This window comes from Colwellia sp. BRX8-4 (assembly GCF_014077345.1).
In the GTDB taxonomy this organism is placed as follows: domain Bacteria; phylum Pseudomonadota; class Gammaproteobacteria; order Enterobacterales; family Alteromonadaceae; genus Colwellia_A.
In genome coordinates this window covers 57672-288357 of the sequence record NZ_JACGVS010000001.1, presented here as the reverse complement: position 1 = coordinate 288357, position 230686 = coordinate 57672, and the positions used below count along the sequence as shown (strand labels likewise).

The 230686-nt window shown below is 38.2% G+C and carries 200 protein-coding genes, 2 pseudogenes and 2 riboswitches (2 of these 204 only partly in view); of the genes and pseudogenes, 101 read left to right on the top strand and 101 right to left on the bottom strand.

All coding sequences use genetic code 11. From position 1 onward, the window contains the following. Together H4J56_RS01255 and H4J56_RS01250 are read left to right on the top strand one after the other, a co-directional pair. Positions 1-54 carry the end of a hypothetical protein gene (locus tag H4J56_RS01255; protein ID WP_182244642.1) on the top strand. It extends 1779 nt beyond the left edge of the window, so 54 of the gene's 1833 nt are visible here — the last part of the coding sequence; its start codon lies off the left edge, out of view; its stop codon occupies positions 52-54. A gap of 32 nt (positions 55-86) precedes the next feature. Next, positions 87-572 carry a hypothetical protein gene (locus tag H4J56_RS01250; RefSeq protein WP_182258749.1) on the top strand — a complete coding sequence of 162 codons (486 nt, stop codon included), beginning with the start codon at positions 87-89 and terminating at the stop codon, positions 570-572. A gap of 80 nt (positions 573-652) precedes the next feature. Here the strand turns inward: H4J56_RS01250 and H4J56_RS01245 are convergent, their stop codons facing one another. Then, entirely contained in the window at positions 653-907 is a 255-nt protein-coding gene (locus H4J56_RS01245; protein WP_070375371.1) for a hypothetical protein, read from the bottom strand. A 152-nt stretch (positions 908-1059) separates the two neighbouring features. On the opposite strand from H4J56_RS01245, the gene tesB reads away from it, so the two are divergent. Continuing rightward, positions 1060-1917 (top strand): acyl-CoA thioesterase II, encoded by an 858-nt coding sequence (gene tesB / locus H4J56_RS01240; protein ID WP_182217117.1) that lies wholly within the window; start codon positions 1060-1062, stop codon positions 1915-1917. Here the strand turns inward: tesB and H4J56_RS01235 are convergent. Both H4J56_RS01235 and H4J56_RS01230 read right to left on the bottom strand, forming a co-directional pair. Then, positions 1914-3167, bottom strand: coding sequence for a mechanosensitive ion channel family protein (locus tag H4J56_RS01235; RefSeq protein ID WP_182258748.1), 1254 nt, complete (start codon positions 3165-3167; stop codon positions 1914-1916). The genes tesB and H4J56_RS01235 overlap by 4 nt on opposite strands. A gap of 26 nt (positions 3168-3193) precedes the next feature. Then, complete coding sequence (locus tag H4J56_RS01230; protein ID WP_182214597.1) at positions 3194-4096, bottom strand: acyltransferase; 903 nt, start codon at positions 4094-4096, stop codon at positions 3194-3196. Positions 4097-4516: 420 nt separating this feature from the next. Between H4J56_RS01230 and proB the strand changes: the two genes are divergently transcribed. Next, positions 4517-5614 (top strand): glutamate 5-kinase, encoded by a 1098-nt coding sequence (gene proB, locus H4J56_RS01225; protein WP_182230322.1) that lies wholly within the window; start codon positions 4517-4519, stop codon positions 5612-5614. A 30-nt stretch (positions 5615-5644) separates the two neighbouring features. On the opposite strand, the gene H4J56_RS01220 is transcribed toward proB, so the two are convergent. The 3 genes from H4J56_RS01220 to ilvC all read right to left on the bottom strand — a co-directional run bounded on the left by H4J56_RS01220 (position 5645) and on the right by ilvC (position 8257). Next, a complete protein-coding gene (locus H4J56_RS01220) occupies positions 5645-6040 on the bottom strand; it encodes a Fis family transcriptional regulator (RefSeq protein ID WP_182214593.1) in 396 nt (131 codons plus the stop codon). Between the two features lie 285 nt (positions 6041-6325). After that, complete coding sequence (locus tag H4J56_RS01215) at positions 6326-6643, bottom strand: pyrimidine/purine nucleoside phosphorylase (protein WP_182230323.1); 318 nt, start codon at positions 6641-6643, stop codon at positions 6326-6328. Positions 6644-6772: 129 nt separating this feature from the next. Further along, on the bottom strand, positions 6773-8257 hold the full coding sequence (gene ilvC, locus H4J56_RS01210) for a ketol-acid reductoisomerase (RefSeq protein WP_182258747.1): 1485 nt from the start codon (positions 8255-8257) through the stop codon (positions 6773-6775). Between the two features lie 199 nt (positions 8258-8456). Here ilvC and ilvY point away from each other — a divergent pair, with 199 nt between their 5' ends. Further along, on the top strand, positions 8457-9335 hold the full coding sequence (gene ilvY, locus H4J56_RS01205) for an HTH-type transcriptional activator IlvY (RefSeq protein WP_070375379.1): 879 nt from the start codon (positions 8457-8459) through the stop codon (positions 9333-9335). Positions 9336-9458: 123 nt separating this feature from the next. Here the strand turns inward: ilvY and H4J56_RS01200 are convergent, their stop codons facing one another. Further along, positions 9459-10982: a YifB family Mg chelatase-like AAA ATPase gene (locus H4J56_RS01200; protein ID WP_182214590.1), complete on the bottom strand. Its 1524-nt coding sequence runs from the start codon at positions 10980-10982 to the stop codon at positions 9459-9461. 500 nt (positions 10983-11482) lie between these two features. Between H4J56_RS01200 and ilvG the strand changes: the two genes are divergently transcribed. From ilvG to H4J56_RS01160, 8 genes are all read left to right on the top strand, one after another. Next, a complete protein-coding gene (gene ilvG / locus H4J56_RS01195) occupies positions 11483-13147 on the top strand; it encodes an acetolactate synthase 2 catalytic subunit (RefSeq protein WP_070377107.1) in 1665 nt (554 codons plus the stop codon). 1 nt (position 13148) lies between these two features. After that, positions 13149-13394, top strand: coding sequence for an acetolactate synthase 2 small subunit (ilvM, locus tag H4J56_RS01190; RefSeq protein ID WP_070375381.1), 246 nt, complete (start codon positions 13149-13151; stop codon positions 13392-13394). A gap of 115 nt (positions 13395-13509) precedes the next feature. After that, positions 13510-14436 carry a branched-chain amino acid transaminase gene (locus tag H4J56_RS01185; protein ID WP_070375382.1) on the top strand — a complete coding sequence of 309 codons (927 nt, stop codon included), beginning with the start codon at positions 13510-13512 and terminating at the stop codon, positions 14434-14436. Between the two features lie 236 nt (positions 14437-14672). After that, on the top strand, positions 14673-16535 hold the full coding sequence (ilvD, locus tag H4J56_RS01180; RefSeq protein ID WP_182258746.1) for a dihydroxy-acid dehydratase: 1863 nt from the start codon (positions 14673-14675) through the stop codon (positions 16533-16535). A gap of 35 nt (positions 16536-16570) precedes the next feature. Then, positions 16571-18142: a threonine ammonia-lyase, biosynthetic gene (gene ilvA, locus H4J56_RS01175; protein WP_070375384.1), complete on the top strand. Its 1572-nt coding sequence runs from the start codon at positions 16571-16573 to the stop codon at positions 18140-18142. A gap of 137 nt (positions 18143-18279) precedes the next feature. Then, on the top strand, positions 18280-19713 hold the full coding sequence (locus H4J56_RS19580; protein WP_259364914.1) for a DUF418 domain-containing protein: 1434 nt from the start codon (positions 18280-18282) through the stop codon (positions 19711-19713). Positions 19714-19948: 235 nt separating this feature from the next. Then, positions 19949-20719, top strand: a complete 771-nt coding sequence (locus H4J56_RS01165) for a response regulator (protein ID WP_182244637.1) — start codon at positions 19949-19951, stop codon at positions 20717-20719. 209 nt (positions 20720-20928) lie between these two features. Further along, on the top strand, positions 20929-21651 hold the full coding sequence (locus H4J56_RS01160; RefSeq protein WP_182258745.1) for a helix-turn-helix domain-containing protein: 723 nt from the start codon (positions 20929-20931) through the stop codon (positions 21649-21651). A 60-nt stretch (positions 21652-21711) separates the two neighbouring features. On the opposite strand, the gene H4J56_RS01155 is transcribed toward H4J56_RS01160, so the two are convergent. Continuing rightward, a complete protein-coding gene (locus H4J56_RS01155) occupies positions 21712-21960 on the bottom strand; it encodes a ubiquinone biosynthesis accessory factor UbiK (protein ID WP_070375387.1) in 249 nt (82 codons plus the stop codon). Between the two features lie 186 nt (positions 21961-22146). Between H4J56_RS01155 and rep the strand changes: the two genes are divergently transcribed. The 3 genes from rep to H4J56_RS01140 all read left to right on the top strand — a co-directional run bounded on the left by rep (position 22147) and on the right by H4J56_RS01140 (position 26577). Continuing rightward, positions 22147-24168 carry a DNA helicase Rep gene (gene rep, locus H4J56_RS01150; protein ID WP_182243301.1) on the top strand — a complete coding sequence of 674 codons (2022 nt, stop codon included), beginning with the start codon at positions 22147-22149 and terminating at the stop codon, positions 24166-24168. 412 nt (positions 24169-24580) lie between these two features. Continuing rightward, positions 24581-24766, top strand: coding sequence for a hypothetical protein (locus H4J56_RS01145; RefSeq protein WP_157470951.1), 186 nt, complete (start codon positions 24581-24583; stop codon positions 24764-24766). A gap of 896 nt (positions 24767-25662) precedes the next feature. Beyond that, entirely contained in the window at positions 25663-26577 is a 915-nt protein-coding gene (locus H4J56_RS01140) for a PEP-CTERM sorting domain-containing protein (protein ID WP_182258744.1), read from the top strand. Positions 26578-27409: 832 nt separating this feature from the next. Here H4J56_RS01140 and ubiB read toward each other — a convergent pair. Genes ubiB through ubiE form a run of 3 tightly spaced genes read right to left on the bottom strand, consistent with a single transcriptional unit; the run spans position 27410 to position 30423 of the window. Beyond that, on the bottom strand, positions 27410-28975 hold the full coding sequence (ubiB, locus tag H4J56_RS01135) for a ubiquinone biosynthesis regulatory protein kinase UbiB (RefSeq protein ID WP_182258743.1): 1566 nt from the start codon (positions 28973-28975) through the stop codon (positions 27410-27412). 15 nt (positions 28976-28990) lie between these two features. Beyond that, the gene (locus H4J56_RS01130) at positions 28991-29629 is read right to left on the bottom strand and encodes an SCP2 domain-containing protein (protein WP_182258742.1); all 639 of its coding nucleotides are present in this window, start codon (positions 29627-29629) and stop codon (positions 28991-28993) included. Between the two features lie 2 nt (positions 29630-29631). Further along, a complete protein-coding gene (gene ubiE, locus H4J56_RS01125) occupies positions 29632-30423 on the bottom strand; it encodes a bifunctional demethylmenaquinone methyltransferase/2-methoxy-6-polyprenyl-1,4-benzoquinol methylase UbiE (RefSeq protein ID WP_182221359.1) in 792 nt (263 codons plus the stop codon). 173 nt (positions 30424-30596) lie between these two features. On the opposite strand from ubiE, the gene H4J56_RS01120 reads away from it, so the two are divergent. Then, on the top strand, positions 30597-30872 hold the full coding sequence (locus H4J56_RS01120) for a hypothetical protein (RefSeq protein ID WP_182258741.1): 276 nt from the start codon (positions 30597-30599) through the stop codon (positions 30870-30872). Positions 30873-30893: 21 nt separating this feature from the next. Continuing rightward, on the top strand, positions 30894-33515 hold the full coding sequence (locus H4J56_RS01115) for an immune inhibitor A domain-containing protein (protein ID WP_182258740.1): 2622 nt from the start codon (positions 30894-30896) through the stop codon (positions 33513-33515). A 49-nt stretch (positions 33516-33564) separates the two neighbouring features. On the opposite strand, the gene recG is transcribed toward H4J56_RS01115, so the two are convergent. The 8 genes from recG to H4J56_RS01075 all read right to left on the bottom strand — a co-directional run bounded on the left by recG (position 33565) and on the right by H4J56_RS01075 (position 42785). Next, positions 33565-35655: an ATP-dependent DNA helicase RecG gene (gene recG, locus H4J56_RS01110; protein ID WP_182258739.1), complete on the bottom strand. Its 2091-nt coding sequence runs from the start codon at positions 35653-35655 to the stop codon at positions 33565-33567. Between the two features lie 86 nt (positions 35656-35741). Next, positions 35742-36449 (bottom strand): tRNA (guanosine(18)-2'-O)-methyltransferase TrmH, encoded by a 708-nt coding sequence (gene trmH, locus H4J56_RS01105; RefSeq protein WP_182221356.1) that lies wholly within the window; start codon positions 36447-36449, stop codon positions 35742-35744. Between the two features lie 165 nt (positions 36450-36614). Further along, complete coding sequence (locus H4J56_RS01100; RefSeq protein WP_070375400.1) at positions 36615-37004, bottom strand: RidA family protein; 390 nt, start codon at positions 37002-37004, stop codon at positions 36615-36617. 38 nt (positions 37005-37042) lie between these two features. Then, entirely contained in the window at positions 37043-39160 is a 2118-nt protein-coding gene (gene spoT, locus H4J56_RS01095) for a bifunctional GTP diphosphokinase/guanosine-3',5'-bis pyrophosphate 3'-pyrophosphohydrolase (protein ID WP_070375401.1), read from the bottom strand. 170 nt (positions 39161-39330) lie between these two features. Then, positions 39331-39615: a DNA-directed RNA polymerase subunit omega gene (rpoZ, locus tag H4J56_RS01090; protein WP_070375402.1), complete on the bottom strand. Its 285-nt coding sequence runs from the start codon at positions 39613-39615 to the stop codon at positions 39331-39333. A gap of 105 nt (positions 39616-39720) precedes the next feature. Beyond that, positions 39721-40347 carry a guanylate kinase gene (gene gmk / locus H4J56_RS01085; RefSeq protein ID WP_182258738.1) on the bottom strand — a complete coding sequence of 209 codons (627 nt, stop codon included), beginning with the start codon at positions 40345-40347 and terminating at the stop codon, positions 39721-39723. Positions 40348-40522: 175 nt separating this feature from the next. Then, positions 40523-41551 carry an L-threonine 3-dehydrogenase gene (gene tdh / locus H4J56_RS01080; protein WP_070375404.1) on the bottom strand — a complete coding sequence of 343 codons (1029 nt, stop codon included), beginning with the start codon at positions 41549-41551 and terminating at the stop codon, positions 40523-40525. 22 nt (positions 41552-41573) lie between these two features. Then, a complete protein-coding gene (locus H4J56_RS01075) occupies positions 41574-42785 on the bottom strand; it encodes a glycine C-acetyltransferase (protein WP_182258737.1) in 1212 nt (403 codons plus the stop codon). A 175-nt stretch (positions 42786-42960) separates the two neighbouring features. Here H4J56_RS01075 and H4J56_RS01070 point away from each other — a divergent pair, with 175 nt between their 5' ends. Next, complete coding sequence (locus H4J56_RS01070; RefSeq protein ID WP_404842490.1) at positions 42961-43392, top strand: Lrp/AsnC family transcriptional regulator; 432 nt, start codon at positions 42961-42963, stop codon at positions 43390-43392. A 14-nt stretch (positions 43393-43406) separates the two neighbouring features. On the opposite strand, the gene H4J56_RS01065 is transcribed toward H4J56_RS01070, so the two are convergent. After that, positions 43407-44189, bottom strand: a complete 783-nt coding sequence (locus tag H4J56_RS01065) for a serine aminopeptidase domain-containing protein (RefSeq protein ID WP_182258736.1) — start codon at positions 44187-44189, stop codon at positions 43407-43409. Between the two features lie 173 nt (positions 44190-44362). On the opposite strand from H4J56_RS01065, the gene waaA reads away from it, so the two are divergent. Then, complete coding sequence (gene waaA / locus H4J56_RS01060) at positions 44363-45655, top strand: lipid IV(A) 3-deoxy-D-manno-octulosonic acid transferase (protein ID WP_083277978.1); 1293 nt, start codon at positions 44363-44365, stop codon at positions 45653-45655. A 1-nt stretch (position 45656) separates the two neighbouring features. Here waaA and H4J56_RS01055 read toward each other — a convergent pair whose 3' ends face one another. From H4J56_RS01055 to H4J56_RS01035, 5 genes are all read right to left on the bottom strand, one after another. Then, positions 45657-46463, bottom strand: a complete 807-nt coding sequence (locus tag H4J56_RS01055) for a DUF4198 domain-containing protein (protein ID WP_182258735.1) — start codon at positions 46461-46463, stop codon at positions 45657-45659. A gap of 52 nt (positions 46464-46515) precedes the next feature. Further along, entirely contained in the window at positions 46516-47034 is a 519-nt protein-coding gene (locus H4J56_RS01050; protein WP_182258734.1) for a DUF2271 domain-containing protein, read from the bottom strand. Between the two features lie 53 nt (positions 47035-47087). After that, positions 47088-47678 carry a PepSY-associated TM helix domain-containing protein gene (locus H4J56_RS01045; RefSeq protein WP_182258733.1) on the bottom strand — a complete coding sequence of 197 codons (591 nt, stop codon included), beginning with the start codon at positions 47676-47678 and terminating at the stop codon, positions 47088-47090. 72 nt (positions 47679-47750) lie between these two features. Next, positions 47751-49844 carry a TonB-dependent siderophore receptor gene (locus H4J56_RS01040; RefSeq protein ID WP_182258732.1) on the bottom strand — a complete coding sequence of 698 codons (2094 nt, stop codon included), beginning with the start codon at positions 49842-49844 and terminating at the stop codon, positions 47751-47753. A gap of 235 nt (positions 49845-50079) precedes the next feature. After that, positions 50080-51153 carry a glycosyltransferase family 9 protein gene (locus tag H4J56_RS01035; RefSeq protein ID WP_182258731.1) on the bottom strand — a complete coding sequence of 358 codons (1074 nt, stop codon included), beginning with the start codon at positions 51151-51153 and terminating at the stop codon, positions 50080-50082. Positions 51154-51205: 52 nt separating this feature from the next. Between H4J56_RS01035 and H4J56_RS01030 the strand changes: the two genes are divergently transcribed. After that, a complete protein-coding gene (locus tag H4J56_RS01030; protein ID WP_220465891.1) occupies positions 51206-51979 on the top strand; it encodes a 3-deoxy-D-manno-octulosonic acid kinase in 774 nt (257 codons plus the stop codon). Between the two features lie 70 nt (positions 51980-52049). On the opposite strand, the gene H4J56_RS01025 is transcribed toward H4J56_RS01030, so the two are convergent. Beyond that, positions 52050-52730 carry a TetR/AcrR family transcriptional regulator gene (locus H4J56_RS01025; RefSeq protein WP_231907340.1) on the bottom strand — a complete coding sequence of 227 codons (681 nt, stop codon included), beginning with the start codon at positions 52728-52730 and terminating at the stop codon, positions 52050-52052. Positions 52731-52874: 144 nt separating this feature from the next. Between H4J56_RS01025 and coaD the strand changes: the two genes are divergently transcribed. Continuing rightward, positions 52875-53348, top strand: a complete 474-nt coding sequence (gene coaD, locus H4J56_RS01020; RefSeq protein ID WP_070375412.1) for a pantetheine-phosphate adenylyltransferase — start codon at positions 52875-52877, stop codon at positions 53346-53348. On the opposite strand, the gene mutM is transcribed toward coaD, so the two are convergent. The 9 genes from mutM to radC form a co-directional block, all read right to left on the bottom strand. Further along, a complete protein-coding gene (mutM, locus tag H4J56_RS01015; RefSeq protein ID WP_070375413.1) occupies positions 53345-54160 on the bottom strand; it encodes a bifunctional DNA-formamidopyrimidine glycosylase/DNA-(apurinic or apyrimidinic site) lyase in 816 nt (271 codons plus the stop codon). The two genes, coaD and mutM, sit on opposite strands and share 4 nt — an antisense overlap. Positions 54161-54188: 28 nt before the next feature. Further along, the gene (locus H4J56_RS01010) at positions 54189-55094 is read right to left on the bottom strand and encodes a RimK family alpha-L-glutamate ligase (RefSeq protein WP_259364639.1); all 906 of its coding nucleotides are present in this window, start codon (positions 55092-55094) and stop codon (positions 54189-54191) included. Positions 55095-55127: 33 nt separating this feature from the next. Next, positions 55128-55613, bottom strand: coding sequence for a hypothetical protein (locus H4J56_RS01005; RefSeq protein WP_182230336.1), 486 nt, complete (start codon positions 55611-55613; stop codon positions 55128-55130). Positions 55614-55709: 96 nt separating this feature from the next. Further along, positions 55710-55865 (bottom strand): 50S ribosomal protein L33, encoded by a 156-nt coding sequence (gene rpmG, locus H4J56_RS01000; protein WP_070375415.1) that lies wholly within the window; start codon positions 55863-55865, stop codon positions 55710-55712. 24 nt (positions 55866-55889) lie between these two features. Then, the gene (rpmB, locus tag H4J56_RS00995) at positions 55890-56126 is read right to left on the bottom strand and encodes a 50S ribosomal protein L28 (RefSeq protein WP_070375416.1); all 237 of its coding nucleotides are present in this window, start codon (positions 56124-56126) and stop codon (positions 55890-55892) included. Between the two features lie 233 nt (positions 56127-56359). Then, complete coding sequence (locus tag H4J56_RS00990; RefSeq protein WP_070375417.1) at positions 56360-56740, bottom strand: hypothetical protein; 381 nt, start codon at positions 56738-56740, stop codon at positions 56360-56362. Next, positions 56727-57395: an AAA family ATPase gene (locus H4J56_RS00985; protein ID WP_070375418.1), complete on the bottom strand. Its 669-nt coding sequence runs from the start codon at positions 57393-57395 to the stop codon at positions 56727-56729. The genes H4J56_RS00990 and H4J56_RS00985 overlap by 14 nt, the downstream gene beginning before the upstream one ends. Positions 57396-57475: 80 nt before the next feature. Beyond that, the gene (locus tag H4J56_RS00980) at positions 57476-57802 is read right to left on the bottom strand and encodes a PilZ domain-containing protein (RefSeq protein ID WP_182214547.1); all 327 of its coding nucleotides are present in this window, start codon (positions 57800-57802) and stop codon (positions 57476-57478) included. Positions 57803-57828: 26 nt separating this feature from the next. Continuing rightward, entirely contained in the window at positions 57829-58503 is a 675-nt protein-coding gene (gene radC / locus H4J56_RS00975; RefSeq protein WP_070375420.1) for a DNA repair protein RadC, read from the bottom strand. An 81-nt stretch (positions 58504-58584) separates the two neighbouring features. On the opposite strand from radC, the gene coaBC reads away from it, so the two are divergent. The 4 genes from coaBC to H4J56_RS00955 all read left to right on the top strand — a co-directional run bounded on the left by coaBC (position 58585) and on the right by H4J56_RS00955 (position 62792). After that, the gene (gene coaBC / locus H4J56_RS00970) at positions 58585-59805 is read left to right on the top strand and encodes a bifunctional phosphopantothenoylcysteine decarboxylase/phosphopantothenate--cysteine ligase CoaBC (protein WP_182258730.1); all 1221 of its coding nucleotides are present in this window, start codon (positions 58585-58587) and stop codon (positions 59803-59805) included. Positions 59806-59816: 11 nt separating this feature from the next. After that, complete coding sequence (slmA, locus tag H4J56_RS00965) at positions 59817-60401, top strand: nucleoid occlusion factor SlmA (RefSeq protein ID WP_070375422.1); 585 nt, start codon at positions 59817-59819, stop codon at positions 60399-60401. Between the two features lie 95 nt (positions 60402-60496). Next, positions 60497-61969: an aminoacyl-histidine dipeptidase gene (locus tag H4J56_RS00960; RefSeq protein ID WP_182214544.1), complete on the top strand. Its 1473-nt coding sequence runs from the start codon at positions 60497-60499 to the stop codon at positions 61967-61969. Between the two features lie 163 nt (positions 61970-62132). Then, a complete protein-coding gene (locus H4J56_RS00955) occupies positions 62133-62792 on the top strand; it encodes a response regulator (protein ID WP_404842394.1) in 660 nt (219 codons plus the stop codon). 139 nt (positions 62793-62931) lie between these two features. On the opposite strand, the gene H4J56_RS00950 is transcribed toward H4J56_RS00955, so the two are convergent. Then, a complete protein-coding gene (locus H4J56_RS00950) occupies positions 62932-66369 on the bottom strand; it encodes a PAS-domain containing protein (protein ID WP_070375425.1) in 3438 nt (1145 codons plus the stop codon). A gap of 184 nt (positions 66370-66553) precedes the next feature. On the opposite strand from H4J56_RS00950, the gene H4J56_RS00945 reads away from it, so the two are divergent. Genes H4J56_RS00945 through H4J56_RS00935 form a run of 3 tightly spaced genes read left to right on the top strand, consistent with a single transcriptional unit; the run spans position 66554 to position 71516 of the window. Further along, on the top strand, positions 66554-67276 hold the full coding sequence (locus H4J56_RS00945; protein ID WP_182258729.1) for a TetR/AcrR family transcriptional regulator: 723 nt from the start codon (positions 66554-66556) through the stop codon (positions 67274-67276). A gap of 28 nt (positions 67277-67304) precedes the next feature. Continuing rightward, positions 67305-68402, top strand: a complete 1098-nt coding sequence (locus H4J56_RS00940; protein ID WP_182258728.1) for an efflux RND transporter periplasmic adaptor subunit — start codon at positions 67305-67307, stop codon at positions 68400-68402. Positions 68403-68411: 9 nt separating this feature from the next. Beyond that, positions 68412-71516, top strand: a complete 3105-nt coding sequence (locus tag H4J56_RS00935; RefSeq protein WP_182250813.1) for an efflux RND transporter permease subunit — start codon at positions 68412-68414, stop codon at positions 71514-71516. Between the two features lie 91 nt (positions 71517-71607). On the opposite strand, the gene H4J56_RS00930 is transcribed toward H4J56_RS00935, so the two are convergent. From H4J56_RS00930 to H4J56_RS00915, 4 genes are all read right to left on the bottom strand, one after another. Beyond that, a complete protein-coding gene (locus tag H4J56_RS00930; RefSeq protein ID WP_182221347.1) occupies positions 71608-72030 on the bottom strand; it encodes a VOC family protein in 423 nt (140 codons plus the stop codon). 398 nt (positions 72031-72428) lie between these two features. Further along, complete coding sequence (locus H4J56_RS00925) at positions 72429-72869, bottom strand: hypothetical protein (RefSeq protein ID WP_182221346.1); 441 nt, start codon at positions 72867-72869, stop codon at positions 72429-72431. Between the two features lie 299 nt (positions 72870-73168). After that, positions 73169-74908, bottom strand: a complete 1740-nt coding sequence (locus H4J56_RS00920) for a sodium:solute symporter family protein (protein ID WP_070375431.1) — start codon at positions 74906-74908, stop codon at positions 73169-73171. Continuing rightward, positions 74908-75159: a DUF4212 domain-containing protein gene (locus H4J56_RS00915; RefSeq protein WP_070375432.1), complete on the bottom strand. Its 252-nt coding sequence runs from the start codon at positions 75157-75159 to the stop codon at positions 74908-74910. Before H4J56_RS00915 ends, H4J56_RS00920 begins: the two co-directional genes overlap by 1 nt. A 314-nt stretch (positions 75160-75473) precedes the next feature. Between H4J56_RS00915 and H4J56_RS00910 the strand changes: the two genes are divergently transcribed. Together H4J56_RS00910 and H4J56_RS00905 are read left to right on the top strand one after the other, a co-directional pair. Beyond that, on the top strand, positions 75474-77351 hold the full coding sequence (locus tag H4J56_RS00910) for a putative nucleotidyltransferase substrate binding domain-containing protein (protein WP_182258727.1): 1878 nt from the start codon (positions 75474-75476) through the stop codon (positions 77349-77351). 8 nt (positions 77352-77359) lie between these two features. Then, positions 77360-78064, top strand: coding sequence for an exonuclease domain-containing protein (locus H4J56_RS00905; RefSeq protein ID WP_182214529.1), 705 nt, complete (start codon positions 77360-77362; stop codon positions 78062-78064). 143 nt (positions 78065-78207) lie between these two features. On the opposite strand, the gene H4J56_RS00900 is transcribed toward H4J56_RS00905, so the two are convergent. The 4 genes from H4J56_RS00900 to H4J56_RS00885 all read right to left on the bottom strand — a co-directional run bounded on the left by H4J56_RS00900 (position 78208) and on the right by H4J56_RS00885 (position 81757). Beyond that, positions 78208-78507 carry a hypothetical protein gene (locus H4J56_RS00900; RefSeq protein ID WP_070375435.1) on the bottom strand — a complete coding sequence of 100 codons (300 nt, stop codon included), beginning with the start codon at positions 78505-78507 and terminating at the stop codon, positions 78208-78210. Between the two features lie 209 nt (positions 78508-78716). Beyond that, positions 78717-78968, bottom strand: coding sequence for a YdcH family protein (locus H4J56_RS00895; protein ID WP_070375436.1), 252 nt, complete (start codon positions 78966-78968; stop codon positions 78717-78719). Positions 78969-78978: 10 nt separating this feature from the next. Beyond that, positions 78979-79293: a TraR/DksA C4-type zinc finger protein gene (locus tag H4J56_RS00890; RefSeq protein ID WP_182258726.1), complete on the bottom strand. Its 315-nt coding sequence runs from the start codon at positions 79291-79293 to the stop codon at positions 78979-78981. A 175-nt stretch (positions 79294-79468) separates the two neighbouring features. Continuing rightward, positions 79469-81757 carry a DPP IV N-terminal domain-containing protein gene (locus tag H4J56_RS00885; protein WP_182221344.1) on the bottom strand — a complete coding sequence of 763 codons (2289 nt, stop codon included), beginning with the start codon at positions 81755-81757 and terminating at the stop codon, positions 79469-79471. Positions 81758-82057: 300 nt separating this feature from the next. Between H4J56_RS00885 and H4J56_RS00880 the strand changes: the two genes are divergently transcribed. Beyond that, a complete protein-coding gene (locus H4J56_RS00880; RefSeq protein ID WP_070375439.1) occupies positions 82058-83104 on the top strand; it encodes a DcaP family trimeric outer membrane transporter in 1047 nt (348 codons plus the stop codon). A gap of 1259 nt (positions 83105-84363) precedes the next feature. Here the strand turns inward: H4J56_RS00880 and H4J56_RS00875 are convergent. Then, positions 84364-86712, bottom strand: coding sequence for a Tex family protein (locus H4J56_RS00875; protein ID WP_182258725.1), 2349 nt, complete (start codon positions 86710-86712; stop codon positions 84364-84366). A gap of 198 nt (positions 86713-86910) precedes the next feature. Next, complete coding sequence (gene yihA / locus H4J56_RS00870) at positions 86911-87552, bottom strand: ribosome biogenesis GTP-binding protein YihA/YsxC (RefSeq protein ID WP_220465890.1); 642 nt, start codon at positions 87550-87552, stop codon at positions 86911-86913. A 203-nt stretch (positions 87553-87755) separates the two neighbouring features. Between yihA and H4J56_RS19965 the strand changes: the two are divergent. From H4J56_RS19965 to H4J56_RS00840, 7 genes and pseudogenes are all read left to right on the top strand, one after another. After that, positions 87756-88382, top strand: a pseudogene (locus H4J56_RS19965) (c-type cytochrome); the annotation flags it as partial. Then, the gene (locus tag H4J56_RS19960) at positions 88377-88988 is read left to right on the top strand and encodes a c-type cytochrome (RefSeq protein ID WP_197517696.1); all 612 of its coding nucleotides are present in this window, start codon (positions 88377-88379) and stop codon (positions 88986-88988) included. The pseudogene H4J56_RS19965 and the gene H4J56_RS19960, both read left to right, overlap by 6 nt. 197 nt (positions 88989-89185) lie before the next feature. After that, positions 89186-89809 (top strand): cytochrome c, encoded by a 624-nt coding sequence (locus H4J56_RS00860; RefSeq protein ID WP_070375442.1) that lies wholly within the window; start codon positions 89186-89188, stop codon positions 89807-89809. Between the two features lie 257 nt (positions 89810-90066). After that, positions 90067-90693 carry a paraquat-inducible protein A gene (locus tag H4J56_RS00855; protein ID WP_182214521.1) on the top strand — a complete coding sequence of 209 codons (627 nt, stop codon included), beginning with the start codon at positions 90067-90069 and terminating at the stop codon, positions 90691-90693. Further along, complete coding sequence (locus tag H4J56_RS00850; protein ID WP_182214519.1) at positions 90683-91354, top strand: paraquat-inducible protein A; 672 nt, start codon at positions 90683-90685, stop codon at positions 91352-91354. Before H4J56_RS00855 ends, H4J56_RS00850 begins: the two co-directional genes overlap by 11 nt. Then, positions 91344-94364 carry a PqiB family protein gene (locus tag H4J56_RS00845; protein ID WP_182258724.1) on the top strand — a complete coding sequence of 1007 codons (3021 nt, stop codon included), beginning with the start codon at positions 91344-91346 and terminating at the stop codon, positions 94362-94364. The genes H4J56_RS00850 and H4J56_RS00845 overlap by 11 nt, the downstream gene beginning before the upstream one ends. Positions 94365-94591: 227 nt before the next feature. Then, a complete protein-coding gene (locus tag H4J56_RS00840) occupies positions 94592-96139 on the top strand; it encodes a DUF418 domain-containing protein (protein WP_182258723.1) in 1548 nt (515 codons plus the stop codon). A 16-nt stretch (positions 96140-96155) separates the two neighbouring features. On the opposite strand, the gene thiE is transcribed toward H4J56_RS00840, so the two are convergent. From thiE to thiC, 5 genes are all read right to left on the bottom strand, one after another. Next, positions 96156-97679: a thiamine phosphate synthase gene (gene thiE, locus H4J56_RS00835; protein WP_182258722.1), complete on the bottom strand. Its 1524-nt coding sequence runs from the start codon at positions 97677-97679 to the stop codon at positions 96156-96158. Positions 97680-97826: 147 nt separating this feature from the next. Further along, a complete protein-coding gene (locus H4J56_RS00830; RefSeq protein WP_182258770.1) occupies positions 97827-98630 on the bottom strand; it encodes a thiazole synthase in 804 nt (267 codons plus the stop codon). 2 nt (positions 98631-98632) lie between these two features. Then, positions 98633-98866 carry a sulfur carrier protein ThiS gene (thiS, locus tag H4J56_RS00825; RefSeq protein ID WP_182214512.1) on the bottom strand — a complete coding sequence of 78 codons (234 nt, stop codon included), beginning with the start codon at positions 98864-98866 and terminating at the stop codon, positions 98633-98635. Then, positions 98856-100067, bottom strand: a complete 1212-nt coding sequence (locus H4J56_RS00820) for an FAD-dependent oxidoreductase (RefSeq protein WP_220465889.1) — start codon at positions 100065-100067, stop codon at positions 98856-98858. Before H4J56_RS00820 ends, thiS begins: the two co-directional genes overlap by 11 nt. A 7-nt stretch (positions 100068-100074) precedes the next feature. After that, on the bottom strand, positions 100075-102036 hold the full coding sequence (gene thiC, locus H4J56_RS00815) for a phosphomethylpyrimidine synthase ThiC (protein ID WP_182258721.1): 1962 nt from the start codon (positions 102034-102036) through the stop codon (positions 100075-100077). Between the two features lie 105 nt (positions 102037-102141). Continuing rightward, positions 102142-102263, bottom strand: a riboswitch (TPP riboswitch). Between the two features lie 174 nt (positions 102264-102437). On the opposite strand from thiC, the gene H4J56_RS00810 reads away from it, so the two are divergent. Further along, entirely contained in the window at positions 102438-104114 is a 1677-nt protein-coding gene (locus H4J56_RS00810) for a M1 family metallopeptidase (RefSeq protein WP_220465888.1), read from the top strand. A 95-nt stretch (positions 104115-104209) separates the two neighbouring features. On the opposite strand, the gene H4J56_RS00805 is transcribed toward H4J56_RS00810, so the two are convergent. After that, the gene (locus H4J56_RS00805) at positions 104210-104719 is read right to left on the bottom strand and encodes an outer membrane beta-barrel protein (protein ID WP_182258720.1); all 510 of its coding nucleotides are present in this window, start codon (positions 104717-104719) and stop codon (positions 104210-104212) included. Positions 104720-104873: 154 nt separating this feature from the next. Here H4J56_RS00805 and H4J56_RS00800 point away from each other — a divergent pair, with 154 nt between their 5' ends. The 5 genes from H4J56_RS00800 (at position 104874) to H4J56_RS00780 (ending at position 110266) form a co-directional block, all read left to right on the top strand. Next, the gene (locus H4J56_RS00800) at positions 104874-105815 is read left to right on the top strand and encodes a tetratricopeptide repeat protein (protein ID WP_182214507.1); all 942 of its coding nucleotides are present in this window, start codon (positions 104874-104876) and stop codon (positions 105813-105815) included. 194 nt (positions 105816-106009) lie between these two features. Then, positions 106010-107158 (top strand): S-(hydroxymethyl)glutathione dehydrogenase/class III alcohol dehydrogenase, encoded by a 1149-nt coding sequence (locus H4J56_RS00795; protein WP_220465219.1) that lies wholly within the window; start codon positions 106010-106012, stop codon positions 107156-107158. Positions 107159-107179: 21 nt separating this feature from the next. Next, the gene (fghA, locus tag H4J56_RS00790; RefSeq protein ID WP_182258719.1) at positions 107180-108025 is read left to right on the top strand and encodes an S-formylglutathione hydrolase; all 846 of its coding nucleotides are present in this window, start codon (positions 107180-107182) and stop codon (positions 108023-108025) included. Next, entirely contained in the window at positions 108025-108597 is a 573-nt protein-coding gene (locus H4J56_RS00785) for a HutD family protein (protein WP_182214504.1), read from the top strand. The genes fghA and H4J56_RS00785 overlap by 1 nt, the downstream gene beginning before the upstream one ends. A 127-nt stretch (positions 108598-108724) precedes the next feature. After that, entirely contained in the window at positions 108725-110266 is a 1542-nt protein-coding gene (locus H4J56_RS00780) for a S10 family peptidase (RefSeq protein ID WP_182258718.1), read from the top strand. Between the two features lie 63 nt (positions 110267-110329). Here H4J56_RS00780 and H4J56_RS00775 read toward each other — a convergent pair whose 3' ends face one another. From H4J56_RS00775 to H4J56_RS00760, 4 genes are read right to left on the bottom strand one after another with little or no spacing between them, the layout of a single operon-like run. Beyond that, complete coding sequence (locus tag H4J56_RS00775) at positions 110330-110917, bottom strand: DUF4252 domain-containing protein (RefSeq protein WP_182214501.1); 588 nt, start codon at positions 110915-110917, stop codon at positions 110330-110332. A gap of 10 nt (positions 110918-110927) precedes the next feature. Next, the gene (locus tag H4J56_RS00770) at positions 110928-111470 is read right to left on the bottom strand and encodes a DUF4252 domain-containing protein (protein ID WP_182175201.1); all 543 of its coding nucleotides are present in this window, start codon (positions 111468-111470) and stop codon (positions 110928-110930) included. After that, entirely contained in the window at positions 111467-112018 is a 552-nt protein-coding gene (locus H4J56_RS00765) for a hypothetical protein (RefSeq protein ID WP_182258717.1), read from the bottom strand. The genes H4J56_RS00770 and H4J56_RS00765 overlap by 4 nt, the downstream gene beginning before the upstream one ends. Beyond that, positions 112011-112508: an RNA polymerase sigma factor gene (locus tag H4J56_RS00760; RefSeq protein WP_182230351.1), complete on the bottom strand. Its 498-nt coding sequence runs from the start codon at positions 112506-112508 to the stop codon at positions 112011-112013. The genes H4J56_RS00765 and H4J56_RS00760 overlap by 8 nt, the downstream gene beginning before the upstream one ends. A 984-nt stretch (positions 112509-113492) precedes the next feature. Between H4J56_RS00760 and H4J56_RS00755 the strand changes: the two genes are divergently transcribed. From H4J56_RS00755 to H4J56_RS00740, 4 genes are all read left to right on the top strand, one after another. Beyond that, the gene (locus H4J56_RS00755; RefSeq protein ID WP_182214494.1) at positions 113493-113723 is read left to right on the top strand and encodes a hypothetical protein; all 231 of its coding nucleotides are present in this window, start codon (positions 113493-113495) and stop codon (positions 113721-113723) included. 160 nt (positions 113724-113883) lie between these two features. Next, positions 113884-114288, top strand: a complete 405-nt coding sequence (locus tag H4J56_RS00750; protein WP_310733507.1) for a helix-turn-helix domain-containing protein — start codon at positions 113884-113886, stop codon at positions 114286-114288. Next, positions 114272-114979 carry an EAL domain-containing protein gene (locus H4J56_RS00745; protein WP_182214493.1) on the top strand — a complete coding sequence of 236 codons (708 nt, stop codon included), beginning with the start codon at positions 114272-114274 and terminating at the stop codon, positions 114977-114979. Before H4J56_RS00750 ends, H4J56_RS00745 begins: the two co-directional genes overlap by 17 nt. After that, entirely contained in the window at positions 114972-115247 is a 276-nt protein-coding gene (locus tag H4J56_RS00740; RefSeq protein ID WP_182214491.1) for a hypothetical protein, read from the top strand. Before H4J56_RS00745 ends, H4J56_RS00740 begins: the two co-directional genes overlap by 8 nt. A gap of 23 nt (positions 115248-115270) precedes the next feature. Here the strand turns inward: H4J56_RS00740 and H4J56_RS00735 are convergent, their stop codons facing one another. The 3 genes from H4J56_RS00735 to H4J56_RS00725 form a co-directional block, all read right to left on the bottom strand. Next, a complete protein-coding gene (locus H4J56_RS00735) occupies positions 115271-115921 on the bottom strand; it encodes a hypothetical protein (protein WP_182214489.1) in 651 nt (216 codons plus the stop codon). Between the two features lie 80 nt (positions 115922-116001). After that, complete coding sequence (locus H4J56_RS19860) at positions 116002-116412, bottom strand: winged helix-turn-helix domain-containing protein (protein ID WP_182214488.1); 411 nt, start codon at positions 116410-116412, stop codon at positions 116002-116004. Then, on the bottom strand, positions 116405-117454 hold the full coding sequence (locus H4J56_RS00725; protein ID WP_182244392.1) for an HD domain-containing phosphohydrolase: 1050 nt from the start codon (positions 117452-117454) through the stop codon (positions 116405-116407). The genes H4J56_RS19860 and H4J56_RS00725 overlap by 8 nt, the downstream gene beginning before the upstream one ends. A gap of 273 nt (positions 117455-117727) precedes the next feature. Between H4J56_RS00725 and H4J56_RS00720 the strand changes: the two genes are divergently transcribed. Then, positions 117728-118702 (top strand): transposase, encoded by a 975-nt coding sequence (locus tag H4J56_RS00720; RefSeq protein WP_182258716.1) that lies wholly within the window; start codon positions 117728-117730, stop codon positions 118700-118702. Positions 118703-118973: 271 nt separating this feature from the next. Here H4J56_RS00720 and H4J56_RS00715 read toward each other — a convergent pair whose 3' ends face one another. Next, positions 118974-119882, bottom strand: coding sequence for a LysR family transcriptional regulator (locus H4J56_RS00715; protein WP_182258715.1), 909 nt, complete (start codon positions 119880-119882; stop codon positions 118974-118976). Positions 119883-119997: 115 nt separating this feature from the next. On the opposite strand from H4J56_RS00715, the gene H4J56_RS00710 reads away from it, so the two are divergent. Beyond that, a complete protein-coding gene (locus tag H4J56_RS00710; protein ID WP_182251103.1) occupies positions 119998-120639 on the top strand; it encodes a LysE family translocator in 642 nt (213 codons plus the stop codon). A gap of 307 nt (positions 120640-120946) precedes the next feature. After that, the gene (locus H4J56_RS00705; RefSeq protein ID WP_182251102.1) at positions 120947-123199 is read left to right on the top strand and encodes a hypothetical protein; all 2253 of its coding nucleotides are present in this window, start codon (positions 120947-120949) and stop codon (positions 123197-123199) included. Positions 123200-123592: 393 nt separating this feature from the next. Here the strand turns inward: H4J56_RS00705 and H4J56_RS19955 are convergent. The 5 genes and pseudogenes from H4J56_RS19955 to H4J56_RS00685 all read right to left on the bottom strand — a co-directional run. Further along, positions 123593-123685 (bottom strand): annotated as a pseudogene (locus tag H4J56_RS19955) (MYG1 family protein); the annotation flags it as partial. Positions 123686-123925: 240 nt separating this feature from the next. Beyond that, the gene (locus tag H4J56_RS00700) at positions 123926-124810 is read right to left on the bottom strand and encodes an MYG1 family protein (RefSeq protein ID WP_182214480.1); all 885 of its coding nucleotides are present in this window, start codon (positions 124808-124810) and stop codon (positions 123926-123928) included. A 266-nt stretch (positions 124811-125076) separates the two neighbouring features. Further along, positions 125077-125274 (bottom strand): CPXCG motif-containing cysteine-rich protein, encoded by a 198-nt coding sequence (locus H4J56_RS00695; protein ID WP_070375466.1) that lies wholly within the window; start codon positions 125272-125274, stop codon positions 125077-125079. A gap of 142 nt (positions 125275-125416) precedes the next feature. Beyond that, positions 125417-125788 carry a VOC family protein gene (locus H4J56_RS00690; protein WP_070375467.1) on the bottom strand — a complete coding sequence of 124 codons (372 nt, stop codon included), beginning with the start codon at positions 125786-125788 and terminating at the stop codon, positions 125417-125419. Between the two features lie 170 nt (positions 125789-125958). Beyond that, entirely contained in the window at positions 125959-126717 is a 759-nt protein-coding gene (locus H4J56_RS00685; protein ID WP_182214478.1) for an ABC transporter substrate-binding protein, read from the bottom strand. A gap of 338 nt (positions 126718-127055) precedes the next feature. Here H4J56_RS00685 and H4J56_RS00680 point away from each other — a divergent pair, with 338 nt between their 5' ends. After that, a complete protein-coding gene (locus tag H4J56_RS00680) occupies positions 127056-127319 on the top strand; it encodes a hypothetical protein (RefSeq protein WP_070375469.1) in 264 nt (87 codons plus the stop codon). A gap of 254 nt (positions 127320-127573) precedes the next feature. Here the strand turns inward: H4J56_RS00680 and H4J56_RS00675 are convergent, their stop codons facing one another. Then, positions 127574-127762, bottom strand: coding sequence for a DUF2892 domain-containing protein (locus H4J56_RS00675; protein ID WP_070375470.1), 189 nt, complete (start codon positions 127760-127762; stop codon positions 127574-127576). A 78-nt stretch (positions 127763-127840) separates the two neighbouring features. Between H4J56_RS00675 and H4J56_RS19565 the strand changes: the two genes are divergently transcribed. From H4J56_RS19565 to H4J56_RS00665, 3 genes are read left to right on the top strand one after another with little or no spacing between them, the layout of a single operon-like run. After that, positions 127841-128029 (top strand): S9 family peptidase, encoded by a 189-nt coding sequence (locus H4J56_RS19565; protein WP_259368041.1) that lies wholly within the window; start codon positions 127841-127843, stop codon positions 128027-128029. A gap of 44 nt (positions 128030-128073) precedes the next feature. Further along, complete coding sequence (locus H4J56_RS19560; protein ID WP_259368040.1) at positions 128074-128280, top strand: S9 family peptidase; 207 nt, start codon at positions 128074-128076, stop codon at positions 128278-128280. Between the two features lie 40 nt (positions 128281-128320). Then, entirely contained in the window at positions 128321-129124 is an 804-nt protein-coding gene (locus tag H4J56_RS00665) for a formyl transferase (protein WP_182251100.1), read from the top strand. A 110-nt stretch (positions 129125-129234) separates the two neighbouring features. Here the strand turns inward: H4J56_RS00665 and H4J56_RS00660 are convergent, their stop codons facing one another. Continuing rightward, positions 129235-131610: a S8 family serine peptidase gene (locus tag H4J56_RS00660; RefSeq protein WP_182251099.1), complete on the bottom strand. Its 2376-nt coding sequence runs from the start codon at positions 131608-131610 to the stop codon at positions 129235-129237. Between the two features lie 440 nt (positions 131611-132050). Here H4J56_RS00660 and H4J56_RS00655 point away from each other — a divergent pair, with 440 nt between their 5' ends. From H4J56_RS00655 to H4J56_RS00645, 3 genes are all read left to right on the top strand, one after another. Continuing rightward, positions 132051-133889 (top strand): S8 family serine peptidase, encoded by a 1839-nt coding sequence (locus H4J56_RS00655; RefSeq protein WP_182258714.1) that lies wholly within the window; start codon positions 132051-132053, stop codon positions 133887-133889. A 294-nt stretch (positions 133890-134183) separates the two neighbouring features. Continuing rightward, the gene (locus H4J56_RS00650) at positions 134184-135878 is read left to right on the top strand and encodes a S8 family peptidase (protein WP_220465217.1); all 1695 of its coding nucleotides are present in this window, start codon (positions 134184-134186) and stop codon (positions 135876-135878) included. A gap of 98 nt (positions 135879-135976) precedes the next feature. Then, positions 135977-139141 carry a two-component regulator propeller domain-containing protein gene (locus H4J56_RS00645; protein WP_310733821.1) on the top strand — a complete coding sequence of 1055 codons (3165 nt, stop codon included), beginning with the start codon at positions 135977-135979 and terminating at the stop codon, positions 139139-139141. 17 nt (positions 139142-139158) lie between these two features. On the opposite strand, the gene H4J56_RS00640 is transcribed toward H4J56_RS00645, so the two are convergent. Beyond that, positions 139159-142158, bottom strand: coding sequence for an ATP-binding protein (locus H4J56_RS00640; protein ID WP_259368135.1), 3000 nt, complete (start codon positions 142156-142158; stop codon positions 139159-139161). A 120-nt stretch (positions 142159-142278) separates the two neighbouring features. After that, positions 142279-142809, bottom strand: coding sequence for a DUF6942 family protein (locus H4J56_RS00635; RefSeq protein WP_182214469.1), 531 nt, complete (start codon positions 142807-142809; stop codon positions 142279-142281). 375 nt (positions 142810-143184) lie between these two features. Here H4J56_RS00635 and H4J56_RS00630 point away from each other — a divergent pair, with 375 nt between their 5' ends. The 6 genes from H4J56_RS00630 to H4J56_RS00605 all read left to right on the top strand — a co-directional run bounded on the left by H4J56_RS00630 (position 143185) and on the right by H4J56_RS00605 (position 149971). Beyond that, on the top strand, positions 143185-144003 hold the full coding sequence (locus tag H4J56_RS00630) for an alpha/beta fold hydrolase (protein WP_310733553.1): 819 nt from the start codon (positions 143185-143187) through the stop codon (positions 144001-144003). Positions 144004-144079: 76 nt separating this feature from the next. Next, positions 144080-144715 (top strand): transcriptional repressor LexA, encoded by a 636-nt coding sequence (gene lexA / locus H4J56_RS00625; protein WP_182175283.1) that lies wholly within the window; start codon positions 144080-144082, stop codon positions 144713-144715. Positions 144716-145280: 565 nt separating this feature from the next. Continuing rightward, the gene (gene coxB / locus H4J56_RS00620) at positions 145281-146837 is read left to right on the top strand and encodes a cytochrome c oxidase subunit II (RefSeq protein ID WP_404842430.1); all 1557 of its coding nucleotides are present in this window, start codon (positions 145281-145283) and stop codon (positions 146835-146837) included. 11 nt (positions 146838-146848) lie between these two features. Further along, positions 146849-148441 (top strand): cytochrome c oxidase subunit I, encoded by a 1593-nt coding sequence (gene ctaD, locus H4J56_RS00615; protein WP_182214468.1) that lies wholly within the window; start codon positions 146849-146851, stop codon positions 148439-148441. 11 nt (positions 148442-148452) lie between these two features. After that, positions 148453-149034: a cytochrome c oxidase assembly protein gene (locus H4J56_RS00610; protein WP_182214466.1), complete on the top strand. Its 582-nt coding sequence runs from the start codon at positions 148453-148455 to the stop codon at positions 149032-149034. A gap of 52 nt (positions 149035-149086) precedes the next feature. Beyond that, positions 149087-149971 (top strand): cytochrome c oxidase subunit 3, encoded by an 885-nt coding sequence (locus H4J56_RS00605; RefSeq protein ID WP_182214464.1) that lies wholly within the window; start codon positions 149087-149089, stop codon positions 149969-149971. 78 nt (positions 149972-150049) lie between these two features. Here H4J56_RS00605 and H4J56_RS00600 read toward each other — a convergent pair whose 3' ends face one another. Further along, entirely contained in the window at positions 150050-150265 is a 216-nt protein-coding gene (locus H4J56_RS00600; RefSeq protein ID WP_070375487.1) for a DUF2909 domain-containing protein, read from the bottom strand. A gap of 56 nt (positions 150266-150321) precedes the next feature. Here H4J56_RS00600 and H4J56_RS00595 point away from each other — a divergent pair, with 56 nt between their 5' ends. From H4J56_RS00595 to H4J56_RS00575, 5 genes are all read left to right on the top strand, one after another. Further along, positions 150322-151053: an SURF1 family protein gene (locus H4J56_RS00595; protein WP_182244143.1), complete on the top strand. Its 732-nt coding sequence runs from the start codon at positions 150322-150324 to the stop codon at positions 151051-151053. 26 nt (positions 151054-151079) lie between these two features. After that, positions 151080-151640 carry a hypothetical protein gene (locus tag H4J56_RS00590; protein WP_182214460.1) on the top strand — a complete coding sequence of 187 codons (561 nt, stop codon included), beginning with the start codon at positions 151080-151082 and terminating at the stop codon, positions 151638-151640. A 1-nt stretch (position 151641) separates the two neighbouring features. Further along, the gene (locus H4J56_RS00585; protein ID WP_182221318.1) at positions 151642-152649 is read left to right on the top strand and encodes a heme A synthase; all 1008 of its coding nucleotides are present in this window, start codon (positions 151642-151644) and stop codon (positions 152647-152649) included. A gap of 9 nt (positions 152650-152658) precedes the next feature. Next, positions 152659-153603: a heme o synthase gene (gene cyoE / locus H4J56_RS00580; protein WP_182214456.1), complete on the top strand. Its 945-nt coding sequence runs from the start codon at positions 152659-152661 to the stop codon at positions 153601-153603. Between the two features lie 175 nt (positions 153604-153778). After that, positions 153779-154420 (top strand): SCO family protein, encoded by a 642-nt coding sequence (locus tag H4J56_RS00575; RefSeq protein WP_182258713.1) that lies wholly within the window; start codon positions 153779-153781, stop codon positions 154418-154420. Between the two features lie 58 nt (positions 154421-154478). Here the strand turns inward: H4J56_RS00575 and H4J56_RS00570 are convergent, their stop codons facing one another. Continuing rightward, positions 154479-155528, bottom strand: a complete 1050-nt coding sequence (locus H4J56_RS00570; RefSeq protein ID WP_182258712.1) for a polysaccharide deacetylase family protein — start codon at positions 155526-155528, stop codon at positions 154479-154481. A 93-nt stretch (positions 155529-155621) separates the two neighbouring features. On the opposite strand from H4J56_RS00570, the gene H4J56_RS00565 reads away from it, so the two are divergent. Beyond that, the gene (locus tag H4J56_RS00565; RefSeq protein WP_310733554.1) at positions 155622-156989 is read left to right on the top strand and encodes an MATE family efflux transporter; all 1368 of its coding nucleotides are present in this window, start codon (positions 155622-155624) and stop codon (positions 156987-156989) included. Here H4J56_RS00565 and H4J56_RS00560 read toward each other — a convergent pair. Both H4J56_RS00560 and nfuA read right to left on the bottom strand, forming a co-directional pair. After that, complete coding sequence (locus H4J56_RS00560; protein WP_182244142.1) at positions 156979-157233, bottom strand: hypothetical protein; 255 nt, start codon at positions 157231-157233, stop codon at positions 156979-156981. The two genes, H4J56_RS00565 and H4J56_RS00560, sit on opposite strands and share 11 nt — an antisense overlap. A 58-nt stretch (positions 157234-157291) precedes the next feature. Continuing rightward, positions 157292-157870, bottom strand: a complete 579-nt coding sequence (nfuA, locus tag H4J56_RS00555) for a Fe-S biogenesis protein NfuA (protein ID WP_070375496.1) — start codon at positions 157868-157870, stop codon at positions 157292-157294. A gap of 244 nt (positions 157871-158114) precedes the next feature. On the opposite strand from nfuA, the gene H4J56_RS00550 reads away from it, so the two are divergent. Next, a complete protein-coding gene (locus H4J56_RS00550; protein ID WP_182258711.1) occupies positions 158115-160691 on the top strand; it encodes a M14 family zinc carboxypeptidase in 2577 nt (858 codons plus the stop codon). A gap of 61 nt (positions 160692-160752) precedes the next feature. Here H4J56_RS00550 and H4J56_RS00545 read toward each other — a convergent pair whose 3' ends face one another. Continuing rightward, on the bottom strand, positions 160753-161559 hold the full coding sequence (locus H4J56_RS00545; RefSeq protein WP_182221314.1) for a ComF family protein: 807 nt from the start codon (positions 161557-161559) through the stop codon (positions 160753-160755). A 68-nt stretch (positions 161560-161627) separates the two neighbouring features. On the opposite strand from H4J56_RS00545, the gene bioH reads away from it, so the two are divergent. The 3 genes from bioH to H4J56_RS00530 all read left to right on the top strand — a co-directional run bounded on the left by bioH (position 161628) and on the right by H4J56_RS00530 (position 163924). Next, complete coding sequence (bioH, locus tag H4J56_RS00540; RefSeq protein WP_220465887.1) at positions 161628-162428, top strand: pimeloyl-ACP methyl ester esterase BioH; 801 nt, start codon at positions 161628-161630, stop codon at positions 162426-162428. A gap of 194 nt (positions 162429-162622) precedes the next feature. Continuing rightward, positions 162623-162937 (top strand): hypothetical protein, encoded by a 315-nt coding sequence (locus H4J56_RS00535; protein WP_182242180.1) that lies wholly within the window; start codon positions 162623-162625, stop codon positions 162935-162937. Between the two features lie 3 nt (positions 162938-162940). Then, positions 162941-163924 carry a putative metalloprotease CJM1_0395 family protein gene (locus H4J56_RS00530; protein WP_182258710.1) on the top strand — a complete coding sequence of 328 codons (984 nt, stop codon included), beginning with the start codon at positions 162941-162943 and terminating at the stop codon, positions 163922-163924. A gap of 123 nt (positions 163925-164047) precedes the next feature. On the opposite strand, the gene pyrE is transcribed toward H4J56_RS00530, so the two are convergent. Then, positions 164048-164701: an orotate phosphoribosyltransferase gene (gene pyrE, locus H4J56_RS00525; protein ID WP_182214442.1), complete on the bottom strand. Its 654-nt coding sequence runs from the start codon at positions 164699-164701 to the stop codon at positions 164048-164050. Between the two features lie 26 nt (positions 164702-164727). Then, positions 164728-165441: a ribonuclease PH gene (rph, locus tag H4J56_RS00520; RefSeq protein ID WP_070375502.1), complete on the bottom strand. Its 714-nt coding sequence runs from the start codon at positions 165439-165441 to the stop codon at positions 164728-164730. A gap of 154 nt (positions 165442-165595) precedes the next feature. Here rph and H4J56_RS00515 point away from each other — a divergent pair, with 154 nt between their 5' ends. The 4 genes from H4J56_RS00515 (at position 165596) to H4J56_RS00500 (ending at position 169366) form a co-directional block, all read left to right on the top strand. Beyond that, a complete protein-coding gene (locus H4J56_RS00515) occupies positions 165596-166093 on the top strand; it encodes a thioredoxin family protein (protein WP_083277985.1) in 498 nt (165 codons plus the stop codon). Positions 166094-166097: 4 nt separating this feature from the next. Continuing rightward, a complete protein-coding gene (locus H4J56_RS00510) occupies positions 166098-166817 on the top strand; it encodes a gluconate 2-dehydrogenase subunit 3 family protein (protein WP_182258709.1) in 720 nt (239 codons plus the stop codon). After that, a complete protein-coding gene (locus H4J56_RS00505; RefSeq protein ID WP_182258708.1) occupies positions 166814-168523 on the top strand; it encodes a GMC family oxidoreductase in 1710 nt (569 codons plus the stop codon). The genes H4J56_RS00510 and H4J56_RS00505 overlap by 4 nt, the downstream gene beginning before the upstream one ends. A gap of 186 nt (positions 168524-168709) precedes the next feature. Next, entirely contained in the window at positions 168710-169366 is a 657-nt protein-coding gene (locus H4J56_RS00500; RefSeq protein WP_182258707.1) for an HAD family hydrolase, read from the top strand. Between the two features lie 59 nt (positions 169367-169425). Here H4J56_RS00500 and H4J56_RS00495 read toward each other — a convergent pair whose 3' ends face one another. The 6 genes from H4J56_RS00495 to folE2 form a co-directional block, all read right to left on the bottom strand. Continuing rightward, positions 169426-170091, bottom strand: coding sequence for a YceH family protein (locus H4J56_RS00495; protein WP_070375507.1), 666 nt, complete (start codon positions 170089-170091; stop codon positions 169426-169428). A gap of 138 nt (positions 170092-170229) precedes the next feature. Next, the gene (locus H4J56_RS00490) at positions 170230-171093 is read right to left on the bottom strand and encodes a YicC/YloC family endoribonuclease (RefSeq protein ID WP_182258706.1); all 864 of its coding nucleotides are present in this window, start codon (positions 171091-171093) and stop codon (positions 170230-170232) included. A gap of 110 nt (positions 171094-171203) precedes the next feature. Beyond that, entirely contained in the window at positions 171204-171962 is a 759-nt protein-coding gene (locus H4J56_RS00485) for an ABC transporter substrate-binding protein (protein ID WP_182258705.1), read from the bottom strand. Positions 171963-172135: 173 nt separating this feature from the next. Beyond that, the gene (locus H4J56_RS00480; protein WP_182214432.1) at positions 172136-173551 is read right to left on the bottom strand and encodes an FAD-dependent oxidoreductase; all 1416 of its coding nucleotides are present in this window, start codon (positions 173549-173551) and stop codon (positions 172136-172138) included. A 33-nt stretch (positions 173552-173584) separates the two neighbouring features. Then, entirely contained in the window at positions 173585-178045 is a 4461-nt protein-coding gene (gltB, locus tag H4J56_RS00475) for a glutamate synthase large subunit (RefSeq protein ID WP_182258765.1), read from the bottom strand. A 487-nt stretch (positions 178046-178532) separates the two neighbouring features. Further along, entirely contained in the window at positions 178533-179456 is a 924-nt protein-coding gene (gene folE2, locus H4J56_RS00470) for a GTP cyclohydrolase FolE2 (protein ID WP_182221306.1), read from the bottom strand. Positions 179457-179751: 295 nt separating this feature from the next. On the opposite strand from folE2, the gene H4J56_RS00465 reads away from it, so the two are divergent. After that, on the top strand, positions 179752-180099 hold the full coding sequence (locus H4J56_RS00465) for an Hpt domain-containing protein (RefSeq protein WP_070375513.1): 348 nt from the start codon (positions 179752-179754) through the stop codon (positions 180097-180099). Positions 180100-180175: 76 nt separating this feature from the next. On the opposite strand, the gene arcA is transcribed toward H4J56_RS00465, so the two are convergent. The 3 genes from arcA to H4J56_RS00450 all read right to left on the bottom strand — a co-directional run bounded on the left by arcA (position 180176) and on the right by H4J56_RS00450 (position 183773). Continuing rightward, positions 180176-180877 carry a two-component system response regulator ArcA gene (gene arcA, locus H4J56_RS00460; RefSeq protein WP_070375514.1) on the bottom strand — a complete coding sequence of 234 codons (702 nt, stop codon included), beginning with the start codon at positions 180875-180877 and terminating at the stop codon, positions 180176-180178. Positions 180878-181078: 201 nt separating this feature from the next. Continuing rightward, complete coding sequence (locus tag H4J56_RS00455; RefSeq protein WP_182258704.1) at positions 181079-182695, bottom strand: sensor histidine kinase; 1617 nt, start codon at positions 182693-182695, stop codon at positions 181079-181081. A gap of 43 nt (positions 182696-182738) precedes the next feature. Further along, positions 182739-183773, bottom strand: coding sequence for a methyltransferase (locus H4J56_RS00450; RefSeq protein ID WP_259368134.1), 1035 nt, complete (start codon positions 183771-183773; stop codon positions 182739-182741). A gap of 222 nt (positions 183774-183995) precedes the next feature. On the opposite strand from H4J56_RS00450, the gene H4J56_RS00445 reads away from it, so the two are divergent. The 5 genes from H4J56_RS00445 to H4J56_RS00425 all read left to right on the top strand — a co-directional run bounded on the left by H4J56_RS00445 (position 183996) and on the right by H4J56_RS00425 (position 189779). Then, the gene (locus tag H4J56_RS00445; protein WP_182244135.1) at positions 183996-185237 is read left to right on the top strand and encodes a DsbA family protein; all 1242 of its coding nucleotides are present in this window, start codon (positions 183996-183998) and stop codon (positions 185235-185237) included. Between the two features lie 126 nt (positions 185238-185363). After that, a riboswitch (Lysine riboswitch) is annotated at positions 185364-185535 on the top strand. Positions 185536-185625: 90 nt separating this feature from the next. After that, entirely contained in the window at positions 185626-186558 is a 933-nt protein-coding gene (gene dapA, locus H4J56_RS00440) for a 4-hydroxy-tetrahydrodipicolinate synthase (protein WP_182258702.1), read from the top strand. 30 nt (positions 186559-186588) lie between these two features. Beyond that, the gene (locus tag H4J56_RS00435; RefSeq protein WP_182258701.1) at positions 186589-187338 is read left to right on the top strand and encodes a 2,3,4,5-tetrahydropyridine-2,6-dicarboxylate N-succinyltransferase; all 750 of its coding nucleotides are present in this window, start codon (positions 186589-186591) and stop codon (positions 187336-187338) included. A gap of 26 nt (positions 187339-187364) precedes the next feature. Beyond that, the gene (locus tag H4J56_RS00430) at positions 187365-188609 is read left to right on the top strand and encodes a PLP-dependent decarboxylase (RefSeq protein ID WP_182258700.1); all 1245 of its coding nucleotides are present in this window, start codon (positions 187365-187367) and stop codon (positions 188607-188609) included. A gap of 33 nt (positions 188610-188642) precedes the next feature. Further along, the gene (locus H4J56_RS00425; protein ID WP_404842398.1) at positions 188643-189779 is read left to right on the top strand and encodes a succinylglutamate desuccinylase/aspartoacylase family protein; all 1137 of its coding nucleotides are present in this window, start codon (positions 188643-188645) and stop codon (positions 189777-189779) included. A 68-nt stretch (positions 189780-189847) separates the two neighbouring features. Here H4J56_RS00425 and H4J56_RS00420 read toward each other — a convergent pair whose 3' ends face one another. Next, on the bottom strand, positions 189848-190357 hold the full coding sequence (locus H4J56_RS00420; RefSeq protein WP_182258699.1) for a DUF2059 domain-containing protein: 510 nt from the start codon (positions 190355-190357) through the stop codon (positions 189848-189850). Between the two features lie 316 nt (positions 190358-190673). Between H4J56_RS00420 and H4J56_RS00415 the strand changes: the two genes are divergently transcribed. Both H4J56_RS00415 and H4J56_RS00410 read left to right on the top strand, forming a co-directional pair. Further along, entirely contained in the window at positions 190674-192293 is a 1620-nt protein-coding gene (locus H4J56_RS00415; protein ID WP_182258698.1) for a FecR domain-containing protein, read from the top strand. 51 nt (positions 192294-192344) lie between these two features. Then, positions 192345-194726, top strand: coding sequence for an EAL domain-containing protein (locus tag H4J56_RS00410; RefSeq protein ID WP_182258697.1), 2382 nt, complete (start codon positions 192345-192347; stop codon positions 194724-194726). Between the two features lie 156 nt (positions 194727-194882). On the opposite strand, the gene H4J56_RS00405 is transcribed toward H4J56_RS00410, so the two are convergent. Further along, on the bottom strand, positions 194883-197210 hold the full coding sequence (locus H4J56_RS00405; RefSeq protein WP_182221297.1) for a S9 family peptidase: 2328 nt from the start codon (positions 197208-197210) through the stop codon (positions 194883-194885). 167 nt (positions 197211-197377) lie between these two features. Between H4J56_RS00405 and H4J56_RS00400 the strand changes: the two genes are divergently transcribed. From H4J56_RS00400 to H4J56_RS00380, 5 genes are all read left to right on the top strand, one after another. Then, positions 197378-198313 (top strand): ABC transporter ATP-binding protein, encoded by a 936-nt coding sequence (locus tag H4J56_RS00400; protein WP_182215606.1) that lies wholly within the window; start codon positions 197378-197380, stop codon positions 198311-198313. A 1-nt stretch (position 198314) separates the two neighbouring features. Then, the gene (locus tag H4J56_RS00395; RefSeq protein WP_070375522.1) at positions 198315-199088 is read left to right on the top strand and encodes an ABC transporter permease; all 774 of its coding nucleotides are present in this window, start codon (positions 198315-198317) and stop codon (positions 199086-199088) included. Beyond that, positions 199088-199810: a tRNA (guanosine(46)-N(7))-methyltransferase TrmB gene (locus H4J56_RS00390; RefSeq protein WP_182221296.1), complete on the top strand. Its 723-nt coding sequence runs from the start codon at positions 199088-199090 to the stop codon at positions 199808-199810. Before H4J56_RS00395 ends, H4J56_RS00390 begins: the two co-directional genes overlap by 1 nt. Before the next feature lie 407 nt (positions 199811-200217). Then, a complete protein-coding gene (gene panP / locus H4J56_RS00385; RefSeq protein ID WP_182221295.1) occupies positions 200218-201846 on the top strand; it encodes a pyridoxal-dependent aspartate 1-decarboxylase PanP in 1629 nt (542 codons plus the stop codon). Positions 201847-202100: 254 nt separating this feature from the next. Continuing rightward, positions 202101-202238: a hypothetical protein gene (locus tag H4J56_RS00380; protein ID WP_157470960.1), complete on the top strand. Its 138-nt coding sequence runs from the start codon at positions 202101-202103 to the stop codon at positions 202236-202238. A 105-nt stretch (positions 202239-202343) separates the two neighbouring features. Here H4J56_RS00380 and panC read toward each other — a convergent pair whose 3' ends face one another. From panC to sfsA, 7 genes are all read right to left on the bottom strand, one after another. Continuing rightward, complete coding sequence (panC, locus tag H4J56_RS00375) at positions 202344-203189, bottom strand: pantoate--beta-alanine ligase (protein ID WP_182221294.1); 846 nt, start codon at positions 203187-203189, stop codon at positions 202344-202346. Positions 203190-203206: 17 nt separating this feature from the next. Continuing rightward, positions 203207-204004, bottom strand: coding sequence for a 3-methyl-2-oxobutanoate hydroxymethyltransferase (gene panB, locus H4J56_RS00370; protein ID WP_182215597.1), 798 nt, complete (start codon positions 204002-204004; stop codon positions 203207-203209). 80 nt (positions 204005-204084) lie between these two features. Continuing rightward, positions 204085-204576 (bottom strand): 2-amino-4-hydroxy-6-hydroxymethyldihydropteridine diphosphokinase, encoded by a 492-nt coding sequence (gene folK, locus H4J56_RS00365; RefSeq protein WP_182221293.1) that lies wholly within the window; start codon positions 204574-204576, stop codon positions 204085-204087. Beyond that, a complete protein-coding gene (gene pcnB / locus H4J56_RS00360) occupies positions 204576-205958 on the bottom strand; it encodes a polynucleotide adenylyltransferase PcnB (protein WP_182215628.1) in 1383 nt (460 codons plus the stop codon). The genes folK and pcnB overlap by 1 nt, the downstream gene beginning before the upstream one ends. Positions 205959-206162: 204 nt before the next feature. Next, a complete protein-coding gene (gene gluQRS, locus H4J56_RS00355; protein WP_182215593.1) occupies positions 206163-207089 on the bottom strand; it encodes a tRNA glutamyl-Q(34) synthetase GluQRS in 927 nt (308 codons plus the stop codon). Positions 207090-207128: 39 nt separating this feature from the next. Further along, positions 207129-207569 carry an RNA polymerase-binding protein DksA gene (gene dksA / locus H4J56_RS00350; RefSeq protein ID WP_182175389.1) on the bottom strand — a complete coding sequence of 147 codons (441 nt, stop codon included), beginning with the start codon at positions 207567-207569 and terminating at the stop codon, positions 207129-207131. 319 nt (positions 207570-207888) lie between these two features. Then, positions 207889-208629, bottom strand: coding sequence for a DNA/RNA nuclease SfsA (gene sfsA / locus H4J56_RS00345; protein ID WP_182258696.1), 741 nt, complete (start codon positions 208627-208629; stop codon positions 207889-207891). Between the two features lie 348 nt (positions 208630-208977). On the opposite strand from sfsA, the gene pepB reads away from it, so the two are divergent. From pepB to H4J56_RS00325, 4 genes are all read left to right on the top strand, one after another. Beyond that, on the top strand, positions 208978-210267 hold the full coding sequence (gene pepB, locus H4J56_RS00340; RefSeq protein WP_182175393.1) for an aminopeptidase PepB: 1290 nt from the start codon (positions 208978-208980) through the stop codon (positions 210265-210267). 198 nt (positions 210268-210465) lie between these two features. Continuing rightward, the gene (hrpB, locus tag H4J56_RS00335; protein WP_182244127.1) at positions 210466-212991 is read left to right on the top strand and encodes an ATP-dependent helicase HrpB; all 2526 of its coding nucleotides are present in this window, start codon (positions 210466-210468) and stop codon (positions 212989-212991) included. A gap of 53 nt (positions 212992-213044) precedes the next feature. Then, positions 213045-215354 carry a penicillin-binding protein 1B gene (mrcB, locus tag H4J56_RS00330; RefSeq protein ID WP_182215588.1) on the top strand — a complete coding sequence of 770 codons (2310 nt, stop codon included), beginning with the start codon at positions 213045-213047 and terminating at the stop codon, positions 215352-215354. Positions 215355-215512: 158 nt separating this feature from the next. Further along, the gene (locus H4J56_RS00325; RefSeq protein WP_182215586.1) at positions 215513-215908 is read left to right on the top strand and encodes a hypothetical protein; all 396 of its coding nucleotides are present in this window, start codon (positions 215513-215515) and stop codon (positions 215906-215908) included. A gap of 129 nt (positions 215909-216037) precedes the next feature. Here H4J56_RS00325 and hemL read toward each other — a convergent pair whose 3' ends face one another. The 4 genes from hemL to H4J56_RS00305 all read right to left on the bottom strand — a co-directional run bounded on the left by hemL (position 216038) and on the right by H4J56_RS00305 (position 220718). After that, a complete protein-coding gene (gene hemL / locus H4J56_RS00320; RefSeq protein WP_182215584.1) occupies positions 216038-217321 on the bottom strand; it encodes a glutamate-1-semialdehyde 2,1-aminomutase in 1284 nt (427 codons plus the stop codon). Between the two features lie 74 nt (positions 217322-217395). Beyond that, complete coding sequence (locus H4J56_RS00315; protein WP_197517584.1) at positions 217396-218403, bottom strand: aspartate carbamoyltransferase; 1008 nt, start codon at positions 218401-218403, stop codon at positions 217396-217398. Between the two features lie 183 nt (positions 218404-218586). Further along, positions 218587-219018: a CopD family protein gene (locus tag H4J56_RS00310; RefSeq protein ID WP_182215583.1), complete on the bottom strand. Its 432-nt coding sequence runs from the start codon at positions 219016-219018 to the stop codon at positions 218587-218589. Next, a complete protein-coding gene (locus tag H4J56_RS00305; protein WP_182215581.1) occupies positions 219015-220718 on the bottom strand; it encodes a chloride channel protein in 1704 nt (567 codons plus the stop codon). Before H4J56_RS00305 ends, H4J56_RS00310 begins: the two co-directional genes overlap by 4 nt. Before the next feature lie 78 nt (positions 220719-220796). On the opposite strand from H4J56_RS00305, the gene H4J56_RS00300 reads away from it, so the two are divergent. Continuing rightward, positions 220797-221528: a DUF6776 family protein gene (locus H4J56_RS00300; RefSeq protein WP_182215579.1), complete on the top strand. Its 732-nt coding sequence runs from the start codon at positions 220797-220799 to the stop codon at positions 221526-221528. A gap of 26 nt (positions 221529-221554) precedes the next feature. Here H4J56_RS00300 and prsT read toward each other — a convergent pair whose 3' ends face one another. Then, the gene (gene prsT, locus H4J56_RS00295; RefSeq protein ID WP_182258695.1) at positions 221555-224368 is read right to left on the bottom strand and encodes an XrtA/PEP-CTERM system TPR-repeat protein PrsT; all 2814 of its coding nucleotides are present in this window, start codon (positions 224366-224368) and stop codon (positions 221555-221557) included. A gap of 298 nt (positions 224369-224666) precedes the next feature. Between prsT and H4J56_RS00290 the strand changes: the two genes are divergently transcribed. Together H4J56_RS00290 and erpA are read left to right on the top strand one after the other, a co-directional pair. Further along, on the top strand, positions 224667-225539 hold the full coding sequence (locus H4J56_RS00290) for a PEP-CTERM sorting domain-containing protein (RefSeq protein WP_182221283.1): 873 nt from the start codon (positions 224667-224669) through the stop codon (positions 225537-225539). A gap of 201 nt (positions 225540-225740) precedes the next feature. Next, positions 225741-226082, top strand: coding sequence for an iron-sulfur cluster insertion protein ErpA (gene erpA / locus H4J56_RS00285; protein WP_070375537.1), 342 nt, complete (start codon positions 225741-225743; stop codon positions 226080-226082). A gap of 43 nt (positions 226083-226125) precedes the next feature. On the opposite strand, the gene H4J56_RS00280 is transcribed toward erpA, so the two are convergent. Next, complete coding sequence (locus H4J56_RS00280) at positions 226126-226791, bottom strand: hypothetical protein (RefSeq protein ID WP_182244123.1); 666 nt, start codon at positions 226789-226791, stop codon at positions 226126-226128. Positions 226792-226998: 207 nt separating this feature from the next. On the opposite strand from H4J56_RS00280, the gene H4J56_RS00275 reads away from it, so the two are divergent. Both H4J56_RS00275 and H4J56_RS00270 read left to right on the top strand, forming a co-directional pair. Then, positions 226999-228408, top strand: coding sequence for a M20/M25/M40 family metallo-hydrolase (locus H4J56_RS00275; protein ID WP_220465214.1), 1410 nt, complete (start codon positions 226999-227001; stop codon positions 228406-228408). A 643-nt stretch (positions 228409-229051) separates the two neighbouring features. After that, entirely contained in the window at positions 229052-230674 is a 1623-nt protein-coding gene (locus H4J56_RS00270; protein WP_182258694.1) for a methyl-accepting chemotaxis protein, read from the top strand. A gap of 5 nt (positions 230675-230679) precedes the next feature. Here H4J56_RS00270 and H4J56_RS00265 read toward each other — a convergent pair whose 3' ends face one another. After that, positions 230680-230686 carry the final stretch of an HD-GYP domain-containing protein gene (locus H4J56_RS00265; RefSeq protein WP_182221281.1) on the bottom strand. 1184 nt of this gene lie beyond the right edge of the window, so the window shows 7 of its 1191 coding nt (coding positions 1185-1191); the start codon falls outside the window, past its right edge; the stop codon is at positions 230680-230682.

The following is a 230686-nucleotide window of genomic DNA, read 5'->3' as shown; positions in this document are numbered from 1 at the left end:
GATATTGACCCTTACATATTTTTATCGCGTTTAAGTGAAACCACTAAAGCGTAGTCAATATTACTTTTTATTTTAATAGGCTTAATATGATTTTTGTATTGTCCATTGCTGCTATTTTTGTAGCTTTGAGTATTTATTTTTATTTTCGAGCAGAAGGTCTGCAACGCGAATTATTTAGTGTGAAAAAAGAGCTCAGTAGTAGTCAGAAAGAAAATAAGTTTTATATAGACTCTATGGCAATAATTGCCAAGCGACACGAAGATTTTGTTAAAAATCGATTACAAATAATTAAAAATTGTCAGGCATTAGAACCTGAGACGATTGAAATTATTTCACCACTGGTTAATAACTATGCCTCGATTTTTATTGAGTGTTTAAAAGGAAAAGGTAAACTGCAGTCAATCACTAAAAAGTGTTATGGAAATTTTGACGGTGACGCTTTTAAAAGGTTCGTGGCGCATGTTGCTAAGCAAGATGCCAGCGTAAGACGAATGTGGTCAAGTAATAATTTGACGGGGTATATTTCTTTAATTGAAGCTTTATTACTGACTAAAACTAAAAAAGATGCCTAATAGGGGCATCTTTTCATGTATCTCTGAAAGTAGGCTAGGTATTTGCCTTTAATCAAGGATGAATAATTAAGGACGAATAATTAAGGACGAATAATTATACTTGGTGTTGAGTCTACTTCACCTTCACCGTTAATGGTTGCTGTTTTACCATTGCATTGTAATATGGCTAAGCTGCCGTTATTGCTATTTCTAATAAAAGATAAGTCGTAACCAAACTGAGTCATGCTACTGGCGGCAAATTTTTGTGCAAGAGAAAGCCTGTCCCATAGCGACTGTTCCTCATTACTACCTTGCCTTCTTTCTAACAATACTTCTCTTTCTAATAGCGCTTCCATTGAGATCTCTTCGTATTTTTAGTCAATAATTTTCTTATTCCCTAGATACTACCTTGCAGCGTATGAATTTTCAACAATTTTAAAATGTCGCTAAAGATATAAATTATAAATATGCTATAGTCAAAATTTTATATCAGTGAGTGCTAAATATTATGAGTCAAGTGTTGGATGATTTATCTTCATTATTAGAATTAGAGGTAATCGAACAAGGAATTTATCGTGGTCAAAGCCAAGATTTAGGCTTTCGTGCGCTGTTTGGTGGTCAAGTAATGGGACAAGCTGTTTCTGCCGCTCAAGAAACAGTTGATTCAGCACGTAATGTTCACTCGCTTCATTCTTATTTTCTACGTCCAGGTGATGCCAGTAAGCCGGTTGTTTATGAAGTCGAAAATATCCGTGATGGTAAAAGTTTTAGCACCCGGCGTGTTAAAGCAATTCAAAACGGTAAAGATATATTCTATATGACGGCCTCTTTTCAACAATATGAAAAAGGCATTGAGCATCAAGATCTTATGCCCGATGTACCCGCACCTGAAGATTTAGCGTCTTACACAGATTTCATTTTCGACAACCAAGATAAAATACCTGAAGAAATTAGAGGTAAATTTTTAGCTGAAAAGCCCATCGAAATGCGTCCTGTTAAACCTTATAATTGGCTGCAACCCGAAAAGACAGCACCTAAGTCTCAGATGTGGATAAAAGCAAACGGCACCTTATCTGATGATTTACGTATTCATACCTATATGCTGGCTTATACTTCTGACTTCTTGTTTTTACCAACGGCTTTATTTCCACATGGCTTGAGTCATTGGCAACCCAATTTACAGATTGCCACTATTGACCATGCCATGTGGTTTCATCGTCCATTTCGTTTTGATGATTGGCTGCTTTACGTTATGGATAGTCCGTCAGCAAGTGGCGGTCGAGGCTTAGTTAAAGGGCAAATTTTTAATCGTCAAGGACAGCTTGTTGCCTCAACGATGCAAGAAGGCGTAGTTCGTCAACGTTAAAGTTGTCGACTTGAGCGACTTTTTTGCCAGTCATAGCCGGTAGGATGCTGAAAAACACGTAAACTGAATACCGGTGCCATAGCGAATAAATGGTCAAAAATATCGGCTTGTATACTCTCATAATTCTTCCAGTTTTGGTCATTACTGAAACAATATATCTCCAGCGGTAAGCCTGAGTCGGTTGCCGCTAATTGCCTGACCATACAAGTCATCTCATCATGTATTTTTTCATGTTTAGCTAAGTAAGCGGTAATATAAGCGCGAAAAGTTCCGACATTGGTTAACTGCCGGCTATTAACATTATCGTTAGATAAATTAGCCGTTTTTAAACTCGTGGTGATTTCATCAGATTTTTGCTGTAAATAATCTTTTAATAAACTAATTTCTTTGAGTTTTTCAATCTCAGCACTTTGATAAAATGAAATACTGTTGATATCAATAATAATGCTACGCTTAATGCGTCGACCACCTGAATTAAGCATGCCTCGCCAATTCTTAAATGAGCCGTTTATTAAGGCGTACGTAGGAACAGTTGTCACTGTATTATCAAAGTTTTTTACTTTAACCGTATTTAAACCAATCTCAATAACATCGCCATCAGCACCATAATTAGGAATTTCAATCCAGTCACCAGGCGCGACCATTTTGTTTGCTGATATTTGAATACTAGCGACTAAACCTTTAATCGTGTCCTGAAATACTAATAATAAAACAGCAGTTAATGCACCTAAACCACTGAGTAAATAAATAGGTGACTTATCTAAAATAAATGAAATAGATAGAATCGTAGCAACCAAATAAATAACCAGTTTTATCACTTGTATCGTTGAGCTTAAGGGTAAGTAGCGGTCACGCGCAGTATTTTGATAAAGACTTCTAATGACGTTTAAAATAGCACTAATAGAACGTGCAATTTGAAAGCTGAGAGCTATTTTTACAAAAACCACTAAAACGGCGCCAAGTAATGCTTGTTCGGGCAGTAAAATAGGCGTTAAAAACAGTAGTACGAATAACGGAATTAAAAAAGCGAAGCGAGAAAAAACATTATGCTCTAATAAAACATCATCCCAAGTATTTTTTGTTCTGCTGACCATTTTGTTAACAAAAGCTAATACCTGATATTTTGCGAGGTAGTAACCCAATGCTGAAATGACAAAAATGAGCATGCAACCAACAAAAATGGTGGCCATCGCTAAATACGCTTCGGCGATACCTTGGTTAGTTAACCATGTGCTAATGAGTTCACTCATTTAAGTTTCCTTTTTCAATTTCAATGTTATTTAGCGGTATTATCATTATTAAACTCGATAAGTTTTTGGTCTTTATCAAGCCATAATTGATTAACCCACTTTTGAAATTTTATTTTAAAATGTCGATCGCGCACATAGTCGCCAACAAGATCATCCCCAATGTTTGAAACCTCTACATCGACATTTACCTGTTTAATTTTTCCCGCTAAAAAATCACTAAAAGTAGGGATCCCCTCTGGGTAATGAATGGTAACATTGACTATTTTATGCAAGTTGCCACCCATGGCTTCTAGCACAAAACCTATGCCACCAGCTTTAGGTTTAAGTAGATGTTTAAACGTGGAATTTTGCTTATCGTGCTTTTCGTTAGTGAAGCGTGTTCCTTCTATAAAGTTCATTATACTGACGGGTTTATGCTTGAATTTAGCACAAGCTTTACGTGTGGTTTCAACGTCTTTGCCTTTTAAATGAGGGTTCTTTTTAATGAAAGATTGGCTATAACGCTTCATAAATGGAAAGTCGAGGGCCCACCAAGCCAAGCCTAAAAAAGGCACAAAAATAAGTTCTTTTTTTAAGAAGAATTTCAAAAAAGGAATTTTGCGATGCATTACTCGCTGCAAGATAACAATATCAACCCAGCTTTGGTGATTACAGACTACCAAATACCATTCTTTCATGGTTAGTTGATCTAAGCCGGTTACCTTAATTTCTGTTTTATTAAAGAGCTTTTGAATAAAGGTGTTAACACCCACCCAATTGCTTGCCATTTGATCTAATAAATAGCTGAATATTTTTTTAGCAAAGGTTAAGGGAATAATAGCCTTACAAAATGAAAATATAATAATAGGTATTAACCAGAAAAGCGTATTAACGGTATAAATTGTTAGCGAAATAATATGAATAAGTAGCGGAGGTAAAAAATTCAACATGGAATACTTGCTCAATATAACAAAAATAAATAGATGTCCGATCATAATCTGATTTGAAGTAATTTTCAGCAAAAACAGTGAAATAAATTAATCACGATTAACAACCGTTTGAAAACGATTATTCATCAAGTTGTTGAAATGAGTGAAAGTTAACGAGGCTTAATGTTAATAATTAGCAGAGAAAGGCGTTTTAGGCGTCTATTATTGATATTTTAGAATGAGGTAAAAAACACCATCTTGTTATTTCAAGTTAAGTAACTCGCCATTTCTTAAGTTTTAATGGATATAAATACCGAATTAATTCGATATAAGAAGTCAACAGCCTAAAAAGGATAAACTCATCTATATTATGGCAAAAAGTTGATTGCAAATTACCTGCATATCGAGGCATGCTAGGGGCTGGATCATAGGGGAACAACAATGAATTTTAATCGTGCGGTAATTAAAGTAGGCAGTGCTTTAGTTGCACCAGACAATAAGGGCTGTAGTGGTAAGTATATTCTTGCTATTGCTCGTTTTATTACCGAATGCCAACAGGCAGGTAAAGAAATTATTATCGTTTCATCTGGCAGTGTTGCTGCAGGACGACAATTAATTAAGCACGGCTCTCCCGTACCCTCTATTCCCACTAAACAAGCGATGGCATCTGTTGGGCAAATGAAAATGATGGCGAATTGGCAGCGATTTTTTGATGTTCCTTGTAGTCAGTTACTCATTACCCATGGAGATTTAAAAGATCGCCAGCGCTACATCAATATTAAAAACACCCTACGCATTTTATTGGAAAATGGTGTTATCCCTATTGTTAATGAAAATGACACGGTCGCGACCGATGAATTGAAAGTCGGTGATAACGATAATTTAGCCGCCTTAGTCGCTTTAGTGAGTGAGGCTGACTGCTTATTCATCTTAAGCGATATCGACGGTGTTTATGACCAAGACCCGCGTGAAAACCCTAAGGCAAGGTTACTCCCTGAAATTCACGAAATTACCGCTGAAATTCATGCCATGGCTGGAACAACAAATAACGTTATTGCCACCGGTGGTATGAAAACAAAAATTCAGGCCGCCGAAAAAGCGGTTGAAAATGGCATAGAGACTTATATTTTAAATGGTAGTCGTAGTGAAGTTTTTCAACAGATATTAAAAGGTGAAAACCCAGGTACACATTTTAGTGCCAAACAAGCGGCGACCAAAGCACGCAAACACTGGTTAAAACATACCTTAAAAAGCAGCGGAAAAGTACATCTTGATGCCGGTGCAGTGCATGCTGTGGTTAATGAAGGAGCTTCGCTATTACCCTCAGGTGTCAGTCAAGTTGACGGTGATTTTGTCGCTGGAGAGTCTGTTGATATTATTGACGCGCATTCTAAAAATTTGATTGCTAAAGGTATTTGCCAATACAGTCAACGAGATTTATTGCGTATTATGGGGTGTAATAGTGAACAGATAATCACTTTATTAGGCTGTTGTCCCAGTAAAGTGATTATTCATCGTGATGATATGGTTGTTTTATAAGGCTAGGTAACGGGGTAATTAACTGAGGCTCTAGCGGCCAAACTGTTTACTTTGTGTTGGCTTTTGCTTAGTCACTCTTAATTTTAGACGTTCAGGCCATTGACCACTATGGTCACGTAAGCAAGACTCTTCACTATCTAAATGGACATTGTGGCGAACGTTTTTTAAGACAATACCCACTTTGAGTAACTGCTTTTGAATGACATCACGCAAGTGATCATCAACTTTTTGTTCTTTCGCTGCAATCACTTCTGCATCGATATCGAAAATACAGGTCACCACTAAACTTGCGGGAAAATTAGTGTAATTAGCGCGGTGGGTTAGCCAACAGAAACCATCAACTTCGTTAGTGAAGTCTTCGCAGGCTAATTTAAGTGCTTTACAAACATTATTATCGATTTTTTGCGTGGTTTTATTGAGTTTCATTATTTATATTCAGCAATGGCTATTAAAGATGATTTTTTCATTAAATGAGTATTATTGATAGTAAATCAGCAATGTTTTTAGTGGCGAGGTGTTAAATAAGGTTTAGCGGTTATCGGCAAGAGCGAGTTAAATTATAATGATAACTTAACGTTAAATGTCGAAGTCCGTTTTAAGAAGGTGTCACTTTTAAGGTATCAGTGAGTTTTTGTCGATAAGGGTGACTTAAGCTAATGATAAGCACCTCCATTATCTTCGGAGGTACTGTTAAAGCCAATAGATGTGGCTTTATGCTGCTATATAAGAACAGCAATAATCAGCTAACGCTTTTACTTTGATATCAAATTTAGCATCGGCGTCGACATAAAAGTGTCCACCTGCAGAAATGCTTTGCCATTGCGTCTCGTTAGGTAATAATATTTCAACCTCACCAGCGATAATTTCCATCAATTCTTTTTCTGCCGTAGCAAAGGTATACTCACCAGGCATCATAATGCCTAAGGTTACTACTGAACCATCTGCTAGCGTTACTTTTCTGCTAGTTACGTTGCCGTCAAAATAAACATTAGCGGCCTTGGTCAGTGTTACATTCTTTAATTCTGTCATGATAATTTTCCTCTTTGATATAAAATAAAGCGCTGCAGTGTAGCACTTGCTGGCCAGAAAATAATACCATTAGACTCTCTGGCCTAAGTGTTTACCTTTAGTGACCTACAACGCTCGTTTTATTTTATTTTATTGATTCGACTCTACAATGCGTTTCATATCTGTCATGTAGCCACGTAATTTTTTACCTACGCTTTCGACACCATGGCTGCGAATTGCTTCGTTAACTTCAATCAAGCGTACGTTATCAACGCCATTTGAGCTTTCCTTTAAGCCTTCACCTAATTCTTCAAGTGACAATTTGCTGACGAAATCACTAAGTAAAGGTTGTGCAGCATGGGTAAATAAATAGTTACCGTATTCAGCGGTATCTGAAATGACTACGTTCATTTCGTACAATTTGTTACGGGCAATACAGTTAGCAATTAACGGTGTTTCGTGTAATGACTCATAATACGCTGACTCCTCAATGATACCCGCAGCAACCATAGCTTCAAAGGCTAGTTCAACACCGGCTTTTACCATAGCTACCACAAAGATGCCTTTGTCGTAGTATTCTTGTTCGGTAATTTCAATGTCGCAATCAGCTGCTTTTTCAAAAGAAGACTCAGCTGTTTCTTCACGCCATTTTAATAAGTTCACATCATCATTTGCCCAATCTTCCATCATAGTGGCAGAGAAGCGACCTTCGATAATATCGTCCATATGTTTTTCAAATAACGGACGTAAGATGACTTTTAATGCTTCAGACATATCAAACGCTTTAACTTTAGCAGGGTTTGATAAACGGTCCATCATATTGGTAATACCGCCATGCTTTAAGCCTTCCGTTGTTGTTTCAATGCCGTATTGTAATAGCTTACGTGCATACGCAGCATCCATACCTTGCGCAACTAACTGCTTATGGCCAAGTACTGCTGCGGTTTGCAACATGCCACATAAAATAGTTTGCTCGCCCATTAAGTCAGACTTCACTTCAGCAATAAATGATGATTCAAGTACGCCGGCACGATCGCCACCAGTAGCTGATGCGTAAGCCTTAGCTATTGCTAAGCCGTTACCTTGTGGATCATTCTCAGGGTGAACAGCAATTAAAGTAGGTACACCAAAACCACGTTTGTATTCTTCACGTACTTCAGTACCCGGACATTTAGGGGCAACCATGACTACAGTAATATCTTCACGAATTTTCATACCTTCTTCAACGATATTAAAACCGTGTGAGTAGGCTAAAGTTGAACCCTGTTTCATATGAGGCATAACAGCAGTAACAGCAGAGGTATGTTGCTTGTCTGGTGTTAAATTAAGCACTAAGTCAGCTTGTGGTATTAATTCTGCGTAAGTACCTACGGTAAAACCGTTCTCTGTCGCCCATTGCCAAGATTGACGTTTTGATGAAATGGCAGCTTCGCGTAATGCGTAAGAGATATTTAAACCCGAATCACGCATGTTCAAACCTTGGTTTAGCCCTTGCGCGCCACAACCGACAATGACAATATTCCAGTCTTTAATAAAATTACAGCCATCGCTGAATTCTTCACGCTGCATAAAACGACATTTGCCTAACTGACCTAATTTTTCGCGTAAACTTAAGGTGTTAAAATAATTGCTCATTGGGTTATCCTTTTGTCTCAAATCGACTCAACGTAATGCTGGCGATGTGATTATTTAATGGCTTTATCGGTCTTTCCGACGATGGAGTTATCATAGCGCAAGATTAATGTTGCTTAAAATGATATATTCGCAAGGTGGTGTTGCATAAAGTGCAATGATTGGTGGGTAAAATGTTGTCAATGAATGGTAAGAGTAAATAATGGATCTTAAATCGTTAAAAATGTTTGTGCATTTAACCCACAGTCTTCATTTTGGGAAAACCGCTGAAGCGCACCATGTCAGTACTTCTACCTTAAGTCGAATTATTCAAAGGCTGGAAGATCAGTTAGGTTGTTTGCTATTACATCGTGATAATCGTTCAGTCGTGCTAACTGAGGCAGGCATGTTATTTTATAAATATGCCGAACAGCAACTTGAACAATGGCAATTATTGCAATTGTCGCTCGACCAAAAGCAGGCTGAACTACAGGGTAAACTTCACATTTATTGTTCTGTTACTGCCGCTTATAGTCATTTACCACCGCTATTGGAACGCTTTCGCCAACAACACCCGCTAGTTGAAATTGTATTAACGACCGGTGATGCTGCTGATGCCTTTGACCAAGTACAGCAAAAGTTGGTAGATTTTGCTTTTGGTGTAAAACCTGAAAGCTTATCAAGAATGTTTTATTTTCAGCATATTGCTACTGTGCCGTTGGCCGTTATTGCACCAACGATGGCTTGTCGAGTTCAGCAACAATTACAAGACGAAACAATTATTTGGTCTGAAGTACCGATTATTTTAGCTGAGCATGGTGCGGCGCGTAAGCGTTTTGAACTTTGGTATCGTAAAAAGCAACAAGGTAAACCCAATATTTATGCAACAGTTTCGGGTCATGAAGCGCTTGTTAGCATGGTTGCTTTAGGTTGTGGTGTCGGCATGGCCCCAAAAGTTGTTGTTGAAAATAGCCCGGTAAAAGACCGGGTGCAATATTTACAAAATGTTGGCGACATTGAGCCGTTCGACCTCGGCATTTGTTGTTTAAACCAAAGTCGAGAACAAACCTTAGTCAAAGCCTTCTTTGAGGCAATTAAATAGTCTCAGCAACCGCTTTATCGCAAGAGAATAGCCATTGTTATTGGCTAGAAGGCTTTTTGATAAGATGCTAATGCCAGATATATTCAATATGACGACTTTAATCTTATTAATTGTGATGTCCGGTTAAAAAGAAACAGCATCGGTTAGGTGTCTCAGTAATCGGTCCATTGCGCGATAAGACAGCGCTTCAATGATATGTTCATGTTGAATATCTTCAATACTATTCATGTCTGCCAAGGTGCGCGCTATCTTTAATATTTTATGGTGGGCGCGGGTAGACAAACCAAGTTTTTCAACGGCAAGCTCTAAAAACTCATGCTCATCAGTACTCAGTTTGCAAAATATCCGTGTTTCAGCACTCCCTAAGTGAGCATTTGCTTTCCCTTGCCGCTGTAATTGTAATTCTCTACACAGCGCAACCCTTTTCTGTATTTGCGCAGAACTTTCATTGTTATGATCATCCTTTGCCCACATACCCTTGGGTAAACGGGTCACCTCAATTTGAATGTCAATTCGGTCAAGAAAAGGCCCCGATAGGCGATTTAAATAACGTAGCACTTGTTCGGGTGTGCTGCGGTTATCATTGTAAAATCCGGTTGGGCTAGGATTCATCGCAGCTACTAATTGAAATTTTGCTGGAAAGGTTTGTTTGTACATTGCTCTAGAAATGGTAACTTCGGCTGATTCCATGGGTTCACGTAAAACATCGAGCACTTTACGAGCAAATTCTGGTAATTCATCCAGAAATAATACGCCATTATGCGCTAATGAAATCTCTCCCGCTTGTGGTTGGCTGCCACCACCAACCAGTGCCGCAGAAGAAGCCGTATGATGGGGAGCGCGAAAGGGGCGAGTTAACCAAGATTTATGATTGATTTTTTGATGGCTAATCGAAGCGATAGCTGCTGCCTCTAACGCTTCACTTTCGCTCATTGGTGGTAATATTCCAGGTAAACGGCTGGCTAGCATGGTTTTGCCCGTACCAGGTGGCCCAATAAAAAGTAGGTTGTGCGCGCCACAAGCGGAGATTTCTAGAGCTCTTTTTGCCAGTGGTTGGCCAATAACATCAGCAATGTCTTTGCTGGTAGGCACTTGATAATGCTCTACTGCTTTTGCAGACACCAAAGGTAGCGAGCGTTGCTTTAAAAAATGTGGGTATAATTGACTTAAATGTTCTATTGATAAAATATTGGCCTGCTTAACCCAACTCGCTTGCTCAGCATTTTGTTTAGGAATAACTAAGGTTCTTTTAGCGTTAGCGCAAGCAATTGCCATTGGAATTTCACCAATAATTTCACGTAATTCACCAGAAAGCGCAAGTTCGCCAGCAAACTCATATTGGCTTAAATCTGTATTAGGCAGTTGCTTACTGGCAACCAAAATACCAAGCGCTATCGGTAAGTCGAAGCGACCTCCTTCTTTAGGTAAATCAGCGGGTGCTAGATTTATGGTAATTCGCTTTGCTGGGAACTGATAACCACAATTGATGATAGCACTGCGCACCCGATCTTTTGATTCACGTACCGAGGTTTCTGGTAAACCGACAATATTAAATACCGGCAGTCCATTGGCTAAATGCACTTCGACAGTGACAAGGGGAGATTCAAGCCCAACCCGGGCTCTGCTATAAATACAAGCTAAGCTCATAAAAATCCATTTAGTTAGCATCCTGTAAGTTAAGTTTAGGCAGGATTTATCTAAAGTGCTAACGCATCATATAACTAAATTATTTATTTCAATTAAAAAACGCTAGTAAAAAAACTTGCACTTAATATTAGAGCTATGGTACTAATTTAAATAGGCAGCGCAATAGCCAACAAATTTAAAAGTTTTTCATTTTGTTTTTATAAAGAATCAAGGTAATTGAATAAACATGCAAAAATTTAGTTCAGTGATTATTAACATTCTCGTCGTGGTGATTATTAAATCATCGCGAGGTTGTTTGTTGAGCTAAGAAAAACTAAAGCAAAAAACAAACCCTCGCTCCGAAAGGAACGGGGGTTTTTTTATAGATAAAGATGAAAATAATGATGGTCAGTTTTAATATCAATATTTTATATCAATAAATCATACCAACTCAGCGCAAAGGAGAAAGCTCAAACTAACGGTTATGCAAAATGTATTCAGTTGGGTGGGTTAAAAAAAAGATGACAAGTGAAAAGAAACAAACAGGCGGTTCATTACTTTTTGACGTACTTCAGCAACACGGTGTTGAGCATGTTTTTGGTTATCCTGGTGGCGCTATAATGCCAATTTATGATGCACTTACCGACAGTGACATCCAACACTTCTTGTGTCGTCATGAGCAAGGTGCGGCATTTTCAGCAGTAGGTTATGCAAGAGCATCCGGTAAAGTAGGGGTTTGTTTTGCGACTTCTGGACCGGGGGCAACTAATTTAATTACTGGCCTTGCTGACGCCCTTGCCGATTCAATTCCTATTGTTGCCATAACTGGACAAGTTGCTACTTCGGTGATGGGCTCTGATGCTTTTCAGGAAATCGATATTTTTGGTTTATCACTCGCCTGTACTAAGCATTCTTTTCAGGTAACAGATATTAATGATCTTGAAAAAGTTTTACATCAAGCCTTTGCTATAGCATTGGAAGGGAGACAAGGTCCTGTTCTTGTCGATATCCCAAAAGACATTCAAATTGCGCATGTGGTTAGCCAAGGCAGTGTAGTTTCAACCTTGAAAAATAAAGTTAATTTACCACCGGCTAATGTTGGTTCTGCAATCGCTATGCTTTGTCATGCAAAACAGCCTGTTTTGTATGTGGGTGGCGGTGTAGGTATGGCAAACGCGGTCGATGAATTACGCGATTTTATTGATATTACCCATATACCGAGTGTTTCAACATTAAAAGGTTTAGGTGCTATTTCGCCTAATAATGAAAACTATCTTGGCATGTTAGGCATGCACGGCACTAAAGCGGCAAACTTAGCGGTACAAGAAAGTGATTTATTGGTGGTTGTTGGTGCACGTTTTGATGACCGAGTTACTGGGAAATTAACTGAGTTTGCGCCCCATGCGAAAGTTATTCATTTTGATATAGATACAGCCGAGATTAATAAACGCCGAGCCGCTGATTCAGCGATCTTAGGTGATTTAAAAACTAATCTACCTGCCTTATCGATTCCTTTAGAAATCAAAAGTTGGCAACAAAAATGTCAGCAAATGAAAGCTGATTTTTCTTGGGATTATAATCATCCTGGCAGCACTATTTTTGCACCAGCGGTACTTAAAGAGTTGAGCGATAAAATGCCGCTAAACAGCTGTGTTACCACTGATGTTGGTCAACATCAAATGTGGGCGGCACAGCATATGTCATTTGATCACCCTAGTAACTTTTTAACCAGTGCTGGAATGGGCACCATGGGCTTTGGCTTACCGGCTGCGATCGGTGCACAAGTTAGCCGACCAACAGATTGTATTATTACTGTTTCAGGCGATGGCTCTATCATGATGAATGTGCAAGAACTCTCAACAATAAAGCGTTTTCAGTTACCGGTAAAAATTGTCCTCATTGATAATGCCAAATTAGGTATGGTCCGCCAATGGCAAGATTTATTTTTTGATGGACGTTTAAGTGAAACTGATCTTTCTGATAACCCTGATTTTGTCATGCTTGCAAATGCATTTGACATTAAAGCTAAACAGATAAGCTCTAAGGCAGAGGTTTCTGAGGCGATTGAAGAGATGTTAGCGCATAACGGGCCTTATCTTTTACAAGTTAAAATAGATGCCGCAGATAATGTTTGGCCACTAGTTCCACCCAATACAGCCAATGATAAAATGATGGAGAGTACTTAAGATGAACCACTATCAATTACGTATAAAGGCTGATGATAAGCAAGTGGTGTTAGAGCGTATTTTACAAGTCACCCGCTACCGAGGCTTCCTAATCGAAGGCATTAAGGCGCGAGTTAATACCGGTACAAATATCGGCACTATAGAATTAATGGTGCGAAGTGAGCGACCTATTTCACTTTTAGTTGATCAAATTAATAAACTGATTGATATCAAAGACGTCAAGGTAGACAAAAATACCACGAAGTAATGTCGCTCATAACCAGTTATAATAATTGCGCAACAAGCACCCATAAAAATTCAGAGTTGGTTGGGTAACTAAACTACAGCTAACTCGTTAAAAATATTATAAATTAGGAAGAAAAATGGCTAAAGTAAATGCAGAACTAATTTGGTTTAATGGTGAACTCATGCCTTGGAAAAATGCTACCGTGCATGTAATGAGTCACGCTTTGCATTATGGTTCCTCGGTATTTGAAGGTATCCGTGCTTATGATACTCATAAAGGTACGTGTATTTTTCGTTTAGAAGAACATATTAAACGTTTATTTGATTCAGCAAAAATCTATCGAATGAATATCCCTTTTACCCAAGAAGAAATTGTTCAAGCCTGTAAAGATGCCGTTGCTGAAAATGGTTTAGCTTCCGCTTACTTACGTCCGTTGGCTTTTTTGGGTGATATCGGTATGGGGTTACGTCCACCTATTGATGCAAAAGCTGATGTAATGATTGCTGCATTTAGTTGGGAAGCTTACCTAGGCGCTGATGCTATTGAGAATGGTGTAGAAGTTGGAGTGTCAAGTTGGAATCGATTAGCACCTAACACTATGCCAACAGCAGCAAAAGCCGGTGGTAATTACCTTTCATCACAACTGATTTCAGCTGAAGCTGCTCGTCATGGTTATGCTGAAGGTGTCGCACTTGATATCAATAATATGGTTAGTGAAGGAGCCGGTCAAAACTTATTTTTGATCCGCAAAGGTATTCTTTATACCCCTCCTGGAACGGCTTCGATTTTACAAGGTTTAACCCGCGATACTGTGTTTTTCCTTGCAGAACAATTGGGTTATGAAGTACGTGAAGAGCCAATTTCTCGTGAGTCATTGTACTTAGTTGATGAGTTCTTTATGTGTGGCACAGCAACGGAAGTTGTACCGGTAAAATCAGTGGACGGAATGCTCGTCGGTAATGGTACCCGTGGACCGATCACTAAAGCTATTCAAGAAGCATTTTTTGGTATTTTCAACGGAACGACTACTGTTCCAGATAATTGGTTAGATCCCGTTAAATAGCGGTAATAAAAGCAACTCGTTGTCATTATCACTTTATCGGCATCGGCAATACTCGCTTATCGCGTTAAGCCCGTTACGCCTTCTTTGCTAAAGTGGCAAATGTTGAAGAGTTGCTATAACCGTAAACTATAAATAAAACCGATAAGGTTTTATTTTAAGAGCTTCTTGGAACAGTAGCTTTCAAAATAAAATTTTTCACAATATTAATTCACATTATCAATTGGAATGTAAATATCATGCCTAAATTAAGATCTGCAACTTCTACTCAAGGCCGTAATATGGCTGGGGCTCGTGCTTTATGGCGCGCAACAGGAATGACGGATAATGATTTTGGCAAACCAATTATTGCGGTTGTTAACTCCTTTACTCAGTTTGTACCCGGTCATGTACATTTAAAAGATATGGGGCAGCTTGTTGCTGGCGCTATTGAAAAAGCGGGTGGTGTCGCTAAAGAATTTAATACCATTGCGGTTGATGACGGCATTGCCATGGGTCACAGCGGTATGCTTTACAGCTTACCTTCGCGTGATTTAATTGCCGACTCGGTTGAATATATGGTTAATGCGCATTGTGCCGATGCTATGGTCTGTATTTCAAACTGTGACAAAATCACGCCGGGCATGTTAATGGCGGCTATGCGCTTAAATATTCCAGTGATTTTTGTTTCCGGTGGTCCAATGGAAGCCGGTAAAACTAAGCTTTCTAACCAAATTATCAAACTTGACCTTGTTGATGCGATGATCCAAGGTGCTGACCCAAAAGTCTCTGATGCGCAAAGTGACCAAGTTGAACGTTCGGCTTGTCCTACTTGTGGCTCTTGTTCGGGTATGTTTACCGCAAATTCAATGAACTGTTTAGCAGAAGCGTTAGGTTTAGCACAACCGGGTAACGGTTCAATGCTTGCAACCCATGCTGACCGTGAACAACTGTTCTTAAACGCGGGTAAAGAAATTGTTAAATTAACTAAGCGCTACTATCAAGAAAATGACGAGTCGGCGTTGCCTCGTAATATTGCTAACAAAGCGGCGTTCGAAAATGCCACTTGTTTAGATATTGCTATGGGTGGTTCAACAAATACCGTATTGCATTTAATCGCCGCTGCGCAAGAAGCTGATATTGATTTCACTATGAAAGATATGGATCGCTTATCAAGAATTGTCCCGCAGTTATGTAAAGTTGCTCCTTCTACACCTAAATACCATATGGAAGATGTACATCGCGCCGGTGGTGTCATTGCAATTTTAGGTGAATTAGCTCGTGCTAATTTATTAACCATGGACATCAAAAACGTACTGGGTTTAACACTTGATGAAATGCTAGAAAAATATGATATAACGTTAACTAAAGACCAAAGCGTGATCGACTTTTTCCGTGCAGGCCCCGCAGGCATTCGTACCACTAAAGCTTTTAGTCAAGATTGTCGTTGGGATACTGTTGATGACGATCGTGAAAACGGCTGTATACGTTCACTTGAACACGCGTATTCATTAGAGGGTGGCTTAGCGGTATTAGCCGGTAATATTGCCCCTGATGGTTGTGTTGTTAAAACGGCGGGTGTATCAGATGATAATTTAGTCTTTACCGGTCCAGCTCATGTTTTTGAAAGCCAAGATGATGCGGTTTCAGGTATTTTAGCGGGCAAGGTTGTTGCTGGCGAAGTGGTTGTTATTCGTTACGAAGGCCCTAAAGGGGGTCCTGGTATGCAAGAAATGCTTTACCCAACCACTTACTTAAAATCTATGGGGTTAGGTAAAGAATGTGCCTTATTAACCGATGGCCGTTTCTCTGGTGGCACTTCTGGTTTATCTATTGGCCATGTTTCTCCTGAAGCTGGCAGTGGCGGTATGATTGCCTTAGTTGAACAAGGTGACATTATTCATATCGATATTCCTAATCGCGATATTACATTAAACGTCAGCGAAGCAGTTTTAGCTGAACGTCGCACTAACATGGAAGCAAAAGGCAAGGATGCTTGGAAACCACTTAACCGTGTACGCCCAATTAGCTATGCCTTGAAAAATTACGCGATGTTAGCAACAAGTGCTGACAAAGGTGCAGTACGTAACCGTGATTTACTTGACGGTTTAGTTGGGGCGTAAGGTGAATTTCTTGATGACCTTTTGGATTAAATATAATGACTGAAGCTGAACAGCAAGCTTTAGTGCTTGCGAAAGAAACTCAAGAACAAGGGCTCGACTATTTACGAAGAATTCTATTGGCACCCGTTTATGATGTTGCTATAGAAAGTGAATTAACATCATTAACTAAGTTGTCATCACGTTTAGGCAATCAAATTTTCCTTAAACGTGAAGACCAGCAACCGGTTCATTCTTTTAAGATCCGTGGTGCTTATAATAAGCTTGTTAATTTAACTGAAGAGCAGTGTATTCATGGGGTGATTGCCGCTTCTGCCGGTAATCATGCTCAGGGCTTGGCACTTGCAGCAAATAAGCTCGGTATTAAAGCCACGATTGTTATGCCAATAACAACACCTGATATAAAAGTTGATAATGTACGTCGTTTTGGCGCCGAAGTGCGTTTAGTCGGTAAAAGTTTCAATGAAGCGCAAGTTGCTTCATTAGATTTTGCCCGAGATGAAAATAAAACAATAGTTCCTCCTTTTGATGATATCGATATTATCGCTGGACAAGGCACGGTTGCCAAAGAACTTTTACAGCAGCACCCAAAAATTGACGTTGTTTTTGTTCCAGTCGGTGGTGGCGGTTTACTAGCAGGTATGTCGGTTTACTTAAAGCAACTACGACCCAATATAAAAGTCATCGGTGTTGAAGCAGAAGACTCTGCTTGCTTGAAAGCCGCGATGGAAGCCGGTAAACCGGTCGACTTAGAACAAGTGGGGCTGTTTGCTGACGGGGTTGCCGTAAAGAGGATTGGTGAAAACACCTTCAATGTCATTAAACATTATTGCGATGACGTGATCACGGTAACAACCGATGAAATTTGTACTTCTATCAAAGACATCTTTGAACAGACGCGCGTGATTTCAGAACCTGCTGGCGCATTGTCATTGGCGGGCTTACAGAAGTATTGTAAAACCAGCGCTGGAGATGAAGCATTAGTTGCTATTCTGTCTGGCGCTAATATGAATTTTCACACGTTACGATATATTTCAGAGCGATGTGAATTAGGTGAGCAAAAAGAAGCGGTGCTCGCAGTAAAAATTCCAGAAAAGAAAGGTAGTTTTAGAACCTTCTGTCATGCCTTAGATGGACGAGTGATCACTGAGTTTAATTACCGTTATGCAACAAAAGCCGATGGCAGCCATAAAAGTGCTAATATTTTTGTAGGTGTTAGAACCAGTGGTGAAGATGATCGAAATCACTTACTGTCACAGTTAACTAAAAGAGATTATCGAGCAACAGATCTTACTGATAACGAATTAGCTAAACTTCATGTCCGCTATATGATTGGTGGCCAAAACTCTTCACCAACGCCAGAGCGTATTTTTCGTTTTCAGTTTCCTGAATATCCAGGTGCATTGGAAAAGTTCTTAGATACCTTAGGTGAGCATTGGAATATTACTTTATTTCATTACCGTAATCATGGTGCGGCTTTCGGGCAAGTATTAGCTGGCTTTGAAGTGAAGAATGATGACCAGCTTGCCTTTTTTAATCATCTAAAAGATTTAGGTTATGAGTGGCAAGAAGAAACCGAAAATAAAGCCTATCAAGCATTTTTAAATTAAATCGAGCGATTATTTAAATAACCTTTACTGATCATATACTAAAGCCACTTTAATTGAAGTGGCTTCTTATATTTTATACTTTTCAATTGCAGAAAAATTAGTTTATTCTATATCCATAAAAACTATATGGACAATTCATGATGCAAGTAAGCCAAGAAGATGAATCGGTAATACCTCCCTCTAAGTTAAAACCCTTGGATAAACATAAACGTGTTGATGCCTTAGATATTTTACGCGGCCTAGCTCTCGTTGGTATTTTATTGATGAATATTGAATGGTTTAACCGTGCAATTATTTCTTTAGGTGGACACGATACAACATTAACTGGTATTGACCATGCAATTGGTTGGTTAATTCGTTGTTTTGTTGAAGGTAAATTTTATAAATTATTTGCTCTTATCTTTGGAATGGGCTTTGCTGTTATGTTGTTACGTGCCAAAGATGCAGGTCGCCCCTTTGGTGCTTGGTTTGTTCGTCGCATGTTGGTATTGCTGCTCATCGGTATAGCCCATATGATTTTTTTATGGGGCGGTGATATTTTACACCAGTACGCTATCGCGGGTTTAATCCTATTAGCTTGGGTTACCTATAAAAAAACAGAAGACCCAAAAGCTTATTTAAAATTAGCCTTAATGTGGCTAATGATCCCTCTTTTTCTGGTGAGTTTTTTGGGTTCTATATTGGGCATGGTTTTTAACGAGTCTAAGTATCAAGAAATATGGCAAAACGACCTTGATATATATACAGCAGTTGAACAGCAATTACTGACAAATACTGATGTTATATTAGAAAAGAACGATGCTATTGATAGTGAAGAATCTAGTGCTGAAGAAGCTATACTTACCGATGAAGAACTTAGAGAAATCACTATTGCTGAAACTATTGAGCAACGTAAAGCATTACAGGCGGATATTGCTGAAGAAGATAGTGCCTTTATGCAAAATAGTTATTGGCAAGCTACAGAATACCGGCTTGGCTTTCTGGGATTTATGTTGATGTTCACGCCTATTATGTCGTTGTTCGTTTTAATACCAATATTTATCTTAGGTTTTTGGCTGGTGGTGACAGAAAAAATAACCAAACACCAAGAGCATCATAAATTTTTTAGTCTCTTGGCTAAAGTCGGTTTATGCGTTGGTATTCCATTAAATGTTGCTAGCATCTTAATTATTCAACACCCTGCCGCAGCTATTTCAGTCGTGCTGCAAGGTGTTGGGCAAACACTTTTTTATATCGGCCAATATTTACTCTCGGCAGGATATTTAGGTCTTGTTGTTTGTGCGTTAAACAAACAAAAGTGGCAGCAGTTTTTTGTCGCATTTTCACCCATGGGGCAAATGGCATTAACCAATTATTTAATGCACTCAGTTATTTTAACGAGTATCTTTTATGGTTATGCGGGAGGGCAATACGGTGAGATATCAAGAGCACCGCAAATGCTTATTGTTATAGCCATTATAGTGACTCAAATAATATTATCTAAATGGTGGTTAAACCGCTACCGCTTTGGTCCCATGGAATGGTTATGGCGTAGCCTAACCTATAAACAAATGCAGCCAATGAAGTTGTAACCTGCGGTAGATTTAAGCGATTTTACCTTTAAAAGTTAACAAGCAGCCATTGGCTGCTTGTTGCATAAAGAATATAGATTAACTTGTTTTATTGTTTACTTTAATGACGAAAATTCTCTTTGTTTAGCAGAAGCAGTTAAGCAAAGAAGAGCCACCGGGTAATATAAGTTTACTTAGTGAAACTCTCAGGTATAGTAATTTATAATTAAGTTTTACTAATGCGAGTGAGTTTTATATGACCCAAAAAAGATTGCTCGTTGTTGAGGACAGTAAATCAATTGCGCTAGTTATTGAAAAAATTGCTGTTTCCTTAGGATATTCCGTGACCATCGCTCACACCTTTGCTCATGTTAAAGTGTTGCTCGCCCAAGAGCATAGTTTTTTCTTAGCGACGCTTGATTATGGTTTACCTGATGCGCCTAATGGTGAAGTTGTGCCCTATATTGTTCAGCACAATATTCCCAGTATTATCATGACGGGCCGAATTGATGACACTACGCATAAGAAATTACTTAACCAACCCATTATTGATTACATTACAAAAACGAATGCTCAGGCTTATCATTACTTACTTCGAATCCTTCATGGTCAACTTCATAACCCAAAAATTGGTGTTTTAGTCGTTGATGATTCTTTAGCCTCAAGAAATCATGTTTGTCAGTTACTTAAACGAAGAAACTTTACAGTTTATGATGTTGAAGATGGTACCAAAGCAATTAAAAAGCTTGAGGAGCAACCAGATATAAAAATTGTGATCCTTGAGCAAGATTTAACCGGGGTGAGTGGCTTAGAATTAGTGCATAAAATTAGAGCCAAACACCCGATTAATGAGTTAATCATTATAGCGGTAGCGAGCTCAGAAAAGAGTTTTCAATCAGCACGATTCATTAAAAATGGTGCCGATGATTTTCTACGAAAACCTTTTTGTCCCGAAGAATTCTATTGCCGCGTTATGCTAAATATTGAGAAGCTACAATATATTGAGAAACTAAAAGATATCAATTAAATTAAGTTTATCCTTAAAATAAAAAAGCAGCCACCGGCTGCTTTTTTATGGGTAAGCAATGACAATAAACATTTATGTCAAATAACCCTAACAACATTTCTATATTCAACAATATTCTTAAATATTCACCTTTATATTATTGCAGGAATAACCAAGAATAAGTCTGCTGTCGACGGCATTTTAATACTTAATCTAAAAAGGAAAAGCAAATGACGCTTGGTGAACAGTTAAAAAAACTTAGAAATGAAAAAGCATTAAGTCAGCCTGATTTAGCTGATTTAACGGGAATAGAGCAATCTTATTTATCAAAGTTAGAAAATGATAAGTCAATGCCATCAAATGATATTTTTAGAAGGTTATTAGCCGCTTATGAGTTATCTTTAGCTGATTTTATAGCTGCATTCGACAGACGCTACGCTGAGACTCAGCTTAAGCAGATACCTGATATAGAGTATTGGTTAAAGCAGCAACAGCAATCACAAATGTTAAATCAAAGGCGTTATCTTTATATATGCAGTGCACTGATTGTCCTTGCGCTTACTTTATTCTATGTCGGGCAAAGTAAAATATTGTTTCCAGAGGTACAGTTTGGGTACTATTCTCAAGGCGTTGTTTTAGCTGGAGAGCCAAAAGATATATTTGATGATTGGGAGAAGATGATCCCGCGAGAAGATGTAAAAAACCAGCTTTACTATAAAAAGAAGATGGAGATGACACAACGTAAGGACGAAAAATTCATATTGTCTGAGAAATTCTTAGGGAAAAACTATGTAGTAACATTACCAAAAGGTCTTCGGCTTTATCGTGCTGATAGTGAAAAAATGATTGCTCAGCCAATAAATGCATGGCTACGAATAGCGGGTGTATTCTTGTTTTTCATGGGAATTATGGGCTTTATTTTAGAGCGGCGTATATATAAAATAGTCACTTAGTCATACTCTTAGAAGCGATAAGTTAGTTGTACCGATAATAACTTATCGCTATTTGTGACTTTATTCAGCTAACTTAGTTTCGATTTCAGCGAGCTTATTTTCTAACTCAGCCAGTTTCTGACGTGTTTTTAATAATACTTGTGTTTGAACATCAAACTCTTCACGAGAAACTACGTCAAGCTGTGTTAATTTTCGTTGTAACACCACTTTGGTTTTTTCTTCAATATCTGCAGCTATATCTTTGAATTTAGGTGGAATTGCATCAGAAACTTGTTTGGCGATTTCTTCAATCTTTTTAGCGTTAAACATAATCATTATCCTTAGTTCATCAATGAGCTCATTGTAATGTATTTAATGGTTTTGCCAATGGCTAATTTATTAACTACAAGATATTTAACAATGTAGAGTTTGACCTGTGCGCGGGTATATACGATATAGAGCAAACAAGGTAAAATCATCGCCCTGAAAATCTAATTATCTGAAAAACTGAACACTATGAAACTTAACCCCGGACAAAATGAAGCGGTAAAATATGTTACTGGCCCCTGCTTAGTCTTAGCCGGCGCGGGTAGTGGTAAAACAGGGGTTATCTGTAAGAAAATTGCTTATCTTATTGAAAAATGTGATTACAAAGCCCGTAATATTGCGGCAGTAACCTTTACCAATAAAGCCGCACGAGAAATGAAAGAACGTGTGATTAAGATGATGGACAAAAGTTTAACGCGAGGTCTCACCGTTTCGACTTTTCACTCGCTGGGTCTTGATATTATTCGTAAAGAAATTAAAACCTTAGGTTATAAACCCGGTTTTACCTTATTTGACGACCAAGACACGTTGTCTTTATTAAAAGAATTAACACATGATGAGCTTGATGGTGATAAAGATTTACTGAGTAAATTACAGAGCATGATTTCCAATTGGAAAAATGACTTAATGTTACCCGACACCGCGATAAAAATGGCTGGTGATGCAGACACCACGATGTTTGCTGAATTCTACCAGCTCTATCAAAAACATATGAAAGCCTATAACGCGCTTGATTTTGATGACTTAATCTTAATCCCTACCTTGTTGTTAAAAAACTTTCCTGACGTTAAAGCACGCTGGCAGAAAAAAATTCAATACTTACTGGTTGATGAATATCAAGATACCAATGCCAGCCAATATGAGTTAGTAAAATTAATTGCGGGTGAACGGGCCTTGTTAACGGTTGTTGGCGATGACGATCAATCTATATATTCATGGCGTGGTGCGAAACCTCAAAACCTTGTTTTACTCGGAGAAGATTTTCCGCAACTTAAGTTGATTAAGTTAGAACAAAATTACCGCTCAAGTGGTCGTATTCTTAAGTGTGCCAATACTTTAATCGCGAACAACCCTCATGTTTATGACAAAGCGTTGTTTAGTGAGTTGGCTTATGGCGTTGAACTGCGCGTTATTCAAGCGAAAAATGAAGAGCATGAAATTGAGCGAGTGGTCGGTGAGTTAATTGGTCATAAGTTCTTAAACAAAAGTAAATTTAAAAATTATGCGATCTTGTATCGTGGTAATCATCAATCACGCTTATTAGAAAAAGCATTAATGCTTAACCGTATTCCTTATAAGATCAGCGGCGGGACTTCATTCTTCTCTCGCAGCGAAATTAAAGACATGATGGCATTTTTACGTGTTTTGGTGAACCCGGATGATGACAATGCATTTCTAAGAATAGTTAATGTACCACGTAGAGAGATTGGACCCACGACACTAGAAAAACTGGGTAATTACGCCAATATGCGGCAAATAAGTATGTTCGCCGCTAGTTTTGAGTTGGGGCTTGAACAGCATTTAACCGGTCGTGGTTTAGTGCATGTGCAAAGGTTTACTCGTTGGTTAGTTGAAACTGGCGATCACGCGGAGCGAGGTGATACACCTGCCGTGCTTAGAGCGATGATCCGTGAAATAAATTATGAAGATTGGCTGTACGACACTTCGCCTAGCCCAAAAGCGGCAGAAATGCGCATGAAAAATGTTACGCAACTTTTTAGTTGGGTAACTAATATGCTTGAAGGGGATGAAGAAGAAGAGCCTATGTTATTGCCAGCCATTGTAACCCGCTTAACCTTGCGCGATATGATGGAACGTGGCGAAGATGAAGACGATGCTGACCAAGTACAATTAATGACACTACACGCTTCTAAGGGGCTAGAATTTCCTTATGTCTTCTTGATTGGCATGGAAGAAGGTTTATTGCCACACCAAACAAGTATGGACGAAGGTAATGTTGAAGAAGAGCGTCGATTGGCTTATGTGGGAATTACCCGTGCGCAACGTGAATTGATTTTTACTTATGCCAAAGAGCGCCGACAATATGGTGAAGTTTCTCGCACCGAAGCGAGTCGATTTTTACACGAATTACCGCAAGACGATTTAAGTTGGGAGCTAACAGAAACTAAAAAAAGCCAAGAGCACAAAGACAAAACCACTAAAATGGGTGTGGCGAATTTGCGTGATATGCTCAAGAATAAAAACAAATAAGTACTTTTTATGTTTTGGCTAAAGGTAGCTAAAATAGAAAAACTTCAATTAAGCCCGCCATTAATGATAATAAAATAACGCCTCTCTGCTTCAGGGAGGCGTTATTTTTTATTAAAAATTTGCCATAAAAATTAAAATAATCTTACAAAGTTAAACAAATGAAATACAAAAACTGAACAGTTAATGTTTTGTATTTTATTATAATTAATTTACACAAAGTTCGACCTTTAGCTCAATAAAAGGCGATAAATCTCTTATTGGTCTCACTTTTAATGAAAAATTAATTATATGGATATTGCAGTTGATGAGTTTAAAGAAAGTGCTGTTGAGTTGTTTTATTTGTATTTCCGTCAGTTCATGTGCATTCGTTCCCTCTTCTTCACCTGACCAGCCTTACTATTATGACTGCGATATGGTGACAAAAAAACTAACCTTAAAATCCACTCAAATGGGGGAGCTAGGAGATTGTGACGATGGCGGTATAGCGGAATGTATCATTATGACGGGTATTTTGAGTACAGCAATCTTGATTGTTTCTGGCAGTGTCGTTTTGTTAGGTAATACTTTGCATTGGTCAGAATATAAGTTGAAATGTTAGACATACAATAAGGTCATCTAAAATTAAAACAGCCCAACAGATATAATTTATTGCTGGTAGTTTTCCTATTCATTATCTTAGGGTTTGTAAAAATAACTTATGCGATTTGTGAAAGTTAGTAACCCACAAATGACAAAGTCTGCTTCAAGTTCATTGCTGCCAGTCGGCTTCCATCTCAGAACACTAAATTTTGCGGCAAAGCGGTCTAAATTTACAAATAAAAATCATCCCGCATAACTATCACTTTGTTAAGGTTGCTGACATTTCAATATTTCGTTTTTATGACTTCTTGGTGCGCATTGCGGCATTAAAACTTTTAAATTATGAGTGTTTGTCTAGGTCGGCTGTATGCCTGTTAGTTGAGCTAATCAAGCTGATAGGTAACTTTAAAGTTTAAGGTAAAGCAAACGTTGCCGAAATCGGTTTTATGATCACAAAAAGCAAATTACAGCCATAGAACAAGATCATCATCTATGCCCCTCAATGCTCAAATCCGCCTGTGATTATTCATCTTGGAATGCTCACTGTTTACTATTTTTTAGTAAAAATTTTCGATTATTGAGTTTTTCACACCAGAAGCTATTCCAATAATGAGGATTACGAAGCGGATTTTGCTCTTCATCCAAGATTAAACGAATTAAATTCCATGAGTGCGGATAGTGTAACCGAAAAATTAATTTTGGGGGAACACTCATGAAACTATCATGTTAGACAAGTAGTTCATTTTACTATGAGTTTCTGGATACCACTATTATTCATTATAGTGTCAACTTTTTTTACAGTTATGATTTTAAATTGAACTCAACGAAAGCTAACTGACTAATAATTTGAAACATTATTGTTACGGCATATATATTGCAATAATTTCACAAAGTTAACACATTAAAGGACTAAAAATGAAAAAAATCATATTTTCCTCCGCAATTATTGCTTTTATCGCCAGCGGGTTCAGTCATGCCGGCGTTATACTTGGTGGTAGTACATGTTCGAAATCAAGCGTCCAAATCACACAGATCAAGGAAGTCATTTATGGGGGATTAGACGAAAATATTGTTACGGAAGGAGACATCGATGCTACTTCTTGTCTGGGATTTATCGCCGATCCTCATAATGATTTTGGGAATGAACCTAATCCCAATAATGGCAAGCTTGGAGTTGGATTGCTGAATGGAGAAGTAGGAGGTCAAGGTCATGATGCTTATTTTGTTCCCGGAGAGCAGTTTCTAACAAACCCTGCTGACTCGATGGTTGATGTGACGGGTGGTACCAATCTAATTGATCCCGGCTGGATTCATTTGGGTGATGCGGATACTGAGTATACTAATGATGTTTTAGTGAATGGGGTTAGTGAATATAAGTTTAATTACGACTCTATTGGCCCTTACGACCTCGGTTCAGTAATTGATATGTCTTTCAGAGTTGATGGCACTTGGTCATTAGAAGTGGATCCTTCAGCTATAGCTGCAGCGTCAGCAGCATTAGGACGACCCAGCGTTTTTGACCATTTGGCTTTTGTACTAAAGGGAAATAGGGATGATGACTATGGCTCATGGGCTATTTATGATTTCAATTTCCACGATCTAATTACCGATTACGGTGTTGGTGGTTTGGCTATTAGTTTGGGTGATACTCCATATTATTTTGAAGGTAAATGGGATGTGAACCTTTTTTCTAACAATGGCGCCTTGTCACACATGAGCGTTTGGGCCCATGATCCACCAGCAGGAAGTATCCCTGAACCATCAACACTGGCTATTTTTTTGTTAGGAATGATTGGTCTAGGATCACGTCGATTTAAGAAACAAGCTTAATTTAGTTTCTAATTATTGATTTTACAAAATACCAATTATAATAATTGGTATTTTTTGTTTCTGGTCTTTGATATTTTGAAATTGTTATCAGTAAGCCATCCCTTAGAATTAATAATCCTTTGCTATACTAGGTGAGCGAAAACTTCCGAAATTTCAACTAAAGACTCAACAATGCTAGCGTCAATTTTAGTTTTTTAAACAAGTATTCCTTTTCACAGAATGCCTAATTATAGCGATCAGAATATCTAACGTTGAACCAATAGATGATGGTTCTCTGGAGTCATGACAATACAATTACGTGAACGACCACTGTGTTTGCTAATTTGCCAGTCGACAGCTCGACTCATTGGTAAGAGTTATCATCAAAAGACTGATGCTTTTATGTTTGTGGGAACGTCAGTTATCGAGAAGCTACCAGAGAAATGTGATTGTTCAGCCATGTCCGCTGTAGATCAAAACATACAAACATTTTAGTAGAAAACCTCGAACACTAACTTCCGCAAAGTGGCATGACATGAACTGTGTTGATGATTGCTCTACTTCCGCTTTTGGCTATCAGTTGACCTAAAGAATAATCAGTAGATAACGTCAGGAATGTCCGCAGAGTGATCGTTAATGTTGGTTAGCGGCCTTTATAACACTAGTAGTTAAGACCTCAAATAGGCACAAAATAATAATGCTTTGTCGTCTCAAAAAATTTATTTCGTCTCAAGTCGATAACGTCAACTTATATTTAGTCCTCGAACGGATATCTCCTGAAGTAATTATCTCAGCTTAGATTAATGTGAGATAACCTCATTACTGATATCTACTCAGACAGTTGAAGTAGATATTAGTGAAATATAATGGCTGCACAAATACATAAGGTACTAAAAAGCAAAGTACCAATAATAACTTTATGATTTTTGTGTTGCTGCGCTTTTAATTCAGTGAATAAGTGCATTTGCTTTTGACGGGTTACTTGGGTCGTTTTTAAATAATCATAAAGCAAGTCTGGCATTTCAGGCAGTTTTTCATTCCAAAAAGGCAGATTCTCTTTTATCTTTTTAAATACGGCTTTAACACCCATTTGCTGTTTTACCCAATTCTCTAAGAAAGGTTTAGCGGTTTGCCATAAGTCGAGTTGTGGGTATAGTTGTCGGCCTAAGCCTTCGATATAGAGCAAGGTTTTCTGTAATAAAACTAATTGTGGTTGTACTTCCATATTGAATCGTCTGGCGGTGTTAAAAAGGCTTACCAGCACTTGCCCAAAAGATATTTCTGATAAAGGTTTGTTGAATATTGGTTCGCAAACGGTGCGAATAGCAAATTCAAACTCATCAACACTGGTCTCGCTTGGTACCCAGCCAGAGTCGACATGAAGCTCGGCAACTTTCCGATAATCTCTATTGAAAAACGCGACAAAATTTTCGGCCAAGTAGCGTTTATCTTCACGGTTTAACGTACCACAAATACCACAATCTATCGCTATCCATGTTGGATCAGCAGGGTTTGTTGCATCGACAAAAACATTACCTGGATGCATATCAGCATGAAAAAAACTGTCACGAAATACTTGAGTAAAAAACACTTCAACACCACGTTCAGCAAGTAATTTCATGTCTACGCCAAGCCCTTGAAGTGTCGCTATCTCTCCAACGCCAATACCATAAATACGTTCCATAACCATCACGTTTTCATGGCTAAAATCACTATAAACTTTGGGTACATATAATACGCTATCGCTAGCATTACCCTGGGAAAAATTGTGCTTTAATAAGGTTGCATTCGCGGCTTCACGGTTGAGATCTAGTTCGTCAACAATCGTTTTTCGGTATTCATTAACGACCTCTTTTGGGCGTAGTCGTTTACCATCAGGTAAAAATTTAGCGACAACACCCGCAAATAGCGACATGACTTTTACGTCAGCTAAAATTGTCTCAGTAATGTTGGGGCGTAAAACTTTAAGGACTACTTCAAAAGGTTGTCCGTCTTGCAGCAAGGTGGCTGTATGCACTTGGGCAATTGACGCCGAAGCAAGAGGTTTACTATTAAAATCAGTAAAATGCTGATTAAATGTTTCTTCACCTATGGCTTCTAAAACAATAGCTTTGGCTAATTCACCATCAAAAGCAGGTACTTGATCTTGCAGTAATGCCAGTTCGTTGGCAAAATCTTCAGGAAGTAAGTCACGACGGGTTGACAACATCTGGCCAAATTTTACAAACACCGGACCTAAAGATTCAATCGCTAGGCGAAGTCGCAAGGCTGAAGGCTTATCTTGGTGTTTATTACGTAACCAGAATAATGTAAAGCGAATGAATTTTGCATACCAAGGTATCATATGGCTTGGGATCAGTTCATCAAGACCAAATTGAAGAAATGTTTTAATGATGCGATAAAGTCGTAAACTGCTCACAATGTTCCTTGAGAATTAAGTTGAGGGAGTTATTTTTTCAGCAAGTCGCTGAATACGTTCCGCTACTGTATTTGTTTGCTTAGTTATTTCAGTAACCTGTTCACTAAAACTACCGAGTTGACTGGCTGTGACCACTAAGCGTTTTTCATGCACTAGCCATTCGCTGGCGTCTGCTTGTATCTGTTGTGTGGCAAAATTAATTTTTTTCGCCCAGCGCTTACCTAACTGCGACAACTTATAAGTAGGAATATCACCAATATGCTGAGCAATTTCGCTTTGCCAATCGATTTCTAATGATTGGGCAATATTAGCAAACTGTTGAGCAACTTTAATGTCACCTTGAACATCGAGTTTCTCTTGTTTGATTAACTCCGTAATTTGTTGCTCTTTCTTTAGTTCACGTAAGGTTTTTATACTCGTATTTATTGTACAGTCGCTACGTTCAGTTAAGCCAGTCACTAACACTTTGTTGTTATTAATAGAGAAACTTAGTGGAAAACCTAACTCAGTTAATAAAATGGTCAATGTTTTTTCTTCTAAGGTCTGCAAAACACTGGCACCCTTAACACTGATTGCGAGTGCCTGATTAAAGGCAAACTCTACGGTTGAACAAAGCGTTTGTTGAAACATTAACTGACTACTGAAGTTTGTCACGATTAAAATTTATACCCTTTGTGCAGAGCAACAACACCACCGGTAAGGTTTTTGAAACTTGTCTGTTCAAAACCCGCCGAATCCATCATTTCTTTTAATGTTTCTTGATCAGGGTGCATGCGAATAGACTCGGCTAAATATTGATAGCTATCACCATCTTTAGCCACTAATTCGCCCATTTTAGGAAGAATATTAAAAGAATAAAAGTCGTAAGCCTTACTGATTAACTGATGTTCTGGTTTTGAAAACTCTAGCACCAATAAACGACCACCGGGTTTTAATACGCGGTAAATAGACCTTAGCGCCATATCTTTGTCCGTAACGTTACGTAAACCAAAAGCTATGGTGACAATATCAAAGGTATTGTCTTCAAAGGGTAAGTATTGTGCATTGGCTTGTACGTATTCAATATTTTGTACTAAACCTTTGTCACGTAACTTATCTCGACCAACATTGAGCATAGAGCTATTAATATCAGCAAGAATAACCTTGCCTTCACGACCAACCAGCTGTGAAAATTTTGCGGTTAAATCGCCAGTACCACCGGCTAAATCTAGTACTTTGTTACCAGGACGTACGCCACTAGCATCTATGGTGAAGCGTTTCCAAAGGCGATGAATACCAAAAGACATTAGGTCATTCATTACATCATATTGCGCGGCGACAGAGTGAAATACACTGGCAACCTTTGACTCTTTCTCGTTTTTATCTACCGTTTGAAAGCCAAAATGTGTGGTGTTGTCACTTGAAGAATTTGATTCATTTTCTTGATGATTATCTTGTTGAGCGGCCATCTAACATTCACTTATCACTAAAATTACTGACAGTTTACCGTATTTTTTAGCAATTATTAACACTTGAAATCAAGTGGTGGTGTTTTTTATTAAATGGACTGTGCTGGTTAAACTTTATCCACTAATTAATATGCTGTATTATGGTTATTATTATTGTTATATACGGCGATGTTATGAAATTTTATTTAGGGGTCGTGATGACTTTATTACTGGGGTGTCAGCAAACATCAGCACCACTAACCGCTAAAAATAGCAGCGAACAAGTTATTATAAAAAAAATTGTTTGTCATCAGTCAACGATACCACCACTTAAGAACACGCAAAAGTTAAAAGAGCGGTTAATTGCCAATGGTAAAATTGATGGCTCATTATCTAATGAAGAAATAGAGCATGCAGTTAATAACTATATTCGTAAGAAAAACGCGGCTTTGAAAAACTGTGCTAAATAACAAGTTACACAAGGAAAACTCATGAAGATACCCTATCTATTAGCTTTGTTGGTCTTGATAAGTCAGCTGCCTTTACGAGCAGAAAATATTGATGATATAAAACGTTTTTCAAAAAGTGCACCAGCAGATGCTGGTGTTATTAACAAAGAGCGTATTCTCTATTGGTTAGAAAAAAGAGGCGAATTGTCAATAAACGCCACTGACCAACAAAAAAAACAAGCACTGTCTAACTATCTGATAAAAAAATCATTTCAACCTAAAGTTTTGCCTCAGGCCTTATCAAAAAAAGTGGTAGCCGCTGAACGTTTTAGTAATGGAGAACGCCGTAAAAAGATGGGCTTCAATAGTCAGTTGAAAAAAACGCAAATTGCCCATTATTTATTACAAGAAACGGCAGATGCTGACGTTGAAACCACGGTTAATGTTTTAGCGATACTGATCGATTTTAATGATTTAAAGCATAACGATAATGGTTTATCAGCGAATGATACCGATATGTTTTATGCGAATTATTCGCCTGCTCATTATAATGATCTTTTATTTTCTGTGAGTGGATTTGATGGTCCATCAGGACAAAATATTGAATCGGCTTATCAATATTATCAACATGAGTCTGGTCAGAAATTCTTTTTTACCGGCCAAGTTAAGGGGTGGGTGACTGCAGAAAATAATGCCAGTTATTATGGTAGCAACGACGAAGAAACCGAAAATGATCAAAATGTTAAGGCGCTTGTTGTTGAAGCAGTTACACAACTTGTTGCTAATGGCTTAGATTTATCCCCTTACGACAAAACTGATTTATTTGATTTTGACGGAGACGGAAATGTTAATGAACCTGACGGTATTATTGATCATATTATGCTTTTCCATGCGAGTATCGGTGAGGAAGCCGGTGGTGGCAATTTAGCCGAAGATGCTATTTGGTCACATCGAAGTTTTGTGCTCAATGATACGGGTGATCAACCAGCTACTATCCCCGGTTCTGATATAAAAGCGTTTGGTTATACTATTAATCCGATTGATGCGGCTCCCGGCGTTGTTGTCCATGAATTTGGTCATGATTTAGGTTTACTTGACGAATATGATATCGATAGTAGTGATATTGGGGCGCCTGTTTCAGAGTGGTCAGTTATGGCTTCTGGTACTTGGCTGGGTTCTCCAGCAGGAACTCGCCCGTCTGCTTTTAGTCCTCTGGCCCGTGATTATCTACAGGAGCGTTATCAAGGCAACTGGATAACTCAACGGCAAGTTGATTTTGCGACATTAAACAATGAGAGTATCTCCTTGGTTAGTACCGTTGATCATACTGCGGTTAACCAGATTAAGGTGAACTTACCGCCATCTGTATTAGATTTTCCAGCAGCTTACGCGGGAGAATATCAATTTTATTCTGATAAGGGTGATATGTTGGAAAACAGTATGTCGTTCTCAGTCGACTTGCCAGCAGGTACCCCGACATTGTCGATGAAGGCACGCTGGGAAATAGAACAAGACTATGATTACCTGCAGGTATTAGTAAACGACACCGTAATTAAGGGAAATCACAGCAAAAATAGCAATCCGTATTACCCAAGCATAGGTGAATATATCAGCGGAAATTCAGCCGATATTGCCAATGCAGAAGGTGATCTAAAATGGACTGATTTAACCTTTGATCTTGCTAGTTTTGCTGGACAAAGTGTTGTCATTAAAATTAATTATGTTACCGATCAAGCGGAAGGTGGTTATGGCTTTGTCGCAGATGAAATAAAAGTATTCAATGGTGCGAGTGAGATTTTTGCTGTCGATGGCGAAGAAGAAAATCAAGCTACACTTTCCGGGTTTAGCCGTTTAGCTGATAAAATTGCCGGTTTACCCCATTACTATTATGTTCAATTACGCAGTCATACCAGTGTTGATAGTCGCTTAAAAAATATCGGCTATGATGCGGGCGTTTTGCTTTGGTATCGTAATGAAAATATTGCTGATAATAAGGTAGACGAGCATGCTGGCCAGTTATTTATCGGTGTGGTTGATGCGGATCAAAACTTAGTAAAGGCGTCTAATGGCAGTAACAGAAATTCGGCATATCAGATACACGACGCAGCATTTAGTTTATACGACCAACAACCTTTTAACGGTGATGTGCATAATGTTGCAAAGAGTTTTTTTAGCGATTCCAATGATTACTCTTCGCCAAGTCAACCTGAGTCTGGTGTTATCCTACCCAAACTCGACTTTAGCATGAAGGTCGACTTGCAAAGCTCTGATAGTACTTCGGCAACCGTAACACTTTCAAGCTCCTCGGAAGCGTCTGATTTAAGCGTTTCATTTTCTCATTCAGCTAATGATTTAGTGGTGACCTTTACTTCAATGCCAGTCGGGGGGGATTCACAATATAGTTATGCTTGGAATTTTGATGATAATAGTACCAGTAACATACAAAACCCTAGTCACACATTTTCTCAGGCTGGTACCTATAGTGTTGAATTAACGGTAATTGATAGCACAGGCCTTAGCGTTAAAACGACCAAGAGCATTACAGTTAGTAAAGCACCTGCTGTTGTTGTTACTGCACCAGCAAAAGTGAAAACCTCAGGTGGAGGAGCAATAAGCTTTGGTTTGTTTTTGAGCTTGTGTTTATTGAGAATAATAAGAAAGTAATTTAGGCTTTTCGTTTTTGCTTAGTTGTTTTATTTCTATATAAAGCAGCTTAAGCATTGGTAAAGTATTCGCGATCGCCCATCCAACGCTGAATAATCGCTTGGGCATTTTGTGGGTGTTTTTTCCAAATAAGATAAGCATGTTGCTGTACTTCTGGAATTAAATGCGCATCTCTGAGCAAGTCTGCTATTTTTAGATCGGCGAGACCCGTTTGCTTGGTACCTAAAAATTCACCTGGACCTCGTATTTCTAAGTCTTTTTGTGCGATAACAAAGCCGTCATTACTTTCACGTAATACCGCTAAGCGTTTGGTTGCGGTTTTAGAGAGTGGGCTTTTATACATTAAGACACAATGTGAAGCGACTGTACCTCTTCCTACACGACCACGTAGCTGATGGAGTTGCGCCAAGCCTAACCGTTCAGGGTTTTCAATGACCATTAAGCTCGAATTGGGCACATCAACACCAACCTCAATAACGGTTGTTGCCACCAATAAGTCTAGTTCACCTTTTTTAAACGTTTCCATTACTGACTGTTTTTCAGCGGCTTTCATTCTTCCGTGTATCAAACCAATTTTTAATTCTGTTAGTTGCTCTTGTAAATACACCGCCGTATCTTCTGCTGCTTGGCATTGTAATACTTCAGACTCTTCAATTAATGTACACACCCAATAAGCTTGTCGATTGTCTTCTACACAGCCTTTTCGAATGCGTTCAACTACATCTTCACGGCGTGTATCAGGCAAGGCTATGGTATTTATCGGGGTTCTTCCTGGGGGAAGTTCATCAATAATAGAGGTGTCCAAATCGGCATAGGCAGTCATGGCTAATGTGCGAGGGATCGGAGTTGCTGTCATAATCAATTGATGCGGATAATTACCATCAAAAGCGCCTTTCTCGCGCAGTGATAAACGCTGATGTACACCAAAGCGATGTTGTTCATCAATAATAATCAGTGTTAAATTATGAAAGATAACTTTATCTTGAAATAAAGCATGAGTACCAACAATCATCTGCATATTACCATTTTCGATATGCTCTAGTGCGCTACGTCTTGCTTTTGCCTTCGTTTTTCCAGCTAGCCAGCCAACGCTGATATCAAGCGGTTCAAACCAGTTTTTAAAATTAAGGGCATGTTGTTCTGCTAATATTTCTGTTGGCGCCATTAAGGCAACCTGAAAGCCTTTACTGATAGCGGTGAGTGCCGCAAGTGCCGCGACTAAGGTTTTTCCTGAACCCACATCACCTTGTACTAAGCGCATCATTGGCTGAGTTTTCATCAGGTCCTGACGAATTTCTTGTACCACTCTTACTTGAGCATTGGTGGGTGAAAAAGGTAATGAGGCTAAAAACTTATCACTGAGTACTTTATCATCGATTAAAGATATTGAACGATGAGCATCACTAGACTGGCGTAATTTCAGCATACTTAAATTATGCGCCAATAATTCTTCTTTTATTAATCGTAACTGTGCTGGATGCTTACCCTCTTCCAGTTGTATTACTGAAGTTTCAGGGGGCGGACGATGAATAAGCGCCAAAGCTTGCGCGAGAGAATAATTTTGCAAATTAAACTCCTCAGGTAATAACTCTTCAACTTGGCCTCGTTCTAATCTAATTAACGCTTGCTCGGTTAAGTTACGTAAAGTTATTTGTCGTAAGCCTTCAGTCGTTGGGTAAACAGGGGTTAGTGTTTCTTCTACCTCGGTTAAAGCTTGGTCTTCATCAAGGGATTTATACTCAGGATGAATTATTTCAAAACCACGAGCGCCACGTTTAATTTCACCATAACAGCGAATGTGCAGCCCCAATGCTAAGCTATTTTTTTGTGCAGCGCTAAAGCGAAAAAAACGTAAGTTTACGGTTCCTGAAGCATCTTGAACGGTAACCAGTAACATACGTCCCTTGCCATTAATGATTTGGCTACCGGTGATTTCACCAATAATATTAGTGAAAACGCCAGGGAAACAGTCTCGTATTGCGGTAACACGAGTCCGGTCTTCATAACGATTGGGTAAATGAAAAAGTAAATCTTGTAGTGAGCGCAAGCCAACTTTTTCAAGTTTTTCTGCCATGCTTGGACCAACACCTTTTAAGCTGGTGATGGCTATTTGTGCGAGTTTGGCTAGCCCTTTTGACACTAAGTTATTGTCCTTTTATCATATAGTCAAATCACCTAAACGGCATATTTAAGGGCTTAGCTATAAAATTTCAGCAATGCTGTCGATTAATTATCTAATGCTTTCCAAGCCGCTTGAGTCATTTGCATCTGTTCCCACCATGATTCAGAGGCAATGATTTGTCCCTCTTCATCAATCACAGGATAAGGTAAGCCCTTACGTTTGCATGCCTCGGCAAAAATAGGATGACCACCTTCAAATAAGAAACGCTGACGGCGATTATCATCAATTCGAGCAGTGTCATACATTCCAGCTAATTGACGCTGACGTTGCGCTTCATACAAAACCACAGAAGAGGCGACAGAAACGTTTAACGATTGCACCATGCCAACCATAGGAATAACAATATCTTGATCGGCCATTGCAAGTGCAATATCTGAAGCACCAAACTTTTCTTGGCCTAAAATAATAGCCGTTGGTTTGGTGTAATCGATCTCACGAAAATCTACAGCGCTATCAGAAAGGTTGGTCACTAAAATTTGCATGCCTTGCTTTTTTAATTCATCAATAGCATCTTTAGTTGTCGTGTAGTTGTGCACATCAATCCAGTTTTGACTACCCGCAGCACTGCCGCCACGTACTTCCATTTCATCACTTTTCCAGATGGCATGTACATCACTAACGCCAACAGCATCGGCGGTGCGAACAACCGCGGCAAGGTTATGTGACTTATGAACACCTTCCATACAAACAGTTAAATCTGGTTGGCGTTTATCGAGCATCGCGTTTATTCTTTTTAATCTTTCAGGAGTCATTACACTTCACATCTACACTTTATGGTTCATCATCTAAAAATCGCTAAACAAATTTTTTATACGAGATTGTTTACATATTTTCGACGATTTGCTCTTAAATTTAACGGTTAGGTGCAACCATTAAATTTAAGGAGGGAAAATATACTTTACAGTTAACAGCGAAAATTAGCCGACGTTAGGTAATTCCATCACGCCATCTATTTCAATTAATACGTCTTTGGGTAAACGAGAAACTTGTACCGCAGCGCGTGCTGGGTAGGGTTGTTGAAAATATTGGCTCATTACTTCGTTTACTGTTGCAAAGTTGGCGAGATCCATCATGAAAATGTTTACCTTCACCATATCGTTAATATTACCGCCTGCGGCTTCACATACCGCAACTAAGTTCTTAAATACCTGATTAGTTTGCTCGGTAAAGTCTTCAGAAACAACAGTCATCGTCTCTGGAATAAGAGGGATCTGACCTGAAAGGTAAACGGTATTATTAACTTTTACCGCTTGGCTGTATGTGCCGATTGCACTGGGTGCGTTATCTGTACTGATAATTGTTTTCATAGTAATTCCTACATGGTAATTTTGTTAAAGACGATTGACTACTTATTGCGCACAACACGCTGAACATCAATCATCACTTTTATTTTTCGAATAATATCGGCTAAATGAACGCGGTCACGACAGGTTATCTCCATGTCAATCGCATATAGTCCCGAGTCTTTTTCACCAGAATTTAGCGCATGAACATTGGATTCACACTTAGCAATAACATTGGTCAATGCGGCGAGTGCACCTTGATGATTCATTATTTCAATACGTAATTTTGCAATGAAGTCTCGGTTAATATCACTGTCCCATTTTACTGGAAATAAGCTACCTTGTTCATGGTTTTTAATGTTACGACAACCTTGTTGATGCACCATTAAACCTTTACCAGGACTCAAGTAAGCTAATATAGCGTCTCCTGGAATAGGACGGCAACATTTTCCGTAACTGACCAACATACCTTCGCTGCCTTTGATTGGCATTTTGGTTTTACTGTTTGGATCGGCGAAGCCACTTTCTGCACTATCTATAGTAAATTCATCGGTTAATCGTCTAGCAATACCTATGCTTAACGCATTACCTAAGCCAATATTGACGAGTAGGCCATCAAGACTGGTATTACCGGTCTCCTTAACAACCTGATCAATTTTTGCTTGGTCAATGTCTTCGATATGGACTTTACCTAAGGCATGACTTAATAAACGTCGTCCTAAACCATAAGATTCTGTTTGCTCTTGTGAACGTAAATAAGTACGAATTTGTAAGCGTGCTTTAGCAGTAACAACAAAGTTTAACCAAGTGGCATTCGGTCGAGCGGCAGAAGAAGTTATAACTTCAATGGTTTGCCCTGAATCAATAGCTCGACTTAGTGGATAAGGTTTACGATCGACCTTAACCCCGACACATGAATTACCAACATCAGTGTGAACAGCATAAGCAAAATCGACAGCAGTTGCGCCCATCGGCAATTCAATAATACGTCCGTCTGGGGTAAATACATAAATTTCTTCAGGAAATAAGTCTGACTTTACGTTCTCAATAAATTCAAATGAACTACCAGCACTTTGTTGTAATTCTAATAAACTTTGCATCCAACGACGAGCTTTCATTTGAGCTGTGGTGCCACTCTTGTCGCCGTCTTGTTTGTACAACCAGTGAGCGGCTACCCCTTTGTCTGCCATTTGATCCATATCTTGTGTACGAATTTGAATTTCAACAGGGATGCCATGTGGACCAATCAGTGAAGTATGCAGTGATTGATAACCATTTGTTTTGGGAATAGCGATATAATCTTTAAAGCGGCTTTCAATTGGTTTGAATAAGTTATGCACAGCGCCAAGTGTTCGGTAACAATTATCGATCTTATTCTCTACGATGACACGAAAAGCGTAAATGTCCATGACTTCATTGAACATTAATTCTTTATTGAGCATTTTACGATAGATAGAATAAAGGTGCTTTTCTCGGCCAATAACTTGCGCTTCAATCCCACTTTCTTTAAGACGAGCCGCAATTTCTTCTTGAATGTTATTAATAATTTCTTTGCGATTACCACGGGCTTTTTTTACCGCTGACTTTAACGCACGTGCGCGCATCGGGTAAAGGGCTTCAAAACCTAAAACTTCTAATTCACTTTTAATATCGTGAATACCCAAACGGTTAGCAATGGGGGCGTAAATTTCTAATGTTTCACGGGCAATACGTCGACGTTTATCTGGACGTAAAGATTCGAGCGTGCGCATGTTGTGTGTGCGGTCGGCAAGTTTAATCAGAATTACGCGTATGTCTTGCACCATGGCAAGTATCATTTTACGGAAGTTTTCCGCTTGCATCTCTTCTTTGTTATCAAACTTTAATTTATCAAGCTTACTGACACCTTCAACTAACTCAGCAACGGTATAGCCAAATAATTCGGCTAATTCGTCTTTAGTTACCGGAGTATCCTCAATAACATCATGGAGTAATGCCGCCATTAAGGTTTCATGGTCAAGGTGCATTTTTGCTAGGTTTAAAGCAACGGCTACCGGATGAGTAATATAAGGCTCACCGCTTGAACGCATTTGTCCTTCATGCGCTTCACGCGCAACAAGGTAAGCTTGCTTTAATAAGTCAATTTGTACTTTAGAAAGATAGCTTGAAACAAGTTCTTTTAATGGTTCAAAAAGGTACACGCATTGAATCCTTGATGATTAAGCTGAACGGTCTTATTACCGCCAGTCAAAGCTTTGAGTCAGCATAACACAATACGTTATTCGTTAAATACTGACAATAAAAAACGCGTATCATTAACAATGATTACGCGTTTAGTTTACATCTCGTCGCTATAAGGCGACAAAAGATTTTATAGCTGTGGCTGAGCGCCACCAACAATGGCTGCAACAGCAGCAAGTTCTGCAGAGTCTTGCTGAACTTGTTCATGACGGTCGCTATTGTTCATTACTTCAGTAGTGATTAAACCGGCTTCAATTTCACGTAAAGCTATAACGGTAGGCTTGTCATTTTCAGGGTCAACTAAAGGATCTTTACCACCTGTGGCAATTTGACGAGCACGACGTGATGCGATTAACACCAAGTCAAAACGATTGCCTACTTTTTCTACAGCACCTTCAACAGTTACGCGAGCCATTTGGTCACTCCAACTTAAAATTTATAAAATAGTGCCGTAGTTTACTGAGCTACAGGCGATTAAGCAAGGTATATACCTATACTAGGTGAAAATACAGTAGAAATATTAGTCTTTTAATAATTCATCGAACATCAACTGATGCGTTATCGCTTGTTGCTGACATTTTAGGCGTTGGTTATTAACGATGGTGGTTAAGTCGCTCAGCGCCTGAGTAAAGTCGTTATTAACAATAATGTAATCAAACTCAGTGTAGTGTGAGCATTCTGCTTTTGCTTGTGCCATACGAGATTTAATGGTGGCATCGCTATCTTGTCCGCGCTTTTTTAAACGGTTTTCAAGTTCTGCTTTTGAAGGGGGACTAATAAAAATTGTGGTGACACTGGGTTGTTTTATCCGTACTTGCTTGGCGCCTTGCCAGTCGATATCAAGAAAAACATCAATACCTTGTGCAAGTTGTTTATCTATCGCAGATGCTGAGGTGCCATAATAGTTACCAAAAACTTCAGCATACTCATAAAACTCATTTTGTTTAATCTGCTTTTGAAATTGCTCAACATTAATAAAATGGTAATGTTCAGCATTATTTTCACCTGGACGAGGTGCTCGTGTGGTGTGAGAAATTGACACTTGCATCGGTCTTGCCGACTCTTGAGATAATAAGGCTTTAATTAAACTAGATTTTCCTGCACCGCTAGGTGCGGAAAGAATAAATAAATTACCGGGAGTTGTCACAATATTACCTTATAAAAGAGGTGAAAAATAAATAATGTTTATTATAACGAATTGATGGGGTATTTCATCTCTAAACTTGCTTACCGATAGCAAGAGCAGCATTGTTAATAAAAAAGCCAGCTTTTTAGCTGGCTTTATATTTTCATTAACAGGTTAGTTGCTTAAACCCAAAGGTTTAACTTTCCCAGTTTAAGATAACTTTACCAGAAAGGCCTGAACGCATGGTATCAAAGCCTTTTTGAAAATCATCAATATCAAAATGATGAGTAATAATCGGTGATAAGTCTAAACCTGACTGAATTAAGCTCGCCATTTTGTACCAAGTCTCAAACATTTCACGACCGTAAATACCTTTAATTGTTAAGCCTTTAAAAATAACTTGGCTCCAATCAATGGCCATATCTTGACCAGGAATACCGAGCATAGCGATTTTGCCACCGTTATTCATGTTTTCTAACATAGCCTTAAAGGCCATAGGTACGCCCGACATTTCCATGCCAACGTCAAAGCCTTCAGTCATCCCTAGTTCGGTCATCACATCAGTTAAACTTTCTTTACTGACATTAACCGCTCGAGTGGCGCCCATTTTTCGGGCCAAATCTAAGCGATATTCATTAATGTCAGTAATAACAACATGGCGCGCACCGACATGTTTAGCGACGGCTGCTGCCATAATGCCAATAGGACCTGCGCCAGTAATAAGTACATCTTCACCGACCAAGTCAAAAGACAAAGCCGTATGAACAGCATTGCCAAAAGGGTCGAATATCGCAGCTAAATCGTCAGATATTTCATCGGGTAATTTAAACGCATTATAAGCAGGGATCACTAAATATTCAGCAAATGAGCCTTCTCGGTTAACACCGACACCGACAGTATTTCGGCATAAATGTGTACGACCACCGCGACAATTTCGGCAATGACCACAGGTAATATGCCCTTCGCCAGACACCCGGTCACCTAAAGCAAAACCTTTGACTTCTTGACCAATACCGACCACTTCGCCGGCATACTCATGCCCGACTACCATAGGAACGGGAATGGTTTTTTGTGCCCATTCGTCCCAGTTGTAAATATGAATGTCGGTGCCACAAATAGCGGTTTTTTTAATTTTAATTAATAAATCATTATGACCAAGTTGTGGTTTTTCACTCTCAGTCATCCAAATGCCGGGTTCGGCTTTTAACTTTGCTAATGCTTTCATGGTATTTCCTTTAATCCTAACCTTAACCAATAATGTTCATTGCTTTGCCAATACGAATAAAGGCAGAAATGGCTTTATCAAGTTGCTCTTGGGTATGAGCGGCTGAGATTTGAGTTCGAATACGTGCTTGCCCTTTAGGAACTACTGGGAATGAAAAGCCAATCACGTAGATACCTTCCGCTAATAATCGGCTCGCCATTTCGCTGGCTACTTTTGCGTCGCCTAACATCACTGGGATAATCGCGTGGTCAGCGCCAGCACAGATAAAACCAGCAGCTTCCATATTCGTGCGAAAGTAACGGGCATTATCTTTTAATGTTTTACGTAATTTGCCACCTTCGGCTAATAAATCAATCACGGTAATTGACGCATTAACAATAGCGGGTGCTAACGAATTAGAAAATAAGTAAGGGCGTGAACGTTGACGTAACCATTCAATTGTTTCTTTTTTACCTGAGGTGTAACCACCTGAAGCGCCACCCATAGCTTTACCTAGTGTGCCTGTTATAATATCAACACGGCCCATTACATCACAATATTCGTGGCTACCTCGGCCTTCTTCACCGACAAATCCGACAGCGTGCGAGTCATCAACCATCACTAAAGCATTATATTTATCAGCTAAATCACACACTGCTTTTAAGTTAGCGATAACGCCGTCCATCGAAAATACGCCATCGGTAGCAATTAATTTAAAACGTGCACCAGCGGCATCAGCTGCAATGAGTTGTTGCTCTAAATCGTTGGCGTCATTGTTAGCGTAACGGTAACGTTTTGCTTTACATAAACGCACACCATCAATAATTGAAGCATGGTTTAATGAGTCACTGATAATAGCATCTTCGGCGCCCAATAGGGTTTCAAATAATCCGGCATTAGCATCAAAACATGAAGAATAAAGAATAGTATCTTCCATGCCTAAAAATTGACTTAATTTTGCTTCTAGTGTTTTGTGAATATCTTGGGTACCACAAATAAATCGTACCGATGCCATACCAAAACCATGCTCGTCTAAGCCTGCTTTTGCTGCAGCGATAAGCTCAGGATGATTGGCCAAGCCTAAGTAATTGTTAGCACAAAAGTTGACTACCGCTTCACCACTAGCTACGGCAATGTTTGGTTGTTGTGCTGTGGTAATAACACGTTCGGCTTTATATAAACCGTCTTCTTTAACTTGCTCAATTTGATCATTTAAATGTGCATAAAAACTTGCGTTGTTTGAAGAGTCGTTCACAACAATTCCTTATTAATAGGTTTGGATAATAATAGTATTATTATCCTAGACGAAGATTGAAAAAAGTGACACTAGTTAATTTTATGGTTATTTGATTAGTTAAATTGACATGTAACACTATCAAAATGACTATTGTTAGTGTCTAATTGGTTTTATTAATGGTTGACGGGTATAAATGATGATTACAGAAAAAGATGAAGAGCTACTCGCTATTTTACGATGCAACGCCCGAGCAAGTGTTTCTGACATTGCTAGAGCGACTGGCGTATCTCGCACAGCGATACAAAATCGTCTAACTAAGTTAGAAAATAGTGGTGTGATAAAAGCCTACAGTATTGTTTTAGGTAGTGAATATAGTAATCAGTTAATTTCGGCAAATGTATCACTAAAAGTAAATCCTAATCTTAGGCGAAATATTTGTATCGCGTTAAGAAAAATACACAATATTAGTCATATCTACTCTATTAGCGGTCAATATGATTTGTTAGCGACCATTCAGGCACAAACATTAAAAAAGTTAAATGAAATTCTTAATATAGTTTGTTCGCTAGAAGGGGTCGAACGGACAAACTCTTCTATTATCCTCGATACTGTTTTTGAAAAATAAAGCGTATTTACTGATCAGTTCAAAGTGGTGTTTAGCCATGAAGTCAGGTTGATTGCTAGGTACTTATTGCGGCGTAATAAGTTATGCCCTTGGTCAACGCCTTGAAAAATTTGGCTGGTAGAGTGACGGTCGCCATTCCATGAAAATAGCTCTTGGGCGGTTAAAAAACTATCGGCATGATGCGCTGAACTGACGAAATAAGCAGGAATATCAATTAAGTTTTTATAATGCTCTTTTTCCATATGATCCATAATAGGCGAAAGTATAACAAAGCTATTAATGCGAATTTTTTCTGCTAAGCGTACCGCTTCATTGACTGAGCAACCGCTGGCAACAAGAGAGATAGGTTGTTGCTCGCCAATTTTATTGCGTAAATAATTATAAGCTGCCAGAACATCTTTTTCCCAATACGAGGTCAGCATGGCAACTTCAGCTTGGTAGCTAACAATATCTTTTACTTGGTATTTTATCGTTTGGTGAGAAAAATCTTCAGATTCGCTTGCGCCATAGCCTCTAAAGTCAATGGCTAGTGCATTAATACCTTGCTCGGCTAGTAATTCACCCAGTACATTATAGCTTTCGCTACTGTGGGAGCAGTCATGGAGTAATAATACGCCGCCACCAAGCGCGTCTCCGAGATAATAATTAGCCGATAAGACAAAATCGTCGTCAGCGAGAAACTTTACTTTTTGCGGTGTATCTTTTTTCTTTACTTGGCTAACATCTACTTGATTATATGTTGGTTCTTCATATTCTTGTGCGGATAATAAAGGCGCTAGTAGTATAATGCTGACCATGGCGAACCCATGGTTGAATATGTTCTTGATGAAATGAAATTTGCTCATTTTCCTGCACTACTATTTTAGTTCCTTTAATATCACGACGATAACAAACTCCATCGGCTTTGGGTATTTTTATTGTTTGCTTAAGTCGCTATACTGCGTTTATCAACAACTAAAGAGTTTTTTCTGTGCGTTATCAATTATCTTTAATGTTATATCGACTTGTTTTTCTTTGCTTACTCCCGATCGTTTGGTTGTTACTTCAGTTTCGCTCAGTAAAACAAAAAGCTTACCGACAACGAATCAGCGAACGTTTGGGTTTTTTACCTCGAGAATTTAAAGCGGGTGGCATTATCGTTCATGCGGCGAGTGTCGGTGAAGTTATTGCTCTAAAGAGTTTTATCAGCCAACTGCTAGAAACAAAACCTCATCGTGTTGTCACTGTCACTACTTTTACTCCTACGGGTTCAGAGCAAGTTAAAAAATTGTTTGGGGAACGTGTTCAACATTGTTATTTACCCCTAGATAGTACCTTTTGTGTGGCAGCATTTTTAAATAAATTGAAACCACAGGCGATGGTTTTTATGGAAACTGAGTTGTGGCCAAACTTAATCGCGCAAAGTGCAGATCAAGGAATAAAATTGTTATTGATTAATGGCCGCTTATCACAAAAATCGATGAACAATTATCGCAAGCTAGCTTGGTTAATCACACCGACAATTAACCGTTTTGATAAAGTGTTATGTCAAAGCCAAGTGAACTATGAGCACTTTTTAGCCTTAGGTGCCGATGCTGCTCGCTGCAAGGTTTCTGGAAATGTGAAGTTTGACATCAGTGTTAATCAAACAATAAAAGATAAGCAGCAAGAGCTGGCTGAATTTGTGGTAACCGAACGATTAATCTGGGTTGTTGCCAGTACTCATAAAGGGGATGAAAGTCTTGCGTTAAATGCGTTTGCTGAATTACTAAAAAGCTTGCCACAATTACTACTCATTATTGTACCGCGCCATCCAGAGCGCTTTAATGATGTCGCATCATTATGTTTAGCGCAAGGTTATAATATTGCCCGTCGCAGCACTCAAGAAAAAGTAACTCGTGATAAACAAGTTTGGTTACTCGATAGTTTAGGGGAGCTCTTACCGACGTGTGCTTTAGCTAGCGTTGTAACTATGGGGGGCAGTTTTTCGGATATCGGTGGGCATAATCCCCTTGAACCTGCGCTATTTAAAAAACCGATTGTCGTTGGCCCTAATATGAGTAATTTTGTTGAGGTTATGCAGCAACTCGTTGCTGAAAAAGGCATTATTGAGCTCACTGACCAAGACAGTGCGAAGATGACTGATGAGCTAAGTAAAATCATTGCTGATATTTTGTTATCAGAAAAAACGCAGCAAACATTGGGAGAAAATGCTTACCGCGTGGTAACACAAAACCAAGGAGCTAGTGCCCGAAGTGTAAAACAATTATTGACGTTACTTTAGTTTAATTAAGTTGTGCTTCAAATGTTAAAAATACACTGCCCATTTGCTGGTCCGCCAAAGGAGAGTTTGGTGTGTCTTCTTTGTGCTCAGCAACTAATAAATATCGACCTGCAGCGTTTGGCGTGAAGGTGATTTCACCTTTTTCATTTGAGAGCAAAGTTAATGTTTGCGGGTTATTGCGGTAACGTGCGCCGTCGGCGGTAATTTCTACGGCAACATCTTTTTGTGCCTTACCATTAAATAAAAATTTGAAAGTCACCTTTTCATTTTCAGCAATATCTGATGGATGAGTAACCGGTAGCAATTCTAATAATTTACCTTCGGTTTTAAAGTTATCACTCGGTGCATTTAAAGTGACATAACTCTCTATTCTTGCATAACGATAAGTGGTTTTGATCGCTGTAGCTTCGGCCGGTAATTTGCCGGCTAGTTCTGTCTTATTAGCTGATAGTCTTTTATGGTCGCCGTCGATAGTATAAGAGGTGATAAAGCTAGCCTCACTGTTATTGGTGATTTTATAGGTCCCAGGATCTTTTAAGAAGTAATCAATGACACTTTTTCTATGGCCTTTATAGCTTGACGACGCTCTTGATGGCTTGCCATTAGGGGTAATAATTCTCACTAAATCTGCCCCCATAGCTTTATCAACATTAAAGGTTTCATTTGATGCAGTTATATCAACCATGATCCATTCGCCTTGTTCAGCAGACAAATTAAAGTGGCTTGGTAAAACCCAGCGAGAATGAGCGAAAGCTTGTGTACTAATGGCACAGGTTAAGGTGAACGCGATTATTTTTTTTAAAGTCATTTTATATTCCAAGTCTAGTGTTTACGTTTTTGAGTTAAGGGGATGAATACGTTTATTTCGGTAGCACAGTGAATTTTATTTCATCAGTTTCATGGCTTGCCGCTAAAGTAAATGTTGATTTTATGTTGTTTAATACAAATGGTTGGCGCAAAATGGCTCGTCCACCATTTTCTCTGACTACTTCAATAAATAAAGTATATTGTCCTTTTATTAGTGACTTTTTCTGATCATCTTCGGCCAAGAAAGTCAGAGGATATTTGCCTGCTGCGCGAGTCGCAGAAGTTATACCATCAACAAAGTCAGCATCTTTTTTACCGACCTTACGCCACCAGCGTCGAATGTCCTTTAACCATTTCGTTTTTTCTCGCCAAAGTAATAAGGTACGTACTGGTTTTCCTTGTGAGTTTTCAATCCAGCTCGCAACATAGGGCGGATGATACTCGCCGAGTTGCTGCTTTAAAGTCAGTTCAAGATCTAATTGTGCTGGCGCTGAGTTGCTCGGATTGGCAACGGCATTAAAATTTATCAAGCTTAATAAAATAAGTGATAACCCGATTTTGTTTATCTTCATATAAGTTCCTTTTGTGATCACTCAAGTAGAGAGCGTTGTTCATGCTAATTGATTTAAATCCACCAGATAGCGGTAGAAATCATGGCGACAGTCACGGTTAAACTTACCGTTAAGGTACGATTAAATCGTCTTTGTGGCATGGCTAAAATAAAGCCACTTAGGGCAAATAGGATGCAAAGTAAACTGGTTATATCAATAATCCACCCCCAAAAAACACTGGTATTTCTTCCCTTATGTAAATCGTTCATTAGCGCCCACCAACCGTAGTCAGTTTCTTCAAAAAACAACTCTCCACTGACTAAATCGAGTGTAATAGCGGTATTTTTTCCTGCCCGTTTTATACTGAAAAACAATTCGTCCTGGCTACTTTCGAGAATCGTGTTGTTTAACGATACCGACAATTTTTGCTCAATAGCTGTCGAAACATTAACAATTTGTAGTGGTGTTAACGGCGGATTTTTAATCATAGAAAAATCAATCATTAATGCTCTTTCTACAATGTCAGCTTTGCTGTCACGAAACCATTCGGGATGATTGAGGGTAATGCCGGTTACTGAAAAAAAGAGCAGTAAGCTCAACAATGCCATCGACACATAGACATGAATCAGACGAGAAAAACTTAAGGTACTTTTATTTATTTGCATAGCAGGTGTCAGGGTCTTTAATTTATTAATGGGTAACAAATAACTATTTGTTACCCATTATTTTTAGTCAATTTAGAATGATATCTGTGCGGCTAATCGGTAGCTAATTCCGTCGCCTGCGGTAACGCTAGATATACCACCACCAGCAAGGTAATCAGTATCGAGCAAGTTTTGTATGTTGAAGCGGAAATCAACACCTTGGCCACTTATTGTGGTCTTATAGGTTGCTCCAACATCGATACGGGTATAAGCATCTTTGGATATAGTGTTATCGCTATCGGCAAAACGTTCACCTTGATAAAATGCACCCGCATTAAGAGCAAGTTGGTCCGTTAATTCATAACGAGACCAAATTGATGCTGACCACTCGGGAGCATCAACAGGGGTTTTTCCTTGATAATTTTCATCTTTGTCGTATTTTGCGGCTAAGTTCATTAACGATGCCATAACAAAGAGCTTATCGTTTATTGCGCCTTGTGCAGCAACTTCGAAACCTTTGTGACGCTGCTCACCTGCCTGTTCAGTTTGCGTATCAAAATTAGGATCGCCGTTGATTGTTTCAGTAATTAACTTGCCTGTTTTGGTAATATCAAAAATAGCGGTCGTTACTAATAAACGTTCATCAAATAATTGCCACTTAGAGCCGATTTCAAGTTGTTTAGATGTCATGGCCTCGAGCTTCATGCCGTGATTAATATCTCGATCGTTTTCGAGTGTTTCGCTGCTCTGGGGTTCAAACCCTTCTGAATAACTCGCGTAGAAAGTGGTTTGGGCATCAGGATGAAATAAAAGCCCAGCTTTAGGCAAGAACGACTCATTGTTCGCGCCTTCTTTACTTTGCTTGTCGTAACGTCCTCCGACCGATATTTGCCATTGATCATTTAAGGTGATTAAGTCTTGTAAATAAATGCCATAGTAATCATAGGCACTGGTGTAAAGTGAATCGTCAGTTGTGTAGCTGATATCAGGTCGTGCTGGCTCTTCTTGGTCGCTAGAGTAGTTAATTGACTCGCCATTTACTTTACGTTGTCCGTAGTAATAGTCTAAAGAATTAGCGCCAATTAATAATTGATGATCGAGACCGGCGAGGGTAAATTCTCCAGTAAAATCGATAAAAGCAGTTTTAAACTGCCAGTCATCAAAACGGTCGTAGGGTTTTGAGGTATAGCTATCACCCTCTAAAAAAGTTGTGGGTTTTTTAGGAGACGATTCAAATCGTTGGCGTTTAAAGCTTTGTTCATTGTAGCCGAGTGCAACTTGCCACTGATTATTTAATGCATAGTTGATATCAACACCGATGTTTTCAACGGTAATGTCAGTAAATGCCCAAGACATATCACGAATGGTTTTATCATGACCAATAACATCGCCTTTTTCATCTAACCAAGAACCTGTATCTAACCCTGCTTCATCGTCCGTTCGGTCATAATGAAGGCGTACCATGGCATCGTCTGAAATATCATAGTCAATGACTAACGCACCTAGAAAACGATCGCGCTGACGTTGTTCATTGTTTTGGTACTCATGCTGATATTTAGCATCTTGTTTAACCAGTATACCTCTGTAACGTAATGACTCATCATCAGTTAACGAGCCACCAGCATCTAACGATAATCGGCTTGAACCTTCTTGGTCAACATCAACACCTAGCGTAAATAATGTTTTAGCTGTTGGCTTTTTTGTCACCATATTCACTAATCCACCAGGCCCTGATTGACCATATAAAATACTTGAAGGACCTTTAATCACTTCGATATTTTCTAAGATTTCGATAGGTTGTTGGTAGTGTGACCAATGCTGGTGGCCATCTCTAAGGTAGCTATTGGAAGAACTTAGTTCAAAGCCGCGTAGATTGAATACTTCACGATTACGTTGTTTAGAGCCGGCAGTTAAACTTGCGTCATTGGTTAATACTTCGCCTAATGTTGTCGCTAGTTGTTCTGCTATTACCGAGTTGGGAATAACGGTGACCGACTGAGAAGTTTCTAATAAAGAAACATTGGTCCGCATTGCGCCATGTGCTTGGTCAACTTTATAGTTATTAAAATAACTACCTTTAACTTCAATAACTTCAACAGAGCTATTATTTGTAGCGCTTTCATTGGCACTTGATGAAAAAGGCGTTAAGCCAACGAAAATTGCTAAGCAGACAGGTGAATACTTCATTGTTATTCCTAAGAGAAAAATTGAGAGATAAATTTACTTGGTGCGAATACTAATGATAGTGATTATCATTTGCAATAAATAAATTTACTTTATTGTCTTTTTCCCGATAACTGTTATTCGGTTGTTGTTGTTGCTTGTTAAGTTAAATGTGGCGCAAGGATCCCTGGTCTCGCTAAAATAATGCAAGACCTTGTTTTGAATTTATAGTTGATGTGAGGCAGTTTAACCGTCACTATTATTTAAGGAGAAACTCAGGGTAGTGTTCATCAAGAAGTAGGTGCAGTTTTTCTTTAACTTGGCTGAAAGTAATACCATTCATTAAATCACTACCTTTGGCGCGAATCCCCCAAGGTAGCTGTTCAAGAGGTTGTCTATATTGTTCTTGGGCAGTATGTTGGTAGCAACTTACTACATAGTTTTGATATAAATATGGCCCGGTACGGCAAGGATTACTGTGCGCGTACAAGCCAATAACGGGTGTGCCAACAGTGACTGCCATGTGCGCTGGCCCAGTGTCAGGAGCTATCACCAAATGAGCTATTTTAAGCACACCAAGTAGCTGTTTCAAATTGGTTTGGCCAACAAGGTTAACAAGGTTGCATTGGCTTAAACTGATAATCTCAGTGGCTAGTAATGTTTCTAATGTGGTCGGTCCGCCACAAATAACCACTTGAAAACCTAACGCTGTTAAATAATCGGCCATTTTTGCATAACCTTCGGCATGCCAATTTCTCTCAGCTTTACTTGCCGCTGGCGAAATAACAGCAATAGGTTTATCAGATGCTAACGATAGCCGCTCACTTGCCCAAAGTTCGTTTTCGTCACCAATGGGCATTTGCCAGCTAGGACTTTCGCTGGGAACACCGATAGCTTCTGCAAAACCAATAAAACCATCAAGTACATGTGGTTGATGTTGTGGCGCTATCTGATGATTAGTGAAAAGCCACTGGCCTTCTTTAGCTCGTTTACGGTCGAAACCTATTTTTACTTTTGCTTTAATACAGCAACTCGCTAAACTGGCACGCAAGGCTACTTGCATATGTAATAGCACATCAAATTTTTGATCGGCTAACTCAGCACGTAAATCCCGATAGCCTTTTAAGCCTGCTTTCTTATCAAATATGACAAATTTTACCTGTGGCAATCCTTGTAATAAGTTCGCCTCTACTTTGCCTATCACCCAAGTAATTTTTGTTTGAGGATAAAAACGTTGAATTTGTTGCACCATAGCTACGGCGTGACAAACGTCTCCGATAGCAGATAAGCGTAATAAACATAAATTTTTTGGCGCTGTTAATTGACCCAGCATAAAGGAATCACCACAATAGAGCATATAAAGTATTTGAATTGAGTCTATTATCTTGAAACAGTCAGCAATTGTAAAACCTTACCAAGAAAAAATTTACCAACAAGCTAATATTTATTGTTGCTATAACGCCAATGCAATCGATGACTTTTCTCCTAAAATGCTTAATAGTGATTTTTGGCATGAAAATAATGCCATTACCGGCAGTGCCCAAGGGCGTGGTACTACTTGGTTTGTTCAGTACGACTCTCCAGAAGTAAATACCATGGAAAAACAACAGTGGGTGTTACGTCATTATTTTCGTGGCGGTTTAATTGGCAAAATAATTAATGATAAATATTTTTTTACGGGACAAAATAGTACTCGAGCCGCCCAAGAATATCATTTATTGAATACGCTACAGGGGTTAGCACTGCCAGCGCCAAAGCCCGTTGCTTTTCGAGTGATTAAGCAGGGGCTTTTTTATCAAGCTGATTTGTTATCTTCTCGAATTGAACATGCTCAAGATTTAGTCGCGGTTTTATCAAAAGCACCATTAGTCGAGCACATTTGGCGAGAAGTGGGCAAGGTGATCCGTCGTTTTCATGATGCTGGCATTTATCATCATGATTTAAATAGTCACAATATTCTGCTCGATGAAGAGAACAATGTTTGGTTGATTGATTTTGATCGCGGCGAACAACGAGCGGTTGCTCAATCATGGCAGCAAGCTAATATGGCAAGATTATTACGTTCTTTTGAAAAAGAAAAAGCAAAATTGCCAAACTTTAATTGGCAAAAATCAGACTGGCAACTTCTATTAGCAGGATACCTGCAGTCAAATGAGTGATTAACGGCATTAAAAATGCAAAATTTAATTGAATAATATTTTGATTTTCAACTGATCAGGCGGTTGGTGATTAAGCGATTTCAGCGACTTCCATACAACGTTTACGGTACATGGTACGCGCTTCTAAAAACTCAGGCATTGCAGATTCAGTGATATAAGGTTGAATAATCACTAATATTTTTAAGACGCCTTCATAAAAAACAGCATCAGTAATTTCAATGTTTTTATTTTGGGTTTGATAAAAGCTTAACCAGAAGGTGTTCACTAAACGCAAGATACTGACAATATCAGGTAAGTCTTCATCAGCAAACTTCATCATATGAGTACTACGTAATGACAACAGCATCTCACTGACACGGGTAGCTATTGATGATTGTACATCAACATATTTTTCATGTAATAAAGGGTTTTTTGCTAATAATACCGGCAGGTTACTGTAGAAAAATCTAAACTTCATCAGTGCTTGAAAAACAGCATCCATATATAAAATGATGGTATCGAGGGGCTTTACTTCGGGCGTTACAAAAGGGACTGTATCTAGTAATAGGTTACGTGCATATTCTTCGTAGATGGAAAGAATAATGTCTTCTTTATTGCGAAAATGATAATAGAGGTTACCCGGACTAATGCTTAAATGCGCTGCAATATGATTGGTTGTTACGTTGCGCTCGCCTTGTTCATTGAAAAGCTCAATGCTGGCTTGAATAATTTTATCACGGGTTTTCATGTCAGTTACTTCTGTTTTTATCATTGTATTATTTTCCATCATACTATCAAAATTGAACTGACGGAAAGGCTTTTCGAGTAAATACTTTAACAAATTCGTCTTTGTAAGTTTCCATTCACTAAAAATAGCCTTTACAATGTTTTTAAGTTTATAAAGAAGATACAACTAATGACGATAAAAGCGATTTACCCAGGAACCTTTGATCCGGTCACTAACGGCCACACAGATTTAATTGAACGTGCGAGTGCTTTGTTTTCTGAAGTTATTGTTGGTGTTGCTGCCAGCCCAAGTAAAAAGCCTCGTTTTGATTTAGCGCAGCGTGTTGCTATGATTGAAGAAGTGAGTCGACATCTGCCCAATATCACCGTGGTTGGTTTTAGTGGCTTGCTAGTCGATTTTGCTAAAAAAAATCAAGCCAAAGTACTGATCCGCGGCTTGCGCGCTGTGTCTGATTTTGATTATGAATTTCAATTAGCCAATATGAATAGACGTTTAGCCCCTGAGCTCGAAAGTGTATTTTTGACACCATCAGAAGGAAATTCTTTTATCTCGTCAACCTTAGTAAAAGAAGTATCCTTGCATAATGGTGATGTGAGTCAATTTGTTCATCCTATTGTAAAAGCCGCACTCGACGATACTTAATCAGTTTGGCAGTTCGGACAGAACACCGAGCTGCGATTCGATTGTCTAACTTCTTCAAGAATAGTTTGGCAGCTATTACATTGCTTGCCTGCTCGACCGTAAACTAATAATTCTTGTGCAAAATATCCTGGGCGACCATCTGCTTGAGTAAAATCTTTTAAGGTTGTGCCGCCTTGGGCAATGGCTGCAGTTAATACTTGTTTGATAATATCGGTAAGCTGATCAAAACGTGCTGCAGAAATTGTTCCGGCTAAGGCCGTTGGTAGAATACCGGCTTTAAACAATGCTTCATTTGCGTAAATATTACCGACACCGACCACAACAGGATTTGACATTAAAAAGGTTTTTATTGGTACTTTGCGATTCTGTGCCTTAGTAAATAAATAACCGTAAGTGAAGTCATCACTCAATGGCTCGGGTCCTAATTTACTTAATAAACCTCGCTCGTCAATATTGTCTTTAAACCATAATACCGCGCCAAAACGTCGAGGGTCATTTAAACGTAACGCTTTGCCGTGTGCGAAGACTAAATCAAAATGGTCATGCTTTGCGATAGGTGTATCGGCTTCAATAACTCTAATGGTTCCTGACATGCCTAAATGCAAAACTAAGGTGCCATGTGAAAACTTAATTAATAAATATTTTGAGCGGCGTTCAACAGCATGAACACTATGACCAATCATACTTTGTACTGTTTCAGGAATAGGCCAACGTAATTTTGCATTACGTACAACGACTTGCGAAACGGTTTGCTTTAAAATATGGGGACTAATGCCTTGTCGGCAAACTTCTACTTCAGGTAATTCGGGCATAGTAGCTCTATATCGGGTTTATGGTAAATTATAGTGTTAATGCTTGCATGCGATGAACAAAAGCATCGGCAAAGCGTGTTGCTGATTGTTCATCCATATTAAAATATAATGAAGGCTCAATTAGCTCAGCTTCCATAAGGGCAAAACCCTGCTCACAGCGTACAAAATCAACGCGAGCGTACAGTGGCATGCCTATTTGCGTTTTTATCGCTTTAAGGGCTTGCTCTGCATGCTTTGTTAAGCTTGCTTCGGGTGTTATTGACCTTAAACGACCGCCATGTTCTTCCTGAACGCGAAAGTCATCGTCTTTTGGTGTTTTTAAAATGGCGTGACTGTAGTGGCCATTAAAATAAAACAGTGAAAACTCACCTTCATCAATAACATTTTTCATAAAGGGCTGAACTAAAAACTCACTGGCTGAAAACGCTTGGGCAAGTTGCGGATAAAATGTTTGATGATTTTCTTTTGTTAGCCAAAAGGTATTATCAGCATTTGCACTTATACGAGGCTTAATGACTAATTGATCAACATTTAATTCAGTAAAATATTGATCTAGCTGTTGCGGCGTTAAATTTTTCCGCCACAATGTTTTAACAATATTTACATCAAGACTAACTAATTCACGTAAATATTTTTTATCAATATTCCACTCAACCGTTAGTAAACTATTTTCAAGGTGAGCACTAGATTGCTCAATATCAGTTAACACCTTTAAAAATTCAGCCGCATCGTCTTGATAATCCCATGGCGAACGAATAATAACGGCGGCATAGTCGTTCCAATTAACACTTTTATCATGCCATGACACCATATGCATTTGCCAGCCTAACGCGAGTAGTGGCTGTGCAAGTAAATGGTCGTAAGCCTCAAAATTTTCAAGGTTGTCCATGGTCAGTATCGCGCAGTCTTGTATTTTATGATGAGTCATCGACATGATCTTCTTTATAGGTTTAGTGAAAGGGGGAAGTTAACTGGCTAATATTTCATTGGGAATGAGCTGTGAAAATATTGCCAACGGAAAAGCTAACCATCTTTTTTGCTGAGGATTAAAGACCAGCAATTCATTATCAGTAATAAACAAATTAAGTAATTGAGCTTGCGCTTCACCGGCTAATTCAACCGTAACAACTAACGCCATTTGGTGGTCAAGCTCGGGTGGAACAGTAACTATGTCACCTGTTATCTCATGCCAGGAGAGCATCATTTGCTCTAATGCTTGTCCTGATATTTTTGCTGGTGTTGCTCGCCAAGTGCGTCCGATGCGTTCTATCGCCACTTGCTGGTTAACCGCTAGCGATAGAATAACAGCATGTTTGGCAAATAAGGTCTGCTGTTTATTATCTTGTTGCTCAGTTGATGAATATAATTTTTTATTGGTCACGTTAATCACCAGAATAAAAATCATCACTGAAAAAATGATAACGTTGTTCCAACCAGTACGAGAGAGCTTCATAAAAGACTCATTATTAAATACGATAATAGTGATGATACTAAATTTTAGGCAATAAAAAACCCAGCAATTGCTGGGTTTTTAAAAACTTGAATTAAATTACTTAATTTTAGCTTCTTTGTACATTACGTGCTGACGGATGCGTGGATCAAATTTCTTGATCTCCATCTTTTCAGGCATAGTCTTTTTATTCTTATCAGTAGTATAAAAATGACCAGTACCGGCACTAGAAACTAAACGAATTTTATCGCGCATAATAATTTCCTCTAAAAGTAGTTGTTAAACTTTTCCGCCACGGGCACGGATGTCAGTTAATACTACATCAATACCTTTCTTATCGATAATACGCATTCCTTTCGGAGTTAAACGTAATTTAACGAAACGATTTTCACTCTCCACCCAAAAACGGTGAGATTGAAGGTTTGGTAAAAAACGACGACGAGTCGCGTTTCTTGCATGTGAACGGTTGTTTCCAACCATTGGCACTTTGCCTGTTACTTGGCAAACTTTAGACATTCTGAGTACTCCAAAAATTAATTCCAGGTCGAACTATTATTCCCCAAGACCGTCGCCTCGGGATCCTGAAAAAGGTGGCATATTATAGTGAAACTGAAAAATGAAAGCCACCTTTAATAAGAAAAAACTATATTAACTTAATATTGTATTACTTTACAATGGTTTATCTGTTTTTTGTGGCAGTATAATGCAAGGTTTGAGTGATAATTGCACAGATAAATATCAAATTGTTGTTAATTTATGCCTGAGTCGAGCAATTTTTTCAGTTTATTATGCTGTTCTTCGTCACAAAGTTCGTTAATTAAAATACGAATAATATGTGATTTGGCTAATTTAGTTTCTTTGGCGAGATCTTGTAATTGGATAATCGCTTGTTCACTGAGAGTGAAAGTGGCATGACGAAAGGGCTTATTTCCTTTCATATTCTTACTCGCCAATTGCTGTTTTGCAGCAAGAATGGCTTGTTCAATAGAGACATTTTTGGTGTTGTCGCTATTAACAATTTCAGGGTGCCCTAACGCGTAATTTTCTGCGTCAGCAATAAATTCGTCAACAGTGAATTCCCTTTTCTTTTTATTTCCTTGTGTGGTTTTCTTTAGGTCAGTTAAACTCATGTGAGTTGTCCGGTTTCATTGCTAATAATTCTTCAGCTATAGCAGTCATTTCTATTGCTGCTTTACCCTGAGGTTCTATTTCGAGTACTGAAGAGCCTTGTTCTTCGCTGTCATCATAAACATTACGACTAAAGGTTACCGCGTTTAATACGTTAATACCATATGAGCGGCAAACATCTTTTGCTTCTAATATTCGTTTACCTTGGTTGGGCAACGATGGGCATTGGGTGATAACAAAAGAGGCGAGCATTTTTGGGTTAACCATTTTACAGGTACTGAGCATATCTTCCATGTGCGGCACGGTTTTTAGATCTCGACGTTTAGGGCGCAGCGGAATAATAACATGGTCAGCAACCGACATTGCAGCACGAAGCGCTAAGTTATCTTGGCCACCACAGTCAACAATTACATAATCATAATGCTGTACTAAACTGAGTAAATCGTTACGAATTTTACCGTATAATTGAATACAGTTTATCGCGGGTAACGACGGATCAGAATTTCTTGCTTGTATCCAGTCAGAGGTTGTTCTTTGTGGATCACAGTCAACCATCAACACGATAGCTTTTTTATCTCGGGCAAAATAAACGGCTAAATTCTGTGCTAAACAGCTTTTACCACTACCCCCTTTTTCGCCACCTACTAAAATCATCATAATATAAAATGTCCTTACCTCTTGTTGTAACATTTGCTGTTGTAACATTCGCGTCGAGAATTAATTATAGTGCAACTATTTTATTTTGCATTTTCATTTTCTAAGCGTAATGCCAATTCAAAATAACCGTTCGGTTGCTTAAGACAGCGGATCACTGTGCCATATAAATTTTGGCTGTTGGGGTTGGCTACCTTAAAAACGACGGTCACTTTAGTTTGTAGTGGAATGACATGGTCGCAATCGAGCTTTAAGCCGCCACGCGAAAAGTCCAAACAAGTAATTTTTCGTTGCACGGTTTGTTGCTGGTCATTTACCCAACGTATATCAACTAACTCTTTTTCCATATCTAAACGAAAAGATTGTCGTCGCTCGTCGTCGCTGCTCTGATTGGGTTTAGGTTCATTCATCTAAAGCTCCTTCTGTTATTTATTATTTATAATTCACCGTGTTCAGCAAACGAGTAACACTGATTACCGGCAACAATAATGTGATCGAGTACTTGTATATCAATTAAGCTTAGTGCCTGTTCTAGTCTTTTGGTAATTTGTTTATCCGCAATGCTCGCTTCGGCAATACCCGAAGGATGATTATGCGCTAAAATTACCGCGACGGCTTTTTGTTTTAGCGCCTGCTCAACCACTATTCTCGGGTAGACCGCTGCCGCGTTAATGGTGCCAAAAAATAATCGTTCAAAGGTTAATACTTGATGCTGGCTGTCGAGAAACATTACCGCAAAGACTTCTCTGCTTTCACCACGTAATTCACTGATCAAGTAATCTCGTGTCACCTGTGAAGAGGTTAACGCAGTACCTTTTTGCAATTGCTCGCTAAGATAACGCTTTGACATCTCCAAACAAGCTTGTAACTGTACATATTTCGCCACACCTAAGCCATGATGTTGACAAAACTCCTGCTCAGTTGCGCGATAGATGGCGGCAATGCTGCCAAAACTTTTTAAAAGCTGCTGAGCTAGCTCAACTACATGGCATCCCTTTACTCCCGTGCGTAAAAATATAGCTAATAATTCCGCATCACTTAAACTGCTAGGTCCTTTGTGTAGTAGCTTTTCCCTGGGTTTTTCATTTTCTAACCAATCTTTTAACATCACCGCATCCTTGCAAAGCAAATTTGTAAATGGGCAAATTAATGGTATCTTATCGCCACTTATCGTTATTAAGACTAGCAGTTTATGCAAATTTTACAGGGTAAAAAAATAGTTCTGGGTATTACTGGCGGTATCGCTGCCTATAAAACGCCAGAATTAGTGCGTCGTTTAAAAGATAATGGCGCAGATGTTCGTGTAGTGATGACAACAGCGGCAAAAGCTTTTATCACTCCACTAACATTACAGGCCGTTTCTGCCAATGGCGTTTCAGACAGTTTGCTTGATAGCCAAGCAGAATTAGCTATGGGGCATATAGAATTAGCAAAATGGGCAGACTTTATCCTAATTGCACCAGCGACTGCCGACGCAATTGCTCGTATTACCTGCGGTATGGCGAATGATTTATTAACTACATTATGTTTGGCAACAAGTGCGCCAATTGCTATCGCTCCAGCGATGAATCAACAAATGTGGCATGCGGCAATTACTCAAGAAAATATTGCTAAACTTATTTCACGAAAAGTTGCCGTATTTGGTCCTGGCTCAGGAGCACAAGCTTGTGGTGATGTTGGTTTAGGGCGAATGTTAGATGTTGACCCTTTAGTCAGCCATGTCTGTCAATTTTTTCAACCAGCGTCGAAGATTGCTCAGGTAGATTTATCGGGCCAACGTTGGGTGATCACAGCAGGACCAACGCGTGAAGCTATAGACCCAGTGCGCTATATTTCGAATCATAGCTCAGGAAAAATGGGTTATGCCATAGCACAAGCAGCACAATTAGCGGGCGCAGAAGTCCAAATAATATCGGGACCCGTCAGTATTGCTGTTCCCCATGGTTGTAAAAAAATAGCGGTGGAAAGTGCATTGCAAATGCACCAGCAAGCGCTTGAACTTGCCAAAAAAGCCGATGTTTTTGTTGCCTGTGCCGCGGTTGCTGATTATCGAGTCAGTGAGGTAGCAACGCAAAAAATTAAAAAATCAGCCGATGAAATGCAACTTATTTTAGTGAAAAACCCTGATATTGTTGCCGATGTTGCTGCTTTATCCGTAAAACCTTTTACCATCGGTTTTGCGGCTGAAACACAAGATGTCGCACATTATGCGCTTGATAAATTAAAAAGAAAAAATCTTGATATGATTGCTGCCAACAATGTTGCGCTGTCAGGGCAAGGCTTTAATAGTGATGATAATGCCTTAACGGTTTTCTCCAATAAAAATAAAACGGAACTACCGTTAGCATCAAAAAAAATACTTGCCGAGCAATTAGTACAACTAATTTCGCAACATTATGTTGAAAAAAAATAAGAGAACGATTTATGACCGTAGCGCAAAAACCTAATCGCAAACAACAAATTTTAGAGTGTTTAGCAAAAATGCTAGAAACTTGTCCTGGCCAGAGAATAACGACCGCCAAACTTGCTGCTGAAGTGGGTGTATCAGAAGCTGCGCTTTATCGCCACTTTCCTTCTAAAGCCCGTATGTTCGAAGGTTTAATTGATTTTATTGAAGAATCAACGTTTTCACGGGTGAATTTAATCCTCAGTGATCACAAAGAAGCCTTGGTGCGTTGTCATCATATTTTGCATGTTTTGTTGGTTTTTTCAGAACGTAATCCTGGCATGTGTCGTATCTTGGCTGGTGATGCGTTAATGGGCGAAAACGAAAGATTACGGACACGTGTCAATCAGTATTTTGAAAAATTAGAAACGCAATTTAAACAAGTCTTACGTGAACGAAAATTGCGTGAAGGTAAGAGCTTTAGCATTTCAGAGCAAGCATTAGCAAATATCTTAGGCGCTTATGTTGAAGGAAAAATTAGCCAGTATGTTCGTTCAGGTTTTACCAAGAAGCCTAGCGAAGATTTTAACGATCAATGGCAATTTTTAATGGCGGGTAAGTAAGTTTTGGGTAAAAATGCGACGACATAACCCTGAGCAATACCGATTTCAGTAAGTTGATAAACTAATAAGTATTAAAATAAAATTAAGGAAAAAATGTGAGTAATTTATCACAGCTTCATCCCATGCATTTATGGCAGTTATTTGAAAAAATATGCAGTATCCCACACCCTTCAAAGCATGAGCAAAAAATATCAGCTTGGATCCAAGCTTGGGCAAAAGAGCAAGGTTTATCGGTAAAAGAAGACGCCGTTGGTAATATCTTTATTAAGAAGCCAGCTACAGCGGGTATGGAAAACTGCCAAGGCGTCATTCTACAAGCGCATATGGACATGGTTCCACAAAAAAATGCTGATACCGTTCATGATTTTTTAACCGATGCTATCAAACCTTACACGGTTGAAGAAGCTGATGGACAATGGGTTACAGCAGAAGGTACCACCTTAGGCGCTGATAATGGTATTGGCTTATGCTCAGCTTTAGCCGTTTTGGCAAGCGATGATATCGCTCATGGTCCTTTAGAAGTTTTAGTAACCATAGATGAAGAAGCTGGTATGACCGGCGCTTTTGGCTTGGAGGCAGGCTGGTTAGAGGGTGATATTCTAATTAATACCGACTCTGAACAAGAAGGTGAAATCTATATGGGGTGCGCCGGTGGTATTGACGCCGAAGCTACCTTTAAATTGATTTTTGAAGATGTTACCCAAGATTTCACTTCATTTACCTTATCTCTTTCAGGTTTAAAAGGTGGACATTCTGGGGTAGACATTGATACGGGTCGTGCCAATGCAAATAAACTTTTAGTGCGATTTTTACTCGACGCAAGCCAAAATTTTGATTTGCGTTTAGTGGATTTAAATGGCGGGAGCTTGCGTAACGCTATTCCTCGTGAAGCTGATGCCAGTTTTGTTATTGCAGCAAAAGATGTGAGCGCTTTTAAACTTAGCCTAGACGATTATTTGGACAGGTTACGCGCAACATTAGGCAGTATTGAAACCGATATTGATATGTTACTTATTTCACCAGAGGTTTTCGACCAGTGTTGGAGTCTTAAAACACAGTCGTTAATTTTAAACGCCCTTAACGCTTGCCCCAATGGTGTTATTCGCATGAGTGACGATATTGAAGGTATTGTAGAAACATCGCTTAACTTAGGGGTTGTTCGCTGTAAAGGGCGTAATTTTGTAGCTATGTCTCTTATTCGTAGTTTACATGACGATGGCCGATTACTGGCCGAGTCTATGGTGAAATCAGTCTTTACATTAGCAGGAGCAAAGGTTGAATTTTCTGGTGCTTATCCCGGCTGGAAGCCTAATACAGATTCAAAAATTATGAAAACTGTCCGTGATACTTACCAGTCACTTTTTAATAAAGTGCCTGAGATTATGGTTATCCATGCCGGTTTAGAATGTGGTTTATTTAAAAACGCTTATCCAAACTGGGATATGGTTTCGTTTGGCCCCACCATTAAATTTCCTCATTCACCTGATGAAAAAGTGAATGTCGAAGCCGTTGGGCTTTATTGGCAGTTACTGGTTGAAGTATTGAAGAATATTCCAGCAAAAGCTTAGTTTTTCTGTTGTTATGCTGAAGATGTTGCCTTACTTTTAATCAAGTAAGGTGCATAATTTCAACATAATGTGATTTAAATCAAAACAAGCGTTGTTAGGCTAAGGTCTAATAAACTTTTTCTGGTAAAACCGTATACTTGAAGAAGAAAGTTTTAAGGATTAAATTATGTTCCAGCCAGAAAAAATAATAGTTGCTGACGATCACCCTTTATTTAGACAAGCGTTATTAGCTGCGCTCGATGTTAAGTTTAATAAAACCCAGTGGTTAGAAGCACAGACAATCGAGCAACTTGAACAACAACTCGCTAATAATACCGACAGTGATTTAGTCTTGTTAGACTTAAATATTCCTGGCGCTCATGGTTTTAACACTTTAATTCATGTGCGTAATCATTTTCCACAAATACCGGTAGTGATGATCTCGGCTCATGAAGATAACGATACTATTCGTAAAGCGATGGAATATGGCGCAGCGGGTTTTGTACCTAAATCGACGCCCGTTGAAACTATTATTTACGCGATTCAACAAATTTTAGCGGGAGAAGTATGGGTGCCAGAAAGCTTTGCTCAGGCGAGTAAAGGTGATGGAGAAAGTAATATTGCCGAACGTGTGGCGAGTTTAACTCAGCAGCAATACCGTATTTTAATGATGTTTGCCCAAGGCTTATTAAACAAACAAATTGCTTACGACCTTAATGTCTCAGAAGCGACTATTAAGGCGCATGCTACCGCTATCTTTCGTAAACTCAATGTTCGTAACAGAACGCAAGCCGTTATTGCTATTGCGCCACTGAATGTTGCTGAGCCAAATATTAATCACTAACCGCAACTATTAACTATTAACAATTATCAGTAATAGCAATGGGCTATCGCTTGCCAATAGCTTGTTAGTGCCCAACCCTCTAATTAATCACTCACAGCGGTTTGTAAAAGCAATCATCAACAACCGTTGGTGATAACGATTACTCAGAATAATTATCTTGTAACTTCTTCGCTAGCAGTGCACTCATCATTGCGCGCAGCGCTGCTGGCTTAACCAATTTTCTCATAAAGCCAACATCGGCTTTCTGGGTTTTTTCTTCAATGTCACTATCGGTAGTCGCTGTAATTAATATTGCCGGAATATAATGATTACTGCTTGCACGTAGCGCTTTGATAAGGGTTAAGCCGTCTTGATTGTTATTAAGCTGGTAGTCGACTAATAAAATTTCAACTTCATTTTGATGCTGTGCAAATATTGCTATTGCCTGCTCAAAAGACTCAGCCGATAGCACGTTACACTGCCAAGCACTGAGCAGTTCTGTCATGCCATTAAGTACATCAGGGTCGTTATCAATACACATTACCGTGACGTCTTTTAGACCTATTTTAGTGACTGGCTGCTCAATTTTAATATTAAATTGTCGATGTGCTTTGGTGATAGCGAGTGAGAACTTACACCCTTGCTGTTCTTTTGATGTTAACGACAGCGGGTGTCCTAATAATTGTGCAAAGCTTTGGGTAATATTCAGACCCAATCCTAAACCTCTGCTGGCATGACTTGGATTGTTTTCTAGTTGAGTAAATTGCTCGAAAACAATCTTTTGTTTTTCAAGCGGAATGCCTGGGCCGTTGTCCAATACTTGCAGAATAACTTGCTGACCAACAGTTCGCGATCCTAATAAAATTTTCCCCGGACTGGCGTAGCGAAAGGCATTGCCAATTAAGTTCTGTAAAATACGGCGTAATAAATTACGGTCTGAAGTAATCCAAGCTTTACAAGAGACCACTTTAAATTCAACTTGATATTCAGCCGCCGCCGCAGAGAATTCTTGCGCCAAATCTTTAAATAAATCATTCACTGAAAATGTGGTGAGGTGGGTGGTGATATTGCCGCTTTCAATACGTGCTATTTCAGCTAAGTCGGCCAGTAAGTCGTTAGCAACCTTTAAAGAATGATCGATGTTTTTGACTTGTCTTAATTGGCTTTCGCTTAAACTGCCTTGGCTACTCAAGGCTGAGGTAAATAACCTTGCAGCTTCCAATGGCTGCATTAAATCATGGCTGCAGGCTTTCAGATAGAGGCTTTTTTTAATATGTGCTTGTTCAGCCTTTTCACGAGCAGCATCTAAATCTTCATTGGTTTTTTCTAATTTTTTAGTGCGTTCGGTAATAATGGTTTCTAAATCAATATTGGTATCTTTTAAGACTCTTTCAGCATTTTTATAGGCGGTAACGTCAGAAAACAACATGACAAAGCCACCACCGGGTAAAGGGTTACCTTGAATTCTGACCACTTGGCCGTCAGGGTGTTCACGTTCAGAGCTGTGAGGACTTCCGTTTCGTAAATACTCTAAACGTTTTTCAACTTGTCGACTAATTTCACCTTCGCCGCAAAGACCCCGCGAGGCGTTGTAACGAATAAGGTGCTTTATCGGGCAACCTTTGTAAATTAACTCTTTAGGGTAAGAAAATAGATCAATATATTTATTGTTCCAAGCGACTAATTTTAGCTCATTATCGACAATTGAAATACCATCACTGGCGTTTTCTATAGCGCTTTGTAATAAATTTTGACTGAATTTACGCTGCTGGCTCGAAGCATCTTCAACTAATACCGCAATTTCGTCGAGGGCAATATCGCGTCCATCTAAAGCCGAAGATAAGACTAAACGTGCTGAAGATGCCCCCATAACACTTGCCAGCGTATTTTCAGTATGCAGTAATAACTGTTGATTATAGTCTTGATGAGTGACCTCTTTTTTCACGACACCTTGCTTAAAGTGTTTAAAACTAATTTTTGCTTTTCCCTCGCCAACAAAACGCGAGACAAGCACTTCTAAATCACGTTCATCAATATGACGTTTTTTCTGTGAATTGAGTAGTTTAGGTGCTTGCCACTCTAAAAATAGCGATGCCTGTACCCGCTCTTGCACACTTTGGCGACTGACTTGTGATAATGCCCACATTACAAACATATTAACCGTTAAGCTAAGTAGGCTAACGGTGGTATTAGCCGATAATAAGCCGCCGGTAAAAGGCTGCTCGTATAAGCCAAATTGTGGAATGAAATTAAGTAATAACCACATTGAAAAACCAATTAAAATACCCGCATATACTCCAGTTAAGCTTGCTCTTCGCCAGTAAAATGCCGCAACAAGTGCTGGGGTCAATTGCGCAAAAGCTCCAAAAGCAATTTCACCTAACGAGCTTAGCGTATCGGGTGAAGTCATCAAAAACACCCCGTAGCCCAGCAAAATAACTAGAAAAACGAGTGCTTTACGAATGTTAAGCAAGCGAATTCTAAATTCATCAAAATCGGTGTTTTTAGCTTTGCTAGCACGAAAAATATAAGGGAAAACTATTTCATTGCTCAACATCGTACTCAGTGCAATCGAAGAAATAATCACCATAGAGCTGGCAGCAGAAATAGCACCTAGAAAAGCAAACAGTGTTAACCAGGTTTGTTGTTGATGCCAAGGTAAAAATAAAACATAAGCATCTGAAGGGACACTATCACCCAAGAGCATTTGGCCCGCGATACCCAGCGGCGCAGCGAAAACCGCAAAAACTAATAAATAAAGCGGAAATATTTTTCGACTGAGTTTAGTATCTTTTGGGTCTTTAAGTTCAACGACCATGACTTGAAATTGTCGAGGTAAGGATAAAAATGCCGCCATAACAATAACTAACATCGCTAACATCGACATCATATTAGGAAAGTTAAGTTGCTGCTCTAGCTGTAAACTTGCTCCTGACTTGTACCAAATGTCCATGGGCGAGTCGAAGACAAAAAAAGTCACAAAAATACCGACAGCAAGAAAGGCAAAAAGTTTGACTAACGATTCAAAAGCAATGGCAAGCATTACACCTGGGTGGCGCTCGGTAACATCGATGTGACGAATACCAAATATTACGGTGAAGCCAGCAAGTACTACGCTTGAAATAAGTCCAAAGCGCCAAGTCACTAACGTTTGTTCAGCTTGAAGTTGTTGAAAAGAATAGACAATAGCTTTTAATTGTAGAGCGATATAGGGCATGGTGCCGATTAAAGCGACGATGGTCACCATAATCGCTAGCTTGTGTGACTTGCCATAACGTGAGGCGAGTAAATCAGCGAGAGAAGTTAAGTTTAACTTTAAGCTAACACGCACAATACGTTGGATAAAAGGCCAAGCAAAAACAAATAATAAAATGGGTCCTAAATAGATAGGAATATGAGAAAGAAAGTTCGTTGAGGCCTGGCCCGTAGTGCCTAAAAAGCTCCACGAGGTACAGTAAACCCCTAGTGTTAGCGCATAAATAATACCCTGACTTTTACGAACAATTTTATGGCGGTATTTGTTTCCTAAATAGGCAATAAGAAAAAGCAGGCCAATATAACCAATACTCAATACCGACAATTGCCAATTAGGAAACATAATAAATCTCAATTTTTATTTTTATACTTCTACAATACCAAGCATTTAAGCTAATTTATACAAAACTTGGTGGGTAATTAAGCGAAGTTTTTTTAGCCATTAACTTCAGGACATTGCATTTCAACAACATTGCTATATAATCGCGTTCGAATATCATTCGAACGAATAAGTTAAAGAGGTTGCTATGGCACCCGCACCAAAATTTAGCCTTGAAGAACAAGAGAAGTTAATTCTGTTTGCCGCGGTTACCGCAATAGAAAAAAGTAACTTATTAGATTTTTCAATGTCATCAATCGCCAAGTCTGCTGGCCTATCTATGGGGTCGGTCTATAAATTTGTGCAATGTAAAGAAGACTTGCTGATTGTCTTAGCAACAAAAATGTATCAAGAAAGGTATCGGGTTGTAAGTCAAGTGCTTGCACTGCCACTAACTACGCCAGAACGAATTATTGCTTTAAGCTTACTCGATTTTTCTAAAGTACAAATGTTTAGTTTTGATGATCAACTAGAAAGTATTGTTAATACACGCTCTATTATAAAGCGATGCTCACAACGCTGGCTTGATTATATGATTAATTGTAGTCGTGTCTGCGAGGATTCATTTAAAGTATTGCTGCAAACGGCAGTCGATACTAATGAACTTCAGTCGGGCGTTAATGACATGGAGCAGATAAGTATTGGCGCATGGTCTTTAAATGTAGGTTATTTTCAAACGGTAAGATTACATCACAATAGAAACAGCAAACAAGATAGTGAAGCTCAAGAGGGTATCACTTCTTTATCAACAGACAATGTGCACATTCTTAATTTACAACGCTTTATCAACACCTTTAATTGGCGACAAAAAGTCAGTAAAGACGATATTGAAAAAGTAGCTCTACAGCTAACTACGTCAGAACTTAGATAACAACATGAGAAATAATAAAGGAAATACTATGAAAATCCGTCAATGGATTCTGATTATTCTAATTTTAGCTGCAGTGGTCAGTAGCTTGTATTTTTATAAGTCATCATTACAAGCCCAAGCATCGCAGGGAGTCAATATGCCTGAGCCTTCAGCAACGGTTAATGCGACTGAAGCGGTTCGTGTCGATTATCAAGAAATGCTTAAAGTCAGTGGTGAAGTACAAGCCTTTAAATCATTATCATTAAATAATGAATTCGCTGGGCAAATTACCTTGTTAAATGCACAGTCAGGACGCCTGGTGAAAAAAGATCAGGTACTTATTGAAATTGACCATCGAGATGAAGACTCGAAGTTAATTGCCGCTCAAGCACAGCTTACCTTAGCGAAAAAGACCTACAGTCGCTATCTTGTCTTAAAGAAAAACAATGAAATTAGTGCAGAACTTGTTGATCAAGCTGAAGCTGAAGTTGCATTGGCTAAGTCTGATGTAGCCTTATTAGAAACGATGATCGCCAAGAAAAAACTGAGCGCACCTTTTGATGCAAAAGTGGCCATTCACAATCTTGAAATAGGACAATATTTAGATAAAAACAGTCAAGTATTGACCTTGATTGGTATTAACGAATTTACCTGGATTGATTTCTACTTACCACAAGTTTATCAAGAGCTCGGGGTGGGATCTGTTGTTAACGTTCAACCGATGAATCAGCTTAAGTCATATGAAGCGATGATTATTGCCATTGATCCACAATTAAAACGGACTTCACGTAGCTTGAAGTATCGCGCACAAATAAAGTCTTCATTATTAGCATTGAAGCCTAATACCTTAGTCAGTGTTTATTCACCCATTGCCGCCGAGGCTTCGCTAATATCAGTACCTGATATCGCCATAACACGAGATCCACTAGGAAGTTATGTTTTTATACTTGAAGCAGAGGGTGAAGGTGCTTATCGGGCTAAAAAAGTTAAAGTGACTTTGGGTGATCGCAATGATGACCGAGTAATGGTGTTGTCAGGCCTCAATGAAGGACAATTAATTGCTACAAAAGGTGCATTTAAATTATTCCCACAAATGAAAGTTTACCTCGCTGAGTCTTTGTCAGCGAGCACTGCTGATAAGAAATAGCGAGTTATGATGAAAAAAACTTCAAATCCAATTTCACACAGTAAAGCATCGGTAATGGATATTTTTGTTCGCCGTCCTGTTGTCGCGTTAGTTTTGTCTATTATTATTTGTTTAGCGGGACTTTGGTCAATCAGTAAGATCCCCGTGTTGCAGTTTCCAAAGATAGAGAGTGCTTCGTTAGTTATTGATACCTATTACATTGGCGCTTCAGCTGAAGTGGTGCAAGGTTTTGTTACTGAACCGATAGAGCGAGCTGCCGCAACGGTGCCTGGTGTTGAGTATGTTGAGTCTAAAACGACTTCAGGCAGCAGTAAAGTTACCGCGTGGCTCAACTTAAATGAAAATAGTACCTTAGCATTAGCGGAGTTAACCGCACGTTTAAGCCAAATTCGCTATGAATTACCCACAGGTGCGCAAGACCCCATAGTCTCAGTGAGTCGTGCAGACCGTCCTTTTGCTGTCTTCTATCTGAATGTTAATGCTAATGGTAATGACTTATCAAAAGTCACTGATTACTTAACCCGACAAGTTAATCCGGTTTTAAACGCCATAGAAGGTGTGCAACGTGTTGGTATTGAAGGGGCAAGAACGCCAGCAATGCGCATCTGGTTGAATACCGAAGCGCTTGCAGTGTTTAACTTAAGTTCGACAGAGGTTTACCAAGCATTAGCAACCAATAACAGTATTGCAACTATGGGCTATGCTGAAAATAGCCGACAGCGCATTGATATTGTTGCTAACAGTCAATTAACGTCAGTGACTGAGTTTGAGCAATTAGTGGTGGCAAATATCGACGGTGCTACCATTCATTTAATTGATATTGCTCGTGTTGAAATAGCGGCAGAAGATGCCAGCGTTACGGCAAGGCTAAATGATAGTGACACGGTTTATATCTCAATTTGGCCCTTACCTGGCGCTAATGAAATTGATATTGGCGATAGTCTTTATAGTAAAATTGCCGAATTGAATAAAACATTACCTTTAGGTATGTCGATAGATTTTGCCTTCGACGGTACACTTTATATGCGTGATGCGTTAAGTGAAATTTTCATTACTTTAATGGAAACTGTTATTTTAGTCGGCTTGGTCGTTGTCTTATTAATGGGGTCATTTAGAAGTGCGATGGTACCACTTATTACTATACCTATATCTATACTTGGCGCGGTAGCAGCGATGTCATTTATGGGTTTTTCGCTTAACTTATTAACCGTGTTAGCGATTGTATTATCGGTAGGTTTGGTGGTTGATGATGCGATTGTGGTGGTGGAAAACGTTGCCCGTTTAATGCGTAAAGGTTATTCAAAATTTGACGCTGCTTTAGAAAGTTCACGTCAACTACTTGTTCCCATTATTTCGATGACCTTAACGTTAGCTGCGGTCTATGCTCCTATTGGATTTTTATCAGGATTAACCGGGGTTTTATTTAAAGAATTTGCTTTTACCTTGGCTATTGCGGTCATTATTTCAGGGATTGTCGCGATTACTTTATCATCGGTGATGAGCGCACATATCTTGCCTAAAGGGGGTGAAGAGGGGTGGTTAACACGAAAGGTGAATAAACTCTTTGATAATATTCAACAAGCTTATGGCAAATTACTGCAACGTATTTTTAAGTGGCAAGGGCAGGTTTTTTTAATTGCGGCTGTGGTTTCTTTGCTTTCAGTGCCTTTTTATTTGCAATCAAAGAAAGAGCTAGCGCCTGTTGAAGATCAAGCGAGTGTTATGTTTGTCGTTATGTCACCACCTGACTCTTCATTAGCGTACAACGTTGCTCAAATGGGACCTGTGGTGGAGACCTTACAAGAGATTGAAGGTGGCTTGAAAGTTTGGCAATTACTCTTTACTTCTGGTGGCTTTGGCGGCTTAGAGTTGGTCGGTGCTGACGATCGTAATTACTCTACACAAGAACTTATTCCAGAAATGTATGGCAAATTGGCGCAAATACCCGGTTTGAATATGTTACCTATATTACCCGGTTCATTGCCAACCGCGGGACAATTTGAAATTGAAATGGTAGTTAAATCTTCGGCATCCTACGCGGAAATGAAAAACTATGCTGATCAATTGGTGGGAGCAGCATTTGCCAGCGGTGATTTTCTTTTTGCAGACAGTGATTTAAAAATAGATTTACCCCAAGTTGAGTTACAACTAGATCGCGAAAAAATTGCTGATTTGGGGCTTAATGTTGCTGATATTAGTCAACAAATGGGCATTCTATTGTCGAGTAACTTCGTTAACCGTTTCGATGCTAACGGTAAGGCATATCGTGTTATTCCAATGGTTGATAATAATATTCGGGGTAAAACTGAAGAGATCTTAGCGTTAAATATTAAGATACCTTCGGGAGAATTAATACCCGTTTCGGCTGTTGCTGATTTAACATGGAAAACCGTACCGCGTGAATTATCAACTTTTGCTCAGCAGGCTTCATTTAAAGTTTATGGTGGCGTTGCGCCAGGCGTTAATAAAGAACAAGCGCTGTCAACACTAGAAAATGCGGCGAGAAATATGCTACCTACAGGTTACAGTATTGACTATGCCGGAGAATCACGTCAGCTTCGCAAAGAAGGCAGTACCCTAGTGATGGTATTAGGTGTTTCATTATTGATTGTATTTTTAGTTTTAGCGGTACAATTTAATAGCTTTAGAGACCCGCTTGTGGTGCTTTTAGGTTGTGTACCCTTAGCGTTGTCGGGAGCATTACTTTTACCTTATATTGAGTTAACCACCATTAATATTTATTCACAAATTGGTTTGATCACCTTAATTGGTTTAATCGCTAAAAATGGTATTCTTATTGTCGAATTTGCGAATCATGCTCAAATAGCTGGCGCCGATAAATTAGCGGCGGTTACAGAGGCGGCAACGACACGTTTGCGACCGATATTAATGACGACCGCGGCAACTATTTTAGGACATTTTCCTTTAGTATTGGTGACGGGAGCTGGAGCAGAAGCGCGAAACAGTATAGGTATTATTTTAGTGGCGGGTATGTTTATTGGCACACTATTCACGCTGTTTGTTTTACCGAGTTTCTATTTGTTATTCGCCGAGCGTCGACAGGCTTCAGTCGAAAATAGACCCGAGATGGCTATCGCTAAAAGCGAAGCTTAGTCAGGGCTGTTGTTGCTAGGTAAAAAGGGCGTTACTTTAACAAGTAGCGCCCTTTTTTACGCAACAAACACAGTTAATACTTTAAGGGGGATCACTCGTCGCCACTGTTTCGTTGTTGAGGAATATCACTAAAGTACTGGACAAACTCTACTTCAAAGCCATTGGGGTCAAGAAAATATAAATTAGCTCGGTGTGTATGCTCAACGCCTTCTTTATGCACGTCAAAGCCCGCCTTTACTAGTCTATTTTTTATTGCTGTTAAATTATCAGTCACAAAAGCAAAATGGGCTAAACCTACTTGATGTCCCAATAAATCTCGATTTTCTCCAATACCGTTATCGTTGAAAGTAAGGTATTGATAGTCGTCACCAAAGTGTACCCAATTGCGATCTACGCCAGACCATTGTGAAATGCCCTCAGCTCTTATTTTCCAATGAGGAAAGGCTGCTTGGTAAAATGTCAGTGTTTGTGGAATGTCGTTAACGACTAAATTTAAGTGTTCAATGTGTAGCATAAGTATCCTTGTTTACTAACAGTGAAGAAACGATGAAAACTCAGCTTAAGCTGAAGTAAAAGGTTATTTCTAATAAGCTTGAAATTATATTATGCCAATTAAGTCCTAATGGACAGGGTGAACACTGAAGAAGTGAATTTAATCATAGACAATCTTGCTAAGCGCTGGAGTGTAAAAGTATCGAGGTTACCTTTTCATCAAAAAATAATCTTCCTATGGTGGCTTAGCGTGATTAATTTGGGGGCGTAATAAGATGTCGTGGCGAATGAATGTTCATATAATGAGTTGGCTTGGTGTTAGTCATGTTATCAGTGGTTGTTTTTATCAATGAATCGTTGTCATAAATACCATGACAACGATAAATTAACGACCTGCCACTTGTGGGTTTATCGGTGGTATTAGTTAAGTGTTTGCGTATAAAACTCAGAAAAATATTTACCGCCCTTAATTTCAAGGATTAAACGTAATTTGTAGCTTTGGCCTTTATCTGCAACCAAACGACCAAGTGGTGTTTCGCGCTTCCAGTAATAAGGCGAGTCTTTCATGCCGAGTCGAAAGGACGTTGCTTGGTTTTCTTTATCGACGAGAAATAAAGTAGCGGTATCGATAGGAAAAGTAGAATTAACGGTCGTTATACCCTTGTCATCCATAACATTTACTTCAAATTCTCCTGATTTTAAAATACATTTTTGCTGACTAACGTCACAATGTCCAAAGGGAACCAATTCAAAAGCGCGCGCTTGACTAGCACTATTCTCTTCCCATAAATCAGCTAAGGCAAAGCCTAAAATGGTCAGGATAGGGGCAACGATAATAGCTGTTTTAGTGTGTTTGTTCATAAAGCTTCCTATGAGTATATGTTACTTCGTCATGCTGAATTTATTTCAGTTGTTTAACTTGAGATCTTGAAATGAATTTAGGATGACGCCGACTTAGCTAGTTAGGTTTTAGTTCTGCCGCCCACTGAGTCAGTTTAGTTTTAATCATAACGGCCATTTAGCCCGTTCGGTGTTAAGTATTATGTCTGCTTAAGCAGAAGAATTTACTCATTATATCGTAATAAGTAAATATAAAGCCCTATTTATACAAGTTAAATAGGGCTTTAGTATTATTAATCAAAAAGTTGTCGTAAGACTAATTAGTGATCATGTGCTGCTGAAACACCACCATGCGGTGTACGGAAGTTTTCAACCATTTGTTGGATATGAGCGGGTGCTGGACCTGTTACTCTTAATACAGCGAAAGCAACTGCAAAGTTAACAGCAGCGCCGACTGCACCAAAGGCATTAGGAGAAATACCAAAGAACCAGTTAGGACCCATGTCACCTAGGAAAGAAGTGCCTGGGATAAACATAAAACCTTTGTGTTGGAACACGTATAACATAGTTACACCGATACCCGAACACATGCCCCAAACTGCTGCTGGACCACTCATCTTCTTAGCAAATATACCCATCATTAGTGCAGGGAATATTGACGATGCGGCTAAACCAAAGGCTAGCGCCACCGTTCCTGCGGCAAAGCCAGGCGGATTTAAACCAAGCCAGCCAGCAACCATCACTGATATTGTCATCACAATTCGACCTGCGAGTAACTCATCTTTCTCTGACATGTCAGGTGTTAAAATACCTTTCAATAAATCGTGGGAGATAGAGGAGGATATCGCTAATAACAAACCAGCGGCAGTAGATAACGCAGCAGCTAAACCACCAGCGGCAACTAAAGCAATAACCCAGTTTGGTAAGTTTGCGATTGCTGGGTTAGCAAGTACCATAATGTCACGGTCAACTTTAACCATTTCATTGGTCGCTTTATCAGCAGTATATTGTATTTTACCATCGCCATTCTTGTCTTCGTATTGTAAAAGACCAGTTTTTTCCCAATCTTTAAACCATTGTGGACGTTCAGCATACTCAAGGTTCTGACCGGCTACGGGTTCAATAGTGTTCATTAGGTTTAAACGAGCCATTGCGCCAACTGCCGGAGCAACTGTGTATAACAAGGCGATAAAGACTAATGCGTAACCTGCAGATTGACGTGCAGCTTTAACTGAAGGAACGGTAAAGAAGCGCATAATAACGTGAGGTAAACCGGCAGTACCTATCATCAGAGATAGAGTATATGCGAACATATTTACTGAGCCGCCCATGTTATCAGTGGTGTACTCTTTAAAGCCTAATTCAGTAACAACTAAGTCTAATTTATCAAGTAAATAAACACCGCTACCGTCAGCCAACGTTGAGCCTAAGCCTAACTGTGGAATAGGGTTACCCGTTAACTGTAGTGAAATAAAGACTGCAGGAATGGTATAAGCAAAAATCAATACTATGTACTGAGCAATTTGCGTGTAAGTAATACCTTTCATACCACCCAATACGGCATAAACCCAAACAACGAACATACCGATGTAAAGACCTAAATCGTAATCAACTTCTAGGAAGCGAGAGAAAGCAACACCCACACCTTTCATTTGACCAATGATGTAAGTTAATGACGCTATGATTAAACAAACAACGGCAACAACACGTGCTGTTTTTGAGTAATAACGGTCAAAAATAAATTCAGGTACAGTGAACTTGCCGTGCTTACGTAAGTAAGGAGCAAGTAGCATGGCCAGTAGTACATAACCACCAGTCCAACCCATTAAGAAAACTGAGCCACCATAGCCAAGGAAAGAAATCATCCCTGCCATTGAAATAAATGACGCGGCACTCATCCAATCGGCACCAATTGCCATACCATTTTGTAATGGGGTAACACCACCACCAGCAACGTAAAAGTCACTAGTTGAACCGGCACGAGCCCACCAAGCAATACCAAAGTAAACGGCGAAAGAACCGAACACAGCAATGTATGTATAGAGTTTTAACTCATCCATTATGATTCCTCGACGTTATATTTTTTATCAAGATCGTTCATTTTTTTGGTGTACCAAAAAACTAAACCGACAAAAGTGTAAATTGAACCTTGCTGTGCAAACCAGAAACCTAGTTTGTAGCCACCGATACGTATTTCATTTAAAGGTTCTACTAATAGCAAACCGAACCCAAATGAAACGACGAACCAGATAACAAGACTTATAAATATTAGGCGCAGATTTTCTGACCAATATGTCTGTTTCTCTTCCATTATCCTCTCCTAGCAACTTAACTTATCTGGGTTTTAGCCCAGTTATTATGTGAAGCGTTTATTATTTTTTTACGCTTGATTTATCACCTGTTTTACCAATTAAGGCAGTAGTTACGTTTACTATTAATTCGGATCGCGATAAAACCAAAATCAAAATTCATAGTGAAATTTAACTATTATTGACACTAACAAGGTTTTTCGAATTGAGGTATTACACTTTAGTCTAGATTTTATACTTTAGGGTTGACGTAAGCGGGCTAAATACACTAAAAATAGCTATCTACTAAGTATGTTTTGTTAAAGGCTGAAAGAATATGGATCATGAACTCGCCGAGATTAGTGCTTTCCTTCAAGCGATTCCGCCATTCGACACCCTACCCGAATCGGTGACGTTACAATTAGTTAAAGAAATAAATATTTGCTACGTAAGGGCCAAGCAACCGTTACCACCTAATGGTATCGAGGAGGCGCGTCTTTATATCTTACGCAAAGGTGCTTTGGTTTATACCGACCATAATGGCCAGTTAGTGGGAAAATATACCGAAGGTGAAATTTGCAGTGTTTTTTGTCGACCCGCACAACGCAATGAAGTGGAGGTAAATACTGAGGAAGACACTTTACTGTACAGTCTTGATTATCAAACTTTGCTGTCTTTAGTTGCAGACTACCCACAAATAGACGCTTTTTTCATGCAAACAGCTGCAGAGCGTTTAAAAGGGAAAATGAGCAAGGTTAATGAAGACGCGATTATTAATTCTTCACTGATTAATAACCCCATTAGTCAATTTTATCATCAACCAGTATTAACCATTAACAGTCATCAAAGCATACAAGAAGCGGCGCTAAAAATGACTGAAAAAGATATTTCTTGCCTAGTCGTAATCGATTATAAAGAAAGTGGTGTCGGTGCACCCGTTGGTATAGTAACCGATAAAGATATTCGTCGACGTTGTGTCGCTGAAGGGTTAAGTTTTACCCTGCCAGTGAGCGAGATTATGACCACAGATATGGCAACGTTACCCGAGCAAAGTAGCGCTTATGATGCGCTTATGTTGATGACTAGCAAGCGTATTCACCACCTTCCTATTACTGGCTTTAGTGATTCTGGAGAGTATGGCGAACTAGTGGCGATGGTAACTATCACGGACTTAATGAATAATGAAGGCCACAATGCCGTCAATATCACCAGTATTATTCGTAAAGCGGCGACCATTAACGATTTGATCCGTATCAGTAAATTAATACCAAAATTACAAATTCGTATGGCTAAACTCGGCACCAGCGCTGATCATATTGGTAAAAGTATTAGCGCGATAACGATGGCATTTACGATTCGAATTATTGAAATGTCAGAAAAAATCAATGGTAAAGCGCCAGTTCCCTATGCATGGGTAGCTTGTGGTTCTCAAGCAAGACAAGAGCAGCTTGCCCATTCTGACCAAGACAATGCTTTAATTATTTCTGATCAGGTACAACCTGAGCATGAAGCTTGGTTTGAAAACCTCGCCTCGTTTGTTTGTGATGGTCTTGCTGCCTGCGGTTTTATCTTGTGTCCTGGCGATATCATGGCTTCAAACCCTAAATGGCGACAACCACAAAAAATGTGGCATCAATATTTTGAGCAATGGGTGAATACTCCAAGCCCACAGGCGTTACTTAATGGTAGTGTCTTCTTTGATTTTGCTACAGTACATGGCGACGATTCTTTACTTAACGAAGTACGTAGCAAGCTGCTGGCAAAAACCAAAGGTAATAGCTTATTTCTCGCACACCTGTCTAGAAATGCTTTGATGCTGAGGCCACCACTGGGGTTTTTTCGGGATTTTGTGTTAATTTCTGATGGCGAGCATAAATCGAGTCTAGATATTAAGCACAATGGTATAGCGCCGATTGTTGATCTGGCAAGAATTTATGCGCTAGCCGAAGGGATCGCATCAGTGAACACTATAGAGCGCCTTAGAAAAGCAGCTGGAAGCCCTTCTATTTCTAAAGAGTCGGCGGCTAACTTAATTGATGCTTATGAATTTTTAGGCATATTGCGTTTAGAGCACCAAGCCAATTTACTTCAAGCAGGTAAAGAGCCAAATAATTACTTGTCACCGAAAAAATTGTCTAAGCTCGAACGTGAACATTTAAAGGATGCTTTTAAAGTCATTAAAGCATTACAAGATAGCAGACAGTCAACGTACTAAGGTTAAATATGCTCAGCAATCAACCCTTGTTTTATTGGTTACTCGGTTATGAAGCTCAACGAAAACGTGCTTGGGCACGAGCGCCAGAAGGAGCCTTAAAAGACTTTCTTGCTGTTAGTTTTCCTGAACCTGATACGCCATTAAATGATATTGAAATTTTGTCGGTTGATTTTGAAACCACTGGCCTTCATGCCATTAACGATAAGTTACTAAGTGTTGGCTTTATTGGCATAAAACAGCAGCAAATATCATTAAAAGACAGCTACCATCAAATCATCAAAACGAAGGATGATCTTAGCGCAGATAACGTTATTATTCATCAAATAACTGATCAGCAAAAAGAACAAGGCGCGCCATTAAAAGAGGTGGTTGAAGCCTTACTCAAAGCTTTGGCTGGAAAAGTAATGTTGGTACATTTTGCTCGTATTGAAAGACAATTCTTGCAACAAGCTTGTTTGGAACTTTATGGCGTAGCGCCACCTTTTCCGATGATAGATACCCTAATGATAGCAAAGCGTCAACTTGATAAAAAGGATGTCGCTTACGACCCCTCAGAATTAAGATTGTCAACTTTGCGCCACGCTCATGGCTTGCCAAATCATTTTGCCCATAACGCTTTAAATGACGCTATAGCTACGGCAGAACTGTTGATGGTACAAGTCAGTGAAATGTCTGATAACAACTCACTTAAATTGCACGATTTATTATTGTAATTTCGGCTCAATGAACCCATAAAAACTAATGGCAAGTAAATCTGTTGAAGGCAAGCGTAATATTTTCAAGTTGAATATTACTTTTGAACAATACCCCTGACAACTTACTACCGCTCTTATTTGAAATGGCTTATGGTGACCGTTTAGGCTTTATCAACGGAGGTTGATGTAGACTTAGCATTGGCCTTGATTATTTCAATATCTACTTTATCAATTAGTAATAAAACGTCTGCTAATTTTTTTCTTAAATCAGCAGAGAGCTTGTTAGGGAAGCTACATTTTTTGGCGACAGAAAGTGATTCTCTGCGGATAACGATGTTAAGTAAATTCTGAATAGAGTCGGTATTTGATAGTGCTAATGCGGGGAGTGGTTTTTCAACTGCTTGATTAAAGGTATCGTACGCTTCTTGTAATGCTACTTTTGCTTGTTTTAGTCTAGCCATGTAACCACCTATTTTATTGTTATTAAGGGCCTATTGGTGTTTATCACGATTAATCAAAACACCTATGGCCCCTTCTACAATAAATAGATTTGAAACTTTGTCTAGTGTTATTCGTTAGTAATTAAACGATTGCAGTAGTGTTAACGTTATCATCTTGCCTTGAACCTATAGCTAACCTTAGTTTCATGCTCTTACTTGACGATAAAATTTTAGGTGGTTAATTTCGCTTTTTTGATGATGGTAAATAATTCATCTTTTAAATGTAAACGCTGCTTTTTTTGTTGATCGAGATATTCATCCGAAGTATTTTCAGCCCCTTGCTCAATGTGATGTACTTCTTGATCGAGCTCGTGATATTTTTTGAATAAGCGAGCAAAATGAGCATCATTCATTTTTAGGCTGCGTATTTCATCAGCAAATTCTGGAAACTCGTGGTGTAAATCATGTTTTTCTATTATCATTTTTTATCCCTTATGTTGCGCAATTAATACAAGTTGTTGTGTAAGGTAAAGCGTGTAATCTTTCGATGTTTATTAGGGTGTTACAGCTTGAACAAAAGCCATGTTTTTTATTTTTTAGACGATTTAATGCAGCAATAACATACTTTAATTCAGCTTTTGCTTGGTGATGAATTTCATCTAGCACTTCATCATTTTCGGTTTCGGTCGCTTGTTCAGCAAAGTCCTGTGAGCGACCTTGGTGTAAATCAGCTTCAATAGCACTTATGCGATGCTCTAGCTGAGCTTTTTTCTCTGTTAAGGAGGTTAATATTTCTTGATGAGTCATGTCATTTTCCTTTAAACGATAATGGCTATGACTTTATTTTATGGCAACGTTGGCTAATTGTTTTGATCTAGCGCAAGTGTAAGCGAATAATTGGCAAGCTAGGGCTGATAAAAATAATGTAATGCCAATAAAAAAGACGCAGTAAGCGTCTTTTTTATTGGGTTATAAAGCTGTTTTATTTAGAAAACTGAAACTCTTTGGGTGGCGTTGCTCCCATTAAATGTTCAACAAAATAATCCCAACGTTTGCGCATCATGTAAGGTTCACGCGCAAAACCGTGGCCGCGATTAGGTAACATCAACATATCAAAATCTTTGTTAGCCTTAATTAAAGCTTCAACGACAATCAAAGTATTGTAAGGTGGTACATTGGTATCGGTTGTACCGTGAGCGATCAATAATTTACCTTGCAAACTGTCAACCGATAACTGGTTTGCTTGGCTGTCGTAATTGCTAATGCCTTCTTCATCTATAACTTCAAGACCATGGTATTTTTCGCCCCATTCATCAGCATAGTTACGGTTATCATGATTACCTGCCTGTGATACGGCTACTTTGTAGAAATTTGGAAAAGTTAATAACGCACGAGTTGATGCGAAACCACCGCCAGAATGCCCCCAAATACCAACGCGTGTTACATCAATCCAATTATGACGCTTAGCTAACTGTTCAATGGCAGAAACTTGATCAGGAATACCACTGTCGCCCATGTTGCCATAATAAAATTCATGGAAAGCTTTTGAGCGACCCGGTGTACCCAAAGCATCAATTTCTATAACAATAAAGCCTAACTCAGCAATTGCTTGGTTATCGCCACGAGAGCTACGAAAATGACGGCCACGAATACTACCTACTTGTGGACCTGGATATAAATAATTAACTACAGGGTAAGATTGGCTGGCGTCAAAATTTGTTGGCTTGTACATTAAACCATAAATATCATTTTCACCGTTTCTGTCTTTAACAATAAATTCAACCGGTGCTTGCCAGCCAGACGCTTTTAATTGGCTAATATCCATGGTTTCTATGGTCAATTCTTTGTTATTACTAACGGCACGTACTCGGCTTATTTCAGCGGTTGTTGGTGTTGCCGCGCGGTCTAAAAAGTGTGTGCCGGCTTTGTTTAACGTAATACGATGGTGCTTTTTCTCAGGTGTTAATAAGGTTAACTCAGAGCCATCTTTGTTAACGCTGTAAAGATAATGGTAATAAGGGTCACTGCCTTCTTTGCCTGCGCCAGTGAAAATAAGCTTACCCGTTTGTTGATCAACATGGAGTAATTCGATAACCGTCCAGTCACCTTGGGTAATTTGTTGTTTAACTTTCCCCGTTGCTAAATCTATTAGGTATAAATGTCCCCAGTTACTGCGCTGAGAAAACCAAATAGCCTCATTACTTTTTTCTAAATACTGCCAACTAATGCCATCGACACCTGATTCAAAAAAGCTTTTTTGTGTTTCTGACATAACAAGCTTAACTTTACCGGTTTTAGCATCAGCAATTTTCAACGTGGCAGTTTTGTGATCGCGCGTAGAAGAAACAAAGGCAAATGTTTTACTATCGTCAGCCCAATCTATGTCTAATAGTTCGCCGTTACGTCCAGCGACATGGTCAGTGATTGTTGAACGGTGAGCATCGGGTGCCATATCAAGTGGCGTGACCTTTTTACTTTCAACGTCGATAACGACACGATGAATAGCAAATATATGTTCATCACCCGGTAAAGGATACTTCCAAACGTCAATTGTTGGATGGCCAACTGCGGTTGACACTATGCCCATGTCACCTACGTTGCGGCCATCATGCTTAAAGGTGGTTAATTTTTTTGAGTCAGGCGCCCAAGTCACTACGGGAGAATCACGACGAACCCAGCCAGCATTATTGGTTGCATAGCCAAAGTCTTTAATACCGTCAGTGGTGAGTTGGCTTTCTTTATCTGTTATTAAATCACGTAACCATAGATTATGATCGCGAATAAATACGGCACGTTTACCATCAGGTGATAAGTTTTCCGCACTTTTTTGGCTTAGTTCATCAAGCTGGCATAAATAATGAGTTAAATCACATTGGTAACTCTTTGCCTTTACTGAAAATTTGATGTTGTTTGCAGATATAAACTCTACTTGAGTAAAAGGGAACTTATCGTGATTTACTTCGCTATCAGTAATGCGAGCAAGTGATTCTGCTAATTTTTTATGATCGAATGCGAGAGATTTTTTCTGGCTATTAATATCAACTTTAAAAAATTTATCGCCGTCTTCTGTATGGCTGCGGTATACCAAAGTGTCATTGCTTGACCATAACGGATAGTCAACAGTACCTGTTACTAACTTACTGGTATAGCTTGATAATTGTTGTTCAGCTTTTTTATAGTCGTCAACACTTAGTTGTTTTGCCGACAACAGGGTTGGTGTCAGTGCAGAAATAATTGCAACGCCACTGGCAAGAATAAGAGATTTTCTCATCTAAATTTACCTTTTTTCATTATTAGTTATTCACTCGAGGATAATACAAGCAAAGCTATGACCAGCCTAACATTTCCTAACCGCTTCAAGTGTAATTATCGTTAAATATACAATTTTATAAGATGAAAGAATCGTTATTAACAGGCAAAAAACATCCCCTTTAGACTTATGTCTAATTTCTAAATAGCGATTAACGTTTTAAGTTATATCCATAAAATAAAAATAAAACGATAAAAAGTAGCCAAAAGATCGTATCTGCAGTTTTTCTGAGGCTAATACACAACAAACGGGGATAGCAAAATGTTTAACAAGAAAAAGCTTCTATTAGCAACAGGATTATTCGCACTGGCTGGCACAGCAAATGCGGCTTACGAAATTAAATTAGACAACGACGATAGTATTACTTTCGGTGGTTACATCAAAGCCGACGCACGTTACATCGATGGTACTGTTGCAGCAACTGATTATTGGTATGGTAGTGGCACGGCACTAGACAATAGTATTTCTAATTTTGGTATTGCGGTAAATGAATCACGCATTAATACTAAATATAAGCATGGTGATTTAACCGGTTTTATTGAAATGGATTTCTATGGAGACGCTGTTAGAGGAGGGGGTAATGAAATTATCTCAAATTCGTCAAACCCACGTATTCGTCATGCATTTATTAAATATAAAGATCTATTAATTGGTGACACTTGGTCAACTTTTGTTAACACCAGTGCACTTGCAGAAGCCGCTGATTTTGGTGGTCCATTGTTATCGGCAGCTTTTATTCGTCAAGGACAAGTTCGTTACACTATGGGTAACTTTCAGGTCTCTGTTGAAAATCCAGAATCATATGGTGGTGTCAGTGGCAATGATTCTATGCCTGATGTTATTGCTCGTTATAATTTTAAAGGCGATTGGGGTAATGTCGCTATTGCCGCGGTAGCCAAACGATTACAAACCGTTGGTGGTAATGAAGAATCAGCACTAGGTTATGGTATTTCAGGTCGCATTAATACTTTTGGCAAAGATGACTTTCGTTTTCAATTTCATGGTGGTGAAGTAGGTCGTTATATTGGCGTAACCGCATCAAAAGATTTAATTGGCGAAGAAGTTGAAGAAACAACCTCAATCAGCGTTGCATACCGCCATTTCTGGACCGAAGATTTACGAAGCACGGCCTTTTATGGTAACACCACTACAGAAGTTGCAGATTATGACCGTACACATTGGGGCGTAAATTTATTTAAAAATGTTACTCAGCAATTATCCTTTGGTGTTGAAGTGGGTAATTTTGAAATGGCAGATAAAAATGTTGATTCTGACTACTTACAATTTTCAGCAAAATACGTTTTATAAGTATACCGTTACATAAAAGCAAAGAATTCACACGTTTTGCGTTAGTTGACCTCCTATTCTGAGGTTTTTTGGGGAAGCTTTTGCTTCCCCTTTTTTATGTACAGGATGTACGGTATAGCGTGGTGGCATGGATGCCAAAGAACGCATATGTACAGGATGTACGGTATAGCGAGGTGACATGGATGCCAAAGAACGCATATGTACAGGATGTACGGTATAGCGTTGTGGCATGGATGCCAAAGAACGCATATGTACAGGATGTACGGTATAGCGAGGTGACATGGATGCCAAAGAACGCATATGTCATCCTAATACAAAAACAACCGTCCAAAAAACCGTCATCCTGAATTTATTTCAGGATCTAGTGTTATGAATATGGCAAGAAGCACAGATACTGAAACAAGTTCAGCATGACGAAGTCTTTAGCATAAACTCAACATGAAGCAGTCTTTAGAATAAATTCAGCATGACCAAGCCTTTAGAATAAAAAACCGTCATCCTGAATTTATTTCAGGATCTAGTGTTATGAATATGACAAGAAGCACAGATACTGAAACAAGTTCAGCATGACGAAGTATTTAGCATAAATTCAGCACGACGAAGTCTTTAGCATAAATTGAACATAACCAAGTCTTTAAAATAAAAAACCGTCATCCTGAATTTATTTCAGGATCTAGTGTTATGAATATGGCAAAAAGCACAGATACTGAAACAAGTTCAGCATGACGAAGTCTTTAGCATAAATTCAACATGAGGAAGCCTTTAGAATAAAAGACCGTCATCCTGAATTTATTTCAGGATCTAGTGTTATGAATATAGCAAGAAGCACAGATACTGAAACAAGTTCAGCATGACGAAGTCTTTAGCATAAATTCAACATAACCAAGCCTTTAAAATAAAAAACCGTCATCCTGACTTTATTTCAGGATCTAGTGTTATGAATATGGCAAAAAGCACAGATACTGAAACAAGTTCAGCATGACGAAGTCTTTAGCATAAATTCAGCATGAAGCAGTCTTTAGAATAAATTCAGCATGACGAAGTATTTAGCATAAATTCAGCACGACGGAGTCTTTAGCATAAATTCAACATAACCAAGCCTTTAGAATAAAAAACCGTCATCCTGAATTTATTTCAGGATCTAGTGTTATGAATATGGAAAGAAGCACAGATACTGAAACAAGTTCAGCATGACGAGGTATTTATTTCAGGATCTAGTCGTTGATACTGATAACTTCAGTACCAACATCACCCCTCTACTACTTTTTAAACTTAGCAAAGGCATCAGCAAAAGCGTTACCCATAGCGGCATTTTCACTCTTTTTAGCGGGTGGCTTTGTATTACGTTGCGGGTTTGGCTTAGCCGTTTTGGGTGTGGTATTTTGTGAACGAGGCTGAGGCTTATTCGTCTTTTGGTTTTGTTCTGGCTTGGTGGTCACTGTTTCATCTAAACGCATAGATAAGCTAATGCGTTTTCTAGCCGCATCAACTTCCATTACTTTTACTTTAACAATATCACCTGCTTTCACAATTTCACGTGGGTCGCTAACAAATTTGTCAGTAAGTGATGAAATATGTACTAAGCCATCTTGATGAACACCTAAATCGACAAAGGCACCAAAATTGGCAACGTTTGAAATAACACCTTCAAGTACCATGCCGACAGTTAAGTCATTAATGGTATTTACACCTTCTTTAAACTGAGCGGCTTTAAAAACAGGTCGAGGATCTCGGCCGGGCTTTTCTAGCTCACTAATAATATCTTTAAGCGTTAATTCGCCAATATTAATATCGTTGAGATCTGTGATATTAATTTTACTTAATTGTTCACTATTACCGATTAAATCACTAATGTTGCTATTAAGATGGGCAATGATCTTTTCAATAACTGGGTAGCTTTCTGGATGAACACCTGAATTGTCTAGTGGATTTTTACCACCTGAAATACGTAAAAATCCCGCTGCCTGTTCAAAGGCTTTAGGGCCCAAACGCGCTACTTTCTTGAGTTCTTTTCTGTCATCAAAACGACCATGTTCGTCGCGATAAGCAACGACGTTATCAGCCATCGTTTTATTTAATCCTGAAACTCGTGTTAATAACGCAGCCGAAGCACTATTTAAATCAACACCGACATTATTTACACAATCTTCTATAACATTGTCGAGGGTTTTACTTAGCTGGCTCTGACTTACGTCATGTTGATATTGACCAACACCAATCGCTTTAGGGTCAATTTTCACTAGTTCAGCTAATGGGTCTTGTAAACGCCGTGCAATAGAAACCGCGCCACGAATGGAGACGTCTAAATCTGGAAATTCTTTTGCGGCAAACTCTGAAGCAGAATAAACAGAAGCACCTGCCTCACTGACCATCACTTTTTGTGGCTTATTTGCTTCTAATGCCTGAATAACCTCTGCCGCGAGTTTGTCACTTTCACGTGAGCCAGTACCATTACCTATCGCGAGTAATTCAACTTTGTGTTGTTGGCATAAATTGACTAAGGTTCGTACTGATTTTTCCCAATGATTCTGTGGTGCGTGTGGGAAAATTGTCGCGGTTTGTAATAATTTACCGGTAGCATCAACAATCGCTAATTTACAACCCGTTCGCATACCCGGGTCTAAGCCTAGTGTCGTTTTTGCACCAGCGGGCGCGGCCATTAATAAATCACTTAAATTGGTGGTAAAAACTTTTATCGCCCCATTTTCTGCTTGTTCACGTAAATTACCCAATAATTCAGTTTCTAAGCTTAGGCTTAATTTTATTTTCCATGCCCAGCGTACCACTTTAGTGATAAATTCTGCACCAGCTTGTCCGGTTAAACGCAGATTGTAGTGCTCACAAATAATTTGCTCGGCACTTGAGTACTGACTATCTTCTTGGTTTGGGTCTACGTTAATACTGAGTTGTAATATTTTTTCATTGCGACCACGCAACATCGCTAAAGCACGATGTGAGGGAACATTTTTTAATAATTCTGAGTGCTCGAAATAGTCGCGATATTTAGCGCCTTCTTGCTGTTTGCCTTTAGCGACAATACTGGTTAAATGTGCTTGCTTTAATAAATGCTTACGCAGCTTTTGTAATAAATTGGCGTCTTGAGCAAAACGTTCAATGAGGATATAAATAGCGCCCTCAAGGACTGATTTTTCATCGCTAAAACCGGCATCATTATTGATAAAAGCTTTTGCTTCAATTTCTGGCGTTAACGCCCAGTTATTATAAAGGTTATTGGCAAGCGGTTCTAAACCCGACTCTATGGCTATTTGGCCTTTAGTGCGACGCTTAGGTTTAAACGGTAAATATAAATCTTCTAAACGGGTTTTGTTGTCTGCGGCTTGTAATTCTTTTTCTAATGCTGGCGTTAATTTATCTTGTTGGGTGATGCTGGTAATAATGACTTTTCGACGATCTTCAAGCTCACGTAAATAACTTAAACGTTGATCAATGTGGCGCAGATGATTATCGTCTAACCCTTGAGTTACCTCTTTACGGTAACGCGCAATAAAAGGTACGGTTGCGCCGTCATCAAGCAAGTTAATTGCTGAAGTTATCTGAGCGGTTTTAACGTTAAGTTCTGTTGCGATGAGTTCAGCAATGGTAGCCATTAATTGACGAGCCTTTTTGAAAGAATAAGTTTTAAAGCACTATGTTGCCATGGTTTGATAGCAGCATCAATTTGCTTGTTAGGTTTGTGGGTGAAGATTAATGATTGAAAAATGAATGTTTTGTTTATCGCGTTTTTCGTATGAAAAACATTAGCCAAGTTAGACCTTAGTATGGTCACTTGGCATTAAATGGCGATGCTAAAACTCTTCACTTTCGGGAAGGTCTGTTGGTAAATCGGCAGACAACCACTGACAAATTAGGTCATTTGCTGTTTCTAACCCCGTATATTTTAATGATGAAAAAGCTTGTACGGTAATATCTGCATTTAACGATGCTAAGGCTTTTTTAACCTGAAGCACTTCAGCACTTCTTTTACCTTGTGAAAGCTTGTCGCATTTTGTTAATAACGCCAATATCGGTAAATCACTGTCCGCGGCCCATTGGATCAAGTCCATATCAAGATCTTTTAACGGATGACGAATATCCATTAAAATAACTAGGCCTTTTAAACAATCACGTTTTTCTAAGTATTCGCCAAGCGCTTTTTGCCATTTTTTCTTCATTTCAATCGGCACTTTGGCAAAGCCGTAACCGGGTAAGTCAACCAAACGTCTGTTAGGTGCGACTTCAAAAATGTTAATAAGCTGCGTTCGACCCGGTGTTTTACTGACACGAGCTAAACCACGTTGGTTAGTTAAGGTATTTAGTGCGCTTGATTTACCCGCATTTGAACGTCCCGCAAAGGCCACTTCTATACCGTTGTCTTCAGGCAAGCGACGAATATCCGGCGCACTTAAAGTGAAAGTGGCTTTACTTAAATGAATAACAGGTGATGACAAAATGGTGTCCAATAACAAATAAAAAAAGCATTATATCTTTTTTTTCTCGTGAAACAGTAAAAAGTGTCATTTTTTAAGCTTAATTTTTACTATGCTTATTACACCGTGATGATATTAGTGTAAAATATGACTAGTTTTTTATATTCATCCGTTTATTTTTTAGTGAATACTTAATCAATAGTAATAGAGCAGAGAGCCATTCAATGAATAAAATTATTTTTTCGTTAATTCTTGCCGTAACGAGTATTAATGTCGCGTTCGCAGCAACCGGAAGTGTTGATGCAGGTAAAAGCAAAGCAGCTATGTGTAGTGCTTGTCATGGTGCTAATGGGATTGGCGCAAGTGATGCGTTTCCTAACTTAGCGGGTCAGCATGCTGCCTATATTGTTAAACAACTACAAGCCTTTAAAAGTGGTACACGTGTCAACGCTATGATGGGACCAATGGCTGCTGGCTTATCCGATCAAGATATGGCTGATATCGGTGCTTACTTCTCAAGTTTAGATAGAAGTGGCGCTACCGTATCAGTTGAACTTGCTAGCATGCATTCAGCTCCGGCTGCTGTAGTAGAAACTGTTGCTTATGTTGGCAATGCTAGTGCAGGTAAGAGTCTTTACGAATTAGGTGATGCTTCACGTAATATTGCTAGCTGTATCGGCTGCCATGGTAAAGAGGGCAATAGTCAGGTACTAATCAACCCTAATTTAGCCAACCAACATGCCCAGTATATCGAAAAGCAATTATATGCTTTTAAAGATAAAACGCGCATTAACTATGCAATGAATCAATTTGCTGGTGCGATGACCGATGAAGATATTGCCGATATGGGCGCCTATTTTGCTGATACCAAAGCCGTTGCTCATGTAAAACCTAAGCGTGTTACTAAGGTTGCGATTATTACCGAAGAAGCGATTGCCGGAAAAGCAAAGTCAGCAATGTGTAGTGCTTGTCACGGTGCGGACGGTAATAGTTTAGTGCCTATGTATCCAAAATTAGCAGGACAACATGCGGAATATACAGCTAAACAACTAAAAGAGTTTAAATCTGGTGTGCGTGAAAATGCGGTAATGGCAGGTATGGCTGCAGCCTTGTCTGAACAAGACATGGCTGAATTAGGCGCATATTTTGCTAGTCAAAAACCGACGCCAGGTAATGGCAAGGGCTCTGAACTAGGGCGCAAATTATACTTTGGTGGAGACCCAGCTCGTGGTATTACCGCTTGTATCGCTTGTCATGGCGCAACGGGTAAAGGTGTTGCAAAAGCTGGTTTCCCAGTTGTTGCTAATCAAAGTGTTGAATACTTAACTGCACAGTTAATGAGTTTTAAAACCGGTGAACGCAATAATGATCGTAATGGCATGATGGGAAATATAGCTAAACGTTTGAAGAAAAATGACATTGACGCATTAGCGCAATACATGTCTTCAATGAAATAAAGCACGGTTAAAAGAATATTTTTAAAAAAGCAGCTTAATAAGCTGCTTTTTTATGCCTGCTAAGTGATCAATAAATTAGTCCGATGGGTATAACTTGTGTAAACTGTTTGATATTGAAGACTGCAGTGCCTAAGGTAATAACCTTACCAATCATTGCTAGCCACATTTAATTATCTACATATATAGAGAGCTCATTGATGAAAAGAATACTACTAAGCTTGGTTTTATTAGGAACAAGTGCACTAAATATCAGCTATGCTGCCCAAGGTAATGTTGATGCCGGTAAAACAAAATCTGCAATGTGTGGAGCATGTCATGGTGTTGATGGTAATAGCTTAGTACCTATGTATCCTAGTCTGGCTGGACAAGGTAGTAGCTATATCGCGAAACAATTAGCTGACTTTAAAACGGGGCTAACTTCGGGCGGAAAAGAAGGTCGTGTTAATGCAATTATGGGTGGTATGGCCATGGCATTGAGCGAACAAGATATGCTTGATTTAGGCGCTTATTATAGTGCACAACCTGCAAAATATGCGGGTGGAGCAACCAGTGATGTTGGTAAAAAGCTATATTTTGGTGGTGATATAGAGCGTGGAATTACCGCTTGTATTGCTTGCCATGGCGCTGATGCAAAAGGCATGTCACAAGCTGGTTTCCCAGCTCTGGGCGGACAAAATGCAATGTACTTAACTGCTCAGTTGGAAAGTTTTCGTTCGGGAGCTCGCAACAATGACAAAAATGGCATGATGCGAAATATTGCTATGAAGCTAGAAGATGCAGATATTGCCGCCTTAGTGCAATACATGTCGACAATAAAATAGTCGCTTATAGCGAGTTCTGAACATTGTCTTTATTTGCCATCCATGGCACTAAGACATACCGTTCATCCTGAACATCGTCTTTATTTGCCATCCATGGCACCAAGACATACCGTTCATCCTGAACATAAAGCAGCTTAATAAGCTGCTTTTTTATTGGCTAAGATAGGTTAATGTCGTACACTAAAATAGATATTATTAGTTGGTAATTTGTTGATTTTAAAGGTAAGGGTAATTATCTTGATGGAACTGGGTCTTTAGTGAAAAATCATTCAGTTGTTAATAATATGATTGCTTGTCATCAATGCGATTCGTTATTACCTATGCCGTATTTATTAGAAGGACAAAATGCTTTATGTGGTTGTTGTGGCGCGATGTTGTTTTCAAAGAAGAGGGATGCGATTAATCGAACCCTTGCTGTCGCCATTGCAGGGTTATTGTTTTTTTTACCCGCGGCATTATTACCTATTATTGGCATCGGCGCCGCAGGTCTTTACAACGATGCCTCTCTGGTTGACTGTATTACGCTTTTAATTGATAGTCGCAATTACGTACTCGCCTTTGCTGTTTTTATGTTTACCATTGCTATCCCTGTAGTGAGGCTGATCACGGCCTTATATATTTCATGGTGCATAAAGTTTCAAAAAATTAAACCTTCGTTGTTAGTGTTTTTTCGCTCTTATCATGTTTTAGATACTTGGACGATGCTCCACGTTTTTTTACTTGGTGTTGTTGTTTCTATGTATAAACTTTCTTCACTGGCTGATATGACGATTGATGGTGGGTTAATTAGCCTAATATTCCTGTTGTTATGTTCAACATTGGTGTCGGTCACAATAGATCAGCACAATATATGGCATGAGCTGGAGAAATCTCTTGAGCAATAAAGCCCTTGCCGCAGGTTTAGGCAGTTGCCCAAAGTGTCATAAGCTCAATGTTATGCATAGCGAGCGACAAGTCTGTTCACGCTGTTTAACGCTATTTTCTGCTCGAAAACCTAAAAGTATTGAATACACGTTAGCTTGGACCATTGCCGCGTTAGTGATGTTTATTCCGGCTAATATTTATCCTATGATGGTGTTTTACACTTTCGGCAACCCCGAAGCATCAACCATTTTGGAGGGGATCGCCATTTTTATTCAAATGGGGATGTTGCCGGTAGCGATCATCATTTTTATTGCTAGCTTTGTTATACCCTTAGGGAAAATTATTGGGCTATTTACCTTGATGTACAACACCAAAAGAAAAACACAATTGTCGTTAAAACAACAAGGAAAGTTATATCATATTGTCGAATTTTTAGGACCATGGTCAATGCTCGATGTATTCGTGGTGACGGTCATGGCTGCGGTCGTTAATTTAGGCTTTTTATCTAGTATTGAACCAGCAGTTGGTATTACCTACTTTACTTTAATGGTAATTTTTACCATTTTTGCCGCGGAAAGCTTTGATCCGCGACTATTATGGGATAACTATCAGAAGCATAATCATCAGTCACTTTCTGAAAAAACATATAACAAAACGGATGTCCCTCATCATGACAAATAAAACTATTCTTGCCGAATCAAAAGCTATTATTAAAAGTCGAGAAGGTATTTCTGCTGTCTGGTTAGTGCCTATTATTGCGTTGTTATTTGGTGCTTGGCTAATTATAAAAGCTGTTTCTGACCGAGGCACGTTTATCACCGTTCAGTTTGAAAGTGCAAGTGGTATTGTGGTTGGTAAAACTCAAGTTCGCTATAAAGGACTTACCACAGGTATTGTTCGTGACGTTGAAGTATCTGAAGACTTACAGAGTGTTATTGTCGAAATTGAAATGATTTCAAGCTCAAAAAAAATGTTGACCGATAAAACACGTTTTTGGTACGTGACTGCCGACGTTTCATTTCAAGGTATTACCGGATTAGACACTTTGTTATCAGGGAGTTACATAAATGTGATGCCTGATATAGAAGAAGAAGGTAAAGCAAGGAGTCACTTTATTGCCTTAAGTGAAGAACCGGTATTAGATCAAGCAACGCCAGGTTTACATGTATCATTAACTACAAAAACTTTGGGTTCATTAGGCAAGAAATCGCCGGTTTTATTTAAACAAATTACCGTCGGTTATGTCGCTGGATTTAACTATGAGGCAACTTCTGATCTGATCAATATTAACCTTTTTATTGAACCTGAGTACGCTAACTTAGTAAAAGAAAACTCGCGTTTTTGGAATACCAGTGGCGTAACAGTATCAGGCTCATTAACTAGTGGTGTTACTGTTCATACCGATTCACTGGCATCTGTTGTTGCTGGAGGTGTGGCTTTTGGAAACTCTGATTATGAAGCTGTTATGGGACCAGCGATCAACGGCCAAAATTTCACCTTATATTCTGATTATGAAACCGCCAATATGGGCCATGAAATTCAGTTAATGTTAAACTGGAATTCAGGTATAGATCGCGATGCAGCGATTATGTATCAAGGGTTAACATTAGGAAAAATTACCGACTTTACTCGTATTGATCCCGAAGAAAGGATCATCGAAGCCAGTGCTATTATCAATCCTCGTATCATTCCCTATTTAACCAGTGGTTCGCAGTTTTTTGTTATAGCGCCAAATCTGGACTTAGGCGGCGTTACAAATTTACATACATTAATGCTAGGCGCTCACATTGGTATTCGTCCATCAGTTGATGGTAAACCGTTAAATAAATTTAACGTATATAATCAAGAGCCTGCCTACCAATATAGTGAGCCTGGGTTACATTTAGTGTTAAAAGCACAAGATGTTGGCTCTTTAACCACAAGCTCTAATATTTATTATAAACAGCAGAAAGTAGGTACTATTCAGGCAATTGAAAATATTGGCCCTAATGAATTTTTAGTACACATTTTCATTGAACCTAAATACAAAAGCTTTGTTTCTAGTGATAGTCACTTTTGGAACGCCAGTGGTTTGCATATTTCAGGTGGCTTACAAAATTTTGATATACAAGCACAATCTATTCAGTCGATGTTAGCGGGCGGTATTGCTTTTGACTTAGGTGATAATAATGAAAAATCAGCACCTAAGAATGGTGATAGCTTTCAGCTGTTTATTGATAAAAACGTGGCTAAACAACGTTCAACATTTAACCTTTATACGAATAGTGCCCATGGTTTAAGTAACAAAACCCGTATCATGCTAAGAGGTGAAGAAATTGGTTCTGTTCATAAAGTCATTCGCCAGCAAGACCAAGTTACCCTTCAGGTTGGGGTCTTAACTGATTACGAATATATTCTCCGAGAAAACAGTCAGTTTTGGCTCGTTAATGCCGACTTATCCTTGTCAGGAATGACAAATACCGATGCTTTATTTGGCGGGGCGTATATCAGCGTTAACGTTGGAGAAGGTGAAAAAGCCCATGATTTTATTGTCACTGACTTACCACCGGCAAAACACTTATCATCACAAGGACTACAACTTTCGCTAAAATCAGAGCAAGGGAATGTCGTTAATCCAGGCAGTCCGATTAGCTTTAGAGGCATAGCTGTAGGACAAGTGGATAATGTTTCTCTCGATACTACAGGTAATAACGTTGAAATAAATATTACCGTTGATGAAGAATACCGACATTTAATTTCTAATTTTACCCGTTTCTACAACGCCAGTGGTGTAACTATAAGCGGTGGTCTAGGGAATTTTATTGTTAAAACAGAATCTGCTGATGCGATATTAAAGGGGGGGATCAGTTTTATAAACCCAGAAATAAAGCCTGAGCAAGACACCGTTGAAGAGGGAGAGAAATTTACCTTATTTGATAATGTTGAGTATGCAAAATTAGCGGGCGTTGCCATAGAAATTCATTTTAGTGATGTAGAGGGCTTGAAAAATAATTTAAAAATAAAATATCAAGATCAACAAGTTGGCTTAGTTTCTCGGATCAAATTTGATCAGCAAGGATTTGGCGCAACTGTTTATGCTTTTCTAAATGACAGTGGCCGAAAGTTCGCGGTTGCAGACTCAAAATTTTGGTTTGCTAAACCAGAGCTTGCTCTTGTGGGCTCAGTAAATGTTGGCGCTATTCTAGAGGGGGGCTTTATTGGATTAATGCCAGGTAAGGGAGAAATAAGTCATCGCTTTGAGGCCAAAGCCATTATGCCGGTAACAACGACGCTTCCTTCAGGGTTAAATCTTTCATTAAGTGCAAAAAACTTAGGTTCAGTAAGAACTGGCAATCCTGTGCTCTATCGACAAGTTAAAGTTGGTCGGGTAATTGGTGTCGACTTATCACCTACTGCCGACACCGTTAATATCTATATTAATATTTATCCGCGTTATGCGCCTTTAGTAAGCCAAAGCAGTCAGTTTTGGAATACCAGTGGTATTCGTATTGATGCGGGGCTTTTTTCAGGGATCAATATAGACTCAGAATCTATAGAAACACTGCTTGCCGGTGGTATAGCTTTTGCTACACCTGAGGTTGACGTTAAGGAGACTTTTCAGCCAGCAGAGCAAGGACAACTATTTAAGTTAGCACGAGATGTTGATGACGATTGGCATAAGTGGCAACCTAAAATTGAATTGTCGCAATAAGAACAAGAGATACCCCCCTTAACTTTGTTCAATACACTGTTGGCGATAGCGTTAAGGAAAAGCCGTAAATTTGGTCTAAAGTTACAATTTGTTGTTTATTTATTAATAACTATAATAATAAAGTTCATACAATTCGTTAAAAACCAATAGGTAACGAATTGGCATGACTCATGCTATTAAGCATGCAAACAATATTAACTCATTATAATAATACAGTGGAAAAACCTATGGAAAATGAATTCCCCGGCACTAATAAAGAGCTAACACCGCTCACAAACTCTAATCGTATTCAAGTGATGGACTTACTTCGTGGCTTTGCCTTAATTGGCATTATTATGATGAATATCGAATGGTTTAATCGCCCTGTTAGCGCATTACTGAGCTTTGATTATAGTCTTACTGGCTTCGATTGGGCATCAAGTTGGTTAGTTAAAGTGTTTGTAGAAGGCAAATTTTATAAGTTGTTTTCAATACTTTTTGGTATGGGCTTTGCCATCATGCTCGTTAGGGCGCAAGAGGCAGATCGTAAATTTGGCGCATGGTTTACCCGACGCATGTTGGCATTATTTGTTTTTGGTATGGCACATTTAATTTTTCTTTGGGGTGGAGATATTATTCACGACTATGCGGTAGGAGGTTTGCTTTTACTGGGGTTTGTTTTACTTTTACGCATTAAAAAATTAGCGCGATTTAATACCCCCGCTACGTTTGCAAAAGTGGGTTTCTCACTATTATTGATGCCGTTATTTGTTTCAATGTTTGCCGCTCTTTATTTTGGTGTTACCCGTGACAACACCGTAATAACCAACGATTGGCAACAGGAAGTCAGCATTAATCAGCAGCTTGATGTTTTACTGCAACAAGAAAAAGATAATCCAAAAGAAATATGGGCTAGTAAAGATACCGAGATTGAAGACGAAAGTACCTTAATAGCAGCGAGTGCGGCAGTCATCGATAGTGATGTTGAAGCATTAGAAGAAAAAGAAGAAGCTGTAGAAGTCGATGAAGATAGCATGACCGACGAAGAGCTTATTATTTATAAAGCTCAACAACGTTTTGAACGAAAACAAAGCCGTGCGCAAGATGAAGCAAAAGAAACAGCAGCTTTTACGCAAACTAGCTATATTGAAGCGACTAAGTACCGAGCTAAAAGCGCCGTTGAAGCTTTAGGTAACACGCCAACCTTTGCCTTCTTTGTTTGTTTACCTCTTTTTATGGTGGGCTATTGGTTAGTCGCTAGTGGCAGAATGAAAAACCCACAACAACACCAAAGTTTCTTCAGTGTTATGTGCTGGGGCGGATTGAGCATTGGCCTACTGTTAAGTATTGCTGGAACTTTTATTAGCCTACACCCAGTGACAAAAAGTGCTATCGAAGTGAGAGCGGGCGGACAAACTATTTTTTATTATGGGCAGTTTGTTCTCTGTGCCGGTTATATTGGCTTGTTTGTAAAATTAGCCAGCAAAGCTTGGTTTATCAAAGGTTTTTCATGGTTGGCACCGTTAGGAAAAATGGCGCTTACTAATTACATCGGTCATTCTATAATCTTAACGACAATATTTTATGGCTATGCTGGTGGTATGTTTGGCCAAATAGCCCGCGGACAACAAATGCTTATTGTCGTCGCGGTGATTTTTGCCCAAGTTGTTTTTTGTACACTATGGTTGAAATTCTTTAGATTTGGCCCGTTAGAATGGTTATGGCGCTCAATTACGTACCTGAAATGGCAACCACTACGCTTAGAAAAAAAACTTGATACAAGTATAGCTTCTTAGGTTTTACTGGGAAAAATTACTGCATAATATGCTGGAATTGTTTAACTGCGATTTCAGCATTTTCACTTTCAGTGATCGCGGTAACAACCGCTATACTGTCAACACCCGTCTGCCAAACACGTTCTGCTCGTTGATGATTAATACCGCCAATGGCTACAACCGGAATATTGCTGGCTAATTTCAATAGCTGTTGTAAGTTATCTACCCCTTGAATTTGTCCGCTCATATTTTTAGTTTTAGTGGGAAATATAGCGCCAATCGCTAAATAAGAGGGTTGTAATTGTTGTGCTAATAAAAATTCATAACAACCATGAGTACTAATACCTAAGTGTAAACCTGACTGATGAATCTTAGTTAAATTAGCGTTTTGTAAATCTTCTTGGCCGATATGCACACCGTAAGCGCGATGCTTTATTGCTAATTGCCAATAATCATTAATAAACAAGCGCGTTTTATACGGCTGACTAATGGCTATGGCTGCAATGATTAGTTTTTCAAGCTCGATGTCCGTCTTATTTTTCAACCGCAGTTGAATAATGTTTAAGCCTAATGGCAACAAACGTTTTAACCAATAAAGTGAGTCAACCACAGGGTAAAGCCCAAGCTTATTATCTGATAGTGCCAACGATGGAAAAGGCGGTAACTGCTGATATTTCTTGACTAGGTTGGATGATATTCTGGGGAAAAAGTCAGCACTATTAGGCCAATGGGTTTGTTCAAATGCACCATAATAATCGGTTTTTTTCATGCTAGCAGTTACCGATTTAGCTAAACCCTGATTAATAAATGCTTTGGTTAAGGTAAAGGCATCACGTAATAAATAGCCGTGTGCTAAAAAAGCCGCTAATGCGCTAGCAAAGGAGCATCCACCACCATGACTGTAAGAGGTATTTATTCGTGGTGAAGAGAGTTGATAACTTATCGATGATTGCTCAACGTGATGTAAACAATAGTCATCACTGACTTGTAAACCGTCATTGTCTAACACGGCACTGTGCCCACCTTTTACGATGACGCTGGCGACGCCTAATTCGGCAATTTTTATTGCCAGCTCAACGGGGTTAAGTATCAATAATTTTGATAATTGTTGCGCTTCCATCAGGTTGGGGGTAATAACATCAATATAGCTGAACAATAGGGTTAAATCTTCTCGCTGTAGTGTCGAAAAACTACCACCGACGCTCGCTTGGCCAACGGGGTCAAAAACGACATTTATTTTTGGGTAGTTAGCTTTAAAGCCCGCTAATAATTCGGTTAACCATGTGACTTGTTCAAGATTGGCTATTAAGCCAATCTTAATGACGCTGGGTGGTTTATCATCAATTAATACCTTGGCTTGTTGTTGTAATGTCTCGCTAGCGACCGGATTTATCGAGACAAGGCGGTTAGCGTTTTGTACGGTATTCGCGGTTATCAAATGACAAACTTCAACACCCAAGGCATGACCTGTTTTTATATCGGCGGCAATGCCCGCACCACCAGAGCAATCGCTGCCAGAAATCGTCCATACAATCGGTTTTTCTTTAACACTTTCTGTCATAGCTTTATCCTTGTTGCCTTATTGATGCCAAAAAGGTGTATCTAGGGTTGGCGTTGATCGTCCAGATAGTCGGTTTCTCTTTAACACTTTCTGTCATAGTTTTACCCTTATTGCCTTATTGCCTTATTGCCTGATTGCCTGATTACCTTATTGATGCCAAAAGGGTGTATCTAGGGTTGGCGTTGACGGGTGAGCGGTTTGTCGTTGCTGCATTACACCCGCCATGTATCCTTGCTCGCCAGCGACAATGGCTTGTGCGAAGGCTTTTGCCATCAGCACCGGACTATCTGCCAAGGCAATTGCTGAATTTAATAATACGGCGTCGTAACCCATTTCCATAGCTAGACAAGCATCTGAGGGTTTGCCAATACCCGCATCTAAAATGAGAGTTGCATCTGGAAGCCGCGAACGAATTGTTGCTAAATTATAAGGGTTCATTAGACCCTTACCTGTGCCTATTGGCGATGCCCAAGGCATGATCACCTGACAACCTAAGTCATATAAACGCTGACACACCACGAGATCGTCGGTGCAATAAGGTAGCACTTTAAAACCCTCATTTAACAACTGTTCACAGGCCTTTAATAGCTCGATAGGGTCTGGTTGTAAATTATAGTCATCACCGATAACTTCCAATTTTATCCAATCCGTTTTAAAAATTTCGCGGCTCATTTTTGCTAGGGTTACCGCTTCTTTAGCTGTTTTACAGCCCGCCGTATTGGGTAATAAAAATCCCTGAGTCTCTTTAACAACCTCTTGAATATACTGCCAAATTTTTGCGCCTGACTGTTGCGCAGGGTTTTGGCGTTTTAACGACAAGGTGACAATTTTTGAGCCACTGGCTAATATCGCTTTTTTCATGATCTGTGGCGAAGGATAAAGTGCGCTACCAATTAATAAACGACTATTAACCGCTTGTCCGTATATCATTAGTTCGGTTGAAAATGTCATCATTAACCTCCCTGAATAGGAAACAGTACATCTATACTATCCTCTTGATTAATTGTGGTTTTTTGATAGTCAGCTTTACCAATAAAGTCACCATTAAGGGCTACGGCAAAACTTTGTTTTTGCTGCTCTGGCGTTAAATAATGCAGTAATGCCATTGATATATTGGGGGTTATACTGGCAATGGTGATTACTTGTCCATTGATAAAATAGGTTGTTATAGCTGCTTTAGTATTCATTGATGGCTAACCACTTATGATAAGGAGATTCTGTTAATGAGCGACACTCGAAAAAATGCGCAACGGTAAACTCTAACTGCTTTAACACAACCGGCGCAATAAGGTAGCCGTGGCGAAACAGTCCATTGACCTGGATAAGCCGATTTTGCAGTGATATTTTAGCTTGGTTATCACTAAAAGCAGGTCTTAACTGGCTAATATGTTGATGAATATTGGCTTCAGCAAATCCAGCATGGACACTATAAGCCGCGCTGAGTAATTCCATTGAAGAACGTACCGTCATTGGCGCGCAGTCTTCACTTTCGATTTCAGTTGCTCCCACGACATAAAAGCCGTTAGTTTTAGGGGCTATATATAATTGATAGCGAGGGTGCATTAAACGAATAGGCCGGGTAATATTGACTTCAGGGGCAAATAACTGAAATATCTCACCTCGTACTCCTCGTAAATCTTTTAAGGGGGCTGCGGTGTTTTCGCCTGCACTGTTGCGTGCGCCTGCACCGCGACAGTCAATTGCTAAATCAGCAGCAATAATATGCTTTGACGTGTTAGTTTGCTTATTGCCTTTGTTGCCTAGTGGGCTATCCCCATGGTAAGTGACTAAACAGCTCGATTTTTGCTGTTCAATGTTAACGACAGGTGAACTTTCTAACCAAGTAACGCTACTTTTTTCTAGCTGCTTTTGCAGGGCTTTTAGTAATTTACGATTACCTATTTGCCCTTCTTCAGGTAAAAACAACCCATGATTAAAGCGATGAGCTAATTCGGGCTCAAGGGCAAGTATTTGTTGGCGATTCAGTTGCTGTAGCTGATGTTGCGGATAATGATTTTTGATATAAGCCATGAAACGCTGATAATCGCCTTGGTCTTGTTCATGGCTAACCATTAAGGTGCCTGCTTGTTGAAAATAAGTGTAACTGTCTAATTTAGCAAGAATCTCAGGCCAAAGCGCTAATGACTCAAAGCCCATTTCAACAATATTACGATCGCTATGCATAGCTTCACCTAGCGGCGTTAATAAACCGGCAGCAGCATAAGCGGCACTTTGGTGGCCCTGTTTATTATCTTTATCAATCAAGGTCACTTGATGACCTTGATTAACCAAAGACAATGCCATTAAACGACCCACTAACCCTGCGCCAATAACAACGATATTGGCACAGATTTGAGTAGGTTTAGGGAACTGTTGAGAAATAGTCATCGGCTGACTATTTCACCTGATGGTAAATTTCACTACCGGTCGCTTTAAATTCCGCCGACTTTTCAGCCATGCCTTGTGCAATATCGGTTGGCGTTGCATCTAAAACAATGACTTCGTCAAGTAACTGTATTTCTATTTTATTGCTGGCTTCAAGACCCGCGGCATAATCACGTACTTCCTGAGATATTTTCATCGAACAGAATTTTGGCCCACACATAGAGCAGAAGTGGGCAACTTTACCTGATTCTTGTGGCAAGGTTTCATCGTGATAAGTCTTGGCTCTTTCAGGGTCTAAACCGATATTAAATTGATCGTACCAACGAAATTCAAAGCGCGCTTTGCTCATGGCATTATCGCGAATTTGCGCCCCCGGATGACCTTTTGCTAAATCGCCGGCATGGGCTGCAATTTTATAAGTCATTAAACCTTCTTTAACATCTTCTTTATTGGGTAAGCCTAAATGTTCTTTAGGAGTGACATAACAAAGCATGGCACAACCGTACCAACCAATATTAGCGGCGCCAATACCCGAAGTAATATGGTCATAACCCGGTGCAATATCAGTCGTTAACGGACCTAACGTATAAAAAGGTGCTTCACCACAATGTTTAAGTTGCTCGTCCATATTTGCTTTGATCATATGCAGTGGCACATGCCCGGGGCCTTCAATAATCGTTTGTACATCATGCTGCCAAGCAATTTTAGTTAATTCGCCTAAGGTATGTAATTCGGCAAATTGTGCTTCATCGTTGGCATCAGCAACCGAGCCCGGGCGTAAACCGTCGCCGAGTGAAAACGAGACATCGTATTGCTTTAATATTTCACAAATATCTTCAAAGTGGGTGTATAAAAAATTTTCTTTATGATGCGCTAAGCACCACTTCGCCATAATTGAACCACCACGTGAGACAATACCGGTGACACGCTTAGCGGTCATTGGAACATAGCGTAATAATACACCGGCATGAATGGTAAAATAATCAACACCTTGCTCGGCTTGTTCGATAAGGGTATCGCGGAAAATTTCCCAGGTTAAGTCTTCTGCCACGCCATTTACTTTTTCTAGCGCTTGATAGATAGGCACCGTACCAATGGGCACTGGCGAGTTGCGCATGATCCATTCGCGGGTTTCATGAATATTACGACCCGTTGATAAATCCATTACCGTGTCTGCGCCCCACTTGGTCGACCAAACCAGTTTTTCTACTTCTTCTTCAATGGAAGAGGTCACCGCCGAATTACCAATATTGGCATTTACTTTAATTAAAAAGTTACGACCAATAATCATCGGCTCACATTCTGGGTGGTTAATGTTTACCGGAATAATTGCTCGGCCACGCGCGACTTCATCACGGACAAACTCTGCGGTAATTTGCGCTGGAATACTGGCGCCAAATGACTGACCTTTATGTTGTAGTAGTAAGGTTTTATCTTTGACCTCTTCACGTTTTAAATTTTCACGAATGGCAATATATTCCATTTCAGGGGTAATGATCCCTTGGCGAGCATAGTGCATTTGGGTAACGTTTTGACCTTTTTTAGCGACACGCATTTTAGGTAAGTGTTCAAAGCGTATCGCGTCAACACCATCGTCAGCTAAACGTTGTTGAGCATAAGTAGAGCTATTTGATGTTAAGAGCTCAACATCACCACGACTATCAATCCAACTTTCACGCAGGCGAGGAATACCTTTGTGTACGTCTATCTCGACACTTTCATCGGTATAAAAACCTGAGGTATCGTAGACGCAAAGAGGTTCATTTTTTTCGTAGGTTGGCTTATCTTTATTACCCGCTAATAAAGTATCAGACAAGGTGATTTCGCGCATACCTACCTTGATATCGTGAATTTTACCTTGCACATAAACTTTTTTAGAATTTGGGAATGATTGATCAGAAACGTTTTTTAAGAATGTTTCAGCTTGTTCGCGACGTTCTCTGCGAGTGAGTTTGTTAGCTGGTTTGGTCATTTTTTTGCCTTTTAATAATATGCATTTCGTTATAAATGCACGAATAAAAAAGACGAAGTGTAGAGTGAGGAAAAAATAAAAAAGTGACGAATTAATCCTTTAACTCTTTTATTTTACCTTGTTCCCTTACGCAGATATTAATCTGATCAGGTTCTACGGATCCCGCTTTCGCGATCTCAGCTTTGAATATTTCTTTAGAAATAATCTCAGCACTCCGACAAGTAATTGTGGTGATTCTATCGTATTAGTTTCAAAATACGCAATCATAATGTTGTATTTGGTTATAATTAATTTTTAGATAACGATGTGAGTCGTTGACAGATCTTACCCTTTTTAGGGTTCACAATTTATATTACACAATGCTAGTATATTGTATACGAGAGAGTGTTAGGACAATAACAATGATAAAAAAACGGATAACGACTTCACTTGCTGGCTTAGTTTGCGCTATGGTTTTTGCTGGGCATGTTAGCGCGAGTAATTGGCAACAAGAAAGTGGCAAAGTAACGCACCAAGAAAAATTACGGGGTACTATTACACCAGAAAGAAAGTGGTGGGATTTAATTCATTATCATCTTAATGTAAAAGTTGACCCTGAAACTAAGCTTTTTTCAGGTAAAAACACCATGACTTATAAGGTGTTAGCTAAAGGTGAACGTTTACAAATAGAACTACAGGCGCCAATGAAGCTTGAGAAAGTACACCAAAATGGTAAAGCGCTTGAAGTAGAGCAAGATGGCTATTCTTATTTTATTACCCCAGCCAGTAAGCAAGAAATAGGCTCGGAGCAGAAGATAACTATGTACTTCTCTGGACAGCCCGTTACCGCAAAAAACGCCCCATGGGATGGCGGTATTACTTGGAAGAAAGACAGTAATGGCCTCGACTTTATTGCCACTTCAAATCAAGGCATTGGCTCTAGTATTTGGTGGCCAAATAAAGATCATCCTGCCGACGAACCCAACAATGGCGTGTTAATCAGCGTTGAAGTGCCAGAACATTTAATGGATGTGTCTAATGGTCGATTAATTAAAGTTGAACACAATAAAATTGATAAAACAAAAATTTATCATTGGCAAGTTGTGAATCCTATTAATAATTATGGGGTCAATATTAACATTGGTGACTATGTTCATTTTGGTGAAAAGTATCAAGGTGAAAAAGGTCAGCTTGATATGGACTACTATGTTTTACGGGAAAACTTAGCGAAAGCAAGAAAACAGTTTAAAGAAGCGAAACGAACCATTGAAGCGTTCGAGCATTGGTTTGGTCCTTATCCGTTTTATGAAGACAGTTATAAACTGGTGGAAGCACCATATTTAGGGATGGAGCATCAAAGTTCGGTGACTTATGGTAATGGTTATCAAAATGGTTATTTAGGGCGTGATAGAAGTAGTACTGGCCCAGGATTATTATTTGATTTTATTATTGTTCATGAATCAGGTCACGAGTGGTTTGCCAATAACATCACCAATAAAGATGTTGCTGATATGTGGATCCATGAGAGCTTTACTAACTACTCAGAAAGTCTATTTTTAGAGTATCATTTCACTAAAGAGCAAGCCTTTGAATACGTTCGTGGTCAACGGATGAATATTGGTAATCAATCCCCTATTATTGGCGAATATAATGCTAATCGCGGTGGTTCTGGTGATATGTACGATAAAGGTGGCAATATGCTGCATACCATTCGCCAAGTGATTAATAATGATGAAAAATGGCGAGAAATACTCCGTGGATTAGGTAAGGTTTTTTATCATCAAACAGTGACTACCCAAGATATTGAAAACTACATTAGCACACAATCAGGTATCGACTTAAGTAAGGTCTTTGATCAATATTTACGTGATATACGTATTCCCACTTTCGAATATTTTATCAAAGATAAAGTGATGAAAATTCGTTGGGGTAACGTGGTTAAGGGGTTTGATATGCCGTTACGCGTCACTATTGCCGGTAAAACACAGTGGCTAGCACCAACAGCAACTTGGACTACTGTTGAACTTGAGCAGGAAAACCCAAATATAGCCGTTGATGCTAACTTTTATATTTCGACGCTCAGTGTTTTAGGTCATTAGTTTTAAAAATTAAAGTTTTAAAAATTAACGATATAAAATTAAAAAGGAGAGCTTATTGCTCTCCTTACACGTCAACGTTCAGTTAAATATTGCGCTTAAAAAGCGTATTTAAAACCAACAGAAAGTAATTTAGTACCGTCATACGTTTCATAAGAGGCTTCAACGCTCACTTTTTTATTGAGGCTATAACCAACACCAGCGCCGATGCCAAATTCCCATGAATCATCAGACGCTGATTCGCCACGGTAGCTTGCTTTGAGGTCTAAGTTTGCATAAGACGGCATTACATAAACATATGCGCGATTGTTGAAGTCATATTGACCACGCAAAGACAAAGCGAGTAAGCTTTCTACTTCAATTTTAGCACCGTAAAGTGAGTCGTCACCAACACCAGAACCGAGACGAAGTTCAGGCATCAAGTAAAAATTTTTCGCTGAATTTTCAATTTTATATGCCACTGAGCCATAGATAAAGTTCAAAGAAATATCGTCGCCATCAGAGCTATCAGATAACTGACCGAATCCACCGCCCACTTGCCAATCAGCAGCTACGGCTGTTAGGGAAAGACTGAAAAAAGTGAGTGCAATAGCGGTTTTCTTAAACATAATAAATCCTTTATTTTATTTGGGTTAACTTTAGGTTAAATTAAGGTGAAGATTTCGCGCAGAGCTTAACACCAAGATATTTTTTGTTCAATAATCTTTAATAAATTATAGTCCGGCACTTGGCAATTAATAACATCAGTGGCAATATTTAACGATGAATAAACATTTTTTTATCTCTTCAAAACTTTATTTACTTGGACTTATAGCACTATTATTGTGGGTTTTTTGCTTACCGGTTGCAAAAAGTTATGCAATGAAAAGTGAGAGCACAGCAAAGCTATGTCAGCGCTCGCCATCATCATGCCTAGAAAAAGTTAATATTGAATTAACCCAAGTACAGCCGAAAAGCCGCATCTGGTTTAGCTTAATGCAATTCAAATTATCCTCGCTATTTATTTTGCAACACAGTGATGAGCTTTACCAAGAAACAAAGCGTTGGATAAACGATGAAGACCTACCGATCCCTTTTCAAGTCACTCTTTACATGTATTATGCTAAGTGTTTACTTAGTCATGGCGACTTAGTAGAAGGGAAGCGTTATATTTATAAAGCAAAAGCACAATTAGCAATAATGAATGAAGTTTATCCATCTCCAATTAAACTTATTGAAATTGCTAACTTACAAATGTTTATTGGTGAGTTACCTGAAGCCTATGAGTCACTTAATGCTTTAAAAGAAAAATATAAAAACAGTCATAATCCGCAGTTTATGATGGATCTTTTTGGTCATTTAGGGCATGTCGCTAGGCAACTTGAATTGTATGATGAAGCGCTTGCCCACTGGTATGCAACCGTTCCTTGGAGTTATAAATATGGTAATGAACAACAAATAGCGACAGTACATTTTAATTTAGCGCAAGCACAACAACACGCTGAACAATTCTCATTGGCTGAAAAAAGTTATTTAGCCGCAATTAAGCATGCTGACATTGCTTTAGATGTTGTGAAAGCCTCTCATGCAAAATTGTACTTAGCCGAAATAAAGTTGCTGGGCGGTGATAAAGAACAAGCCGAGGAGTTATTACTGGCCATTAACGAAGAACTCTTAGCGCCAAACCTGCTATTAAAGCTTAATGACCTTAAGGGTGAATTATAAAACCTTTAAGAGGGAGTCGATAACAAAGCATACTGCAAAAAGGTTTGATAAATCCTTATGGTGAATATCTCGCCATCATAGTAAAGCCCAATTTATTAATCGGGTTAACATAATTTTATCCATTTCAATAGGCTGTTATTCCTGATATTTATCCACTATCATTGTCTTTAAAGAATGTAATCAGGTCAATTCATATGTCAGCAGTTACGCAAAAACTAAACACCATCAAATCTAAAGCTGCAATTGCTTGGGGGCCAAATAAACCCTTAACAATTGAAGAAATTGATGTAGAACTTCCCAAAAAAGGCGAGGTTCTCGTTAAAATCATCGCTTCAGGCGTTTGTCATACCGATGCTTTCACGCTTTCAGGCGAAGACCCTGAAGGAATATTTCCAGTCATTTTAGGGCATGAAGGTGGCGGAATTGTTGAACAAATAGGTGAGGGTGTCACCAGTGTTGCGGTTGGCGATCATGTAATTCCTTTATACACACCTGAATGTGGTGAGTGTAAATTCTGTAAATCGGGTAAAACCAACCTGTGCCAAAAAATTCGTGAAACCCAAGGTAAAGGCTTAATGCCTGATGGCACCTCGAGATTTTCATTAAACGGCAAAGCTATATTTCATTATATGGGCTGTTCTACTTTCTCTGAATATACTGTTTTACCTGAAATATCTTTAGCGAAAGTTAACCCTAAAGCACCGCTTGAAGAAGTGTGTTTATTGGGTTGCGGGGTAACTACCGGCATGGGCGCAGTCATGAATACGGCGAAAGTTGAAGTAGGCGATACCGTGGCTATTTTTGGTTTAGGTGGTATTGGTTTGTCGGCTATTATTGGCGCTGCTATGGCGAAAGCAAGCCGTATTATTGCGATTGATATCAACGAAAGTAAATTTGAGTTAGCCAAAAAGCTGGGTGCAACAGACTGTATTAATCCAAAAGATTACGATAAACCTATTCAAGACGTTATTGTTGAATTAACCGATGGCGGTGTTGACTACTCTTTTGAATGTATCGGTAATGTTAATGTGATGCGTTCGGCCTTAGAGTGTTGTCATAAAGGCTGGGGTGAGTCTATTATTATTGGTGTTGCTGGCGCAGGGCAAGAGATTTCAACCCGCCCATTTCAACTGGTTACCGGTCGAGTATGGCGCGGTACTGCCTTTGGTGGGGTGAAAGGTCGCAGTGAGTTACCTGAGTATGTTGAACGCTATCTTGCTGGTGAATTTGCTTTAAACGACTTTATTACCCATACCATGTCGTTAGAAAAAATTAATGAGGCCTTTGAATTAATGCACGAAGGTAAGAGTATTCGTAGTGTTATTCATTTTAACCATTCGTAAGTACCTAAAAGGTTGAAGATCATGTTAGAAAAAATTAGCAGTAATAAAATGTTTGGTGGCGTTCAAGAGCATTTTCAACATCTTGCTGAAAGTCTAAAATGTCCGATGCGTTTCGCTATTTATTTACCTGAGGGTGCCAGCAAGCATTCACCAGTGCCGGTTTTATATTGGCTTTCAGGACTGACCTGTACCGATGAAAACTTTGTACAGAAATCAGGAGGACAGCGCATGGCATCGGCACTCGGTATAGCCATTGTTTGTCCAGATACCAGCCCGCGTGGAGCCGGTGTTGCCGATGATGAAAACCAGTCTTACGATCTAGGGTTAGGTGCGGGTTTCTATATAAATGCCACCGAGAAGCCTTGGTCTATTCATTATAAAATGTATGATTATATTGTTAATGAATTGCCAGCGTTAATTGCAGAAAACTTTCCTGTATCGAGTAAAAAATCAATCAGTGGTCATTCAATGGGTGGGCATGGCGCGTTAACGATAGCGCTAAAAAATCCTGATAAATATTGTTCGGTATCTGCCTTTAGCCCCATCGCTAATCCAATTAATAGCCCTTGGGGACAAAAAGCGTTTAGCGCTTATTTAGGTGATGATAAAGCTTTATGGCAGCAACATGATGCAAGCGTGTTGATGAAAGCAAGTACACAGCATATACCGGCATTGGTTGATCAAGGTTTAGCCGATGACTTTTTGCAAGAGCAACTTCAGCCAGAATCATTGATTTCAGCGGCGCTGAGTAATAACTACCCACTAATACTTAACCAACATCAGGGATATGATCACAGTTACTTTTTCATCGCCAGTTTTATTGAAAGTCACTTATGTTTCCATGCGAAACATTTGGGGCAATCTTAATGTTTACAGTTATTTCACCTGAACATTTTAAGACTATCCCATGGAAAAATGGCCAAGGTGAAACTATTGAATTGGCGATTAATGACGGCGGTACTTTAGCTGACTTTATTTGGCGCTTGAGTATGGCGAATGTAGTTGAAGATGGGGTCTTTTCTGATTTTTCAGGTTATCAGCGTAATCTCATTCTCATTGCCGGTAAGGGCATTAATTTACAACACGATAACCGTAAAACTGATCAGTTGAATAATATCCTCGATGTCGCCAATTTTGATGGGGGTTGTCGAACCGTTGGACATTTACCTGCAGGCGAAATTACCGATTTTAATATTATTACCGATAAAGAAAAGTGCTCGGCCGTTGTGGAAACCTTGCTAGCTCAACAAACAGTTGAACTTAAAGCTGCAGACTTATGCTTTGTTTACAGTTTGTCGGGGGCATTCCAGTTAACGTCATACCAAAATCACCAAATAATAAAGGCAGGGCATTTATTGAAATTGAATACCCTTAAAGCAGGGGAGATGACGATTACAGGACAAAAGCTGATCGTGGTTTACTTAACGCAAAATACCTAGGCAAAATTTAGTGACAGCAGGTGTTTATCGCTGAAAATAGTCATTTAAACTTTTATTTCAGCGATAATGTTTTTTCTGTTTTAGAGTATGGAGATATTAATAAAAATTCAATGCACAGGACGTTAAAATGAAAGCACACCATTTAGTCAAAGTATTCGCCTTGTTGCTGATATTCTCACCGTTTACTAATGCTGAGAATACTGCTGACAATAGCCGCAAGTTACCTATCGACGAAAGCTCAACCACAAAACATAGTACTAAGGTTAATGGTAAAAAATTCGACTACACTGCCACTACAGGTACTCAACCCGTATGGGACAGTGAGGGTAACCCAACCGCCAGTTTGTTTTATACTTATTACCAACGCAGTGATGTTAAGAATAAAAGTGCACGACCTTTATTAATTTCTTTTAACGGCGGCCCAGGTTCAGCATCTGTTTGGATGCATGTTGCCTACACCGGCCCACGTGTTTTAAATGTTGATGACGAAGGATATCCATTGCAGCCTTACGGAGTTAAGACCAATGACTATTCAATTTTAGATGTTGCCGATATTGTTTTTGTTAACCCAGTTAATACGGGTTATTCACGAGTTCTACCCGACAAAGAGGGCAAGATGCCTTCGAAAGAACAACAAAAATCGATGTTTTTTGGTGTCAATGCCGACATCAAATATCTAGCAGATTGGGTAAATACTTTTGTGACCCGGAATGAGCGCTGGCGTTCACCAAAATATTTAATCGGTGAAAGTTATGGTACTACCCGTGTTTCAGGTTTAGCTTTAGAACTACAATCACGTCAGTGGATGTATTTAAATGGTGTGATTCTCGTGTCGCCAACCGATATTGGTATTAAGCGTGACGGACCAGTAAAGGCCGCAAATCGCCTACCTTATTTTGCAGCTGCTGCCTGGTATCACCAAGCACTAAAGAGCGATTTACAGCAAAAAGACTTATTGGATATTTTGCCTGAAGTTGAAAAGTTTACTATTGAGCAATACATACCTGCACTCGCTAAAGGTGGCTTTATTAGCCCAGCAGAAAAACAGGCGATAGCTGAAAAAGTTTCTTATTATTCAGGACTTTCGGTCACTGAAGTATTACGCAGTAATTTAGATATTAGCGCTTCCTATTTTTGGAAAGAACTATTACGTGACCGTGAGCAAACAATTGGTCGTTTAGATTCACGTTACTTAGGTATTGACGAGAAAACAACCGGTTCACGTCCTGACTACAATGCTGAATTAACGTCATGGTTGCACAGTTTCACGCCCGCCATTAATTACTATTTACGCGAAGAGTTAAACTATAAAACAGACATTAAATATAATATGTTCGGTGATGTACATCCGTGGGATCGCACTAACAATAATACCGGTAAAAACTTACGTTTAGCGATGGCACAAAACCCTTATTTAAATGTCATGTTCCAAGCAGGTTACTACGATGGTGCGACTAACTATTTTGATGCTAAGTACACTATGTGGCAGTTAGATCAAAGTGGTAAAATGCAAGACCGTTTGTCTTTTAAAGGCTACCGCAGTGGTCATATGATGTACCTTCGCTATGAAGATTTAAAAGCGGCGAATGATGATATTCGTCAATTTATTAAAGCGTCTTTACCTGATAATAAACAAGCCGCTAAATACAAAGCTGCTTCGCCACGATAAATTATCTTAGCACTTAAAAGTAAGCCGATTAAGTTATCATTTATAACTTAATCGGCTAATATGTTATTCCTCTTCATCTACTTCTTTAAATCTTTTTGCCACATCATTTTTCTTATAAACCTGCTCCATAATAGGTTCAAAAGAGTTAGGATGGATATTACCAATAATATTGACAAATACCGCCTCATTATCTGAAAGTGACAGTACAACTAAACCATCAATTACTTCACCGTTTGACTTGATGAACATCAGTGAGTAATCAGTTGATTCATCATCATTCATTCTTACTACATGTTGCCAACCATCGGCACGTAAATTAGCTTGAGTTTCAATGAAATTATCTTTAAACAACTCACTGTTTTTTTCAACGTTATAAACACTTATACGAACACCATCTACGTCATCCAATAAAGCATCAATTTCAGGGTCTTCATCGGCATCAATAACCCAACGTGCTGTGCCAATGGCTAATGGACCTAAAGACAAGTTTATTTCGCTGTCAGCTTGCCACCAATAAGGTGATTCAATATCGGCATAGCCAGCATGACTGTGAAGTCCCCCAGCGGTAATGCCGCACCCGGTTAAGAAAAAGCTTGCTGCAATTGCTAATAGCAAGGTCACTTTCTTTAAAAAATAGTGAGATAGTTTCATGGTTTACTCGTTATTTTAAGTCAATATCAATGTTAAGTGATTTGGTTACTTTATTAATTTGTGCCGGGTCTATTTCACCAACAATGTTAATGAATACCGCTTCTCGGCCGTCCTTATCACTTTTATTGTTAATAACCATAACCACTAAACCATCCATAAGGTCATCAGTGATTTTGGTGAATACTCGTACCTTTTCATCTTCTTCATTGACCGATACAATAGGTAACCAGTTTTTAGATTGAATATCTTTGCTGACTTTTGCGATTAAATCTATTGCCGGTTGATCGCTACCTTTCATATTATAGATTTGTACACGAACAGCTTTTAATTTGCTGATTAACTCTGATGCTTCTGGATCAGACAGATTAATTTTGCTAATAAAACCTAACATGGTTTTATTTAAATTAACCATCACTTTAGGTTCACCATAAACTGAGTTAAGACTGGCAAAGTCTACATAACCTCGCTCTTTTGTAATGTCGTCGGCAAAAGCTGAACTGCTCATTAATAATGATGAACTAAATAAAATAAGTGCTGATAATAATTTTTTCATGATGTTTCCTTAAAATGATTAAGTGGTTTAAATAAACCTTGGTTCAATGGTTGTTGTATATTTTCGTCAAATGTTTGCTTTATTTGCTCTGTTGATATTTTTTTAGCGAATGATATATATTGCAAAGCGATTGCTAACTCTTGCTCAGCATGTTGTATCTCTGCCAGTGATGGCTGTTTATTTATAGGATCACTTAGTATATTGGTGTTGAGTAAAGCAACAGCGGTAACGGTTGCGGCTAGCGCACTAAGTTTTTTCCAGCTAGGCGTAAAGTAGCCAAAAATCACATGACTGCTTTTTTCAGTTTTGCTAATGCCCTGTAACTTGTTTTTCAAATCGGCTGATAAAGGCTGCAAACCTATGTCATTTAAATGTTGTTCAATATGTAACGCTGTTTCCAACTCAGCAATTTGTTGGTTACTAAGTTGTTCATTAGTTAATTCACTGCTCTCGGACAATACTCTTGCTAGCACGCGGGTGTCAGCTGAAAGGTCATTGTTCGCTAAAAAATCATCTAATGGTTTCTGCCATGATTCTTTATTATTCATGGGTATACCCCTTTAAATTATTTCGCAATTCACGTCGTGCACGATGTAAATAGACTTTTACTTGGCTGGTGGTTAAGTTAAGTGATTTCGCCGCAATACTTTGGCTGTTTTGTTGTACATCACATAACATAATCAACGAACTATAGGGTTCTTTTAAACAAGCAATCGCCTCACTTAACCAACGACTTAATTGTTGGTGCTGTAAATTCCCTGCCGGTTCTTCATGTTTTTGTGTCACTTGATGCTCTTCTTCAACTTGGCTGAATTCCTTACGCTTACGCAATTTATCAATACAAGCATTACGGGTTACCGTAGATAGCCAAGCCGATACTTTTTCAATATCTACTTGTTGGATGTTATTCCATAAACGCGTAAAAACATCTTGTGTAATATCTTCCGCTTCATGTTTATCACGTAAAATATACAAAGCTAACGAATAGATTCGTTGCTGATGTTGTTCGAGTATTTTATTAAATTTATTTCCTTTCATAGTTATAATTACGCACTACTTTGCGAAAGGTTACAAATTAAGTATCTTATTTTTAATTTATTATTAAAAAGAGTCGCCAAAGTGATTGGTATGATAAGTAGATTCAATATAACTAATAGGGTAGGGTTTCTTGAAATAAAACGGTTAATCAATGTGTTATCGTTAAAAAATTAATCTGCGGATAAAGTGATATTAAGTTAAAAAATTTTTATGAATAAGCTTAATTGAGTCGATTAAAGACAATTTTTAGTGATCGCGATTATAATTTCGACAGGTGATTTTTTATTTTTTATTGAATTTTAGACATAAAAAAACCGATGAAAACAAGTTCATCGGCTGGATAGCTTTGGGGAAGCTAAAATATAAAATTATTACAACAGGTGCTCACTAAAAGAGAACAAAAGCATTATAGAGTAACAACTCTATAAGTGTAAAGTAAAAAGTGAAGTAATTACTCAGTTTTTTGTTTTTTTCGGTTTTTGTTGCTTTAGTGGTTAATCATCACCACCGAATTTAGAATACAATTTCATGGTGCTATCGGTCACGAAGATGTGCTGAGTGATTATTGCGAGCATCAGCAATTAAAGCGACGACATAATTTAAGCCATTGCAATAAACTCTTTGCTTGAAGACATTAAAAACAGGTGTAAATTATTAACCCATGATTTTGGAGGAATAACCTTGCCAAAAAATTGTTATTTTGGGATCAAATTGACTACATCTTTCTTTAATACATGAATATATTGTCAAAATATCTCTTATAGCTGAGGACTCCATAAATGTTGAAGTATATGTGTCATATGTTTAGCTTTTTACCGTGAGTGTCTGATTAATTGCTGCAATTAATCAGCAAGAAATAATATGTAGTCCAATAGTAATCTCCCTATTCATCCCAAACGAGTTTAAATAATTATTAAATTTATAATAATTTAAACTAAAAATTATTATGTAAGAATAACCCATTAATTACATAGGTGGGTGCATATGAATCAAGCTTTCAACAATAGCAAAGAAGAAAATTTATTTTTTCTTAATTTTGCCAAAGAGCTAATTGATGAATCAATTTTGTTCATTGAACGTAATGATCTTTCTCCGCTGTGTATTCATATTGAATATTTACGAGTTCTATGTAACGACTTTGATTCTCGATTTGGAAAGTTACTTTCTGAAGACAAAATATGTGACGGTAATGAATCACTATTCCACAAATTCTGAAACGTAGCTAGCTCATCGTAGAACAAATTATACATTATTACTGGGGGCAGTAATACAGTCGGCTAATACTCAAAATCATAAAAGAGTTAACCTTCTGAGTTCAAGGATGAACTACTTTAATTTAATCCAGTAATAGATGTAAAAAAGGGAGAAAAACAACATGGATATAACAAATAACATCATATCAGAACCTTGTGAAATGTATTGTAGTAAATGTCCTTTAAGCTTCATTCGCAACGTGAAGTATGACGTATCAATTTCTACTACTGATCAATCAATTAATATCGAGAAACAAAATATAAAGTTTTCCAGCAGATCTTTTAGAGTGTTGTGTGCATTATTAAGGCAAAAAGAAAAAACATTGAGTTTCCATTATTTACAGCAATATGGCTGGCCAGATTCTAATGTTGTTAGAAATAACTTAACTGTTGCTATATCTGAAATAAGAACTCTCTTGAGGCATACGAATCTACGAATTGAAAATGTTAGAGGCCATGGTTACGTATTAACTACTGCAGATAGTGAGTCAATCTATAATGGGATCCAGTATGCATATATTAGATGAGTTTACTATTAATACACATGTATGGGGGGAAGTTAACATTGCCCCGAGGTTAGAGGCGATCATGACGACTATTGATGATTGCGAAAACGCTGAGCTGCTTTGTACTATAACACGTATAAATAGCGTCATACCACCCGCTATATTTTTTAAATGCTTAACCGAATACGAGCATGTTAAATTATTTAGGCTAATTCTAAGTAATATTGCAAAAGAGCCTAAAAATAGAAAATACCGAATTAGTCTTAATACTCCTATAGAAGTCATTCGAAATTTTAGCGAATTTTTCCCATTATTTAATAGTTTTGAGTATCAGAAATATGCCCTAGAAATATTAGAAAATGATGTCAATAAATTTGATTATTTTGAATTGGGGGTATTAGAAATAATAAATGATTTTCCAAATGTTAATCTATGGCTAGATGACTTTGGCACTAGTCAATCAAATTTCGACATCGTCAACTCAAATAAAATCACTTTTAGTGTTATTAAAGTATCCAAAGAACTTTTTTGGTCTCTATTACCTGAGGACCTATTATTTCTTGACAGTTTATTACGTTATTTAGCAAAACACCATAACGTTATCGTTGAAGGAATAGAGTCAAATAAGCATGTGGAGTTAGTTTCAAAAATTCCAAATGTACTGATGCAAGGGTATTATTTCTCACAAGCTAAGAAGACTATAAATGTATAGGGTAACTAAAGATAAAATCATCAAAGAATTTGAATTATTAACCCAATATATGAATGATGATGAATTATTGAAAATAAACCTTCACTTGCTGAAATTAGACGAATGTGCTGATGATGTTACAAAATTAGAACCAAGTTATCAGAGTTTATGTTTATTTTTAATGGAACTCGTTGTTCAAAAAAATAAAATATCAAAAATAAAAAATTCCAATGGAATAAACTTGATAACGGATGAAGAAAAATATTTTTTAAGTTCTTTATATGATTAGAGAATATAATGAAAGGTACATATTTACTTTAAATTATTGGTCTCCAAATAAGTATTATCTGTACCAGCCAATAAGTTGTTTTCATTAGTTTTTCCATCACCATAAATAATAAGTTGTTTAAAAAAACATGGGATTATTGACGAAATACAAGAACTATAAGCAACATTGGCTAATCCTTGGTAAAACTCAATATCGTTGATCAACAAGCAATCAAAATAATCTAATTCGTCTTTTTTAAGAGACAATATATTAAACCCAGTTAACCAAAGCTCTGTATTATATTCATTAGCCAATTTTTGTAATTGGCCTCTTTGAGTAGCAGTAAGTAAAGCTAGACAATTTGCAGTTATATTGATCACTAAATTAATACCGCTAGAGCTTTTAATTATTTGTACAAGTTTTTCGAAGCTGCAAAGCATTTTAGGCACTTTAATGTATAATGGAAAGGTGGTGTCTAGTATTAATTCAACTTGTTTGAAGATTTTTTCTAATGTGAGAATTACTTGAAAAATGTTTAAGCTATCTATGTATAAATCTAAAGAGATTTGCTCTGCTATATTGGTAATATAAAAAACTTCACAATATAAACAAACCTTATTGTTTTGTGTAGAGATACCGAATTTCTTTATAATAAAATCAGCATTCTTAATGGTAAATTCGAGTGTGTCTTCCATTTGATAAGTGTTTAATAAACATAAAAAAATATTTAAGCCTATTAAACATCATCCTTGATAAAAAAAAATTATTATAAAATTTATAATTTTAATCCGTAGCCCTCTTTACGATAGTTTTCAATTTTTATTAAAGAGCTGCTAAATGATATACGTAAATCATAAATTGCAACATTTAGGTTGTTTCCAACAACATCTGATTCAGGCCAAACATACTCACTGAGGAACTCTCTTGATAATATAGTTCCTGAATAACGTGTTAGCGCACACATTAATCGAAAGCCATGCTGGGTCAACTTATGTTGTTGGCCATTAACGTCAAATATTCTTCTATCTTGAGTTTCATTGATCCCTTGAACCGATAGCTTCTCATAAGGAAATAATGGACAATATTTACATCGATTATTGCAGGTATTTATAGATGTATTTTTTGTGAGAAAGTATTTACTTTGTTTTTCGATATCAGTTAAATCAATGAAAGTTAAACTACTCACAATACACCCCCACTATTAAATCAGTTGTGATAATAAAACTTCTTTCTTTCAAGGTGTTTGTGACTTCATATCGATTGTGTGAAAGCTTCTTTATAATTTTGACATATGACCCTTGTAAGGTTTTCACTCTTGTATCTATGGGAAATACGCCCATAAATTCAATCAATTTTCCAACTAATCTAGGATCTAACATCGTACCAGATACCTTAGTTAGCTCTGTAAGCGCAGAGTAAGTATCTAGTGCTTTTTTATAGTGCCGATTCCTCGTAAGGGCCTCGTATGTACAAACGACGGTTAACATTCGAGAATACAAGTTTATATTTCTCTTTGATAGGCCGCATGGGTAACCGTTACCATTATAATATTCATGATGCGAAGCAATAACATCACAAATAAAGTCAGGGAAATCTTCAGATTTTCGTATTAACGCGACACCTATATCTGTATGTGTATGTAAATGAAGTATTTCATTTTCAGATAATTTTTCCGCTTTATTAAAATGTATGGGTAAATTAATCATCCCGATGTCGTGTAACAAGGCTGCACAACCAAGCTCTAATAATTTATCTTTTTTGATGCCTATATATTTACATAAAGTAATATAAAGTATTAAAACCCGCACTGACTTTTGAGCTATTGTTGGCGCGTTACTCCGTATAGTATTTAAATATAAATAGGTGTTTTTATCAGCTAGCACTTGTATAACTAAATGATTAACCATTAATTGAATTTTATAAGAATTTATATATGCGTTTTTACTGATATTATTAAAAACTAAGTTGAGTAATTTGAATGAATGTTCGATTTTTTTGTGAGCAACTCTCTCATTTTCAATACTAAATGAATAATTCTCAATACGTTTGTGCGCATAGTTAACATTGGAATCAATATACACAAAATCACATAAATTACGTAATTTAGTTAATTGTTTTTCAGATTTTATAACAAAATTGTGCAGAATATAGGGGGTTTCTAACCAAGTACGGTCGAGTTTCACAACCTTCATCCCAATCTTGACGAGGTGTGTTTGTATTTTTTTCATAGTATCTTTTTTAATATCCATATTGACATTAATGTCAATAATAGTGAGTGAAATTCACCCAGTTTTTATTTAAAATTAGATACCATCCCATTGGTAATACGCCCATCCATTTGGCGAAAAAAATAATATATAAAAGATTGCTTTTAGTCAAATCTTTTTTATCTATTTTCTATTTTCATTTGAAAAAAATTAACAAGACACTCATCCTAAATTGAACAAGTTTTCCCTTTGTACTACGCTAAAGTAATCAAGCTACTTTATCTTAGGTGAGTTATGGCCACGCCAAGGAAGCAACAAATCAGTTTAGTAGACACACCTTATTACCATTGTGTGGCGCGTTGTGTTCGACGCGCTTTCTTATGTGGTGAAGATACCTTTTCAGGTCAAAGTTTTGAGCACCGGCGAGGTTGGGTGGAAGACAAACTGCATTTTCTAACGCAAGTCTTTGCGATTGAGGTTTGTGCCTATGCGGTGATGAGTAATCACTATCATGTGGTGTTATTTATTGATGAAGAAAAAGCGAAGCAGTGGACAATGACTGACGTACTTGTGCGTTGGCACCGCATACACAAAGGCACGTTACTGACCAAACAGTATTGCAACGGTGACCGCTTAGCTCAACCCTTACTTGATGAGGTTAATGCAACCGGAGAGGTCTATCGAAAGCGCCTGATGAAAATCAGTTGGTTTATGGGGTATATCAATGAAAGTATTGCAAGAGCGGCTAACCAAGAAGATAACTGCACCGGTAGATTTTGGGAAGGACGCTTTAAATCCCAAGCGTTATTAGATGAAGCAGCGTTAGCGTCTTGTATGGCCTATGTTGATTTAAACCCTATTCGAGCCAATATCGCAAAGACACCAGAGAGCTCAGCCCACACGAGCATAAAGCGTCGTTGTAAAGAGGCAAAAAAGGGCCAGCAGCCCAAGACCCTGCTTCCCTTTATTGGTAACCCCAGGAAAAATATGCCAAAGGGCCTACCTTTTGAACTCGCCGACTATCTTCAATTAATTACGTTAACTGGCCGCTGTATTAGCGGAGATAAACGGGGTTTCATCGAACAAAAACAACCAGAGATACTCAAGCGATTGAATATCTCTGCGGACAACTGGTTAATCATCACCACCGAATTTAGAACACAATTTCATGGTGCTATCGGCCACGAAGGTGTGCTGAGTGATTACTGCGAGCATCAGCAATTAAAGCGACGACATAACTTAAGCCATTGCAATAAACTCTTTGCTTGAAGACATTAAAAACAGGTGTGAATTATGGAACCATGATTTTGGAGAAATAGCCTTGCCAAAAAATTGTTATTTTGGGAGCAAATTGACAACATCTTCCTTTAACACACGAATATATTGTCAAATATCTCTTATAGCTGAGGACTCCATAAATGTTGAAGTTTATTTGTCATCTATTTAGCTTTTTAACATGAGTGTCATATTAATTACTTTTTGATCTTTAAAGTGAGTGTCTTTAAATTAATGGTTTAATGCCTCACGAGTGGGGCTGTATTTATTGTAACTTTTGCTTCATAAAATCGATAAAAATTCGGTTCTTATTGGGTAAATATTTACTTTGTACATACTGCAAACAAATATCACCTTGGTAATTACCTTGTAACCGCCAATCTTCCAAAAGTGGAATTAGCTTGCCACTGCTAATGCCCTGTTGCGCGATATAATCAGGCAGAGAGCCGATACCAAAGCCTTGTTCAATAGCGTCTCGACGCATTTCACTGTGGTTAAGTAAATATGAACCAGTGACTTGTACGCTTGTTTGTTGATTTTTTTGACTAAATCGCCACCGGCTATCTGACATATTTTCACCTAAGCAAAGGCAGGGTAAATCTTTTAAATCGTCAGGGTGTGTTGGCAGCGGATGGTTAGCTAGAAAATCAGGACTGGCACATAACACTTGCTCACTGCGACCAATTTTAACGTTGACCAAAGCTTCAATCGGGTTGTCATTGATATGAATTAAGAAATCAACACCGTCATGAATAGGATCTAAAATCCGGTCAGTTACTTTTAAATGCAATTGAATATCAGGGTAGCACTTTAAAAACTCGACAAAGAGTGGCCGCAATACTCGATTGGCAAGTGATTTTGGTGCCGCCACCCTCAACAATCCACTAACTGTCGATGTTGTCGAGCTACTGGCATTAACGGCTTGCTCTGCTGACTCTATCATTTGTTTACAATAATTAAAGGTTAATGTGCCTGACTCTGTTAACGCTAGTTGCCGTGTAGTGCGTTGTAATAGTTTTATGCCTAAAGCATCTTCTAATCGGCTAATTTGGCGACTTACCGCTGAGGGTGTTACCCCAAGTTTTATAGCCGCTTTACTAAAGTTGCCCTGCTCAACGACAGTTACCAAAATAGCCATATCAGACAATAAGGGGATTAGTTTATTTGTGTCCATCAAGCACAAGTCCTTTTACAAATAGGTGTATTGTTTTAAATTTCTCATAGATTAACATAGCTGCACAGTAACAAGTGAGTTGCTATGAGACTATTTTAAATGATGAGAGAGAAATATGGAGTTGTTAATAAGTACTTACATGACAGAAATTATTGCGGTAAGCACCATCGCTATTTTTATGGCTATGTTGCCTGGTGCTGATTTTGTCATGGTGACTCGCACGAGTATCTATAATGGCCGTTTATCGGGGTTATATATGAGTCTAGGTATGTGTTTATCAGTTTGTATACATGCTAGCTATTCGATTGCAGGATTAGCGGTTGTGATTGCAAACTCTGCCTGGTTATTTGCGACAATCAAATATTTAGGAGCGGCTTACCTTATTTATGTTGCCTGGCAGTTATTAACAACACGTGATCTGTTAAATAATGATCACAACAATCAAACCGCAGCAATGTCGCCTTTTAACGCGATGCGTCGAGGCTTTACCTGCAACATCTTAAATCCGAAAACATCTATCTTCTTCTTAAGTATTTTTACGCAAGTTGTTTCTGTAGATACTCCGCTAATAATGCAAGTAAGTTATGGGATAATTATTATGTTGGCTCATTTTATTTGGTACAGCGGTGTGGCGTTATTGCTATCACACCCTAATATAATGCCTCGTTTCAATCGTCACAAACAAAAAATAGATAAAGTCGCAGGATTCATATTGATGATAATTGCTATAAAGCTCATTTTAATGAACGCTGTTTAAGTAAAGATTGATCAGGCGTTTATTTAGGTCTGCCAACTTATATCAGCCTTCCAGTGATTCGCCCTTAGCCCTCACTTTACGTTTGAATGATTTAGCTAAGGCTATTACACCCTCGATAATGGCTTTGGCAATGGAGAATGTGCATGCAATGTATTTGATAACCATTTACACTTTGCAGGCGTTCTTTTTGTGTAATATTTTATATTAAGCAAATTGGCTTATTAAACCTCTCAAGTTTGATTTAAGTCATTAATAGCATTACATTGATTATACATGGCTAAAAAATAAACATATTTATGGATTAAATGTGGCTGAATCTTTGATATCAGAACTGAAAAGGCGAAATGTTTTCAAGGTTGGGATTGCCTACCTTGTTCTTGCTTGGGTTGTTGTTCAAATCACGTCAATTGCTGTTCCGGCATTACACTTGCCTAATTGGATAAATACTGCGGTATTTTTTTTTGGTCTTATTGGTTTTCCTTTTGCCCTTTTTTTTGCTTGGGCGTTTGAAATAACTCCCGACGGTATCAAGCTTGAATCCGCCATATCGTCTGGAGATTCTACTGCTGCTCTTACAGGTCGTAAATTAGATTTTATCATTATTGGCCTTATGGCAATTGCCTTGATTTACTTTATTTATGAGAGTCGTTTTCAATCACCAACAGCTTTAGTCTTGCCAACAGAACAAGCTGAAGTTATTGCCCAAGTTTCCATCAAAGTTAATGCAAATAATCCATTAATATCAGAGCCAAAGGGTACCTCGATTGCTGTACTTCCTTTTGTAAATATGTCTTCTGATAAAGAACAAGAATACTTTTCAGATGGTATTTCAGAAGAAATATTAAATGTATTAGCAAAAATACCGAAACTACAAGTAACCTCTCGTTCATCGGCGTTTGCCTATAAAGATACTAAGATTAATATTTCGGAAGTTGCTAAAATTTTGGGTGTAAAAAACGTACTCGAAGGCAGCGTGAGAAAGTCGGGTGTAAGAGTGCGTATAACCGCTCAGCTCATCAATGCTGAAACAGATAAACACTTGTGGTCTGAGTCATATGATCGCGAGCTTGATGACATCTTTCAAGTACAAGATGAAATATCAGCAGAAATTGTCGATGCACTGAAGGAAACCTTAGGCATATCATTAGTTAAGACAGTATCTTCTGCGCAAACGATTAACCCTAAAGCTTATGATTTATATCTGCAAGGTCTAAGGGGACTTCATACCTATACCTTTGAAAGTTTAGATAATGCCGCTGCTGCTCTTGAGTTAGCAACAGACATTGCTCCCGAATTTTTGATGGCGCGCATTAAGCTGGCAGAAACATATGCTCGTCAAATTATTACGGGTAGTCGCTTTGATTGGCTAATACTTGATAAGGCAGAAGCGCTAATTAAAGAAGTACTTAGCATTAATCCAAACTCTGCTGAAGCTTATTTTGTTCGGTCATTAATTATAAAAACAGATCGTAAGTTACGTAATCAGTATGCAAAAGAAGCTTATCGGCTAAATCCTAATAATGTTGATATCATCATAAGGCATGCACAATCAAATGGTGCTGAAATGGGAGAAGATAACGCTAGGGCTTTATTTGAAAGGGCTCAAAAAGTTGACCCTCTTAATGCTGATTTACCGTATTTTTTTGCAGTATATTTAGTACAAACATTACAAAAATATTCAGAAGCGGAACAAACGCTTAAACAAGCTATTAAGGTTAACCCGAAGAATACTTTTTATCCTTTTTATTTAGGACAAATATATGCACAGCATATGGGGCAAATTGTTGATGCTATTAAGCTCGCTGAAAATGGTGCAAGGTTAGACCCTAACGACCCATATTTTCCTCAAGCACTTTCGATCTACTATTTATCTTTGGGATCTGGTCTTAAGTCTCTTGAATATGCAGAAAAGGCAATGTCGATTAATGCCAATAACGCTGAAATTATCAATCAAAAAGTGAACAGTCTTATTTATCTTGGGCAAACCGCTAAAGCGTTAATACTCATTAACGATACCATAGCCGATGTTAATACGGTATATCCCAGTACACAACTCAAAGAGCGCTTTATTACTGGTGCCATATACTTATTACTCAAGCAGCAAAAATTTGCCGATGCAGAGGCATTGATTAATCTTCATATCCCGGGGATAAATGAATGGGTTAATCAACCACCCCCCGCAACATTGAATGCTATAGAAAATGTAAATGGCATTTTGCTACTTGCCCGTGTTTATAAAGCACAAGGTCAGTTAGCCAAAGTTGAAAAGCTTATTGAGGGAGTAAAGGGACGAGATGAGTCTTTTTATCTTACAGGTCAAGCACGCTTGTTGGGTATTGAATACATGAACCTTGCTATCAGTAGCTCACTCGAAAATAACGATGAGCAGACCATTAAGTACCTCGAAGCTGCCATTGATAATGGTTATTTATATAATTGGCGTGCTAACTTATTACAATCACCTTATTTTATCGATCTAGCGCAACAGCCAAGGTTTACGGCATTAATAGGACGATTAGAAACTGAAATGCTAAAACAAATAGCGGTACTTAAGCAATAGTTAAGATTTTGATAAAACGATATTTATACTCTTGTCTGTATAGCGTGCAGTATTTCTATAGTTAAATCAGAAGTTTTTGTGGCAGAACGTTTGGTTTATGGCTGATATCACTAAGGCGAAATCAGCCATATAATCGCAATGTGATTGGTACAGTGCGAATAATGCGATTTTTTTATTCTTCTTGCAATGCAATAGCAGCCATTTTCATAGTACTTTCAAAGACTTTGCTTCTGCTATAAACAGGCTATTTAAGCTACAAAACATTTGGTTTTTCTGTGTTTTTTATGTTTCTTGCAATGCAATAGCAGCCATTTTCATAGTACTTTCAAAAGTCTCTGCTCCGGCTATGAACAGGCTATTTAAGCTACAAAACATTCGGTTCTTCTGTGTTTTTTATTCTTCTTGCAATGCAATAGCAGCCATTTTCATAGTACTTTCAAAAGTTTCTGCTCCGGCTATAAACAGGCTATTTAAGCTACAAAACATTTGGTTTTTCTATTGTTGTTATTCTTCTTGCAATGCAATAGCAGCCATTTTCATAGTACTTTCAAAAGTCTCTGCTCTGGCTATGAAAAGGCTATTTAAGCTACAAAACATTCGGTTCTTCTGTTGTTTTTATTCTTCTTGCAATGCAATAGCGGCCATTTTCATAGTACTTTCAAAAGTCTCTGCTCTGGCTATAAACAGGCTATTTAAGCTACAAAACATTTGGTTTTTCTATTGTTATTATTCTTCCTGCAATGCAATAGCGGCCATTTTCATAGTACTTTCAAAAGTTTCTGCTCCGGCTATGAAAAGGCCATTATGACAGAACATTGCATCGTCAATACCGGTTACGGCTTTTAGCGCATCATCAGATAAGCCAGCCCATGCTTGAGGTAGTGATTTTCTATCTTCGAATGAACCCGGTTCAACAGGCACTGTTTGAATTCTCCAAGGACCAGAACCAGAAGGATAAACCATATATAAAGCTTGTGCAGACAGAGCATGAACGGTTCTTTTCCATGGCGTATATTTATCTAAAACAATCACTCTTGGATCTTCTGCATTCTCAATCGCTTTAGCGACAATTTCTTTTGCACTAATTCCGCCATTTGCAGAGGCAATAAATCGTGTCAAAATACGTGTCGCAAACTCAACCGCCTCATCAAAACAGCTATCAAAGTGACTATCTTCTTGCCAAGTAGGGTTGAACATTGAAATCGTTTGGCTAAGGCTAATACCTTGGTTTATACCTTTAGAAGCGCCTTCGGTATAGCCACAATCAATAGCGTCAATTGTTGAAACTAGCCCTGCATCAACAGCGTTAGCTACGTCTTGGTTACCCTGACATATTTCTAAGCCATATTTCTGCCAAACCAAGCCAAATGAAGAATAAGGAATTCCATTTTCGCGCTCACCGGCACCACCACGCTGATGGTGATCGAATCGACCTGCATCTGCGTTATATTCACCACCTACATCAATAACAAGATCTGCTTTACCGATAACCTCTAAATTGCGTGTGCGTATGAGGTTAAAGTTAGGAAAAATGTGTTTAAGAGCAGCGATACTAAACACGTCATCTGCATGAAAATTACCGTTGTGAGTTGCTATAGTTATATCATTCATTTTTTATATCATTTTAGAAAGGAATAAGAAGATGTTGCTAGTTAACTTCACTATTTTGACTGGCCGATTTGGGACAACGTCAAGGTGTAGAAATTATAAGGCAGATTCTATACGAAGACAGCTCACAAAAATAGTGGGCTTTTAATAACACTAGTTTTCAATAGCGGTGCAAAAATCAATAAAGAACAATAATATCCTTGTTAATAATGTTGATTGAATCTGCGTTTAGCTAAGGGGAATGATAGGGGGTATTTTCTAAATTGGGCTTAAAACGCATCATCTTCGCTGTAAACATTAACATCAAGATCACCGTCCATGCTTTCTGAAACTAAAAAAATTATTGGTTTACAGCAAACTTGGCAATCTTCAATATACTGCTGGTCTACGTCGGCTGAATCAATGAGTACTTTAATTGTTTCGCCACAATAAGGACATCCTATGCGCTTTTTAGTCAATTGATTCAATTGATTCAATTGTTACGGTTTCCTATAATTGTCAGTAATATAATCATTCATTATCGAGAGTTATTTTAAATGATAGGTGGGAAAGGTGTAATGATAAAGCCATATTCAAGCATAACTCAACGCTATGCCTGAATACTGGTAATTAACCAAAATGATTAAAAACGATTTTGTTACCATCTAAATCACGAAAGTAAGCACCATAAAATACGTCAGGTATACGCTGCCCTGGTTCTCCATCACAAGTCGCACCTAGGGCAATGGCTTTATGATACATTTCATCGCACTGCTCTTTTGAGCCCGGCGCAATAGCAAGCATATTGCCGTTACCACAGTTTTGAGGCGCTTCATTATAAGGTACACAAATAGCGAGCATGGGCTCTTTCATACTTTTACCAATAAATATAATGCGTTCCATTTTTATTAACGTTTTAGCGCCTATAGGTGCCAAGAGTTCATTATAAAAGGCTTCTGATTTTTCTAAATCGGTTACACCGATGGTGGCATAGCTAAGCATATCTATTCCTTTTTAATTATGATTAAGGTGATTCATTTTAAGTAGAATGTTAACTACAACAGGTTAACCAAATCATGTCAATAACGCTTGTTTATTCAGATATTATGGGATGGATTTATAACTCGTACAATATGATGAATATTAACTATTTTAATAACGTGGCTAACTATTTATTGGTATTTAGCAATAATTTTCTCAATACTTTTATTATCAATCATTTGTTGTAATGCTTTATTTAATCTTGGTAAAAGTTCAAGTTTTGTTGGGTGTACACGCATCATAACTTCTACCGAGCTCACCACGTCTCCAACGACAATATCACTTAAAGTTGGAAGATGTCTTTTCATATATTGTATTGAGGATTTACTGATAAAAATTTGGTCAACGCGTTCAGCCAACAATTGCTTAATGAGCAAACTTTCTGATTTATTTAATACCTTGTTGATGTCATTATTGGTAAAGGATGCCTCAAACCTAGGATAAGTAAAGCCTCTAACTATGCCTACTTTGTGTCCAAATAAATCTCTTGGTCCTTTTACTTCAAATTCATCACCAGAGCGAAAAACAATCACTTCTTCAACACGTTCATAGGCAATGGAATACAAACCTATTTCTTTTGAATTACTGCGCCAAATAGGGTTGATTCCGGGTTCAATATCAACACGGCCAAGGTCAAATTCAAGCATAGCTCTAGCGGCTGGCATTTTAACCATTATAAAAGTATCGCCGGTAATTTCTCCTATTTGGTGAAACATGTCGGCAAATATGCCTGATATTGTAGCCTTGCCTTGTTGATCTATTGTAGAGATATTGTGTGGAGGATTGGCAGGATCGTAAGAAATCACCTTATAGGTATCAGCGATGAGTGGCCATGATGTGATAAGAAGGATATTAATAAAGCATAACTTTATTTTACAACGTAGAGTCATTTTACTTTCTTTTCAATCGGTGATCTTACAATAAACATAGCAGAATATAGGTAGTTAAGGGAATAAATCTCATGGTGAAATTATAAATATTTAATGGGTTTTAATCCTGCTAAGTTTGTGGTGCTATGGCAGACAGCTTAATCGTTATAAGGTGAACTGATTGAACTGTATCGCCAAAGTGATACTGCGAAATAATAGTAATCTTCGCTAAAGCTTAGCTAATATAGCCATATTTTCAAGTTGTCGTTTTTTAAGTGATTGAAATAATGATAAAATATATAAGGAATAAACTTTGCAAGATAGCATTTTTATTTAATGAATAATGAGACAACCTAACCATGAATATAAACCTTTGGGTATTTTTAAGTATCGCTGTGATTTTTTTAGTGAGTTTTTTAATTATTTTGGTATTAAGTACCAATAAAAAGAAAATAAAAGAATTAGAAGTAGAAGCGTTGAAATTAGAAAAAGCTAATTTAGAGACAGAAGTCGCGGCAGCGGTTAATAAAACACTGGGTGACCAATTAAGTCGAATAGAGGTATTGGAAGCTATCGTTACCGATAAAAACTACAACCTAAACGAAAAAATAACTCGATTATAAAGAGTAATCCTATTAATTTTTTCTAATACATTAATAGTATGAAATATTGATGTATTAGCGGTTAAGACAGACTACCAGCAGATAAAAATAGGCGATCAGCTAATCGCCATAGAAGGATGCAAAATTTCTGGCTGTCGGCACACTAAACTAAAGCATTAATGAATAAGTCCAAAGGGCAGTGATTACACTTTATACTCCTTAATACCGATGGTTCAGAATATTCGACGAGTTTGTTGCTAGAATAAGGTGTTTGGTTAATCTTTTAGGCCTATTTTTTTTAATAAGACCATCATTGGGCACCATTTAGTAAATGATGACTGTATTAAGTTGACCGCAATAAAAGCAGTAAACCATAACCAGTTTATTGATAATGTTACGGTTAAAATAAGTGAAATAAGTATCATTGTGCCTGCTATTAGTCTTAATGCATCGTTCTTAGTCATGGTAACTCCGTGATATTGGTATGGTTAAATTAGTATTACATCATATTATATTAGGTTTTATTAAATTAGCAAATACTAATGTATGTTGTTGGCGCAAGTTATGGTGGTTATGCGGCGGCCATGGCGGCGTTAAAAACACCTGACTTATTTTGGTACGCAGTCAGTTTTGCCGGAGTGAGCGACCTTCGAAATATTTTTTTTAAGAGTCGTTACTACACTAATAAGAAATTTGTAGAACACCAAATGGGTAAAGATGTTGACACTTAATCGCCCGTTCACCGTTTTATCAGGCAAAGCGAATTAATATACCTATGTTATTATTCCATGGTGCCAGCGATACCTTGGTTAATGTTCGTCAAAGCCAAAGATTTTACCAGAAGCTATTAGACTTAAATAAGCCAGTTGAATATATTGAATTGGCAGACGGCGACCACTATTTGTCTATTCAGCGTAATCGACACAAAGCTTTTACAGCCATTGCCGAATTTTTTAAACAACATTTAGTCAGCCTAAAGTGATGATGTATTCTTAATATAAAATAGGCAAAAGAGCTTAATTATGAAAATTTTATTTTTGGCTAATAAAGATTTAGCGAGTAATTTTGCACTGAATAAACTGCTACCAGAGGTCTGTAAACACCATGAGGTTCATCTATGGTTATCAGCAAAAGTAGGCAAAAGCAGTGTGATACCAACGCCATTAAAGACGCTAAAGTTTTTCGAGCAAGACTTGTTTAACCAACTGCTAAGTCCGCTAATTCCTAAGACTAAAAGTAATAACGATAGCTATAAAACTTTTGATGGCTTTAGCGTCTTTTTAAATTCAGCGATTCGAGACGTCAAGCAAATTAATTCGCCTGAGATGATTAATGATTTGAAAGAGTTGGCGCCCGAACTTATTGTTTCAATACGCTTTGGTGGCATCCTAAAAGAAAAGGTTATTAATATTCCTACCAAAGGCATTATTAATCTGCATTCTGGCATATTACCTAAGTATAAAGGCGTGATGGCGACGTTTTGGGCAATGAAAAATAACGACGATAAAATAGGTACGACACTGCACACCATTGACGATGGTTCGATAGATACAGGAAAAATAATCAAGACTTCTACCACACTAGTTAATAGAGAGAAATCTTATTTATGGCATGTGCTTGAGCTTTATAAGCAAGGTGCAACCGATATATTAGCGGCTATTGAAACACTTGAAAATGACGAGTTACTTTGTTCTCAGCCACAAGAAAAGAGTGCTAGCTATTTTACCTTTCCAAATAAAAGTGAATGTCTAGACTTTGAACAAAGTGGTTTTAAAATCACCGATGAGCAAGAGTACATTGAATTTATGCAACAATATTACTTGTAAGTATAAATTTTAGTTTGACTAATATGTTGTTGTAAATAAAAAGGGGGGAGCATTAATAATGCTCCCCCCTTTAGTCTTTACCATTAATATAATCGCTAATTTATGACGTTCTAAGGATTATAAACAACATCCAAGCTTACACCACTAGCAGCTGAATAGCCGTAAATACCGATATGCCAAGTGTCTGCTACAGGGCTGGTAAATGAACAGACTTCATTATTGCCACCTTTGTATGGGCGACAATCATAAGTTGATGATGTTGGCTGTGCGCCACGTCGAATATATAAATCAGCATCACCAGTACCACCACTCATCGTGAAGTCTAATGTTGCCATGCCGGCTGGTACGTTAATGGTGTAATAAGTCCATGCTTGACGAGCGACACTAATATCCGTTAAAGATGCACTGCCGCCGGTTGCTCCGCCACCTGTTGTAGGTTCAGTAAAGCTACCTGTTAAGTTAACACCAGAGAAAGCTGAGTAGGCAACAACTTTCACATAATAAGTGCCCGCTTGTGCCGTACTAATAGGACAACTTTCACTATTACCACCAGCATAAGGACGACAGTCATAGCTAGTACTTGTAGGTGCTGAACCAAATTTAACATATAAATCAGCATCACCTGTTCCACCAGCCATATTAAATGTTAGGTCTGTTGCACCCGCTGGAACTTCCATTGTAAAGCTAAGTTCAGTACTTGAAGCTAAACCAGTTTTGGTTGTGCCATTACTTAATACATCATCACCAGTTGGTGGCGGTGGTGGTGTTACGCTACCACCACAAGTTGCAGCTAATGCATCAGACGCTGCTTTTGCTTGTACTAAGCCAAAACCTGTCTTGTCATCGCGGCCAGCAACATCAAGATCAATAGCCGTTGATTTTAATGCACTTCGAACTTCGTCAGCGCTACAATCAATGTTATTACTCCAAACAATCGCTGCAACACCTGTAACATGAGGCGTAGCCATTGAAGTACCGTTGTAATAAGCATAGTTTTGCGAGCCGTTAACCGTTAACGTTGCCGCACTGCCTAACTGCGTCAATAATTGCTGACCCAACGCACGACTAACCGAAACACTGGGCACTGAAACAGCGTTAGTAGAATCAACTAAGAATGGATTTTGTAAACCAGGACGAGTACTGTCACTATAAACAATAACACCAGAGGCACCTGCATCAGCACAAGCTTTAGCTGGGTTTATTTCGGGGTAATTACTGCCTTTTTGGTTGTCATTACGTTCTGCTAAACAAATATTACCAGCAACATTACTACAGCTGTAGTTACTTCCTGAAAGTGTACAACTTGCTAAAACACCGTTTGCACTGCTATCTACATTGCTTACGATGAAGCTACCACCACTTTCAATGTAATGAGTTTGTGGCACAATATCATTAGCATAAGTTGTTGAACCTAAGTTAATAAAACCTAAGCGACCATCGCCAGCAACGGTTGATAAAACAGCTTCACCAGGCGCAGAAATTTCAACTTGTGGTGTGTATTGAGAAAACTCAGCATGTTGATTGTTGCTATCAAGTGCGCCAACAGCCATAACAGCGTCATAAGAAGCAGGGTAAGATAATGTGGTATTGCCATCATTACCTGAAGCGGCAACTAATAATACGCCAGAATCAGCAGCGGCTTGTAATGCGTTTTTCTCAGTAACACTTGAACCTGCACCACCTAAACTCATGTTAATAACTTTTGCGCCATTATTTACACAAGTATCAACTGCATCACTTAACTCGCCAACATAACCCCAACCCGCTTCATTAAATACTTTAACAATATGCAGATTTACATTGGTGTTTGGCATAATACCAACAACACCTTCACTGTTATTAACACCAGCAATAGTACCGGCTACGTGAGTACCGTGAGACCCCCCGTTTTGATACCAATTTCCAGTACCTGAGTTATTGGTACCTGAAGCATTGTTAGCATTTAAATCAGGATTTGCCTGTTCATAACCAGAATCAATAATACACACGGTCATATTTGCGCCGTCGTTATCAGTTAATTGGTCTGATTGTGTTTGTGCGATACCCCAAGGTTGATTTTGCGCCATTAAAAAGCGTTTGTAATCAGGCTCAATGAACTCAATTGATGAGTCCTTTTTCATGCGGTTGATCATGGTTTTCACATCTTTAATGTTCTTTTCTTTACCAAAAGAAATAATGTGATGACCATTTTTCAAAATCTTTTCGTGTTTTAACGATAAGCCTGCTTTTTTCGCTAATCCTGGAGGGATTGCTTTTCCGTTTTTCTTGTTTTTATATTTAACAATTAAACGATCAGTAAAATCCTGCTTTTCGAGCATTTGTTGTGCACGCCAATCAGCAAAACTTAATGTTGTTGATTGGGCAGATTCCATTCCGCTTTTATTTACTTTATTAATTTTAGCTTGGCTCGCATAACTTGCCGCGCTAGTTACGGTTAGAATAGATAAGGCTACTGCACTGAGTGCAAGGCGTTTGTTATTTCTCATCTGATATAAACTCCATCGTTTATTTTTACGTTTAATTTGAACGTTTGCCTAGGCTACCTTCAACGTATTTTATTATGTATTGCTTTAGTGGGTGAAAACCCATTGCAAAAATAATGGCTTGTTTGCGATATTTTAACTAGCAAACCACAGACTGTTTTTCATAGTAAAGCGACAAGGTGGTTTTTGTTTTTGTAGTTATCTACATGAAACAATAGATTTTATTTTTATTTTGTCGTTTTTTTTCGAAAAGCTGTCGCTATTTTGCTAGGGAATATTTTCTGACTTGATATTATCGAATTATGCAAGATGCACGATACTGATTTAACCAAGATAAATAAGTCATCATCAAGATAGTAAGGACTGCTCAATAAAATAAAACATAACGTTGATCATAAAAATAATATAAACAACGTCCCTATATATAAGAGAGAGTAGAACATATGAAAGCTTCTAAATTTACGACATCAATTATTGCTTTAGCCGTTACCGCAGCATTTTCAGCACAAGCTGCCGATGATCGATACATTATTAAAGTAGACGAAAGTAAAAAAGGCCTTGTTAAAGCTCTCGCTAAAAAATTAGGCGGCGAATTAAAAGTTGACGGCAAAGGTTTTATCGCTGCTTCATTCGCTGGTAAAGACTTAAGCCAAGTTAAAGGTTTATTAAATAACCCACATATTCAAATGATCGAAGAAGATCAACGCCGTGTACCACTTTCTGTATATAGTGATACTGCAGGCAACCCTGCTACAACTCAACTTACTCCTTATGCGGTTGTTCAATCTCAAGCTGACCAAGTTAACTTTAACGCTGGCGCAGGTATGAAGGTATGTGTTATCGATTCAGGTTTAGATCGCTCTAACCAAGATTTTATTTGGAACAATATCACTGGTACTAATGATTCAGGCACAGGTAACTGGGATGAAAACGGTGGCCCACACGGTACTCACGTAGCCGGTACCATTGGTGCTGCAGATAACGGTTTTGGTGTTGTTGGTATGGCACCTGGCGTTGATATGCATATTGTTAAAGTATTTAACGAAGCAGGTTGGGGATACTCTTCTGATTTAGCTTATGCAGCAAATATTTGTTCTGGCGCTGGCGCGAACATTATCAGCATGAGTTTGGGTGGTGGAGGTGCAAACAGCACTGAAGAGAACGCCTTTAAAGCATTTACAGATGCTGGCGGTTTAGTTGTAGCGGCAGCAGGTAACGATGGTAACAATGTTCGTTCATTCCCAGCGGGTTACTCTTCAGTAATGATGATTGGTGCAAACGACAATAACAACGCTATTGCAGACTTCTCACAATTTCCAAGCTGTACAGCTACTTCAGGTAAAGGCAAAAATGCAACGACTGTCACAGACGAAACTATTTGTGTTGAAGTAACAGCTGGTGGTGTCGATACATTATCTACTTACCCGGCGGGTATGGCAACTAGCGCTTCAATGAGTGCTGATGGCGTTGCTTTTGCTTCCTCTGCAATGGAAAACTCAGAGTCAGTTTCAGGTAATACTTACAACATGGGTACTGCAGAGTCTACTGATTCAGGCGCAAACGGTATGGTTTGTGTTATAGAGCGTGGCGTTATTTCTTTCCATGATAAAGTGAATAACTGTGAACTTTCAGGCGGTATCGGTGCGGTTCTATATAATAACGAACCTGGTATGCTATATGGTACTTTGGGAGACACTAACGCAACTAGCATTCCTGCAGTAGGGGCTTCTCAAGAAGATGGAGCAGCGTTATTAGCAGCAAATACAGTTGATATTAACATTGGAGCTAGCGATTACGGTTTCATGAGCGGTACTTCAATGGCAACACCAGCAGTATCTGGTATTGCTGCGCTAGTTTGGTCTAATCATAACGGTTGTACGGGTACAGAAATTCGTGATGCACTAAAATCAACAGCGGAAGATAACGGCGCTACAGGTCACGATGACTACTTTGGTCACGGTATCGTTAAAGCAAAAGCGGCTAGCGATTACTTAACCGCTAATGGTTGTGGTGGTGGCGTTGTTACTCCTCCTCCAGTAGAAGGTGGCGATATTACTGCTGACGCATCAGGATACAAGGCTAAAGGTAAAAACAAAGTTGACGTAACTTGGTCAGGTGCAGCTACTGCAAGTGTCGATATTATCCGTAATGGTTCTTTAAGAACAACAACGGCAAACGATGGTGCTTATACCGACAGCTTTAGAACTTCTGGTTCGTTTACATATAAAGTCTGTGACCAAGGAACTAGTAATTGTTCTACGGAAACGACAGTTAATTTCTAGATTTATACGTTATTAGTACAAGGAAGTAGTCTTATTAACTAGTTGATATCCAGTTCATTATTTGAGCTGGATATTTTTATTTTAGTAATATGTAATAATTTTTAGTTATATGTATATACTCATAAGTTATTACAGGTTGGGTCCGGTTTAGTTTATGTTCACAATCAATGTGTATTTTGTAACTAATTATTAAAAATTGTTTAAATGTACAATTGTTTAAATTTAAATTACAAACATTAAGTTAAATTACCCTGACGTTTTTAAAAGATGTAACGGGAAAAGGGGATAAAAATTTTGAATATTTCTGTAAAAAACATTATAAAACCACTCTCACTTTTAGGTCTTATCAGCGTAACTGTTTGGCTGATCCATACAACACTTAATAAAAATGTAGATGCACAAAAGCAATCGTACATTATTTCTTCAAATAACTATCAATTATTGCAAACAGAATTAGCAACGCTAAACGTTCAACCAACGCATAAATTAGCTATTATCAATGCTGTTGCCGTTTCTCTTAATATTGAACAGTTGGCTCAGTTACATGCACAGTTAGATATTCAAGTTACGCAAAATCATAATGTAGAAATGTCTGGTGGTAATGCTTGGGGCAAGCGCAAATGGCAGCCAAAGTCTGTCGTTAATGACTTAATTGAAGCCTCTGCTGCTCATTCGGCCTACAATTTTGGCGATGGTGTAACTATTGGTTTTTTAGATACAGGCCTTGATCAATTAGAAGGAACATCTTCAGGTTTATCTACTGATTTATATGGTCGGGATAAGTTCTGGGGAACTTATGATGCGGTTAATAACAATATCAGTAATTATAGTAATGAAGAAAGTGGCCACGGTACACATGTCGCCAGTATTGCTGGCAATGCAGATTACGACGCTTACGGTAAAGTGTATGGTGTTGCGCCGAATGCTGCATTAGTTGGGATTAAAGCCTTTGATGCCGAAGGCAAGGCGACCTATGCAGACGTTATTCGTGGCATAGATTGGGCGCTACAAGTTAAAGATCAAATCAATTTAAAAGTATTGAACATGTCGTTCAGTGGGCCAGCTCGTTCATACTATTGGGAAGACCCACTTAACCAAGCAGTAATGAAAGCATGGCAAGCTGGTATTGTTGTCGTTGCTTCTGCTGGTAACAGTGGTCCTGGCCCTATGACAATCGGCGTTCCAGGCAATGTACCTTATATAATTACCGTTGGTGCGATGACTGATAACTATACGCCTTCTTATTTAAGTGATGACATAGTCGCTAGTTTTAGTTCGGCCGGCCCGACAGTCGAAGGATTTGTTAAACCAGAAATTGTCGCACCAGGCGGCCATTTATCAGGATTAATGGCTTTTGATACTCAAATCGTTCAGGAACATCCAGAATTTCACGACGGCGGACGATATTTTGAAATGTCAGGTACATCGCAAGCTGCTGGCGTTGTTTCTGGTGTAGTGGCATTGATGTTGACCCAAGATCCAACGTTAACTCCTGACGAAGTTAAGTGTAGACTAATGGACAGTGCTCATACCGCATTCGATAATAACGGTGAACTTGCTTATAGCGTATTTCAACAAGGTTCAGGCGTGGTTAATGTGGCGGATGCATTAGCTAGTAACGCTTCAGCATGTGCGAATCAAGCATTAGATATTGCACAAGACATTGCTGGTAATGAACACTATTTTGGACCTGCCAATATTAATGATGATGGTAATTTTTATGTTGAAGGTTTAGGCGATGAATATGTGTGGAAATTGGATGAAAGCAACGTTGATGGTGATAGTGTCATTTGGCGAATGAATTTCATCGAAAATGCTATCGATTGGAGAAACACTGCCTCAACAGATAGTGTTATCTGGCGAATGAACATCGAAACGGACAGTGTCATTTGGAGAATGAATGTCGAATCTGACTCGGTGATTTGGAGAATGAGTGTTGCTGATAGTACAACCGGAATTGATGTTAATAATTGGGTAGCACCACAATAGTGTAACTCACTCTAAGCCACTGTTATTAAAGTGGCTTTTTATTTTTTTATTTCATAATAGAAGATTCTATATACCCTCATCTTAGTAAGAGCTATCTTGTGAAAAATATACTCCCCTTTTTCTTATCAATTATCCTTAGTTGCAATATATTTGCACAAGATGTTAAGCAATTTAAAAACTTTGGGATTGATAACCCAATGTCTTATAGCTTTGTTAGAACCATGGCTCAAGATGAAGATGGTTTTATGTGGTTCGGCTCATCGGAAGGCTTAGACCGTTTTGATGGGCATCAAACACTAAATTTTCAACATGATAGTACCCAGCCTAACTCACTAAGCTCTAGTGTGATCAGTAGTATTCTTTTTGATAAACAGCAAAGGCTTTGGGTCGGTACTTTTGGTGGAGGCTTAAATTTATATAGACCAGAAAGCCAAGATTTTATCCATTTTACTAGAAAAACAAAAAATGCCACACTGACCAATGATACCGTAAATGCTTTATTTGAAGACAGTGAAGGTAAAATTTGGATAGCTACCGAAAATGGTGTGAATGTTCTCAGTACAGATGAAGAAAAATGGTCAACTCAGCATATATTTCAAGAATCAGGTAACCCAAATAGCCTGACCCATAATACTGTACTTTCAATAATTGAAACTCGTAACCAAGAAATTTGGATTGGTACTAATGGCGGTGGGGTTTCGATATTTGATCTACAGGGAAATTTTATTAAATCGATTAAGTATGGCGATCAAAAAAGTGCGACTTATGTTAATAAATTTGTCAGTAGTTTATATCTAGCTATTAATGGTGATATTTGGATAGGCACAGTTGATAGTGGTTTATTAAAATATACACCAAGTACAGAGCAGTTTATTCACTATCAAGATAATGTGAATGTTCAGTCAACAATTAGCAGTAATGCAATTAGTAATATTTATCAGGATTCAGAACAAAATATTTGGATTGGCACCGATAGTGGCTTATCTATTTATAATAATGAAACCAAAGACTTCAGTCGCTATAACAACTCCCCAAATAACCCTTACAGTATAAGTAATGATTTTGTTATTACTTTTTTTGAAGACAACCATAAGATGATGTGGGTAGGGACTTTTTCAGGTGTGAATCGTTGGGATCCGAATATGGCAACCTTTCGACAATATAGTACGCAAACAAATCCTATTTTAAAAAATAACAATATCACTAGTTTTGCGCAATTTGAACAAGGAAAATTTTTTTTTAGTACCTATGGTGGTGGTATCTATCAGTTGTCAGAAGCTGATAATTCCATTACCACCGTCGATTTTAATGCTTCTTTTTCAGAATATAGAATTATGAATCTATTTGCCGATGGCAACACTTTATGGGTGGGAACGAGAGGCTCAGGCTTATATTCAATCAATTTAACAACCAATAAAGTGACTGGATATATCCATGATGCTAAAGATGAACATTCTATTTCAGCTAATAGTATTACCGATATTATTAAAGATATTAATGGCAACCTTTGGATATCTACTTTTCAACAAGGACTAAATTTATATAATGAAAACGGTACTTTTACTCGTTTTATTAAAAATGAATTAAACACTAAAAATGGTCCTAGCACTAATAGCATATTACAATTGCTGGCTGATGAACAAGGAATCGTATGGTTGGCCACATTTGGTGCAGGGTTAAATCGTTTTGATCCGGCCCTTGGGACGTTTACTCATTTTAGACATGATGAAAATACCCCTAATAGTATTTCGGATGACTTTACCTGGATAATGCTATTAGATCATGACAAGAACCTATGGTTTGGCACTCAAAATGCTGGCTTAAGTATATTAAGCCAAGAAGATCGTTACAGTAATAACTTTTCATTTTCCCATCTTAATACTAAAGATGGCATGAAAAGTTTGACCGTATATGGCATCACCCAAGATGCTAATGAAGATATTTGGTTTAGTACCAGTAAAGGTATTTCTCGGTTTTCAATCAGTGATAAAAATTTTAAACACTTTAATCTGACTCATGGCTTAGTTGATTTAGAATACACTCATTCTTCAGTATTTCGCTCAAAAGGTAACACCTTATATTTTGGTGCAGGCAAAGGCATGAGCACTATTAATCCAGAAAAAATTAATACCAGCTTGTCCGTTCCAGAAGTACGATTAACGAGTATATTAAAGCTGAATGAACCTATGCCTCTTGGCAGTAAATTATCTAACTTAAGCCAATTGGAATTTGATTACAGTGATCAGCTGATTTCCTTTGAATATGTTGGTTTAAACTATGCCAATCCGGAGTCAACTCTTTATAAGTATCGCTTGCTAGGCTTTGATGAGGAGTGGATAGCTGCAGGTAAATCACGACGAGCCACTTATACAAATTTACCTGCAGGTAGTTATACACTGCAAATTATTGCTGGAAATAACGACAATGTTTGGAGTGAACCGGGTTATTCATTAGCTATTACGGTTAAACCAGCACCTTGGAATACTTGGTGGGCTTATTTATTGTATGCCATGGCAGTAGCTTTAACGTTATTAGTATATTCACGCTTTTTGAATCGAAAACTATTGTTTGAACAACTACAAAAATCTTACCTTAAAGAGCAGGTCAAAGAGAAAACGCAAAAGTTACAATCGCAAAATAGCGAACTTGAACATGCCAATATTCTACTTGAAAAGTCGGCAACGGTAGATAAAGTAACTGGGGTACGAAGTCGCCGCTATCTTGATATTTATATTGAGCAAACTAGCCAGCTGATGAATCAAATTCATCAGAATATTCTACCGGTACAGCGGAGCACTTTACCCCGTCTTTACGTTTTAATGGTTCAGGTCAATGAGCTAATTAATGTCAGTAATAGCCAGCTGATTAACATTACTGATTTATTACTGTTTAGCAGAAATACCGATGACCTAGTTGTTCGTTGGTCCGATGATACCTTTGCTGTTATTGGTTATGAAAAAGATAACAATGCTGGTGAGTTAGCAGCGCGGTTAGCAAGTAAGTTTGAAAAACAATTCGACGATAAAATTTCGATGAATATTGCTTACTCTTTTTATCCGTTTAATAGAGAGCAACCTATGGAAATATCGTGGGATCAAGTCAGTGTGATGATTGAACTTGGCTTAACATTAACAAGCGAAGAGCCAGCGATTGCTTGGCTTGGCTTATGTGAACCTAAGATACAACCCTTTAGCTACTTAGCGGTGATTCAAGGCGCTGATCTAGCGACACTCAAGCAGAACATCCAAGTTAAGCAAGGTTAGCCTGAGTAGCTTTGTGGTTAGCTTTTAATGAATTGTTGTTGATATTGTTTTGGGGTGCAGTTAAACGACTCTTTAAAGCATCGACCAAAATATGTTTGTGAAGAAAAACCAACATCTAAGGCTATTCTGCCAATTTTAGAACCATTTTGTAGCAATATCTGTGCTTTTGCTAGACGGAACTCTTTAATGAAGTTATTAGGTGTTGTGCCCAGTGTTACTTTCATTTTTCGCTGCAGTTGGCGTTCACTCATCGCCATATTACTGGCTAGATCTTGAATACCTAAATCAGTTTCCAAGTACATCTTAGCAACAATGGTTTCTAACTTTTCTATAAACTTTTCATCAACGGATAAGATAGCACTTTCGCTTGGAGTTAACTGCGACACTTTTTTTACGCTACTTTCTTTTTGTTGTTCTTTTTGATGGTCACGAAATTTATGTAAATAGTTCTGCTGGAGTAATTTACGATTTTCAATCAAATTTTCAATACGTATTAATAATTCCTGTTGATTGAAAGGTTTACTTAAATACTCATCTGCTTGTAAATTTAGGCCGTGAAGTCGACTATCTAAGTCTGAACGGGCGGTAAGCAAAATAACGGGAATATGAGAAGTAAGTTCATTCTCTTTTAATTGTTTAAGTACTTCGAAGCCATCAATGCCCGTTAGCATTATATCGCATACGATAAGGTCTGGTATATATTCCTCGGCGATGAGCAGTCCTTGTTCGCCGCTCATTGCTAATAAACAATGATGTTGCTGTTCAACCACACGTTTTATGTGATTTTGCATATCGAGATTATCTTCAATAACTAACACGACATTATGTAAATGATTTTTTGTTTTAGTTTTATTATTATTTTGTTCTAACAGCAATGATGATACTTCGCTTTGAGATACACTCATTGGCACTTGAGTTTCTATTTCGACAGCGGTAGCTAAAGGGATTGATAGAGAAAACTTACTGCCTTTATTGTATTCACTGACTAAATTGATACGCCAGTTATGCGCTTTTACCAATTCATTAACTAAAGATAAACCAATACCTACACCAAAAACAGCATGATTTTTTTCATCATCAGCTCTTTGAAAGCGTTCAAATATTTTACTTTGTGATGCTTGATTAATACCTATGCCGGTATCTGTAATCTCTAAAATAACATTATCTTGATCAACATAAGCACTGACCTTGATGCTACCGCCAGCAGGTGTATATTTAATCGCATTAGCAAGTAAGTTGAAGATGATTTTTTCAAAACCCTGAGCATCACATTCTAGCCACAGATCATCAGATATTTCAGCATCAAAACTTAAATCATTTTGTTTAGCTAAGCGTGAAAATGAATCAATTGGCATAGCCATTAACTGACTTAATCGATAAGTAGACAATGAAAGCTTAGGGTTGTCAGTAAGGCGAGAGAGTTCTAATAGTTGTTCAACCATACGAACTAAACGCAAACCATTACGCTTAGCGGTAGTAAGTTCCAACCCTTCTTCTTTACTGTGAGCTTTGAGTAGATATTGGTCTAAAATGCCATTAATAATTGTCAATGGCGTCCTAAACTCATGGGAAATGTTCGCAATAAACTTATCTTTTAAATCTAACATCTGCTTTTCAGCTAACTTTCGTGAAGTTAAATTAATAAAGGTAATAACAATAAGGGGTTGTTCTTCGCGATCTGCCCACTGCAATTCAACCTGAACTGGGAATTCAGTACCATCGGCACGTCGAGCAGCACACTCTACTGAAATACCGATATCTTTACGTTGTAAGGCGTATACATTACTTTTGAAGCCAAAAAAGTAATGCATAGTGTCTTCTGCAGAAAAAAGTGCGCTGACATTCGTGCCTTTCAATTCATGTTCTAAACTTTGGAACAATTGAACTGCGGCAGGGTTTGACGATAATATTTCCCCGCCCGTTGATGTCGTCAAAATAGCATTATTAGATGCTCGGACAATGGCTTTGTCTTCACTATTAAGAATTGAGCTGAGTAATTTATGGTTGGTCTGTATTAACTCTTTTTGTTCTTGTTGCTGAGTGAAAGCGTTTTCCTTGAATTCGAGCGTGTTTTTTCTTTTATTGTAAGCAATCAGAATGACTAAAATAAAAGCAATAACGCCCCAAATACCAATAACAAAAGACTGCCAGAAAGAATTTGTAATGTAGTGTGCCCCAACTTCTAAACCAACGATATGAATGCTAAAAATAATACTCACCAGCAATAAAATGTAAAATTCGGGAAAGGTATCTTTTGAAATAGGTTTGGTCGGTCTTTGAATGTTTAATGATGCACTTGCGGCAAAAATAAGACCACAGTATGGGATTAACGCTATTAAGCTGTTCGTATAATTGTCTTTATAAAGGGCTTGCTCTTGAAGAAGAAAATAACTATTAGTGTTATCAACTAACAAAGCTAATGAGGCAATGGCTAATGGCCAATAAATAGCGCGCCAAAACTTTTCACGACAAAAAATAACACAGCTGATTAGTCTAATAAAAATGAGGCCAGAAATAGTGATATGAAATAATAATGACGGTAATAACCTGTGATCTAACGCTTTTGAAAACTCTTCTGGCAGCAGTACGAAATAACAAAAACAGGTGACTGTAAAAAATAGTGCTGGCACTCGACCCGCAATGTATTTATTGAGTGGCGTTTCGCTGAGATGCGGGTTGGTTTCTATGGCCAGTAAGATAAAAAAGTAACTGAACAAAGAGAAAAAATCTTGCAGGATCGGGGGGGTGTTTATGTAGTTACCTGCGAAGATAACACCCGAAATAAGATCAATGATAATAGCGAGAGAGAAAAACTGCCAGAACAATTTTAATGAACGTGATCTGGTCTGTAAATAGCTATGAACAACAAAGAATACTGCGGTAGCCTGTAATAATATAGTAGGAAGTGATAGCAAAAAAGCAGAGGAAATATCAAGCGTGCTGGTGATCGTTGCATAGGGTAATAAGGTTAAAATTATTGTAATAAATAAAAGTGTTTTTTTATTAAAATATAGCAATGATGTGATCCAATATTAAAGTGACGTTTAGTATGTTGCCTAATCATGAGGCTAATTATTTTCTCCTTTAATAAATATAGTATACATTAATTTAACACTATATAAATGAATGAAAAGCTTTCACTGGCTATTTATATCGTTGAGTAAAAAGGCTAATTTTTCAATATTAGCATTCGACAATTGCCGATAATCAAAATAGGGACACACAATTAAATTTTTAGCTTTATCAATAGCAAATTGCTCATCTAGCCAAGTGAAATTAGCGTTTAGTTGATTTGTCGCTAACAAATTTTTGGCGTAGGTTTTTCCACAAATAATATGCAGAGTTTGCTTAGTGGTTGATAACTGAGGCGGAGAAAATAATAAAGCCGTTTGAGAGCCTTGCTGCAGCAAAAATCGCTCTCGATATTTTTGCCAAGTTGGCGCAAGTGTTGAGTAAGCGAATTTTTCTTTATCGAGTGCGTAAAGCAGCTTCGCATAAACATTGAAAACTTTCCGCCAACCATTGCCACAAGCTTGATTAACCATCTCTATTTCGCCCAAGGTTAGCGGCGATAGACAAGATAATTGCTGATATTCAAGCATACTCGGTTTATTGCCAATATAAACGGCGACGCTAAAGTTTGAGCAACCTAAACCAATAACATTCAATGGTACTTAACTCATTTTACGTGGGGGGTATGTTGAATTGTAAATTTATAATCGAGACAAGTAAAACGTCCTTAAAATTTTTTTGCTTGAATGTATGTAGTTACTGGTAAAGTTAGATCGATTGAAGATTATCAATGTCTAACAGATAACTAATATAAAATGTTAATATCGTATAGCTTTCTATGGCTATTTAAAGGTCCACGCGAGAAGTTTATCGAAAAAAATGACATTACAAGGGTAATGGTTTCAAATTTTGTTGGAGAAAACTGTTTTATATTTTATATTTGTGGCAGCTAAAAATATATTGCTTAGCTGCTGTTTAACATGACTACAGTATCAATAATGAATTCTAAAAAAAAATGATGGAGCGCAGCTATGAATGAAAAAATTGCAGCACTTAAGTCAGACCTAGCGCTACTTAAAGAACAATTTAGTAAAAAAATTACTGATGCAGAAACTCGTTTAAAAAATATGATTGAACAAGAAAGCTTAGATACTTCGGTTGAACGTGGCTATAAAATTCAAGCTTCTTTTGAAGAGCCAGCAGATTCTTTAGCTAATGGTGAATGTGTAATTTTACTGCATGGGCTTGCACGTTCGGCTAACTCCATGAAAGCTATTGAAAAACGATTGTTAGCAGAAGGATATTTTGTGATAAATATCAACTACCCTTCTAGAGATTATTCGATAGAAGAGTTGGCTGAAAAAGTGATTTCTAAAGCGCTATTAATTTGTGAAAATCGCCAAGTTAACTTTGTTACCCATTCAATGGGCGGTATATTAGTTCGCCAATATTTAAGTATGCATAAAATACCTAATTTACATAAAGTCGTGATGCTAGGTCCACCAAACAAAGGCAGTGAAGTTGTTGATAAACTAAAAAATACACCTGGTTTTAGTTTCATCAATGGTGATGCGGGTATGCAATTAGGTACCGGCGAATTCAGTGTCCCTAGTAACCTTGGCAATGCTAATTTTGATTTGGGTGTTATTGCCGGTAATCAAAGTATTAATTGGATATTATCAACACTTATTCCTGATAAAGATGATGGTAAAGTTTCGGTTGCTAGTACCAAACTTGATGGTATGAATGATCACATTGAAATGGAAACGACCCATCCATTTATGATGAAAAACGAAAAAGTTATCGAACAAGTTATCCATTATTTAAAATCAGGGAGTTTTCAAAAATAATTCGACTAGAAAACTTGCCTTTACTAACGACCTGTATATACTCACAGTAACAACTGTGTAAATTTACAGGCTCCCTATGCTAAATGAAATCAGCGAATTACGCCCTCTAACGAACCGACAACAACAAGTTTTTGATCTGATCAAAGACAAAATAAGCGATACGGGCATGCCACCAACGCGTGCTGAAATAGCCAAGTTTTTTGGCTTTAAATCAGCAAATGCAGCAGAGGAACATTTAAAAGCTTTGGCTAAAAAAGGCTATATAGAAATGTTGCCAGGTACTTCTCGCGGCATTCGTTTGACTGAGAAGTTAATGGAAGAAGCCGGTTTACCTTTAATCGGCAGAGTGGCTGCAGGTGAACCTATTTTAGCTGCAGAGCATGTTGAAGATCATTACAAAGTTGATGGTAATTTGTTCCACCCAGCTGCTGATTACTTATTGAGAGTTAATGGCGAAAGCATGAAAAATATCGGCATACTTGATGGTGACTTGTTAGCGGTTCATCAAACGACCGATGTACAGAATGGCCAAGTAATTGTTGCTCGTGTCGAAGAAAATGTTACGGTTAAACGTTATAAACGAGAAGGTAACATCGTTTACTTACATGCTGAAAATGATGACTTCTCTCCTATAAAAGTCGATTTGTCTGATCAAGAGTTTAATATTGAAGGGTTGGCTGTTGGCGTTATTCGCTCGGCAGACTGGATGTAATTAAGTTAACCTATCCAATAAACTTGGTGGTAACTAAGCCAATTTATCTAACAAATATAGTATTAAATATGTAAAACTGCTCCGCAAACTTTAGTGTATAAAATAGGCTAAAGTTTGCTTTTCTAACCTTTCGTATTCTTTTCATGCAAACCTTTCTCTTTACTAAGAATAATTTTCACTCTAAAGCCCATTCAAACAACTTTATCTTTCTCTGATTAAAAAACAACCAAGATCAATTTTTACAATACGCGTATTTATACTCAGCTGTTTATTTTTAATACTACGGCTACAGCCCTTTGTTATTAGGCCTTTGCCTGTATTAGAGTTGATACTCTATTGTTTTTATTGGTTTTTATTTTAAAATAGCTCGATTTTTAAATTGACCCAGATCAACTTTTAAGTAATTCTAGTTTGGAATGTGTACAAATATAAATATAAGGCGATGTTGTCGACGCTAACTGGTTGATAACAAAATCGCTAAGAAAATAATAAAAATCCGTACTAAAGGATGTGTTTTGTCCTAGGTATCAAGTTTTAAACTTTTATAGGGTGAAGGAGATGTCGTGTGAAAAGACGTAACCTAGGTTGGCTGTTGTTGGGGAGTGTTCTTTCCAGTTCAGCTTGGGCAGATATGCAATTAAATCTGACCAAGGGTGTAACAGAAGTAAGTAGAGATGTTTACGATCTACATATGCTCGCAATGTATATATGTGTAGCAATTGGTGTGGTCGTTTTTGGTGCTATGTTTTGGTCAATGGTTTTCCATCGAAAATCCAAAGGGGCTAAATCAGCAGATTTTCATGAAAGTACAAAAGTAGAAATCCTCTGGACAGCAATTCCCATTGTCATTCTTATCGCTATGGCTGTACCAGCAACAAAAACACTGATTGAAATGGAAAATAACGACGATTCTGACGTTACCATTCAAGTTACCGCCTCTCAGTGGAAATGGCATTACAAATATTTTGATCAAGATATTGAGTTCTACTCCGTTTTATCGACGCCAAGATCACAGTATGAAACACAAGAAGGTAAACACCTTAATGTTGATGCTGGCGATAAAGTCAAAGGTGAAAATTACCTACTCGAAGTTGATAAACACCTTGTCATTCCAGTTAATAAAAAAGTACGATTTTTAATCACTTCTGACGACGTTATTCATGCTTGGTGGGTACCTGCTTTTGCTGTAAAGCAAGATGCTAACCCAGGATTTATTAATGAAGCATGGACAAAAGTTGACAAGCCTGGGATATACCGAGGTCAGTGTGCTGAACTTTGTGGCAAAGACCATGGTTTTATGCCAATTGTTGTCGAAGTAAAGTCTGAAGCAGACTATGCAAAATGGCTTGATGAACAACACCAACTCAACGCTCAAGCCGCTGCTGCTGAGAAAGCATCTCTTAACGCTTCCGCATCAATGGATGAATTGATGACCTTGGGTGAAACTACCTATATTGCCCACTGTGCTGCCTGTCATCAAGTTTCTGGTGCTGGTCTACCTCCTGCATTTCCTGCACTTAAAGGAAGTCCAGTTGCTACGGGTAGTATTGCCGAGCATATTGATATTGTACTCAATGGTAAAGCGGGTACAGGTATGCAAGCTTATGGTAAGCAGTTAAGTATGAAGCAAATTGCTGCAGTTGTGACCTACGAGCGTAATGCTTGGGGTAACAATACCGGTGATGCCGTACAAGCCGCTGATGTTAAAGGTGCTGCTAAGGGATCAGGCAATGACACAGAAACACCGGTAGCAGTTGCTGAAATGGTTGCTGAAGAAGCCCCAGTAGAAGATCTAACTAAAGTGTACAGCGAAGATGAACTGATGGTTATGGGTGAGCAAGTTTACATGAAAGCTTGTGCTGCTTGTCATCAAGTTTCTGGTGCGGGTTTACCTCCGGCATTTCCAGCACTAAAAGGTAGTGCAATTGCACTGGGTGATATTGCTGTGCATATAGATATGGTTATTAATGGCAGTAAGAAAAACCCTGCTATGGCTGCTTTTGGTAGTCAGTTAACTAAAACCGAAATAGCGGCAGTTGTTACTTATGAGCGTAATGCTTGGGGCAATAACACCGGTGATTTAGTACAACCTGCAGCTGTTGATGCTGCTAGTGCGAAGTAGGAGGATATAAAATGACTACAGACGTTATAGAACAAGAATCGCACGACGATCATCATGATGACCATAAAATGAAAGGCATCAAACGTTGGTTGTACACGACAAACCATAAAGATATAGGTACGTTATATCTATGGTTTGCTTTTATTATGCTATTAACCGGCGGCGCTTTAGCCATGGTTATTCGAGCCGAGTTATTCCAACCCGGTTTACAAATAGTGGAGCCTGATTTTTTCAATCAGCTAACAACCGTACATGGTTTGATCATGGTATTTGGTGCAATTATGCCGGCCTTTACCGGGTTTGCTAACTGGATGATACCTATGATGATTGGTGCTCCAGATATGGCCTTACCACGTATGAATAACTGGAGCTTCTGGATTCTACCTTTTGCTTTTGGGATTCTTTTGTCTACATTCTTTATGGAGTCAGGTGCGCCTAACTTTGGTTGGACATTCTACGCACCACTTTCTACAACCTATTCAAATGGTAGTACGGCATTTTTTGTTTTTGCTGTTCATATTATGGGTATCTCATCAATAATGGGCGCAATTAATATTGTTGTTACTATTATGAATATGCGTGCGCCTGGTATGACTTACATGAAAATGCCATTGTTTGTTTGGACATTTTTTATTACCGCCTACTTATTGATTGCGGTGATGCCCGTGCTCGCAGGTGTGGTAACTATGTTGTTAACCGACACTTATTTTGGTACGAGTTTCTTTGATGCCGCTGGTGGCGGTGATCCGGTATTGTTCCAGCATCTTTTCTGGTTCTTCGGGCATCCTGAAGTTTATATCATGATTTTACCTGCTTTTGGTATTGTTTCGACAATTATCCCAGCGTTTGCTCGTAAGAAGTTATTTGGCTACAGCTCAATGGTTTATGCAACGGCATCGATTGCTGTGTTGTCATTTATTGTTTGGGCGCATCACATGTTCACGACAGGTATGCCGTTATTTGGTGAACTGTTCTTCATGTATTGCACCATGTTAATTGCCGTACCTACGGGTGTTAAAGTGTTCAACTGGGTCGCAACTATGTGGCGTGGTTCAATGAGCTTTGAAACGCCGATGTTATTTTCTATCGCGTTTGTCATCTTATTTACTATAGGCGGATTCTCTGGTTTGATGTTGGCATTAACACCTGTTGATTTCCAATACCATGATACCTACTTTGTTGTTGCTCATTTTCATTATGTATTAGTTACCGGTTCATTATTCTCGATTTATGCTGGTGCATACTTCTGGTTGCCAAAATGGACAGGTCATATGTATAACGAGTCGTTAGCTAAATGGCATTTTTGGTGTTCATTGATTTCAGTTAATTTACTATTCTTCCCTATGCACTTTTTAGGATTAGCGGGCATGCCTCGTCGTATTCCAGATTATGCGTTGCAGTTTGCTGATTTCAACAAGTGGGTCAGTATTGGTGGTTTTGCCTTTGGTCTTTCGCAACTAATATTCTTAGCGGTAGTCATTAAGTGTATTAGAGGTGGAGAGAAAGCATCGGCTAAACCTTGGGATGGCGCTGAAGGTTTAGAGTGGACTGTTGCAAGTCCTGCTCCGTACCATACATTTTCAACACCACCAAAAATTGATTAAGTTAATAAAATATGAATAAAGGTGACGAATTGCAAAATTCAAATAACAAAGATAGCACTGCTATAACGAAAAACAATCAAGTGATAAAAAAGCTGGTTATGATTGTTTTTGGTATGTTTGGTTTTGGTTTTGCACTTGTCCCTTTATATGATGTGTTTTGTGATATTACTGGTTTGAATGGAAAAACGTCAACCACTGCCGCCGCTGTCTATAATGTTGAGCAGATTGACACAAAAAGGATTGTTACGGTGCAGTTTATTAGTCGAACCGCCCAAGGTATACCTTGGCAGTTTGAACCTATGGTCCGTGAAATAAAAGTTCATCCCGGTGAAATGAAACTTGTTAAATTTTATGCAAAAAATGAATCCACCCGCGATATTATTGGCCAAGCAGTTCCGTCAGTATCGCCCGGTTTAGCGGCAGCGTATTTTCAAAAAATTGAATGTTTTTGTTTTACGCAGCAACCGCTAAAAGCGAATGAAGAGGTAGAAATGGCGTTACAGTTTTATGTTGACCCAGAATTACCTGAAGATATTTCAACGCTAACTTTGTCTTACACTTTGTATGACGTGACCGGAAAAGTGGAATCGTAGCAATTTATACTGAGCACTTAGCGTGTAACAGTATTTGTTTAGGGGAATAATAATGACAACAAAAGAATATGAAAGTTATTACGTACCATCACAAAGTCATTGGCCAATTGTTGGCGCAGTGGCACTGTTTTTAATTGCTGTTGGCGCCGGGAACTATGTTTCTACGTTAAATAGTAGCGAAGGTGGCATTGGCGGTTACATATTGCTTGCCGGCATTTGTTTAGTTATATACATGCTCTATGGTTGGTTCAGTAACGTTATAAACGAATCGATGGCAGGTAAGTATAGCCATCAAATGGATAACTCATTTCGTCAAGGAATGAGCTGGTTTATCTTTTCTGAAGTGATGTTTTTTGCAGCATTCTTTGGTGCCTTATTTTATGCCCGCACGTTATCAGTACCTTGGTTGGGCGGCGCAGATAATAATGCCATGACTGGTGCTGTTTTATGGCCTGAGTTTGTCGCAAGTTGGCCGTTATTAGTCACACCAGATGGAACCGAAACAACTCAAATGGGCTGGTATGGCCTACCGTTAATTAATACTATTTTGTTATTAACGTCTTCAATTACTGCACATTTAGCACATTCAGCCTTAGAAAAAGATAATCGTAAAATGCTGAAAATATGGTTAGGTTTTACCATATTATTAGGTGTTGTCTTTTTATTCTTGCAAGTTGTCGAGTATATGCACGGCTATTCAGAAGAAATGAAATTGTACTTAACTAGTGGTATCTATGGTTCAACTTTCTACTTACTGACCGGTTTTCATGGTATGCACGTTACCTTAGGTACCGTCATGCTTATTGTGGTATTTTTAAGGGTGTTAAAAGGCCACTTTACCCCAACAAATGCTTTTGCTTTTGAAGCGGCAAGTTGGTATTGGCATTTTGTTGATGTGGTTTGGGTGATACTGTTTGTTTTTGTTTATATCGTATAAAAAATTACTGATATAAACGTTTAAGAAATATTGTAGGTGAAGCTAGCTTCACCTACTTTTTATTTTTAAGCGAGTTGATTAGAATGGTCGTGGGTGTGGCGTAATAACGCCTGTTAAAATAGCGACTAGCATAAGTATAATAATGAAGGCTGAAATCATCACGCGTCGGCCAATAAATTTTGACATTGACGGTTTACTTGGGTCATTTTTGTTTAAGACAAAGAGTGCCTGAAACAGGCTAAATACCATGAAGACTAAGCAGCCAATAATAATTATTTTTATCGCAAATGCCATTTAAAAATTTCCTATGTTGTTATGTTCGCTTTAAGCATATTTAAGGAATTAATTGTTTGAAAAATTTTATATCAAACATTCGCCTACCTTGGTTGATATTTACCCTACTTGTTTTTTCCGGATTAGTAAAACTCGGATTATGGCAAAGTGATCGTGCTTTACAAAAAGAGCAACGCATCGCAACCATTACACAATTGAGCCAAACACAAGCCTTGTCACTTTCTCAAGTGCTCTCAGAAAAAAATGAAATTAATGATCTACCGATCACTATGTTTGGGGAATTTGATAATAATACTATTTTTTTATTAGACAACCAAACGAATAAAGGACAATTAGGTTATCGTGTTTATCAAGTGTTTAATAGTGGTGAGCAGGCGGTCTTAGTTAATTTAGGTTGGGTAGTAGGTTCTATAAATCGTCAAGAAATTCCCGATGTGCAGGCTATTACTGGAAAGTATCAACTATCAGGTCACGTACGTAAAATAGAGCAAGGCATAATGTTAATGGAACAAGTCTTGGTTAAAGGTGAGTGGCCATTGCGTGTTCAGCAGATAGAATTAGATAAATTTTCAACATTAATTTCACGTCAACTCTTGCCCTTTGTCGTCTACTTAGATAAAACAGAGAGTGTGGGTTATGAAAAAAATTGGCAACCAATTGTTATGCCGCCTGAAAAACATCGTGCTTATGCCTTTCAATGGTTTAGTTTGGCGATAGCATGGTTATTGTTGATGATATGGGCGTCAATTAAATTGGGTAGAAATAGTGAACAAGCGTTAAATCACTAATAAAAAAAATAATAAGGTCTAAGTGTATGAATGATGTATCACAGAAAAAATCTCGTCGTAGTATGGTCATGGTGCTGGGCGCTTTTATCCTCCCTATCGTGTTAGCAAAACTCGCCTTAACTCAAAATTGGCTTGATTATGGTGTGACGAACAAGGGCACTTTAGTTGAGAATGAACTGACTTTAGAAAAGTTAGGCTTGAGTCAACCCGCTTTACAAAAAACTTGGTCAATTATTTATAGCTTGCCACAGCATTGTGATGATCACTGTGAACAAACGTTACTTAGTGTTAATAACTCTTACATAGCCCTGGGTAGAGAAATGCCCAGAGTAAAGCGCGTCGCACTTTCTCCTAATCCACTCTCACCTCAGCAAACGGAAAGGTTAACTGAAAACAGCTGGGTGATCATTTCTACTCCAAGTCTAGTTGATGACTTTTTATCAGATACCAAAGTCTTAGTTGTTGACCCTTTAGGTAATGTGGTTTTATCTCATAAACCACCGACAAATGATGATGCTCAAGCAATGTTTGGTAAAGAAATCTTAGCCGATATGAAGAAATTACTTAAGTATTCAAGGGTGGGTTAAGATGAAAAATCGTGTTAATCATCGTGTTCGTACCTTAGTCTTAATTAGTATTCTATTAGCACTAATCGTGGTTAGCTTAGGTGCTTATACGCGCTTAACGCATGCGGGTTTAGGTTGTCCAGATTGGCCAGGTTGTTATGGATTAATTGATGTACCTGCAACCGCAGAACAAATTATTAAAGCAGAGCAAGCATTTCCAGAAAGAAAAGTTGAAGCGCATAAAGCATGGAATGAAATGATCCATCGATATTTTGCTGGTGCGTTGGGTTTATTAATTCTAGCGATAGCATTTATGTCTTACCGACAACGCGATCAAGGTACGCCATTAAGGTTGCCGATGTTGATACTCGTGGTGGTCATTTTCCAAGCGGCCTTGGGCATGTGGACCGTAACCATGAAACTAATGCCGATTGTCGTTATGGGTCATTTACTTGGTGGTTTTACAACCTTGAGTTTGTTATTTTTATTATACTTACGCTTGGCTGACTTTAGGGTACCAGGTGGTGATTTCGCCATTAAGAAATATGGCAGATACGGCTTAATTGGTATTGTACTGTTAACCGCACAAATAGGTTTAGGGGGCTGGACATCGTCAAACTATGCTGCCTTGGTTTGTACTGAATTACCTATTTGCCAATCAGGCTGGCAAGAGCAAATGACCTTCGAAGATTCATTTGATTTGATCCCACCAGAAAAAGATAGTTACGAATTTGGTCATTTATCTCATGCTTCACGTGTAACGATTCATGTTGTTCATCGATTAGGAGCCATTGTCACTGGGCTTTATCTTTTTTGGTTAGCATTAATGGTATTTCGAAAATCTCAATCTGCATTTTTTAAGAATGCAGCTATTAGCTTAGCGTTTATTCTTAGTTGCCAAATATTATTGGGTATTAGCAATATCTGGTTCTCATTACCGTTAGCAGTTGCGGTGAGTCATAACGTGGTAGCAGCATGTCTAATGTTGTCTTTGATCACGTTAACCTACAGTTTACGACGGAAATTATAAGGAATACTTATGAGCGAATCAGTATCAACAGAAAGCCCAAACGGGCCAGCAACTACACCTGAAGTTATAGAGACTAAAACCGCTATTTGGCGAGATTATTATGAAATCACTAAGCCTCGTGTAGTGGCACTCTTAGTTTTAACCGCTCTGGTGGGGATGTGTCTTTCTGTACCGGGTACCATTCCATGGCAAGTACTTATTCCTTCAATGGTGGGTATTGGCTTTTTATCATCAGCCGCCGCCGCGATAAATCACATTGTTGATGAACGAATTGACAGTATTATGGGGCGAACTTATAACCGGCCCGTTGCTACGGGACGTTTAACGCCGAGAAATGCGACTTTGTTTGCTATGTTTTTAGCGGTCAGTGGTTTTGCCATTTTATATAGCTTGGTTAATCCCTTAACGGCATGGCTTACTTTTGCAGGTTTGGTGGGTTACAGTTTTGTTTATACTATGTATTTGAAACGTGCTACGCCTCAAAATATCACGATAGGTGGCTTAGCTGGAGCCATACCCCCACTGTTAGGTTGGACAGCAATGACCAATGAAATACACCCTAATGCTTTGTTATTAGTGTTATTGATTTTTACTTGGACACCTCCTCATTTTTGGGCTTTAGCGATACATCGTAAAGATGAATATGCAAAAGTAAATATTCCCATGTTGCCGGTAACCCATGGGGTAAACTTTACAAAAACCCAAATTTTACTTTATACCGTGTTACTTTTTGTTGTTGGCTTGTTACCTTATTTAGTGGGAATGAGTAATTGGTTATATTTAATTGGCGCAGTAACATTGAATCTGATGTTTTTTGCTTACGCCTGGAAACTTAAGTTTAATGCCGATGAGAATACGGCAATGGACACCTTTAAGTTTTCAATCGTACATTTAATGGGCTTGTTTATTATCCTATTACTTGACCATTATTTATTACCTATGATACCAAGCTGATTAATTATCTGCTCATTATTAAGGGTAAGGACAAAACTACTTCGATATAATATTTAGTAGTAGGATAACGACTTACTAAATTTTATATCGGGTATTTATCTATTTTTCTAGATGAAAAGTAGACCATTTAATCAGTCAAATGGTTATTGGATAAGACAAACGGAAATAATTAAATATGAACAAGTTGTTGTATGTCATTGTCGCCCTTGTTGCTGGTGCAGTAGGTTTTTTTGTCTTTCAAAAAGCGACAGTATTACCACAGCCCGAACATGCTTTATATTATCAGCAGGTTCGGGAAGTTAAGCCGTTTCAATTAACGAATCATCATAACCAAGCCTTTACCAAAGAACAATTAGCCAATAAATGGTCGTGGGTATTTCTAGGGTATACTTCTTGTCCTGATGTTTGCCCGACTACATTACAAGAACTAAACTTTGTTTATGACGATTTAAAAGCGATCAGTAAAGATACACAAATTTTGTTGGTTTCTGTTGATCCTAGTAGAGATACGCCAGAAAAATTAGCTCAGTATATAGCTTACTTTAATGAGGAGTTTATTGCGCTTACGGGTGACCATGGTGTGTTATTTCCGTTTGCTCGTAACCTTGGCATGATGTACGCGATTAACGAGCCTGAAAGCGATGAAGCCGACAATAATGGTTACTTAGTCGATCACAGTGCTTCTTTAGTGTTAATTAATCCACAGGGAGATATCGCGGCTATTTTTAAGCCTAGACAAGCCTTGGGTGTATTACCTACCATTGATGGCGAGAAACTGGTCAGTGATTTTGCAAAGATTGTAAAATTAGCTGAATAAAGGAAACTTGTCATCCTTAACTTTATGGGCTGACAAGTTTATTAAATCGCTATATTTGTTAAAGCGGATACCACTGCATACCTTCTTTTAAGACAAACCAAGGCTTTGAGTACCAATAATAACGTCCTGGCTCACTAATACTTGGCGCGGTACAGTTACAGCGAACACGGCCAATGGGCAAGGACGCGCTATAATTAATGGTAAAGCTATTTTCTTCTTGCCATTCTATTTTTTGTCGACCTAAACCCGAAATATAACAGTTCAATTGTGCGGGAAGAAAATCTTCAACGACAACATCAAAAGTCACTGATTTTGATTGGTTATACTCGACAATAGTACTTGCATTCTCATTACGTAAAGTCATGTTGAAAGGTAAAGATTTTAATTTATCACGCAGACTAGATATTTGATCATAGGGTTTTGACGCAGGAAAACGTGGCACGCTTGTTAAATCTGTCGCTAAGCCTACGGCTCCTGATTGTTGTGAAAAAGCAATGAAATCGTTTTGTGCTACCCATTGTTGTACTGCCGGAGTGTACTCACCATAAGGGTAGGCAAAATAGCGCCAACTTTGTCCGGTTTTTTCTTTAATAATACTTTCAGCCTCTAATAATAGTTCAGTATGTTTTATTAGCCATTGCTGTTCGGTTAAACCTTCACTAATACGGGCCATAGAGTCATGTTCCATGCCATGGTTAGCTATAATAACGCCTTGATCAGCCATCGTTTTAAGTTGTTGCCAAGTAAGATAGTTACTCGAACCACGCTCAACAATGGCAGGGTTGATAAAAATCGTAAAAGGATAATTAAATTTGTCGAGAATAGGCTTACCATTGAGTAGAATATCAAGATAAGCATCATCAAAAGTTATTGCCACTGTTTTGTCAGTAATAGGTTGCTGTTTCTTGATAGAATTCATTAAATCTGAAAGCGCGATAACATTGAAATTGTTATCAGATAAATACTGCATATGAATTTGAAACTGTTCCTGTGAAATACTAGTACTTGCCGGTGTTTTGTCACTAACATGGTGATATTGTAAAATTACAGCGGCAAAGCTAGAAAAGTGAAAGCAAGATAGCAATAGTGCAGGTAATAAAAATTTCATGAGTGAAGCCCTTGTTTAGTCAGTCATAAAAATAGCGCGTTTTGCTTTCTTTTTATAGTAAATTTTCAGGTAATTTTTATATGGAATACTTTTTTGAACGTTAATACTATCAACCACCATAAACAACTATTCCTCATCGCCTTACCGATGATTTTTTCAAATATCACCATACCTCTTCTAGGCTTAGTTGATACTGCTGTTTTAGGACATTTAGACCAAGCCTATTACCTAGGTGGCAGTACAGTCGGGGCAATGATTATTACCTTTGTTACTTGGTTGTGTGGCTTTTTACGTATGTCGACTACAGGTCTTACCGCTCAGGCATTAGGTGAAGAAAACGCACAAAAAAGTTTATTGGTTCTGCTACGAGGTTTGTTAGTGGCTTGCTTAATTGGTGGTGCACTGATTTTGTTACAGTCTTTTTATCTTGATCTGAGCTTGGGTTTAGCCGGAGGATCTGAACAAATACAATTTTATGCTAAGCAATATTGTGATATCCGTATTTGGGGTTTGCCTGCTGCGTTATCAAATCTTGTTATATTAGGATGGTTGTTGGGCAATCATAAAGCTAAGGCTGTAATGTGGATATTGATCGTCACTAACCTAATTAACTTGTCGCTAGATCTATTGTTTGTCTTAGTGTTTGATTGGCAAGTGCAAGGGGTGGCGTCAGCAACGTTAATCGCTGAATATTCAGGTGTTATTATAGGGTTGGCTTATATTATTTTTGCGCAACAGACAGGTAATCGACAACCCCTAAAAAGTATATTAATAAAAATGGTGGGAAAATTTACAGCTATCAGAGATCAGTTATTTGAGAAGTCAGCGCTGACCAATTACTTTCAACTTAATCGAGATATTCTTATTCGAACACTGTGCTTAGAGATTTGTTTTGTCTTTATTACTTTTCAAGGGGCTAGGTTAGGCGATGATGTTATTGCAACTAATGCCATTTTAATGAACTTTGTTTTGTTAATCTCATTTGGATTAGACGGCATTGCCAATGCAGCAGAAGTGTTAGTGGGGAAAGCACAAGGGCAAAAGAATCTTAAACAGCGTAATTTTGTCGTTAAAATCGCTTTATTTTGGACGGGACTCTTTGCGCTCACTTATAGTGCACTCTTTGCCATAGCAGGTGATTTCTTGATTGGTTTACTAACCGATATTCCAGAGGTTGTTTTCTCGACCGAACAATATGTACATTGGATGATTATTTTACCGGTATTAGGCTGTTGGTGTTATTTATTTGATGGTGTTTTTGTCGGTTTAATGAAAGCCAAAGTGATGCGAAATAGCATGATAATTGCGACCTTTGGTTGCTTTTTTCCAATGTGGTGGCTATTACAAGGCTTTGGTAATCATGGGTTATGGGCTGCATTTAGTGTGTTTTTGCTTGTTCGAGGATTAAGCTTAGCTTGGCATTATTATCGCGTTATAGAAAAACAACCCATTAGTCTTTAATTTTTTTATTTGTCTGACGATCAAAAATATTGAGTAAACGATTAGCAAAGATCCCACTGTAACCCCAAGCAGAGGTTAACAGACCAATAGCTAAAAAAACAATGCCGGCGATTTGCCAATAATAATGGTAATAGTAACCGATAAAAATTAAGCAAGCGCCAATAGCAAAAAGACCAAGTCCGCGAGTAAAAAGCACTAAGCTTCTTTGCGGGTCTTGGCCTAATTTTTCAAGTATTGTCATCATTTTAAATTAATGAATAACTCAGCAGTCAGTATAGTTGTCAGGTTAACGAACAAATAACTTAATAGTAAGAATGATCACCACGTTCGTGTTCAGTCATATCACGAACACCTTTTATCTCGCCTGCCATTGTTTCGAGAAGTTGTTTTTCGATGCCATCTTTTACAGTGACATCAATTTGACTACAACCATTACAGCCACCACCAAATTGTAGAATAGCGAAACCGTCGTCAGTAATTTCCATTAACGTACACTCACCACCATGGCCAGCTAACTGTGGATTAACTTCTGCTTTTAAGAAGTAGTCAACACGTTCGAATAATGGCGCATCGTCATTTACTTTTCTTAATTTAGCATTTGGCGCTTTTAAGGTTAATTGTGAACCCATTTGATCTGTGGTGAAATCTATTTCAGCATCTTCTAAGTACAGCTTACTGTCACCGTCAATATAAGCAGAGAAGTGTTCGAATTTCATTTCAATATCTTCAGGTTCTATCGCGTCAGCTGGGCAGTAAGACACGCCACACTCTGCACTAGCAGTACCTGGATTAACAACAAATACACGGATACTTGTGCCTTCTGCTTGTTGTTCTAATAATTTAGCGAAATGCGATTGTGCTGTTTCGGAAATATTGATCATCACGGTTATTACTCTCTTACACTTGTTACCAAAATTTCTCTAAAGTTTCTCACGGACCTTAGAGATTGAAAATATTAATACCTGACTAATTTAGTCAGGTATTAATATTTTACGCTGTTATCTACCTATACGCTAGTGAAATTATAGTTAATTGAAATAACAATATGATAAAAAGAGACAGTTATTCTGGTGTGTTTCGATAGATTTTGGTATTTTATTGTTATTGAATTCAAGGATATATTTTATGTTACCACGATTGTTTTTAGCCGTGCTGGTCGGTTTTTTTATTTTTTCACCATTGAGTTATGCGGCAAAAGTTACCGACTATTTACCAACAGATCACACTTACAATCAAGCTATTCCAACCCCAGAAAGCTCATTAGGCTTTGGCATTGGCGAGCGACATATTCGTCATGATCAACTCCTCAACTACATCAAAGTATTAGCAAACAGCTCAGAGCGGATCACACTGACGGATATTGGACAGACCCAAGAACTACGCCAGCAAGTGCTATTGACGATTTCTTCTAAAGATAATTTAGCTAATTTGAGTAAAATATTGGCAAAAAGATCAGCCACGGGGAGCGCCGATGACATCAGTTCACCGTTAGTCATTTGGCTTGGCTACAGTGTACACGGTGATGAAATTAGTGGCGCTAATGCGGCAATGGCCGTGGCATATCATTTGGCGGCAAGTGAAAACACAGATATAAAACAAATGCTAGAAAATACCCTGATTGTTATTGAGCCAAGTATTAACCCTGATGGCATGGATAGATTTGTGCAATGGGCGAATATGCATCGCGGCAGCACACCTAATGCGGATCCTAATCATATCGAGCATCACCAAGGTTGGCTTACCGGTCGTACCAACCATTTTGGTTTTGATCTTAACCGTGACTGGTTATTACTCGCACAAAAAGAAAGTCAACATAGATTAGCGTATTTTCACCAATACCAGCCTCATGTATTAGGCGATTTTCATGAGATGAGTGCCAATGACAGTTACTTTTTTCAGCCAGGCATTCCAACGCGTACTCACCCATTAACGCCAAGTGCCAATACAGAAATGACACAACTTTTAGCAACCTATCATGCGAAGGCACTTGATAAAAATGATCGCCTTTATTACAGCCAAGAAAATTTCGATGACTTTTATTACGGGAAAGGCTCTACTTACCCAGACATTAACGGTGGAGTCGGTGTTTTATTCGAACAAGCAAGTAGCCGAGGTATGCAACAAAATAGTGATAATGGCTTATTAACCTTTGAGTTTGGTATTCAAAATCACGTATTAACTTCACTCTCGACCATTGAGGGGGCATGGAAAAATAAGACCAAGCTACTGAGTTACCAGAAAAACTTTTATAAAGAGTCAGAAAAATTGGCTGATCAAGAAAGCTTTAGTGGCTACTTATTACATGAAACACATGATTCTTATCGCCTCAACGTCCTACTTGATAAATTAAAACAACATCAGATTCAGGTCTATCCGCTAACTGAAGACTTTCGTTTAGCTGGCGTTGTTTATGCTAAAGAACATAGCTTCTATGTGCCATTAGACCAGCGTCAGTATCGAGTTATTCAAGCGTTGTTTTCGCAGCAAACTCAGTTCGAAGACAATACCTTTTATGATGTTTCGGGTTGGACAATGCCACTGGCAATGGATATAGACTTTTATCGGGTTGGTCGTACTTGGGGACTAAAACTGGCAGATAATGCTTGGGAGAAGCCAACAAATATAGCGGATAACAGTGGTATTGAGCAACAGGCGTATGCCTACGCATTTGAGTGGCATCATTTTTTAGCACCCAAATTACTCAATGACTTACTTAATAAAGGTATTAAAGCAAAGGTTGCTACAAAAACGTTTTCGTCACGATTTAAACTTGATGGAAAAATGGTTAATAAAGATTTTGCGCGAGGCAGTATTATTATTCCTGCGGGCATACAAACGCAATTAAATTGGCGTGATATTGTCACGCAAAGTAGTCAAAAAATTGATATACCTATTAATAGCTTGTCGACGGGATTAACCGTTAAAGGTATAGATATAGGTAGTGGCTCTTTCCGGTTATTATCGCCAGTAAAGGTTTTAATGCTTGGTGGTAAAGGCGTTTCTCAATACGAGAGTGCAGAGATGTTATTTTATCTTGACGATACCCTGTCAATCCCTGTAACGGTTGTAGAGCAGCAGCGTTTAGCAAAAATTGAGTTAAGTGGCTATAGTCATATTATTATGGTTGATGGCAAATACGATTCTCTTGGACAAGATAATGTCGATAAAATAGCGGCATGGACAAAAAGTGGTGGTGTTATTTTTGGGCAGAAACGAGCAGCTAAATTTTTATCAGAATATGAATTACTGGCGATGAACTTCGTTACTACTAATGAAATCAACCAGTTATTTGATACGGATAATGTACGCTACCAAGACAAAGAAAAACTGGCTGGGCGTAAACGTATTGCTGGCGCGATTTTTGAGTCAACACTCGATACCTCGCATCCGTTAGCTTATGGTTATACGGATAACCGTTTACCGTTATTTCGCAACAGTACATTAATTTTGCAACATAGTTCAAAGCCGTTTATCTCAGTGGCGAAATATAATGCACGGCCATTATTGAGCGGTTATGCTGATAAAAACATGGTCAATCGAGTGGCAAATTCTTCAGCTATAGTCGCCCATAATTATGGTAATGGGCGAGTGATTGCCAGTACTGACAATTTAGCTTTTCGTGGCTATTGGTTAGGCAGTTCAAAGCTAATAGCGAACAGCTTATTTTTTGCTAAAGCATTTAACGCTTCTACTACTCATTAATAATTTGTTGAAAGATGAAAAGATTTAAATTGTGTAAAGCTAACACCGTATAAGTTAACTTTTATTGAATTTTGTTATTAGGTAAAGATAAACAAAGGCTTAATACGGTAACTTTTTTAACGCCATTAGCTTTCAATAAACGACAAATTTCATTACACGTTGAGCCTGTTGTTACCACATCATCAAGGAGCAATACGTGTTCAGGTAAACGTGATTGTTGATCGCTTTTATTGACTAAATATTCGCTTGACAGTTTAAAGGCATGGCGTAAATTTTTACGGCGAATAACACCGGTTTGACCCGCTTGGCTTTTATCGTGACTAATACGCTGCAATGCATCTGGACAATAGGGCATTTGTGCAAGGCGGGCAAAATCTTCTGCCAATAAATGCGCTTGATTAAAGCCTCGCGTTTGCCATTTTTTCATGTGTATTGGTACGGACAATAGTAAGGGTTGATGGGGACAATGCGTATAAGGTTTATTTTCATACGGTAAGGCGTTTTTCCATTGTTTAAATAATAAAACACTCAGTAAAGGGACTAATTCAAAACGGCCGTGATACTTTAGTTGCCTGACCCATAAGTCTATGGGCCATTGGTAAGCTGATACTGAGATTAACTGATCAAAAATTCTTTTAGGTAATATAGTATTTATCGCTGGCCAGGTTAATAAATCACCGTGTAATTTTTTTAAATCAAAAAGTGGTAAATCAGCCAAGCAAAAATCACAAATAAGCGCTTGGCTTTGACAGCGACCACCACATAAGTCACAACAACTTAATTGTGTTTTAAACAACTTTAAACGATCAATAAAGTTAAATGATTTTTGTTTTAAATATTGAATAAATTTTACGTGGTTAAATTCCATTTAATACCTTCTTTAAGTAAACTGTCGTTAACTTCGTGTAATAAAAATTAACGGTAATACCCTCTATTATGAGCATGGCAGAAACTTTAAAAATATCGAGTCAAGGGTGCGGACTTCCGCTAGTTTTTATTCATGGCTGGGGATTAAACTCAGGCGTTTGGCAACCGAGTGTCGAGGTATTAAAAGAGCACTTTGAAGTGATCACTGTCGATTTACCTGGTTTTGGTGCCAATTTAGAACACTCAATATCTCCTTATACTTTAGCTGAAGTTGCATCATTAATAGCGCAATCTGTAGCAAAACCTGCGGTATATATAGGTTGGTCGTTAGGTGGTTTGATTGCCAGTGAAATAGCATTAAATTTTCCAAAGCAAGTGAAAGCATTAATCACGGTCGCTAGCTCGCCTTGTTTTGTTGAGCAAGAGAACTGGTTTGGCATTAAGCCAGATGTTTTAGCGATATTTCATCGACAACTAGCAGAAGATACCGCCAAGACGATTAATAACTTTTTAAAAGTTCAGGCGATGGGCAGCCCTCATTTACGTCATGATATTAAATTGCTACGAGAACTCGTTATGCAGTTTCCAATGCCAACCAAATCAACTTTAGATGAGTCGCTGCAATTATTGACAACCGTTGATCAGCGCGAAAGTCTCGCCCAAATATCGATACCCTACTTGCGGTTATACGGAAAGCTTGACGGCTTAGTGCCGCGCAAGGCAATTACAGCTATTACTGCATTATCACCTAACAGTGATGTTGTTATTTTTGAGCAGGCATCACATGCACCTTTTATTTCTCACCCGGAGGCGTTTCTCGAAACACTAACGACTTGGCTAGCCCCTTTAGTTGAAGGTACTTATCGATAAATCGATCCTTTACTTTTTAGTCGTATTGTATGATAATTGAACAAAGATGTTGCAGGGTTAAATAGCAAAAACTGAGTACTTAAGCCGATTAGTTAAGCTAAGTATTTAAATTAAATATGTAAATTAAGTCTGTAAATTTAGTATTTACTTATTTGTTCATTGATATTCTGTTAATAGGTATAGAGGAGTTTGTTATGGAAATACAATCAGCATTAGCAAGTGGTCTACAAGGCTTTCAAAAAGCGCAAGGCGATGTCACAGAAGCTGCAGCAGATATTGCGGCTAACTTAGCTGTTAGTCCTGAAGATTTTGGTATTGGCCAAGAAAACAATACTGATAATGCACCTAGCCCAAATACAGCTAGTAAGAATGCTAGTTCAGCAGAATTACCAGACCTTACCAAAGCCGTTGTCGATTTAAAAGTTGCAGAATTTCAAGCGAAAGCGTCCGCCGATGTTATTCAAACAGCTGATGAAACTTTAGGCACGCTATTAGACGTTCGAGCATAACCGATGAACATCACGCCGCAAACGCCTACTCTGTCTATTCCTACTGCGGTTAATCCGCAAACGGATAGCTTGCGTCGTGAAAATAATATCCGCGAAGTTATTGCAAAACCAGCGGCCTCAAACCAGTCTGCAGCAGAAAAAGGGGTAGCTTCTGACAGAGAAAGAGGCAGAACCCCTGCACAGAATAATGAAAACTTTGATTTTGAAAGCATCCGCAAGCAAGCGGAATCAGCAACAAAAACGATTAGCGGTGATAGTAATCGCGAGAGTGGTTCATCAGAGCAACAATCTGCAGCTGAGACTTTTCTAGCAAACGAAAATGCTATTGAAGATGATAGTGAAAATGGTCAAAATTCAGCAAGCTCCCCTGATGACAAACCGGCTCCTAACAGTCGAGAAGCTTTTACCGAACAAAGAATTATTAATGAGCTACAACTAAGAGATCAAGAAGTACGTGCTCATGAATTGGCACATGCTTCTGTCGGTGGCGCATCAACGGGCTCACCTTCATATACTTTTGAAATGGGTCCAGACGGAAAGAAATATGCTGTTGGTGGTGAAGTTTCAGTAGACCTTTCTACGGTTAATGGCGATCCAAGAGCAACCATAACGAAGATGCAAAAGGTCTATGCCGCCGCACTAGCACCTGCCGATCCATCAATTCAAGACACCCGTGTTGCAGCTTCAGCGTCGCGAGCTATTTTACAAGCGCAAACAGAGCTGGCCGCGATTAGTTCAGCAGACACCAGTGAAGCAAAAAATGTAACCGTCCAAGGTAAGTCTCGTGATGTCTTTTCAGCAGAAGAAAATCAAGAAACAGAAGATTTTGATACACTAGTTAATCGCACGTTAGCGTCTCAGGACGAAATTATAGCTAACCGTGATAGTTCTGTTGATGAGCGAGCTTTAAGAATTGAAAACCTCTATGCTGGCATTACTCAAGCTTATGAAAAAGAACCCAGTTTTCATTTCCAATTAACGGCCTAAAACCTCTTAAGCCTAAACCTCTTAAGTTATTGCGCTATAAAGAAAAAGCCTCATTATTAATAAATAATGAGGCTTTTTATTGTGCTTGTATCATTAAGCTAAAGTGATATTAATGATTGTCAGCTAAATACCGTAATTCTCACGGTATTTATTAATACTCGCTAAACTTGTCGCTAATGCAGGTTGCAAAGCAAGGTTCTCTTCAAGGTAAGTAACCACGTCAGCTAGGGTAACAATGGCAATAACTTCTGTACCAAAGTCACGTTCAACTTCTTGAATAGCAGATAATTCACCTTGGCCTTTTTCTTGGCGGTCAAGAGCGATTAATACACCAGACAATTGAGCGCCATGGGCCTTAATAATTTCCATTGATTCACGAATAGCAGTGCCGGCAGTAATAACGTCGTCCACTAACATTATTTTACCTTGTAAAGGAGAGCCAACTAAGCTGCCACCTTCACCGTGAGTTTTTGCTTCCTTACGGTTAAAACAATAAGGCATGTCCATACCGTGATGATCAGCTAATGCTACTGCAGTGGTGGTTGCAATTGGTATGCCCTTATAAGCTGGACCGAAAAGCAAATCAAACGCGATAGTAGAATCAACGAGTGCTTGTGCGTAAAAACGACCTAAGCGTGCTAAATCACCGCCGGTATTAAATAAACCCGCATTAAAAAAGTATGGACTTGTACGGCCTGACTTCAAAGTGAATTCACCAAAGCGAAGTACTTCTTTCGCTAGAGCAAATTCAATAAATTCACGTTGATAATCTTTCATCTTTATTCCCACTTTAATCAGAGTATTTAGCTAAGGGCTAACTTTTGTAAATCAAATAATTCGTTAATACTATCTTTTGCTAACGCTAGCATATTGTGCATTTCATCAAAACTAAACGGCGCTTCTTCTGCTGTGCCTTGAATTTCAATCAATTTGCCTGTGTCTGTCATAACGACATTCATATCGGTATCGGCAGCAGAATCTTCTGGGTAATCAAGATCCGAAACGGCTTCACCTTTATAAATACCAACAGAAACTGCTGCTATCATATGCTTTAATGGATTAGTTTTAATAATATCTTTAGCGCGCATATAATTTAAAGCATCGACTAATGCGACACAAGCACCGGTAATGGAAGCAGTACGTGTACCGCCATCAGCTTGTATAACATCGCAATCGACGCTAATGGTATTTTCACCTAGGGCTTTCAAATCGACAGCTGCGCGCAATGCACGAGCGATTAAACGAGATATTTCCAACGTACGACCACTTTGTTTGCCGTTAGCTGCTTCTCTGCGCATACGGGTGTGGGTAGAGCGAGGTAACATGCCATACTCTGCTGTGATCCAACCTTTACCTTGTCCTTTTAAAAAACGTGGTACACCGACTTCTACTGAGGCAGTACAAATAACTTTGGTGTCGCCAAATTCAATTAATACTGAACCTTCAGCATGAGTAGTAAATTGACGAGTAATGGTTACAGGACGTATTTGACCTGGAGTTCTGCCGCTTGGACGCATGTTAATATACCTATGGTGAAATAATTGTTGCGCATTATAATCGTTCAGCAACAAATTTGACATAATCACGTGAAAACAATTTGAAATATAGTTAATCTAATTAGGGTCTAGTTAGCAGTACTTTACAATATCCTAATTTATATTGAGCCTATTTATGAAAAGCTTTGTTGTGTTAATGCTTGTTACTTTCGCTTCTTTTTTGTTAATAACACCCGCCTCAGCCATTAACGCTGATGATTTACCTAAATACAGTAAAGTCTATGATGAAAAAAGTGATCCCTTTAAAGATGCGAATGCGGCAATAAAGCTAGCTCAAAAAACTCAGCGTAATGTGCTAATTGAAATTGGTGGCAACTGGTGCAGTTGGTGTAAAAAAATGGATGTTTTTTTGGCTGAAAACCCTGAGGTTTATCAGAAGCTCCATAGTGAGTTTGTCTTGTTAAAAATAAGCGTCAGTGACAGTAATGAAAATGAAGCGTTTATGAAATCGTTACCACCCGTTTTAGGCTATCCTCATATGTACGTATCAACAAGTAGCGGTAAAATGCTTTTATCAAAAGATACTGCCGAATTACTCGTTGGTGAACAATATTCTAAAGAACAGTGGTTAGCCTTTCTTAATAAATGGCAAAGCAGTGAGACAAAAGGATAAATCAATGTCAGGTACAGCATTAAATAAAATCAACAGCTTCTTTGATAAAAATTATCAAACACCATCTTGGTTATCACATAAGTTCTCTCGTCGTAAATTATTGAAATCAGCGGCGGGAGCAACGGCAATCTCTGCACTTCCTGCGGTAGCGTTCAGTCAACATGAAAAAGATAAAGTGTTTGAGACTTTGCAGGCAGAGCCTTGGTTAACCTTGAATGCCGTGCTTGATCATCTCTTACCAGAATCAAGTAATGGTCCAAGCGCCAAAGAGTTACAAGTCGTTATTTATTTATATAACGTTGTTTATCAGCAACCCACTGAAAAAAGTGAAATTGACTTTATTTTTAAAGGTGTCGGTTGGTTAAATGGTTATACACAAAACCAATTACAAAAAAACTTTACTGAGTTAAGCAAAGTCGAAAAAGAAACTATGTTACGAGGGATCAGTGGCTCGAGAGCGGGCGAAAACTGGCTCAATAATCTACTGGGTTATATTTTTGAAGCTATGTTATCGCCACCTGCTTATGGCGGTAATCCAAAAGGTACTGGTTGGCAATGGCTAGAGCATCAAGCGGGCTTTCCATTACCTGAAGCGGGTCAACGTTATTTCGAGTTACCCAAACGTTCGGTGACCAGCGACAAAAGTGCCAACAACATTATTCAATCAAAAGACTTATTAGCAAATAAAAAGTGGTCGACAGTTAAAGGAAGTAACAAAGCATGAGTTTTGATATTTGCATAGTTGGTAGTGGTGCAGGGGCATCGCCTGTCGCTTATACATTAGCGAAAGCTGGCGCTAAAGTATTAATACTGGAAAAAGGTCCGTGGTTAACCGAGAAAGAATTTTTCAAAGATGAATTAGCGATTAGTTTACGTGATTCTTATAATCCCAAACTGGCTGATGAACAGCATGTTATTGAAGAAGAATATCAAACCGCTGACGGAGAAAACTATTGGCAAGGCGAGCCAACAAGTGAGTCGGGCTGGAGCTTCTGGAACGGTAATGTTGTTGGTGGTTCATCTAACTTTATGAGCGGTTATTTTCATCGATTAAAGCCGGTAGATTTTAAGTTAAAGTCAACCTTTGGTGATATTGAAGGCGCTAATATTGTCGATTGGCCGATCAGTTACCACGAGCTTGAACCTTTTTATGCGCAAGTAGAACGAGATGTTGGTGTCTCGGGGAAAGTTGTTTCACACCCTCATCAAGAACCACGCTCAACCGATTTCCCATACCCGCCATTAGTTGATCATCAAGTATCAGACTGGATTGACAAAGCAGCAAAAAATATTGGCTATCACTCAATGCCAGTACCTCGTGCCATCTTATCGACTCCAGCCATGGGACGAAAAAGTTGCGAGTATTCAGGGTATTGTAGTAGCTATGGTTGTTCAACCGGTGCCAAAGGTAGTGGTCGAGCTGCTTTGTTAAACCATGCCGTGGCAACGGGAAATTTAACCATTAAAGCGAATGCTAAGGTTTATCATATAGCGAGTGATGATGAAGGTAAAATATCTGCCATCCATTATTACGACTCACAAGGTCGAGAACAAAAAGCCACAGCAAAAATTTATGTTGTTGCTTGTCAAGCGGTTGAAACATCGCGTTTATTGCTGGCTTCCAAAGGGAAAAAATTCCCACAAGGGCTTGCGAACAATAGCGGACAAGTGGGTAAGAATTTAGTGTTTAGTGGTGGAGGTACAGGTAAAGGGGACTTTTTATTTGCTGATTTAACAACGCAAAAGCAAGCTCAATTAAAGCAAGTTGGCCCTTTTATAAATCGTGCTTTACAAGACTGGTATCAAATTGACGATAAAAGCTTCTCTGGTGCTAATCAACAAGGTCAAGCGAAAGGCGGCACCATAGACTTTCTCTTTTATCAAAACCCTATTGCTCGTGCACAAGGGCAACAATTCAATGATGCAAATGAGTTAGTGTGGGGCGAGCAATTACAGAAAAACTTAAAAGAAGAATTTACCACTTATAAAACCTTACGTTTTGAAGTCTTTAATGACTGGTTACCCACCGACGATTGTTTTGTTAGTTTAGACCCAGAAGTCACTGATAAATGGGGGCAAGCAGTCGCCAAGGTAAGAATTGGTGCACACCAACATGATAGGGTGGTTGGAGAGTATCTAGCGGAGAAAGGCAAGAAGTTGCTGGAAAGTATGGGCGCAAAAAATATTACTAGCTCTGTTAGCAGCTACCCGCCAACAAACTTAATGGCAGGAGGTTGCCGGTTCGGTAATGACCCCAAAACATCGGTATTGAATAAATACTGTCAAGCCCATGAAGTCAATAATTTATATGTTACCGATGGCTCATTTATGCCCACAGGCGGTAGTGTACCCTACACGTTTACCATTTATGCCAATGCATTTCGAGTTGCAGAGCATATTAAACACCGTTGGCAAGAGCCTATCATTTAGCCATTGTTATTGGGGGGAGTGTTGTGAGGAGATAAAAGCATACCCTCACAACAGTTTATTGATTAGGTTTTAACGAGACATCAATTTTCTAAGGCTAATCGACGAGTCTGATCTGAATTCGCTATAGCCACGTATTACTGCACAGTTTAATTATAACTTGGTGTAATAAATTGCTAATCAAAGCGAATGTTATTATTACACTTAATTCGTTTGTCCGATAACGGGAGTAATACAGTATTGTTAGCACATAAACCATTAGGGGTGATATTTGATCTCGACAACACCTTGGTCTCTTCATCTTTAGATTTTGATAGTATAAGAGCTTCCTTGGGGTGTCCAAAAGGCATAGATTTATTAGATTTTATTGATGCTTTACCAGAACATCATCAAGTTGAGGCTCATGAGGTGATAGTAGAATATGAAATAAATGATGCTATGACGGCAAATAAGTTGGCGGGAACCGACCAAATTTTAACTTTATTAGCTGAGTTGTCTCTACCTTGTGCGATTGTTACCAGAAATTGTCGACAAGCAGCGGCGATAAAAGTAAAAAACAATAATATCAATATTGAGATATTACTGACCCGAGAAGATCACAAAGCTAAACCAGCCCCTGATGCGTTACTACATTTAGCTGAGCTTTGGCAGATAGCCCCTGAAAACTTATTGTATGTTGGTGATTATTTATATGATTTGCAAGCGGCGCGAAATGCTAACACCATGTCTTGTCTTATCAATTATGGTATAACAGCAAGCTATGAAAATTTGGCAGATGTTGTCGTTCTCGACCTTAATGAATTAAGCGAGACAATTAAGCAAGTATCGATTGTAGAACATGCATAATGGAATTATCTGCAGTGTATGTTCTTTACTGCAGACATTCATGCACATTAAATCGTTAATTACTTATTTTCAAGTAATGCTGTTAGGCATGATACTTGTTCGCTCAATACGGTAACTTGCCTTTCTAGATCTGCTACTCTTTGCTCCAGACGAGGCTGATTTTCAGATGAACTATCGTCTATATCGACAATGTTAGTATCAGCTAATTGATTTTCATGGGTATCAGAAAGTAAATGAACGTAGCGAGAATCACGTTTGCCAGGCTCTCGCGCTAGCTTTTTGACTAATATCTTACTGTTTAAATTTTGCAATTGATGCAAAGTCGTTTCAACTTCACTGACATCGGTAAAGTCAGCTAAACGATTGGTACGAGTTCTTAACTCTCCCGGGGTTTGCGGCCCTCTTAGTAATAACACACAAATAATGGCTTTTTGCTGGCGTGTAAATTTTAAATGACCAAACTCAGTATCACAAAAACGATGAAAATATTTATTTACCCTTACCGAAGCTTTTCTATCTACCATTAATTGATTCATTTCTACTAATTCATCGACTAAGTTTTGCACATCACTTTCAGAAAAATTCGTTACCGGCTCACGGTTACTTTTTTGATTACAGCCTAGGGTAATACCATTTAATGAAAGTGGATATTGCTCAGGTGTTGTGATTTCTTTCTCAAGCATTACACCAATAATGCGGCATTGGTTGGCGGATAGTGTGATCATTTTTAAAGTTTCCTGACAAAAGTCTTTGCTGATGTTATACCAAGCTATGTCTATATTTACTATGTTAAGTTGTCTTTTCAGCCATAAAAAAAGCCATAGTTTGCTATGGCTTTTAAAAGAATCAAACCTACTTAATACCTATTCGATATTCGCGATCTGCTCACGCATTTGCTCGATAAGTACTTTTAGTTCGACAGCTGCATTGGTGATATCAACATTAATCGATTTAGATCCTAAGGTATTCGCTTCACGATTAAATTCTTGCATCATAAAATCTAGGCGACGACCTTGTGCACCACCTTTTGTTAGGATGCTTCTTGTCTCTTTTACATGGCTAAATAGGCGATCAATTTCTTCGTCAACATCCATTTTTTGCGCAAGTAACACTAGCTCTTGTTCAACTCGGCTTGAATCAAGCTCAATTTTGGCGTCGGTGAATTTATCGGTGATCCGCTTACGCTGCCATGCAATGATTTCAGGCATAAATGCTTTTACTTTGTCTGACTGATCAACAATACCTTCAAGGCGTTGTTCAATTAATACTTTTAAGTTTTCTCCCTCACTTGCCCGAGCATCAATAAAGTCTTTTAGCGCTTGTTCAAATCCTTCCAAAATTTCTTTTTGAATGTTGGTCATATCGGCTTCTTCAGCTTCCATGACACCAGGCCAGCGCATTATTTCTAAAGGATTTAATTGACTATTAAGTGTTTGTTCGTTTATCCAACCTGCGTGCTGCAGCAGTTGTTCAGCTAAGCCTTTATTAAGTGATAAATTGTTTTTTGCTGATGGATTAGCATTGAAACGCAAGCTGCACTCTACTTTGCCACGATTCAATTGTTTACGAAATCGCTCGCGCAATGCCGGTTCAATGCTACGAAATTGTTCTGGTAAACGGAAGTAAGTTTCCAAAAATCGTTGATTTACAGATCGAATTTCCCAAACTGCATTACCCCAATCACCTTTCACTTCAAAGCGAGAAAAAGCCGTCATACTATGGATCATATTGTTATCCGTTTACTGAATCTAAAAATTAAGGTAATTATGCCAAACGCGTAATCAGGTAGCTACTATATTTTATACGCTTAAAGAATGAATTTTTATTTATATGAGGGTTAATATAATTTCCATTTTTCTTTAATTTTTGCAAGTTGACCTGTGGTTACTAATTGTTGAAATGCCGTTTGGTATTTTTTTATCAATGTCGGTGACGTATCAAGACTAAAGGCAATACTGAGTTTGTTATTTAAAGCGGCTACTTCGTTTAACCTTTGTAACTCACTAAAATCATAGCCCAGATTTTTAGCTCTGGTTTCTATGGTAATTTGTGTTGCAAGTATTAGGTCAACTCTATCAATAAATAACATATCCATGTTTTGTCGCTCGTTAGCAAGTTGGTAAATATTGGAGAAGCCTTGAGCGAGTAAATATTGTGCTGAATTAGAATTTCTAGAAACAGCGATCTTACGGTTTTTTAATGCGGAGACTTTATAGTTAGTTTTAGGGTAATGTTTTTTTAATCCCCAAAAATATAAGCGCTCTTCTTTAAGGGCACCGATCCAATGAAATTTTTTATTTCTAAGCTTTGTATGTGCAATAGAGTAAATTAAAACATTAGGGTTATGAAGTGCAACGTCGTATGCCCTTGCCCAAGGCATTACCTGAATCTTAGGATGGTCTTCAGTTATTTTAAATAAAGCTTCAACGACATCGGTAGAAAAACCACCTAAGCTACCATCCGGGTTTTTAATTTGATAAGGCTCTAGAAGCTCGGTAACAACTTCAATGACTTCAGCTTTGCCATTAAACGGTACCAATAAAAGGAAAAAAGTTATTATTAAAATGGTGAGATAATTGTTAAATAATTTGATCATATATATTTTAAGTATCCGTAATATACTCGGTAGCAATACTATTTATAAACCTTAACCAAGATTTTTATTTTTATTAATATAGCTCATTTTATTTGAATGGGTGGTTATATTATTAAATTTAGGCATAAAAAAAGCAGCCTAAGCTGCTTTTTAAAATAAACGCTAGATATAGGTTAACTTAGCACAAAGTCTAAAATACCTATTGCTGCTTTGCGGCCCTGATCAACAGCTGTAACAACAAGGTCTGAACCTAGCACCATATCACCACCGGCAAAAATATTTTGTTTAGTGGTTTGTAAAGCAAATTCGCTATTATCAGCGGCTAACACCAGTCCACGTTTATCTATTTCAACACCGGCATCTTTCATCCATTGTGGTGGACTAGGTAAGAAACCAAAAGCAATAACGACGGCGTCAGCTTCCATAATAAACTCACTACCCGCTATCGGTTCAGGGCTTCTTCTGCCTTTCGCATCCGCAGCGCCTAGTTGAGTTTTTACAAATTTAACACCACAGGCATTACCTTCTTTATCAACAGCAATATCAAGAGGTTGTATGTTAAATTGAAAGTTAACACCTTCTTCTTTAGCATTTTGAACCTCACGTGGTGAACCCGGCATATTGGCTTCGTCACGACGATAAGCACAGGTTACTTCGGTAGCACTTTGACGAATTGAGGTACGTACACAATCCATTGCCGTATCACCACCACCGAGTACAATGACTTTCTTATTTTCAAAACTAATAAAAGGTTTAGCATTTTCAGTGATTTTCATTAAGTTTTGTGTATTACCGATTAAGAAATCGAGTGCGGTATAAACACCAGCAGCGCCTTCGTGTTCAAAGCCACCTGTCATATCTGTGTAGGTACCGAGCGCTAAAAATACCGCGTCGTACTCTTCACTTAATGAATCAATGGTAATATCAACACCGACATTGACATTTAATCTAAATTCAATGCCCATGCCTTCAAAGATTTCACGACGCGTTTGAATAACATCTTTTTCTAGTTTGAATGATGGAATACCAAAAGTGAGCAAGCCACCTATTTGAGCATGTTTGTCGTAAACAACAGCGTCGATACCATTACGTGTTAGTACGTCAGCACAAGATAAACCTGCAGGGCCAGCACCAATAACAGCAACACGTTTGTTCACTTTTACTACGTCTGATAAGTCAGGTTTCCACCCTTGTGCAAAGGCAGTGTCGGTAATATATTTTTCGATATTACCAATAGTAACCGCACCAAAATCTTCGTTTAATGTACAGGCAGACTCACAGAGTCTATCTTGTGGACAAACACGGCCACACATTTCTGGTAAGCTATTTGTTTGATGACATAAGTCAGCAGCTTCAAAAATCTTACCTTCGGTAACCAACTCTAACCATTGTGGAATATAATTGTGAACAGGGCATTGCCACTCACAATAAGGATTACCACAATCTAAACAACGATCTGCTTGGCCAGCACTTTGGTCAGTACTCAATGGCTGATAGATTTCAACAAAATTTATTTTACGTTGTTCAATCGCTTTTTTAGGCGGATCGATGCGTTTAACATCGATAAACTGATAAACATTTTTACTCATACTGTTTTCCCTTAATTCGCATTCTCGACACGACTACTGTGCTTGAACGCGAAGTTCAGCAGATGAACGACTACGATGACCTAATAAGGTTTTAACATCGGTTGCCGTAGGTTTAACTAATTTAAATCGTGGTGCGTAAGCATCAAAGTCAGCTAATATTTCTTGAGCGCGTGCACTACCTGTTTCATCAAAATGTTGGTTAATAATACCGCGTAAATGTTCTTGATGAATAGTCAGATCACTTATTGGTAATAATTCGATAGATTCGCTATTTAAGCGGACATCTAAATCACCTGATTCATCAAACACATAAGCAAAACCACCTGTCATACCGGCACCAAAGTTTACACCAACTTGCCCAAGAATGGTCACGATGCCACCCGTCATGTATTCACAAGCATGATCACCAGTGCCTTCAATTACAGCATGAGCACCCGAGTTACGCACCGCAAAGCGCTCACCCGCACGGCCACAGCCATAAAGTCTGCCACCGGTTGCGCCATATAAACAAGTATTACCCATAATCATGGTTTTATGACTTAAATACTCAACACCTTTAGGTGGCTTGATGGTTAGCTTACCGCCAGTCATTCCTTTACCAACGTAATCATTGGCATCACCGGTCAGGGTCATTTCTAAGCCACCGGCATTCCAAACACCAAAACTTTGGCCAGCTGTGCCATTAAGATAAATTTTAATAGGAGATGACGCCATCCCTTGGTCACCATGATGACGAGCAATTTCACCCGATAATGATGCACCGACAGAACGATCAGTGTTTTGTATAGAAAAACGGAACTCACCGCCTGCGCTGTGTGAAACAGCATCAGTACAAGCCGCCAATATTTCTTTATTTAATACGCCTTTGTCAAAGGGCTCATTTCCTTCTGTTTGATAAAGAGCCGTATCAGCACCTGCTACAACAGGAGCAATAATAGGTGATAAATCTAATTTTTGCTGCTTAGCTGTTAAACCTGTCAATTGAACGAGTAGGTCGGTTCGACCAATTATCGCTGTTAAGCTTTCGACCCCTAAACGGGCTAAAATTTCACGTACCTCTTGGGCAATAAACTTAAAGTAGTTCATTACTTGCTCAGGTAAACCTTTAAAGAATTTTTCACGTAAAACATCGTCTTGTGTTGCAACACCTGTAGCACAATTATTTAAATGACAGATACGTAAGAATTTACAGCCCAGAGTGACCATAGGCGCGGTACCAAAACCAAAGCTTTCTGCGCCTAAAATTGCCGCTTTAACAATATCGATACCAGTTTTTAATCCGCCGTCAACTTGTAAACGTACTTTATGACGCAAACCGTTAGTCACTAATGACTGGTGTGCTTCGGCTAAACCTAATTCCCATGGACAACCGGCATACTTAACCGAACTCAATGGACTAGCTGCAGTACCGCCGTCGTAACCTGAAATGGTAATAAAATCGGCGTAAGCTTTAGCAACACCAGAAGCAATAGTGCCAACACCAGGTCCTGAAACCAGTTTTACTGAAATAACCGCTTTAGGGTTAACTTGTTTTAAATCGAAAATAAGCTGAGCTAAATCTTCAATTGAATAAATATCATGATGTGGTGGTGGAGAAATCAAAGTCACACCGGGTACTGAAAAGCGCAACTTAGCAATTAACGGTGAAACCTTATCACCGGGTAATTGACCACCTTCGCCAGGTTTTGCACCTTGAGCGACTTTTATTTGTAGTACATCGGCATTAACTAAGTAATGCGGTGTCACCCCAAATCGGCCAGAAGCAATTTGTTTGATACGTGAATTTTTTACGGTACCAAAGCGGCGTTCGTCTTCACCCCCTTCACCTGAATTTGAATAACCGCCTAAACGATTCATGGCAATTGCCAATGCTTCATGAGCTTCAGGGCTTAATGCACCAATAGACATAGCGGCACTATCAAAGCGTTTAAACATTTCAGTATCAGGTTCTACTTTGCTGATATCTATGGCTTGGGTATCTTCTTTAAAGCCCAATAAATCACGTAACGTTGCCACTGGGCGATTATTTACTTGATCGGCAAACAGGCGGTAATCTGCATAATCGCCAGATTGAACTGCTTTTTGTAGGTAAATCACGACATCAGGGTTATAAGCGTGGTATTCACCGCCATGTACATACTTAAGTAAGCCGCCGTGATTGACTTTCTGATGTGCTAAAAAGGCTTTGCGAGCAAGGTTAATATTGTCTTGTTCTATGTCTGAAAAATCAGCGCCTTGAATACGACTTGGTAAATCAGGGAAGCATATTTGCATGATATTTTGATGCAAACCAATCACTTCAAACAAACCTGCACAACGGTAGCTGGCGATTGTTGAAATACCCATCTTAGATAATATTTTCAACAAGCCTTTATTAATGCCATCACGATAGTTCATTACAGCTTGACGCGCCGTTAACTCAATTTGTCCTTGTTCAACTAATTGCTCAATTGTCTCAAAAGCAAGGTAAGGATAAACAGCGGTAGCGCCTAAACCTAGTAACACAGCAAAGTGATGTGAATCTCTTGCCGATGCCGTTTCAACAATTATATTTGAGTCACAACGTAATTGTGTTTCAACTAAGCGTTGTTGTACTGCGCCAACTGCCATCGCTGCAGGTATAGGTAAAAACCCTTTATCAATTTGACGGTCTGAAAGTATTAAAATAACGGTGTTTTTATCACGAACTAATGTCTCGGCTTCATCACATAAACGAATAATCGCCGCTTCTAAACCTTCTTCTGTGCGGTAGTTTAAGTTCAGTGTGTCGCTGCGGTAATGCTCAGGGGCAAGTTCACGTAGCTGCTTTAATCCGGTATACATTAATATAGGTGTTGCAAACAAAATTCTGTCGGCATGGCCTGTTGTTTCGTTAAAAACATTATGTTCACGACCAATGCAGGTACCCAGCGACATAACATAGCGTTCACGTAATGGATCTATGGGGGGATTTGTTACCTGAGCAAATTGCTGGCGGAAATAATCATAAATTGTACGAGGTTGGCTTGAAAGTACTGCCATAGGGGTGTCATCGCCCATAGAACCCGTTGCTTCCATGCCATTTTCAGCCAATGTTTTTACAATTTGATGAATTTCTTCGTAACTGTAATTAAACATTTTATGGTATTGCGATAGGCCTTTATCATCAAAAATACGCTTACCAATAAGTTCGGCATCGAGTTGATGAAAGGGCACTAAACGGCGGATGTTTTTATCCAACCATTCACGGTAAGGGTGGCGAACTTTTAGTTCTTCATCAATATCGGTAGAAGTAAATATTTTGCCGGTGTAAGTATCAATGGCAAGCATTTCACCTGGGCCAACACGACCTTTTTCGACCACTTCATCTTCACCGTAATCCCAAATACCTACTTCAGAGGCAAGGGTGATAAAGCCATCACGAGTAATAACATAACGAGCAGGACGTAAGCCGTTTCTGTCTAAATTACAGGCAACATGGCGACCATTGGTAACTACAACGCCGGCTGGGCCGTCCCATGGTTCCATATGCATAGAATTAAATTCGTAAAACGCTTTTAAGTCTTCATCCATTAACGGACTATTTTGCCAAGCAGGTGGCATTAATAAACGCATACCTCGGTATAAATCCATACCGCCAGCAAGGAATAATTCCAGCATGTTATCTAGTGATGATGAGTCAGAACCACTTTCATTAACAAAGGGCGCAGCATCTTGAAGATCGGGTAATAAAGGTGATTTAAAGATGTGGGTACGGGCACGACTCCACTGTCGGTTACCTTTAATTGTATTAATTTCACCGTTATGAGCCAAATAACGAAAAGGCTGTGCTAAATGCCATTGTGGAGAAGTATTGGTTGAAAAACGTTGATGAAAAACACAAATGGCCGTTTGCATGCGAATATCAGCAAGGTCTAAATAAAAGTTAGGTAAGTCTACCGGCATCATTAAGCCTTTATAGATAGTTACCAAGCACGACAAACTTGCCACATAAAAAACGCTATCTTCAATGCGTTTTTCTGCACGACGACGTGCCATAAATAAGCGGCGTTCTAAATCTCTATTTCTCCAGCCCGGAGGAGCATCAACAAAAACTTGCTCTATTTGCGGCATGTTATTGACAGCGGTCTCACCTAGCATAGAAGTATCAGTAGGCACTATGCGCCAGCCAATAAGTGTTAGGGTTTCACGCGCTAACTCTTCTTCAAGAATCTTTTTACTTAAAGCGGCTTGAATAGGGTCAGGATTGAGGAAAATCATACCTACAGCGTATTTTTTGCCAAGCTTCCAGTTGTTTTCTTCGGCAATAGCTCGAAAGAAGGTATCAGGTTTTTGCATCAACAAGCCACAACCGTCACCTGTTTTACCATCAGCAGCAATACCGCCACGATGTTGCATGCGATCAAGGGCATGAATTGCCGTTTTTACTAGTTTATGACTTGCTTCACCTTGTTGGTGAGCAATTAAGCCGAATCCGCAGTTGTCTTTTTGAACGCTGTGATCGTAAAGCATGATGTTATTTTCTCCTCAGGAAATAACCACTTGAGCACAGAGAACATGTTAAAGGAATAAAGTTATACAAATAATGCATAAATACTCTGTTTTCACTCAGGTGGAACCCTTCACATTAAACACTTATCGATAAAAGGTCAATCAAAATAGAGTATTTGCTCGTAGTTTTTGTACATTAGTGTAACTATATGTTTTTATTGGTTATTGCTTGTCTAGGTTGGTTTTGTTGATTTTGTCGCCTGTTTTTTAAGCTGTTATCAATAGCTTTTAGCGAGTTGAGAATGATTTTTGTTTACTTTGTTGTAATTTTATTACATTTTTATTTTTATGACGAGATATGCTGAGATATGTTGATTTTAGCTGTTATTCATCTTTTATTCATTGATGTATGGATAAGATGGTGTAGAAGACGCTGAAAATTCATCAATAAAAAAGCCAGTAATTACTGGCTTTAATAATAACTTATTTTTTGTACTTGAATATCAATAGTTTAGGGTTGGTAGCCACCCTCAATGCCTTTAGTCGTAATACTTACCGCATCGTGGGCATGTAAAGATTCAAGGTGGTTGATACGTAGCCAAAAGTCGTCATATCCAGCGGTATTATTCATTGCGTGTTGTAAACGACGAGCGGCGTCTTCACAAAACATTAAGTTTTGACCATTCAGTAGCGCAAATTCTTGTTCATCTTCTCTTTTTACTGCGGCTTGAACGGGTGTCTTTAAACAGCCTTCAATAATATCGACTAATGCAGTAATAGGGAATTCACTAATGTTGGCATTTAACTTTACTTTTAATTCAGCAACTGAGCGTTGACTATGAGGTGTAGCAACAATACCTTCAGTTGTACCCAGCCACTCATGAATTGAGTCTAAATCGGCTTCTTGGCTATTAAACTTCTCTTTAAAAGCTTTTTGGATTAACTGTCGAGCAAGGGCGGCAGAACAAGGACAAGTTGATGAATATCTAACATCAACTGCTAGCTCTATATCGAGTTTACCTTTATTTAAACGACCGGTTAATGTTACTGGGTATGCTTTCCAGCCTTGCTTACCACTAATTAATGATTTTCTTCTTAAGTGATAGTCGAAGCGGAACTGCACTTTAGCATTATCGCTAAGATCGTGGTGACTACTGATAAAACCACTGAGTAAAGTGACCAAGCTTTGAAAGTCTAAAGTATTACTGGTTGAAAGTTCATCAAGCAGTAAATACAAGCGAGACATATGAATGCCTTTTGCTTGTGGTTCTTTTAAGTTTACAAACGCGTCAATAAAAGTAGAAACCATTCGCTCATTCTCACCTTGCGAAGCAACCATCATCGGCATTTCTATATTACTCATTCCAACCCAATCGAGGGTACCTTCGGTTTGAGCTGTGGTGTGGTTGGCGATATCAGGCATTAATGTGGACATTTCTACTCCAGTATTTCTAACACGCTATGTAAAGGGCTTTTTGAAACTTCAGTACATAACAAACTTATTAAGGGCGCGTATTCTAACGTATATTTCCTTGTAGATATAGCGACAGTTCTTTTTTAAGTTACTGAGCAAGATAACTTATTGAAACGCTCTGTATTCATATGGTTTTATGCTTTTCAAATGACTTTGAAGTAATCTAGATGAAAGGCATTTGTTTAATGACATCGGCGTTGATATTGTTACAATGAAGAAAATTACGCCACGATAATTATAATTTAAGGTAGGTTTTGTGAATTATACCGAACAGTTAGATGTTAATTTATTAGATGGATACTTGGATAGCTTAGGACAAGATATTGTGCAACAGATGTTGGACTTATATATTGAGCAATCAAAGACCTATATTGAAGACATTATCGATTCGATTGCACAAGAGTCACAAGTATTATGGCAAGAACGTTGCCATAAAATGAAAGGTGCAACTGGCAGTGTTGGTTTGTTAACCGCTCATGCTAAGTTGGTGGCAATTGAAAAATTACCCGGGCAATGGCCAGAAAAATCAGCCTTTATCTCTGAGTTGAATGAGATAAATAAAAATGCCGTTACTGCTTTTAAAGTATGGTTAGACTCAAAATAACCATGATTTAAGACAATTAAAAAAGGGGAAGCAATTATTGCTTCCCCTTTTTTAATTATTTATTGTTAAAGCGCGCTTAATCTACAGAGCCAATAAAACGATATCCTTCACCGTGAATGGTATTAATTAATTCAGCAGCGTCAGGTACCGATTCAAAATGTTTGCGTAAACGCCTAATCGTTACATCAACGGTACGGTCATTTGAGCGAAGGTCACGCCCGGTCATTTCTTTAATCAATTGCTGGCGAGTAACAATTTGGCCCGTGTTTTCAATTAATAAACGTAGAGCGCGATATTCGCCGCGAGGTATAGATAAAACTTGCCCGTCAGGTGCGGTCATTTTTCTTGAATTACCATCGAGTGACCATTTATTGAAAGTGATCACTGCTTTTTCAATTTCATTCTTTGTCTGGCCAATTCGGTTAAGAATGTTTCGAGCTCGAATTGTTAATTCACGTGGGTTAAATGGTTTTGTTAAATAGTCATCAGCACCAATTTCTAAACCAAGTATCTTATCTATATCACTATCACGACCGGTAAGAAATATTAACCCTAGCTCGTTGTTGCTGGTTAATTCTCTTGCCAATAATAAGCCATTTTTACCCGGAAGGTTAATATCCATGATGACTAAATTAATGGTGTTTTTTTGTAATTGAGTATCCATGCTCTCACCGTCTGTAGCCTCTGATACTTGATAGCCTTCTGCTTCAAACAAGTTACGTAGGTTAAAGCGTGTAACATCTTCGTCTTCTACGATAAGTATGTGAGGTTTTTGCATGTTTTTTTTTCCATTCTTTATGTATTTAGCAATAATGTTTACGGTATGTTAGTTATAGCTGAAAATTATATTAACGCTATGTTACTAATGCTTATTTTGTTAATTATTTATACAATTATTAGTATGGTATAGAACCACTAACTAAAAAACAATCAAGTTTGTTAGTTTCTTCTTATTCAACAAATATTTATCAGCACAACTTTAATCTTCTTTAATGACTTGTGTTGGGATAATAATTTTGAAATTAACCCCTTTTTCAATTTCACTAATAAAGGATATTTTTCCACCTAGTGCTTGTGTGACTAAATTATACACCAGATGTAAGCCCAAGCCACTGCCACCCGAACCCCTTTTTGTGGTGGTGAAAGGCTCAAAAATTTTATTCATAATAGAAGGCTCAATACCCCTACCGTCGTCATGATAGTCAATAGTAAGCATATCGCTAGAAATACTAGTCTGTATGGTAATTACACCATGGTCTCTGTCATCAAAGCCATGATTAATAGAATTTTGTATTAAATTAATAATTATTTGATTGATAGGACCGGGTTTGCTTTTTATGACGAGTTCGCTTGGACAGTCCACATTAATAATAAAAGGTAACTTTTTAATTTGTGGGGCTAACGTTAATAATATGTCGTCAAACAAATTTTTGATATTGAATGTTCGTGCTTCTTCACTTGATTGGTCAACAGCAACTTTTTTGAAACTGGCAATTAATTCTGCAGCGCGCTTCAAGTTACGGTAAATAATTGCGGTATTTTCTTCACCTTCAACAAGAAACTTTTTCAATTGACTTGATTTTAAGGTTTTATCATCAAAAGCTTTTTTTATTTCTAATAAGCGATCCGATAATAATGTTGAAGCTGTAACGCCTAAACCTATCGGTGTATTTACTTCATGAGCGACACCGGCAACCATATCGCCTAACGAAGCCATTTTCTCACTTTCAACAAGTTGCCCTTGAAACTGATGCAATTTTTCTAATGTTGAAAGTAATTCATTATTGGAATCCTTCAAGGCTTGGGTACGTTTATTGACTTTATTTTCAAGATCTTTGTTTTGCTGATAAGTGAGTTGCTTGGCATCTGAGAGTTTAGCAAGTTGTGTTTCAGCTCTATTGAGTACGATGTTTATGTTGCGCGCTAGAATATCGAGCTCTTTAAAAGGCATTTGTTCAATGCGTAAATTGAACTGTTTATGTTTCGAAATATCTTGTACTTTATTTGCCATATCTGACATAGGAATGGTAATAAAGCGGTTGAGTATTATTGTTATTAAAAGCGTCACTAAAATAAGCATGAAAATAATGACGCTATAACGCAAGAACATGTTGTTTGTTATACGTTTAATATAGTCAGTACCAACTTGTATATAAACGTAGCCAACTTTTTTATCTTGCTGGGTAATGGGTACCATAAGCTCTATAATATAAGTACTTATCTTTACTGAAGATAACTCCATTATTCTATCTGTTTTTTCAAGTATAGGTGAGCTCATACTTTTATTATAGTTCGCAAAAAACACTATGCCTTCAGGCTCAGGGGATACTTTATAAATATGAACGTGGTTAATATAAGGGACAGATTTAAGCATGGATAAATAATGATCAGTTAACAGCGTTTTATCATTAACAAGATTGGTGCTGCTGGCATTAGCGATAAGCTCGGCCCAATATTTTGTATTAGTCGCTGCGTCTTCTTTTGTATCTTCAATAAATGAATTAGCGATGATAAAAGAAGAAAGAGTAACAAACAATACAATGAAACCGATGATCATAATCATCAGTTTTTTCTTTAATGAGTGAATGCGTTTCATTTTTTCCATATATTTATAGTAACTTAAATTTTATATTGAGCAATTAAATTGAACAATGATAAAGAGAAAAACCCTTTTGCTTAGCTAAAATTTGTGTTCTACCAATCGCTTCTTCCATGATGGGTTGATAACGGAGAAAACTATTTGCCACCACAGTGACTTGTCCTTTCGGTTTTAAATGGGGTTTTATTTTTGAAAGGAATGTCTCTGTTGCTTGATAATTGGTTTTAAGGCCCTGATGAAAGGGTGGATTTGAAATAACGTAATCGTACTTACCTTTTAGATCTGACAAGCTATCTGATGGAAAAACGTGGCCAGTTAAATTATTTAATTTCAATGTTGCTTGCGCTGAATATAATGCTAAGGCACTAACATCAAGTAAGTGTAACTTAATTTCAGGAAAAACTTTACCCAAGTAACTGGCTATGACTCCGGCACCACAGCCAAAATCGAGTAGCTCGCCGGTAATTTTTTTTGGTAAATTTTCCAACAATACCTGAGTGCCAATGTCGAGGCCGTTTTGACTGAATACACCAGGCAAGGCAACCACATCTACACTTATGTCTTTAATCATAAAAGAATATGGCTTTAGCCAGTTGTCTAAGATAAAAGACTCTTGCGTCGCAATTATATTGCTTGCGAATAATAAGCAATGGCGAGCAGCATCAATTTTTGCACAATCGCCAAGCTGTTGTTCTGTCAACTTTGCTAATGACTTAATACCGCTTTTATTCTCACCGACAACCAAAACTAAACATTCATTTGCTATCGAGTCTTTTATCATCGCGAGCATAAAAGTTAACTCGGCCTTACTTTTAGGAAACTGAATAATCACTAAGTCGTGGGCAGTCTTACTTTGATAATAGACATTAAATACCGCAGTCATTTGAGTGAGGTCTAATCGTTTGGCTTGTAAATGTGATTGATAATTCGTGTTATAACATGTCATCACTGCTTGAGGGTGAAGTGCATGGTATTCTTCAAAAAAATCGTCAATAGGTAAGTTGATAAATAATGGCGCTTTTGCTTTTAGTAAATCGGGATTACGCAGCAATAATTGATTGATGTTATCTAACAAAGTTATTCTCAAATAATTGGGTTATGGCATTCATAAATATATAACTTATACCCTAAATTAATTAACGGTATTTTATACGCTTAACGAAAAGATATGTTTATAATAGCCGCTATTCTACGTGAATATTATTATCATGTCAGAAAGGCGAATAATAAATTTGCAAATCACCATATAAAATTCAGGGAGTGGGTTATTTTTACTAAATTTTTTACTTGGTTTAAAGTGAAACTAATACGCAGTGATAAGCGTGCATGGTTATTAAAATTTCGCTATTTTACCGTCCCTAACTGGTTTAGAAAAACACCTGTCGCTGAAGTTTACTTAGCACTTAATGACCCTTATAGCTTTATGCTGATTCAAGTGTTACCAGAGCTAGAGCAACGTTTCAATATTCAATTTAAATTGTTCTTAGTCTATGAAAGTGTTCCAGGGGTAACTATCGATCCCAAATTAATGCGCACTTGGGCAATAAAAGATGCCAACTTTATTGCTGATCAATATCAATTGAAAAAAATAACGCAACGACCGACTCAAGAATCACTCTTTACTGGTCAGCAAATGTGGCAGTTGCGACCTAAAACACTCGATAATGCTTGGCAACTCTTTCAACAGACTTGGTCGAATGATTTTGATTACTACTATCATGCTTCTACACCGGTAATAAATTATCAAATTAAAAATTTAATACGTTTAGTTAAACAAGGGCATTACTTACCTTCGTCTATTTTTATTGCGGGGCAATGGTTTGTTGGTATTGATAGGCTTGAACATCTAGAAAAACGTTTGGCTGACTTTGGTTTAGCAAAAGATGACAGTGTTGCTGTTTATCAAAAAAATAAATTAGTCTTTGCTGAGCAACAAGTGAAAGATAATGCAGCTGACATCGCTGACACGAAAATATTAGAAGCCTTTATTTCATTACGAAGCCCTTATTCTTACATTGGTTTATTACAAGCAGAAAAGTTAAGTCAGCATTATCAGATCCCTTTAAAGATAAAGCCGTTATTACCTTTGATTATGCGGGGGTTAACCACGACAGAAAATAAAGAACGTTATGCTGTTTTTGATGCCAGTCGTGAAGCTAAAAAACTTAATATTCCTTTTACCGGTATTGCAGATCCTTTAGGGCAAGGTATTTTTAATGCTTTTCAAATTTTTTCGTATGCAGAACAACAAAATAAAGAACTCGATTTTATTAAGTCTGCGTTTAAGGCCATTTATGTTGACGGTTTAGACTTATCAAATAAATCGGTAATCGAATCTTTATGTCAGCAGCATAAAATCAATTATCTACAAGCGTTAGAATATAATAATGAACATGACTGGCAACAATGGTCTGATACCAACCAAAGTACTTTAGATGGCATGGGGTTATGGGGAGCGCCTTGTTTTCGATTTCAAAATGTTATTTGTTGGGGGCAAGACCGCTTGGCACAAATTGAACAAGCGATCATTGTTTCATAAGATATAATATATCCGTATTATCTTCATTTAGAGCACTATTGACTCAACATTAGAATAAATGTTCTAATGTTGTTGTCCTGAATTCAATAAAGTTTTGTTTTTTCAAACAAGCGAAACTTATGATAAAGGGCCAGAAGAGGAGCATTAACCAGGTAGTTATCATAAAGAGATCAAGCTCTAATGATTGGTAACGAGGGGGATTAATGCCGAGGTAAGTAATTTTTTGATAATTTACTTATCGGTTGTTTGGGTTGAATCCTAACAATTGTCACCAACTTGGTGGGGAGCTTCTGGCCTTTGTAAAGCCTAATGCTCTTCACATAAGTGATTGTTATCTTGGTTATTACAAACGCCTAAAAGTTCTCCGAACGAACAGAGTTCGAGAGAAATGAATCAAATAAAACTATCAAAAAAAATTAGCTTAACAGCTAACCCAACGCTTCATCATACTATTTTATGGACCGCATTAATTACGCCATTACTTGATGATGGTCAAATCGATTTTCCAAGCCTCAAACAATTAGCTATTAGTCAGTCTGACGCCGGTAATGGTATTGTCTTGCTAGGTAGTACAGGAGAGGGCCTGGCCTTAACATCGCAAGAGCAAGTTAAGATTGTTGAATTCGTTTGCCAATTATCACTCAGCGCACCTTTAATGGTTGCTGTTGGCGGTTATCAGTTAACCGAGCAAATTAATTGGATAACAGCTTGTAATAAATTACCTATTTCAGCCTACTTACTTGGTAGTCCCATTTACTCAAAGCCGGGTGTGATAGGTCAAACGCAATGGTTTAGTGCTTTACTTGATGCCGCCAACTTCCCCTGTATGTTATATAACGTCCCCTCTCGTAGCGGTGTTTCTATTGCTATTGAAACTTTACAGGCGGTGCAAAATCATCAGCATTGTTGGGCGTTAAAAGAAGCCAGTGGCGATTTAAATCAGGTACTCGCCTATCGCCAGTATTGTCCAGATATTGCCCTATATAGTGGTGAAGACGCCATGATGCCTTACTTAGCACAAGCAGGTGTAAAAGGGTTAGTTTCGGTTTGTAGTAATGTCTGGCCGGCAGCGACTCATCAATACGTCGAGCTATCACTAGCTGGTGAGACTAAAGGTTTATTTCCACTTTGGCAAAATGCGGTCGATGAGCTTTTTCAGGTGGCAAGTCCCATACCCGTAAAAGTATTAATGCACCAAAATAAAATGATCAACACTCCCTTTTTACGTGCGCCGTTAACCCATTTAGAACTTAACGACTGCAACTCGCTGTTAGCATCAGATAAATTAATTAATCAATGGCTTGAAACTCAAGCTAAGTGATCCCTTTAAGTATTAACATGAGAATTTAAAATGAATTGGCAAGAAACATTAACACAATTAGAAGCAGGTACTGTTCGTGCGGCAAATCAAGATAAAGCAGGAAATTGGCAGGCCAATGTAGCCGTAAAAGAAGCTATATTATCAGCATTTAAAGCGGGCGAAAACATTGCTTTTGATGGCATTTATAAGGGGTTTGTCGATAAACATAATTTACCTGCGCGTGAGTTTACCGCTGACGATAAAGTGCGATTAGTACCGGGTGGTTCTTCAGTTCGCCGTGGTGCGCATGTTGCTCCTGGTGTCATTATTATGCCACCCGCTTACATTAATGTTGGGGCTTTTGTTGATACAGGTACTATGATTGATAGCCATGCATTAATTGGCTCGTGCGCCCAAATAGGTAAAAATGTTCATGTTTCTGCCGCTGTTCAAATTGGTGGTGTTTTAGAACCGGTTGGTGCAAGCCCTGTTATTATCGAAGATGGTGCCTTTCTAAGTGCTGGTGTGGTCATTGTCGAAGGTATTGTTGTTAAAAAATGGGCTGTTTTAGCGCCAGGTGTCTCACTTTCAGCGTCAGTGCCTGTTTACGATTGTGTGAATGAAGTGATGCTTGAAAAAGGTGCTGATATTCCTGAACGTGCTGTAGTGGTGCCAGGAACACGTCCGGTTTCAGGGGCGTGGGCGAAAACGCACGGTTTAAATATGGCTTGTGCATTAATCGTTAAATATCGCGATGAAAAAAGTAATGCCTCGTTAGAACTCGAGTCTATTTTACGTTAAGCCCTCTAAGGTAAAGCAGGAATATCATGTCTGAGTTAGTAAATACTACCTATTGTTTTGATTCTCCTTCGGCGCTTGAATTAAGCGCTGAGTTAACAAAACAACAACCTGAAAGTAGCCAGCAAGAAGGTTACTTTGTTTATCATCTTGATGCGCTTAAAGCCCATTTAGCCGAACTACAACGCCAAGACGTCATTAAGTTATGGTTTGCGGTAAAAGCGAACCCGTTATCTAACATCATTAAAACCTTAGACGATGCGGGTTTTAATTTTGATGTGGCGAGCAGTGGCGAATTAAATCAAGTCTTAAAGCAAGGTATTACACCCGAACGTATCTTAAATACCGGTCCGGCAAAATCAAAAGCACAAATAACGTCGTTCATTAAACAAGGGGTTAATATTTTTGTTGCTGAAAGTTTGAATCAATTAATTTGGTTAAATGAAGCAGCTATTGAGCATGATGTTAAGCCAAGAGTGCTGTTGCGGGTTCAGTTGCAATGGCCAGAGGGTGAAAAAAACCCTTTAGGGGGAAATTCCCTAACACCATTTGGTTTGTCGATAGAGCAGTGGCAAAGCATTAAAGTCGTTAACTTTCCTGGTATTGAGTTGTGTGGTTTACATATTTTTCAATGGGGCAATATGCTCAGTAATGAAAAAATGTTCTCGCTGTGGTCACAAATGGTTGCACCATTAAAAGGTTTAGCTGATGACATAGGTATGCCATTAAAAATCTTAGATTTAGGTGGCGGTTTAGGTATTGATTATTTACAGCAAGGCAAAACACTTTCTTGGCAGAAAATTATTACTGATCTGGCGATCATAAAGCAGCAGGCAGGTGCCGAAGAGTTATGGTTAGAATTGGGCCGTTTTGCGGTTGCTGAGTGTGGTTATTATGTGGTCCCCGTTGTTGATAGAAAAATGAATTATGGTCAAGAGCAGTTAGTCTTAGCCGCAGGTATCAATCATTTGTTAAGACCGGCGATAACCGAACAGCCTTTTCCGGTAAATTTACTACGAGAGTCTACACGCGAAAAACAGTTGTTTGATATTCATGGTCCGCTATGTACCAGTATGGACAAATTGGGTAAGTTGCCTTTGCCTGATGACGTATCTGTTGGCGATCAACTGGTATTTGGCTATTGCGGTGCTTACGGTTTTACTGAAAGTATGCCGTTCTTTCTTTGTCACCATATCGCTGCTGAATACGTGTTTAGTCAAGGGACGTTGGTTGAAGTCAGAGCAGCACAACCAGCGGATTGGTATTTAAGATAGCGATAAATACTTCAGCTTAATGTTTAAGATAAAGTGAACAAAATGAATGAAATAAAAAAAGAAGTTATGCATGTTGGTGAAATGGCGAGCGGCGCAGCACTTACCGTTCCTGTTTATCGTATAAAAGGACGTACTGATGCACCCAGTGTTTATATTCAAGCGAATATGCATGGCGCTGAAGTGCAAGGTAATGCGGTTATTTTTCAACTATTAGAATTATTGAAAAACACAAAAATAAATGGCGATATTACCTTAGTACCTTATGCCAACCCTGTGGGTTGTAATCATAAAAATGGTGAATATACCCTTGGCAGATTTGATCCTATCACCGGAGTGAATTGGAATCGGATGTATCACTTTGATGAAAGCATCATCAAGCCGTTTGTTCGTGAATGTATTGGCAAAAAAAATCAAGTTATTGAAGCCAATTTTAAAAAGCTAATGATTGAAAGTATTGAAGAAAAACTTAACCATAATATTTATGGGCTAACGACCGGACAACGCATTGCTTATCAATTACAGCGCTTGGCTCATCAAGCTGACTACGTTTTAGACTTACATACTGGGCCTATTTCAAGTAAACATTTATACTGCCCTGAATATGCGCAAGAAAGCGCTCAGTACTTTGATATTCCACATACATTATTAATTCCTAATGACTTTGATGGTGCCTTAGATGAAGCAACATTCTGCCCTTGGTGGTCATTACAAGACGCTTTTGCTGAATTAGGTATCGAGTTTTCGATTAGTTCAGCGTCTATTAACAAAGAAAGCTTTACCGTTGAATTAGGCTCGCAAGAACAGATTGATCTTGATGTAGCCTTAGAAGATGCTAAAAGTATTATGAATTATTTACAGCATAAAAACGTCATCAACACCACTGAATACCGACCTAAAACGATGACACGTTATGGATGTTATTTAAAAAACTACAAAGCCTTTTATTCGCCAATGGGAGGGATGGTCGATTACTTGGCTGAATTTGGTCAACCATTAGCTGCAGGTGAACCGCTGGCGAGAATTTTACGCATGGATAATTATGGTGACGGCGATCCATTGCACTATATTTCACTGGATAAAAAAGTCATTCCTATTTTACATTTTGCCTCGGCGAGTGTGAATCAAGGTACAGAATTATATAAAGTGTTTAGTGAGTATTTTGAGTTTTAATACTGTGTGAATTAGCCTTGATTTATAAATAAGGTATTGACAATACTACTGTTGCCAATACCTTTGAACTACTTGTTTGTTTGATCTTTTTGGCGAGATTGTTCGATACTCGCGCTAAGCTCTTTGGCTAAAGATTGGACTTCGGGTATAAAATCTTGCATTAACTGTTGTGAAAGTATGATTGAGTCTTGAATAATTAAAGGCATTTTTTTCGTCATACTTCTGCCAATATCTGAACGATAAAATGTTATTAACCCTTGTATTTCTGCTTCGGTAAAATTGCGGCTGTAAATGTCTATCATTGGCTCTTTAAAGCTATGCCAATTCATTTTCTCATGAAGAAGGGCATTTACTTTATCCATATATTTATCAAAATGAACTTTCTCTTTGTCCGAAATATTCATTTTTTTCGACATACCTTCAAACATTAGCGTAACTTGACTTTGCATACTCTCTATCATTTTTGAAACTTCAGTTAATTCCATTAATTTTTCAATCGATGCCCTTGATGATAAGTCGTTAGCTTTACTAGTAAAACTAAGCATAAGTACCAATAGCAGCATGGTGATTCTTCTCATTATTATTCCTTTAATTTTTAATAGAGTGAGTATTGATCATAATACTTGTTGATTATATTGCAACATTTTCATTACATTTGTAGCAACAAAATGATGAGTCGTAGAGTGACTGAAAATCATCACTAGATTACCATCGACTTCTGATTATGGTTAAAATTGGAAGGTAATAAATTTGATTTAACGCATTTATGAAGCATAGGCATCAAATTAGTCATTAAATCGTCACTTAGTAAGCCATAAGCATATTTATTAAAGACAATTTTGTGGTATAAATAATGCTCTTAATAAATTCTAAACGATTAATAAAGGACTAATGGTGAATTTTAAACGGATGTTTTTCTACTATATTATACTCGTTGTTTTTTTGCCTCTTACTATACAAGCGGCTGAAAAAAAATGGGTTTATACCGTTGTAGAAGGCGATAGCTTATGGAGTATCAGCCAAGAATACCTTGAAGAAACAGCTTTTTATCAAAAACTTCAAAAACTTAATGGGATCACATATCCTAAAAAATTACAGCCCAATACCTTAATAGAAGTACCTATGTCGTGGATAAAAATCTATCCAACCTATGCGACAATAACGGCTATTTCGGGCAAAAGTACCTTTTTTAAACAAGGTGAAACGCAAGTCACTAAACTCGGCTCAATATTGAGCTTTGGTGATATATTAACTGTTGATGCTAATTCTAGTGTCAGCCTCACGCTTGTTGATGGCTCTGTGCTTACTCTTCTTGAAAAAAGTAAATTGTCTTTTGAGTCTTTAATAAGTTATGGCAAAACAGGAATGGCGGATACGCAACTAAAACTTCACCAAGGTAAAGTTGAAACACAGGCAAAAAAATCAAAGGGACCAGGGTCTCGTTTAGATATATCTACAGCCTCAGCCATAAGCTCAGTGCGAGGCACGGTTTATAGAGTTGCACATTCCTCGCAAGATCATAATTCACTTATTGAGGTATTAGAGGGCGAGGTCGAAGTTAACGCACAAATGCAAAGTGAATATATAGCGAAAGGGTTTGCCAGTAAAGTAGCGAAAGGACAGGTTCCTAGTAAACCGATAATGCTATTGAATGCCCCACGTTTTATCAGCACAAAAAACCGCTTTGAAGGTGAGGAGGTAAATTTTGACTGGGAAAATGTTAAGGATGCAATAGCATACAAAGTGCAAATTTCATCTAATAATACTTTTACAGATATTGTTTGGCAGCAACATCAACCTCAAACAGTTGCTACGCTCGCAAAAATCGTAGATGGCGATTACTTTATTAGAGTTAGTGCGCTTAGTCTTTCAAATATAGAAGGGTTCGCTCGAAGTACTTCATTTTCTGTTAATAATAAGCCATTACCTCCAGCCATTAGTGAAGTAGATAGCTTTTTTGATGCTGGTACTCGTGAACTTACTTGGGCTTATGCGAAAGAATTATCAGGCTCGCTTTTACAAATCGCCTCGGATAGTAATTTTGACAATGTTATTATTTTAACAAATTTGTCTGAAAGCTCATTTATTATTCCTAATACACTTCCTTTTGGGAAATACTATTGGCGGGTGGCTGGCGTTGATCATAAAGGTCGAGGACCTTTTTCGAAGGGCAATGATTTTTTATGGCAGGCATTATTATCTCCTGTGCAATGGAATTATCAGCATAAAACTGATCAGTTAGTCGTTGATTGGTCAGCACTTAAGGTCGATGAGTCAGTACAGATACAGGCTGCTGATGAGTCTGATTTTATGACTAATACCCAGGTTTTTGAATCGGTAGTAAAAACGCTTTCAATACCTATACCTAACGACAGAGATATCTATATACGTTCGCGTGTTATCAATAAAAAATTAAATGTTCATGGAGAGTGGAGCGACGTGAAGACTATCAGTAATAATGATGATAACGCGCTCATATCGTTTGCTTTTTTAGCGCTTTTTATTCTTTTGTAATGGGTCATGATTAGCATTATGTTTAGGCTACTATTTAAAGACAAAAATTTAATGGCAATGCTGCTCATTAGCTTCCTTTTCATATTTTTTTATACGCCAGAAAATGTGTTAAACACCTTGTTTTATGATGTTGTGCTTAAGCAAAAGCAAGTTAAAGAAAATCATGCTGTTATTATTGCTATCGATGATAAAAGTATTCAAACAATAGGCCGTTGGCCTTGGCCACGTAAAGTTCACGCTCAACTAGTCGATAAATTAGCGTCTGCAAAACCTGTCGCTATTGGTTTTGATATCTTATTTGTCGATCCGGACCTAGCCGAGCCAACATCAGATGTTACATTTGCTAATGCTATCGCCAATACGGCTAATATTGTTTTGCCTTTATCCCCTAATTTTGAAGAAAATGCTAGCGCTCATGAGCTTTTGCCATCGACGATTTTTTTAACAAACAAGGTAGTATTAGGTCACAATGATTTTGAATTAGACACTGATGGTGTTATGCGCAAAGTCTATTTATATGCCGGTTGGCAGCAGGCTAAATGGCCTAGTTTTGCATTATCTCTTGCTCAAATTATGCAGCCTAATAAATTTATTGCTCCCGATAAAGTTTCAAAAGGAAACTTTTGGACAAGACAAAAACCAATAAATATCGCTTTTAATACCATAGATATCCCCACTTTATCTTATAGCGATGTGCTCAGTGGTGATGTTGACAACACTATATTTAACCATAAAGTTATATTGATTGGAGTTACCGCATCAGGACTTGGAGAGCGCTTTACTACACCGACATCTATGTCCCACCAGCGACTTTCTGGTGTTGAAATCAATGGACATATTGTTAATGCTCTACTCTCAGATGCAACGATTACTTTAATACCAAACCTTGGCCAGTATGCTTTTGCAGCGATAATTGTTTTACTCGCGATTCTCTGTTTATCTTTATTGAACTCTGCTTTTGTCTTAATAAGTCTAGCCGGACTAATTATTGCTACCTTTGTTATCGCAACAGGGAGCTTGCTCGTCTATAACCTATGGCTAGATCCGCTGTTGCCCATTGGCTTACTTTTGTTAATTATTTTGTATTTATTGTTTTTTAAAGTGAAATTCTATAAAAATAATTTGCTACAACTCAATCAAAAAATATATACGGATAATGCAACACAACTACCTAACGCTGAAAAAGTAAATTTAATTATAAATGAGCTGATTTTATCAGCACAGCTTGAAAAGAAGCCTTTCCCGGTCATTATTATCAATATAGGTAAATTTAACGCAGTAAATGATCTGGTTGGCTTTAGTGAAGGCAATAACTTATTAAAACTAATCACCAAACGAATACAGTACTTTATTGATGAGCAGCAGGTGATAGCTCGACACACAGGAACAGAATTTATTGTTACTGGGTTAGGTCGTCATAAAGAAGACGATATTAAGCTTATGTGTAATAACATTAATGTTAATTTATCTAAAATATTATCTATTCAAAATGAATCGTTTACTTTGCCGATCAGTATTGGTGTTAGTACTTACCCACACGATGGCTTATCCGCAGAAACCCTGATTAATTGTGCAACTTCAGCAATGCAAAGGGCTAAAGAAAGATCTGGCAGAGGCGTTTGCTTTTATCATAAACACATTAATCAAGAAACTTTAGAGCGACATCACTTCGAAAATGACTTAGCACACGCGTTAGAGAAAAACGAAATTGAAGTTTATTATCAACCACAAGTTAATGCTCAAACAAGTGAGGTAGTTGGTGTAGAGGCGCTTGCGCGTTGGCTTCACCCCGTAAAAGGTTATATACCGCCAACTGAATTTATACCCATTGCCGAATCAACGGGGCTGATTAATGAAATAGGAGAGTGGATATTAAGAACGGCCTGTCAGCAAATTAAAATATGTCAATTAACCTATGGTATACCAATAAAGTTGGGCGTTAATGTCTCTGCGATTCAATTTAATGAGGAGTTATTAATAAAAAACATTGAAAAAATTCTTAATGATACTGGCTTTAATGCGCAGTATTTAGAATTAGAATTAACGGAGAGCTGTCTCATCGACAATATGGGGAATACCGAAAATATATTGTCTCAATTAAAAAAATTGAATATTAACTTGTCGATTGATGATTTTGGTACCGGTTATTCGTCTTTAAGTTACTTAAAAAGTTTTCCTATTGATCGCATTAAAATCGATCGCTCATTCATTAAAGATATTAATGACAGTGATGATGCAAATAAAATTGTTTTAGCGATTATATCTATGGCTCAGAGTTTAAATATGTCGACTATTGCAGAAGGTATAGAATTAATAGAACAGCAAAAATTCTTGCAAAAACATCATTGTGATGAGCTACAAGGCTATTTATTTAGTAAGCCTTTATCTTATAAAGATCTTGAATCATTACTTAAAAAAGGTAGGTTTTTGTAACTTTATTTGCTGTGGTTTTACTATTTATTATCATATTATTTGTTGTATAACACCGCTAATGCTTATATTTTTTAGCAAGACTTACCTATATTAAGGCCTCTTAACATTCATTAAGAGGCCTTGTTTTTTTATCAGATAATTTTTTTATTTTAACCGCTACAGCTTCAAGTGTGTATTGAAGTAATTAGTCATCATGGTTTTAATGTGTAACGTTGTGCCACTGCCTTCGTACAAGCCATGGCTTCGATTCGGGTAAGACATGAAGTCAAACTGACGGTTGTGCTTAACTAATTCATTAATTAGGCGTTCAGAGCCTTGGTAATGAACATTATCGTCGCCTGTGCCATGAATAAGCAGTAACTTACCTTGCAAGTTTTTAGCATGGGTAATAGGTGAACCTTGCTTGTAACCTTCGGCAAAGTCAGCTAATAAACCCGAATAGCGTTCTTGGTAAATAGAATCGTATAAACGTTGATCAGGCACAGGTGCTAAAGAAATACCTACATGATATTGCTCAGGGTAACGGAACATCATATTTAAGGTCATCGAACCACCGCCAGAATGCCCCCAAATAGCAACATGGTCAGTATCAATATAGTCCCAACGATTTGCCATTGCTGTTAATGCATCAGATTGGTCACGTGAAGAAAGTACACCGACTGCGCCGTAAATTGATTTGCGCCACTCTCTGCCTTTTGGTGTGCGTGTACCGCGATTATCAATAGAGGCTATTATGTAACCCTGTTCAGTTAACATTTGATCCCACATAGCTGCACTGCCACGCCAGCTATCAGTAACCGTTTGTCCCCAAGACTCTCCATAAACATAAAAAATGATAGGATATTTTTTCTTAGGATCAAAATCTGCAGGGCGAATAATATAACCGTCTAAAACGACACCATCTTGTGCTTTTACTTGAAAAAACTCATGATCTGTTTTTGGCAACTCAGCTAATTTATCGATTAATACCTTGTTGTCCATCATCATGTGTTTGGTTTGATGACCTTCAATTTTCACTAAACGTTTCTGTGTTGGTTGGCTAAATGTCGAGTGTGAATGAATCGCCCATTGCCCGTCTGCCGACATTTGGTAACTGTTAGTACCAGCAAATTCTTCAGGAGTGACCCGTTGATTACTTAAACTTCCATCAAGCTTGCTGCGATATAAGTAACGCTGTGCAACATTTTCAGGTGAAGCTATGTAGTACAACCAACCATTTTCTTCGTCGATGGTTTGAATGCTTATTACATCAAAGTCACCTTCCGTTAAGTTTAAAGCGGTTTTTCCGTCACGTGTTATGTTGAAAACATGGCGCCAACCACTGCGTTCACTAGTCCATAAAAAGCTGTTGCCTTGGTTTAACCAGCGAGCATCGTCAAAGAAATCAAGAAAGGTCTCTTCTTGCTCTGTCATCACAGTTGTGACATCACCGGTATTAGCGTTAGCTAAATAAAGAATATTAGTGTCTTGTTTGCGGTTGACATGCTGTACCAATATTTGTTGACTGTTACCTGACCAATTCATGCGTGGAATATACATGTTGCGTGAGTTGTTGGGTAGATTGGCCCAGATAGTTTTTGTTGTCGCTAAATTTACTACGCCAACTTTTGGTAATGCATTTGTTTCACCCACTTTAGGGTAAGGGAATTTTGTGATGGTCGGGTAAAGTTCGTCAGTATTATTAATCATAATGAAGTCTTTACTACCACTGGTGTCTAACTGCCAGTAGGCAATTTTTTCACCGTCAGGGCTCCATCGAAAACCATCCTTAATGGTAAACTCTTCTTCGTAAACCCAGTCAAACAAACCATTGATTTTTCCATCGCCAGCGTCAAATGTTAATTGAGACACCTTATTATTTGCTAAGTTTTCTACATAAATATTGTCTGCAACCACGTAAGCGACTTTACTTGCATTAGGTGAAAATTTTGCAAACATTAATGAGCTTGCTAAGGGATTTTTGCCACCAAGTTGCATTAATTTATTGGTTTTTATATCTAATAACCAATAATCACCTCGACTGTTTGAACGCCATACTTTTTTACTATTAGTATAAATAAGCAATTTTTGACGGTCGTCTGACCAAGTGTAATTATCTATATCTAATGGCTTTTCAGTGCCTTTAGGTGTCAGTTGTTGTGCCGAAATCAATACCGAACGCTGTAAGGTTTCAGGGTTATAAACAACGATGTCACGACCTATGCTGACTTCTTTGCCTTTTTCATCTGTTTTTGTTTTTGCTGATTTTTCAACGATGGTGTAACCACTACCGTCGGCTAACCAACGTAGGCGAGAAATATAATCTGAGCTAAATTCACCCTCTTTGTAAATACGTTCAACGGTTAACGGCGTTGATTTTTTAAGGTTAATGTTAGTATTTGTGGTATTTTCTGTGGTGATGTTTTGACAAGCAGCTAATGATACTGCAATAGCAGTGGTCAATGCGGTTGAGCATAGCCAACGAGTTATTTTTATTTTAGGCATAATATTTCCTTAATTTGCGTACAATCACTTTAAATTGTATACAATTAATTGGCAATGCTGTTGGTCGACTATTTTGTCACTTTTACCGTATTTAAATGATCGCTTAGCGGTTGAAAAAAGTAAATTTGACCTCACCTATTGCACATCAAAAAACAAAAGGTTGAACCATGGATAACGCACTAGAAATTTCTGGCTTAAAAAAAGTTTATAAAGGTGGTTTTACTGCACTTAAAGGTATCGATCTTACGGTTAAACAAGGTGATTTTTTTGCTTTACTTGGTCCTAATGGCGCAGGTAAGTCGACAACCATAGGTATCATCACCTCTTTGGTTAATAAAACCGCAGGTAGTGTTAAGGTTTTTGGCCATGATATCGATAAAGAACTTGAACAAGCCAAGAGCTATTTAGGTCTAGTCCCACAAGAGTTTAACTTTAATCAATTCGAAACCTTGTTAACTATTTTAGTTAATCAAGCCGGTTACTATGGTGTTGAACGTTCTTTAGCATTTAAACGCGCTGAAAAGTACCTGAAAAAACTCGATTTATGGGACAAGCGTAACGATGCAGGTCGTATGCTTTCAGGAGGAATGAAACGTCGTCTGATGATTGCAAGAGCGCTAATGCATGAACCGCAGGTACTTATTCTTGATGAACCTACTGCTGGTGTTGATATTGAACTTCGTCGCTCAATGTGGATTTTCTTACGTGAATTAAACAAGCAGGGTATTACGATCATTTTAACGACCCATTATTTGGAAGAAGCTGAAATGCTTTGTCGAAATATTGCCATTATTGACTCAGGTGTGATCGTTGAAGATACTGATATGAAATCTTTGCTGTCAAAATTAGACCAAGAAACAATCGTCTTTGATATCGACTCCGTAACTAATGCGCCAGAGCTTGATGCCTTCACTTGTCGGTTGATTGACGACCACACATTAGAAGTTGATGTGAAAAAGTCGCAACTTATTAATGATATTTTTAGCCAGCTTAACGGACAAAATATTAATGTTCGTAGTATGCGCAATAAAAGTAATCGCCTAGAAGAGTTATTCGTCAGTCTCGTGGGTAGTGGGCAAAAAGTTAAACAGGAGAATAAATAGTATGTCATCAAAAAGTAATTTTATTGCTCTGAAAAGCATCTTATATAAAGAAATAAATCGTTTTATGCGTATATGGGTACAAACATTGGTCCCTCCGGCTATTACCATTAGCTTATACTTTGTTATTTTTGGTGAACTTATTGGTTCGCGCATTGGACAAATGGGCGGGTTTGATTATATGTCGTTCATTGTGCCTGGCTTAATCATGATGAGTGTCATTACCAATTCATACTCCAATGTCGCCTCGTCATTTTTTAGTGCTAAATGGCAACGCAATGTTGAAGAAATGCTGGTTGCACCGGTACCAAATTGGGTGATTGTTGCCGGTTATGTCGGTGGCGGTATGGCACGTGGTATGTTGGTGGGTACGATAGTGACTTTAGTCTCTTTATTGTTTGTTGATATTCAAATTCATAATATTTGGGTGATTATTGCCACGGTTAGTTTAACGTCAGCCACGTTTGCCTTAGGCGGTTTGATTAACGCTATTTTCGCTGGTAGTTTCGATGATATATCCATTATACCAACGTTTATTTTAACGCCATTAACGTATCTTGGTGGTGTCTTTTATTCGATCAGTTTACTCCCTGACTTTTGGCAAGGTGTTTCACAATTAAATCCTATCGTTTATATGGTCAATGCTTTTAGGTACGGATTTTTAGGCATCAGTGATGTGAGTCTAACATTAGCATTCTCTGTATTAGGGGCATTTATTATTACCTTATATGCGATTGCCATGACACTTATCACCAAAGGAATAGGGCTACGTAGCTAATGACTATCAATATCGATAAAGAGGATGTCAGCGTGACGGGTGATTCAAGAGTTATCATCACTAATCAACCTGGCATTCATGAAAAACTTGAAGAAATTGTTGAAAAACATTTACAGCACCGCTCACAAAAGCCTTTTCAAGCACATACCGAGCAAGCGTTTGCCGAAATGGATGCTTTAGTGAAAGCCCATCAAGGGGATATTATTTTAGACTCGTGCTGTGGTGTTGGGCAAAGTACACGTATTCTAGCCAAACAAAATCCGCAGGCTTTAGTGATTGGTGTAGATAAGTCAGCGCATCGCATTAATCGTAATGTTGATGAACTTCTCCATGACGATGGCTCTAAAATTGAGAATTTCCATTTAGTTAGAGCAAATTTGAATGATTTTTATCGTTTAGTTGACCAAGCGAATTGGCCAGTAAATAAACATTATATTTTGTATCCCAATCCTTGGCCTAAATCTAAACATATTCAAAGGCGTTGGCATGGTAGTGCGGTATTCCCACAAATTATTAATATTGGTGAACAAATTATTCTGCGCAGTAACTGGCGATTATACTTAGAAGAGTTTCAATTTGCTGCCGATGTAGCGGGTATTTTAGGTGATATTAGTGCGATTACTAATGAAGAGCCTTTAACGCCATTTGAAGCAAAATATAAAGCGAGTGGTCAACCTTGCTGGCAGTTATTGCTCAATCGTGAATATCTACCTTTTATTTAATTTTATTAACTATGCTGCTTAGCAAAATTGACAATAAGTTAGTGAAACTCGCTAATTTATTTAATGAGCAGTAAATAATGATTTGAAATTAAATTTGATTTTCATTAAAAATCAACTCTTTAACGTATATGGCTTAGATCTTGATTACTTTTTGATTAATGAGTAATAATACTCAATCAAAAAGGATATTGAAGATGAATAATTTAATTAAAAAGAATGTATTAATGATGGCGTTGAGTACTTTAGCACTTGTAGAATTAGCGCTAGTTTACGCAGCAACCATTATGTAGTGACTTTATTGCTGGACTTTTCTCTGGTAGATAAAAATAAAGTACAAGACATTTCAGTCATTTTTTATTAAAGTGCCGTTTTATGTTTACTTACCAACATGGTTACAGCGGCAAGGTATGACGACGAATAAGCGCACAGCAAAAGCGACTCAAGAGTCTTTACACAGTATTTTTACAATTCCGGAAGCACCTGATTCGACGTTGGGGCTGATCGAAAAAGAAATATCAGAAAATCTTGCTGGTTTTTTAGGTAATCATATTGCTGCTAAAGAACGTGCCTTAAGCGAAATTGAAAAAGATTTCGCTAGCTCGGCTATTCCCGAAGAACCTAGTTTTGTCTCTGATCATACTCGTCATATTTTAGATAAAGTTGTTGCACAATCAGTGCATACATCAAGCCCAAGTTTTATTGGTCATATGACTTCAGCTTTACCTTACTTTATTTTACCGCTTTCTAAATTGATGGTGGGTTTAAATCAGAATTTAGTCAAAATTGAAACATCAAAAGCATTTACCCCACTTGAACGTCAAGTGTTAGGTATGATGCATCGTTTGGTTTATAAAGATAATGACCATTTTTATGAGCAATGGATGCACAGTGCTAACCATTCATTAGGTGCCTTCTGTTCTGGTGGCACTGTCGCCAATTTAACGGCCTTTTGGGTCGCGCGTAATAATTTGTTGAAAGCTAATGGTGATTTCAAAGGTATTGCACGAGAAGGCTTATTTAACGCATTAAAACATTATAAATATGATGGCTTAGTGATTTTAGTGTCTGACCGTGGCCATTATTCATTAAAGAAGTCTGCTGATATCCTAGGGATTGGTCAGGACAGCGTGATATCAATTCCTACCGATGGCCATAACCGCATTGATTGCCAGAAATTGCGTGAAAAATGCCTTGAGTTGAAACAAAGAAACATCCGCGTATTAAGTATTGTTGGCGTTGCTGGTACGACAGAAACAGGTAACATTGATCCATTAGATAAAATGGCTGATATTGCTGAAGAGTTTCAAACACACTTTCATGTCGATGCTGCATGGGGTGGTGCGACGTTATTATCAAATAAATATCGTCCACTGCTTAAGGGTATCGAACGCGCTGATTCAGTAACTATCGATGCTCACAAGCAAATGTATGTGCCTATGGGGGCAGGCCTGGTGGTGTTTAAAAATCCGGCTTCTGTGGCTTCTATTGAACACCATGCAGAATATATTTTACGTAAAGGTTCAAAAGATTTAGGCTCACATACCTTGGAGGGTTCAAGACCCGGTATGGCGATGTTGGTTTATGCAAGCTTACATATTATCAGTCGACCTGGTTATGAAATGTTGATTAACCAAGGAATTGACAGAGCACGGTATTTTGCAGAACGCATTAATCAGCATGCTGACTTTGAGTTAATAACTGAACCAGAGTTATGTTTATTAACCTATCGCTACAATCCAAAAACGGTGCAAAACTTATTAGCAAATAGTTCAGCAGAACAACAAGATAAGATTAATTATTTACTCGATGACCTGACTAAATTTATTCAAAAACGTCAACGTGAAAATGGTAAATCATTTGTTTCACGCACGCGTATTGAAGTGCAGCGTTATCAAGGTCGTAAAACTGTGGTTTTTCGTGTTGTATTGGCGAATCCATTAACCTCCAATGAAATTCTTAATGATGTGCTAGTCGAGCAACTTGAATTGGCTCAAGAAAGTGAAACCTTTCTACCTGATTTGTTGTCTTTAACTTAGCTTATATTTTGTAATTCTGCTTGAAATGTTTTACTTATACTTTCGTTGTGTAAGTTATTTCTTTCGTTTTATTATTTATCTTCCTAAAAAAAATTATCTAACTCACTGTTAAATAAAGTTATATATATTTTTAATGAATTTTTGTTCTATAAAGTTTCATTTAGATCTATAAATGTTATTTTCTTTATGAAAGTTGTTGTGTAATAATTCATACACGATTACATTTTGTGGTGGTAATAATTATGGAATACGACATGAGAAAAACTCCAGTAGAAGTATCTGAACACAATCACGCTGACATTTCATCGGTTCAACAAGCCTTAATTGAAGCGCAAAAAGAAATTTTAGAATTGCAATCGCAAATTCAATGGTTAGAACGCTCATACGAATAAATTTTTGTCGCGTTTTAGCACAGTAAATACTAAAAAGCCGAACGTTATGAAAATAACATTCGGCTTTTTTGATCTTTATTGATTAATACGAGCAGTAAATAATTATTACAGGAAAACTTGTAAATTATCGATTAACCTTGCTTTACCACAATGGGCAGCGGCGAGGATCACTAATTCTTTATCATCTTTATTGGCGGGTTGCAGTGTTCTTGCATGACAAATATCAATATAGTCAGTCTTCATACCGGCATTATTAATCAAATGTGTGGCTTGTTTGATCAGACCACTAAAGTCGTGATCAGACTTTATTTGCTGTGCTAGCCATTGAATGCTTTTTGCAAGTGCTGGTGCGATTGCAAGTTGTTCCGGCGTTAAATAACCGTTTCTCGAACTCATTGCTAAGCCACTTTTTTCGCGAACCGTATCGACAGCAATTATATCAATAGCCATTGAAAGGTCTTCAACCATAGTTTTTATCACTTGGACTTGCTGATAGTCTTTTAAACCAAAACACGCGATGTCTGGTTGTACTAAATTAAACAGTTTACACACAACCGTCGCAACACCACGAAAGTGTCCTGGGCGGCTTTCTCCACAGTAACCAACAGATACATTGGGTACATCAACATAAGTCTGCTTATCTAGCCCTTTAGGATAAATCATTTGAGCTGATGGAATAAAGAGTAAATCAGTATTAGCAGAGACTAATTGCTGTTGATCGTTGTCGAGCGTGCGCGGGTAATTGTCAATATCTTCATTGGCGCCAAATTGCATAGGATTAACAAATATACTGGCAACCACTTTGTCGGCGTGACGATGAGCCTCTGTTACTAAAGCTATATGCCCAGCGTGTAAATTGCCCATGGTAGGGACAAACGCTATTTTTAAACCTTGTTTACGCCATTCAGTGACTTGTTGGCGTAATTCGATAATCTCATTTACTATTTTCATATAGGGTATTTTACAATCTATTTAACAAAAATATGTTCGTCACCAGGGAAATTTCCATCGGAGACTTCGCTAATGTATAACTCAATGGCTTTTTTAATGTCACCAGTATCGATCAAAAAATTACGTGAAAACTTCGGCATATAGCTACAGGAAATACCCAAAGCATCGTGCATCACCAAGATTTGACCATCGGTATCTTTACCTGCACCAATACCAATAGTTGGGATTGAAACAGCAGTAGAAATCGCTTTACCTAAATCACAAGGTATACATTCTAAAACTAACAATTGCGCGCCAGCCGCTTCAAGTAACTTAGCGTCGGCGATCATTTTATCTGCTTGTGATTTTTCACGGCCTTGTACTTTAAACCCACCAAATACATTAACAGATTGTGGTGTTAAGCCCAAGTGAGCACAGACTGGGATACCGCGCTCTACTAGGCCTTTAATTGTATCAACTAGCCATTCACCACCTTCCATCTTTACCATGCTTGCACCGGCTTGCATAAGTTTTGCCGCGTTAGTGAAAGCTTGCTCTTTAGTGGCATATGTCATAAAAGGCATATCACTAATGATGAGGGTGTCAGTAACACCACGCTTTACCGATTGTGTATGATAAGCCATATGGTCTATATCAACAGGTAATGTGTCATCTTGGCCTTGTAAAACCATACCCAATGAGTCGCCAATTAAAATAGCGTGAATACCCGCTTGATCGAATAGTTTTGCAAAACTTGCATCATATGCGGTGATGGTAGAAATTTTTTCACCTTGCTGTTTCATTTTTAGCAAAGTTGATGTGGTTATCTTAGCCATATTTAGTCCAAAATTTTTAAGGTTTGAGTAAATACTCAGAGAGCGTATTTGAGTGGGCGTACTTTCGCATAATTGTTAAATTAGCGCAACTTGCTATGAATTTTTAACCCGTTTGTCGCAATTGCTTGGCTTAATGCTAAAACAGGCTTGCCATTGGGGAGTGTTAGCTTAGGTGATAACTCTGCAAGTGGTAGCAAGACAAACTCACGAAGCTCTAAGCCATAATGAGGCACGGTTAAGCGTTCGTGGTTAATGGTTTCATTATCGAATAAAAGCATATCTAAATCGAGAATACGTGCTCCCCAGCGATTATCTTTTCGAACACGACCGGCATTATTTTCGATGGCTTGTAATTCGTTGAGTAAATCTAAAGGATTTAGGTCAGTTCTTAACAAGGCAACAGCATTCATATAATCAGGTTGGTCTTGTGGTCCCATTGGGCGGCTAAAATACAGCGAAGAAACACCGTCGAGTGTGGTGTTTTTTATTTGTGTTAAGGACGCAACTGCAAGTTCTATCTGTTTTTGAGGATCAGACAAGTTACTGCCTAATCCTACATAGACTAACGCCATTAATCAGTACTGCTCGATTTGTCTTCGCGAACAACCCGACGTTTTCTAGGACTTCTTCGGCTGCTAGTTCGTGATTGGGCAATACTTTTTATCATCAATTCTTGCGTGTTGTGGTCATTCACTTGAAAGTCAGTCCACCACTTTGCTAACTCTTCTAATGCTGGGTTTTCTGGTGTTGCTTCTATTTGGGCTCTCAGTAAAAGAAAATCATATCCCGCACGGAATTTCTGATGTTCTAACGCCTTATAAGCACGTTTACCATCTCTACGACTTAGCTTATCTTGCAGGATCCATATGTCTTTCATTACTGCCTGAAAACGTTTCGGGATACCTATACTGCGCTGTTGTTCAGACATTATTTCGCTTAAAGCAGCAAAAAATACATCTTGGGGTGACAGCTGTGGTTGTGCACTACGTAAACGTTCAACATGACTTTGCAGTGGATACCAAAGCATAGCGGCAAATAAGAATGCTGGGGTGACGCGTTGTTCATTATTAATGCGGCTATCGGTATTTTCCAGTGCTTGAACGATAAAACGTTCAATATGCGGATGATTGCCTTTACTTAGCATTTGGTCAGTTGCCGGGAAAAAATAGCGAAATAAATCATACTTTCTTAACTGCTGAAAAGTAAGTTGCGCTTTGCCGGCAATAAATAACTTTAAAAATTCTTCGAACATTCTTGCCGGAGGTATGTTTGCCATTAAAGGAGCTAATTCAGCAATTGGCGCTTCTGTTTCTGGGCTAATGGTCATATCTAGCTTAGTGGCAAATCTAATTGCACGTAGCATACGAACCGGATCTTCACGATATCGTGTTTCAGGATCACCAATCAAACGGATTAATTTAGCGTTAATGTCGCCAATACCGTTAGCAAAATCATGTACTTTAAAATCTTTTGCACTGTAGTAAAGTGCGTTAATGGTGAAGTCACGACGTTCTGCATCTTCTTCGATAGAGCCATAAATATTATCACGCAGTAACATGCCGTCTTCACTTTGTTTTGAAGTCTTTTGGCAACTTTGCTCTTTCTCTGGCGCATTTTCATGGTGGCCACGGAATGTTGCTACTTCAATAATTTCACGGCCAAAAACAATATGAGCTAACCGGAAACGGCGACCTATTAATCGACAATTGCGAAATAAATCTTTAATTTGTTCAGGAGTCGCATTGGTCGCTATATCAAAGTCTTTTGGCTCTAAACCCAATAATAAATCACGTACACCACCACCGACTAAATAGGCGTCATAGCCACCACTATTTAAGCGGTAAAGCACTTTTAAAGCGTTGTTGCTCATTTTCTTACGAGAAACATTATGCTGGTCGCGTGTTAAAACAGTAGAGCCTGAAGTCGGCTGAATTTTAGTTGAGCTTTTAGCCATTTTTTTTGAGGCTTTACCTAATACTCTTTTACACAAGTTGATAACACTTTTGATAATACTGGCCTTGATTGGATAATGTGGGAAGTTGAAACATCTTGTAATGCTAGGTTTCACTTTTTTATTGGCTACAATAATATATCACGGGGCAATAAAAGAGAATATAAAACGTTTGAAAATTCAACAAACACCCGTTTTACTTGAATATTACTGACAAAATGCTATTTCTTGCTGCTTAGGGATCGCATCTGTAGACCAGTTTTCTATCGCCCACTCTATTATTTGCGTGGCAGAATAAGCATAAAGGTCTTTGGGTGGATGTTGCCCTAGAAAATTAAGGGCTGCGATTAAGGAGGGGGTTGGATTGTTATTATCAATGGCAGGGGCTTTGTTTTGTTTACTGAGTTTAAAACCAGTAGCATCAACGGCTAATGGAATATGGCCAAACTGTGGCGCTTGATAACCTAATTGTTGATAAAAACTTAACTGCCTTACTGTCGGGTCAAGTAAATCACAGCCTCGAATAACATGGCTAATATTTTGATAAATATCATCGACCACAACAGCAAGTTGATAAGCAAATAGCCCATCTTTTCTGGCTAAAATAAAGTCTTCTTTGGCAAGCTGTTGCGGACAAAAATAATCACCTTGTATTAAATCATGATAGTGATAAATACCGTGGAGATTACATAACCGCGTAGCACTATTTGTTTGCGGATGATTTTTATTTCTGCACTGACCTTGATAAACCCCGCCCTGGGCCTTGATTTCAGCGCGTGTACATTGGCAGTGGTAAGTGAGTTTTTGCTCTGCTAATTGTTTTAAAACGTCACGATATAAATCGCTTTGCTGACTTTGATATAAAACAGGTTCGTCCCAGTGGAGTCCATAAGCATCCAGTGTTGTTAAAATTGCAGCACTGGCGCCGAGCATTTCACGGGGTGGGTCTATATCTTCAATACGAACTAACCATAAACCTTGCTGATTTTTTGCATGTAAATAGCTGGCGAGTGCGGCGATTAAAGAGCCAAAATGAAGGAAGCCCGAAGGGGATGGAGCAAAACGGCCACGATATTGAGTCGTAGATTTACTCAAATATTGTGGCCGCGTAATATTAATTTTGTCGTGATTCATATAATGAATACGTTAACGTAATATCATTTAATCAAGCAACTAACCTGCTAATTGGCGTTCTTTAATCTCAGCAAGTGTTTTGCATTCAATACATAAATCAGCAGTTGGGCGCGCTTCTAAACGACGAATGCCAATTTCAATACCACATGAATCACAGAAGCCAAATTCATCTTCTTCAATCAATTGTAATGTTTTTTCAATTTTTTTAATGAGTTTACGTTCACGATCTCGTGTGCGTAGCTCTAAACTGAACTCTTCTTCTTGAGCTGCTCGGTCAACCGGATCAGGGAAGTTTGCTGCTTCGTCTTGCATATGCATAACTGTGCGGTCAACTTCTTCGCGAAGCTGCACTCGCCAAGCATCAAGAATTTTCTTGAAATGCTCTAATTGAGCAGCGTTCATGTACTCTTCGTTGGCTTTCTCTGCGTACGGCGATACGCCCGCTAATGCTAAAATACCTAGTACTTTTTTGGCTGGCATGCTTATTCTCCTAAATGCTACATCGACCTACATGGCGAAGTTGTTGCTCTTTCATTAAAAGCTACACCCGTGGTTGCAATTGCCAATAATAAATAGACCTGAAATACCCAGTCTATATTGCGTTGCACGAATCATAATTCAAGGCTTTCGTTACAATTAACTTAAAAAATAATTATTTTTCTTTTAAATCAAACGGTTGTGGGTTCGTTCGGAAAAGTGGAAATATTTTTGTATACTATTTTTTAACAATTTATTTTTGAGCAAGCTTTTTTAACAATTTTTGTTAGGGTGAGTCAATGTATTTAACTCTTTTTTTTGGTTAATCCGTTACATTTTCCGCTAATTTTACCGGCAAGGCGTCGACCAAAGTCATTTGAATGTTGCTGATATTTTGCTTAAAGCTTACTTTGTAAGCAATAACCTCAACACCCTGCTCCTTAGCCTGTGATAGAAGTTCTGCGTATTTAGCGTCAATATGCTGTGCGGCCATAACGCTGTCAATCCCACTATGAAGTACAGCAAATAACAAAATAGCTCGATGACCTTGTTGTTTCATTTGCATGAGTTCACGTAAATGCTTCTGGCCACGAAGCGTGACTGCATCAGGAAAGTAGCCTTGCTTACTTATAGAGCCATCACCTAGCAGGGTAACACTTTTAACTTCTATATAAGTTAACACATCGTTTTCGTCAGTAAGTAAGAAGTCAATTTTACTATTTTCATCACCGTATTTTACTTCTCGTTTTAACGTTTTATAGTTGTGCAGTTCACTAATTGTTCTATTAGTCAGTGCTTCTTCAACTAATTGGTTGGCACGTAGGGTATTTACACATATAAAATGATCATTCTGTGTTTGAGTGATTTCCCAACTGTAAGGATACTTACGTTTTTTATTATCGGAAGTACTATACCAGACAGTATCTTTTTCTGTAGCACAACCGGTCATAGCACCTGTATTGGCGACATGAAGTGTTGTTTCAGTGCCATCTTCTAATATGATATCTGCAAGGAAACGTTTATAACGTTTGATTAAAATCGCTTTTTTAAGATTTATGTTCATTGGAAAAATAAATGATAAGTTTTATTAATGTTACGTTATGTACTGACAAACCGCTAACTTTTGTTAGTGGTACTTAATTGGCCAACAATACTCGCTAAAATTATTGCAAAGTTAGCCGTTTTGATAAAATATTTCTTAGATGTTTTGGTGCTGTCGTTAAAAAGTACAACAAGAAAATCGCAGTATTATACCGTTAAATAATCAATTTTCCCTGCTGAACGCCCTCGTTTAAAGCTGAGGTTTGGCTAGGTTTACATTAATTAAATAACTACTTTTCAAAAAATATCGGCTTTGCTTGATGATGAGTATAAACTAAGTCGTATTAATTTATGATCTTCAGGATAGTTTATGACCCAAGTAACAAATATTCATTTATCAAAGCAAAGTAGTAGTAATAATTGGCAAAGTGACAACCTTGTTCAGTATGTTGATAACGAACTTCATATCTGTTTGAAAGATTCAAGTGGTAGCCCCTTAAGACAGATTCAAAAAGCAGCACGTAGCATTGAGAAACTTGGCGTTAAGCATGCACGTTTATCTGGTGATAACTGGCAAGCTAATACTCAATGGAGTTTTGCACTCGGTTTTACTTGTGTCGGAAAATTAACTAACGTTGAATTTACCGGTAGCAGCGAATGTATCAACAGTTTGAACGACAAATTAGCTGTTTTTGCCTGGAGCCGTGATTTAATTAATCAAACACCTTCTGAGCTATATCCGCTTAAATTGGCTGAGTTAGCAGCAGATTATATTAATGCTCAAGCACCTGCTTATGTCACCAGCAATATTATCTCTGGCGATGAATTGCAACAGCAAGGCTGGGTGGGCATTTATAATGTTGGTAAAGGCAGTATTAATCCGCCGTGTTTATTAGAAGTTGATTTTAACCCAACAGGCGATCCTGATGCGGCTGTATCTGCTTGTTTAGTCGGTAAAGGTATCACTTTTGACAGTGGCGGTTACAGCTTAAAGTCAAACGCAGGAATGTTTGACATGAAATGTGATATGGGCGGTGCTGCAGTGGTTGCGGGAGCTATGGCATTAGCCATTAGACAAGGTTTAAATAAACGCGTTAAGTTATTTTTATGTTGTGCTGAAAATATGGTCAGTAACGATGCTTATAAGTTGGGCGATATTTTAACTTATAAAAACGGTGTAACGATGGAAGTCGCTAACACCGACGCTGAAGGTCGAATAGTACTGGCTGACGGTTTATTAGCAGCAAGCGAAACTAAGGCGCCTCTTATTATTGACGCAGCAACACTAACAGGTGCGGCGGTAATGGCTACTGGTGGTGAATACAATGCTTTATTTACTTTAGACAACCAAGCTGCAGAGCAAGCGAAAAAAGCCGCAGAGCAAGTGAATGAGCCAATATGGCAATTTCCTTTAGCCGTTTGGCATCAAGATAAATGTCCATCTGAATTTGCAGATACGGCAAACAGTCGACCTGTACCGGGTGGCGGTGCTGGCGGTGCAAGTAATGCTGCGGGATTTTTATCTAGATTTGTCGACAATGAAGGAGCAGGTTGGTTACATTTCGATTTAGCGACGGCTTATAATGGCAGCAGCACTAGCCTGTTTAGTGCCGGAGGGACTGGCTTAGGTATTGCCACGATCGCTGAGTTAATTAAGTAATTTTTAATGTGACGTGTTAATCGATATAAAGCACAATAATGAACATTATTGTGCTTTTTTTTAGGCATTTATATATTTACATTCTTAGCGGTTATTTACCTGTTTTAGGCTGGCGAACGAAATATAACAATATGGCTTGAAACGTTTGTGATAGAGTGACCATCAGCTTGTTACCCGACCCTATTTCATAAAATTAAAATGTCTGTTTCTCCATTACCCATAGAAAACATCAAAGCGGAATTTCTTGATGCATTAACTCAGCATCAAACTCTTGTACTATCTGCTCCGCCAGGCGCGGGTAAATCAACAGGCCTACCGTTATGGCTATTAGCACTTGGCCAATTTAAAGGTAAAAAAATATACTTACTTCAACCTCGTCGTTTAGCGGCTAAAACAGTTGCTTGTTTTTTAGCGAAGCAGATAGGTCAGCCGGTCGGGAAAACAGTCGGTTATCGGTTGAAAAATGAAAGTAGGGTATCTGAAAATACTCAATTGGAGGTCATCACTGAAGGTATATTCACCCAAATTATTCAGCATGACCCTGAGCTTGAAAATTGTGCTTTAGTGATCTTTGATGAGTTTCATGAAAGGTCACTTCATGCAGATTTAGCTTTTGCATTAGCACGAGATACACAACAAGGGTTACGAGACGATTTAAAAATATTATTAATGTCAGCAACGTTAGCGACTGCTGAATTACTCAAGCAATTACCCGACGCCGTTTCTCTTGCTAGTGAAGGTCGAAGTTTCCCTATTGATGTTAGTTATTCGCCAGTAAAAAATAGCCGATTATGGCGTGAACACGCGGTTAATATTTGTAAGAATGCAATAAACTCGCACCAAGGTTCAATATTGGTTTTTTTACCCGGTATCGCTGACATTCGTTTTCTTGCTGAAAAGTTAGGTGAGTTATTACCCAAGCATTTTTTATTATGTCCATTATATGGCAACTTAACGCTTGCGGAGCAACAACAGGCAATTTCGCCTACCGAGCAAGGGCTTCATAAAATTGTTCTAGCAACTAATATTGCAGAAACGAGTTTAACTATTGAAGGAATTGATTTAGTTATAGACTGTGGTTTAGAAAAAGTCGCCATCTACGACCGGCAAACGCTGACAAATCAGTTACAGCAGCGTAATATTTCTAAGGCCTCTGCAATACAGCGTATGGGACGTGCGGGTCGAATGATGGCAGGTAAATGTATTCGACTTTACAGCGACGAAGATTTTCAGCGCAGGAACGAACAAAGTGCCAGTGAAATTCAACAAGCTGACTTACTTCCTATGGTTATAGAGGTTGCACGCTGGGGTGTTAAGCAATTTAATGAACTACCTCTGATAGAACTTCCGGCAAAACTACTCGAAACTCAAGCATGGCAAGAATTACAAAAGCTGCAGATACTTGACGATAAAAGAAACTTAACTCCACTTGGCAAAAATGTTGCTGGTTTTGCTTGTCATCCACGTTTTGCTAAAATGATTGTGAGAGCCTCAGCATTAGAAAAAAAACATCAATACTTAGGATTAACAAACCTCGCCGCATTGTTAGCGTCATTGCTTGAAGACCGAGATATATTTCGTGGTGAACGTGCATTTACCGATTGTGACTTACGTCACCGTTTGAGTGAGTTAATTCAGCAATCAAACAGCAAAAAATATCAGTCATTTTTCCTACAAACAAAAAAACACTTACAAAGAATTAATGAAGTTTCAGTATCGAATTTATCAAGCTTACCAGTGGAATTAACCGGATTATTACTTGCTTTAGCTTATCCCGAGCGTATTGCTAAACAACGGGCACAATACGGCCATTTTTTAGCTGAAAATGGTAAAGGTCTTATGATCAATGAGCAAGATGCGCTGGCGAGTGAAGATTATATTGTGGCTGCTAATTTAGCTGAATACCAACAAAAATTACAAGTAAGACTTGCTGCACCGGTTGATATTAAACAGCTTATTAATTTGGGAATTATCGCTGAAAAACAAATAAAACAACTTAATTACGATTCGAAAACCCAACGTATAAGTGCTAAGCAGCAAACAGTATTTGGTGCTATTGTCTTGTCAGAAAAGCCCAGTAATGAACAAATAAGTGATGAAGCACTAGCTACTTTATGGCAACAACAAATTGAGCGAAATGGTCTGTCCTATCTTCATTGGCGCGAAGCTGATCAAAAATTACTCAGTCGTTGGCGTTGGGTTAATCAAACTCAGCCGCATTTAAATTTTCCTAATGTTGAGGAAAGTGATTTATTACAACACTTAGCGTTATGGTTAGTTCCTTTTATTGGTGCGATTAAAAATAAAAACCAGCTAGATAAAGTAAATTTATCATCGGCATTACTATCGTTACTTGATTATAACCAGCAAAAAACCTTCGCTCGTATTGCCCCTGAGTATTTTGTTGGCCCAACAGGAAGACGTTGCCCAATTCGATATAGTGTCGAGCAAGCGCCAATTGTTTCAATGCCTATGCAAGAGCTTTATGGCGTGAGTGTTACCCCTAAGGTTGGCGATGATCAACATAACAGCGATGTTTCCTTGATTATTGAGCTGCTATCGCCGGCAAAAAGACCTATTCAAGTGACACAAGATCTCATTGCTTTTTGGCAAGGAAGCTACAAGGAAGTACAAAAAGAGATGAAAGCAAAATACCCTAAGCACTTTTGGCCGAATGATCCCGCTAATGCAAAGGCGACTAACCGCGTTAAAAAATATATGTAATGAAGCATTAGCTTTATTAACGGATGAAAATACTATTTAAAATGACTAATAATGTGAAAAAAGAAACCAAAGAAAAGAGTTCTACCAGAGCCTCTCGGGTAAGTTGGTGCTGGCATACTGCTTTGAAATTGTTCATTACCTTTATATTTTTATTTAGCTTTTATGCGGTTTACCTCGACAGTAAAGTGAAAGATAAATTTGAGGGGCAACGGTGGAACATTCCCGTGCAAGTTTATGGCAAAGTTGACAGTTTCAAAGTTGGCGATAATGCTTCACTTGCTCAACTAAAGCAAAATTTACTTTTGTCTGGTTATCAGAGAAAGCAACAGGCGCTCAACCCGGGAGAATTTGCTTTATCAAAGACGACGCTGATTGTTTATCGTCGCGCTTTTGATTTTGGCAACGGTAATACGCACGTAGAGCGCTTCACTATTAATATTGCCGGTAACAAAATACTTTCTTTGTTTAATGAGCAAGGAGCTATTGAAAGTTTTTCATTTGAACCTTACTCACTGGGGCGATTAGTTCCTGAAAACAAAGAAGATAGGGTGATAGTCTCACTACAAAGAGTACCAGAGCAACTTATTGATACCTTACTATTAGTTGAAGACCGTGATTTCTATTTTCATGCGGGTGTTTCCCCATTAGGAATTTTTCGAGCTTTAGTGGCTAATATTCAAGCAGGGAGAACGGTTCAGGGAGGGAGTACCTTAACACAGCAACTGGTTAAAAATATGTTTTTAACCCGTGATAAAACACTCTGGCGTAAAGTTAACGAAGCGGTTATGTCGATTATTCTGGAGCTTAGATATAGCAAAGATCAGCTACTTGAAGCCTATATAAATGAAGTCTATTTAGGACAACACTATGCTAATGGTATTTATGGTTTTGGCTTAGCGGCTAAATTTTATTTTGGTCAGCCGATCCAATCTTTAACGATTGAACAAATGGCCATGCTTGTTGGGCAGGTCAAGGGGCCTAGTTATTATGATCCTTGGCGTCACCCTAAAAATGCTAAAAAGCGACGAGATCTTGTTTTACGGTTGATGTATCAAAATGAACTGATCTCACAAAAAAACTATCAAGCGGCAGTCGTATCACCTTTATCTATTCGTAAAACTCGCCGTTTAGCCAATAAAAAGTTTCCTGCTTATTTACAATTGGTCAAAAAAGAACTTTCTGAAAAGCTTTCAGCGTTCCAACAACAAGCGGGTGTTCGAGTTTTTACAGGCTTTTCAATAACAGCACAAATGAATGCCGAACAAACGATAGCTAAGCATATCCCTGAGTTAACAATACTAAACAAAGGCGAGTCCTTACAACTTGCCATGGTGGTTACCGATATCAAGTCAGGTGAAGTAAAAGCCTTAGTTGGCGATAAAAAAGCGGGTTATGCCGGATTTAACCGAGCATTAGATGCTAAACGTCCCATCGGTTCATTAGTAAAACCCGCAATATACTTGGCCGCTCTAGAGCGTTATCAACAATATAACTTTGCAACCTTATTGAACGACGAACCTATTGTACTTATCAGCGATGGGGGCAAAGAATGGCGTCCAAATAATTATAATGGAAAATTTGAAGGCAAGGTAAGCCTACATGATGCTTTAGTTAGGTCGTTAAACGTGCCAACAGTGAATTTAGGTATGCAACTCGGCTTAGAAAATATTGCCAATATCTTTCACTTGCTAGGTTATCCCGAAGATATCGTCACTCGCCCTAGTATGTTATTGGGCTCTTTAAGTTTATCACCATATGAAATTAATCAGCTTTATTTATCTATAGCCAATCAAGGATTTAAGAGTAATAGTCATGCGATTGACCGTATTATCTCGGCACAGGGCGAAACTTTATGGCAATTTGAAGCGCCAGACGAGCAGTTGTTCTCAACTCAAGCTATGTATTTACTTGACCATGCTTTATCACAAGTAACCGAAGTGGGAACGGCTAAGTCGCTTACTTGGCGTTTAGATGGGGCAGCAGTAGCAGGGAAAACGGGTACCACCAATGATCAAAGAGACAGTTGGTTTATTGGTTATGATAACCAAAACTTAGTGACGACTTGGCTAGGTCGTGACGACAACAAACCGACCAACCTAACAGGCAGTAGCGGCGCTTTAGTGCTATTTGCACAGTTTATGAATAAAAACGGTGTGGTTAACAAAAGTCGTTTAATGCCTGAAAATATTGCATTAACTAATTTTGAATCTTCCAGTGGTATCGCCGTCAGTATCGAGTGTGCTGAAATGATTAGTTATCCGGCAATAACGACAGGTCTTTTAATAGAGCCGCATTGTTTAGGAAAAAAGCTGACAGAAAAGAAGAAAAAGTTATCTTGGTTCGAACAACTTTTTACTGATTAGCATGACAGGTTTACTAATGTATCTTGTTTTTTTATCATGCCTTTTCTTGCATGTTTATTATACAGATACTATTGTATAAAAATTTAGCTGGCTCATAGGATTGCTTGTTAATCATAAGGGATTGATATCACGTATAAAATTAATACGCTGGATCTGATATGAAGCATCGTTTAAGTTTTGGCTTTTATAATATATTTGCAAATAATATTATTGAAGTAACCGCTGATGAAGGCGTCGAAATGACACTTGAAATGGTTGAGGAATGCCATGAATTTGTGCATGAGAACGTAGAAGGGGATTTTGCCTTGTTAATCAACCGCATTAATAACTACACCTATACTTATGAGGCGAAACTTTCAGTCGCATCTTATGAAGGTTTAAAAGCGCTTGCCTTTGTTTGCTATTCTGAAAAAAGTGTCTTAGTGACGAAGAAACTGCAGGCAAGTCGTTCATTTGATCAATGGAAATATCCGGTATTTTCAGGTTTAGAATTAGGTTGGCAACAAGCTTATCATTGGCTTGAAAATGAATTACTGGCCGTTAAAGTAAATTAGCGTCACCGTTAATAAAAAGGGATAGCCATCGGCTATCCCTTTTTATTTTAAGGATGGTCTTGTTAAAAAATGAGCATCCTTGTGCGTCAACGGGCGTGGTTTAGTCGCTAAACCACGCTAATTTTTACATTATAGTTGAGCAAAGCACTTATCAGCAGCGGCTAACGTTAATTCAATCTCTTTATCGGTATGAGCCATAGATAAAAAGCCAGCTTCATAAGCTGAAGGTGCCAAGTAGATGCCGTTTTCTAGCATTAAGTGGAAGAAACGTCTGAACTTATCTGTATCGCAAGCGGTTGCTTGTTCAAAAGTAGTGACAGGCTCTGGTGAATCAGTAAAGAAAAAACCAAACATTGCACCAGCATAGTTAATGCTTAATGACACGCCATTGCGCTCGGCTGCTGCTTTTAAACCCATAGCAAGCTTTTCAGTTGATGCACTCAATTGCTCGTGTTTATCACCGATGCTTAATTCATTTAATGCCGCTAAACCGGCAGCCATAGCGATAGGGTTACCCGATAAGGTACCTGCGTGGTAAACAGGGCCAATAGGTGCAATATAATCCATAATCTCTTTTTTACCGCCAAACGCACCGACAGGCATACCACCACCAATAACTTTACCTAACGTCGTTAAATCAGGAACAATATTGTAATGTGCTTGAGCCCCACCTAATGCAATACGAAAGCCGGTCATTACTTCATCAAAAATCAATACACTTTTATGTTCATCACAAACGTCACGTAGACCTTCAAGGAAACCTTCTACCGGAAGAACACAGTTCATGTTTCCAGCAACAGGTTCGACAATAATACAGGCGATTTCATCTTTATATTTAGCAAAGATTTGTCTAACTTCGTCAATATTATTAAAACTAACGGTTAATGTGTGCTTGGCAACATCAGCAGGAATACCAGGTGAATTTGGCACCCCCATGGTTAGTGCACCTGAGCCTGCTTTTACTAATAGCGAATCAGCATGACCATGGTAGCAACCTTCAAACTTTAAGATTTTATCACGTCCAGTGTAGCCACGAGCTAACCGAATTGCGCTCATGGTAGCTTCTGTACCTGAGCTGGTCATTCGAATGCGTTCCATTGACGGTACTAGTTCACGTACCTTCTCTGCCATAGTGATTTCTAGCTCGGTAGGTGCGCCAAAACTTAAGCCATTTTGAGCAGTTTCAATAACTGCTGCTAAAATAGCCGGGTGGTTATGGCCTAAAATCATTGGTCCCCAAGAACCGACATAATCAATATAAGCTTTATCATCGGCGTCATAAATATATGCACCTTCAGCGCGTTTAATAAAACAAGGCGTACCGCCAACACCATTAAATGCACGAACAGGCGAGTTTACGCCACCGGGAATAATTTGTTTTGCGCTGTTAAAAAGTTGTTCTGAATGGTTCATAAATTGCCTACTTTGTTAATTATAATACGACTAACATTAAATAAACTGTTGTCGCTTATATACTTAAGAATTATTTATTTGTTGGTGTACCAAGTCACTGGTTTTTCAAATTGGCTGAGCTTATTTTCAACACCCAGTGTTAAGGCAAATAATGCCATACGTACCAGTACACCATTTTGGGCTTGTCTAAAAATAGCTAGGTTGTCTAAATCATTTAAATCACTATCAAGCTCGTTTGCTTCAGGGCGAGAATCGCGTGGTAAGGGATGCATTATCACAGTATGTTGCTGGCAAAACTGCTGATAAACTTCTCTATTTAAGCTGAAATGACCACGGTACAAATTAGCTTCGTCTTTACTGGCAAAGCGCTCTTGCTGAATGCGCGTTTGATAGATGATATCGCACGATAAATTATGGTCAATTTTATCGGTAACCACAACTTGATGTCCGGCATTGGTTAAGGATGAGATTATACTGTCGGGCATGTTAAGTGCGTCAGGAGATATCATCGTTACTTTCATGTTTTTATATAAGCTGAGTAATTTTGATAATGAATGTACGGTTCTCCCGTGTTTGAGATCACCCATTAAGACAATATTTAAACCGTCTAAAGTTTTGTTATGTGGCGCCATTTCAGATTGCATGGTAAACAAATCAAGTAAGGCTTGTGTTGGGTGTTCATTAGCTCCATCTCCGCCGTTAATAACCGGTACACTACTGCCTTTTGAAAACTCTTCAACTGAATACATCGTGGGATGTCGCATCGCAATAATATCAGAGTAGCCGCTAATAACACGTGCCGTGTCAAAGAGAGATTCACCTTTACTCAACGATGAATTTTCTTGTCCAACGGTCTCACGAACAGCACCACCGAGAAGGTTAAAAGCCGCACCAAAACTGACCCGAGTACGGGTACTGGGCTCGAAGAAAAGATTGTTGAGAATTGCGCCATCCAACACATGACAACGCTTCTTACGCATAGCATAAGGGGCCATTAGTGATGAAACTTCTAAAATACGAGAGATAGCATCGCGATTAAGCTGCGAGACAGAAAGGATATGACTTCCTTCAAACTTCATCATAAAAAGTTACCTAAAATTATAAGACTGCGACTATTTTTGATGCAGGAATATAGCACAATTCAGAAATGTTGAGAATAGATTATCGCTGTTATTCAATTTCTGTGTGTCTAAATCAAAGCGTTCAAATTAATTAATGAAAGCTTCTTATGGGCTATAAACCAGAATATGAGCAAAGATAAGCCATTAGAAAGGTTTTAAATACACCAAATATAATATGGCGAGCAATATAAGGACGGGAAATTCATTAAAAATTCGATAAAATTTTCCTGAACGTACATTTTTATCTTCTTTAAAATCTTTAACTAACTTAAAACAATAACCATGGTAAGCGAGCAGTAAAATCACTAAAGTTATTTTTAAGTGCAACCATTTTGAAGCAATAAACCAAGCGTACCCGTAATAATAAATCAAGGCTATGCCTAAAGACACGGTTAACACAGCGAAAGGTGTTACAAAATATAACAAACGTTTTTCCATCCCCTTTAAATGCTCGGCGACTTCAATACTAGAGGTTTCAGCATGATTAACAAACAGGCGTGGTAAATAAAAAACACCAGCAAACCAAGCGACCATAAAAAAAACATGGCAAGCTTTTAACCATAAAAGAGTTGTCATACTGTTGTTTTTCCTTCTAATAAATAACTTCTGATCTGTTCAAAAGTAATAATACCTAAGATCTCATTAGGATCATTATCATAAATATAAACACCACCATCTCGCTGTTCAATCAGGGCTAAATAGGCTTCAGCTAAAGTTGATTGGCTTTGCAAAGGTAGTAGCTGTAATTGTACTATTTCAACGCGCTTAGTGCCTGGCTCGTGTTTTATTTTTAACCATGAAAATGTTGAGTAAGGACTAAGACTTTCTGTTTCAGGTGCTACTTCAATAATAACATGATTTAACAATTCAACATTCTTCAATGCCCTGAAAACTTCCAAAGAACATTCTTGTTGATAAACGCTAATATTTTCCTGTAAAACGCCTAATACACCGATACGTTGCAATGATTTCTCGATGGGAGATTTTCGATATTTGAGACCCTGCTGCTCAAGTTGCATAACAAATACCGATCGGTTGTTGAAAAACTGCCCTGAAAAGACACAGGCAGTGGTGATAACTATCATTGCTGGCACAACAACCTCTAACTGATTTGACAACTCGACTACCGTTAATAATGCGGCAAGGGGAGCGTTTAGTGTTGCTGCTAAGAACCCCGCCATACCCATTAAGGCATAATCACCAGCAAAATTTTCTCCGGGTAGATAACCAGTAGCTAATACTGAAACACAGGTGCCTACAATAGCACCAATACCAATAATAGGACCGATAATACCACCAGGAATACCTAGGCCTAAAGCGGTAATGGTCATCAAGATTTTAGCGAATAAAACCCCAAGTAATAATTGTAAAGGAATATTATTTTCTAAGGCAAACGTTATTACACTTAAGTCTGTGCCCATAGCAAAGGGTACAAAGAAGCCAAGTATGCCAGTAATTAATGCTGCTAACATAATGCGTGGCACAATATGAATCGAGCTCGAATATTTTATAATAAGGACTAAGTATCGGTTAAAGCCATAGGCTAATAACCCAAGTATTAACCCTAATATAATCAAAACAGGGTAATGATGAAAACTTAGGGATATTTTACTAAAATATCCAAATTCATGGGCAGGCCCCAAAAGGCTTCGGGTGATCATTGACCCCGTAATAGAAGCGATCATTACAGGAATAAAAATATGCACTTTGTATTCGCGTAAAATAACTTCCATAACAAATATAACAGCGGCAATGGGGGTATTAAAACAAGCGGAAATACCTGCGGCAATGCCACATGCACAAAGTGTGCGTATGGTATTAAAAGGTAGATTTAACTTGTTACCTAAATAACTGCTACAAGCGGCTCCTAAATGTATAGCAGGTCCTTCTTTTCCAACTGAGAAGCCTGAGGCTAATGCAATCACACTGCCGAAAAATTGATTTAACGTATTGCGAAATGGAATAATGCCATTAGCTACTTTTAGGCGATGTAATACAAAAGGAATGCCGGTGCGTAAATACTGGTAGCCGGTTAGCCAAGCAAAAAATAAAATGACTAATCCGCCTACGATAGGCAAATGGAAACGACTTAAAGCATCTAAGCTGGTATAATTATCTTTTTGGACTAAATAAAAGCTTTGAACTGTCTCAATGCTGTAGGAGAATAGCACAACTAAAAGTGCTGATGCAGTGCCACCTAAAGCGGCTAACAAACAAAGTTGCCAGGAAGTTCTCGGTAAGGCTAAACGTTTTCTAAGTAAAGAGAGCGATATCATAATAATGAAAGGGTGCACCTTTTATTGTTTGAGCCTAAAAATATTTATTAACTCGTTGGATATCATAATACTTTTCAAATGAATTGGTTAGCAAAAATAAATCTAAATACGGTTGTTGTGCGTTTAGGCGCATTTCGTTCCGCCCTTTTACTTCTTCTCGTGATTGTTATCTGTCTTTACAGTGGCTATCGTGTTGGGAATTTTTATCATGGTTATCAAGTTAAAACGTTAGCACAACAGCAAACGCGATTGAGTAAACTTTATGAAAAGAATGTTCAGCAAAATAGTCAGATTAATACCCTTGAAGTAGAGTTAGAAGTTGAACGTATGGCTAATCAGCACTCCCAAGAGCTTTTAAAAAGCATGGAGTCTGAGCATTATGAAGTAAAAAAAGAATTAGCTTTTTATGAAAAAGTGATGGCACCAGAAAAAACCGCTGATGGATTGGCGATTGATCGAATGATGATCCACCCAACAGCCAGTCCACATCATTTTCGTTTTCAAATTGTTTTAATGCAACAGCAAGTACGTAAGCGTTTTGCTAAAGGCTATGTCGATTTTACTTTATTGGGGAGCTTAGATAATAAGCCAAGCGAATTAAAGTTAAGTAATATATCGGTATCTACAAAGAAAGATTTATCTTTTAGTTTTCAATACTTTCAAATTGTTGAAGGTGAGTTCACTCTTCCTGCAAACTTTTTACCCGAAAAATTAGCGTTAGCTGCTATTTTACCAAAAAATAGATGGCAAAAATATCAGCGAATAGACCAGAGCTATATCTGGAATGATTTATTAAAAAACACTCAATAATGACAAGTGTTTTTTAATTATTCACGCTATTCCTCAGTAAGCTTTTCCATAAGTGCTATAGCAGCAGCTCTGTTAGGAAGTGTACTTTCATTTTCTAACGCAGCCTTTAGATATTTCTTTGCTTCACCCTTGCGATCTAATTGATATAAAGTAACAGCTAAGTGATACTTTATTTCAGCATTGTTGAAATCTTTAACAATAACTTGTCTAAATATAGGTAGTGCCAAATCTGCTTGTTTATTTAGGGTATAAGACCAAGCAAGTGTATCCATTATTGCGACATTATCAGGTAATATCTTGTCTGCTTTTTTTGCATACGTTAATGCCTGAGGGAACTGCTCCAGTTTAATGAATACTTGTGCGGCATTATTCAACAAAATTGGCAGTTCAGAAAACACCTCAATTAAATCTTGGTATTTTTTAGCAGCACTCTGCAGTTGATTTGTTGCGACTAGTGTATCCGCGATTGCTATTTGAGAGGTAATGTCTCTTGGATTTTCTTTAACCCAAAGGGTCAATAAATCAAGCGCCTTTGAAAATTGTTCTTGTTGTTTGTATACACGATATAAACCATAAACGGCGGGTCGGTTTTGACTTTTTTTCAAGGAAGCTAGAAATGTTTTTTCTGCTTCGGCTAGTTTTCCTAATTGTAAGTATAAGTTACCCTCAAGGTTGTTTAAAAATATAATATTAGTACTTTTTTTGGCTATACGCTTTAAAATATCGAGCGCTAACGTTTCGTTTTTTTGTTGCAGATAAATATCAAACAACTTTAAATGGGAGTCAAGATTTTCAGCATTCCATGAAATAGATCGTTTTAAGCTGAGTGTAGCGCCTTCAAAATCTGATCGTGACAATTGTGCATCAGCAAAAATATTATAAACATTTGATTTATCATTACTATTTTTAACCGCCAATTCGAAAGTACTAAACGCTTTTTGGTATTCTTTATCTGCCATGTATAAATTAGCCAGTGCTAGATAAATACTTCCTGCTTTGTTGTTTTTGTTTAAAAACTCACTGGTTAAGGTTATCGCTTCTTTCAATTGGCCAAGCATGACTTGTATTTCAATAATATTTATTAATGCATTGGGGTTAGTATTATCAACACTGTAGGCTTTTTTGTAGGCTGATAACGCTTCATTATTATTGTTGGTTAGGCGATGTATATTACCTAGCTCAATCAGTAAAAATGAATTGGGTTCTGTTAGTTCAACGATTTTCTTATTTATTTTTGCTATCGCTTTTTCTGGCTGTTGTTCTATAACATCGATTCTTGATAAATGGACAAGTGTCCTAAGGTTGTTAGGGTTTAACTTTAGTGATTGTTCTAGTGATTCTTTTGCTAGTAGGTGCTGTTCTAATTGACCTAATAAAATACCTTTTTTTAAGTGCAAAACGCTATCATCACTTTGTAAAATTAACGCAAGGTCTAATTGCTCTAGTGCCTGTTCAAACTGATTGTTTTGTTGGAAGGCCTCTGCGAGCAGCACAATAAAACTTATATTAGCATCTATTGATTTTGCTAATTGAAGGTGAGTAATAGCTTGTGGGAACTTTCCTGTTAAAATTTCTAACTTTGCTAACTCAAATAAAGGTTGGGGATTTTCTTTATCACTGTCAATAACATCTTTGAGGTAATCTTCAGCAAGTTGTAGTTCTCCTAATACGGTATAGGTCTGACCAAGAAGCGACCATGTTTCAACGTCGTCAGGGGCTACTAGCTTAGATTTTACTAATAATGTTTTTGCACGAAAGGGATTATTTAATGCGAGTTCAATTTGAGCGGCTAACTTTAACGCTCTTATATCGTCACTAATAATAGCGATATATTTTTGCAAAAAATCTTGAGCCTTTAAGTTTTCTTGTTGCTGAAAACTAATCACACCCGCTAAATAAAGATACACGGGATTCTGTTTCATTATATCTTCGGGTAATCCCATTAATACGGTATTGATATGAGCGGTTGTTTTATTAACTTCTTCAGTATTACCTAAGGCACTGTTTGCAATTATCTTTAAATAATTTGCTTTCGGCTCATTGGGGATTTCTGTGATGATTATACCAAGGTCGTTTAAAGCAAGTTGAAAATCACCCAGTTCAATATATAAACTGGCTCGTGTAAGTAACGCAGGAAAATCTTTATTATTTAGCTCAATAACTTGTGAAATTATTTTTAACGATTCAATCCGATTGCCAGCTTGCTGTTCTATATTAGCAAGCATTGTCAAAGCGACACTGTTTGTTGGCGATAAAGAGAGTGCTTTATCAATATAGGCTCTTGCTTGGAGCATATTTCCATTAAGCAGTTCTACTTGTGCTATGCCTAATTGGGCTTTGATACTACTAGGCATATACTCTAAAGCTTCTTGGAATAAAACTTTTGCTTGCGCTAAGTTATTCATCGCTATAAAAGCACGTCCTTGCAATACGGCAACTTTACTCAGTTGTTGTTTTTGAGTTATAGAAGCCATTGGCGCATTAATTACTTTTTTATATTTTTGCTGTAAAAGATAAGCTTCAAGCATTAACGGCAGTATTTTACTTTCATCAGCATTCTTTTCTTGAGCGTTTTCTAGTTGATTTTCTGCCGAAGCGCCATCACCCATAGCAATATATACTTCGGCGAGTAACACCATAGAAGGTAAATGTTCAGGATCATTTTTTAAGGCATTCTTTAAATGAATAATTGCCGCATTGAGTTCAGAAAGGTAAAAGCTTGCTAGGGCATCTTCATAAGGTTTATCTGCGTTTTGATCGGGCAAAGCCAGAGCATGCGAACTCAGCAATAAAATTGTGCCGGAGAGTAAGGCTAAAGTCGTTTTTACCAAAGAGGCCATTTAATTATTTCTCTTATGAAAATCAATTGCTAAGGATACTAGGAGTCATTATGAATATCTAGCAGATCTTTAATTGTTTAAGTTGTACCGTTAATAGTTGTCGATATTTTTTACACTTTTAGGTAAAATAACCGATATATCAAATAATATAATCCTATGCACTTAAAAATAAAGGGCTTTTTAATCTTGGCTTGAATATTGAATTGTGTGGGGTCAATAAGTAAATAAAATTTATACATAGTCTTGTGTTTTTATTACACATGTTATTTATGCCAGTATTTAGAAGTAGGTTTAAAATATGAAATGTTTAAAATGGATTGCAATCGCTGCACTTTCAGTATCAAGTATTAACGGGTTTGCTACAACACTTACCGCCGAAAACATAATGAATCAGTACACTGATAAAGGTTATTCTGATATTCAAGATAATTATATAGGTAAAGGTCATAGTAATGACATCAATGGTAAATCTTATCTATATGACGTTGACCAAATGTTTGTTTCTCGTGTCGGTACCACACTATCTGTTGATATCTTTACTGCATTTTACAACGATATAAATAGAGACGGCATCAGGCTTGGTGATTTGTTTATGGCTGCTGATAATAGTTTTAACAGTACTGGAGAATCGCCTTGGGATCCCCAAGGAAATACCTCAGATGACAGCTTTACTAGCGCTGCAGCTAATTCAAATACCGGCACAAATTGGAACTACGTTTACGATTTAAGTGGTGCACGTAATTCTAATTCAGGAACTGGGCAATTAAAGTCGAATTTTGGTGCTAATCAAGTTGTTTCTTCAACGACTCTTCATGGTAACAGTGCCCGTGCTGATCAAGCGGTTATGCTTGCTGATAATAATCATACTGATAAGATTCATGATTCATCTTCATGGTATGCAGATACTTCTTATAGCTATGCTAAGACCGTTGGTGGAACATGGAATGGCTACGGTAAGGTGAGTTTTACCTTTGACGTTACTGGAACTGCATTAGCGACAGCTAATCAAATTGCCTTTCGCTGGGCAATGACCTGTGCTAACGATATTATTGAAGGTGTAGTTTCTTTTGCTCCACCTACAGATACTATTGCAGTGCCGGAGCCACAAACATTTGTATTAATGTTACTTGCTATGTTTGGTCTTATTTACCGTAGAAAAATAACTCACTAATTTACTATTAGCTACTGACCCGTTAGTGGTTTAATTAATGCGCTATATTTAATTATATAGCGCATTTTTTGTATATATTTCAGATTAAATTCTTCTTCTTGCTGATAAATTTTACTATCTCAGACAATACTTGACTAAATTAGTCAAGTTTAAGATAATACACGCGAGACACTCCCGTAACATCTTTGTAAGTAGAGCAATATGTCAACTCCCGAATTACCAATAAAATTTTCCGATGCCGCCGCAAATAAAGTATTATCTTTGATCACAGAAGAAGAGAATCCGGAATTGAAATTACGTGTTTATGTAACAGGTGGTGGTTGCTCAGGGTTTTCATATGGATTTACTTTTGATGAAAAAGTAAATGACGGTGACATGACTATTGTGAAAAAAGGCGTCACTATGGTTATTGATCCTATGAGTTTACAATATTTAGTTGACGGCGAAGTTGACTATATTGAAGGTTTAGAAGGTAGTAGATTTTTAGTACATAACCCAAACGCTTCATCAACCTGTGGTTGTGGATCTTCTTTCTCAATCTAATTCTCTTTAGTTACATTGCGATTAACAAAAAGCCAGCGAAATATCACTGGCTTTTTTGTGCTTTTTTTTCAGCTACGGCCATTCTTTTATTTAAAAAGTTTTTTAAATTAGGCATGCTATTACACCTGATACTGCCGCCAAGCAAGGTTGACATCGCTTTTAGCGCACTATTAAATTTACTGCTATTACAATCTACCTCTTTAATTTTTGCTTTCGCTGGGGCTAACTGATCATACGTTGTGATGGATTGGCCAACGGTACTCTTCTTGGTTAGGTATTTAGTTAAGCTGTCGTTTGCAGCGTTTTCACGGGCTTGGTTATCTAAACGTTGCTTAAGCTTCTCCAGTGACGTTTGACTCATTTTTTTACTTGATGTTTTACTCTCCAACACGTTTTTATCAATTGGCTGTTTAGATAACTTTGCAGGCTGTATCTTCCTATTATTGGTTTTTTCTAACCATTCATTACTTCTTTTTTTTTCATCTGTTGGCATGGTTTCTTTAATGGCTAGCGGTTCCTTGCTGGAAGTAAGAATCGCTTTTTTCCTTAACCGTAAAGGAAAATATAGGCGAGCTTGAATAATAGGGTTAACCGAATCGTTATTTTTTACTGCGCTAAGTGGAACTGTTGATAACCCTTGTGTAAAAATGATCAGTACAGCTATATGCAAGATAATCGAGAAGGTCAGTCCTTTGCTTAATTTATTCAAATGTAATCCTCCTTGTTTACTTTATATTTAGCGCTGTAGTATTGAGCTATAAATCTTTTAAAAGTTCAGTATTCGCTTAATTAGGGCTCAATGGTTTTAATAAAGATAGTTTGCCACTTTTTTAAGGCGAACCTATTTGCATGTCGGCGCAAGATTCTTGATACTGAATTAATTCTACAATCAATAATATCTATAAAAGGGAATATAATGCTTAAAGTGCCTTTTCAATCTGTAATAAAAACGCTTGTTTTCAGTAGTACTTTGTTAGCTTTATCAAGTTCAGCGGCAACACTGACTGAATCAGAAACTAAGCAACTGACACAATTAAAAAATACCGCTCTGCAATCTAATTTGTCCTATCAAGTCTTAGAATCTTTAACCACGGAAGTGGGGCATCGATTAATGGGTTCAGAAGGTGATAGAAAAGCTGTCATTTGGGCGCAAGCTAAAATGAACGCTTTAGGCTTTGATAAAGTGTGGACAGAAGAAGTCACGGGTACTTTTTGGCAACGTGGTGAAGCACAAGCGAAAATAATCTCGCCTTATCCTCATAAGGTCGTCGCCATTGCTCTTGGTGGCAGTATTGCTACCAGTGAAGAAGGGTTGATTGGAGATGTTGCACATTTTGAAACCTTAGCTGACTTAATCGCGGCACCAGATAACAGTTTAGATGGAAAAATTGCATTTGTTTCTTATCAAATGGAAGAGCATATCGACGGTAACGGCTATGGTCCAGCCGTAGGTACGCGTGTGGGTGGGGCAGTTGTAGCGGCTAAAAAAGGGGCATCAGCATTAATTATGCGTTCTGTAGGTACAGACAATAACCGTATAGCTCATACCGGCATTATGCGTTATGAGGCTGGCGTGAAAAAAATTCCTGCAGCTGCGCTTTCAAATCCTGACGCAGACTTACTTGTTAATCAATTAAAGCGTAATAAACCGGTTAGCTTTTATCTAAAATTAACCAGCCATACTGATGCTAAAATAACAGCTGTTTCTGCCAATGTCATTGGTGAAATAACCGGTAGCGAATTTCCTGATGAAATTGTCTCAATTGGAGCCCACCTTGACAGCTGGGATGTCGGTACGGGTGCATTAGATGATGGTATGGGTGTTGCTATGATGCTTGCCTCTGCTCACCATATTGCTCAATTACCTATACGTCCAAAGCGCACTATACGCGTCATTCTTTTTGCAGCTGAAGAAGTGGGTTTATTAGGTGCAAAAAAATATATGGAGGTCCATGAAAAAAATATGGATAATCATATCATTGGCGCTGAATGGGACTTTGGTGTTGGTCAAATTTATAAAATGACTTCGGGTGTTGGTAAAGAGTCATTAACGGCAATTAACGACCTTGCTAAGCATCTTGCGCCATTAGGCGTTGAATTATCAAACGATAATAATGCACAAGCACAATCAGATATGAGTGTGATGAGCGCTGCGGGTATGCCAAGCATGAATTTTGCACCTGATGGTACCAAGTACTTTGATTATCACCACACAGAGAACGATACCTTGGACAAGGTGAACCCTGAAGACTTAAAGCAAGCAACAGCGGTTTACACCCTATTTGCTTATTTTTCAGCCCAGTCAGGAATTAACTTTAGAAAATAATATGAGGAGTCGTGAAAAGTTAAGGCTGATTTTTCGCGACTCATTATTCATCACTTCGTAAATATAATCCCTTATTCTTTTTATTTAGCTCACCGGCACCTGCTCTTCTATTCGTACAAGTATAAGAAACATTTATTGTTTTCTTGATTTTATTAGAACTATAAACTTAACTTTTAATAAATATACTTACTCATAGTCAACAGAAGAAGTTCTTTAAAGTGCTCCACGAGAGTAAATGAATAGTACCTTCACTGTACCTACTTTCAGTTTTATTAAAAAAGGTGAATTAATCTTTGGTGTTTACTCGCGTTAATGCTGGTAAAGTAATAGGTGGCTACAGCCATTTATCATGAGATTACTAAAAACGTATCCAGCTAATCACCTTATGATTTATAATAAGTTGAACTTAGCCTAGTGATTGAATAACAACAGACTTTCTTGTGGAGTGTATGCTTGATAAGCACTTCTAGCAGATTTAGAGCATTGTGTAGAACGGAGTCTAGTCATTGAGTTTCATGTAAGCTCAACTTAAGAAAATGCTAATGTAAAAGTAGTTAAAAATTTTTGAAGGCCCGAAGGGCTTATTATTTGAGTATTTTAACAATGTACGGTGCATCGTACGCCATTTACGATTAGGATAAATATGAAGTTTTTTAAAGAATTACCTATATTTCATAAAATATTAGCAATACTAGCGATTGCAATTTTGAGCTTTGTTATTAATTTACTTATTAACATTACTGCCATCTCTAAAAACCAAATATTATTACAAAAAATTCAAAATACTACGATTCATTTGGTTAACTTAACCAGTGAAAATGTCAGTACTTGGCAACGTGTAGATGAGCTCTACAACCAGAGTGTCTCTTTTGGTGATGAAGAGTTAGTTGATCAAGCTAGTCAGTTAGTTACGGTGTTAACCGGTAATTTAACGCGTATTGATTCACTTGAACCCTCGTTTTCCGATACTTCTACTCTAGTCTCATTAAGCAACGAGTATAATGACATCGCGCGAAATATTTCAGTAGGATTTATCAAGGAAGAAATCGATTTTCAATTGGCCTCAACAAAGACCAGTATTGATAATAAAGCAGATATTTACCAAAAGGTTACTGACCGCTTAACCCAGGAAAAAGAAAAGGCGGCTAAAGTATTTAATACCTTGGTTGAAGAAACAGTGGCTAACTCTAGTGACTCAAGAGATTTAAGTATTTTAGTGGGTATTTTACTTTTGGTTATGATGTCACTATTGAGTATCGTCATCGCACGTTCAATTAGTCATTCAGTATTAAATATTGATGCTTCTTTAAAAGAACTGGCAGAAGGTGATGGTGATCTAACCAACCAGATTGAAGTCATGAGTCAGGATGAATTAGGCAGTGTTGTTAAGAACTTTAATGCTTTTACTCAGTTGCTAAGAGGTATTGTTTCAGATGTCATTGATGTTGTGCCACCCCTTACCAAAAGTGCTGAACAATTGGCTGAAAAGGTACGTGATGTTGATGCTAATGTACAAAGCCAAGCAGAAGTGGCTGAAATAACAAAACAATCTATGGTTGAAATGCAATTTAGTGTTACTGATATTGCTAAGTCTGCCGCAGAAGCCGCAAATGCTGCAGGTTCTGGAGAAGCAGAAGTTAATCGAGGCATGGAGAATGTTCAGCGTTCTTTACTTATCTCAGGTGAATTAGTCCACGAAATTGGTAATGCAGCGGATGTGGTTGATAGGCTGGCTAAAGACTCGCAGAACATGAATAAAATTCTTGATGTTATTAATGGAATCGCCGAACAGACAAATTTATTAGCGTTAAATGCTGCCATTGAAGCGGCTCGAGCGGGCGAGCAAGGCCGAGGCTTTGCTGTAGTTGCAGATGAAGTTAGAAGTTTAGCTTCGAGAACAGCGTTATCTACTACTGAGATTCGTGGTTTACTAGATAAGCTCATTTCAGCGGCTGACCAGTCGGTAAGTACCATGGGATTAGCGCGAGAAAAAGCAAATACCAATGAGGAAATATCACTTGCAGTTGATAAATCTTTAACAAATATAAAAGAACAAATCGGTCATATTAGTTCAATGAACAGCCAAATTGCTACGGCAACAGAAGAGCAATCTTGCGTTGCTGAGACCGTTGTTAATAATATAGAGCAGATGTATAACAGTTTTGGAGCGACTCAAACGGCGATCGAAGAGATTGGTAATGTGGCTCATTTAGTTGATAAAAATGCCATTCAATTACAGAAGGCAACATCGAAGTTTAAGGTTTAAGACCTTTACCCT

Bases quoted from the DNA above. Each gene is read 5' to 3' on its own strand.
- H4J56_RS01250 (WP_182258749.1), top strand. From the start codon at position 87: ATGATTTTTGTATTGTCCATTGCTGCTATTTTTGTAGCTTTGAGTATT.
- H4J56_RS01245 (WP_070375371.1), bottom strand. From the start codon at position 907: ATGGAAGCGCTATTAGAAAGAGAAGTATTGTTAGAAAGAAGGCAAGGT.
- tesB (WP_182217117.1), top strand. From the start codon at position 1,060: ATGAGTCAAGTGTTGGATGATTTATCTTCATTATTAGAATTAGAGGTA.
- H4J56_RS01235 (WP_182258748.1), bottom strand. From the start codon at position 3,167: ATGAGTGAACTCATTAGCACATGGTTAACTAACCAAGGTATCGCCGAA.
- H4J56_RS01230 (WP_182214597.1), bottom strand. From the start codon at position 4,096: ATGTTGAATTTTTTACCTCCGCTACTTATTCATATTATTTCGCTAACA.
- proB (WP_182230322.1), top strand. From the start codon at position 4,517: ATGAATTTTAATCGTGCGGTAATTAAAGTAGGCAGTGCTTTAGTTGCA.
- H4J56_RS01220 (WP_182214593.1), bottom strand. From the start codon at position 6,040: ATGAAACTCAATAAAACCACGCAAAAAATCGATAATAATGTTTGTAAA.
- H4J56_RS01215 (WP_182230323.1), bottom strand. From the start codon at position 6,643: ATGACAGAATTAAAGAATGTAACACTGACCAAGGCCGCTAATGTTTAT.
- ilvC (WP_182258747.1), bottom strand. From the start codon at position 8,257: ATGAGCAATTATTTTAACACCTTAAGTTTACGCGAAAAATTAGGTCAG.
- ilvY (WP_070375379.1), top strand. From the start codon at position 8,457: ATGGATCTTAAATCGTTAAAAATGTTTGTGCATTTAACCCACAGTCTT.
- H4J56_RS01200 (WP_182214590.1), bottom strand. From the start codon at position 10,982: ATGAGCTTAGCTTGTATTTATAGCAGAGCCCGGGTTGGGCTTGAATCT.
- ilvG (WP_070377107.1), top strand. From the start codon at position 11,483: ATGACAAGTGAAAAGAAACAAACAGGCGGTTCATTACTTTTTGACGTA.
- ilvM (WP_070375381.1), top strand. From the start codon at position 13,149: ATGAACCACTATCAATTACGTATAAAGGCTGATGATAAGCAAGTGGTG.
- H4J56_RS01185 (WP_070375382.1), top strand. From the start codon at position 13,510: ATGGCTAAAGTAAATGCAGAACTAATTTGGTTTAATGGTGAACTCATG.
- ilvD (WP_182258746.1), top strand. From the start codon at position 14,673: ATGCCTAAATTAAGATCTGCAACTTCTACTCAAGGCCGTAATATGGCT.
- ilvA (WP_070375384.1), top strand. From the start codon at position 16,571: ATGACTGAAGCTGAACAGCAAGCTTTAGTGCTTGCGAAAGAAACTCAA.
- H4J56_RS19580 (WP_259364914.1), top strand. From the start codon at position 18,280: ATGATGCAAGTAAGCCAAGAAGATGAATCGGTAATACCTCCCTCTAAG.
- H4J56_RS01165 (WP_182244637.1), top strand. From the start codon at position 19,949: ATGACCCAAAAAAGATTGCTCGTTGTTGAGGACAGTAAATCAATTGCG.
- H4J56_RS01160 (WP_182258745.1), top strand. From the start codon at position 20,929: ATGACGCTTGGTGAACAGTTAAAAAAACTTAGAAATGAAAAAGCATTA.
- H4J56_RS01155 (WP_070375387.1), bottom strand. From the start codon at position 21,960: ATGTTTAACGCTAAAAAGATTGAAGAAATCGCCAAACAAGTTTCTGAT.
- rep (WP_182243301.1), top strand. From the start codon at position 22,147: ATGAAACTTAACCCCGGACAAAATGAAGCGGTAAAATATGTTACTGGC.
- H4J56_RS01145 (WP_157470951.1), top strand. From the start codon at position 24,581: ATGGTGACAAAAAAACTAACCTTAAAATCCACTCAAATGGGGGAGCTA.
- H4J56_RS01140 (WP_182258744.1), top strand. From the start codon at position 25,663: ATGAAAAAAATCATATTTTCCTCCGCAATTATTGCTTTTATCGCCAGC.
- ubiE (WP_182221359.1), bottom strand. From the start codon at position 30,423: ATGGCCGCTCAACAAGATAATCATCAAGAAAATGAATCAAATTCTTCA.
- H4J56_RS01120 (WP_182258741.1), top strand. From the start codon at position 30,597: ATGAAATTTTATTTAGGGGTCGTGATGACTTTATTACTGGGGTGTCAG.
- H4J56_RS01115 (WP_182258740.1), top strand. From the start codon at position 30,894: ATGAAGATACCCTATCTATTAGCTTTGTTGGTCTTGATAAGTCAGCTG.
- trmH (WP_182221356.1), bottom strand. From the start codon at position 36,449: ATGACTCCTGAAAGATTAAAAAGAATAAACGCGATGCTCGATAAACGC.
- H4J56_RS01100 (WP_070375400.1), bottom strand. From the start codon at position 37,004: ATGAAAACAATTATCAGTACAGATAACGCACCCAGTGCAATCGGCACA.
- rpoZ (WP_070375402.1), bottom strand. From the start codon at position 39,615: ATGGCTCGCGTAACTGTTGAAGGTGCTGTAGAAAAAGTAGGCAATCGT.
- tdh (WP_070375404.1), bottom strand. From the start codon at position 41,551: ATGAAAGCATTAGCAAAGTTAAAAGCCGAACCCGGCATTTGGATGACT.
- H4J56_RS01070 (WP_404842490.1), top strand. From the start codon at position 42,961: ATGATGATTACAGAAAAAGATGAAGAGCTACTCGCTATTTTACGATGC.
- H4J56_RS01065 (WP_182258736.1), bottom strand. From the start codon at position 44,189: ATGGTCAGCATTATACTACTAGCGCCTTTATTATCCGCACAAGAATAT.
- H4J56_RS01055 (WP_182258735.1), bottom strand. From the start codon at position 46,463: ATGACTTTAAAAAAAATAATCGCGTTCACCTTAACCTGTGCCATTAGT.
- H4J56_RS01050 (WP_182258734.1), bottom strand. From the start codon at position 47,034: ATGAAGATAAACAAAATCGGGTTATCACTTATTTTATTAAGCTTGATA.
- H4J56_RS01045 (WP_182258733.1), bottom strand. From the start codon at position 47,678: ATGCAAATAAATAAAAGTACCTTAAGTTTTTCTCGTCTGATTCATGTC.
- H4J56_RS01040 (WP_182258732.1), bottom strand. From the start codon at position 49,844: ATGAAGTATTCACCTGTCTGCTTAGCAATTTTCGTTGGCTTAACGCCT.
- H4J56_RS01035 (WP_182258731.1), bottom strand. From the start codon at position 51,153: ATGCTGGGTCAATTAACAGCGCCAAAAAATTTATGTTTATTACGCTTA.
- H4J56_RS01025 (WP_231907340.1), bottom strand. From the start codon at position 52,730: ATGATAAAAACAGAAGTAACTGACATGAAAACCCGTGATAAAATTATT.
- coaD (WP_070375412.1), top strand. From the start codon at position 52,875: ATGACGATAAAAGCGATTTACCCAGGAACCTTTGATCCGGTCACTAAC.
- mutM (WP_070375413.1), bottom strand. From the start codon at position 54,160: ATGCCCGAATTACCTGAAGTAGAAGTTTGCCGACAAGGCATTAGTCCC.
- H4J56_RS01010 (WP_259364639.1), bottom strand. From the start codon at position 55,094: ATGTCGATGACTCATCATAAAATACAAGACTGCGCGATACTGACCATG.
- H4J56_RS01005 (WP_182230336.1), bottom strand. From the start codon at position 55,613: ATGAAGCTCTCTCGTACTGGTTGGAACAACGTTATCATTTTTTCAGTG.
- rpmG (WP_070375415.1), bottom strand. From the start codon at position 55,865: ATGCGCGATAAAATTCGTTTAGTTTCTAGTGCCGGTACTGGTCATTTT.
- rpmB (WP_070375416.1), bottom strand. From the start codon at position 56,126: ATGTCTAAAGTTTGCCAAGTAACAGGCAAAGTGCCAATGGTTGGAAAC.
- H4J56_RS00990 (WP_070375417.1), bottom strand. From the start codon at position 56,740: ATGAGTTTAACTGACCTAAAGAAAACCACACAAGGAAATAAAAAGAAA.
- H4J56_RS00985 (WP_070375418.1), bottom strand. From the start codon at position 57,395: ATGATGATTTTAGTAGGTGGCGAAAAAGGGGGTAGTGGTAAAAGCTGT.
- H4J56_RS00980 (WP_182214547.1), bottom strand. From the start codon at position 57,802: ATGAATGAACCTAAACCCAATCAGAGCAGCGACGACGAGCGACGACAA.
- coaBC (WP_182258730.1), top strand. From the start codon at position 58,585: ATGCAAATTTTACAGGGTAAAAAAATAGTTCTGGGTATTACTGGCGGT.
- slmA (WP_070375422.1), top strand. From the start codon at position 59,817: ATGACCGTAGCGCAAAAACCTAATCGCAAACAACAAATTTTAGAGTGT.
- H4J56_RS00950 (WP_070375425.1), bottom strand. From the start codon at position 66,369: ATGTTTCCTAATTGGCAATTGTCGGTATTGAGTATTGGTTATATTGGC.
- H4J56_RS00945 (WP_182258729.1), top strand. From the start codon at position 66,554: ATGGCACCCGCACCAAAATTTAGCCTTGAAGAACAAGAGAAGTTAATT.
- H4J56_RS00940 (WP_182258728.1), top strand. From the start codon at position 67,305: ATGAAAATCCGTCAATGGATTCTGATTATTCTAATTTTAGCTGCAGTG.
- H4J56_RS00935 (WP_182250813.1), top strand. From the start codon at position 68,412: ATGAAAAAAACTTCAAATCCAATTTCACACAGTAAAGCATCGGTAATG.
- H4J56_RS00930 (WP_182221347.1), bottom strand. From the start codon at position 72,030: ATGCTACACATTGAACACTTAAATTTAGTCGTTAACGACATTCCACAA.
- H4J56_RS00925 (WP_182221346.1), bottom strand. From the start codon at position 72,869: ATGAACAAACACACTAAAACAGCTATTATCGTTGCCCCTATCCTGACC.
- H4J56_RS00920 (WP_070375431.1), bottom strand. From the start codon at position 74,908: ATGGATGAGTTAAAACTCTATACATACATTGCTGTGTTCGGTTCTTTC.
- H4J56_RS00915 (WP_070375432.1), bottom strand. From the start codon at position 75,159: ATGGAAGAGAAACAGACATATTGGTCAGAAAATCTGCGCCTAATATTT.
- H4J56_RS00910 (WP_182258727.1), top strand. From the start codon at position 75,474: ATGGATCATGAACTCGCCGAGATTAGTGCTTTCCTTCAAGCGATTCCG.
- H4J56_RS00905 (WP_182214529.1), top strand. From the start codon at position 77,360: ATGCTCAGCAATCAACCCTTGTTTTATTGGTTACTCGGTTATGAAGCT.
- H4J56_RS00900 (WP_070375435.1), bottom strand. From the start codon at position 78,507: ATGGCTAGACTAAAACAAGCAAAAGTAGCATTACAAGAAGCGTACGAT.
- H4J56_RS00895 (WP_070375436.1), bottom strand. From the start codon at position 78,968: ATGATAATAGAAAAACATGATTTACACCACGAGTTTCCAGAATTTGCT.
- H4J56_RS00890 (WP_182258726.1), bottom strand. From the start codon at position 79,293: ATGACTCATCAAGAAATATTAACCTCCTTAACAGAGAAAAAAGCTCAG.
- H4J56_RS00885 (WP_182221344.1), bottom strand. From the start codon at position 81,757: ATGAGAAAATCTCTTATTCTTGCCAGTGGCGTTGCAATTATTTCTGCA.
- H4J56_RS00880 (WP_070375439.1), top strand. From the start codon at position 82,058: ATGTTTAACAAGAAAAAGCTTCTATTAGCAACAGGATTATTCGCACTG.
- H4J56_RS00875 (WP_182258725.1), bottom strand. From the start codon at position 86,712: ATGGCTACCATTGCTGAACTCATCGCAACAGAACTTAACGTTAAAACC.
- H4J56_RS19960 (WP_197517696.1), top strand. From the start codon at position 88,377: ATGGGCGCCTATTTTGCTGATACCAAAGCCGTTGCTCATGTAAAACCT.
- H4J56_RS00860 (WP_070375442.1), top strand. From the start codon at position 89,186: ATGAAAAGAATACTACTAAGCTTGGTTTTATTAGGAACAAGTGCACTA.
- H4J56_RS00845 (WP_182258724.1), top strand. From the start codon at position 91,344: ATGACAAATAAAACTATTCTTGCCGAATCAAAAGCTATTATTAAAAGT.
- H4J56_RS00840 (WP_182258723.1), top strand. From the start codon at position 94,592: ATGGAAAATGAATTCCCCGGCACTAATAAAGAGCTAACACCGCTCACA.
- thiE (WP_182258722.1), bottom strand. From the start codon at position 97,679: ATGACAGAAAGTGTTAAAGAAAAACCGATTGTATGGACGATTTCTGGC.
- H4J56_RS00830 (WP_182258770.1), bottom strand. From the start codon at position 98,630: ATGACATTTTCAACCGAACTAATGATATACGGACAAGCGGTTAATAGT.
- thiS (WP_182214512.1), bottom strand. From the start codon at position 98,866: ATGAATACTAAAGCAGCTATAACAACCTATTTTATCAATGGACAAGTA.
- H4J56_RS00820 (WP_220465889.1), bottom strand. From the start codon at position 100,067: ATGACTATTTCTCAACAGTTCCCTAAACCTACTCAAATCTGTGCCAAT.
- thiC (WP_182258721.1), bottom strand. From the start codon at position 102,036: ATGACCAAACCAGCTAACAAACTCACTCGCAGAGAACGTCGCGAACAA.
- H4J56_RS00810 (WP_220465888.1), top strand. From the start codon at position 102,438: ATGATAAAAAAACGGATAACGACTTCACTTGCTGGCTTAGTTTGCGCT.
- H4J56_RS00805 (WP_182258720.1), bottom strand. From the start codon at position 104,719: ATGTTTAAGAAAACCGCTATTGCACTCACTTTTTTCAGTCTTTCCCTA.
- H4J56_RS00800 (WP_182214507.1), top strand. From the start codon at position 104,874: ATGAATAAACATTTTTTTATCTCTTCAAAACTTTATTTACTTGGACTT.
- H4J56_RS00795 (WP_220465219.1), top strand. From the start codon at position 106,010: ATGTCAGCAGTTACGCAAAAACTAAACACCATCAAATCTAAAGCTGCA.
- fghA (WP_182258719.1), top strand. From the start codon at position 107,180: ATGTTAGAAAAAATTAGCAGTAATAAAATGTTTGGTGGCGTTCAAGAG.
- H4J56_RS00785 (WP_182214504.1), top strand. From the start codon at position 108,025: ATGTTTACAGTTATTTCACCTGAACATTTTAAGACTATCCCATGGAAA.
- H4J56_RS00780 (WP_182258718.1), top strand. From the start codon at position 108,725: ATGAAAGCACACCATTTAGTCAAAGTATTCGCCTTGTTGCTGATATTC.
- H4J56_RS00775 (WP_182214501.1), bottom strand. From the start codon at position 110,917: ATGAAACTATCTCACTATTTTTTAAAGAAAGTGACCTTGCTATTAGCA.
- H4J56_RS00770 (WP_182175201.1), bottom strand. From the start codon at position 111,470: ATGAAAAAATTATTATCAGCACTTATTTTATTTAGTTCATCATTATTA.
- H4J56_RS00765 (WP_182258717.1), bottom strand. From the start codon at position 112,018: ATGAATAATAAAGAATCATGGCAGAAACCATTAGATGATTTTTTAGCG.
- H4J56_RS00760 (WP_182230351.1), bottom strand. From the start codon at position 112,508: ATGAAAGGAAATAAATTTAATAAAATACTCGAACAACATCAGCAACGA.
- H4J56_RS00755 (WP_182214494.1), top strand. From the start codon at position 113,493: ATGAATCAAGCTTTCAACAATAGCAAAGAAGAAAATTTATTTTTTCTT.
- H4J56_RS00750 (WP_310733507.1), top strand. From the start codon at position 113,884: ATGGATATAACAAATAACATCATATCAGAACCTTGTGAAATGTATTGT.
- H4J56_RS00745 (WP_182214493.1), top strand. From the start codon at position 114,272: ATGCATATATTAGATGAGTTTACTATTAATACACATGTATGGGGGGAA.
- H4J56_RS00740 (WP_182214491.1), top strand. From the start codon at position 114,972: ATGTATAGGGTAACTAAAGATAAAATCATCAAAGAATTTGAATTATTA.
- H4J56_RS00735 (WP_182214489.1), bottom strand. From the start codon at position 115,921: ATGGAAGACACACTCGAATTTACCATTAAGAATGCTGATTTTATTATA.
- H4J56_RS00725 (WP_182244392.1), bottom strand. From the start codon at position 117,454: ATGAAAAAAATACAAACACACCTCGTCAAGATTGGGATGAAGGTTGTG.
- H4J56_RS00720 (WP_182258716.1), top strand. From the start codon at position 117,728: ATGGCCACGCCAAGGAAGCAACAAATCAGTTTAGTAGACACACCTTAT.
- H4J56_RS00715 (WP_182258715.1), bottom strand. From the start codon at position 119,882: ATGGACACAAATAAACTAATCCCCTTATTGTCTGATATGGCTATTTTG.
- H4J56_RS00710 (WP_182251103.1), top strand. From the start codon at position 119,998: ATGGAGTTGTTAATAAGTACTTACATGACAGAAATTATTGCGGTAAGC.
- H4J56_RS00700 (WP_182214480.1), bottom strand. From the start codon at position 124,810: ATGAATGATATAACTATAGCAACTCACAACGGTAATTTTCATGCAGAT.
- H4J56_RS00690 (WP_070375467.1), bottom strand. From the start codon at position 125,788: ATGCTTAGCTATGCCACCATCGGTGTAACCGATTTAGAAAAATCAGAA.
- H4J56_RS00685 (WP_182214478.1), bottom strand. From the start codon at position 126,717: ATGACTCTACGTTGTAAAATAAAGTTATGCTTTATTAATATCCTTCTT.
- H4J56_RS00680 (WP_070375469.1), top strand. From the start codon at position 127,056: ATGAATATAAACCTTTGGGTATTTTTAAGTATCGCTGTGATTTTTTTA.
- H4J56_RS00675 (WP_070375470.1), bottom strand. From the start codon at position 127,762: ATGACTAAGAACGATGCATTAAGACTAATAGCAGGCACAATGATACTT.
- H4J56_RS19565 (WP_259368041.1), top strand. From the start codon at position 127,841: ATGTATGTTGTTGGCGCAAGTTATGGTGGTTATGCGGCGGCCATGGCG.
- H4J56_RS19560 (WP_259368040.1), top strand. From the start codon at position 128,074: ATGTTATTATTCCATGGTGCCAGCGATACCTTGGTTAATGTTCGTCAA.
- H4J56_RS00665 (WP_182251100.1), top strand. From the start codon at position 128,321: ATGAAAATTTTATTTTTGGCTAATAAAGATTTAGCGAGTAATTTTGCA.
- H4J56_RS00660 (WP_182251099.1), bottom strand. From the start codon at position 131,610: ATGAGAAATAACAAACGCCTTGCACTCAGTGCAGTAGCCTTATCTATT.
- H4J56_RS00655 (WP_182258714.1), top strand. From the start codon at position 132,051: ATGAAAGCTTCTAAATTTACGACATCAATTATTGCTTTAGCCGTTACC.
- H4J56_RS00630 (WP_310733553.1), top strand. From the start codon at position 143,185: ATGAATGAAAAAATTGCAGCACTTAAGTCAGACCTAGCGCTACTTAAA.
- lexA (WP_182175283.1), top strand. From the start codon at position 144,080: ATGCTAAATGAAATCAGCGAATTACGCCCTCTAACGAACCGACAACAA.
- ctaD (WP_182214468.1), top strand. From the start codon at position 146,849: ATGACTACAGACGTTATAGAACAAGAATCGCACGACGATCATCATGAT.
- H4J56_RS00610 (WP_182214466.1), top strand. From the start codon at position 148,453: ATGAATAAAGGTGACGAATTGCAAAATTCAAATAACAAAGATAGCACT.
- H4J56_RS00605 (WP_182214464.1), top strand. From the start codon at position 149,087: ATGACAACAAAAGAATATGAAAGTTATTACGTACCATCACAAAGTCAT.
- H4J56_RS00600 (WP_070375487.1), bottom strand. From the start codon at position 150,265: ATGGCATTTGCGATAAAAATAATTATTATTGGCTGCTTAGTCTTCATG.
- H4J56_RS00590 (WP_182214460.1), top strand. From the start codon at position 151,080: ATGAATGATGTATCACAGAAAAAATCTCGTCGTAGTATGGTCATGGTG.
- H4J56_RS00585 (WP_182221318.1), top strand. From the start codon at position 151,642: ATGAAAAATCGTGTTAATCATCGTGTTCGTACCTTAGTCTTAATTAGT.
- cyoE (WP_182214456.1), top strand. From the start codon at position 152,659: ATGAGCGAATCAGTATCAACAGAAAGCCCAAACGGGCCAGCAACTACA.
- H4J56_RS00575 (WP_182258713.1), top strand. From the start codon at position 153,779: ATGAACAAGTTGTTGTATGTCATTGTCGCCCTTGTTGCTGGTGCAGTA.
- H4J56_RS00570 (WP_182258712.1), bottom strand. From the start codon at position 155,528: ATGAAATTTTTATTACCTGCACTATTGCTATCTTGCTTTCACTTTTCT.
- H4J56_RS00560 (WP_182244142.1), bottom strand. From the start codon at position 157,233: ATGATGACAATACTTGAAAAATTAGGCCAAGACCCGCAAAGAAGCTTA.
- nfuA (WP_070375496.1), bottom strand. From the start codon at position 157,870: ATGATCAATATTTCCGAAACAGCACAATCGCATTTCGCTAAATTATTA.
- H4J56_RS00550 (WP_182258711.1), top strand. From the start codon at position 158,115: ATGTTACCACGATTGTTTTTAGCCGTGCTGGTCGGTTTTTTTATTTTT.
- H4J56_RS00545 (WP_182221314.1), bottom strand. From the start codon at position 161,559: ATGGAATTTAACCACGTAAAATTTATTCAATATTTAAAACAAAAATCA.
- bioH (WP_220465887.1), top strand. From the start codon at position 161,628: ATGAGCATGGCAGAAACTTTAAAAATATCGAGTCAAGGGTGCGGACTT.
- H4J56_RS00535 (WP_182242180.1), top strand. From the start codon at position 162,623: ATGGAAATACAATCAGCATTAGCAAGTGGTCTACAAGGCTTTCAAAAA.
- H4J56_RS00530 (WP_182258710.1), top strand. From the start codon at position 162,941: ATGAACATCACGCCGCAAACGCCTACTCTGTCTATTCCTACTGCGGTT.
- pyrE (WP_182214442.1), bottom strand. From the start codon at position 164,701: ATGAAAGATTATCAACGTGAATTTATTGAATTTGCTCTAGCGAAAGAA.
- rph (WP_070375502.1), bottom strand. From the start codon at position 165,441: ATGCGTCCAAGCGGCAGAACTCCAGGTCAAATACGTCCTGTAACCATT.
- H4J56_RS00515 (WP_083277985.1), top strand. From the start codon at position 165,596: ATGAAAAGCTTTGTTGTGTTAATGCTTGTTACTTTCGCTTCTTTTTTG.
- H4J56_RS00510 (WP_182258709.1), top strand. From the start codon at position 166,098: ATGTCAGGTACAGCATTAAATAAAATCAACAGCTTCTTTGATAAAAAT.
- H4J56_RS00505 (WP_182258708.1), top strand. From the start codon at position 166,814: ATGAGTTTTGATATTTGCATAGTTGGTAGTGGTGCAGGGGCATCGCCT.
- H4J56_RS00500 (WP_182258707.1), top strand. From the start codon at position 168,710: ATGTTATTATTACACTTAATTCGTTTGTCCGATAACGGGAGTAATACA.
- H4J56_RS00495 (WP_070375507.1), bottom strand. From the start codon at position 170,091: ATGATCACACTATCCGCCAACCAATGCCGCATTATTGGTGTAATGCTT.
- H4J56_RS00490 (WP_182258706.1), bottom strand. From the start codon at position 171,093: ATGATCCATAGTATGACGGCTTTTTCTCGCTTTGAAGTGAAAGGTGAT.
- H4J56_RS00485 (WP_182258705.1), bottom strand. From the start codon at position 171,962: ATGATCAAATTATTTAACAATTATCTCACCATTTTAATAATAACTTTT.
- H4J56_RS00480 (WP_182214432.1), bottom strand. From the start codon at position 173,551: ATGAGTAAAAATGTTTATCAGTTTATCGATGTTAAACGCATCGATCCG.
- folE2 (WP_182221306.1), bottom strand. From the start codon at position 179,456: ATGTCCACATTAATGCCTGATATCGCCAACCACACCACAGCTCAAACC.
- arcA (WP_070375514.1), bottom strand. From the start codon at position 180,877: ATGCAAAAACCTCACATACTTATCGTAGAAGACGAAGATGTTACACGC.
- H4J56_RS00455 (WP_182258704.1), bottom strand. From the start codon at position 182,695: ATGAAACGCATTCACTCATTAAAGAAAAAACTGATGATTATGATCATC.
- dapA (WP_182258702.1), top strand. From the start codon at position 185,626: ATGAATCAAATAAAACTATCAAAAAAAATTAGCTTAACAGCTAACCCA.
- H4J56_RS00435 (WP_182258701.1), top strand. From the start codon at position 186,589: ATGAATTGGCAAGAAACATTAACACAATTAGAAGCAGGTACTGTTCGT.
- H4J56_RS00430 (WP_182258700.1), top strand. From the start codon at position 187,365: ATGTCTGAGTTAGTAAATACTACCTATTGTTTTGATTCTCCTTCGGCG.
- H4J56_RS00420 (WP_182258699.1), bottom strand. From the start codon at position 190,357: ATGAGAAGAATCACCATGCTGCTATTGGTACTTATGCTTAGTTTTACT.
- H4J56_RS00410 (WP_182258697.1), top strand. From the start codon at position 192,345: ATGGCAATGCTGCTCATTAGCTTCCTTTTCATATTTTTTTATACGCCA.
- H4J56_RS00405 (WP_182221297.1), bottom strand. From the start codon at position 197,210: ATGCCTAAAATAAAAATAACTCGTTGGCTATGCTCAACCGCATTGACC.
- H4J56_RS00400 (WP_182215606.1), top strand. From the start codon at position 197,378: ATGGATAACGCACTAGAAATTTCTGGCTTAAAAAAAGTTTATAAAGGT.
- H4J56_RS00395 (WP_070375522.1), top strand. From the start codon at position 198,315: ATGTCATCAAAAAGTAATTTTATTGCTCTGAAAAGCATCTTATATAAA.
- H4J56_RS00390 (WP_182221296.1), top strand. From the start codon at position 199,088: ATGACTATCAATATCGATAAAGAGGATGTCAGCGTGACGGGTGATTCA.
- panP (WP_182221295.1), top strand. From the start codon at position 200,218: ATGACGACGAATAAGCGCACAGCAAAAGCGACTCAAGAGTCTTTACAC.
- H4J56_RS00380 (WP_157470960.1), top strand. From the start codon at position 202,101: ATGAGAAAAACTCCAGTAGAAGTATCTGAACACAATCACGCTGACATT.
- panC (WP_182221294.1), bottom strand. From the start codon at position 203,189: ATGAAAATAGTAAATGAGATTATCGAATTACGCCAACAAGTCACTGAA.
- panB (WP_182215597.1), bottom strand. From the start codon at position 204,004: ATGGCTAAGATAACCACATCAACTTTGCTAAAAATGAAACAGCAAGGT.
- folK (WP_182221293.1), bottom strand. From the start codon at position 204,576: ATGGCGTTAGTCTATGTAGGATTAGGCAGTAACTTGTCTGATCCTCAA.
- pcnB (WP_182215628.1), bottom strand. From the start codon at position 205,958: ATGGCTAAAAGCTCAACTAAAATTCAGCCGACTTCAGGCTCTACTGTT.
- gluQRS (WP_182215593.1), bottom strand. From the start codon at position 207,089: ATGAATCACGACAAAATTAATATTACGCGGCCACAATATTTGAGTAAA.
- dksA (WP_182175389.1), bottom strand. From the start codon at position 207,569: ATGCCAGCCAAAAAAGTACTAGGTATTTTAGCATTAGCGGGCGTATCG.
- sfsA (WP_182258696.1), bottom strand. From the start codon at position 208,629: ATGAACATAAATCTTAAAAAAGCGATTTTAATCAAACGTTATAAACGT.
- pepB (WP_182175393.1), top strand. From the start codon at position 208,978: ATGACCCAAGTAACAAATATTCATTTATCAAAGCAAAGTAGTAGTAAT.
- hrpB (WP_182244127.1), top strand. From the start codon at position 210,466: ATGTCTGTTTCTCCATTACCCATAGAAAACATCAAAGCGGAATTTCTT.
- H4J56_RS00325 (WP_182215586.1), top strand. From the start codon at position 215,513: ATGAAGCATCGTTTAAGTTTTGGCTTTTATAATATATTTGCAAATAAT.
- hemL (WP_182215584.1), bottom strand. From the start codon at position 217,321: ATGAACCATTCAGAACAACTTTTTAACAGCGCAAAACAAATTATTCCC.
- H4J56_RS00315 (WP_197517584.1), bottom strand. From the start codon at position 218,403: ATGATGAAGTTTGAAGGAAGTCATATCCTTTCTGTCTCGCAGCTTAAT.
- H4J56_RS00310 (WP_182215583.1), bottom strand. From the start codon at position 219,018: ATGACAACTCTTTTATGGTTAAAAGCTTGCCATGTTTTTTTTATGGTC.
- H4J56_RS00305 (WP_182215581.1), bottom strand. From the start codon at position 220,718: ATGATATCGCTCTCTTTACTTAGAAAACGTTTAGCCTTACCGAGAACT.
- H4J56_RS00300 (WP_182215579.1), top strand. From the start codon at position 220,797: ATGAATTGGTTAGCAAAAATAAATCTAAATACGGTTGTTGTGCGTTTA.
- prsT (WP_182258695.1), bottom strand. From the start codon at position 224,368: ATGGCCTCTTTGGTAAAAACGACTTTAGCCTTACTCTCCGGCACAATT.
- H4J56_RS00290 (WP_182221283.1), top strand. From the start codon at position 224,667: ATGAAATGTTTAAAATGGATTGCAATCGCTGCACTTTCAGTATCAAGT.
- erpA (WP_070375537.1), top strand. From the start codon at position 225,741: ATGTCAACTCCCGAATTACCAATAAAATTTTCCGATGCCGCCGCAAAT.
- H4J56_RS00275 (WP_220465214.1), top strand. From the start codon at position 226,999: ATGCTTAAAGTGCCTTTTCAATCTGTAATAAAAACGCTTGTTTTCAGT.
- H4J56_RS00270 (WP_182258694.1), top strand. From the start codon at position 229,052: ATGAAGTTTTTTAAAGAATTACCTATATTTCATAAAATATTAGCAATA.